Source organism: Sphingomonas sinipercae (genome assembly GCF_011302055.1).
In the GTDB taxonomy this organism is placed as follows: Bacteria; Pseudomonadota; Alphaproteobacteria; order Sphingomonadales; family Sphingomonadaceae; genus Sphingomicrobium; species Sphingomicrobium sinipercae.
Map to the genome: position 1 here is coordinate 1480290 of NZ_CP049871.1, position 223614 is coordinate 1703903.

General features: G+C 65.4%; 235 protein-coding genes, 2 tRNA genes, 1 other RNA gene and 2 riboswitches (2 of these 240 running past the window's edge). Of the genes, 119 read left to right on the plus strand and 119 right to left on the minus strand.

All coding sequences use genetic code 11. The features are described from left to right. The 4 genes in view from G7078_RS07710 to G7078_RS07725 are tightly spaced (each overlapping or abutting the next) and all read left to right on the plus strand, a layout consistent with a single transcriptional unit that may run on beyond the window. Positions 1 to 686 carry the 3' portion of an ELM1/GtrOC1 family putative glycosyltransferase gene (locus tag G7078_RS07710; RefSeq protein WP_166094678.1) on the plus strand. The gene continues 247 nt to the left of window position 1, outside the view, so the window shows 686 of its 933 coding nt (coding positions 248–933); its start codon lies beyond the left edge, outside the window; its stop codon occupies positions 684 to 686. Then, complete coding sequence (locus tag G7078_RS07715) at positions 683 to 1984, plus strand: lipopolysaccharide biosynthesis protein (protein ID WP_166094681.1); 1302 nt, start codon at positions 683 to 685, stop codon at positions 1982 to 1984. The genes G7078_RS07710 and G7078_RS07715 overlap by 4 nt, the downstream gene beginning before the upstream one ends. Then, positions 1981 to 2877, plus strand: coding sequence for a hypothetical protein (locus G7078_RS07720; RefSeq protein ID WP_166094683.1), 897 nt, complete (start codon positions 1981 to 1983; stop codon positions 2875 to 2877). Before G7078_RS07715 ends, G7078_RS07720 begins: the two co-directional genes overlap by 4 nt. Further along, complete coding sequence (locus tag G7078_RS07725; protein WP_166094685.1) at positions 2864 to 3862, plus strand: ELM1/GtrOC1 family putative glycosyltransferase; 999 nt, start codon at positions 2864 to 2866, stop codon at positions 3860 to 3862. The genes G7078_RS07720 and G7078_RS07725 overlap by 14 nt, the downstream gene beginning before the upstream one ends. Here the strand turns inward: G7078_RS07725 and G7078_RS07730 are convergent. The 3 genes from G7078_RS07730 to G7078_RS07740 are packed head-to-tail and all read right to left on the minus strand — an operon-like array spanning position 3859 to position 6424. Next, a complete protein-coding gene (locus G7078_RS07730; protein ID WP_166094688.1) occupies positions 3859 to 4662 on the minus strand; it encodes a TIGR01459 family HAD-type hydrolase in 804 nt (267 codons plus the stop codon). The two genes, G7078_RS07725 and G7078_RS07730, sit on opposite strands and share 4 nt — an antisense overlap. Next, a complete protein-coding gene (locus G7078_RS07735) occupies positions 4659 to 5456 on the minus strand; it encodes a 3-deoxy-manno-octulosonate cytidylyltransferase (RefSeq protein ID WP_166094691.1) in 798 nt (265 codons plus the stop codon). Before G7078_RS07735 ends, G7078_RS07730 begins: the two co-directional genes overlap by 4 nt. Beyond that, complete coding sequence (locus G7078_RS07740; protein WP_166094693.1) at positions 5453 to 6424, minus strand: KpsF/GutQ family sugar-phosphate isomerase; 972 nt, start codon at positions 6422 to 6424, stop codon at positions 5453 to 5455. The genes G7078_RS07735 and G7078_RS07740 overlap by 4 nt, the downstream gene beginning before the upstream one ends. A gap of 89 nt (positions 6425 to 6513) precedes the next feature. On the opposite strand from G7078_RS07740, the gene G7078_RS07745 reads away from it, so the two are divergent. Beyond that, a complete protein-coding gene (locus tag G7078_RS07745; protein WP_166094695.1) occupies positions 6514 to 7830 on the plus strand; it encodes a dicarboxylate/amino acid:cation symporter in 1317 nt (438 codons plus the stop codon). 2 nt (positions 7831 to 7832) lie between these two features. Here the strand turns inward: G7078_RS07745 and G7078_RS07750 are convergent, their stop codons facing one another. Then, the gene (locus G7078_RS07750; RefSeq protein ID WP_166094697.1) at positions 7833 to 8669 is read right to left on the minus strand and encodes a class I SAM-dependent methyltransferase; all 837 of its coding nucleotides are present in this window, start codon (positions 8667 to 8669) and stop codon (positions 7833 to 7835) included. A 49-nt stretch (positions 8670 to 8718) separates the two neighbouring features. Here G7078_RS07750 and G7078_RS07755 point away from each other — a divergent pair, with 49 nt between their 5' ends. Then, positions 8719 to 9987: a multidrug effflux MFS transporter gene (locus G7078_RS07755; protein ID WP_166094700.1), complete on the plus strand. Its 1269-nt coding sequence runs from the start codon at positions 8719 to 8721 to the stop codon at positions 9985 to 9987. Between the two features lie 22 nt (positions 9988 to 10009). On the opposite strand, the gene recA is transcribed toward G7078_RS07755, so the two are convergent. After that, positions 10010 to 11089 carry a recombinase RecA gene (gene recA / locus G7078_RS07760; RefSeq protein WP_166094702.1) on the minus strand — a complete coding sequence of 360 codons (1080 nt, stop codon included), beginning with the start codon at positions 11087 to 11089 and terminating at the stop codon, positions 10010 to 10012. Positions 11090 to 11268: 179 nt separating this feature from the next. Here recA and G7078_RS07765 point away from each other — a divergent pair, with 179 nt between their 5' ends. From G7078_RS07765 to G7078_RS07795, 7 genes are all read left to right on the plus strand, one after another. Then, positions 11269 to 11874 (plus strand): methyltransferase family protein, encoded by a 606-nt coding sequence (locus tag G7078_RS07765; RefSeq protein WP_166094705.1) that lies wholly within the window; start codon positions 11269 to 11271, stop codon positions 11872 to 11874. Positions 11875 to 11876: 2 nt separating this feature from the next. Then, the gene (locus G7078_RS07770) at positions 11877 to 13091 is read left to right on the plus strand and encodes a glycosyltransferase family 87 protein (RefSeq protein WP_246166542.1); all 1215 of its coding nucleotides are present in this window, start codon (positions 11877 to 11879) and stop codon (positions 13089 to 13091) included. 162 nt (positions 13092 to 13253) lie between these two features. Beyond that, on the plus strand, positions 13254 to 15119 hold the full coding sequence (gene dnaG / locus G7078_RS07775; RefSeq protein WP_166094709.1) for a DNA primase: 1866 nt from the start codon (positions 13254 to 13256) through the stop codon (positions 15117 to 15119). Between the two features lie 14 nt (positions 15120 to 15133). Further along, positions 15134 to 17164 carry an RNA polymerase sigma factor RpoD gene (gene rpoD, locus G7078_RS07780; RefSeq protein WP_166094711.1) on the plus strand — a complete coding sequence of 677 codons (2031 nt, stop codon included), beginning with the start codon at positions 15134 to 15136 and terminating at the stop codon, positions 17162 to 17164. A 28-nt stretch (positions 17165 to 17192) separates the two neighbouring features. Further along, the gene (locus G7078_RS07785) at positions 17193 to 18095 is read left to right on the plus strand and encodes a DUF2971 domain-containing protein (protein WP_166094714.1); all 903 of its coding nucleotides are present in this window, start codon (positions 17193 to 17195) and stop codon (positions 18093 to 18095) included. Positions 18096 to 18150: 55 nt separating this feature from the next. Then, positions 18151 to 19251 carry an MBL fold metallo-hydrolase gene (locus tag G7078_RS07790; RefSeq protein WP_166094716.1) on the plus strand — a complete coding sequence of 367 codons (1101 nt, stop codon included), beginning with the start codon at positions 18151 to 18153 and terminating at the stop codon, positions 19249 to 19251. Positions 19252 to 19294: 43 nt separating this feature from the next. Beyond that, on the plus strand, positions 19295 to 19801 hold the full coding sequence (locus G7078_RS07795) for a phosphohistidine phosphatase (RefSeq protein WP_166094718.1): 507 nt from the start codon (positions 19295 to 19297) through the stop codon (positions 19799 to 19801). Positions 19802 to 19922: 121 nt separating this feature from the next. Here G7078_RS07795 and G7078_RS07800 read toward each other — a convergent pair whose 3' ends face one another. Together G7078_RS07800 and G7078_RS07805 are read right to left on the minus strand one after the other, a co-directional pair. Next, positions 19923 to 20318, minus strand: coding sequence for a hypothetical protein (locus G7078_RS07800; RefSeq protein ID WP_166094720.1), 396 nt, complete (start codon positions 20316 to 20318; stop codon positions 19923 to 19925). Next, the gene (locus G7078_RS07805; RefSeq protein WP_166094723.1) at positions 20315 to 20722 is read right to left on the minus strand and encodes a hypothetical protein; all 408 of its coding nucleotides are present in this window, start codon (positions 20720 to 20722) and stop codon (positions 20315 to 20317) included. Before G7078_RS07805 ends, G7078_RS07800 begins: the two co-directional genes overlap by 4 nt. Before the next feature lie 192 nt (positions 20723 to 20914). Here G7078_RS07805 and G7078_RS07810 point away from each other — a divergent pair, with 192 nt between their 5' ends. Beyond that, positions 20915 to 21634, plus strand: coding sequence for a hypothetical protein (locus G7078_RS07810; protein ID WP_166094725.1), 720 nt, complete (start codon positions 20915 to 20917; stop codon positions 21632 to 21634). 287 nt (positions 21635 to 21921) lie between these two features. On the opposite strand, the gene G7078_RS07815 is transcribed toward G7078_RS07810, so the two are convergent. After that, on the minus strand, positions 21922 to 22179 hold the full coding sequence (locus G7078_RS07815; RefSeq protein ID WP_166094727.1) for a hypothetical protein: 258 nt from the start codon (positions 22177 to 22179) through the stop codon (positions 21922 to 21924). Next, positions 22176 to 22382: a hypothetical protein gene (locus tag G7078_RS07820; protein WP_166091715.1), complete on the minus strand. Its 207-nt coding sequence runs from the start codon at positions 22380 to 22382 to the stop codon at positions 22176 to 22178. The genes G7078_RS07815 and G7078_RS07820 overlap by 4 nt, the downstream gene beginning before the upstream one ends. A 483-nt stretch (positions 22383 to 22865) precedes the next feature. Here G7078_RS07820 and G7078_RS07825 point away from each other — a divergent pair, with 483 nt between their 5' ends. The 3 genes from G7078_RS07825 to G7078_RS07835 are packed head-to-tail and all read left to right on the plus strand — an operon-like array spanning position 22866 to position 24836. Next, complete coding sequence (locus G7078_RS07825) at positions 22866 to 23453, plus strand: hypothetical protein (protein ID WP_166094729.1); 588 nt, start codon at positions 22866 to 22868, stop codon at positions 23451 to 23453. Positions 23454 to 23497: 44 nt separating this feature from the next. Next, the gene (locus G7078_RS07830) at positions 23498 to 24220 is read left to right on the plus strand and encodes a CPBP family intramembrane glutamic endopeptidase, BDIM_20840 family (protein WP_166094731.1); all 723 of its coding nucleotides are present in this window, start codon (positions 23498 to 23500) and stop codon (positions 24218 to 24220) included. A gap of 10 nt (positions 24221 to 24230) precedes the next feature. Then, entirely contained in the window at positions 24231 to 24836 is a 606-nt protein-coding gene (locus G7078_RS07835; RefSeq protein ID WP_166094733.1) for an SOS response-associated peptidase, read from the plus strand. Here G7078_RS07835 and panD read toward each other — a convergent pair. After that, a complete protein-coding gene (gene panD, locus G7078_RS07840; RefSeq protein ID WP_246166544.1) occupies positions 24833 to 25243 on the minus strand; it encodes an aspartate 1-decarboxylase in 411 nt (136 codons plus the stop codon). The two genes, G7078_RS07835 and panD, sit on opposite strands and share 4 nt — an antisense overlap. Positions 25244 to 25352: 109 nt before the next feature. Here panD and G7078_RS07845 point away from each other — a divergent pair, with 109 nt between their 5' ends. From G7078_RS07845 to G7078_RS07860, 4 genes are all read left to right on the plus strand, one after another. After that, positions 25353 to 26927 carry a helicase HerA-like domain-containing protein gene (locus G7078_RS07845; RefSeq protein ID WP_166094737.1) on the plus strand — a complete coding sequence of 525 codons (1575 nt, stop codon included), beginning with the start codon at positions 25353 to 25355 and terminating at the stop codon, positions 26925 to 26927. 177 nt (positions 26928 to 27104) lie between these two features. Beyond that, the gene (locus tag G7078_RS07850; protein ID WP_166094739.1) at positions 27105 to 27428 is read left to right on the plus strand and encodes a PspC domain-containing protein; all 324 of its coding nucleotides are present in this window, start codon (positions 27105 to 27107) and stop codon (positions 27426 to 27428) included. 119 nt (positions 27429 to 27547) lie between these two features. Continuing rightward, positions 27548 to 28219, plus strand: coding sequence for a DUF6975 family protein (locus tag G7078_RS07855; RefSeq protein WP_246166311.1), 672 nt, complete (start codon positions 27548 to 27550; stop codon positions 28217 to 28219). A 73-nt stretch (positions 28220 to 28292) separates the two neighbouring features. After that, positions 28293 to 29003, plus strand: coding sequence for a class I SAM-dependent methyltransferase (locus G7078_RS07860; protein ID WP_166094741.1), 711 nt, complete (start codon positions 28293 to 28295; stop codon positions 29001 to 29003). An 11-nt stretch (positions 29004 to 29014) separates the two neighbouring features. On the opposite strand, the gene G7078_RS07865 is transcribed toward G7078_RS07860, so the two are convergent. The 3 genes from G7078_RS07865 to G7078_RS07875 all read right to left on the minus strand — a co-directional run bounded on the left by G7078_RS07865 (position 29015) and on the right by G7078_RS07875 (position 32260). After that, entirely contained in the window at positions 29015 to 30415 is a 1401-nt protein-coding gene (locus G7078_RS07865) for a methyl-accepting chemotaxis protein (protein WP_166094743.1), read from the minus strand. A 75-nt stretch (positions 30416 to 30490) separates the two neighbouring features. Next, entirely contained in the window at positions 30491 to 31690 is a 1200-nt protein-coding gene (locus tag G7078_RS07870; RefSeq protein ID WP_166094746.1) for an exo-beta-N-acetylmuramidase NamZ family protein, read from the minus strand. 9 nt (positions 31691 to 31699) lie between these two features. Further along, positions 31700 to 32260: a DOMON-like domain-containing protein gene (locus tag G7078_RS07875; protein WP_166094748.1), complete on the minus strand. Its 561-nt coding sequence runs from the start codon at positions 32258 to 32260 to the stop codon at positions 31700 to 31702. A 27-nt stretch (positions 32261 to 32287) separates the two neighbouring features. Between G7078_RS07875 and tyrS the strand changes: the two genes are divergently transcribed. Beyond that, entirely contained in the window at positions 32288 to 33496 is a 1209-nt protein-coding gene (gene tyrS / locus G7078_RS07880; RefSeq protein WP_166094750.1) for a tyrosine--tRNA ligase, read from the plus strand. Here tyrS and G7078_RS07885 read toward each other — a convergent pair. Then, entirely contained in the window at positions 33493 to 33936 is a 444-nt protein-coding gene (locus G7078_RS07885) for a DMT family transporter (protein ID WP_166094752.1), read from the minus strand. The genes tyrS and G7078_RS07885 overlap by 4 nt on opposite strands. A 10-nt stretch (positions 33937 to 33946) precedes the next feature. Next, complete coding sequence (gene recG, locus G7078_RS07890; RefSeq protein WP_166094755.1) at positions 33947 to 36010, minus strand: ATP-dependent DNA helicase RecG; 2064 nt, start codon at positions 36008 to 36010, stop codon at positions 33947 to 33949. A gap of 63 nt (positions 36011 to 36073) precedes the next feature. On the opposite strand from recG, the gene G7078_RS07895 reads away from it, so the two are divergent. The 3 genes from G7078_RS07895 to G7078_RS07905 all read left to right on the plus strand — a co-directional run bounded on the left by G7078_RS07895 (position 36074) and on the right by G7078_RS07905 (position 40717). Next, a complete protein-coding gene (locus G7078_RS07895) occupies positions 36074 to 36340 on the plus strand; it encodes an FAD assembly factor SdhE (RefSeq protein ID WP_166096278.1) in 267 nt (88 codons plus the stop codon). Continuing rightward, positions 36337 to 39828, plus strand: coding sequence for a transcription-repair coupling factor (gene mfd / locus G7078_RS07900; RefSeq protein WP_166094758.1), 3492 nt, complete (start codon positions 36337 to 36339; stop codon positions 39826 to 39828). The genes G7078_RS07895 and mfd overlap by 4 nt, the downstream gene beginning before the upstream one ends. An 88-nt stretch (positions 39829 to 39916) precedes the next feature. Continuing rightward, positions 39917 to 40717, plus strand: a complete 801-nt coding sequence (locus tag G7078_RS07905) for an NAD kinase (protein WP_425505268.1) — start codon at positions 39917 to 39919, stop codon at positions 40715 to 40717. 6 nt (positions 40718 to 40723) lie between these two features. On the opposite strand, the gene G7078_RS07910 is transcribed toward G7078_RS07905, so the two are convergent. From G7078_RS07910 to G7078_RS07920, 3 genes are all read right to left on the minus strand, one after another. Beyond that, the gene (locus tag G7078_RS07910; protein ID WP_166094760.1) at positions 40724 to 41071 is read right to left on the minus strand and encodes a PilZ domain-containing protein; all 348 of its coding nucleotides are present in this window, start codon (positions 41069 to 41071) and stop codon (positions 40724 to 40726) included. A gap of 147 nt (positions 41072 to 41218) precedes the next feature. Beyond that, positions 41219 to 41292: transfer RNA gene (locus tag G7078_RS07915), tRNA-Gly, on the minus strand. A gap of 35 nt (positions 41293 to 41327) precedes the next feature. Continuing rightward, on the minus strand, positions 41328 to 42089 hold the full coding sequence (locus G7078_RS07920; protein WP_166094762.1) for a competence/damage-inducible protein A: 762 nt from the start codon (positions 42087 to 42089) through the stop codon (positions 41328 to 41330). A 44-nt stretch (positions 42090 to 42133) separates the two neighbouring features. Here G7078_RS07920 and map point away from each other — a divergent pair, with 44 nt between their 5' ends. Together map and G7078_RS07930 are read left to right on the plus strand one after the other, a co-directional pair. After that, on the plus strand, positions 42134 to 42961 hold the full coding sequence (map, locus tag G7078_RS07925) for a type I methionyl aminopeptidase (protein ID WP_166094764.1): 828 nt from the start codon (positions 42134 to 42136) through the stop codon (positions 42959 to 42961). Between the two features lie 78 nt (positions 42962 to 43039). Further along, positions 43040 to 43429, plus strand: a complete 390-nt coding sequence (locus G7078_RS07930) for an acyl-CoA thioesterase (RefSeq protein WP_166094766.1) — start codon at positions 43040 to 43042, stop codon at positions 43427 to 43429. On the opposite strand, the gene G7078_RS07935 is transcribed toward G7078_RS07930, so the two are convergent. Then, the gene (locus tag G7078_RS07935; RefSeq protein WP_166094768.1) at positions 43426 to 44157 is read right to left on the minus strand and encodes a phosphocholine cytidylyltransferase family protein; all 732 of its coding nucleotides are present in this window, start codon (positions 44155 to 44157) and stop codon (positions 43426 to 43428) included. The genes G7078_RS07930 and G7078_RS07935 overlap by 4 nt on opposite strands. Before the next feature lie 79 nt (positions 44158 to 44236). Here G7078_RS07935 and G7078_RS07940 point away from each other — a divergent pair, with 79 nt between their 5' ends. Together G7078_RS07940 and G7078_RS07945 are read left to right on the plus strand one after the other, a co-directional pair. Continuing rightward, the gene (locus tag G7078_RS07940; protein ID WP_166094770.1) at positions 44237 to 44575 is read left to right on the plus strand and encodes a P-II family nitrogen regulator; all 339 of its coding nucleotides are present in this window, start codon (positions 44237 to 44239) and stop codon (positions 44573 to 44575) included. 5 nt (positions 44576 to 44580) lie between these two features. Then, entirely contained in the window at positions 44581 to 44790 is a 210-nt protein-coding gene (locus G7078_RS07945) for a helix-turn-helix domain-containing protein (RefSeq protein WP_166094773.1), read from the plus strand. 3 nt (positions 44791 to 44793) lie between these two features. Here G7078_RS07945 and G7078_RS07950 read toward each other — a convergent pair whose 3' ends face one another. Next, entirely contained in the window at positions 44794 to 45060 is a 267-nt protein-coding gene (locus G7078_RS07950) for a hypothetical protein (protein WP_166094775.1), read from the minus strand. Between the two features lie 197 nt (positions 45061 to 45257). Here G7078_RS07950 and glnA point away from each other — a divergent pair, with 197 nt between their 5' ends. Next, a complete protein-coding gene (glnA, locus tag G7078_RS07955; protein WP_166094777.1) occupies positions 45258 to 46679 on the plus strand; it encodes a type I glutamate--ammonia ligase in 1422 nt (473 codons plus the stop codon). Between the two features lie 35 nt (positions 46680 to 46714). On the opposite strand, the gene G7078_RS07960 is transcribed toward glnA, so the two are convergent. From G7078_RS07960 to G7078_RS07975, 4 genes are read right to left on the minus strand one after another with little or no spacing between them, the layout of a single operon-like run. Further along, a complete protein-coding gene (locus G7078_RS07960) occupies positions 46715 to 48037 on the minus strand; it encodes an MFS transporter (protein WP_166094818.1) in 1323 nt (440 codons plus the stop codon). Between the two features lie 45 nt (positions 48038 to 48082). Further along, on the minus strand, positions 48083 to 52255 hold the full coding sequence (locus G7078_RS07965) for a translocation/assembly module TamB domain-containing protein (protein WP_166094821.1): 4173 nt from the start codon (positions 52253 to 52255) through the stop codon (positions 48083 to 48085). Further along, entirely contained in the window at positions 52255 to 54282 is a 2028-nt protein-coding gene (locus tag G7078_RS07970) for an autotransporter assembly complex protein TamA (protein WP_166094823.1), read from the minus strand. Before G7078_RS07970 ends, G7078_RS07965 begins: the two co-directional genes overlap by 1 nt. 50 nt (positions 54283 to 54332) lie before the next feature. Next, positions 54333 to 54542 (minus strand): hypothetical protein, encoded by a 210-nt coding sequence (locus G7078_RS07975; RefSeq protein WP_166094825.1) that lies wholly within the window; start codon positions 54540 to 54542, stop codon positions 54333 to 54335. An 89-nt stretch (positions 54543 to 54631) separates the two neighbouring features. Between G7078_RS07975 and G7078_RS07980 the strand changes: the two genes are divergently transcribed. Beyond that, positions 54632 to 54820 carry a hypothetical protein gene (locus tag G7078_RS07980; protein ID WP_166094827.1) on the plus strand — a complete coding sequence of 63 codons (189 nt, stop codon included), beginning with the start codon at positions 54632 to 54634 and terminating at the stop codon, positions 54818 to 54820. A gap of 3 nt (positions 54821 to 54823) precedes the next feature. Here the strand turns inward: G7078_RS07980 and G7078_RS07985 are convergent, their stop codons facing one another. Continuing rightward, positions 54824 to 55471 carry a S24 family peptidase gene (locus G7078_RS07985; protein ID WP_166094829.1) on the minus strand — a complete coding sequence of 216 codons (648 nt, stop codon included), beginning with the start codon at positions 55469 to 55471 and terminating at the stop codon, positions 54824 to 54826. Between the two features lie 268 nt (positions 55472 to 55739). Here G7078_RS07985 and G7078_RS07990 point away from each other — a divergent pair, with 268 nt between their 5' ends. Continuing rightward, a complete protein-coding gene (locus tag G7078_RS07990) occupies positions 55740 to 56075 on the plus strand; it encodes a hypothetical protein (protein ID WP_166094831.1) in 336 nt (111 codons plus the stop codon). On the opposite strand, the gene G7078_RS07995 is transcribed toward G7078_RS07990, so the two are convergent. Then, a complete protein-coding gene (locus tag G7078_RS07995) occupies positions 56072 to 56491 on the minus strand; it encodes a hypothetical protein (protein WP_166094834.1) in 420 nt (139 codons plus the stop codon). The two genes, G7078_RS07990 and G7078_RS07995, sit on opposite strands and share 4 nt — an antisense overlap. 127 nt (positions 56492 to 56618) lie before the next feature. On the opposite strand from G7078_RS07995, the gene G7078_RS08000 reads away from it, so the two are divergent. Genes G7078_RS08000 through G7078_RS08015 form a run of 4 tightly spaced genes read left to right on the plus strand, consistent with a single transcriptional unit; the run spans position 56619 to position 60432 of the window. Beyond that, positions 56619 to 57647, plus strand: coding sequence for a DNA topoisomerase IB (locus G7078_RS08000; protein ID WP_166094836.1), 1029 nt, complete (start codon positions 56619 to 56621; stop codon positions 57645 to 57647). A 34-nt stretch (positions 57648 to 57681) separates the two neighbouring features. Next, positions 57682 to 58785: a mechanosensitive ion channel family protein gene (locus tag G7078_RS08005; RefSeq protein WP_166094838.1), complete on the plus strand. Its 1104-nt coding sequence runs from the start codon at positions 57682 to 57684 to the stop codon at positions 58783 to 58785. Beyond that, entirely contained in the window at positions 58785 to 59240 is a 456-nt protein-coding gene (locus G7078_RS08010) for a MaoC family dehydratase (RefSeq protein WP_166094840.1), read from the plus strand. Before G7078_RS08005 ends, G7078_RS08010 begins: the two co-directional genes overlap by 1 nt. A gap of 10 nt (positions 59241 to 59250) precedes the next feature. After that, positions 59251 to 60432, plus strand: coding sequence for an acetyl-CoA C-acyltransferase (locus tag G7078_RS08015; protein ID WP_166094842.1), 1182 nt, complete (start codon positions 59251 to 59253; stop codon positions 60430 to 60432). A 4-nt stretch (positions 60433 to 60436) separates the two neighbouring features. On the opposite strand, the gene G7078_RS08020 is transcribed toward G7078_RS08015, so the two are convergent. Then, on the minus strand, positions 60437 to 61150 hold the full coding sequence (locus G7078_RS08020; protein ID WP_166094844.1) for a head GIN domain-containing protein: 714 nt from the start codon (positions 61148 to 61150) through the stop codon (positions 60437 to 60439). Positions 61151 to 61246: 96 nt separating this feature from the next. On the opposite strand from G7078_RS08020, the gene G7078_RS08025 reads away from it, so the two are divergent. Both G7078_RS08025 and G7078_RS08030 read left to right on the plus strand, forming a co-directional pair. After that, on the plus strand, positions 61247 to 61849 hold the full coding sequence (locus G7078_RS08025; RefSeq protein ID WP_166094847.1) for a DUF4126 domain-containing protein: 603 nt from the start codon (positions 61247 to 61249) through the stop codon (positions 61847 to 61849). 48 nt (positions 61850 to 61897) lie between these two features. Further along, positions 61898 to 62146, plus strand: a complete 249-nt coding sequence (locus G7078_RS08030) for a hypothetical protein (RefSeq protein ID WP_166094849.1) — start codon at positions 61898 to 61900, stop codon at positions 62144 to 62146. Between the two features lie 227 nt (positions 62147 to 62373). Here the strand turns inward: G7078_RS08030 and G7078_RS08035 are convergent, their stop codons facing one another. After that, complete coding sequence (locus G7078_RS08035) at positions 62374 to 63603, minus strand: polyhydroxyalkanoate depolymerase (protein ID WP_166096280.1); 1230 nt, start codon at positions 63601 to 63603, stop codon at positions 62374 to 62376. Between the two features lie 128 nt (positions 63604 to 63731). Between G7078_RS08035 and G7078_RS08040 the strand changes: the two genes are divergently transcribed. Further along, entirely contained in the window at positions 63732 to 65513 is a 1782-nt protein-coding gene (locus tag G7078_RS08040) for an ABC transporter transmembrane domain-containing protein (protein WP_166094851.1), read from the plus strand. 61 nt (positions 65514 to 65574) lie between these two features. Further along, entirely contained in the window at positions 65575 to 66174 is a 600-nt protein-coding gene (locus G7078_RS08045; RefSeq protein ID WP_166094853.1) for a hypothetical protein, read from the plus strand. A 332-nt stretch (positions 66175 to 66506) separates the two neighbouring features. On the opposite strand, the gene G7078_RS08050 is transcribed toward G7078_RS08045, so the two are convergent. Together G7078_RS08050 and phaR are read right to left on the minus strand one after the other, a co-directional pair. Next, positions 66507 to 66995: an OmpH/Skp family outer membrane protein gene (locus G7078_RS08050; RefSeq protein WP_166094856.1), complete on the minus strand. Its 489-nt coding sequence runs from the start codon at positions 66993 to 66995 to the stop codon at positions 66507 to 66509. Next, positions 66992 to 67495 (minus strand): polyhydroxyalkanoate synthesis repressor PhaR, encoded by a 504-nt coding sequence (gene phaR / locus G7078_RS08055; protein WP_166094858.1) that lies wholly within the window; start codon positions 67493 to 67495, stop codon positions 66992 to 66994. Before phaR ends, G7078_RS08050 begins: the two co-directional genes overlap by 4 nt. Before the next feature lie 110 nt (positions 67496 to 67605). Between phaR and G7078_RS08060 the strand changes: the two genes are divergently transcribed. The 3 genes from G7078_RS08060 (at position 67606) to G7078_RS08070 (ending at position 70469) form a co-directional block, all read left to right on the plus strand. Further along, positions 67606 to 68586 carry an alpha/beta hydrolase gene (locus G7078_RS08060; RefSeq protein WP_246166313.1) on the plus strand — a complete coding sequence of 327 codons (981 nt, stop codon included), beginning with the start codon at positions 67606 to 67608 and terminating at the stop codon, positions 68584 to 68586. A 12-nt stretch (positions 68587 to 68598) separates the two neighbouring features. After that, a tRNA-Arg gene (locus G7078_RS08065) sits at positions 68599 to 68675 on the plus strand. A 63-nt stretch (positions 68676 to 68738) separates the two neighbouring features. Beyond that, complete coding sequence (locus G7078_RS08070; RefSeq protein WP_166094863.1) at positions 68739 to 70469, plus strand: cytochrome c biogenesis protein DipZ; 1731 nt, start codon at positions 68739 to 68741, stop codon at positions 70467 to 70469. 16 nt (positions 70470 to 70485) lie between these two features. Here G7078_RS08070 and G7078_RS08075 read toward each other — a convergent pair whose 3' ends face one another. The 8 genes from G7078_RS08075 to paaA form a co-directional block, all read right to left on the minus strand. Next, complete coding sequence (locus G7078_RS08075) at positions 70486 to 71535, minus strand: AI-2E family transporter (RefSeq protein WP_166094864.1); 1050 nt, start codon at positions 71533 to 71535, stop codon at positions 70486 to 70488. Between the two features lie 66 nt (positions 71536 to 71601). Next, complete coding sequence (locus G7078_RS08080) at positions 71602 to 72789, minus strand: dihydrolipoamide acetyltransferase family protein (protein ID WP_246166546.1); 1188 nt, start codon at positions 72787 to 72789, stop codon at positions 71602 to 71604. A gap of 11 nt (positions 72790 to 72800) precedes the next feature. Further along, positions 72801 to 74846 carry an alpha-ketoacid dehydrogenase subunit alpha/beta gene (locus G7078_RS08085; protein WP_166094866.1) on the minus strand — a complete coding sequence of 682 codons (2046 nt, stop codon included), beginning with the start codon at positions 74844 to 74846 and terminating at the stop codon, positions 72801 to 72803. Continuing rightward, positions 74839 to 76038, minus strand: coding sequence for an amino acid aminotransferase (locus G7078_RS08090; protein ID WP_166094868.1), 1200 nt, complete (start codon positions 76036 to 76038; stop codon positions 74839 to 74841). The genes G7078_RS08085 and G7078_RS08090 overlap by 8 nt, the downstream gene beginning before the upstream one ends. A 38-nt stretch (positions 76039 to 76076) precedes the next feature. Continuing rightward, entirely contained in the window at positions 76077 to 77150 is a 1074-nt protein-coding gene (locus G7078_RS08095) for a 2Fe-2S iron-sulfur cluster-binding protein (RefSeq protein ID WP_166094870.1), read from the minus strand. A gap of 2 nt (positions 77151 to 77152) precedes the next feature. Beyond that, a complete protein-coding gene (gene paaC, locus G7078_RS08100; RefSeq protein WP_166094872.1) occupies positions 77153 to 77998 on the minus strand; it encodes a 1,2-phenylacetyl-CoA epoxidase subunit PaaC in 846 nt (281 codons plus the stop codon). Then, entirely contained in the window at positions 77998 to 78282 is a 285-nt protein-coding gene (gene paaB / locus G7078_RS08105) for a 1,2-phenylacetyl-CoA epoxidase subunit PaaB (protein ID WP_166094874.1), read from the minus strand. The genes paaC and paaB overlap by 1 nt, the downstream gene beginning before the upstream one ends. Beyond that, the gene (gene paaA, locus G7078_RS08110) at positions 78279 to 79259 is read right to left on the minus strand and encodes a 1,2-phenylacetyl-CoA epoxidase subunit PaaA (RefSeq protein ID WP_166094877.1); all 981 of its coding nucleotides are present in this window, start codon (positions 79257 to 79259) and stop codon (positions 78279 to 78281) included. Before paaA ends, paaB begins: the two co-directional genes overlap by 4 nt. A gap of 142 nt (positions 79260 to 79401) precedes the next feature. On the opposite strand from paaA, the gene G7078_RS08115 reads away from it, so the two are divergent. The 6 genes from G7078_RS08115 (at position 79402) to G7078_RS08140 (ending at position 87169) form a co-directional block, all read left to right on the plus strand. Further along, positions 79402 to 80487, plus strand: coding sequence for a histidine kinase dimerization/phosphoacceptor domain -containing protein (locus tag G7078_RS08115; RefSeq protein ID WP_166094879.1), 1086 nt, complete (start codon positions 79402 to 79404; stop codon positions 80485 to 80487). 2 nt (positions 80488 to 80489) lie between these two features. Beyond that, positions 80490 to 81275, plus strand: a complete 786-nt coding sequence (paaG, locus tag G7078_RS08120) for a 2-(1,2-epoxy-1,2-dihydrophenyl)acetyl-CoA isomerase PaaG (protein WP_166094881.1) — start codon at positions 80490 to 80492, stop codon at positions 81273 to 81275. Between the two features lie 115 nt (positions 81276 to 81390). Next, entirely contained in the window at positions 81391 to 82887 is a 1497-nt protein-coding gene (locus tag G7078_RS08125; protein ID WP_206367440.1) for an ATPase domain-containing protein, read from the plus strand. Next, positions 82884 to 84581, plus strand: coding sequence for an ATP-binding protein (locus G7078_RS08130; protein WP_246166315.1), 1698 nt, complete (start codon positions 82884 to 82886; stop codon positions 84579 to 84581). Before G7078_RS08125 ends, G7078_RS08130 begins: the two co-directional genes overlap by 4 nt. Positions 84582 to 84652: 71 nt before the next feature. Further along, positions 84653 to 86674, plus strand: coding sequence for a phenylacetic acid degradation bifunctional protein PaaZ (paaZ, locus tag G7078_RS08135; RefSeq protein ID WP_166094883.1), 2022 nt, complete (start codon positions 84653 to 84655; stop codon positions 86672 to 86674). Positions 86675 to 86737: 63 nt separating this feature from the next. Beyond that, on the plus strand, positions 86738 to 87169 hold the full coding sequence (locus tag G7078_RS08140; RefSeq protein ID WP_166094886.1) for a CBS domain-containing protein: 432 nt from the start codon (positions 86738 to 86740) through the stop codon (positions 87167 to 87169). A gap of 4 nt (positions 87170 to 87173) precedes the next feature. On the opposite strand, the gene G7078_RS08145 is transcribed toward G7078_RS08140, so the two are convergent. The 8 genes from G7078_RS08145 to G7078_RS08180 all read right to left on the minus strand — a co-directional run bounded on the left by G7078_RS08145 (position 87174) and on the right by G7078_RS08180 (position 93604). Further along, positions 87174 to 87728 carry a F0F1 ATP synthase subunit B family protein gene (locus G7078_RS08145; protein ID WP_246166318.1) on the minus strand — a complete coding sequence of 185 codons (555 nt, stop codon included), beginning with the start codon at positions 87726 to 87728 and terminating at the stop codon, positions 87174 to 87176. Further along, positions 87721 to 88215 (minus strand): F0F1 ATP synthase subunit B family protein, encoded by a 495-nt coding sequence (locus G7078_RS08150; RefSeq protein ID WP_166094888.1) that lies wholly within the window; start codon positions 88213 to 88215, stop codon positions 87721 to 87723. Before G7078_RS08150 ends, G7078_RS08145 begins: the two co-directional genes overlap by 8 nt. Before the next feature lie 29 nt (positions 88216 to 88244). Further along, entirely contained in the window at positions 88245 to 88472 is a 228-nt protein-coding gene (locus G7078_RS08155) for a F0F1 ATP synthase subunit C (RefSeq protein WP_166094890.1), read from the minus strand. 27 nt (positions 88473 to 88499) lie between these two features. Further along, positions 88500 to 89291: a F0F1 ATP synthase subunit A gene (locus tag G7078_RS08160; protein WP_166094892.1), complete on the minus strand. Its 792-nt coding sequence runs from the start codon at positions 89289 to 89291 to the stop codon at positions 88500 to 88502. Between the two features lie 10 nt (positions 89292 to 89301). Then, a complete protein-coding gene (locus G7078_RS08165) occupies positions 89302 to 89616 on the minus strand; it encodes an AtpZ/AtpI family protein (protein WP_166094895.1) in 315 nt (104 codons plus the stop codon). Between the two features lie 147 nt (positions 89617 to 89763). Further along, positions 89764 to 90144: a YdbL family probable chaperone protein gene (locus G7078_RS08170; protein WP_166094897.1), complete on the minus strand. Its 381-nt coding sequence runs from the start codon at positions 90142 to 90144 to the stop codon at positions 89764 to 89766. Beyond that, on the minus strand, positions 90141 to 90347 hold the full coding sequence (locus G7078_RS08175) for a YnbE family lipoprotein (protein WP_246166320.1): 207 nt from the start codon (positions 90345 to 90347) through the stop codon (positions 90141 to 90143). Before G7078_RS08175 ends, G7078_RS08170 begins: the two co-directional genes overlap by 4 nt. Before the next feature lie 5 nt (positions 90348 to 90352). Beyond that, entirely contained in the window at positions 90353 to 93604 is a 3252-nt protein-coding gene (locus tag G7078_RS08180; RefSeq protein ID WP_166094901.1) for an intermembrane phospholipid transport protein YdbH family protein, read from the minus strand. Positions 93605 to 93702: 98 nt separating this feature from the next. On the opposite strand from G7078_RS08180, the gene radC reads away from it, so the two are divergent. The 4 genes from radC (at position 93703) to G7078_RS08200 (ending at position 96990) form a co-directional block, all read left to right on the plus strand. Then, positions 93703 to 94398, plus strand: a complete 696-nt coding sequence (gene radC, locus G7078_RS08185; RefSeq protein ID WP_166094903.1) for a RadC family protein — start codon at positions 93703 to 93705, stop codon at positions 94396 to 94398. 85 nt (positions 94399 to 94483) lie between these two features. After that, positions 94484 to 94894 carry a hypothetical protein gene (locus G7078_RS08190; protein ID WP_166094905.1) on the plus strand — a complete coding sequence of 137 codons (411 nt, stop codon included), beginning with the start codon at positions 94484 to 94486 and terminating at the stop codon, positions 94892 to 94894. Positions 94895 to 94969: 75 nt separating this feature from the next. After that, positions 94970 to 96286 (plus strand): adenylosuccinate lyase, encoded by a 1317-nt coding sequence (gene purB, locus G7078_RS08195; RefSeq protein ID WP_166094907.1) that lies wholly within the window; start codon positions 94970 to 94972, stop codon positions 96284 to 96286. Then, on the plus strand, positions 96283 to 96990 hold the full coding sequence (locus tag G7078_RS08200; RefSeq protein ID WP_166094909.1) for an SDR family NAD(P)-dependent oxidoreductase: 708 nt from the start codon (positions 96283 to 96285) through the stop codon (positions 96988 to 96990). The genes purB and G7078_RS08200 overlap by 4 nt, the downstream gene beginning before the upstream one ends. Here G7078_RS08200 and G7078_RS08205 read toward each other — a convergent pair. The 4 genes from G7078_RS08205 to G7078_RS08220 form a co-directional block, all read right to left on the minus strand. Further along, positions 96974 to 98293, minus strand: a complete 1320-nt coding sequence (locus G7078_RS08205; protein ID WP_166094912.1) for a cryptochrome/photolyase family protein — start codon at positions 98291 to 98293, stop codon at positions 96974 to 96976. The two genes, G7078_RS08200 and G7078_RS08205, sit on opposite strands and share 17 nt — an antisense overlap. A 52-nt stretch (positions 98294 to 98345) precedes the next feature. After that, positions 98346 to 99284, minus strand: coding sequence for a metal-dependent hydrolase (locus tag G7078_RS08210; RefSeq protein ID WP_166094915.1), 939 nt, complete (start codon positions 99282 to 99284; stop codon positions 98346 to 98348). A 14-nt stretch (positions 99285 to 99298) separates the two neighbouring features. After that, positions 99299 to 100318: a 2-oxoacid:ferredoxin oxidoreductase subunit beta gene (locus G7078_RS08215; protein ID WP_166094917.1), complete on the minus strand. Its 1020-nt coding sequence runs from the start codon at positions 100316 to 100318 to the stop codon at positions 99299 to 99301. A 251-nt stretch (positions 100319 to 100569) separates the two neighbouring features. Beyond that, positions 100570 to 102480, minus strand: coding sequence for a 2-oxoacid:acceptor oxidoreductase subunit alpha (locus G7078_RS08220; RefSeq protein ID WP_166094920.1), 1911 nt, complete (start codon positions 102478 to 102480; stop codon positions 100570 to 100572). Positions 102481 to 102595: 115 nt separating this feature from the next. Here G7078_RS08220 and G7078_RS08225 point away from each other — a divergent pair, with 115 nt between their 5' ends. Beyond that, on the plus strand, positions 102596 to 103348 hold the full coding sequence (locus G7078_RS08225; RefSeq protein WP_166094923.1) for a nuclear transport factor 2 family protein: 753 nt from the start codon (positions 102596 to 102598) through the stop codon (positions 103346 to 103348). Between the two features lie 4 nt (positions 103349 to 103352). Here the strand turns inward: G7078_RS08225 and G7078_RS08230 are convergent, their stop codons facing one another. Further along, complete coding sequence (locus tag G7078_RS08230; protein ID WP_166094925.1) at positions 103353 to 104312, minus strand: HWE histidine kinase domain-containing protein; 960 nt, start codon at positions 104310 to 104312, stop codon at positions 103353 to 103355. A 134-nt stretch (positions 104313 to 104446) separates the two neighbouring features. Next, the gene (locus G7078_RS08235) at positions 104447 to 105400 is read right to left on the minus strand and encodes an FG-GAP repeat domain-containing protein (protein WP_166094927.1); all 954 of its coding nucleotides are present in this window, start codon (positions 105398 to 105400) and stop codon (positions 104447 to 104449) included. A gap of 118 nt (positions 105401 to 105518) precedes the next feature. On the opposite strand from G7078_RS08235, the gene G7078_RS08240 reads away from it, so the two are divergent. Beyond that, complete coding sequence (locus G7078_RS08240) at positions 105519 to 105989, plus strand: RNA pyrophosphohydrolase (RefSeq protein WP_166094930.1); 471 nt, start codon at positions 105519 to 105521, stop codon at positions 105987 to 105989. Here the strand turns inward: G7078_RS08240 and G7078_RS08245 are convergent. Continuing rightward, positions 105986 to 106396 (minus strand): BLUF domain-containing protein, encoded by a 411-nt coding sequence (locus tag G7078_RS08245; RefSeq protein WP_166094932.1) that lies wholly within the window; start codon positions 106394 to 106396, stop codon positions 105986 to 105988. The genes G7078_RS08240 and G7078_RS08245 overlap by 4 nt on opposite strands. A gap of 97 nt (positions 106397 to 106493) precedes the next feature. Between G7078_RS08245 and G7078_RS08250 the strand changes: the two genes are divergently transcribed. From G7078_RS08250 to G7078_RS08260, 3 genes are read left to right on the plus strand one after another with little or no spacing between them, the layout of a single operon-like run. After that, a complete protein-coding gene (locus G7078_RS08250) occupies positions 106494 to 107696 on the plus strand; it encodes a hydrolase (RefSeq protein WP_166094934.1) in 1203 nt (400 codons plus the stop codon). After that, positions 107693 to 108706 carry an arginine N-succinyltransferase gene (locus G7078_RS08255; RefSeq protein WP_166094936.1) on the plus strand — a complete coding sequence of 338 codons (1014 nt, stop codon included), beginning with the start codon at positions 107693 to 107695 and terminating at the stop codon, positions 108704 to 108706. The genes G7078_RS08250 and G7078_RS08255 overlap by 4 nt, the downstream gene beginning before the upstream one ends. Further along, complete coding sequence (locus tag G7078_RS08260) at positions 108706 to 109956, plus strand: N-succinylarginine dihydrolase (protein WP_166094938.1); 1251 nt, start codon at positions 108706 to 108708, stop codon at positions 109954 to 109956. The genes G7078_RS08255 and G7078_RS08260 overlap by 1 nt, the downstream gene beginning before the upstream one ends. A 52-nt stretch (positions 109957 to 110008) precedes the next feature. Here the strand turns inward: G7078_RS08260 and G7078_RS11020 are convergent, their stop codons facing one another. The 3 genes from G7078_RS11020 to G7078_RS08275 are packed head-to-tail and all read right to left on the minus strand — an operon-like array spanning position 110009 to position 110977. Then, the gene (locus tag G7078_RS11020) at positions 110009 to 110359 is read right to left on the minus strand and encodes a hypothetical protein (protein WP_166094940.1); all 351 of its coding nucleotides are present in this window, start codon (positions 110357 to 110359) and stop codon (positions 110009 to 110011) included. Beyond that, complete coding sequence (locus G7078_RS08270; RefSeq protein ID WP_166094942.1) at positions 110325 to 110666, minus strand: hypothetical protein; 342 nt, start codon at positions 110664 to 110666, stop codon at positions 110325 to 110327. Before G7078_RS08270 ends, G7078_RS11020 begins: the two co-directional genes overlap by 35 nt. Positions 110667 to 110725: 59 nt before the next feature. Continuing rightward, entirely contained in the window at positions 110726 to 110977 is a 252-nt protein-coding gene (locus G7078_RS08275) for a hypothetical protein (RefSeq protein WP_166091717.1), read from the minus strand. A 174-nt stretch (positions 110978 to 111151) separates the two neighbouring features. Here G7078_RS08275 and G7078_RS08280 point away from each other — a divergent pair, with 174 nt between their 5' ends. Further along, a complete protein-coding gene (locus G7078_RS08280) occupies positions 111152 to 111343 on the plus strand; it encodes a hypothetical protein (RefSeq protein ID WP_166094944.1) in 192 nt (63 codons plus the stop codon). A gap of 30 nt (positions 111344 to 111373) precedes the next feature. On the opposite strand, the gene G7078_RS08285 is transcribed toward G7078_RS08280, so the two are convergent. The 7 genes from G7078_RS08285 to G7078_RS08315 all read right to left on the minus strand — a co-directional run bounded on the left by G7078_RS08285 (position 111374) and on the right by G7078_RS08315 (position 118271). Next, positions 111374 to 112027 (minus strand): DUF938 domain-containing protein, encoded by a 654-nt coding sequence (locus G7078_RS08285; RefSeq protein ID WP_166096286.1) that lies wholly within the window; start codon positions 112025 to 112027, stop codon positions 111374 to 111376. Continuing rightward, the gene (gene gcvPB / locus G7078_RS08290) at positions 112024 to 113619 is read right to left on the minus strand and encodes an aminomethyl-transferring glycine dehydrogenase subunit GcvPB (protein WP_166094946.1); all 1596 of its coding nucleotides are present in this window, start codon (positions 113617 to 113619) and stop codon (positions 112024 to 112026) included. The genes G7078_RS08285 and gcvPB overlap by 4 nt, the downstream gene beginning before the upstream one ends. Next, positions 113616 to 114974 carry an aminomethyl-transferring glycine dehydrogenase subunit GcvPA gene (gene gcvPA / locus G7078_RS08295; protein WP_166094949.1) on the minus strand — a complete coding sequence of 453 codons (1359 nt, stop codon included), beginning with the start codon at positions 114972 to 114974 and terminating at the stop codon, positions 113616 to 113618. The genes gcvPB and gcvPA overlap by 4 nt, the downstream gene beginning before the upstream one ends. Then, positions 114975 to 115724, minus strand: coding sequence for a class I SAM-dependent methyltransferase (locus G7078_RS08300; RefSeq protein WP_246166322.1), 750 nt, complete (start codon positions 115722 to 115724; stop codon positions 114975 to 114977). Between the two features lie 14 nt (positions 115725 to 115738). Continuing rightward, positions 115739 to 116110 (minus strand): glycine cleavage system protein GcvH, encoded by a 372-nt coding sequence (gcvH, locus tag G7078_RS08305; protein ID WP_166094953.1) that lies wholly within the window; start codon positions 116108 to 116110, stop codon positions 115739 to 115741. A gap of 3 nt (positions 116111 to 116113) precedes the next feature. Next, complete coding sequence (gcvT, locus tag G7078_RS08310) at positions 116114 to 117220, minus strand: glycine cleavage system aminomethyltransferase GcvT (protein ID WP_246166549.1); 1107 nt, start codon at positions 117218 to 117220, stop codon at positions 116114 to 116116. A 163-nt stretch (positions 117221 to 117383) separates the two neighbouring features. Then, positions 117384 to 117458, minus strand: a riboswitch (glycine riboswitch). Position 117459: 1 nt separating this feature from the next. Next, a riboswitch (glycine riboswitch) is annotated at positions 117460 to 117563 on the minus strand. Between the two features lie 75 nt (positions 117564 to 117638). Continuing rightward, positions 117639 to 118271 (minus strand): hypothetical protein, encoded by a 633-nt coding sequence (locus G7078_RS08315; protein ID WP_246166324.1) that lies wholly within the window; start codon positions 118269 to 118271, stop codon positions 117639 to 117641. An 85-nt stretch (positions 118272 to 118356) separates the two neighbouring features. Between G7078_RS08315 and ispH the strand changes: the two genes are divergently transcribed. The 3 genes from ispH (at position 118357) to G7078_RS08330 (ending at position 120603) form a co-directional block, all read left to right on the plus strand. Beyond that, positions 118357 to 119316, plus strand: a complete 960-nt coding sequence (ispH, locus tag G7078_RS08320) for a 4-hydroxy-3-methylbut-2-enyl diphosphate reductase (RefSeq protein WP_166094955.1) — start codon at positions 118357 to 118359, stop codon at positions 119314 to 119316. A 5-nt stretch (positions 119317 to 119321) separates the two neighbouring features. Next, complete coding sequence (gene rnhA, locus G7078_RS08325) at positions 119322 to 119780, plus strand: ribonuclease HI (protein ID WP_166094958.1); 459 nt, start codon at positions 119322 to 119324, stop codon at positions 119778 to 119780. 94 nt (positions 119781 to 119874) lie between these two features. After that, positions 119875 to 120603, plus strand: a complete 729-nt coding sequence (locus G7078_RS08330) for a hypothetical protein (RefSeq protein ID WP_166094960.1) — start codon at positions 119875 to 119877, stop codon at positions 120601 to 120603. Here G7078_RS08330 and G7078_RS08335 read toward each other — a convergent pair. Continuing rightward, positions 120593 to 121657 (minus strand): NAD(P)/FAD-dependent oxidoreductase, encoded by a 1065-nt coding sequence (locus tag G7078_RS08335; RefSeq protein WP_166094963.1) that lies wholly within the window; start codon positions 121655 to 121657, stop codon positions 120593 to 120595. The two genes, G7078_RS08330 and G7078_RS08335, sit on opposite strands and share 11 nt — an antisense overlap. Positions 121658 to 121707: 50 nt before the next feature. Here G7078_RS08335 and G7078_RS08340 point away from each other — a divergent pair, with 50 nt between their 5' ends. The 8 genes from G7078_RS08340 (at position 121708) to G7078_RS08375 (ending at position 129068) form a co-directional block, all read left to right on the plus strand. Then, positions 121708 to 122181: an A24 family peptidase gene (locus G7078_RS08340; protein ID WP_166094965.1), complete on the plus strand. Its 474-nt coding sequence runs from the start codon at positions 121708 to 121710 to the stop codon at positions 122179 to 122181. 46 nt (positions 122182 to 122227) lie between these two features. Then, entirely contained in the window at positions 122228 to 123283 is a 1056-nt protein-coding gene (gene cpaB / locus G7078_RS08345) for a Flp pilus assembly protein CpaB (RefSeq protein ID WP_166094967.1), read from the plus strand. A 1-nt stretch (position 123284) separates the two neighbouring features. Continuing rightward, entirely contained in the window at positions 123285 to 124715 is a 1431-nt protein-coding gene (locus G7078_RS08350; RefSeq protein WP_166094969.1) for a type II and III secretion system protein family protein, read from the plus strand. Between the two features lie 26 nt (positions 124716 to 124741). Beyond that, positions 124742 to 125374, plus strand: a complete 633-nt coding sequence (locus G7078_RS08355) for a CpaD family pilus assembly protein (protein ID WP_166094971.1) — start codon at positions 124742 to 124744, stop codon at positions 125372 to 125374. Between the two features lie 2 nt (positions 125375 to 125376). After that, positions 125377 to 126645 (plus strand): pilus assembly protein CpaE, encoded by a 1269-nt coding sequence (locus G7078_RS08360; protein ID WP_166094973.1) that lies wholly within the window; start codon positions 125377 to 125379, stop codon positions 126643 to 126645. A gap of 51 nt (positions 126646 to 126696) precedes the next feature. Further along, a complete protein-coding gene (locus G7078_RS08365; RefSeq protein WP_166094975.1) occupies positions 126697 to 127665 on the plus strand; it encodes a type II secretion system F family protein in 969 nt (322 codons plus the stop codon). Between the two features lie 16 nt (positions 127666 to 127681). Further along, on the plus strand, positions 127682 to 128671 hold the full coding sequence (locus G7078_RS08370; protein WP_166094978.1) for a type II secretion system F family protein: 990 nt from the start codon (positions 127682 to 127684) through the stop codon (positions 128669 to 128671). A 73-nt stretch (positions 128672 to 128744) separates the two neighbouring features. Beyond that, complete coding sequence (locus tag G7078_RS08375; RefSeq protein ID WP_166094980.1) at positions 128745 to 129068, plus strand: hypothetical protein; 324 nt, start codon at positions 128745 to 128747, stop codon at positions 129066 to 129068. Here the strand turns inward: G7078_RS08375 and glyS are convergent. Next, positions 129065 to 131128, minus strand: a complete 2064-nt coding sequence (glyS, locus tag G7078_RS08380; protein ID WP_425505240.1) for a glycine--tRNA ligase subunit beta — start codon at positions 131126 to 131128, stop codon at positions 129065 to 129067. The two genes, G7078_RS08375 and glyS, sit on opposite strands and share 4 nt — an antisense overlap. After that, on the minus strand, positions 131125 to 131982 hold the full coding sequence (locus tag G7078_RS08385; protein ID WP_206367441.1) for a glycine--tRNA ligase subunit alpha: 858 nt from the start codon (positions 131980 to 131982) through the stop codon (positions 131125 to 131127). Before G7078_RS08385 ends, glyS begins: the two co-directional genes overlap by 4 nt. Positions 131983 to 132102: 120 nt before the next feature. On the opposite strand from G7078_RS08385, the gene G7078_RS08390 reads away from it, so the two are divergent. The 4 genes from G7078_RS08390 (at position 132103) to G7078_RS08405 (ending at position 135071) form a co-directional block, all read left to right on the plus strand. After that, positions 132103 to 133008 (plus strand): TraB/GumN family protein, encoded by a 906-nt coding sequence (locus tag G7078_RS08390; RefSeq protein ID WP_166094985.1) that lies wholly within the window; start codon positions 132103 to 132105, stop codon positions 133006 to 133008. Positions 133009 to 133318: 310 nt separating this feature from the next. After that, positions 133319 to 133525 carry a helix-turn-helix transcriptional regulator gene (locus tag G7078_RS08395; protein WP_166094987.1) on the plus strand — a complete coding sequence of 69 codons (207 nt, stop codon included), beginning with the start codon at positions 133319 to 133321 and terminating at the stop codon, positions 133523 to 133525. After that, positions 133500 to 133943 (plus strand): hypothetical protein, encoded by a 444-nt coding sequence (locus G7078_RS08400; RefSeq protein ID WP_166094989.1) that lies wholly within the window; start codon positions 133500 to 133502, stop codon positions 133941 to 133943. The genes G7078_RS08395 and G7078_RS08400 overlap by 26 nt, the downstream gene beginning before the upstream one ends. A 315-nt stretch (positions 133944 to 134258) precedes the next feature. Continuing rightward, positions 134259 to 135071, plus strand: a complete 813-nt coding sequence (locus G7078_RS08405) for a TraB/GumN family protein (protein ID WP_166094991.1) — start codon at positions 134259 to 134261, stop codon at positions 135069 to 135071. Between the two features lie 17 nt (positions 135072 to 135088). Here the strand turns inward: G7078_RS08405 and G7078_RS08410 are convergent, their stop codons facing one another. Next, entirely contained in the window at positions 135089 to 135931 is an 843-nt protein-coding gene (locus tag G7078_RS08410; RefSeq protein ID WP_166094993.1) for a hypothetical protein, read from the minus strand. Between the two features lie 226 nt (positions 135932 to 136157). On the opposite strand from G7078_RS08410, the gene G7078_RS08415 reads away from it, so the two are divergent. The 4 genes from G7078_RS08415 to ychF all read left to right on the plus strand — a co-directional run bounded on the left by G7078_RS08415 (position 136158) and on the right by ychF (position 139263). Continuing rightward, complete coding sequence (locus G7078_RS08415; protein ID WP_166094995.1) at positions 136158 to 136829, plus strand: 50S ribosomal protein L25/general stress protein Ctc; 672 nt, start codon at positions 136158 to 136160, stop codon at positions 136827 to 136829. Positions 136830 to 136920: 91 nt separating this feature from the next. After that, positions 136921 to 137499 carry an aminoacyl-tRNA hydrolase gene (gene pth, locus G7078_RS08420; RefSeq protein ID WP_166094998.1) on the plus strand — a complete coding sequence of 193 codons (579 nt, stop codon included), beginning with the start codon at positions 136921 to 136923 and terminating at the stop codon, positions 137497 to 137499. Beyond that, positions 137496 to 138062: a TIGR02466 family protein gene (locus tag G7078_RS08425; protein ID WP_166095000.1), complete on the plus strand. Its 567-nt coding sequence runs from the start codon at positions 137496 to 137498 to the stop codon at positions 138060 to 138062. The genes pth and G7078_RS08425 overlap by 4 nt, the downstream gene beginning before the upstream one ends. 100 nt (positions 138063 to 138162) lie before the next feature. Next, positions 138163 to 139263 (plus strand): redox-regulated ATPase YchF, encoded by a 1101-nt coding sequence (ychF, locus tag G7078_RS08430; RefSeq protein ID WP_166095002.1) that lies wholly within the window; start codon positions 138163 to 138165, stop codon positions 139261 to 139263. Here ychF and G7078_RS08435 read toward each other — a convergent pair. After that, positions 139253 to 139888, minus strand: a complete 636-nt coding sequence (locus tag G7078_RS08435) for a phosphatase PAP2 family protein (protein ID WP_166095005.1) — start codon at positions 139886 to 139888, stop codon at positions 139253 to 139255. The genes ychF and G7078_RS08435 overlap by 11 nt on opposite strands. 95 nt (positions 139889 to 139983) lie before the next feature. Between G7078_RS08435 and G7078_RS08440 the strand changes: the two genes are divergently transcribed. Then, positions 139984 to 140430, plus strand: a complete 447-nt coding sequence (locus G7078_RS08440; RefSeq protein WP_166095007.1) for a MaoC family dehydratase — start codon at positions 139984 to 139986, stop codon at positions 140428 to 140430. A gap of 3 nt (positions 140431 to 140433) precedes the next feature. On the opposite strand, the gene G7078_RS08445 is transcribed toward G7078_RS08440, so the two are convergent. The 5 genes from G7078_RS08445 to petA all read right to left on the minus strand — a co-directional run bounded on the left by G7078_RS08445 (position 140434) and on the right by petA (position 145789). Then, the gene (locus G7078_RS08445) at positions 140434 to 142035 is read right to left on the minus strand and encodes a M20/M25/M40 family metallo-hydrolase (protein ID WP_166095009.1); all 1602 of its coding nucleotides are present in this window, start codon (positions 142033 to 142035) and stop codon (positions 140434 to 140436) included. 164 nt (positions 142036 to 142199) lie between these two features. Then, entirely contained in the window at positions 142200 to 142841 is a 642-nt protein-coding gene (locus G7078_RS10815) for a hypothetical protein (RefSeq protein ID WP_206367442.1), read from the minus strand. A 109-nt stretch (positions 142842 to 142950) separates the two neighbouring features. Beyond that, positions 142951 to 143874, minus strand: coding sequence for a cytochrome c1 (locus G7078_RS08455; RefSeq protein WP_166095011.1), 924 nt, complete (start codon positions 143872 to 143874; stop codon positions 142951 to 142953). A gap of 15 nt (positions 143875 to 143889) precedes the next feature. Then, positions 143890 to 145194, minus strand: a complete 1305-nt coding sequence (locus G7078_RS08460; RefSeq protein ID WP_166095013.1) for a cytochrome b — start codon at positions 145192 to 145194, stop codon at positions 143890 to 143892. 19 nt (positions 145195 to 145213) lie between these two features. Next, on the minus strand, positions 145214 to 145789 hold the full coding sequence (gene petA / locus G7078_RS08465; RefSeq protein WP_166095015.1) for a ubiquinol-cytochrome c reductase iron-sulfur subunit: 576 nt from the start codon (positions 145787 to 145789) through the stop codon (positions 145214 to 145216). Positions 145790 to 145975: 186 nt separating this feature from the next. Between petA and G7078_RS08470 the strand changes: the two genes are divergently transcribed. Both G7078_RS08470 and hemF read left to right on the plus strand, forming a co-directional pair. Next, the gene (locus G7078_RS08470; RefSeq protein WP_166095018.1) at positions 145976 to 146707 is read left to right on the plus strand and encodes a hypothetical protein; all 732 of its coding nucleotides are present in this window, start codon (positions 145976 to 145978) and stop codon (positions 146705 to 146707) included. A gap of 8 nt (positions 146708 to 146715) precedes the next feature. Further along, positions 146716 to 147579, plus strand: a complete 864-nt coding sequence (hemF, locus tag G7078_RS08475) for an oxygen-dependent coproporphyrinogen oxidase (protein ID WP_166095020.1) — start codon at positions 146716 to 146718, stop codon at positions 147577 to 147579. Here the strand turns inward: hemF and G7078_RS08480 are convergent. Next, positions 147576 to 148412 (minus strand): glycerophosphoryl diester phosphodiesterase membrane domain-containing protein, encoded by an 837-nt coding sequence (locus G7078_RS08480; RefSeq protein ID WP_166095022.1) that lies wholly within the window; start codon positions 148410 to 148412, stop codon positions 147576 to 147578. The genes hemF and G7078_RS08480 overlap by 4 nt on opposite strands. Positions 148413 to 148482: 70 nt before the next feature. On the opposite strand from G7078_RS08480, the gene lipB reads away from it, so the two are divergent. The 3 genes from lipB (at position 148483) to G7078_RS08495 (ending at position 149984) form a co-directional block, all read left to right on the plus strand. After that, on the plus strand, positions 148483 to 149181 hold the full coding sequence (gene lipB / locus G7078_RS08485; protein WP_246166326.1) for a lipoyl(octanoyl) transferase LipB: 699 nt from the start codon (positions 148483 to 148485) through the stop codon (positions 149179 to 149181). A gap of 84 nt (positions 149182 to 149265) precedes the next feature. Further along, positions 149266 to 149517 carry a hypothetical protein gene (locus G7078_RS08490; RefSeq protein WP_166095027.1) on the plus strand — a complete coding sequence of 84 codons (252 nt, stop codon included), beginning with the start codon at positions 149266 to 149268 and terminating at the stop codon, positions 149515 to 149517. A gap of 113 nt (positions 149518 to 149630) precedes the next feature. Further along, on the plus strand, positions 149631 to 149984 hold the full coding sequence (locus tag G7078_RS08495) for a hypothetical protein (protein ID WP_166095029.1): 354 nt from the start codon (positions 149631 to 149633) through the stop codon (positions 149982 to 149984). Here G7078_RS08495 and queC read toward each other — a convergent pair. From queC to G7078_RS08530, 7 genes are all read right to left on the minus strand, one after another. Continuing rightward, positions 149981 to 150670: a 7-cyano-7-deazaguanine synthase QueC gene (gene queC / locus G7078_RS08500; protein WP_166095031.1), complete on the minus strand. Its 690-nt coding sequence runs from the start codon at positions 150668 to 150670 to the stop codon at positions 149981 to 149983. The genes G7078_RS08495 and queC overlap by 4 nt on opposite strands. Positions 150671 to 150818: 148 nt before the next feature. Continuing rightward, positions 150819 to 151199 (minus strand): DUF3617 domain-containing protein, encoded by a 381-nt coding sequence (locus tag G7078_RS08505; RefSeq protein WP_166095033.1) that lies wholly within the window; start codon positions 151197 to 151199, stop codon positions 150819 to 150821. Positions 151200 to 151237: 38 nt separating this feature from the next. Beyond that, positions 151238 to 152140, minus strand: a complete 903-nt coding sequence (hslO, locus tag G7078_RS08510) for an Hsp33 family molecular chaperone HslO (RefSeq protein WP_166095034.1) — start codon at positions 152138 to 152140, stop codon at positions 151238 to 151240. Between the two features lie 104 nt (positions 152141 to 152244). Continuing rightward, the gene (locus G7078_RS08515; protein WP_166095036.1) at positions 152245 to 152592 is read right to left on the minus strand and encodes a hypothetical protein; all 348 of its coding nucleotides are present in this window, start codon (positions 152590 to 152592) and stop codon (positions 152245 to 152247) included. 86 nt (positions 152593 to 152678) lie between these two features. Beyond that, a complete protein-coding gene (locus G7078_RS08520; RefSeq protein WP_166095038.1) occupies positions 152679 to 153866 on the minus strand; it encodes an aspartate aminotransferase family protein in 1188 nt (395 codons plus the stop codon). A gap of 137 nt (positions 153867 to 154003) precedes the next feature. After that, positions 154004 to 154384 carry a hypothetical protein gene (locus tag G7078_RS08525; protein WP_166095041.1) on the minus strand — a complete coding sequence of 127 codons (381 nt, stop codon included), beginning with the start codon at positions 154382 to 154384 and terminating at the stop codon, positions 154004 to 154006. Positions 154385 to 154537: 153 nt separating this feature from the next. Then, the gene (locus tag G7078_RS08530) at positions 154538 to 155071 is read right to left on the minus strand and encodes a hypothetical protein (RefSeq protein WP_166095043.1); all 534 of its coding nucleotides are present in this window, start codon (positions 155069 to 155071) and stop codon (positions 154538 to 154540) included. Between the two features lie 172 nt (positions 155072 to 155243). Between G7078_RS08530 and G7078_RS08535 the strand changes: the two genes are divergently transcribed. After that, positions 155244 to 156011 carry a D-Ala-D-Ala carboxypeptidase family metallohydrolase gene (locus tag G7078_RS08535; protein ID WP_166095045.1) on the plus strand — a complete coding sequence of 256 codons (768 nt, stop codon included), beginning with the start codon at positions 155244 to 155246 and terminating at the stop codon, positions 156009 to 156011. Positions 156012 to 156056: 45 nt separating this feature from the next. On the opposite strand, the gene G7078_RS08540 is transcribed toward G7078_RS08535, so the two are convergent. Next, positions 156057 to 156899 carry an ABC transporter permease gene (locus G7078_RS08540; RefSeq protein WP_246166328.1) on the minus strand — a complete coding sequence of 281 codons (843 nt, stop codon included), beginning with the start codon at positions 156897 to 156899 and terminating at the stop codon, positions 156057 to 156059. 67 nt (positions 156900 to 156966) lie between these two features. On the opposite strand from G7078_RS08540, the gene G7078_RS08545 reads away from it, so the two are divergent. From G7078_RS08545 to G7078_RS08555, 3 genes are all read left to right on the plus strand, one after another. Next, positions 156967 to 157620 (plus strand): GcrA family cell cycle regulator, encoded by a 654-nt coding sequence (locus G7078_RS08545; RefSeq protein WP_166095051.1) that lies wholly within the window; start codon positions 156967 to 156969, stop codon positions 157618 to 157620. Positions 157621 to 157631: 11 nt separating this feature from the next. After that, positions 157632 to 158669, plus strand: a complete 1038-nt coding sequence (locus G7078_RS08550; protein ID WP_246166329.1) for a phytanoyl-CoA dioxygenase family protein — start codon at positions 157632 to 157634, stop codon at positions 158667 to 158669. 114 nt (positions 158670 to 158783) lie between these two features. Beyond that, complete coding sequence (locus tag G7078_RS08555; RefSeq protein ID WP_166095053.1) at positions 158784 to 159602, plus strand: class I SAM-dependent methyltransferase; 819 nt, start codon at positions 158784 to 158786, stop codon at positions 159600 to 159602. Positions 159603 to 159676: 74 nt separating this feature from the next. Here the strand turns inward: G7078_RS08555 and G7078_RS08560 are convergent, their stop codons facing one another. Continuing rightward, the gene (locus tag G7078_RS08560) at positions 159677 to 160156 is read right to left on the minus strand and encodes an Hsp20 family protein (RefSeq protein WP_166095055.1); all 480 of its coding nucleotides are present in this window, start codon (positions 160154 to 160156) and stop codon (positions 159677 to 159679) included. A gap of 204 nt (positions 160157 to 160360) precedes the next feature. On the opposite strand from G7078_RS08560, the gene G7078_RS08565 reads away from it, so the two are divergent. Together G7078_RS08565 and parE are read left to right on the plus strand one after the other, a co-directional pair. Continuing rightward, positions 160361 to 160801: a DoxX family protein gene (locus G7078_RS08565; protein ID WP_166095057.1), complete on the plus strand. Its 441-nt coding sequence runs from the start codon at positions 160361 to 160363 to the stop codon at positions 160799 to 160801. A 40-nt stretch (positions 160802 to 160841) separates the two neighbouring features. Beyond that, entirely contained in the window at positions 160842 to 162863 is a 2022-nt protein-coding gene (gene parE / locus G7078_RS08570) for a DNA topoisomerase IV subunit B (protein ID WP_425505242.1), read from the plus strand. A gap of 13 nt (positions 162864 to 162876) precedes the next feature. Here the strand turns inward: parE and G7078_RS08575 are convergent, their stop codons facing one another. Beyond that, positions 162877 to 163455, minus strand: a complete 579-nt coding sequence (locus G7078_RS08575) for a hypothetical protein (RefSeq protein WP_166095060.1) — start codon at positions 163453 to 163455, stop codon at positions 162877 to 162879. 245 nt (positions 163456 to 163700) lie between these two features. Here G7078_RS08575 and G7078_RS08580 point away from each other — a divergent pair, with 245 nt between their 5' ends. Next, positions 163701 to 163994: a hypothetical protein gene (locus G7078_RS08580; protein WP_166095062.1), complete on the plus strand. Its 294-nt coding sequence runs from the start codon at positions 163701 to 163703 to the stop codon at positions 163992 to 163994. Positions 163995 to 164001: 7 nt separating this feature from the next. On the opposite strand, the gene G7078_RS08585 is transcribed toward G7078_RS08580, so the two are convergent. The 3 genes from G7078_RS08585 to G7078_RS08595 are packed head-to-tail and all read right to left on the minus strand — an operon-like array spanning position 164002 to position 165847. Further along, a complete protein-coding gene (locus G7078_RS08585) occupies positions 164002 to 164829 on the minus strand; it encodes a carbon-nitrogen hydrolase family protein (protein ID WP_246166330.1) in 828 nt (275 codons plus the stop codon). A gap of 4 nt (positions 164830 to 164833) precedes the next feature. Continuing rightward, complete coding sequence (grxC, locus tag G7078_RS08590; protein ID WP_166095064.1) at positions 164834 to 165091, minus strand: glutaredoxin 3; 258 nt, start codon at positions 165089 to 165091, stop codon at positions 164834 to 164836. A 15-nt stretch (positions 165092 to 165106) separates the two neighbouring features. Next, positions 165107 to 165847 carry a ComF family protein gene (locus G7078_RS08595; protein WP_166095067.1) on the minus strand — a complete coding sequence of 247 codons (741 nt, stop codon included), beginning with the start codon at positions 165845 to 165847 and terminating at the stop codon, positions 165107 to 165109. Between the two features lie 43 nt (positions 165848 to 165890). On the opposite strand from G7078_RS08595, the gene G7078_RS08600 reads away from it, so the two are divergent. Both G7078_RS08600 and G7078_RS08605 read left to right on the plus strand, forming a co-directional pair. After that, positions 165891 to 166670 carry a class I SAM-dependent methyltransferase gene (locus G7078_RS08600; RefSeq protein WP_166095069.1) on the plus strand — a complete coding sequence of 260 codons (780 nt, stop codon included), beginning with the start codon at positions 165891 to 165893 and terminating at the stop codon, positions 166668 to 166670. An 86-nt stretch (positions 166671 to 166756) separates the two neighbouring features. After that, complete coding sequence (locus G7078_RS08605; protein ID WP_166095071.1) at positions 166757 to 166945, plus strand: Flp family type IVb pilin; 189 nt, start codon at positions 166757 to 166759, stop codon at positions 166943 to 166945. A 10-nt stretch (positions 166946 to 166955) separates the two neighbouring features. Here G7078_RS08605 and G7078_RS08610 read toward each other — a convergent pair whose 3' ends face one another. The 5 genes from G7078_RS08610 to G7078_RS08630 form a co-directional block, all read right to left on the minus strand. Further along, entirely contained in the window at positions 166956 to 167405 is a 450-nt protein-coding gene (locus tag G7078_RS08610) for a LysM peptidoglycan-binding domain-containing protein (RefSeq protein WP_166095074.1), read from the minus strand. Further along, complete coding sequence (locus tag G7078_RS08615) at positions 167402 to 168421, minus strand: M48 family metalloprotease (RefSeq protein WP_166095076.1); 1020 nt, start codon at positions 168419 to 168421, stop codon at positions 167402 to 167404. The genes G7078_RS08610 and G7078_RS08615 overlap by 4 nt, the downstream gene beginning before the upstream one ends. Positions 168422 to 168510: 89 nt before the next feature. Continuing rightward, a complete protein-coding gene (locus G7078_RS08620; RefSeq protein ID WP_166095079.1) occupies positions 168511 to 169452 on the minus strand; it encodes an acetyl-CoA carboxylase carboxyltransferase subunit alpha in 942 nt (313 codons plus the stop codon). A gap of 34 nt (positions 169453 to 169486) precedes the next feature. Further along, positions 169487 to 170374, minus strand: coding sequence for a tyrosine recombinase (locus tag G7078_RS08625; protein ID WP_166095082.1), 888 nt, complete (start codon positions 170372 to 170374; stop codon positions 169487 to 169489). Continuing rightward, positions 170371 to 172158, minus strand: coding sequence for a hypothetical protein (locus G7078_RS08630; protein ID WP_166095084.1), 1788 nt, complete (start codon positions 172156 to 172158; stop codon positions 170371 to 170373). Before G7078_RS08630 ends, G7078_RS08625 begins: the two co-directional genes overlap by 4 nt. Positions 172159 to 172351: 193 nt before the next feature. Here G7078_RS08630 and G7078_RS08635 point away from each other — a divergent pair, with 193 nt between their 5' ends. After that, a complete protein-coding gene (locus G7078_RS08635; RefSeq protein WP_166095086.1) occupies positions 172352 to 172900 on the plus strand; it encodes a shikimate kinase in 549 nt (182 codons plus the stop codon). On the opposite strand, the gene G7078_RS08640 is transcribed toward G7078_RS08635, so the two are convergent. From G7078_RS08640 to G7078_RS08655, 4 genes are all read right to left on the minus strand, one after another. Next, positions 172860 to 174626: a cation:proton antiporter domain-containing protein gene (locus G7078_RS08640; protein WP_166096297.1), complete on the minus strand. Its 1767-nt coding sequence runs from the start codon at positions 174624 to 174626 to the stop codon at positions 172860 to 172862. The two genes, G7078_RS08635 and G7078_RS08640, sit on opposite strands and share 41 nt — an antisense overlap. 89 nt (positions 174627 to 174715) lie before the next feature. After that, on the minus strand, positions 174716 to 175135 hold the full coding sequence (locus G7078_RS08645; RefSeq protein ID WP_166095089.1) for an iron-sulfur cluster assembly scaffold protein: 420 nt from the start codon (positions 175133 to 175135) through the stop codon (positions 174716 to 174718). Continuing rightward, complete coding sequence (gene cysS, locus G7078_RS08650; RefSeq protein WP_166095091.1) at positions 175132 to 176442, minus strand: cysteine--tRNA ligase; 1311 nt, start codon at positions 176440 to 176442, stop codon at positions 175132 to 175134. The genes G7078_RS08645 and cysS overlap by 4 nt, the downstream gene beginning before the upstream one ends. After that, on the minus strand, positions 176439 to 176948 hold the full coding sequence (locus tag G7078_RS08655) for a CvpA family protein (protein ID WP_166095093.1): 510 nt from the start codon (positions 176946 to 176948) through the stop codon (positions 176439 to 176441). Before G7078_RS08655 ends, cysS begins: the two co-directional genes overlap by 4 nt. Positions 176949 to 177027: 79 nt before the next feature. Between G7078_RS08655 and G7078_RS08660 the strand changes: the two genes are divergently transcribed. Next, a complete protein-coding gene (locus G7078_RS08660) occupies positions 177028 to 177459 on the plus strand; it encodes a hotdog fold thioesterase (RefSeq protein WP_246166332.1) in 432 nt (143 codons plus the stop codon). On the opposite strand, the gene radA is transcribed toward G7078_RS08660, so the two are convergent. Beyond that, positions 177456 to 178820: a DNA repair protein RadA gene (gene radA / locus G7078_RS08665; protein WP_166095096.1), complete on the minus strand. Its 1365-nt coding sequence runs from the start codon at positions 178818 to 178820 to the stop codon at positions 177456 to 177458. The genes G7078_RS08660 and radA overlap by 4 nt on opposite strands. A 91-nt stretch (positions 178821 to 178911) precedes the next feature. Between radA and G7078_RS08670 the strand changes: the two genes are divergently transcribed. Further along, positions 178912 to 179781, plus strand: coding sequence for an alpha/beta fold hydrolase (locus G7078_RS08670; protein WP_166095097.1), 870 nt, complete (start codon positions 178912 to 178914; stop codon positions 179779 to 179781). Here G7078_RS08670 and G7078_RS08675 read toward each other — a convergent pair. Then, the gene (locus G7078_RS08675; protein WP_166095099.1) at positions 179778 to 181520 is read right to left on the minus strand and encodes a DUF885 domain-containing protein; all 1743 of its coding nucleotides are present in this window, start codon (positions 181518 to 181520) and stop codon (positions 179778 to 179780) included. The genes G7078_RS08670 and G7078_RS08675 overlap by 4 nt on opposite strands. 68 nt (positions 181521 to 181588) lie before the next feature. Between G7078_RS08675 and G7078_RS08680 the strand changes: the two genes are divergently transcribed. The 3 genes from G7078_RS08680 (at position 181589) to G7078_RS08690 (ending at position 186660) form a co-directional block, all read left to right on the plus strand. Beyond that, positions 181589 to 182866, plus strand: a complete 1278-nt coding sequence (locus tag G7078_RS08680; protein WP_166095102.1) for an MFS transporter — start codon at positions 181589 to 181591, stop codon at positions 182864 to 182866. A gap of 69 nt (positions 182867 to 182935) precedes the next feature. Then, positions 182936 to 183856, plus strand: a complete 921-nt coding sequence (gene cysK / locus G7078_RS08685; RefSeq protein ID WP_166095104.1) for a cysteine synthase A — start codon at positions 182936 to 182938, stop codon at positions 183854 to 183856. Positions 183857 to 184005: 149 nt separating this feature from the next. Next, positions 184006 to 186660 (plus strand): putative bifunctional diguanylate cyclase/phosphodiesterase, encoded by a 2655-nt coding sequence (locus G7078_RS08690; protein ID WP_166095106.1) that lies wholly within the window; start codon positions 184006 to 184008, stop codon positions 186658 to 186660. A gap of 66 nt (positions 186661 to 186726) precedes the next feature. On the opposite strand, the gene G7078_RS08695 is transcribed toward G7078_RS08690, so the two are convergent. Then, positions 186727 to 186996 carry a hypothetical protein gene (locus G7078_RS08695; RefSeq protein ID WP_166095109.1) on the minus strand — a complete coding sequence of 90 codons (270 nt, stop codon included), beginning with the start codon at positions 186994 to 186996 and terminating at the stop codon, positions 186727 to 186729. Positions 186997 to 187165: 169 nt separating this feature from the next. Between G7078_RS08695 and G7078_RS08700 the strand changes: the two genes are divergently transcribed. Then, positions 187166 to 187549: a hypothetical protein gene (locus tag G7078_RS08700; RefSeq protein ID WP_166095111.1), complete on the plus strand. Its 384-nt coding sequence runs from the start codon at positions 187166 to 187168 to the stop codon at positions 187547 to 187549. Between the two features lie 4 nt (positions 187550 to 187553). Here the strand turns inward: G7078_RS08700 and G7078_RS08705 are convergent, their stop codons facing one another. Beyond that, entirely contained in the window at positions 187554 to 189350 is a 1797-nt protein-coding gene (locus tag G7078_RS08705) for an acyl-CoA dehydrogenase C-terminal domain-containing protein (protein WP_166095113.1), read from the minus strand. Positions 189351 to 189483: 133 nt separating this feature from the next. Between G7078_RS08705 and purF the strand changes: the two genes are divergently transcribed. After that, positions 189484 to 190932 (plus strand): amidophosphoribosyltransferase, encoded by a 1449-nt coding sequence (gene purF / locus G7078_RS08710; protein ID WP_166095115.1) that lies wholly within the window; start codon positions 189484 to 189486, stop codon positions 190930 to 190932. Between the two features lie 8 nt (positions 190933 to 190940). Here purF and dnaJ read toward each other — a convergent pair whose 3' ends face one another. Together dnaJ and dnaK are read right to left on the minus strand one after the other, a co-directional pair. Further along, positions 190941 to 192071: a molecular chaperone DnaJ gene (gene dnaJ / locus G7078_RS08715; protein WP_166095117.1), complete on the minus strand. Its 1131-nt coding sequence runs from the start codon at positions 192069 to 192071 to the stop codon at positions 190941 to 190943. A 54-nt stretch (positions 192072 to 192125) separates the two neighbouring features. Further along, a complete protein-coding gene (gene dnaK, locus G7078_RS08720) occupies positions 192126 to 194060 on the minus strand; it encodes a molecular chaperone DnaK (RefSeq protein WP_166095119.1) in 1935 nt (644 codons plus the stop codon). 155 nt (positions 194061 to 194215) lie between these two features. Between dnaK and G7078_RS08725 the strand changes: the two genes are divergently transcribed. Beyond that, entirely contained in the window at positions 194216 to 195427 is a 1212-nt protein-coding gene (locus G7078_RS08725; protein WP_166095122.1) for a glycosyltransferase family 87 protein, read from the plus strand. On the opposite strand, the gene fabG is transcribed toward G7078_RS08725, so the two are convergent. Further along, positions 195381 to 196121, minus strand: a complete 741-nt coding sequence (gene fabG / locus G7078_RS08730; protein WP_166095124.1) for a 3-oxoacyl-[acyl-carrier-protein] reductase — start codon at positions 196119 to 196121, stop codon at positions 195381 to 195383. The two genes, G7078_RS08725 and fabG, sit on opposite strands and share 47 nt — an antisense overlap. A 98-nt stretch (positions 196122 to 196219) precedes the next feature. Next, positions 196220 to 197158, minus strand: a complete 939-nt coding sequence (fabD, locus tag G7078_RS08735) for an ACP S-malonyltransferase (protein WP_166095126.1) — start codon at positions 197156 to 197158, stop codon at positions 196220 to 196222. Between the two features lie 16 nt (positions 197159 to 197174). Here fabD and G7078_RS08740 point away from each other — a divergent pair, with 16 nt between their 5' ends. Continuing rightward, complete coding sequence (locus G7078_RS08740) at positions 197175 to 198587, plus strand: APC family permease (RefSeq protein WP_166095130.1); 1413 nt, start codon at positions 197175 to 197177, stop codon at positions 198585 to 198587. Here G7078_RS08740 and G7078_RS08745 read toward each other — a convergent pair. After that, a complete protein-coding gene (locus G7078_RS08745) occupies positions 198517 to 199689 on the minus strand; it encodes an aromatic ring-hydroxylating oxygenase subunit alpha (protein ID WP_166095132.1) in 1173 nt (390 codons plus the stop codon). The two genes, G7078_RS08740 and G7078_RS08745, sit on opposite strands and share 71 nt — an antisense overlap. Before the next feature lie 89 nt (positions 199690 to 199778). On the opposite strand from G7078_RS08745, the gene G7078_RS08750 reads away from it, so the two are divergent. From G7078_RS08750 to G7078_RS08760, 3 genes are all read left to right on the plus strand, one after another. Further along, positions 199779 to 201014, plus strand: a complete 1236-nt coding sequence (locus G7078_RS08750; protein WP_166095134.1) for a chymotrypsin family serine protease — start codon at positions 199779 to 199781, stop codon at positions 201012 to 201014. A 121-nt stretch (positions 201015 to 201135) separates the two neighbouring features. Beyond that, positions 201136 to 201342 carry a cold-shock protein gene (locus tag G7078_RS08755; RefSeq protein ID WP_166095136.1) on the plus strand — a complete coding sequence of 69 codons (207 nt, stop codon included), beginning with the start codon at positions 201136 to 201138 and terminating at the stop codon, positions 201340 to 201342. Between the two features lie 64 nt (positions 201343 to 201406). Beyond that, positions 201407 to 201607, plus strand: a complete 201-nt coding sequence (locus G7078_RS08760; protein ID WP_246166333.1) for a hypothetical protein — start codon at positions 201407 to 201409, stop codon at positions 201605 to 201607. Positions 201608 to 201625: 18 nt separating this feature from the next. Here the strand turns inward: G7078_RS08760 and G7078_RS08765 are convergent, their stop codons facing one another. The 6 genes from G7078_RS08765 to G7078_RS08790 form a co-directional block, all read right to left on the minus strand. Further along, entirely contained in the window at positions 201626 to 201823 is a 198-nt protein-coding gene (locus G7078_RS08765) for a hypothetical protein (protein ID WP_166095139.1), read from the minus strand. A gap of 92 nt (positions 201824 to 201915) precedes the next feature. Next, on the minus strand, positions 201916 to 203280 hold the full coding sequence (locus tag G7078_RS08770; RefSeq protein ID WP_166095141.1) for a right-handed parallel beta-helix repeat-containing protein: 1365 nt from the start codon (positions 203278 to 203280) through the stop codon (positions 201916 to 201918). Positions 203281 to 203363: 83 nt separating this feature from the next. Then, positions 203364 to 203879, minus strand: coding sequence for an NUDIX hydrolase (locus G7078_RS08775; RefSeq protein WP_166095143.1), 516 nt, complete (start codon positions 203877 to 203879; stop codon positions 203364 to 203366). After that, positions 203876 to 204550 carry a TPM domain-containing protein gene (locus G7078_RS08780; protein WP_166095146.1) on the minus strand — a complete coding sequence of 225 codons (675 nt, stop codon included), beginning with the start codon at positions 204548 to 204550 and terminating at the stop codon, positions 203876 to 203878. The genes G7078_RS08775 and G7078_RS08780 overlap by 4 nt, the downstream gene beginning before the upstream one ends. Further along, complete coding sequence (locus tag G7078_RS08785) at positions 204550 to 205377, minus strand: TPM domain-containing protein (RefSeq protein ID WP_246166335.1); 828 nt, start codon at positions 205375 to 205377, stop codon at positions 204550 to 204552. The genes G7078_RS08780 and G7078_RS08785 overlap by 1 nt, the downstream gene beginning before the upstream one ends. Before the next feature lie 73 nt (positions 205378 to 205450). Beyond that, on the minus strand, positions 205451 to 206053 hold the full coding sequence (locus G7078_RS08790; RefSeq protein WP_166095151.1) for a LemA family protein: 603 nt from the start codon (positions 206051 to 206053) through the stop codon (positions 205451 to 205453). Between the two features lie 107 nt (positions 206054 to 206160). Between G7078_RS08790 and mscL the strand changes: the two genes are divergently transcribed. After that, entirely contained in the window at positions 206161 to 206586 is a 426-nt protein-coding gene (gene mscL / locus G7078_RS08795; RefSeq protein ID WP_166095154.1) for a large conductance mechanosensitive channel protein MscL, read from the plus strand. A gap of 43 nt (positions 206587 to 206629) precedes the next feature. Here the strand turns inward: mscL and ssrA are convergent. Continuing rightward, positions 206630 to 206973: a transfer-messenger RNA gene (gene ssrA / locus G7078_RS08800) on the minus strand. 81 nt (positions 206974 to 207054) lie between these two features. Here ssrA and G7078_RS08805 point away from each other — a divergent pair. Continuing rightward, positions 207055 to 207333 (plus strand): hypothetical protein, encoded by a 279-nt coding sequence (locus G7078_RS08805; protein ID WP_166095156.1) that lies wholly within the window; start codon positions 207055 to 207057, stop codon positions 207331 to 207333. Positions 207334 to 207416: 83 nt separating this feature from the next. Continuing rightward, entirely contained in the window at positions 207417 to 208166 is a 750-nt protein-coding gene (locus G7078_RS08810) for an NUDIX hydrolase (protein WP_166095159.1), read from the plus strand. Between the two features lie 92 nt (positions 208167 to 208258). Here the strand turns inward: G7078_RS08810 and G7078_RS08815 are convergent, their stop codons facing one another. Next, positions 208259 to 208537: an SWIB/MDM2 domain-containing protein gene (locus G7078_RS08815; protein WP_166095161.1), complete on the minus strand. Its 279-nt coding sequence runs from the start codon at positions 208535 to 208537 to the stop codon at positions 208259 to 208261. A 73-nt stretch (positions 208538 to 208610) separates the two neighbouring features. Beyond that, positions 208611 to 209423 (minus strand): LD-carboxypeptidase, encoded by an 813-nt coding sequence (locus G7078_RS08820; RefSeq protein WP_166095163.1) that lies wholly within the window; start codon positions 209421 to 209423, stop codon positions 208611 to 208613. A 47-nt stretch (positions 209424 to 209470) separates the two neighbouring features. Here G7078_RS08820 and G7078_RS08825 point away from each other — a divergent pair, with 47 nt between their 5' ends. Genes G7078_RS08825 through G7078_RS08835 form a run of 3 tightly spaced genes read left to right on the plus strand, consistent with a single transcriptional unit; the run spans position 209471 to position 211768 of the window. Further along, positions 209471 to 210868 carry a Mur ligase family protein gene (locus tag G7078_RS08825; RefSeq protein ID WP_166095165.1) on the plus strand — a complete coding sequence of 466 codons (1398 nt, stop codon included), beginning with the start codon at positions 209471 to 209473 and terminating at the stop codon, positions 210866 to 210868. A 25-nt stretch (positions 210869 to 210893) separates the two neighbouring features. Further along, positions 210894 to 211271, plus strand: a complete 378-nt coding sequence (locus tag G7078_RS08830) for a hypothetical protein (RefSeq protein WP_166095167.1) — start codon at positions 210894 to 210896, stop codon at positions 211269 to 211271. Next, positions 211271 to 211768 (plus strand): 5' nucleotidase, NT5C type, encoded by a 498-nt coding sequence (locus G7078_RS08835; RefSeq protein WP_166095169.1) that lies wholly within the window; start codon positions 211271 to 211273, stop codon positions 211766 to 211768. Before G7078_RS08830 ends, G7078_RS08835 begins: the two co-directional genes overlap by 1 nt. Here the strand turns inward: G7078_RS08835 and G7078_RS08840 are convergent. Continuing rightward, positions 211765 to 212316 (minus strand): hypothetical protein, encoded by a 552-nt coding sequence (locus G7078_RS08840; RefSeq protein ID WP_425505243.1) that lies wholly within the window; start codon positions 212314 to 212316, stop codon positions 211765 to 211767. The two genes, G7078_RS08835 and G7078_RS08840, sit on opposite strands and share 4 nt — an antisense overlap. A 174-nt stretch (positions 212317 to 212490) precedes the next feature. Beyond that, complete coding sequence (locus tag G7078_RS08845; RefSeq protein WP_166095171.1) at positions 212491 to 212712, minus strand: hypothetical protein; 222 nt, start codon at positions 212710 to 212712, stop codon at positions 212491 to 212493. A gap of 142 nt (positions 212713 to 212854) precedes the next feature. Here G7078_RS08845 and G7078_RS08850 point away from each other — a divergent pair, with 142 nt between their 5' ends. Beyond that, positions 212855 to 214066: a sensor histidine kinase gene (locus G7078_RS08850; protein ID WP_166095174.1), complete on the plus strand. Its 1212-nt coding sequence runs from the start codon at positions 212855 to 212857 to the stop codon at positions 214064 to 214066. Further along, positions 214059 to 214811: a LytR/AlgR family response regulator transcription factor gene (locus tag G7078_RS08855; protein WP_166095176.1), complete on the plus strand. Its 753-nt coding sequence runs from the start codon at positions 214059 to 214061 to the stop codon at positions 214809 to 214811. The genes G7078_RS08850 and G7078_RS08855 overlap by 8 nt, the downstream gene beginning before the upstream one ends. Here the strand turns inward: G7078_RS08855 and G7078_RS08860 are convergent. Together G7078_RS08860 and G7078_RS08865 are read right to left on the minus strand one after the other, a co-directional pair. Then, positions 214779 to 216095 carry a dicarboxylate/amino acid:cation symporter gene (locus G7078_RS08860; RefSeq protein ID WP_166095178.1) on the minus strand — a complete coding sequence of 439 codons (1317 nt, stop codon included), beginning with the start codon at positions 216093 to 216095 and terminating at the stop codon, positions 214779 to 214781. The genes G7078_RS08855 and G7078_RS08860 overlap by 33 nt on opposite strands. A gap of 18 nt (positions 216096 to 216113) precedes the next feature. Continuing rightward, on the minus strand, positions 216114 to 216932 hold the full coding sequence (locus tag G7078_RS08865; RefSeq protein ID WP_166095180.1) for an energy transducer TonB: 819 nt from the start codon (positions 216930 to 216932) through the stop codon (positions 216114 to 216116). A 202-nt stretch (positions 216933 to 217134) separates the two neighbouring features. Between G7078_RS08865 and G7078_RS08870 the strand changes: the two genes are divergently transcribed. Next, positions 217135 to 217590: a ferritin-like domain-containing protein gene (locus tag G7078_RS08870; protein ID WP_166095183.1), complete on the plus strand. Its 456-nt coding sequence runs from the start codon at positions 217135 to 217137 to the stop codon at positions 217588 to 217590. 74 nt (positions 217591 to 217664) lie between these two features. Here G7078_RS08870 and G7078_RS08875 read toward each other — a convergent pair whose 3' ends face one another. Continuing rightward, positions 217665 to 218597 carry a LysR substrate-binding domain-containing protein gene (locus G7078_RS08875; RefSeq protein WP_166095185.1) on the minus strand — a complete coding sequence of 311 codons (933 nt, stop codon included), beginning with the start codon at positions 218595 to 218597 and terminating at the stop codon, positions 217665 to 217667. 351 nt (positions 218598 to 218948) lie between these two features. On the opposite strand from G7078_RS08875, the gene G7078_RS08880 reads away from it, so the two are divergent. The 4 genes from G7078_RS08880 to G7078_RS08895 form a co-directional block, all read left to right on the plus strand. Next, positions 218949 to 219122, plus strand: coding sequence for a hypothetical protein (locus tag G7078_RS08880; protein WP_166095187.1), 174 nt, complete (start codon positions 218949 to 218951; stop codon positions 219120 to 219122). 133 nt (positions 219123 to 219255) lie between these two features. Continuing rightward, positions 219256 to 222129: a M16 family metallopeptidase gene (locus G7078_RS08885; protein WP_166095190.1), complete on the plus strand. Its 2874-nt coding sequence runs from the start codon at positions 219256 to 219258 to the stop codon at positions 222127 to 222129. A 67-nt stretch (positions 222130 to 222196) separates the two neighbouring features. Then, complete coding sequence (gene purC, locus G7078_RS08890) at positions 222197 to 222979, plus strand: phosphoribosylaminoimidazolesuccinocarboxamide synthase (RefSeq protein WP_166095192.1); 783 nt, start codon at positions 222197 to 222199, stop codon at positions 222977 to 222979. A gap of 125 nt (positions 222980 to 223104) precedes the next feature. Next, positions 223105 to 223614: the 5' end (the start) of a primosomal protein N' gene (locus G7078_RS08895; RefSeq protein ID WP_166095195.1), read on the plus strand. It continues 1659 nt past the right edge of the window; 510 of the gene's 2169 nt are visible here — the first part of the coding sequence; its start codon is at positions 223105 to 223107; the stop codon falls past the right edge of the window.

Below are 223614 nucleotides of genomic sequence, written 5' to 3' on the forward strand. Positions count from 1 at the left end.
TGCGCGCTTTGCAAGACAGGTCCGGGGGCCGCCTCCAGTCCGTCCATATCGGCAACCCGCGCGTCTCGCCTCGCCACTTCGGCCTGGTCGTCACGACGCCGCAATATCCCGTTCCCGACGGCCCCAATGTCCTGCGGCTACCGATCAGCCTCTCGCCGCCGGCCAAGCTGGCGAAGGCGCGGGGCAAGCGGCCGACGCGCCTTCTCGCGCTTGGCGGCCCGACCGCCTTCTGGCGGCTGGACGAAGAGGCTTTGGCACAGGCCGTTCGCACGCTGTCTGCTGCAGCCACAAAGGACGGCGGCCGACTAGTGATATCGGCAAGTCCACGCACGCCGCCGGCACTGTCAAAGCAGTTGCAAGCCACAACGACGCCCTTCGCGGACCTGCTTGCCGAAGCCGACGAAGTCTTCGTCACCGCCGACAGCGTCGCTATGATTTCCGAAGCCATCGCCACCGGCAAACCGGTCGGCATCATCCCCGTCCGGCCGACCGCCGCCGGCCGGATCGCCTTGGCCGTGGCGGATGCGCTCGGGCGGCCCGCCTTTCCGCGCGACCTGCGTCGTTTCTGGGCCGGGATCGATCGCCTTGGGCTTGCCGGTACCGTCGAAGCTCCGCGTCGCGGCGATGTCCCTGACGTTCTTGCCCAGGCGGTTGCCCGCGTGAAATCGCTGGCGTTACCGCAATGAGGCGCTGGCTGCAGGACGAGCACTTCCGGTCGCTGCTGAAGAACAGCGGCTATCTCGCCGCGTCCAAAGCCGTCGCCGGAGTCACCGGCTTCATTACCCTGGCGCTGGCTGGCCGAAGCCTCGGCGTCGCCACCTTCGGGATGCTGATCCTGGTCGCCAGCTACGCCCAGGCGGTCGGGGGAATCGCCAAGTTCAACAGCTGGCAGGTCGTCGTCCTCTACGGCTCGCCAGCCATCGAGCGGGGCGACCTCCACACCTTTCGCCGGGCCACCGATTTCGCCGTCGGCCTCGACCTCGTCAGCGGCCTTGTCGCCCTCGCCGGCTCGCTCCTCATCCTGCCGTTCGTCAGCCAAACCTTCGGCATCCCGCCGCAATATGTCGCCTACGCGCTGATCTACTGCTTGCTCGTGCCGACCATGGGCTCCGCCTTCACCGGCGTCTTGCGCGCCTTCGACCGCTTCGACCTGCTCAGCTGGCAAGGCACCATCCAGCCGAACCTGCGCGCGGTGCTGGCCGCGATCGGCTGGTGGCAGGGCTACGGCTTCGATTACTTCTTCGCCATCTGGTTCGTCACCGACGTCATCGCCGCGCTTGCCACCTTCCTGTTCGCCCGGCGCGAGCTCAAGCGCCATTCGGTCGGCCGTATCCGCCCGTCGCTCAGCGCCCGCGACCTGCCCAACGGCTGGCGCTATGCGATCAACGTCAACGTTAACTCGACGGTCAGCACCAGCTGGGGCCCGGTCGGTCGCTTGCTCATCGGCGGCCTGCTCGATGCGGCGTCGGCGGGCCTCTACCGCGTCGCCTCCTCGGTCGCCGACGCGGTGCAGAAGCCGACGATCCTGCTGACCAAGGCGCTGTATCCGCAATTGCTCCGCCTCGACCCCAGGACCAAGGCGCCCTGGCGGCTGCTATTCCGGGTGATCGTCTCCTCGGGCCTGCTCAGCCTGCTGCTGATCCTGGTCGCCGCTTTGTTCGGCGAATGGGTGCTGGCCGCCGCCTTCGGTGCGGAGTTCATCGGCGCTTACAAGGTGCTGCTGATCCTGCTCGGCGCGTCGCTGTTCAGCCTGGTCAGCTTCCCGATGCCGCCGATGCTGGAATCGCTTGGGCGGATCGGCATCCCGACCGCCGCGAACATCGCCGGGGCGATCGCCTATCTCGCCGCTTTCTACCCGCTCACCACCAGCTTCGGCCTGGTCGGCGCCGGCCTTGCCTTCCTCATCGGCAAGCTGGTCGTCACCATTTACATGACGGCGGTGCTGGCATCGGAACGCGAACGCCTTCATCGGGACAACCCGTGAAGAAGTGGCTCAAGGAAACGTGGCCGGGGCGGGTTTACCGGCACTGGCACGACAATGCCGTCTTCGGGTGGCAGCACCGGCGCGTCCGCCACGCCGTTGCGAGAGCGTTCGCCGCGACCGAGCCCCTGGCGCTTCATCGCGCTATTGCGGTGGGCGGCAGCTGGCCGGACGCGCAGGATGAGCGCCCTCTTCTATTCGCCGCGTGCGACGCCGCATATTTTCGCCGCTTCGCCCGCTATCTCGCGATTTCCAGCATCGTTCGAAGCCCCGGCACCCGCGTCCACCTGCACGTCTACGAGCCGGCCGACGATGCCATCGCGGAGATAGAAGCACTCAACGTCCGCTGGCCCGGGCGGCTGACCGTCAGCCACGAACCGGCCGCTCGCAACCCCTACGCCGGCCCCAGCAAATTCTATTTCGCCGCCGCGCGCTTCGCGATTTCCGCGCGCCTGCGCGAGACGACTGCAGCGCCGATCATGATGATCGATGCCGACGGGCTGGTGGTGCGCGACCTGCTCCCCGGCTTTGCCGCTTTTGCCGACGCGGAAGCCGGGTTCATCCACCAAAGCGGCAGCGTCGCGCCGTACCGCCAGATCCTCGCCTCAGCCATTTACCTCGGCCGCGACGGCGCCGACTTTTTCACGCGGTTGGCGGACGCCATCGGCCTCGCGCTGCGGGATCGCGGCCGATACCATGTCGACCAGATCGCCATTCATTACGCGCTCGAATATTGCGCCGCCCACGGCCGCCGGATCCACGAGCAGGACGTCGATATGCGCTGGAGCGACAGCGACTTCGCGCCCGACGCGCTGATCTGGTCGACGCGCGGTCCGCGCAAGGTCCGGTTCGAGGAGCTTCTGGCGACGTTCAAGGACCTCGATGTCGCCGGCTGACCGCCGCCTGCCGCGCATCTGGGGCTTCCTCGGCCACCGAGTCGGTGACAACAACCAGTTGCTCGCGCTGTGCGAAGCGCTCGCGCTCCCGTTCGAGACTCGGACGTTGAGCTACAATGCCATGCGCCGCCTCGAAGGCTTTCACCCGCGCAGCTTCGCCAGTCTCGAACGCAGCGCTCGGCGCACGCTCCAGCCTCCCTGGCCGGACCTGCTGATCACCGTCGGTCGCCGTTCGGTCCCGGTCGCGCGCAACGTGAAAAGGCTGAGCGGCGGGCGCACCCGGCTGGTGCTGATCGGCCACCCGCGCGTCGATCCGGGCGACTTCGACCTGGTCATCACCACGCTGCAATATCCCCGGCCCGACCATCCGAACGTGCTGGTCCAGCCGCTGGCGATGAGCCGGATTGGCAAGCCGCCCAAACCCACCGACGCGGAACGCGCCTGGCTGGACCGCGCTGCCGCCCCGCGCCTGCTGATGGTGGTCGGTGGATCGACCAAATATCATGACCTCGACCCCCACCGCATGGCCGAGGCGGCGGTGCGGCTCGCGCGCCGTGCCCAGGCGCGCGGCGGGACCCTGATCGTGACCGGCTCGCCCCGGACCGACCCAGCGGTGCTCGCGGCAATCGAAGCGGCGGTCGCGCCAATGGAACAGGTCGTCGTCCGCGACCGCCATCCCCGCTTCCCGGTGCTGGTGAATGACGCCGCGGAAAACTTCGTCACCGCGGACAGCTTCGCGATGATCTCCGAAGCGGTCCTGACCGGCAAACCGGTCGGCCTGATCCCGGCTTCGCTCAACGCCACGGGACGCCGTTGGCTTGGCGACGAAGGGAAAGTCGGCGGCAAGCGGCGGGACATGCGCCGGGTTTGGGACGATCTGGCCCAACGCGGCTGGATCGGGACGATGGATGAACCGCGCGCTGCCAAGGCGGACAATCCGACCGACGCCGCCGCTGCTCGCGTGCTCAGCTTATTGAACGGCTAGGCCATCCCCTCGACGACCAGGACGGGCTTCCAGTCGCCTAGGCCGTTCGTCTCTGCAAAGTCCTCCGGGAACGGCTCTCCCGCATGGATGCCCCCAGTGACGAAGACCGTGTCGAGGCCCATGCGCGCTGCGCCAAGGATATCGGTCTGAAGTCCGTCGCCGACCGCCAGCACTTGTGCCTTCGGCGGATCGCCGGCCAGCTTCAGCGCATGGGCGTAGATCGCCCGGTGCGGCTTGCCGTACCAGGTCGCCGCTCCGCCTAGCGCCTCGTAAACATCGGCCAGCGCTCCCGCGCACGGTTCGGTCACGCCGCCGCGCACGACGACCCGGTCGGGGTTAAGGCAATGGAAACGCACGCCCCGCGCCGCCAGGTCGGCCAGCTGCTGGCGATAATCCTCGACCCGCGGCCGATCCTCGCTGAGGCCGGTACAGGCAAGGTCGGCAAAGGTGTCGTCCGGCGAAAAGCGGACCCCCGCCCCTTCCAGGATCGATCGATCTGCGGCGGTGCCAAGGAATCCGACCGGCTCCGCCAACGCCTTGAGGCCGGCGATCCCCGCCTCTCCGCTGGTCGCGATCGCGTCCCAATGGTCCCTGGTCAGGCCGATGCGCTGCAGTTGCCGCTCGACGGCATCGGCGGTGCGCGGTGCGTTGGTCAGAAGGATGACGAAGCGCCCCTGCTCCCGCCACTCGCGGAGCCGGTCGGCGGCGCCGGGGTAGAGCGTCACGCCATTGTGAATGACGCCCCAGACGTCGCACAGGATGACTCGATAGTTGGGATCAAGCGACTGGAGCGGATTCACTCGAGCCCCGCGTCCGCTAATGCCTGCTCGATCGGGTCGACATCTTCGGGGTTGTTGAGTTCGCGCAAGGCGAATGACGGAGTCGCGACTTCGACAACGGCCACCGGCACGCCGGCAACTAGGAAACGGAGCTGCTCCAGCCCCTCCAACGTTTCCAATTCGCTGACCGGGGTCGCGACATAGCGCTCCAGCGCTTCGGGGCGGTAGGCATAGACCCCGACGTGCAGCCGAATCGGCGACACGTCCGCATTCAGCGCGCCTGCCGGCAGGTGCGGGATCAGGCGCTTCGAGAAATATAGCGCCTGCCCGCGAGCGTCCGTGACCACCGATGTGCCGCCGACCCTGCCGGCGGCCTCCTCCGCCTGCAGCGCCTGCACTTCGCTGCGGCGAAGGCGCAGCGCCGGCGTTGCCACGAGCGCGTCAGAATTATCGGCCATGCGCGCCGCCAGCGCCTCGACGAAGCCGGGCGGCGTGAGCAGCGCATCGCCCTGCAAATTGACAACGAGATCGACGTCGCCAAGCTGGCCAAGCGCTTCGGCGCAGCGCTCGGTCCCGTTGCGGCATTCGGGCGACGTCATGATGACGCTCGCGCCGAATTCGCGCGAAGCCTTCGCAATCCGCTTGTCATCCGTGATCACGTGGACGGAATCGACGCCCGAAACCCGCTGCGCCGCCTCATAGCTGCGCTGGATCAGCGGCTTGGGCGCACCGCCGGCGCCACGCAGCGGCACCAGCGGTTTTCCGGGGTAGCGCGAGGATTGGTAACGCGCCGGGATCAGGATTGCGGTCTTCACCGGAGCGCCGGGCAATCGTGGATGTGAAGCACGCCGACCGGCTTCTTGCCGCTCTCGTCTTCCTCGACGACGAACAGCACCGTGATCTTGTGCTCGTCGAACAGCAGCAAGGCATCGTCGACCAGCGCATCGGGGGCGACGGTCACCGGGTCCTTCGTCATGAAATCGCTCGCCGGATGATCGAGGCCTCGCTCGACATTGCGGCGCAAGTCGCCATCCGTAATCACGCCGATCAGGCAGCCCTGCGCATTTGTCACGCCGATCGCGCCGAGGCGCTTGGCCGTCATCTCGACGACCGTCTCGTGCATCGAACTGTCGCCGGAAATCAGCGGTAGGTCGCGGCCGCCGTGCATCAGCTTGCGGATCGGCTTCAGGCGCGCGCCGAGCGATCCGCCGGGGTGCAGCCGCCCGAAGTCCGTCCGCGTAAAGCCGCGCTGCCGCATCACCGTCATCGCCAGGGCGTCGCCAAGCGCCAGCGTCATCGTCGTCGACGTCGTTGGCGCCACCGCTTCCGGCCCCGCTTCCGCCCAGTGCGGCAACACCAAGGGAGCGGCGGCGGCCTCGGCGAGCATCGAGGCCGGGTTGCCGGTGATCCCGATGACCGGGATCGCCACGCGCTCGAAATGATCGATGACGGGCTCGAGCTCGGCCGTTTCGCCGCTTTGCGAGATGAGGATCGCGACGTCGCCCTGCGCGGCCATGCCAAGGTCGCCGTGGATCGCTTCGGCGAGGTGGAGGAAGATCGACGTCGTGCCGGTGGACGCAAAGGTCGCGGCGATCTTGCGCCCGATGTGGCCGGACTTGCCGAGCCCGCACACGATCAGCTTGCCCTTGCACGTGAAGATCAGCTCGACCGCGCGCTCGAATTCCGCGCCCAGCCCGTCGGCCAGCGCCTCCAACGCGCGCGCTTCGTCGCGCAGAATGTCGCGCCCCCACTCGACCGTGTCGGATGTCGCTTCGTCTGCCATATGCGCGCCCTAGCCGAAGCTGCTCGCGGCTGTGAAGCTTGACGCGAGCGGGCGCGGCGTCTTGTGTCGCTCCACAACAGGGGAATTGCATGGCGACGAAGCTTACCAGGTTCATCCTTATCGGCCTGGTCCTTGGGATCATCGCGGGTTGGGCGATCAACGTATCGGTCGCCGACGGCACGCCCGCCGGCGATGCGCAGCTCAAGACGATTGCCGGCTATTTCTCCATCCTGACGACGGTGTTCCTGCACCTGATCAAGATGATCATTGCGCCGCTGGTGCTTTCGACCATGGTCGTGGGAATCGCCCACATGGGCGACACGACCGCGCTGGGCCGGGTCGGCATCAAGGCGTTCGGCTGGTTCGTTTGCGCCAGCCTGATTTCGCTCAGCCTCGGCCTCGTCCTGGTCAATGCGCTGCAGCCGGGCGTCGGCCTGGCGCTGACCATCCCGCCGGCCGACGCGGCCAGCGGTGTCGACCGTTCCGCCTTCGACCTCGCCAAGTTCATCGCGCACATCTTCCCGACCTCGATGGTCGACGCGATGGCGCAGAACGACATCCTCCAGATCGTCGTCTTCTCGCTCTTCCTAGGCGTCGCGATCACCGCTGTCGGGGAACCGGCGCGGCCCCTGGTCCGGGCGCTCGAAGCCCTGGTCAAGGTGATGCTTCAGGTCACCGATTACGTGATGCGCTTCGCCCCGGTCGCGGTGTTCGCGGCCGTGACCGCCAGCATCGCCGAGCGCGGCATCTCGATCCTCGCCACCTACGGCTATTTCATGGGCAGCTTCTACATCGGTCTGGCGATCCTCTGGATCCTGCTGATCGGGGTCTGCTTCCTCATCGTCGGCGGGCGCACGCGCCACCTCGTGCGTTACATCCGCGACCCGATCGTGCTCGCCTTCTCCACCGCATCGTCGGAAGCGGCCTTCCCGCGCACGCTGGAGGCGCTCGACCGCTTCGGCGTTCCGCCGCGGATCGCCAGCTTCGTGCTGCCGCTCGGCTATTCGTTCAACCTCGACGGGTCGATGATGTACATGACGTTCGCGTCGATCTTCATCGCCCAGGCCTATGGCATCGACCTGACGATCACGCAGGAAATCCTGATGCTCCTGACGCTGATGATCACGTCGAAGGGGGTCGCCGGGGTCCCACGCGCCAGCCTGGTGGTGATCACCGCAACGCTTGCCCAGTTCAACATCCCCGAGGCCGGGATCCTGATGATCCTTGCCGTCGATCACTTCCTCGACATGGGGCGGTCGGCGACCAACGTCGTCGGCAACGCTGTCGCCAGCACCGTGGTGGCCAAGTGGGAAGGCGAGCTCGACCCGCCCGAACCGGTCGATATCGAGCCGCCCCACGCGCCGTCGCATCGGCCCCCTCCGCCCCCAGGGGACGAGCCCTTCTGAAATTATTGTGGCAGCGCGGCGGCGCTCCAGATCCAGGCGGAGGCGGGAAAGCGCACTTCCCCGTCCTTTGCGTAGCGCTCGATGACTGGCTTCATTCGGGCGACTGCCGCCGGACGCTTCGCTTCGTCCATCTGGCGAAGCACCGCCGACGCCGGCCCGATCGTACAAAGGTAATCCAGCGCTTCCGCCACCGCCTCGCGGCCCGCGCCGGCGACGTAGGTAAAATCCACGGCCTCGGCGGCGATTGCGGTCCACCCCGCGCCGGAAAGCAACTGCCGCACGTAATCGGGGTCGGCAAAGGCGAATCCGCCAGCCTCTCGGCCGGGGGATGGAAGCGGCTGGTCGGCAGCCGCCGAGCCCAGTTCCGATGCCCAGGCATTCGCCTGCCAGTCGCGAAAGCAGGAAAAAACCAGCTTCGCGCCCGGCGTCGCCGCATTGGCCAGCGTGCGGAAGGCGCGCTGCGGATCGTCGAAGAACATGACGCCATGCCGCGAGTAGATAAGATCGAACGGACCATTGTCGGCCGCGATATGCTCGGCATCGCCGACCGCAAAGGTGACGGAAGATTCACGCGCAAGCCGCTGCCGTGCCACCTCAAGCAAGTCGGCCGAGACATCGGCGGCAACGATCGTCGCGTTCGGCAGTGCTGCGGCGACGTCCGCCGTGGTCGCGCCCGCGCCACAACCGATTTCGAAAGCGCGAAACCTTCGGTCGGGGGCAGCAGCCCTTATGCGTTCGACCAATGGGGCTTCGATCCCGGCCAGCCCGCGGTCGGTTTGCCGCCACCGCGCCGCCCAAACCACACCACCGGCGCTCGCCCAATCGCTTGCCGCGCTCATTTTCCGCCCCTTGCATGTTCGTTACCGCTGCGCCAGCAGCAGCGCCCTCATGTCATTCCAGATCGAACAGACCGCGGGCAAGCCGCGCCCGCCCGGCACGCGCGAGATGACGGCGCTGCTCGCCGGCCTAATGGCGCTCAACGCCTTCGCCATCGACGCGATGATCCCTGCCCTGCCCGACATCGGCCGGGCATTGAACGTCGCCCATGAAAACGATCGGCAGCTGGTCGTCGTCGCCTACATGCTCGGCTTTGGCGCGACGCAGCTGATCTGGGGCCCGCTTGCCGACCGCTTCGGGCGCAAGCCGATCCTTGCCGCCGGGGTCACGCTTTATGCCATCTTCGCGCTGACCTGCGCCTTTGCCGGCACTTTCGCGCTGCTGATCGCCGGCCGGGCCGCGATGGGCGCGTCGGCCGCGGTGACCCGGGTGCTCGTCGTGGCCATGGTCCGCGACCTGTTCGAAGCCGAAGCCATGGCCCGGGTGATGAGCCTGGTGTTCATGGTCTTCATGCTGGTCCCCGTCCTTGCCCCCAACATCGGCCAGGCGATCCTGCTATTCGCGCCGTGGCGCGCGATCTTCGTGGTGCTCGCGGTTTATGCGGTGATCATGTTCACCTGGTCGTGGATCCGCCTGCCGGAAACCTTGCACCCGGAATTCCGGCGCTCGCTCAACTGGCGGGAAATCGGCGACGCTGCCTGGGAAACGCTTCGAGAGCCGCAATCGCGCGGCTACACGATCGCCCTGACCGTCACCTTTTCGGCGCTGGTCGCCTACATTTCCTCGGTCCAGCAGATCGTCTTCGACGTGTTCGACAAGCCGCAGCTGATCGGCCTGGTGTTCGCGGCGGTGGCCGCGCCGATGGGCGTCGCGTCCTGGGCCAATTCAAAGGTGGTCGGCCGTTTCGGCCTGCGCCGGGTCGGCCATTCCGCAGCGGTCGGCTTCGCGCTGGTGACCGCCCTCCATGCCGCGATTGCGCTCGCCGGCCACGAAACGCTTGCCACCTTCATCATCCTGCAAGGGCTGACGATGGCCTGCTTCGCCTTCACCTCCTCCAACCTGGGGACGCTGGCGATGGAGCATATGGCGCCGATCGCCGGCACTGCGTCCTCCGTCCAGGGCGTGATCGGCACGGTCGGGGCCGCTATCGCCGGCTTCTTCATCGGCCGCGCGTTCGACGGGACGGCGACGCCCTTCCTGGTCGGGACGGCTGCCTGCGCCAGCGCGGCCCTGCTGGTAATTGTCCTAACCGAACCCAAGCGCCTGTTCGCGCCGATCCGGGTCGACACCGGCGAACCGACGGAGCGGGCGGAAGCCTGAGCCGCCGCCCGCCCTCGCGGCCTTATTCGGCGCCTTCGTCCTCGCCCGTAGGCCCGACCATCAGCGCTTCGCCGACTTCCTCGGTCTTGCCCCGGATCGCCCTTTCGATCCGGTTGGCGATCTCGGGATTTTCCGTGAGATACTGCTTGGAGTTCTCGCGCCCCTGGCCGATGCGGATCGAGTCATAGCTGAACCACGCGCCCGACTTCTCGACCAGGCCGGCCTTGACGCCGAGGTCGAGGATCTCGCCGACCTTCGACACGCCCTGGCCGTACATGATGTCGAATTCGACCTGCTTGAACGGCGGCGCGACCTTGTTCTTGACCACCTTCACCCGGGTGGTGTTGCCGACGATATCGTCGCGGTCCTTGATCTGGCCCGTGCGGCGAATGTCGAGGCGGACCGAGGCGTAGAACTTCAGCGCATTGCCGCCCGTCGTCGTCTCCGGGTTGCCGTACATGACGCCGATCTTCATCCGTACCTGGTTGATGAAGATGACGGTGCAGCGCGAACGGCTGATCGATCCGGTCAGCTTGCGCAGCGCCTGGCTCATCAGGCGGGCCTGCAGGCCGACGTGGCTGTCGCCCATCTCGCCCTCGATTTCCGCCCGCGGCACCAGCGCAGCGACCGAATCGACCACCAGCACGTCGACGGCATTCGACCGCACCAGCGTGTCGACGATTTCCAGCGCCTGCTCGCCCGTATCCGGCTGCGATACGATCAGCTCGTCGATGTCGACGCCAAGCTTCTTCGCATACACCGGGTCGAGCGCATGTTCCGCGTCGACGAAGGCGGCGGTCCCACCAACCTTCTGCGCTTCGGCAATCGCGTGCAGCGCAAGCGTCGTCTTGCCAGAGCTTTCCGGCCCGTAAATCTCGATCACCCGGCCGCGCGGCAAGCCGCCCACGCCAAGGGCGATGTCGAGACCGAGCGAGCCGGTCGAGACCACTTCGATTTCCATTTTCTCGCGGCTGCCCAGCTTCATTGCCGAGCCCTTGCCGAATGCGCGGTCGATTTGCGCAAGCGCCGCCTCGAGCGCCTTTTGCCGATCCATGCTTGCTGATTCCAATCCGCTGCCGATGACCTTGAGCTGCGCTGCCATGACCCCTGTCTCCCGTCAACGAGCGGCCGAGCTCCGCTCCAATAAACAGCCACGTACTATGTTTGTTCTTCCGGAACAAGTAGGGAACGAAAGCCGCGAAAAAGTCCGCTGCGCCGCCGCCGGCATTAACCATTTTTTGTCAGGCGTCCGTCTATCCGCCCTCCGACAGGGAGGACAGCATGCACACGAACAGGATTCTTGATTGGGGCGAGCGGCTTTTCCTCGTCGCCTTGGCGGCAACCTTCCTGCAGGCGATCCTGCCGCGGGTGTTCGAGCATCCCTACGTCATTCTCCTGGCGATTTCGGAGTGCCTTCCCGTCGTCCTGATCCTGATCCGCAAGCCGGGCACGATGACCCGCGACCCGCTCGCCTGGCTCTTCGCCTTCCTCGGCACCGCCGCGCCCTTGCTGGTGCGTCCGGCCCCGGGCGGCTTCGCGATGATTCCCGAGCCGGTGGTCGCGGCGATGATGATGAGCGGCGTTGCCGTGAACATCCTGGCCAAGGTCGCTTTGTGGCGCAGCTTCGGCCTGGCGCCGGCGAACCGCGGGGTCCGCAGCGGCGGCCTGTACCGCCTCGTCCGGCACCCGATGTACCTCGGCTATTTCATCAGCCAGCTTGCCTTCCTGTTGGCCAATTTCACCGTCGGTAACATCGTCAAATATGCGCTGACCTGGTCGATGCAGCTGCTGCGCATCCGTGAAGAGGAAAAATTCCTTTCGGCCGACCCTGCCTATCGCGAGCTTCAGGGCCGCGTTCGCTATCGGGTGCTTCCGGGCCTGTATTGATCGTGCAGCCGGCGGCACACGCAGGAAAGGCCGGCCTCCGCCGCCGGTGGCTCGATCACGCGCTCGCCCTTGGCGAGGCTGACCCGGGCCCCTGCTTCGCCTGGCATAGTCGGGTGGCGTTCGTGCTCACCCTGCTGTCGTTCCTGACGCTGCTTGGCGGGGCCTATGTCTACAGCAAGGCCGCGCCGGGCGTGGACTTCACGAGCTTCTGGTCGGCCGGGCACCTGGCCGTCACCGGGCACCCGGCCCTGGCTTACGACCAGGCCGTCCATCGCGCGGTGCAGATGACGGTCGCGCACATGGGCGGCGCAATGCCCTTTCCCTACCCGCCGCCGTTCCTGCTGGTGGTGATGCCGATCGGCTTCCATCCTTTCTGGCTGGCCTATCTGGTCTGGGTCGCGGTCGGTGCGACGCTCTTCCTGCTGGCGACCCGGCGCTTGATGCCGGCAACCTACGCCTTGTCGCACCCGGCCGCCTTCATGAACGTCGTTGGCGGGCAGAACGGATTCCTGACCTGCTCGGTGTTCATTGCCGCCTTTGCCGCGCTCGAACGCCGCCCGTTGCTTGCCGGCGCGCTGTTCGGCCTGTTCGTCTGCAAGCCGCAGCTCGCCTGCCTGGTGCCGATTGCCTTTATCGCCGGCGGTCACTGGCGCGCCTTCTTCGCCGCGGCCGCCTCGGGGCTCCTGGTCCTGCTGCTCGGGCTCGCGCTGTTCGGCGTCGAATCCTACCGCGGCTTCTTCGCCATGAGCGCACATTTCGCCGGCCTGATCGAAAACAGCGCCTGGCGCTGGAACCAGCTCGCCAGCGTCTTCGCCTTCGCCCGCTTCTTCGGCATCGCTCAGGGACCGGCGTTCGTGGCGCAAGCGTTGGCGGCCATCGCCGCCATCGTGCTGACCTGGCGCGCATGGGCTTTGAAGCACGACCAGCGGGTCCCGATCCTTGCCGCATCGACCATGCTGATTTCGCCCTATTTGTTCACCTACGACACGCTGCTCCTGATCATCCCGCTGGCCGCCTTCCTGCAGCAGCGCCAGGCCGGGCGCTTTGTCGCTGTGTGGATGGGGTCGTTCCTGACGGTGCTGTGCTTCACCGGCGCCTTTGCGATGCCGATCCCGAACCTCACGCCCATCGCCGCGATTGCGAGCCTGTTTTGGCTTCACAATTGCGACCTTCGCTTGCTGCTCCCAAATAGGTCCAGGGTTTCGGCCGCCGCCTGATTATCGGCTCGGCACAGCCGCGATCCCGAACGTTGAGGGGTATCGCGTGATACGCTTCTGGAACAATGATGCGCGGGAGCGAATCGGAGGAAGGGTTGCGGTGATCGAGGAGGCGTTGAACGATGGGCGCTTCCTCACGCCCGCCGCCGACGGGGGGCGCCGGTGACCCTCTCCCCCGCCTGGCTGGACGAGCTTCGCGCCCGCACCGTGCTGTCCGCCATCATCCAGCCGTCGGTGAAGCTCACTCGCGCCGGGCGCGAGTGGAAGGCGTGCTGCCCGTTCCACAATGAAAAGACGCCCAGCTTCACGATCAACGACGAAAAGGGCTTCTACCATTGCTTCGGCTGCGGCGCGCACGGCGATGCGATCCGCTTCCTGACCGAAGCGCGGGGCCTTCCGTTCATGGACGCGGTCAAGGAACTTGCCGGCAAGGCGGGCATGGACGTCCCCGCCCCCGACCCGCGCGCCGCCGCCCAGGCCGAACGGACGTCATCGCTGACCGATGTCATGGCGGCCGTGCAGCGCTGGTTTGCCGAACAGCTCGGCGGAATCGACGGCGCCTCGGCGCGCGAATATCTCAAGGGGCGCGGCATCGACGCGGCGACCGTGGCCCGCTTCGGCATCGGCCTGGCGCCGGATAACCGAACCGCGCTCAAGCGCGCGCTGGCCGAGCTTGGCGAGGACCGGCTGGTCGAAACCGGGATGCTGGTCAAGCCCGACGAAGGCAAGGACACGTACGACCGCTTCCGCGGGCGGCTGATGATCCCGATCCGCGACCAGCGCGGGCGAGTCATCGCCTTCGGCGGGCGGATCCTGGGCGACGGCGAGCCCAAATATCTCAACTCCCCCGACACGCCGCTCTTCGACAAGGGCCGCACCCTCTACAATATCGACCGTGCCGGCCCGGCCAGCCGGCAAGCCAAGAGGCTGATCGTCGTCGAAGGCTATATGGACGTCATTGCCCTCGACCGCGCCGGCATCAGCGAAGTCGTCGCGCCCAACGGCACCGCGGTGACCGAAGCGCAGCTGGAGCGGATGTGGCGGCTCGATCCGGCGCCGATCCTCTGCTTCGATGGCGATGCGGCGGGCCGCAAGGCCGCGATCCGCGCCGCCGCCCGCGCCTTGCCCCACATCGGGCCCGACCGGACTTTGCGCTTCGTCGAGCTTCCCGCCGGGCAGGACCCGGACGACATCGTCCGCGCTGGCGGGCCGGAAGCGATGAATGCGCTCCTTGCCGAGCCCGAAGCGCTCGACCGCCGCTTGTTCCGGCACGAACGCGATGCCGCCGCGCTGACCACGCCCGAGGCCCGCGCCGGCCTTCGCCAGCGGCTGATCGAACATTCGCAATCCATCCAGCATCCCGACCTTCGCCGCCTCTACCGCGACCAGTGGATGGACGCTTTCCAGGCGGAGATGGACCAGGCCCGCCCGCCCCGCCGCCAGTGGCAGCCCGGGAGCGGCGGTGGGCCGCAGCGTCCGCGCGGAAGCTTCAAGAACGGGCGCTTCACTCCGCCTCCTTCCCCGCCCAGCGACACCGCGCGGCGCATCGCCAGCGGCGGAATCGACGCCTCGACCGCGCGCGCCTTGATCCTCGGCTTCATCAATTTTCCCGCCGCTTTGCCCGAACATTGCCAGCAGCTCGCCCACCTCGGCATCCGCGACCGCACCCTCTCCGCCCTTCGCGAACGGCTGGTCGAAGCGGCACTCTCCCGGCAAACGCTTGATCGGGAAGAGCTTGTCACCATATTGCAACACGCCGGACCGGCTTCGGGCCTTGCGCCCGCGGCCAATTCCGGCGGAATCGGCTTTTCCTTCACCCGTAGCGACGCCGAGCCCGAGCGGGCCGTGCGTGACCTGGGCGTCGCCATCGACGCCCTTGCCGCGGAGGAGGAGATCGGCGCCGCGCTTCTCGAAGCGACCGAGCGCCTGAAAGCCGGGGACGAAGATGCGTTCGACGAGCAGCGCCGGCTGCACGTCGCGCGTGAAGAAATCATGCAACGGCTGGCGTCTCTCGCCGGCACTGAGTAAGCGGCACCGCAACCATGGCCAAGAACGAAACACCCGAGACCGAGAGCGAAGACGGCGATGCGCCGCTGATCGACCTCAACGATGCGTCCATCAAGAAGGTGATGGCCCGCGCCGAAAAGCGCGGCACCATCACGATCGACGAGATCAACGCCGCCATCCCCGCCGACCAGAACGAGCTGATTGAGGACATCATGTCGCGCTTGTCCGAGCGCGGCGTCACCGTCGTCGAGAATGCCGAGGAATCGGACGACGAGGAGGACAGCAAGGAAGCGGAGCCCGAGGACGAGGTCGATCCGCTCGACGACGGCGGCCCCCGCCCGGCCGCTGCGACCAAGAAGGAAGCGGTCGACCGCACCGACGACCCGGTGCGCATGTACCTGCGCGAAATGGGCGCGGTCGAACTGCTCTCCCGCGAAGGCGAAATCGCCATCGCCAAGCGCATCGAGGCCGGCCGCGACACGATGATCTGGGGCCTTTGCGAAAGCCCGATGACCTTCAACGCGATCATCCACTGGTCGAACCTGCTCGACGAAGGGCAGATGCAGCTGCGCGAAATCCTCGACCTTGAGGCGATGCTGTCGAAGGGCCCGACGCCCGAGCAGATCAACGCCGACGAGGAAGGCGAAGGCGCCGATGGCGAAATCAGCGAGAAGAACGCCGGCCCGACCATCAAGGAAGACGAGGAGCCCGAGGAGGCCCCCGCCGAAGCCGATGACGAGGACGAGCTCAACGAGCGCCGCGCCAAGCCCGAATCCACCGACGACGACGATGACGAGAACGCCCTCTCGCTCGCCCAGATGGAAGAGCAGCTCAAGCCCCAGGCGCTCGAGAAGTTCGCCACCATCGCCGGCCTGTTCAAGAAGTTCGGCAAGCTCCAGTCGGCCCGCCTCGACGCGCTCGCCGCCGGCACCGAATTCCCGGCCTCGGACGAGAAGAAGTATCAGAAGCTTCGCGAGCAGCTCACCGCCGAGGTCGAAAGCGTGCAGTTTCACGCCGCCAAGATCGAATATCTCGTCGACCAGCTGTATGCCTACAACCGCCGCCTGACCGCGCTTGGCGGGCAGATGCTGCGCCTGGCAGAGCGCCACCGCGTGCCGCGCAAGGCGTTCCTCGAAAGCTACATGGGCTCCGAGCTCGACGATGGCTGGATGGATCGCGCCGCCAAGATCGACAAGAAGTTCGCCGCCTTCGCCGCCGCGGAAGGCGACACGGTCGAGCGAATCCGCGTCGAAATGGGCGAGATCGCGCAGGCCGTCGGCACTTCGCTCCCCGAATACCGCCGCATCGTCAACCAGGTGCAAAAGGCGGAGCGCGAGGCGCGAATCGCGAAAAAGGAAATGGTCGAGGCCAACCTTCGCCTCGTCATCTCCATCGCCAAGAAATACACCAACCGCGGGCTGCAATTCCTGGACCTCATCCAGGAAGGCAACATCGGGCTGATGAAGGCGGTCGACAAGTTCGAATACCGCCGCGGTTACAAGTTCAGCACTTACGCCACCTGGTGGATCCGCCAGGCGATCACCCGCTCGATCGCCGACCAGGCGCGGACCATCCGCATCCCCGTCCACATGATCGAAACGATCAACAAGCTGGTCCGCACCGGGCGGCAGTTCCTGCACGAAACCGGCCGCGAAGCGACGCCCGAGGAGCTTGCCGAGCGCCTCAGCATGCCGCTCGAGAAGGTCCGCAAGGTGATGAAGATCGCCAAGGAACCGATCAGCCTCGAAACTCCGATCGGCGACGAGGAAGACAGCCACCTCGGCGACTTCATCGAGGACAAGAACGCCGTCATCCCCGTCGATGCCGCGATCCAGGCCAACCTCAAGGAAACCGTCACCCGAGTGCTGGCGTCCCTGACCCCGCGCGAGGAACGCGTGCTGCGCATGCGGTTCGGCATCGGCATGAATACCGATCACACGCTTGAGGAAGTCGGGCAGCAGTTCTCCGTGACGCGCGAGCGCATCCGGCAGATCGAGGCGAAGGCGCTTAGGAAGCTGAAGCATCCGAGCCGGTCACGGAAGATGCGCAGCTTCCTCGACCAGTGAGGCAGCCCTAGTGTCACTTGGCGCTGACTTGGCAGAAATTGAACGGCGACGACCTTCGCCACCTGCCGAGTTATTCAAGTACGTCGTCAGCGACAGGATCGATGTTTTAGAAAACGCGCTCATACGTTTTTCGCCTCCGCTGAATACCAATGACATCTTTGAAGTACGACAGACTTTCGATCTTATTATGGGACCGAAGATGCAGCTGCTTTTTGAAGAAGCGGCTGCAGAAGCGGACGTTGACGGGGGCATCAGTGACGCGCTTCGTGAATCCCCATTATCCGCGCTGAATGTCGATCAGGCCAAGCAAATGATGTCGGCAGTTACAGGCGCCAACGTTGAGCACCTGATGCGACGTCTTTTAGGCGATTTCATCGCTCAAATGCCTGCTCAGATGAACGCGCCTGAGAATATAGACCGACTTATTGATCGAGTGGCGGGGAAACAACTTCTACTGTCGTTGAGCGAAAAATCAGACAGCTCCCCAATGTGGGCGCATTACGCTGGAAACTCGTCAGGGTTCGTCATTGCGTTTGACACCAGCTCGGATTTTTTTCGGCGGGGAGAAAATTACGAACTGCAGGGTCTTCATAAGGTCGCGTACTTCGACGGAAGAGTGCCTGAAATTATGGATAATCCGTATGGAGCTTTAATCTCCAAACAGGCCGATTGGAGCTATGAAAGGGAATGGCGGCTATACGCTAAGGTTGAAGATGCGTCAGTGATCACCAAAGTACAGCACGAGCAAATTCACCTAGTCCCATTTCCCCACGCTGCCGTGAGGCGAGTGATACTTGGTAGTCGCGCATCCGACGAGTTAAAGTGCAGTATTAAGTCGCTGATCGAAAGAGGCTATCCAGGAGTTCATCTGACACGAGCGACGCCCGACCGACGCTCTGCAACTCTCATCGAACTGCCTGTCGAAGATTAGCACTCAAATTCAGCGGCGCTTGTTCACGGGCTGTTCCAGTCCTATAAGGCTCCTGATGAAATGCGAGATCGAGTTCCTTGCAGTTGGCGACGCTAGCTGCGCTGGTGATGCAATTATCGTCCGGTACGGGGACGAGCGACTGTGGGAGCTCATGCTAGTGGATGGCGGCCATGCCGCTACCGGCGAGAAGATTGTCGGTCACCTCAAGACATACTTCGGTGCCGATGTGACGCTCGAACACGTAGTACTGACGCATTCAGACGGAGATCATGCATCAGGCTTACGGAAGGTGCTGGAGGAAGTGCACGTTAGAAACGTGTGGCTGCACATTCCGTGGTTTTCAGCAGATCCGACCCTTTTCGACTCGGCTTGGTCAGCAGAAGGCCTCCAAAAAGCCATTCAGAGAGAATATGACATTATATCGGAGATCGTTGACCTCGCACATTCGCAGGGTTCAGTTCTGCACTACCCATTCACCGGCGCGTTGATTGGACCATTCTTCGTCTGTTCACCAACCCTGTACGCTTACCAGAACCTGCTTCCGCAGTTCGACAAAACGCCTGACCCGAATGAAGCTGTGATCCGGGCGAGAAACATGTGGCTTGGGAAAGAGTCTCTCGCCCAACGGATATTTGGCGCAGCGCGCACATCGGTAGCAGGCTGGACCGCAGAAGACTGGCTCGATGAGCGCCTTCAAGACGGAGGGTTAACCAGCGCGAGCAATGAAAGCAGCGTCGTGCTCTACGGCCGGTTCGATCAAGGCAACGTCTTGTTGACTGGTGACGCCGGCATCAACGCGCTTACTTGGTCTGCCAACTACCTTGAATCTCAGCAATTACCTTTACGACAATTCAGCTTTGTTCAGGTTCCTCACCACGGGAGTCGTCGCAACGTTGGGCCGACGATCCTCAATCGAGTTTTGGGGCCGATAGCAGAACCTGGCAGCGTACCTCACTTTTCTGCATTCGTGTCCGCTCCAGCTGACGACGCTAAGCACCCGCGTCGAATAGTAACGAATGCCTTCCGACGTCGGGGCGCGAGAGTTATAGCCACCCAAGGGCAGGATAAAATACACTACGGCGGCTTCGGTAAGCGGGCCGGTTATGTCGATGTGACACCTCTGCCATTTTTCGACATCGTTGAGGAGTACGACTAGTCACACGGTTAGCTATCAGTAGGGCGGTCGATGGGAGGCACGCGTGGACAAGCTGATCGACAAGATCGATTCATATAACATTTTCAATTACTTCGTTCCAGGAGCGGTAGTTTTCGAGTTCGTAAGGGCGTTCCTTGGCAGTGCGGAGTCGACGGACATCCTATCTCGTTTGCTGCTTTACTACCTCACGGGCCTAACAGTTAGCCGACTAGGTTCGCTAGTTCTGGAGCCGCTTTTCAAGATGCTTAAGCTTGTGACGCATTCGGACTACACTTCCTACGTTCTGGCCTGCGAACGCGACAAGAAAATTGAGCTATTTGTTGAGATCGCCAACATGTACCGAACAATCTATGTCGGGGCTTTAGTGTGTTTGGTGATAACGTTCGTTCTGAGTCCTCCTCCGTATTTTGTGGAGAACTTAATCAGCATCAGGATTGCTCTTGGGCTGCTAGCGATATTGTTCTTTTTATCGTATCGAAAACAGTCTGGGTACGTGAACAAAAGAGTTATAGTTTGCTCAAGGCCTGAAACGACGGTTTCAAGTGCTTGAACTCGCCATGTCGTCACGGGAGTAAATCCCGTGACGTCGAAGCTGTCACCCTACGGGCGCAGCCCGGCCGGCACCCGATGGCTCTTCGCCAGGGCACAGCTCTCTTCGTCGGTGCGCTCCCCTACCCCCGCGCCTTCCGCGTCACCGTGACGTTGAGCACGCAAATGTCGACAAAGGTGAAGTCGAGCGCGCCGAGGTCGGGCGGGGTTTTGTACCAGGCCCACAGGTTCGACCCGGTTACCAGTTGGCACAGTGCGGTGAGCTTGATTTCCGGATTGTCCTTGCCCGGCTCGTCGGGGATGCCGACGCTAACGCCGCGCCACGGTCCGAAGCCCGTTCCCGCTTCGTAGCAGATCCGCAGGGTATAGATCGCCGACAATCCGGGGGCGACGTTTGCCGTCAGTTCCGTCGGCGCCGTGCGGATCACCTCGCGATAACAGTGCGGGTCGAGGTTCTGCAGCGTTACTTCCGGCGCCGGCTGGAGAAGCAGGCCGGCCAGCAGGATCGCCGTCTTCACCGCCCGGCTCCCTCGATCGCCGCGGTCGGTGCGTCGCCGATCACCGCCATGCCGAGCACGCAGATGTTCATCGACGGGGTCGTGTAGGTTGCCGGCGGCGCTGGCGGAGTCAGCCACATCAACATCTTCGTGCCGCTGACCAGCTTGCAATCGGCGGCGATCAAAGTGTCCGGGTTGTCCTTGCCCGGCTCGTCGGGAATGCCGACGCGCACCGCCCGCAGCGGTTTATAATCGGCATAGCAGATGCGCAGGGTATAGATCGTCGTCGGGTCGGCCGGCATCTGGCCGGTCAGCTGCACCGGCGTCGGATGGGCGATCGTTCGATAGCAATTGGGCTTGAGCGTCGTCGGCAATTCCATCGTCACCGGCTGGGCCGCCAGAGCCATCAGCAACACTGCCTTCATTGATCGCTCCCCCTGCCCCGAGCAATCGCAAGCTAGCGCAGCCGTCATGGGAGTAAATCCCGTGACGTCGAAGCTGTCGGTCGCTTCGCGCCCGCAGCCCGGCCGGCATGCAGCGTCTCTCAGCTAAGCTGGCGCTTAGCTTCGGCGCTTTATGCTGTCCTACACCCCCCCTTTTATGGCTTATCCTGTTGGATGCAGACCAAAGACAAGCCAGCCGCCGCCCGCGCGGAGCAGGGCCCGCCCGAGCCGCCGTTCGATTTCTTCAACCCCCACTACAATCCTGAAAAGGCCGCCGCCGGCGACCCCTTCCCGTTCGACACCGCGCAGTACGGGCTGGTCGATCCGGATCCCGATCGCGTCGTCGATTTCACGCCCGTCCCGCGCCTGCGCAAGCGCAGGAACGGCTGGGACGAGCAGACGCAGCGCCTGTTCATCCTTGCCCTCTCCGAATGCGGTTGCGTGTCCCATGCGGCGCGGGTGGTTGGGCGCACGCCCAGCACCGCTTACCGGCTGCTGGAGGCGGACGGGGCGGAGAGCTTCGCCAAGGCGTGGGACAATGCCATCGCGCTCGGCATCGACCGGCTGCGTGCCGACGCGATGGATCGCGCGATTCGCGGCGCCTGGGTGCCGGTGGTCCGCCGCGGGCGGCTGGTGCGGTTCGAACATCGCCGCAACGACCGGCTCGCCATCGGGCTGCTGTCCGGCCGCGACCACTCGATCGCGGAGCGGCGCGAGCAGGCCGCCACGCGCCGCCTCTACCGGATCAAGCTCAAGGAACGCGCCCGCTACGAAGCCAAGCTGAAGGCGCATCGGGAGGCGATCTGGGCCCAGCACCAGGCGATCCTCGACCGGATCGAGCATGAAAAAGCCAACCCGCCCCCGCGCCCAATGCCCCGCATCCGGCGGCTCTAAAGTCACGAAAATGCAGCACAACCGCGTGACTTTAGTGACCTTAAGCGACCGCGCAGAAGCGCAGCTTCTGTCGAAGAGATCGCGCAAGCCGGCCGACGACCGGCAAAGCCGCGTCGATCGACGTCACGGGCCGCCCCGTGACGGCCAAGCCACCGACCACAAGCGAACGCTTCGAAGAAGCGAAGCTTGTGCGAAGAGTTGGCGAGTATCGGCCGGCCTGCGCGAAGCGACAGGACCGACGTCACGGAATTCACTTCCGTGACGGCCCCTCAACCCCGCTCGAACCCTCAGCCCGGCGGGTCGCCCATCGCGGCGCGCACCGCCTTGGTGGCGATGCCCTTCTCGACCCGCTCGAGCACGCTTGCTCGCGCCGACCAGCTCGCCGCGCTGGTTTCCAACCGGGTGCGCTGGTTGGCGTTGATCATCGCCGCCGATGCCAGCAGGTCGGCTTCCGCCCGCGCCCGGCACGCCAGGGCGGTGTCGCGCTTGACGCCGATGTTCCGCGCCGACGCGGCGGGCAGGTTGATGTCGAAAGCCCCGTTCACGCGACGATCTCCACGGTGCGGATCGCCACGACCAGGCCGGGGTCGGGCCGGTCGGCCGCGGGCGCCGGGTTCCTGGCCGCGCGGATCTGTGCGGCATAGCCTTCCGCCAGCGCCAGATGCGCCGCCCGGCCCGGCTCGCTCCCGGCCTTTCCAGCCATGTGGAGCGCGATCTGGTGACGGTGATACAGGTGATTGAGGTCCATGGGTGCGCTCCGTCGGCTGCAAGCGGGAGCACAAGTCGGGTCTCTCTGTCGCGCCTTGGCTCGTGGCAGTCGGCGCGATGGGCTTGGCTTAGCACGCCGGGGCGCGGGCGCCTAACCATTCCCGTCTCACGCAATACCGTTGCGCAGCCGAAACGCTTGGCACCAGGTCGCTTGCCCGGCGTTGGGAAAGCCAAAGTAGTTGAAAGAGTTATATACGATGGACCAGTCGCTCTTGGTGTCCATCGGCTTGCTTGACCGGAATGACGCGCGGCTGTTGAACCCGTCATTCGAACAAATCTGGCCTCTCGAAGAGACGCCATGTTTTGACGGCTTACTCCGGAAGATCGACCAGGCCGATCGGCAGTCGAAAGAACAACCCCGCGCCCTTCATTAGGGCGTTGGGGATTAAGGCGGGCGCAGACGACCCACCTTGACGGGCGCTACAATTGTAGTACGAATCGTGCCCAGCCAAGGAGGATTGTCATGCGCTGGATCGTCCCACTGCTCATCGTCGCAACGCCCGCCGCCGCCCTTTATGCCGCGTCCAACGATGGCATGAGTTATGTCCTCCTGACCGGCAAGAACGGCACCAGCAGCGTCCAGCTGAACGGCTCGTGGAACGATGCCGAGCGGGCCAAGGCCTTCCGCTCCGGCGACGGGCCTTTGCTCTACGTGCGCGACGGCGGGAAGGCCTATGTCATTCGCGACGCCGACATCCTTCGCCGCGTCGAAGCGATCATGCAGCCGCAGCAGGCGCTCGGTGCTCGCCAGGGCGCGCTTGGCGCGCAGCAGGGTGCGCTCGGCGGCCGCCAGGGCGCGCTGGGTGCGGAGCAAGGGCGCATCGGCGCAATGATGGCCGGCGCGGACGCTTCGCGCGCGAACCTGCTCGGCAAGCAGATGGCGGCGCTCGGCCAGAAGCAGGCTGCGCTCGGGCAGCAGCAGGCGGCGCTTGGGCGCCAGCAGGCCGAGCTCGGCCGTGAGCAGGCGCGCCTCGCCGATCAGGTCAAGCCGCAGGTGCGCGCCCTGGTGACCGAGGCGATCCGCCGCGGCGTCGCCAAGCGGGTCGACTAGACCGCAGGCACTCAAAGGCAGGGCAGGGTTGGGGGACTCGGGGGATGCTCGACGAACTGCTTGGTAGCGTCGCCATCGCCGCCATCCTCATCGGTGCGGGGCTGGTCGCCGGGGTCGCCGACCGCCGCAACTTCGACTTCAAGTGGCTGCTGGTCGCGGCCGCCTTGTTCCTGGTCAACGATGTCGCGCTGACGCGCGGACTATGGCTGATCCCGGCCGTCCCCGGCCTCGACGAGACATGGAATTGGTCGGGCAAGTTCCTTGCGCTTGCGGTGACGCTGGCGATCGCTGCCTTGCCAATCTTCGGGTGGCGACGGATCGGCCTGACCTGGAAGCAGGAGCAGCTGCGCGGGGCCCTCCTCGTCTTTGCAGCGCTGGTCGCCGTCTATTCGACCATGGCCTGGTTCATGGGTGAAGGCGGCGGCAATCGCGAAGCCATCCTCTACCAGCTGACCATGCCAGGGCTGGAGGAAGAGATTTTCTTCCGCGGCCTGTTCCTTGTCGCCTTGAACCGCGCCTTCGCCGGCCATGTCCGGATCGGCGGCGCGGCGATCGGCTGGGCGCTGCCGCTCAATGCGCTGGTCTTCGGGCTGGTCCACGGGCTCGGCGTCCAGCAGGGCGTCTGGAGCTTCGACGCGATGAGCTTTGCCTTGCCCTTCCTGGGCGCCATTCCCGCCGTCTGGCTGCGCGAAAAAACCGGCAGCCTGGTCCTGCCGATCATCCTGCACAATTTCGTCAACACTGCGTTCGTGCTGCTCCCGCTATAGGCTGAGCCGCATGTGCAATCTCTACACCCAGGCCAAGTCGGTCGACGAAGTGGCCAAAATCTTTCGCGACCTGCAGGTGCCGATCGCCTTCCCCGAAGGCGCCCCGAACCTTGCGCCGCGCGATATCGCAATCACCGACCCCGCCCCGATCGTCCGTTCGGCGGCGGGCGTGCAGGAGATGGTCGTTCGCCGATGGAGCTGGCCGGGGCCAGGCGGCAGGCCGGTCTACAACTTTCGATCCGACGGCCGCCAGTTTCCGTCCGGGCGCTGCCTGATCGTCGCCGACGGATTCTACGAATTCACCGCGCCGGCCGACCCCAGGCAAAAGCGCAAGGACCGCTGGCTGTTCACTGCCGCCGCAGACGGCGTCCTGGGCGGGACCACGGGGTTGCTGGGCATCGCCGGGCTGGTCCGCACCCAGCCGGACGTGGAGGAAGCGTTCACGATGTTGACCGCAGAGCCGGGTCCCGACGTCGCGCCTTACCATGCGCGGCAAGTCTGCGTCTTACCGCCGGATTGCTGGCAGCGCTGGCTCGACCCGCAAGTCCCGGCGAGCGAGCTGCTGACGCCCCTCCCCGCCGGCAGCCTGTTGGTCAGGCCGGCGGTTCGAAGCTAAGCGGCCAGGTCGCCGCGCTTCTGGTCCGATCCCGGAACCGGTTCGGCCGGATCGTTGCCCAGCTTCACCACGCGGTTGCCTTCATCGACGTGAACGACGACCGGCTGGTAAGATCGGGCTTCCTCTTCCTCCATCATCGCGTAGCTCATGATGATGACCATATCGCCGGCGTGAATCAGGTGCGCGGCAGCGCCGTTGATTCCGATGAGGCGGCTGCCCCGTTCGGCCGGGATGCAATAGGTTTCGATCCGGGCGCCGTTCGTGATGTCCACGATCGCGACCTGCTCGCCTTCAATCAGGTTGGCGGCGTCGAGGAGGTCGGCGTCGATCGTGACCGACCCGACATAATGCAGGTCGGCCTGCGTCACCGTCGCGCGGTGGATCTTCGACTTCATCATGATCCGCATCACGGCAGAAACGTCCTTCTAGAAGCGCCCCAGGGCGGCGCGCCCTCTAGCATATGTGTGGGGCAAGGCCAGCCGCGACAAGGTTCGCAGGCTTTGCTAGCAAAGGCGAATGACTGACACGATCTTCATCGGCGCCGAGAGCGGCGGAGCGAACCGGCAGGACCTGCAATTGTCGAGAGCGAACCGCCACGGGCTGGTCGCCGGCGCAACCGGAACCGGGAAGACGGTGACTTTGCAGGGGCTAGTCGAAGGGTTCGCCGACGCCGGCGTCCCGACCTTCGTTGCCGACGTGAAAGGCGACCTCGCCGGGTTGGCGATGCCCGCCTCCGCGGATGCCAGGACCGACGCGCCGTTCCGCCAGCGGAGCACGGACATCGGTTACCGCGAATGGCAGTATCGTGGCTATCCGGTGCAATTCTGGGACCTGTTCGGCCAGCAAGGCCACCCGGTCCGCACCACCGTCAGCGAGATGGGGCCACTGCTCTTGTCCAGGCTGATGAGCCTGAACGAGGTCCAGGAAGGCGTCCTGACCATCGTCTTCCAGGTCGCCGACAAGGACGGGCTGCTCCTCCTCGACCTCGACGACCTGCAATCGATGCTGGTCGAGGTCGGCCAGCGCGCCGACGAACTGACGCTGCAATATGGCAATGTGTCGAAGCAGTCGGTCGGCGCCATCCAGCGGTCGTTGCTGCAGCTGCGCGCCCAGGGCGCGGAGCATTTCTTCGGCGAGCCGGCGCTCGACCTGACCGACCTGTTGAGCCTCGACGACCAGGGCCACGGGACGGTCAACGTGCTCGCCGCCGACCGGCTGATGCAAAGCCCGCGCCTCTATTCGACCTTCCTGCTCTGGCTGCTGTCGGAGCTGTTCGAGACGCTCCCCGAGGTCGGCGACTTGCCGAAGCCGAAGCTCGTCTTCTTCTTCGACGAGGCGCATTTGCTGTTCGAGGACGCGCCGCCGGCGCTGCAGGACAAGATCGAGCAGGTCGTCCGGCTGATCCGGTCGAAGGGGGTCGGCGTCTATTTCATCACCCAGAACCCGATCGACATTCCGGACAAGGTCGCGGGGCAGCTGGGCAACCGCGTTCAGCACAAGCTCAACGCCTTTACGCCCCGCGACCAGAAAGCGGTGCAGGCCGCGGCCGAGACGTTCCGGCCCAATCCCGGCATCGACGTCGCTTCGGCAATCACCGAGTTGAAGATCGGCGAAGCGCTGGTTTCGCTGCTCCAACCCGACGGATCGCCCTCCCCGGTCCAGCGCGTGCTGATCAAGCCGCCGGCATCCCGGGTCGGGCCCTTGTCGGCCCAGGAACGCGCGATCCTGGTCGGAAGCGATGCCATCGGCACCAAATACGACCAGGTCAGCGACCGGGAATCGGCTGAAGAGCTGCTCGCGGCGCGGGCCAGCGAAGCGGCGCAGGCCGCCGCGGCCGCCAAGCAGGAGGCGGACGCTCAAAAAGCCGCCGCGGCCCAAGCCAAGATGGACGCGGCCCAGGCCAAGGCCGACGCCGCTGCACGCCGCGAAGCGGAGCGCGTCGAGGCGCGCGCTGCCCGCGAGGCGGCCAAGCCGACGATGGCGGACAAGATGATGCAGTCAGCCGGACGGGCAGTGGCCAGCTCGGTCGGCCGCCAGATCGCCAACCAGTTGTTGCGCGGGCTCCTGGGTGGACTGCGCCGCGGGCGGTAACCCTTGAAACACTTGGCGCGGATTCCCAATATTTGCGTAGCAAACGCGAACTAATCGCTGCTGCGAGCGGGTCGGTTCGCGCTAACCCACTGAAAAACAGAGATACCAAGGTTCTGGCACGGCGCTTGCTTATTGTTTGACGATAGGCAGCCACCGGCCCCGCCAGAGGAGTTTGACATGCAAGACGCCAGCGAGATCCAGCCCGAGCAACCTGCGGTTGACGAGCGCAACGTGGCGCTGCCGATGCGCAACGACACGATGCTTGGCATCTGCCAGGGCCTGGGCGAAGATTTGGGCATCCACCCGAACCTGTTGCGGGTGATGTTCGGCGCGATCGTCTTTTTCGACGTCAAGCTGGCGGTGATCGCTTACCTGACGGTCGGCGTTTTCGTCGCTGCCTCGCGCTATTTCTTTCCGAAGCCGAAAACGACGGCGATCGAAGACCATGCCGCGCTCGCCGATGCGGCCAACAGCGAGGTCGAATATCAAGTCGCGGCCTAAGCCGGTTACCGAACAGCCTCACCAAAAACCTAAGCCGGCATAAACCTCGTCTTTACGCCCTGCGCCTACAAACCCTGCATTAGGCCGACCCGTTCTGGGGCCTGGCAGGGGAGTTTCGAATGGCGATCAATCGGTTCGTCGACCGTCAAGCGGTTAGCGCTGCCGAGGCTCACCTTGCGCGCGTTGCCGGCGAAGGCAGCGCGAAGCATCGCTACGTCCACTCCCTCGTCGAAGCGTCCGGCCCGAGCGCCGCACGGGACATTGCCGATTGCGTCCACCTGCTGTGCAAGATTCACGGCAGCCATCCGGGCCTCGTCGAGCTCGCCTTGTCGCTGGCCTCGTCCGGCGCGTCACAGCGGTGGCTCGAGCGGGCCTCCGACGCGTTCGAGCGCGAACGCCTGTACTTGGTCCGCCTAACGTCGGCCGTCGGCCCGATCCCGAGCACTCCCGGTGCGGCGGAGACGGAATCGACGCTGGTGGCGCAACGCCACGCCCTGGAAATCCTTGCCCGGTCCGAACGCCGCGGTTGCGCGCTTGGCGCCGCGACCGCGCTGGTCAGCGACTGGTGGCCCATTCGCCGCCTGCTCGACCGCGCCGCCGCGCGCATCGGCATCGAATGCCCAGCGCCATCGCTGCCGGACGAAGCTTCGGTGCTGGAAGTGATCGACAGCGCCTGCGACGATCCATCGAGCGAGCGCGCCCTGGCCTTCGGCGGCGAGCAATTGCTGCTGCAGCACCGCGGGCTCTTCGACCTATTGGAAGCAAGGGCGTCCGCGCGCGACCGCTGGTAATTGCGCGCGGCCCACGGCCGACTTTCGAATCGATAGCTAGTGCCCCAAGATCGCCAGCGCTAAGGGTGCGGCGGTGGCGACTTCGTACGAACAGCGGCAAGCGCAAATGGAAAGCTGGTACGACCAGCTGCTGAACCGCGACGACCGCGAGGCGGTCTTACTGGAAGATTACGCGCCATATGCCACCGAGCTTCGCGAGCTGAACGGGCACATCGTCGACATCGGCGGCGGCGCCGGCGTTTCCGCCCGCTTCCTCGACCCGGCAGTTGACCTCGTCGTCGTCGAGCCGGCTGCATCCTGGCAGACCCCGGAATGGATGGCATTTGGCGAGAAATTTCGACGGTCCGGGCCAGTCCCCCAATTCGTCCATGCGCCGGGCGAGGCCCTGCCGTTTGCCGATGGCGAGTTCGACGCGGCCCTGTCCTTCTGGACGCTCAACCATGTGGCCGACATCGGCCGCTGCGTCGACGAGATGGCGCGCGTGCTTCGCCCCGGCGGCGTTGCGTTCCTGGTGATCGACGACATTGAGCCGAGCTGGCTCGACCTCGCCCGGGAAGCTTTTCCGCGGGTCGTCGCCCGCTTGCGCAACGGCACTTACGAGGCGCGGATCCTGAAACCATTGCGCGGCGCGCTGCGCGAAAAGTGGCGCGGCGACTGGCGCATCCAGCCCGACCATCTGCGCATCGAAGAAAGTCGCCTGCTCGACATGCTGGCGAAGCAGTTCAGGCTTGAACGGCGGCAGTGGGTCGCCGGGTCGCTCAAGTACCGACTGACCCGGACCTAGGCGACGCCCTTTTATTCGTCGCGGTAGGCGAGCTCGAAATTGCCCCAGCGCCGCCCCTTGAAGTGAAGCGGCACGAACACGTTCTTCACCGGAATGAAGCGGTCGCCAAGCTCCATGCGGTACGTCGCAAGCGTTGCCGGGCTTTCGCTGGCGAGCGCGTTGCGCGTGGTGTCGTCGATGAGGATCCGGCGGTTGCGGCAGTTCGCGTCGTTCCAGACCGGGTCACCGGCGCGCTGCGGCAGGCTGCGTTCCGACAGGTGCGTCGGCAGATAGCCGTTCATGTCGCCGATGGCCGAGCCGATGATCCGGTTGTCCTGGCCCTTGGTGCGGTCGAGGATCGGGCGGACGTACTGGTCGGCGGCATCGTTGAAGCCGGCCGAATATTGCACCGGGTTGCTTCCTTCGATCAACTTGTAGTCGCGGTCGAACACCTGATCGACGGTGACTTCGCCATCATCGATCGCGCGCTCGATGGCGATCATGATTTGCCGGGCGGCGTCCTGCGCCTTGAGGATGAACGGCGTGTCGTCGATCTCGGCGCCGGAATTGGCCAGCGTGTCGAGCATCGTGTTCGACAGCAGCTCGAGATGGCCCAACCGCTTCTCCGCGTTCAGCAGCTGCTGCCCGTTCTCGCGCGCATCGGCGGAAAATTCGGTCAGGCCAGCCTTCACGCGGTCGACGCTGGTCTGGATCATGCTGGTCGAATGCGCGATGCCCTCGGTCTGCCGGTCGACCATGCCGACGATCTCGGAGACTTCGCGCACCGTGTCGCTGATCTGGCCGAAGCCGGACTGGGCGGCGCGGCTGCGCTCGACGCCGGTCTTGATCTCGGTAGTAACGGCGCCGGCTTCGCGGGTGAGTTCGCCGATGGTCGATGCGATCTGGCTGGTGGCGGCGCGGGTGTCGTGAGCGAGCTTTTTCACTTCGGCGGCAACGACCGCGAAGCTTCGGCCGGCGTCACCGGCGCGGGCGGCCTCGATGGTCGCATTGAGCGCCAGCATGTTGGTCTTGCGGGCGATCACTTCGATGGTCGAGGAGACCATCTGCACCTGGTTCATCGCCGAGGCGAAGCCGGCCATGCGCTCACCGAGCTGGACGACCAGTTCGGTCAGGCCCTTGAACCCGTCGATCGTACCCTCGATGGCCTCGCGGCCGGCGTCGAGCTTCGCCTTCGCCTGTTCCGACAGCAAGCGCGCCTCGTCGGTGGAATCGGACACGCGTGCCTGGTCGGCGGTGAGGCGGTTGGTCACTTCCTCAAGCTGGTCGAGCATCTTCAAATGCTCGCTGATGCGGTCGGAGACGTCCTTTACGTAACCGGCAACGTCGCTGCATTCCATCGACAGCGAACCGCAGTCGCGGGCAACGGCCCGGATTGCGTCTTCGGTGACTTGTTCGATCCCCTGAGTGGCCATGAAAGCCCCGCTCCCCGCTAAACTGTTGGGAGGGTGATTAGGGGCAAGTCCCTACGGCTTGGTTAACCAATCCCGTCAGTAGAGCAGGAAAGGACGGCGCGCGTCTTCCCACGCCTGCTCGTCCGCGCTTGCGGCCGCACCGAGGTCGCCGGGCTCAGCGGTGTCGATATCGACCCATTCGCGCAGCAAGGGCGAGCCGTTGATGACGTCGATTGGAAGCTTCCCGAAGGCATATTCGTAAGGGAAGTCGCGCCACAATTCATAGTCTGGGTAGAGCCGGCGAATGGCCTTGAAGACGAGCGCCTGCAGCCGCCAGGGCCGAAAGCGCTGATGGTCGTAGAAAGCGCCTTCGGCATGGATGTGGACGCCGTGGCAAAGCTGGCCGACATGCTTGTGGAAGGTCGGCTCGAAACTGGTTTCGCGAAGGACGCAGCCGTCGAGCCAGTGCGGGGCCATGATCCGCATTTCCTCGATCAACCGCCGCGGTTCGATATCGGGAGCGCCGAACAGCTCGAGCGGCCGGGTGGTCCCCCTGCCCTCGCTCAGCGTCGCGCCTTCAAGCATCACCGTCCCGGCGTAGCAGCGCGCCATGTTGAGGTTGGCGGCGTTGGGGCTTGGATTGATCCAGATGCGGTCTTCCGGCCAGCCGAAGCCCGGCTCGGAATCGGGCGACCATCCTTCCATTTCGATCACGCGATAATCGACGTCGAGCTTGAACTGGTCGATGAACCAGTGGCCAAGCTCGCCGAGGGTGAGGCCGTGCCGCATCGGCATCGGGCCGGCGCCGACGAAGCTTTCCCATCCTTCGCGCAGGGTCAGGCCCTCGACCGGGCGGCCTGCGGGATTGGGCCGGTCCAGCACCCACACCGATTTCCCATGCTGGGCGGCAGCTTCGAGGATGTAGAGCAAGGTCGTGATGAAGGTGTAGATCCGGCAGCCGAGGTCCTGCAGGTCAATGAGGATGACGTCGAACGTCTGCATCGACGGACCGGTCGGCCGGCGCACCTCGCCATAGAGGCTGAACACCGGGATGCGATGGACCGGATCGGTGAAGTCCTCTGACTCGACCATATTGTCCTGCTTGTCGCCGCGCAGTCCGTGTTGCGGGCCGAACGCGGCGGTCAGGTTCACGCCCGCGGCGGCAAGCGCGTCGAGGCTGTGCATGAGGTCGCGGGTGACGGAGGCGGGATGCGCGAGCAAGGCCACGCGCTTGCCCTCCAGCGGGCGGCGCAATTCCGGGTCGGCAAGCAGCCGGTCGATTCCGAACAAGGTCATGGCCGCTGTCTAGGCGAGCTTTGCCGTGAAGCAATCGGGATGGTGGAAATCGGGCTTCTCCTTGGGTTGAGCGAGCGCCCAATAGGACTTCGTGCCATCCTTTTCCTCAAGCACCGCCGACAGGCCGAGTTGCCATTGCGCACCGGCATCCGTCGCGATGGTTGCGCCGAGGGCGAACCAGGTGAAATTATCTTCGAGCCGGATGTACGGCGCGGCGCCGATGTCCGCTTCCGACATGCCCTCGCGGTAGCCGGTGAAATCGTAAGCGGCCCAATCGCCCGACGGAGCGAAATTCCATTCGCGATAGGCGTCCGATCCGGGCTGCTGGAGAAAGGCCTCGAAACAGGTGGTTTGCCACAGCCCGTCCCGCCGCGACGGTTCCGCCGAATGCGGGAGAAGAAAGCGCTCGGCCGGTGCGCCGATGCCGAACCAGATGTTGGTTGTCGCCATCGCACCGAACGCTGCGGCATGATCGACCGTCGCCCACAGCTTGATCGGACTCGACGGCGGCGTTGCCGGATGGTGGGACAGTTCCAGGTGCACGCCGGCAAAGGTATCGCGCTTTCGCACCTGTGACGAGTTGGGTAAGCGCTGGACATGACCGAATACCGTTCAGACCTCCTGAAGCTGCTCGACGAGCGCGGCTACATTCACCAGCTGACCGATGCGGCCGGGCTCGATGCCTTGGCACAGAAGGAGATCGTCACCGGCTACATCGGCTTCGATGCGACCGCGCCGAGCCTGCACGTTGGCAGCCTGGTGCAGATCATGCTTTTGCGCCGGCTCCAGCAGGCCGGACACAAGCCAATCGTGCTTATGGGCGGCGGGACAACGAAGGTCGGGGACCCGACCGGCAAGGACGAAGCACGCAAGCTTCTGTCCGACGAAGACATCGCCGCCAACATCGCCGGCATCCGCAAGGTGTTCGAGCGCTTCCTGACCTTTGGCGACGGGCCGACCGACGCCATCGTCGTCAACAACGACGATTGGCTGAGCAAGCTGGAATACATTCCGTTCCTGCGCGACGTCGGGCGGCACTTCACCATCAACCGGATGCTGACCTTCGATAGCGTGCAGCTGCGGCTGGAGCGGGAGCAGCCGCTGACCTTCCTCGAGTTCAACTACATGATCCTCCAGGCGTACGACTTCCTGGAATTATCGCGGCGGGCGGGATGCCGGCTGCAGATGGGCGGGTCGGACCAGTGGGGGAACATCGTCAACGGCATCGAACTGTCCCGCCGCGTCGACGGCACCGAAGTGTTCGGCGTCACCACGCCCCTGATCACCAACCCCGACGGGTCGAAGATGGGCAAGACGGCGCGCGGCGCGGTGTGGCTGAATGCCGACCTCCTGAGCCCGTACGATTACTGGCAGTTCTGGCGGAACACGGACGATTCCAACGTGGGCGTCTTCCTGCGCCGGTTTACGGAGTTGTCGATGGACGAAGTTCGCCGGCTCGAAAGCCTGCAAGGCGCCGAGATCAACCAGGCGAAGATCGCGCTGGCCAATGCAGCGACGACGATGCTGCATGGCGAAGAGGCTGCGCGGGCGGCGGAGGCCACCGCCGCCGCGACGTTTGCCGGCGGAACCGGCGAAGACCTGCCAACGCTGTCGGTCGGCGACGGCGTGACGATTGCCCATGCCCTCACCGCCCTTGGCTTCACCGCATCGAATGGCGAAGCCAAGCGCAAGGTCGCGGAGGGCGCCGTTCGACTGAACGACCGGCCGGTCACCGATCCGGCAATGGCGGCGACGGAGGGAAAGCTCAGCCTTGGCAAGAAGAAGCACGCGCTGCTGGTGCGCTAGCTCCGCCGGACCAGGATCACGCCGGCGACGACAAGGAGCGCTCCGGCGATCCGCCCGAGATTGATCGGCTCGCGGGCCAGGCCCAGCGCGCCGAAGTGGTCGAGCAGCAAGGCCATTGCGATCTGACCGGCAATGCCGATCGTGATCAGGGACGCGACGCCGATCTTCGGCACCGCGAACGCTGCAACGGCAACGAAGATCGCGCCGTAAAGGCCACCGATCCATGCGTACCATGGCAATCCCACGAAAGCGCCGCCGCCGGGTCGATTGCCGCTCGCAAGCCAGGCGATCAGCAGCGCCAGCGTCCCCACCGCGAAGGAAATCAACGCGGCAAGCACCGGCGATCCGCCCGCGCGCGCCAGGATGGCATTTGTCGGCGCCTGGGCGGACACGAAGCCGCCGGCGATGAACACGAGCAGGATCGGGATGAGTAGCTGCACGGTGGTTCCTTTAGCCTGAGCGGATCAGCGCAACCGCCTGGTCGCGTTCGAAGAGATAGAGGCAATTGCGGGCCGCCTGACCGCGGGGGCCGGCGAGGCCGCCGTCGCGATCGAGCAGCAACTGCGCGTCGCTTTGCGCAAGCGGTGCCAGCTCCGCGACATCCTCCGCCGATGCGACCCGAAAACCCTCCTCGCCCGACTGCCGCGTGCCAAGGATTTCGCCCGGCCCGCGGAGCCGCAAATCCTCTTCGGCAAGCCGGAAGCCATCGTTGCTTTCCCGCATCAGGGCGAGGCGCGCGCGACCGGTTTCCGTGAGGTTCGGCCCGCGGATCAGCAGGCAAATACTCTTGCCGCTACCGCGCCCGACCCTGCCGCGAAGCTGGTGGAGCTGAGCCAACCCGAACCGCTCGGCCCCTTCGACAATCATCAGCGTCGCATTGGGCACGTCAACGCCGACTTCGATCACCGTGGTGGCGACCAGCACCGCCAGTTGGTTGCCGGCAAAGCGCGCCATCACCGCATCCTTGTCCGGGCCCTTCATTCGGCCGTGGACGAGCCCGACCTTGTCGTCCCCAAAGCGAGTCCGGAGAATTCGCGCGCGTTCCTCCGCGGCGGCGGCGTCGTTGCTCTCGCTCTCCTCGACCAGCGGACACACCCAATAAGCTTGCCCGCCCGCGGCGATGTGGCGGCCGAGCGCATCGACGATCTCCGGCAGCTTCTCGTCACTGATGACTCGAGTTTCGATCGGAGTCCGGCCCGGCGGCATCTCGTCGATCCGGCTGACGTCCATTTCGCCATATTGCGTGAGGGTGAGCGTGCGCGGGATCGGGGTCGCGGTCATCACCAGAAGGTGCGGCGGCCGCTCCGCCTTTTGGGACAGCAGCAGCCGCTGCGACACGCCGAAGCGATGTTGCTCGTCAATCACGGCCAGGCCAAGGGTCTTGTAGGCGACCTTTTCCTGGAAGATCGCGTGGGTGCCGACCAATATGTCGATGGCGCCGGTGGCAAGGCCCATCAGGACGCTCTCGCGCGCCTTGCCCTTCTCCCGCCCGGTGAGGATGGCGACATGCACGCCAAGGCTCAAAAGCTGGCGCGACAGAGTCTCGAAATGCTGGCGGGCAAGGATTTCGGTCGGTGCGAGCAAGGCCGCCTGCGCACCGGATTCGACCGCGACCAGCATGGCGTTAAGCGCGACGAGGGTCTTGCCCGACCCGACATCGCCCTGGAGCAGCCTGAGCATCGGCACGCTTTGCTCCATGTCCCCGCGGATTTCCTCGATCACCCGTCGTTGAGCCCCCGTCGGTTCATACGGCAGCTTCAGTGCGCCGGTCAGTCGGCCATCGCCGCGCAGGGGAACGCCGCGCTTCCGGCGCGACGACTGGCGGATCAGCAGCAGCACGAGCTGGTTGGCGAAGACCTCGTCGTACGCGAGGCGCCGCCGGGCCTCGCTCGTGCCCGGTTCATTGTGCGCCTCGACCAAGGCCGAGCGCCACGGCCGCCATCCCTCGCGCGCCGCGAGGCTGGGCTCGATCCATTCGGTGAGTTCTGGGAGCCGTTCCAGCGCCGCCGACGCCAGTTCGCGCATGCGCTTGTTCGCAATCCCCTCGGTCAGGGGGTAGACCGGCTCGCGGATCGCGACGGTCGAATCCGCGCCAGGCTCGATCACGTCGGGATGAATGATCTGCCATTCGTCGCCATAGGCTTCGAGCTTGCCGACGACGGTGCGCTTCTCGCCCATCGGCAGGCTTTTCTTCGCCCAGCCGGGGTTGTTGAAATAGATCAGCGCGATGGTGTTGCCGTCGCCGTCGGAGGCGAAAACCCGCGTTGGCCCCCTGCCGCCAGGCCGCGGCCCACGCGTATCGAAGGGGGTAAGGTCGACGATGACGGTTCGCCCGAGGACCGCAGCCGACGCGGCCTGGACTCGGATCCGCTCGATCACGCCGGTCGGCAGGTGGTAGGCGAGATCGACAAGGCGGGTGATGTCCAGCCGCTTCAGCGATTTGGCGACCTGCGGCCCGATTCCCGGAAGAGTCTCGACCTCGGCGAACAGCGGGTTGAGGACGTCCGGGCGCATGGCGGGTTTGTAGCGGCTATTGCCCGCATTGCGAGTGGCAAGGCGGCCCCTTAAGTGGCGGCAATGCAGCAAGACGCAGAGCTGAAACGCCTTCATTGGCGCGCCCACCATCGCGGCACGAAGGAAGCCGATATCCTGGTCGGTGGCTTCTTCGACGCGCACGGCGAATCGTGGAGTCCGGCGGACCGCGCTCTGTTTGCAACCATGCTCGACGAACAGGATGTGGACATCATGGCCTGGGCCATCGGAACCGCGGCCGCGCCCGAGCGCTACCATGGGCCAATGCTCGAAGCGCTGCAGAGGCTGGATTACATCAAGGTCGCACGATGAGCGAACCGCTGCAGCGCATCCTTGGCGCGCGTGAACCGCTGACTCTGGCCGGCGTGCCGACGGGCTTCCTGCCTTCGCTCGCGTCGGACCTCGCGCGGGCCGCACACGGGCGAAGCAAGCCCGGACGCGCGGTCATCATCGCGGCAGACGAAGCGGCTATGCGGGCGATTGCCGACACCGTCCCGCTTTTTGCCGCGGAAGTGCAGGTGCTTGCCCTGCCCGCCTGGGACTGCCTGCCGTACGATCGCGCGTCGCCGGCACTGCGGGTGATGGCGGAGCGCCTCTCGACCCTCAACGCCCTGCAACAACCGCTGAAAAAGCCGCAACTGCTCGTCGCGACTGCCAATGGCGCGACTCAGCGCGTGCTGACCCCGTTCCGCGTTCGCCAGCTGACCCGGCGGATCGCAGAAGGCGAACGGATCGACCGCGAAGCGCTGATCCGGCAGCTAAGCGCGCTTGGCTACCAGCGGGCGGAATCGGTTGCCGAACATGGTGAGTTCGCGGTCCGTGGGTCGATCGTCGATCTCTACCCTTCGGGCGAGCGGCTGGCGCTTCGCCTCGATTTCTTCGGTGACGAGATCGAAAGCCTGCGCCGCTTCGACCCCGCCGACCAGCGGACCACAGGGGCTGCTGAAGGCTTCACGCTGATCCCGGCATCGGAAGCCTTGCTCGACGAAGATAATGTTAAGCGATTCCGCGCGCGCTATCGCGAGGCCTTCGGCGCGACCGCCACCGGTGATCCGCTTTACCAGGCGGTTTCGGAAGGCCGGCGGCTGGGCGGCATGGAACATTGGCTGCCGCTGTTCGAAGAAAAACTGGCAAGCCCGTTCGATTATCTTGGCGACGAGGACATCGTCGTGCGTGATCCGGGCGCGGACGGCGCGATCGATGCCCGCCTGGAAAGCGTCCGGGATTATTTCGACAACCGCACCCGCGCCATGCAGTCGGAAGCCGGAAGCTACCGCCCGCTGGAGCCGGCAGCCCTCTATCTCGGCCGCGAGGAGTGGGAGCAGGCGGTTAAGGCCCGGCCGATTCACCGCACGTCGGGCTTTCGGGAGCCCGAGAGCCAGCGGATCATCGACTTCGCCGTCGATCCGGCCCGCGATTTCGCGCCGGAGCGGGCGCGCAACGACAATGTCTATGAGGCCGTTGCCAAGCACCTCGCCAAGCTGCGCAAGGACGGTCGCAAGGTCGTCCTCGCCAGCTACTCGAAGGGCGCGCGCGAGCGGCTGGGCGGCCTCCTCCACGACCACGGCGTCAAGGCTCAGAAGAACGTCGATAACTGGCAGGAAGCGTTGGGAAGCAAGACCCAGCCGGCGCTGATGGTGCTGCCGCTGGAGCATGGCTTCACGAGCGAGGACGTCGCCGTCATCACCGAGCAGGACATGCTTGGCGACCGGCTGGTCCGCCGCCGCAAGCGCCGCAAGAGCGCCGACGCCTTCTTGTCCGAGCTGGCGGCGCTGTCGCCGGGCGACCTGATCGTCCACGCCGATCACGGCATCGGCAAATATGCCGGGCTGACGCAAATCCCGGTCAGCAAGACGCCCCACGATTGCGTCGCCATCGAATATGCCGGCGGCGACAAGCTCTACGTCCCGGTCGAGAACATCGAATTGCTGTCCCGCTACGGTAGCGAAAGCGAGAGTGCGACGCTCGACCGGCTGGGCGGCGAGGCCTGGCAGCGCCGCAAATCGCGGATGAAGGAGCGGATTCGCGAGATTGCCGGGGAGCTGATCAACCTCGCGGCGATGCGCGCGACCCGGGAAGCGCCGACGGTGCAGGCCGACAGCGCATTCCCGCAGTTCGTCGACCGCTTCCCCTACGAGGAGACCGACGACCAGGACAGCGCGATCCGCGACGTGCTCGACGATCTGGAGGCGGGCAAGCCGATGGACCGGCTGGTTTGCGGCGACGTCGGCTTCGGCAAGACGGAGGTCGCGCTTCGGGCCGCGTTCGTGACCGCAATGGCGGGCATGCAGGTCGCCCTAATTTGCCCGACGACCCTTCTCGCCCGCCAGCATTATTCCAACTTCAAGGACCGGCTGCACGGCTTCCCGATCGAGCTTGGGCGCTTGTCGCGGCTGGTCACCGCAACGGAAGCGAAGAAGACCAAGGAAGGGCTCGAAAAGGGCACGGTCGACATCGTCATCGGCACGCACGCGCTGTTGGCGAAAGGCCTGAAATTCAAGAAGCTGGGCCTCGTCATTGTCGATGAGGAGCAGCATTTCGGGGTCGCGCACAAGGAACGGCTGAAGTCGCTCAAAGCCAATGTCCATGTGCTGACGCTGACGGCGACTCCGATCCCCCGCACCCTACAGATGGCGATGACCGGATTGCGCGACCTGTCGGTGATCCAGACCCCACCAGTCGACCGGCTCGCGGTGCGCACCTACGTCACGCCCTGGGATCCGGTGGTGGTGCGCGAGGCCCTGCTGCGCGAACATTATCGCGGCGGACAAAGCTTCTTCGTCGTCCCACGGATCGCCGACCTTGCAGACATCGAGGAATGGATCCGCGACGAGGTGCCGGAAGCGAAGTTCATCACCGCGCACGGCCAGATGAGCCCGACCGAAGTCGAAGAGCGGATGAGCGCCTTCTACGACCGCAAATATGACGTGCTGGTATCGACCACGATTGTCGAAAGCGGACTCGACATCCCGTCCGCCAACACGTTGATCGTGCACCGCGCAGACCGTTTTGGCCTGGCGCAGCTTTACCAGCTCCGCGGGCGCGTCGGTCGGTCGAAGACGCGCGCCTACGCCTATCTGACCACGCCGGCCGATACGCAGGTGACGGAGGCCGCACAGAAGCGGCTTCAGGTCTTGGCCAATCTCGACAGTCTTGGCGCCGGCTTCCAGCTTGCCAGTCACGACCTCGACATTCGCGGCGCCGGCAATTTGCTCGGCGACGAGCAATCCGGCCACATCAAGGAGGTCGGCTTCGAACTCTACCAATCGATGCTGGAGGACGCGATCGTCGAGCAGAAGGCCGGTGGCCATGCCCGCACCGACGATTTCTCGCCGCAAATCAGCGTCGATGCGCCGATCCTGCTCCCGGAGCCTTACGTGCCAGATCTCGACCTTCGGATGGGGCTGTATCGCCGGCTCGGCGACCTCGAGGACAAGCGCGCGATCGACGAATTCGCAGCCGAGATGATCGACCGCTTCGGGCCGCTTCCGGTCGAAACATCGAACCTGCTGAAGATCGTCGAGACCAAGCTCAATTGTAAGAAGGCGATGGTGGCCAAGCTCGATATCGGGGCCAGGGGCGCGGTGGCGACGTTCGCCGATGGCGGCTTCCCCGACCTGCAGGGGCTGCTCGGCTATATCGAGCGGCTCAAGGGCTCGGCCAAGCTTCGTCCGGACAGCAAGCTGGCGGTCTCGCGCAACTGGGCGACTCCGGAAGAGCGGCTGACAGGGGCGCTGCAGCTTTCGCTCGGGCTGGCCCGGGTCGCCGCTGCTTCCGAACGGGCGCTGGAGCCGGCGTGAACCGCGGCGGTTCGGCAAACGGGTCGGTCCCTGCTATGCTGGCCGGCCACTTGCCCGAGGACACCGCTTGAGCCCGAACGACGGATCGATCCCGACCCGCATTGCGAAGGACGACCTTGTCGCCGCCGGGCTGGGGCTGGTGTCGTCCCACACCGACGTGGCGAAGGCGGCGGAAGCGATGCTTCGGGAACGGCACGGCTGGTGCGGCGCCGACCAGGCGCAAACCTTGGTCGCGCTCGGCGGCGACGGCTTCATGCTCCAGACCCTTCACCAGATGCTAGAAAGCGGCCATTCGCGCCCGGTCTTCGGGATGAACCGCGGGACCGTCGGTTTCCTGATGAACGACTGGCGGATCGACCAGCTCGCCGAGCGGATCGCGGCGGCCAAGGCGATCCGGGTCGCGCCGCTGGAAATGACGGCCATGACGGTGTCGGGGCAAGTCGCCACGCACGCCGCGATCAACGAAGTGTCCCTGCTTCGCGAAACGCGCCAGACCGCGAAGATCGAAGTGTCGGTCAACGGCCGCGTCGTCATTCCCGAACTGGTCTGTGACGGCGTGCTGGTCGCAACGCCCGCCGGTTCGACGGCGTACAACCTGTCCGCCCACGGACCGATCCTGCCGCTCGCCGCCAAGCTGCTCGCTTTGACTCCGATCAGCCCCTTCCGTCCCCGGCGCTGGTCCGGCGCGATCCTTCCGGACGACACCTGCATCCGCTTTCGTGTGCTGGAGCCGGAGAATCGCCCGGTCAGCGCCGTCGCCGATCAGTTTGAAGTCCGCGACGTGGTGCAGGTCGACGTCAAGCTCGACCGGGAGCGCTCTTTAACCTTGCTGTTCGATCCCGAGCATGCGCTCGACGAGCGAATTGCGATGGAGCAGTTCGCGACCTGACCGCGGTCAGCCGTTCACCCGTTTCACCAGGAAATCGAAGACGGCCGGGTAGATGGGATTGACGAACTCTACACCTACCGACTTGTCGTCGACCCAGCAGACGCTGGCTTCGAGACTTTCGAGCGCGTCGAACTTGATCCACACCCGCTCGTCCAGTTCCGGTCGCTCAAGAAACTTGAGGCTGCAGCCTTCGCGCGAAAGGTCGTGAATCGTCACCGAATGCGTGAACCGCCCTGTGCGGCGCATATTGACCTCGGCGGCTAAGGGAACGCGCGCGCTTTTGCGCTTCGTCTGGGTCAAAGCACGCATGAAACCACTGTCGAGCTGCCGAGCCACGCCGATGAACTCCGTCACTTACGGCTTGAAGCGCGTTACCGTCCCACGCCTTCTCGCCATTGAGAAACCGACTGCTTCCTAAAGGCGCAGGCGTTAACATCGCGTTTACTCGCAACGGGCTGTTGTCGGCGGGACATGGTGTCGGACGAAGGGAATGGAAAAGGCTGGAGCGGGTAGCGGGAATCGAACCCGCGCGTTCAGCTTGGGAAGCTGACAGGCTACCATTACATCATACCCGCCTGCGTCGCCGACCTAGGTGCTCGCGACCAGACCGTCAACGCGGCGGAGCGGGTTCGATCCCGTGGGCGAGCAATCGTTCCCGAAGGGCGGCTGCACAGCGTTCCACCAGCGCCTCATCTTCCGATCGAATGACGAACTCCGCCCCGCCGCGCCCGTCCATGAAGAACGGGTAACTGCCGATGCTGACCCCGGCGTGGTCGTCCTGCACCTGCCGCAGCAATTCTGCCACTTCGCTTTCGGCGGCATGGGCGGTGACCGTTGCCGAAACCACCGGCCGGCCGCCCTCCAGCGCTCCGTCCAGGGCCTCCAGCATCCGGGCGGCAATGCTGGGCACGCCGGCGAGGATGAAGATGTTCGCCAGCCGTACCCCCGGGGCGCCGGACGCGGCGTTGGGAATGAGCTCAGCGCCTTCGGGGACGCGGGCCATGCGCAAGCGGGCTTCGTTCACACCGCCGCGTGCGGCGTAATAACCCTCCAAAATCTGCCGCGCCTGGGGATGGACGACGACGGGGACGCCCATCGCCGCGGCGATGGCGTCGATGGTGATGTCGTCATGCGTCGGCCCGATTCCCCCGGTCGTGAACAGATAGTCGACCTGCCCCCGAAGCGCGGTGACGGCATCCACGATCCGCTGCTCGACGTCAGGGACGACGCGGACTTCGGCCAGCCGAATGCCTTGCCCGTTCAACCACTGCGCCACCTGCGCGATATTCTTGTCCTGGGTCCGGCCCGACAGGATTTCGTCGCCGATGACGATCAGGGCAGCAGTCCAGATGCGCGAATCCTGCACGTCCATTGGTCTCCGGTGACTTCGAGGGGCGAAATGCCTATTTAGGCGCCATGACTCAATACATCACCGTGGCCGACGACGACCGCGTCGAAGCGAAAAATGGCGTAATCAAGCTGCATGGGCCGGACGGTTTCGCCGGGATGCGGGCGGCCGGACGCCTCGCCGCCGAAATCCTCGACGCCCTGGTGCCGCATGTCGTGCCGGGCGCCACCACGGCGGAACTGGACAGCTTCGTCAACCGGATGATGGCCGACGCCGGGGCGGTTCCCGCAACGCTCGGCTACCGCGGCTACACCAAGAGCTGCTGCACCTCGATTAATCACGTGGTCTGCCACGGCATCCCCGGCGACAAGACGCTCAAGGACGGCGACATCGTCAACGTCGACGTGACGCCCATCCTCGACGGTTGGCACGGCGACACCAGCCGGATGTACCTGGTCGGCGACGTGCCGATCAAGGCGCGACGGCTGGTCGACGTCACCTACGAATGCCTGATGCTCGGGCTTGAACAGGCCCGGCCCGGCAACCGGCTCGGCGACATCTCGCACGCCATCCAGTCGCATGCCGAGCGGCAGCGCTATTCCGTCGTCCGCGATTTCTGCGGTCACGGGCTTGGCCGGCTGTTCCACGATTCACCGGAGGTCGTCCACGTCGGACGGCCCGGCACCGGGCCCGAGCTTCGTCCCGGCATGTTCTTCACGGTCGAGCCGATGATCAATATCGGCCGCGCCGACGTGAAGATGCTCGACGATGGCTGGACCGCCGTCACTCGCGACCGATCGCTGTCGGCCCAGTTCGAACATTCGATCGGAATTACCGAGACCGGCTGCGAAATTTTCACCAAGAGCCCGAAAGGCTTCGACAAACCTCCATATTGATGGAGCCAAGTGCTGTTGACAGCGTTGTCAGTGAGTGAGAGGCTTCAGCCGTCTCGCGAGCGAAGGCGCCAAATTCCAATGTTTCGACACCAGGTTGCGATCACTGCCGACGACATCGACCACATGGGTCATGTCAACAACAGCGTCTATCTACGCTGGGTGCAGGACGCCGTGGTCGATTATTGGCAGAGCGTCGCACCGCCGGAAGCCGTCGCCCGCCATTTGTGGGTCGCGCTCAAGCACGACATCACCTTTCGCAAGCCGACCTTCATGCAGGACATCGTCGTTGCCGAAGTTATTGCCGAGAAGGTGGAGGGAGCCCGCGCCTTCTTCACTACCATCGTCAAGCGCGGCGAAGACGTGCTTAGCGAAGTGAAGAGCTGCTGGTGCTGCCTGGACGCTTCGTCGATGCGGCCGGCCCGCTTGGCGCGCGACGTGATTTCGCGCTTCGTACCGCAGGTCGACTAGGCGCCGGCATCCCACCGCGCGGTCAGTGCGCGCGCGCCTTCGACGTCGGGCGGAAAGTCCACCTCGCCCCATTCCTCGCCGCTGATATCGAGAATCCGCACTTCGCTGCTCTGCGCGAGGTGGTGGATGACGCGCAGGTACCAGATGGTCGTGCCTTCAGGCGTGCGCAGCGCTCGCTCGATGGCCTCGCGGAAGCGGTCGGACCCATCGCCGCGGAAGGCCAGCAGTCCGATCGATTCGGCGTTGACGCCCTTGTCCAGCCGCTTGCCGATGGCGCGCAGCCGGCCGCCATCCTCTTCCACCTTCATGTCGTCTTCGTCGTAGGAGGGCTTGCGGTCGATGGTGACGCAGATGCCCGCCTGCCGATTGGCGACGACCCGCTCCATCAGCCGATCCGACACCAGCGTGTCGCCATTCCAGACAAGGCAGTCGCCCCGCAGGTGCTCGCGCGCCATGAACAGCGAACCGGTATTGTCGGCGACCTTGAAGAAGGGATTGAACACCGTGGTCACCCGGGGCCCGCCGGTACGTCCCGCGATTTCCCGCTCCACAAGCTCGTCGTGGAAGCCGGTGACGACGACTGCCTCCTCGATGCCGTTGGCGGCAAGCGTATCGAGTTGGCGGCCAAGCAAGGTCCGGCCGTTGAAGTCGATTAGGCACTTGGGCCGATCATGGGTCAAATGGCCCAGCCGCGAGCCCTGCCCCGCCGAAAGAATGATTGCCTTCATCGGCCAGCGCCACTGCCTTCCAAATGCGGCGCCGATTGGGCATTAGCCCGAACGTTAAGGCAACCGCCGGGAGCAGCGGGTGAAGAAGATCGAAGCCATCATCAAGCCTTTCAAGCTCGATGACGTGAAGGACGCGCTCCACGAAGTCGGGGTGAGCGGCATTACCGTCAGCGAAGTAAAGGGGTTCGGCCGGCAGAAAGGGCATACCGAACTTTATCGCGGCGCCGAATATGTGATCGACTTCCTGCCGAAGGTGAAGATCGAGGTGGTGGTTGAGGAAACGCTGGCCGACAATGTCGTGGAAGCAATCGAGAAAGCAGCGCGCACCGGCCGGATCGGCGACGGCAAGATTTTCGTGATTGAAGTCGAACAGGCCATCCGAATTCGCACCGGCGACCGCGGCAGCGACGCGATTTAGCAGGCATGACGGACCCGCGGCTCGCCTCCATGTCCCCGGACGAGCTTCGTTCCGCAATGCGCACGTTGGGTTACCGAACGCAGAACGACCTTGCCCAGGCGATCGGTGTCAGCCGCTCGACCGTCAGCCTGTGGCTGGAAGGGAAAGTCGGGGTCCCGCGACCGGTGGCCATGCTCTTGCGGATGCTGATCTCCGCCCAGCGTCGGGCCTATTGACGGTCAGTCCTGGCCGCCCGCGACCAGATCCTCTGTAAACTGCGAGCCGAAGTCGCCGCTGAGCGCCAGCACGCCCTCCGACACTCCGACAACGCTCGCCGTCGCCGCGAGCACGAGGATGAAGATGCGTAAGCCAGACGACTTGCCACGCTGGCGCGCCATGTCTTCTTTGATCGCAAGTCGTTGGTCGCGGGCAAGAGGCTCACCCGCTCCGATTTTTTCACCGAGCATGCGGGCTGAACCGCCCGTTCCGGTGGCTGTTCCGGCCATTTCGGATACGCAACAGCCGCTTCGCGGCGGTCTCCGCCCGCCAGCGTGAAAAGTTCACTGGCGGGTAGATTAAGCAGGCGGCCCTCGCGACAATCCAAGCAACCTTCGGATTCGGCGGATTGCCCGCGGCACGACCGTACCGCGGCCAATGACGCTTTCGTCCGAAGCACCGGCAACAATGGCATCGGGAATTCGACATGGCGGACAAAGCGGCAAGCGCGAGCGACATCCTCAAGCGTATCGAGGATGAGGAAATCGAGTGGGTCGATCTTCGTTTCACCGACCCGAAGGGGAAATGGCAGCACCTGACCATGACCTCGGGCCTGATCGACGAAGACCAGCTGACCGACGGCTTCATGTTCGACGGCAGCTCGATCGCTGGCTGGAAGGCGATCAACGAAAGCGACATGATCCTGAAGCCGGACCTGGACGCCGCTTATATCGACCCGTTCAGCGCGACGCCGATGCTGGTCCTGTTCTGCAACGTCGTCGAACCTTCGACCGGCGAACTCTACAGCCGCGACCCGCGCTCGACCGCAACCCGCGCCGAAGCTTACCTGCAGCAGACCGGTATCGGCGACACCGTCTTCGTCGGGCCGGAAGCGGAATTCTTCATGTTCGATGACGTGCGCTTCGAGGACGGGTACAATACCAGTTCCTTCCGCATCGACGATATCGAACTGCCGACCAACACCGGCCGCGATTATGAAGGCGGCAATCTTGCCCACCGACCCCGGGCCAAGGGCGGCTACTTCCCGGTCGCGCCGGTCGACAGCGCCATGGACATTCGCGGCGAAATGGTCGCGACGATGATCGAAATGGGCTTGCCGATGGACAAGCACCACCACGAGGTCGCGGCGTCGCAGCACGAGCTTGGCATGACCTATGGCAAGCTGGTCGAGACCGCCGACCGGATGCAGATCTACAAATATGTCGTGCACATGGTGGCTCATGCGTACGGCAAGACGGCGACGTTCATGCCCAAGCCGATCGCCCAGGATAACGGCAGCGGGATGCACACCCACATTTCGATCTGGAAGGGCGGCAAGCCGCTGTTCGCGGGCAATGGCTATGCCGGCCTGAGCGAAACCGCGCTCTACTTCATCGGCGGCGTCATCAAGCACGCCCGCGCGCTGAACGCCTTCACCAACCCGACCACCAACAGCTACAAGCGCCTGGTGCCCGGTTTCGAAGCGCCGGTGCTGCTCGCTTATTCAAGCCGCAACCGGTCGGCTTCCTGCCGGATTCCGTATGGCGCGGGCGAAAAGGCCAAGCGCGTCGAGTTCCGCTTCCCGGATGCGTTGGCCAACCCCTACCTCGCCTATGCGGCGATCATGATGGCTGGCCTCGATGGGATCCAGAACCGCATCCACCCCGGCGACCCGATGGACAAGAACCTTTACGACCTGCCGCCGCAGGAGCTGGTAAACGTCCCGACGGTCTGCGGCAGCCTTCGCGAGGCGCTGGTCAACCTGCAGGACGACCGCGCCTTCCTGACCAAGGGCGACGTGTTCAGCGACGACCAGATCGACGCCTATATCGAGCTGAAGTGGGAAGAGGTCATGCGCTGGGAAACGACGCCAAGCCCGGTCGAGTTCGACATGTATTATTCGGGCTAAGCGCCCTTCCGACTGCCCCCGGCAGTCCGCCCTGCTTAGTCTTCGAGTATCTGACTGGTCGCCTTGGTCTCTCGCATGAGGACGTAGGCGACCAGCGACATCGCCGCGAGCGCGGAAATGTAGATGTAGAACCAGCGTTCGTGCCCGGCGCCCTTGAGCGCGAGCGCCACATACTCCGCGGTGCCGCCGAATATGGTGTTGGCCAGCGCGAACGGCAGCGCCACGCCAAGGGCGCGGATGTGGGCCGGGAACAGCTCCGCCTTCACCACGGCGTTGATCGAGGTGTAGCCGGTGACGATCACCAGGCTGGCCATCACCAGCGCGAAGGCCACGGGGACGGAGCGCACCGTCTCCAAAGCGGTGAAGAGCGGATAGGTGAACAACGTCGCGCTGGCGCCGAAGAAGATCATCAGCGGCTTGCGGCCGATGCGGTCCGACAAGGCGCCGGCGAAGGGCTGCAGCAGCATCATGCAGGCCAGGCCCGCGGTCATGATCCGCGACGCCGTGACTCGGTCGAAGCCGCTCGTGTTCACCAGGAATTTCTGCAGGTAGATGGTGTAGGCATAAAAAGCCGCCGTGCCGCCCGCGGTAAGTGCCATCACCAACAACGCCTCACGCGGGTGATCGCGGAACAGGTTGCGCGTCGTCGATTTTGGCCGGTCCGGCTGCGCCGCGGCATTCTCATAGCTGAGAGTTTCGTCGAGGCGGCGGCGGATGAAGAAGACGACAATCGCAAGGATTCCGCCCGCCGCAAAGGCCACGCGCCATCCCCACTGTTCCAGTTCGGCCGGGGAAAGGAACGCCTGCAGAATCACCAGGAATGCAAGCGCGGTAAGCTGCCCGCCGATGATCGTCACATATTGGAAGCTGGACCAGAAGCCGCGCCGCTGGCGGCCCGCCGTTTCCGACAGATAGGTGGCGCTCGACCCATATTCGCCGCCGAGGCTGAACCCCTGGATCAGCCGAGCGACCAGCAGCGTCAGCGGCGCGATCACGCCGGCTTGCTGATAGGTCGGCGCAACCGCGATGATCAGCGATCCGGCGCACATCAGGCTGACCGAAAGCGACAGGCCCGCCTTGCGGCCGCGATGGTCGGCGTAGATGCCCATCAGCCAGGCGCCGATTGGCCGCATCGCGAATCCGACCGCGAAGACGGCCGCGCTTTGCAGCAGTTCGGCCGTCGGATCGCTCGACGGAAAGAAGCTTTTCGCGAAGTAGATCGCAAAGGCGGCGTAGACGTACCAGTCGAACCATTCGACGAGATTGCCGGCGGAACCGCCGACGATGTTCTTCAGCCGAGATGGACTGGAATCGCGCACCGGCACTGGCGCCGCACCATCCGCATATGCTGTCGTCATCTGGCCGCCCCCTTGCAACCAAGCTCGCAACCGCTGCGCGCCGCGTCAATAATCCTTGGACACGCGCAAGTTGGCGCTGGTTCGCCCGATGGTGGAAATGGACGACAGCAGCGATAGCCATCGCGTGACCTGATATTCGATCCGAGTTGCCGAATATTCGCGCCCGTCCGTGATCACTTCGACGTACAGCTTGCGCCCGATATATTTGCCGGCCGCAATCGATGTGCGCTGACCCGTCGCGATGTCGGCCGGGAGGATGCGCAGGCGGTCGAGCCCGACGGCACGGCGGATCGCGTTGATCGGGTCAAGGTTGCCCGAATCCGAATTCAGCGCTGCCACGGCAGAGGCCAGCTGCAGGGCCTCCGGCGCCGACAGGTTGGTAATCGACGTCCCGAACAGCAGCCGCGAGAGCAGCTCGTCCTGCGGAAGTGCCGGGACGCTCGCGAACTGGATATCGGGGCGTAGCCCCGTGCCTTGCACGGTGACACTGGCATTGAGGCCCTGCACATCGGCCTGGGCGCGAATATCGAGGAGCGGATCCGGCGGAGATTCGCCGCGGAAGCGGATGATGCCCCGTTCGAGCCGGAAGGTCCGGCCAGCGAACTCATAGTTGCCGCGGACAAGGTCTGCGCGGCCTTCGAAACGCGGTTCGTCGGCATAGCCACGCACGTCGAGATTGGTTCGCCAGCTGCTGTTGATGCCAAGGCCACGCACCTGCAGGTTCCCGCCGGCAAGCGTCAGGTCCAGCCGCCAGGGATGCAGCCTGGCGGCTTCGATCACGTCGCCCTCGTCGAGGCCGCGATGCTGGATCGCAAGGCGAGGCACGCGCGCGGCGTTGCTTGCGCGCCCAAGCGTGAAGCGGCCCTCGTTGAGCCGGAGGTTGCCCGAAATCGTTCCGCCCTGCCCGCCCGACTTGATCTTGATCGGCCCGGTCACCCGGCCGGCGACGTCGTCGCGGTTGAGCAGGAGCGCGTTGGCGGCATTGAACGACAGGTCGAGCGCGGTCGTGCCGCCGGCAAAGCTGACGCTCCCGGCGCCGACGATCGTGCCGCCACCTGGAGTCCGCCCTGAAATGCGGTCGAGGATGAGCGCCGAGCCCTGGAACCGCCCCTGCGTCGCAAGCTGTTCGATGACGGTGCCGGTGACTGGGCTTTCGAGCCGCGCATTGCTGGTCCGGACCGAACCGCGGATGACAGGGTTGACCAGCGTGCCGCCGATGTCGGCGCCGATCGCTGCGGGCCCGGTCAGGTCGAAGACTTCGACACCCGACAATCGCCACAAGGTGTCGGCCGCCCCCTGATAGCGAACCTGCGCGAACAGCGGAGCGTTCATCAGCGCGCCCATCACGGAACCGCCGCCGAGCGGAGCGAACCGTGCCTGTGCCCGGCCGATGACCTTGCCGCCGGCCGCGGCGACGGCGCGCAACCCGGCCCGGTTGCCCGAAAGCACCGCCGCGATGCCGACATCGATCGGCTCCGACGCAAGCACTAGCCCCGGTCGGCTGAGGCCGCGCACCGTCAGGTCCAGGCGGCCGGACCGCGACCCCTTCCAGGCGTAATCAAGCCGGCCGTTGGCGCGGCCGCTCAGGTCAAGGTTGGGCGAAACGATGTTCAGCACTTCCAGCGGCATCGACTGGAGCTGGGCATGCACGCTTGGCCTGGAGCCGCTGTTGCCGGACACCGTCGCCCGCCCGCCGGCAAACGACAGCCGGGTCGGCGCCAGCGCCCAGCCGTCGCCGGCGCGGGTCAGCACCGCCGCTTGGTCGAGCACCAGCGGACGCCGGTCGATGCTGCCGCGCCCCGTCAGGCGAATCTGGTCGGGGGATACGTCGGCCAAGGTGCTGAATTCGAAGGCCGCGCCCCGGCGGCCGGCAAAGGCGGCGCGGACCTGGCCACGCCCATTGACGAGGTTGGCGTTGGCGGTCAGCCGGGCCAGGGTCAGGCCGCTGAGTTCGACCCCCCGCGCATTGACCACGCCGTTGAGGCTGGTCCGGCCTTCCGCGAGCAGGATGGTGCCGTCGAGCCGGCCGCTGCGCGCGGCAAACGTGCCGGGCAGGCGAAGGCCGGCGGCGGTCAAATGGGCCTCGATCTTCTGCGCGCCGCGTTCGGGTGAAAAGGCAAGCGTTCCGTCGAGCCCGCCGCCGGCAATATTGAGCAATCCATTGAAGCCGCCCGGATCAGACCGGAGGGTCCCGCGCGCGGTGGTGCCGCCTACGTTCAATGCCGCGATGGCGATGCTTGTCCGGCCCCCGCGCGGCAGCAGGATCTGCCCGTTGCTGGTGAACGGGCCAAGCCGCGACCCGCCGGCGGCGGTGTAGGCGAAGCCCGGCCCGGTCGGCTCAAGCACCAGCCGCACCGCCCGCAGCCCAAGGCTTTCGTTGGGCCGATCGAGCAGCAATTCGACCCTCGGCCGGGCGATATTCCCGTCCAGCTGCAGGCGCAGCGGCCCGTACTTGGACTGCTGCCCCCGGCCCGTGATGTGGAAAGTCCCGTCCCGGTCCCGCCGACCCTCGCCGGACAGGCCCAAGCGCGGGGAAAACAGCTGCAGGTTGGACAGCCGCAAGACGCCGTCTGGAGTGCGGGTAAGCTGGGTTTCAATGCGCGGCAGGCCGCCAGTCAGGTCCGCGAAAAAGCCATTGTCGAGGCGCCGTACCCACGCCTTGCCGGTGCCGGTGACCAGCGAGCCGCGGCCGCCCGGACCTGGGACGACGCGCAATTCGGTCAACACGTCGACCAGGCCAAGGCCCTCGATGAAGTAACGCTTGAGCCCGCCCGAAAGCAGGACTTCGAAGCGGCCCGTTGCAAGGTCGAGCAAAAGCCCGACCTTCGCGGTAAGCTTATCGCTCCGCAGCTGCAGATTTTCGCCGCGCACGAACTTCGGCGTGACGGTCAGCAGGCCATCGAGGCTGGCGTTGCGAAGGATCGCGCCGGCCTGATCGCCGAGCCCGGTGATTGCCCGCGCCTTTAGGTGCAGCGGGACCCGCATCGGCCACTTCGATAAGCGCGCTTTCCCTTCCGCCTGCACGCCGACAAAGCCGGTGTTGTCGAAGGCAAGGTTCGGCGAAGTCAGCCGATACGCATAATTGGCGGTTGCAAAGGGGCCGTCGAGGGTGACCAGCAACCGCACATTGCGGCCGCGCATGTTGGCGAACAGGGCGGGCGGTTGGAGCAGGTCGAAGCCTACCCTGACTCCCCGGAAACGATTGTTGCCAAGGTCGAGTGCGCCGCGCGCCGCCGCGGTCATCGCCCGCGAACCGAGCACCAATTGCCCGTCAAGGATGCGATCGCTGAGCGTTGCGGAACCCCGCACCCGCACGCTCGGCGACGTCAATCGCATGAGCCGCCCTTTGAGGAACTGGCTTGGGGAAAGAACGCCGGCCAGGCCGAAACGGCCGTTATCGGCATTGAGCGAAAGGCGCGCGGCCGGCCGGCCCGACAGGTTCATGGCCGCGGAGCCCCGCCACTTCGACCAGTCGCCGTCGCCGGTTACCACCAAATCGATCGGCAGCTTCCAGCCTACCATCTTCGCCAGCACGCCGTCGGCGCGCGAACGGACCCGGGCCTCCAGGTCGAAGCGGTTCCTATCCGGCTCGGAATCGAGCTTTACCGCGAGCTGGTCGGTCCCTTCGACCGCCGCATTCAGGCGGATCGAGGCAAAGCCCGAACGAATGTCGGCCTGTCCGCTAAGGCTGCCGACGCGCGGCGTTCCAGTCACCCCTCGCTGCAATTCCAGGCGGTCGACCGTCAGCTGCCCGATGCGGATGTCGAACGAAGGCAGGATCGGCCCGGAGCGCCCGCTCGGCCGCAGTTTGGGAAGCCGGATCAGGGTCGCCTTGGGCGCGCGAACGCTTTCAATGTCGAGGCTGTTGTACAGCCAGGCCCCCGGCGACCAGTCCAACGCGATTTCCGGAGCGGTGAAGAACACGCCGCGCGAATCGAGAATGGTGACGTTCTTGAGGCGCGACTTGCCGAAGATCGACCCTTCGATCCGGCCGATCCTGAATTTCAGCCCCGAAGCGGTTTCAACCCGCGCAAGCCGATCGACGACGAAACGGTGACCCGGCGCCGTGTCGAGCAGCACGAGGGCAATCGCCAGCAGCATCGCCAGCCCCAGCAACAGGGCCGCCATTTCCTGCGCCAGCCGCCGTCCCCAGCTCCGCTTCAACCGATAAGGCGCGCGCGGCGGCACGCCGTCCGCCTCGGCCACCGCCTCAGCCATCAGAAAGCTTGGCCGAGCGAGACGGTCACCGCGATCCGGCTATCGCCTTCCCGGCGGTTGAGCGGCGTTCCGACATCGACCCGGATCGGGCCGAACGAGGAATAATAACGCAGGCCCAGACCCGCGCCGAGCTGCCAGCCCCTGACGTTCGGCAGGATGTCGCTCGTCAGCGTGCCGCCGTCGAGGAACGGCACGAACCCGAAATTGCCGCGCCGAACGCGCGCTTCGAGCGAAAACTCCGCAAGGCCGCGACCGCCGACCGGGTCGCCGGCCAAGTCGCGCGGGCCGAGCCGCTGATATCCATAACCGCGCACCGATCCGCCGCCGCCCGAATAAAGCCGGCGCGACGGTGCGAGTTCGGCGGCATCCGCACCGACGATCGTGCCGAGCCGGATTCGCCCGGCGAGCACCGTATCGGCGCGAACGCGGCGGTAGGCGCTGCCGTCCAATTGCGCCCTGCCGTAGGTGAACGAGCCTTCGCGGGCCGACAATTCCGGGCTCACCCGAGCGCCCAGGCGGAACCCGCTGGTCGGATCGAGAAGGTCGTCGCTCCCATCGTACCGCAGCTCGGCTGGAAGGGCCGCGATCAGGAACGTTCGGGTCTGCTTCGTATCGGGATCGGTAAAGACGCCGCGTTCGTCGGTGGCGAGCAACTCGGCCCCCACGCTCCACGTCCATTTCTTGCGCCAGATGATGTTGCTCTGCCGCTCGATGTTGGCGGCGAGCAGGACGGTGCGCGCGCGGTAAGCATCGAATTTCGTGTTACTCGCGGCAAGCTGCAGGTTGAGCGCGCGGTCGCGCCGGTGGAAATTGCTGCGCCGAAACTGGACGCCCAACAATTGTTCGCGGGTCCCGGCAATTCCGCGGACGGTGATCGCCCCTTCCGGCCTGATGAAGTTGCGGTGCTGCCAACTCGCTTCGGCACGAAGCCCCTCGCCGGTGCCGTAGCCAAGTTCCCCCGCCACGGTGCGCGGCGGCGCCGGCTGCATCGTCACCAACAGGTCGACGCGGTTGGCGGCTGCGGGAACGACCTTGATATCGGCGGTGGAGACCAGGCCGGTGGCGACCAGCGCGCGCCGCAGGTCGTCGACGCGGTCGCGTTCGAAGCGGTCGCCGCTGCTAAAGCGGGCGATCTCGGCGACGTGATGCGCACTGAATGGCGGATCCCCGGCAACCCGGATTTCACCGAATTGCGACACCGGTCCCGGCGTCACAGGGATGGTCAGCGTCGCCAGCTTCGTTTCATGGTCGATGACAATTTCGCGTTCGCCCACCTGGGCAAGCGCATAGCCCCGCTCGCCAAGCGCAACCTGAAGGTCGACGCCGGCGGCGATGACGTCGGCGGCGACGACGGGGTCGCCTGCTCGAACCCCGTAGGTTGAACGCAGCGCATCCGCTTCGGCGCCCGCGCTCGCGATGCCTGGCAACGCGACCGACTGGAACCGGTATCGCTCGCCCGGTTCGGCGGCCAGCGTGACGGCAATCGCGGCACCGCGCGGTTCGATCCTCGTAGTGACTTCGGCGTCGTAAAAGCCCTGCGAGTGAAGCAGTTCGGTCAGCAGTTCGGCGTCTGCCTCGGACCGGCGCTGAAGCTGGGCCGCGTTCGCTTCGTCCTTGCGCGAGGCGAAAAGCACCGATTGCTCTTCGAAGCTGTTGACCAGGTCATCGGGATTGCTGAGGCGATCGAGCCCCTCGATCCCGATCGAATATTGCCGCCGCGCATTAGGATCGAGAATCGTCGCCGCTTGCCTGCCCGGCTCGTCCACGACCGGTGCATCGAGCCTGGGCTGTTCCGCCGGCAGGTTCGTGAGGTCCGGCCAGTCGACGCCGATATCGGTCATTGGGTCCAACGGAGCGTTCGGGTCCAGGGGCGCTTCCTGGGGATCGGCCTGGGCCTGCTGCGCGCTGAGCGGCGAGAGCGGCACGCAAAGCCATGCCGCCGCGCCCAGCAGCCGCATCGTCGTCGATGGACAGGTTCGGGCGAGGCGCAGGCCGGCAGCCTGCCCGTTCACCCCGCTCGCTTTCATTCGGCCAGACTAGTGGCGCGACCTGAACCGCGCCAGACCAATGAGGACTTTTAGTGAATGGTCCCGACCACTTCGTCGCACGCGAGGCTGACAATCACCCGCTCGATCTGCCGCCAGTGGCAAAAGCCAATCAGATTGTCGTTGTCGCGGCTGCGTTCCGCCCGGGCCGCGGCCTCGAGCGCTGCGTCGTCGCCAAATGCCCGAATGAGCTCGGCAGCGTCGTTGAGCGCGGGGCGCCCGGAGATAAAGGCGACAAGCATGGTGCGTGCTTAACCGCGGCCCGGTTTCGCTTCTGCACACAAGCATCGTCAACGCACCGTTGACCATCCGCTTTCGCTTGAGTCGAGCGATGGCTTCGGACACAGCCGCCGTCATGCAACGCACTCCAATCGCCGGCGGCTGCCTTTTGATGGTCGCGATCCTGTTGGGTTTCCTGGCGGGGCTGGCGACCGGCGATGCGATTCGCGGGGTCATCCTTGGCACTGGCGCCGGAATCGTCATCGCCGTCATCGTCTGGCTGGTCGACCGCCGGCGCTAAGCCTCAGCCAAGCTTGCGGCCCACCCAGATGACGCGACCGATGCAGTGGATGTCGTCCAGCGCGCAATCCGGCCAATCGGGATAAGCGGGGTTGTCAGACTGAACCGTCACGCGGCGGCCGGCCGGATGAATCGCAAGCCGCTTGACCACCAGCACGTCGTCGGCACGAAGGACGTAGATTCCGTCCCGCAGCCGCTCCGCGCAATCGCCCGCATCGACGAGGATGTCGTCGCCGGCATTGAGCGTCGGCGCCATCGAATCGCCCTCGACTCGAATGATCGACAACTGGCCGGTGTTGGACGCGCTCAACGCGCGCAGCCACCTTTCGTCGAACGCGAAGTACGGGCGCGAAGTCTCACTGGCCGGGATCGCGCCTGGTCCTGCCGATGCCTGCACAAGCGTCCGGCGGACAGCAACCAGGCCGGAAGCCACTTCGTCCGGCAGGTCGGGACCGCCGAGCATCGACTCGGGAATGGAGAAGTAGCGCGCGAGCTTGCGCCGCTCCGCCTCCTTTAGCTTCTTCGGCACGCCGCGCCGGACAAACTGCTGAATATAAGCGGGATTTCGCCCCAACATCCGCGAGAGACCGGCAAAATCCTCGCCGCGTTCGAGGCAGAGGCGTTCAAGCACTGCGCGTGCGTCACTGTTCATGGTTCTCTCATGTTTAATTATAGGAAACCGCCTAGACAAGTAGGAAATGCGTTGGGAATGGATGGGCAGCCGAGTCGATTTGAGCTGGGGAATGAAGAGTGTTTTTGCTTAGGGAAGTCGAGAAGTTTCTTCGCGCGACGGAGATCGCGCCTACACGATTCGGTCGCGAAGTCGTTGGTGATCCGCGCTTTGTTTTTGATCTCCGTAATGGACGGGAGCCGCGCCCGCAGACCATCGCACGCGTGCGCCGCTACCTGGAGATGGGCCGATGATGCGGCTCGCTCTTTCGCCGGCGGCCGCAGGGTTGCTCCGTGCCTTACTCGCCCGCGCCAACGTGAATCGCGATAGGGTTTTGCTTACCGAATTCCGCTCGACGGACTGGCAATCGCTCACCTTCGTCGGCGAACGTCATTCGTTCGCGCTTCGCATCAGCGGGCCCGATGCCGGCGCGGTTGAAGCGGACCTCACCCGCGAGTTGAGCGAGGCCGAGTTTCACATCCCAGGGCATCTCGTGGCCGACATCGCCGTGCGCGACGAACCTCGCCGCGACGCCGACGGGTCCATCTGGCTTGAAATTGAAGCGTTGACGGTGGCGACGGACTAACGGATCGCGCGCCGCAGCTGGGCAATGGCATCGCTGAGCTTTTCAGCGTCATCGGCCTTGGGCCGCGCCGCCTGCAGGTGCCGCTCGATCGTCTCGTGAAGTTCACCGGGGCTCGGGATCGCATGCAGCAGGCGCACCACGCGGGAGCCCGGCTGGATTTCAATCGGCCTGTCGAGGAGCAGCGCTTCCTCCTCCTGCGCGAATTCGAGCGGCGCCAGCGCAAAGGGCGTCATCTTGCGTACGTCGCGCGGGAGCCGCAGCAGCCCGGCGGCGATTCGAATGGCGACGGCGGCGCCGCCAGCGATGGCGTACATCGGCGACAGGTGAACGACGCTCGAAAGCGCGTACCACACGGCCGCTCCAAGCGAGCCTGCGGCGACCAGATCGAAGAGGAGGTGGAACAGCTTCCGGATCATGGAGCCATCGCTAGGCCGCAAACCTTGCCAGACCGTTAGCCAAAACTCGACATTGGGTCAGTGCGCCGCAGGAACCGGCGTCCCCGCCGCTCGCTTAGCCTGCCATGACACAAGGATCGGGGGCGTAATGCTCCGGCATAGCAGCGACACGGAGCCAGGCATCACGCGCAAGCGGATGGGCCGGTACTGGGCCTATTTCGACGCGGACGGGAAGCGGATCACCGATCGCGAAGAGATCGATCGGTTAAACGCGATCGCCCTTCCCCCCGCTTACGAACAGGCATGGTTCTGCGCCAAACCCAACGGCCATCTGCAGGCCACCGGCGTCGACGCGCGCGGACGCAAGCAATATCGATACCACCCGCTCTTTCGCGAAAAGCGCGAGCAAGCGAAATATGATGGGTTGCTGGATTTCGGGAAGAAGCTTCCGCGCCTTCGCCGCCGTGTCGAACAGGATTTGAAGCGGCGCAAGCTCGACCGCGATACGGTGCTGGCCGCTGTGGTCAGGCTCCTCGATACCGAGCACATCCGGATCGGCAACGAACAATATGCCCGGACCAACAAGAGCTTCGGGGCGACGACGCTTCGCAACCGCCACCTTCGCCGCAAAGGCAGCGCGCTGATGATGCGCTTCACCGGCAAGCACGGGATCGCCCACGAAGTGCGGATCACAGACAGCCGGCTCAAGCGGATCTGCAAGCATTGCCAGGACCTGCCCGGCCAAATGCTATTCCAATATCTCGACGACGACGGCGAGCCGCGGCCGATCGCGTCGGGCGACGTCAACGATTACATCAAGCGCGCCACTGGCGGCGATTTCACCGCCAAGCACTTCCGCACCTGGGGCGCGAGCGTCATCGCCTTCGAACAGATGCTGGAGAAGGTCGAGAACGCCCGGATCAGCCTGAAGACCGTGATCGAGCCGGTGGCCGAGGCGCTTGGCAACACGGCAGCGATCAGCCGCAAGAGCTACGTCCATCCGCAGTTGCTCGAGGCATTGAAGGACGATCCACGCGACCCGCTTAACGGCCAGGGTGCGCCGGCCGCGCGCAAGCGGCTATCGAGTGCTGAAGTTGGCCTGCTCGACTTTCTCGCGCGCAGCGGGAAGCGCCGGAAGCGGAAGGTCACAAGACAATCCCAACCGGCGGCTGCTTGATTTCCATTCGCTCCTGCGGTCATGACCCGATGCCATGAATGAGCGCATCACCTGGCCGGGCAGGACCGCGGCCTGGCTGTCGCAGAACAGCACGGAATTGTTGATCGGGCTGGCGGTCGCACTGGCCCTTGTCGCGCTGATGCTGATGCTGCGAAGTGTCGGGCATCGGATCATCGCCAACGACCCGCATTGCCGCACCTGGCGATCGGTGATCGGCCGAGTCCTGGCCAAGACCAGCCTGTTGTTCATGGTCGTGACCGCGCTCGACATCGTGGCCAGCTACACCGCACCTCCTTCCCGCGTCGGGCGACTGGTCGATATCGCCTTCATCATCGTCGCCGCGCTGCAGACGGCCGCCTGGGTCCGTGAATTGATCATGGGGATCATCGGGCGGCAGATTGGCGACGATCCGGGCGAAAGCACGCTCGGCAATGCCCGGACGGTCGTTCGCGTGCTGGTCAGCGTCGCGCTGTTCGCAGTGGCCGGGATTGTCATCCTCGACAATCTGGGCGTCAACGTCACCGCGCTGGTTGCAGGCCTCGGGATCGGCGGCATCGCCATCGGCCTGGCGGCACAGGGCATCTTCGCCGACCTGTTCGCCGCTCTGGCAATCCTGTTCGACCGGCCATTCCGCCGCGGTGACACGATCAGTTACGGTGGCAGCACCGGGACAGTCGAAAGGATCGGGCTGAAGACCACCCGGATGCGCGCGCTTTCGGGCGAGCAATTGGTGATGTCGAACACCAAGCTGCTGGATCAGGAGATCCGCAACCTGGCGGAGGGTCTTTCCCGCCGCAATACGCTCAACTTCGGGGTCGTTTATCAAACCGGCGCCGACCAGTTGCGGCGCCTGCGCGAGATTGCCGAAAGCTGCGTCGCCGCCGAGCCCGGGTGCACCTTCGTGCGTTGCGTAATGACCGGCTTCGGTCCGTCGAGCCTCGACCATGAACTAGTCTACGATGTCGCCAGCCTCGACCCCAACATTATCGGCGCGCACCGGACCGCGATCATGATGGCGATCATCGAAGCCTTCGCGGGCGATCGGATCGAATTCGCTTACCCGACGCAGACGACGTTCACCGCGGCGCCGGACGGCACGCTGGTGATGCCCTACGCAACCCCGCCGGCCCAGTCCTGATGCCGATTGCGCCGGCCGAGGACATCCGGGCGATGATCGGCCGCGAGGTCGGCGTCTCCGGCTGGATCGTTGTCGACCAGCAGCGCATCGACGCCTTCGCCGACGCGACCGAAGACCGGCAGTTCATCCACGTCGATCCAGCGACCGCTGCGCAGACACCGTTCGGCGGCACCATCGCTCATGGCTTCCTGTCCTTGTCGCTGCTGTCCCGGATGGCGGCGGACGTGATGCTGGTGCCTGATACGTTGAAGATGGCGGTCAATTACGGGCTCGAGCGAGTCCGTTTCCTCGGCCCGGTCCACGCCGGCAAACGCGTGCGCGGCCGCTTCACGCTGGAAAATATCGCGGAGCGCGCGCCCGGCCAAATACTTTTGCGACATGCCGTCACTGTCGAGATAGAAGGCGAAGACAAACCCGCTCTGTCGGCTATCTGGCTGACCCTGCTGGCCACCTGAGGAGACCAAAATGCCCCGCGACGCCGTAATCGTCTCGACCGCCCGAACGCCGATCGGCCGTGCCTACAAGGGCGCCTTCAACGCGACTCCGGGACCGACGCTCGGCAGCTTCTCGCTGAAGCCGGCAATTGAACGCGCGGGGATCGACGCGGGCGAAATCGACGACGTCGTGTGGGGCGCGGTGCTCACGCAAGGCACGCAGTTCGGCAATATCGGCCGCATGGTCGCGCTTCGTGCCGGTTGCCCGGTGGGCGTGTCGGGAATGACGATCGACCGCCAGTGTTCGTCCGGCCTGATGGCGATCGCCACCGCCGCCAAGCAGATCATCACCGACCGGATGCAGGTTGTCGCCGCTGGTGGCCAGGACAGCATTTCGATGGTGCAGACCCCCGAAATGCGGATCGCGCCCGACCCCTCGCTCGTCGCGATGCACAAGCATGTCTACATGCCGATGCTTCAGACCGCGGAGACCGTCGCCCAGCGTTACGGGATCGCGCGCGAACGCCAGGACGAATATGCGCTCAAGAGCCAGCAGCGCACCGCCGTGGCGCAGGCCGAGGGCCGCTTCGACGACGAGATCGTGCCGGTCACGACGACGATGATGGTCAAGGACAAGGTGACGGGCGCCGTCTCCCAGAAGGAAATCACCCTGTCCAAGGACGAGGGCAATCGCGCCGATACGACGATCGAAGGCCTGAAAGCGCTCAACCCCGTGCTTGGCCCCGACACGTCGATCACCGCCGGCAATGCCAGCCAACTGTCCGACGGAAGCTCTGCGTGCATCCTGATGGAAGCAGGCGAAGCCCAGCGCCGCGGGATCGCGCCAATGGGCCGCTACGTCGGGATGGCGGTCGCCGGGACCGAGCCCGACGAGATGGGGATCGGCCCGATCGATGCGGTGCGCAAGTTGCTCGACCGCTTCGACCTGAAGGTCGACGACATTGGCCTGTGGGAACTCAACGAGGCGTTCGCGGTGCAGGTGCTCTACAGCGCCGACCAGCTCGGCATTCCCGAGGACCGGCTCAACGTCGACGGCGGCTCAATCTCGATCGGCCACCCCTATGGAATGAGCGGTGCGCGGATGACCGGGCACGCGCTCATCGAGGGCAAGCGGCGCGGCGTGAAGCATATCGTCGTCACGATGTGCGTCGGCGGCGGCATGGGTGCCGCCGGCCTGTTCGAGGTCCTATAGCTCCCTAGCCGCGGTTGGCGGGGATGATGCGCCCGCTTCCAAACCGCTGCTGCCGAAGGTTCGACGGACGGCCGACATAACGGATGGTGCCGGAGCCGAAGACCTGCGCGTCGAGGGTTCCGGGAGTGCGGACCGTGGCGTCGCCGCTGCCGTAAAGTCCGACCTTCGCGTTCTGCGCGACCAGGCCGGCGAGCGCGGCCCTGCCCGATCCGTGAATGTCCAGCGACAGGTTGCCCGTGCGGCCGGTGGCCTGGACACCGCCCGACCCATTGAAGGTCAGCGCCAGCCGCCGATTGTTGACGCCGTTGATCGTCACCTGTCCGCTGCCCGACGATTCGAATGAATCGAGGCTGGGCGTCGTAATCCAAACGCGGATCGGCCCACGCATCCGGAAGGAACCGCGGTTGCCCAGGTGCAGGGTGCCGTTGCGCACCTGAGTCGTCAGCAATGGCAGGATGTTGTCGTCAGCCGCGATCATCAGCGATGGCCGCGGGCCGAACCGAATTTGAACATCGGCAGAGCCTGCTGTCTCAACCCGCTGGTACGCGGAAACCGGCCGCACCTGCTGGACCACACGGCCGCTGCCGGTCACGATCGGGTACCGGTCATTGGTGACTGTGGTCCAGTTCTGCGCGAGCAGTCCGGACGTCGGCAGCAGCAATGCCGCGGAGGTGAGCCCGGCGGCGGCGAAGAAAATCAGCGTGTGGCGATGAGTCATAACGACCTCCTGTTCGATTCGCTACATTTGTAGCTTATGCGCGCAAATAGGCGAATGGTTTTTCGACGAACGGCGGATCGTGGTAAGCGAACGGGCATGAGCGCTGTCGAACTTGTCGCCCTCGCCTCCTCCGTCAGCCTGCTTGCCGGCTGGCGGCTTTATCTGGTCACTTTCGCCACCGGCCTGGCGATGCAGTTCGGCTGGATCGGCTCGCCGGAGCAGCTCGACGCCTTGGACGTCCTCGCCAGCAATTGGGTGATCGGGATCGCCGGTGCCGGTGCGATTGCGGAATTCTTTGCCGACAAGATCGCCTGGGTCGATAGCGCCTGGGATGGGATTCACAGCCTGGTGCGCCCGCTTGGCGGCGCCTTGCTCGCGCTCGCGATCGTCGACGCGGGCAACCCGGCCTGGCAGGTCGCGAGCTTCCTCCTCGGCGGAGGCGGCGCCTTGATCGCCCATGTCGGCAAGGCCGGGGCGAGGACGGTCGTCAATGCCAGTCCCGAGCCGGTATCCAACGTAGTGGTTTCAACCGCCGAAGACGTTGCGACCGGGGGGTTGTTCGCGCTGGCGGTCAGCTACCCGATCGCGGCAGCGGCGATCGCGGCGATACTGGTGATCCTTTCGCTTTGGCTTGCGCTTGCCGCCAGGCGACTGCTCAAGCGGCTCCTGCCCGCACCGGCACCCCGCGCGCCGCGTTGAACCGCATCGCTCGACGCGTGTTGTCATGGCATAGAGGAGAGCGGAACAATGCCGACATCAGAAAAGCCATTGGTTGAACGGATTGCACGCGTGCTCGCCGCCGAGGCGCACAGCAGCAATGCGCAAGGCAGCGACCCGTCCGCCGCGGAGAAGATCGACAAGGTCTGGCCGGAGCATGTCAATCAGGCCATCGCCGTGCTCCACACGATGCGCGAACCCGACCAGCAGATGGCCGGCGTCGGCGACGTGGAGACCTGGGCGCGAATGGTCGAGGAAGCGATCGCCAACGCGGATTGAACATCCCGCGAGGCGCTGCCGCAAAAAAAAGGCCGCCCGGTCGCCCGGACGGCCTTTCCATTGCCTAGCCAGGGTGGTCTGGCGTTAAGCAGAAACCTCCGCGGAGGCTGCGCTCACCTGGGCCACGTTCGGCATTGGACAATGAGACATCAGACCACCTCCTTTCGCTTGTTTACAACCAGCAGAAATGTGGTGACCGGGCTGCTTATTTCAAGCCGATCAAGACGTTAGCGGTGGCTTGCGATCCAGTCGTCGACCACCGGGGCGATCTTGTCGCGCCAGCGGCGGCCATTGAAGATGCCGTAATGGCCGACCTTCTCCGCCATATAATATTGCTTGTCCGCGGCGGGCAGTTTCGTCGCCAGCCCAAGCGCCGCCTTGGTTTGCCCAAGCCCAGAGATGTCGTCGCGCTCGCCTTCGATTGCCAGCAGCGCGGTATCGCGAATGGCCGTCGGATCGACCTTGCGGCCGCGATGGGTCAACTTGCCGCGCGGAAGCAGGTGCCGCTTGAACACGACGTCGACCGTCTGCAGGTAGAATTCCGCCGTCATGTCGGCGACCGATCGATATTCGTCGTAAAATGCCTTGGTCGCGTCGGCGCTTTCCTCGTCGCCGGCCACGAGGTGCTTGAACATTTCCCAGTGGCTGACGAGGTGCCCGCCAAGGTTCATGGTCATGAACCCGGCCAGCTGCAGGAAGCCAGGGTAAACCTTGCGGCCCCCGCCCGGGTAATAAAGCGGCACCGATGCGACGACGTTGTTTTCGAACCAGCCCAGCGGCCGTTCGGTCGCCAGCGTGTTGACCGCCGTCGGCGCTTCCCGCGTATCGATCGGCCCGCCCATCATCGTCAGCGTCCGGGGCCGCCACTTGTTCTTGTCAGCCGCCATCAGCGCGGTCGCGGCGAAAGCCGGGACGGAAGGCTGGCAAACCGCGATCATGTGCGGCCGTTGCCCGGTCCGTTCCCCGATCAGCTCCAGGAACTCGATCAAATAATCGACATAGTCGTCGAGATCGAACGATCCTTCGTCCTGCGGCACCAGCTTCGCGTCGCGCCAATCGGTGATGTAAACGTCGTGCCGCGGCAGCATGCGCTCGACAGTGCCCCGAAGCAGGGTCGCGAAGTGGCCGGACATAGGCGCGACGATCAGCAGCGGCGGCCCGTCTTCGACGCCCTCGCGGGCGAAATGCTTGAGCTGGCCGAATGCCTTGCGCAGGACAATCTCCTCATGCACCGCGACCTTGCGGCCCGCGACCTTGGTCGAGGCCAGGCCGAATTCGGGCTTGCCGCGCGTTGCTGCTGCATGTGCGAAAACATCCAGGCTCGCGGCGATCAGCGGGCTGGTCGAAGCATAAGAGAGCGGGTTTGACGGATTGTTGAGCCAGCCGGCGCTCATCCCCGCCCACTTGCTTGCTCCGGCAAGCAGCGAGCGCTGCATTTCATAAGCGTCGTAAAGCATTCGGCTGTGTGTCCTCTCGCCCATCAACAGATGTGACCGCCATTTTGTGCCAGCGCAAGCGTCATGCTGCACTGCAACAGCGGCTTGCCTGAATTGAGCCTGGGCAGCGGCACTGCTAGGGCGCGGCCATGGCCCAAGCGAAGGACGAGAAGCCGCGAGGCAATATCGGTAATCTGATGCTCGTTTGGCGTGCTGCCGGCCGGTACCCGCAGCGCATCGCCGCCGCATTATTCTTCCTGTGCCTGTCATCGGCCGCGACGCTGGCGATCCCTTATGGGTTCAAGCGAGTCATCGATCGCGGCTTCGGCAGCGCCGGCGCCAATTCCGCGAGCGTCGGCGAGGCCTTCCATTACCTGCTGATGATCGTGATCGTGCTGGCCATCGCGACCGCCATGCGCTTTTATTTCGTGTCCTGGATCGGCGAGCGCACGGTCGCCGACCTGCGCATCAAGGTGCAGCGCAACCTGCTCACGCTGCCGCCCCGCTTCTTCGAAGAGAACCGCCCTTCGGAGATCGCCTCGCGCCTGACCGCCGATACCACCCTGCTCGAGCAGGTCGTCGGATCCAGCGTCTCCTTTGCGCTGCGCAATATCGCGACCGGCGTGGGCGGGATCATCTACCTCTTCGCGCTGTCGCCCAAGCTTGCCGGCATGCTGCTGGTTGGGATTCCGCTGATCTTCGGGCCGGTCGTCCTGTTCGGCCGGCGAATTCGTGCGCTCAGCCGCTCATCGCAGGATCGCATCGCCGATGTCGGGTCGACGGTTTCGGAGACGCTCGGCGCGATGAAGGTCGTCCAGGCCTTCAGGCAGGAAGAGCGCGAGCTTCACCGCTTCAGCGATACCGTGGAGCTCGCCTTCGGAATTGCGCGCCGGCGCTTCCTGCTGCGTGCGGTCATGACGTTCACGGTCATCGCGCTCGTCTTCAGCGCCATCGTTCTGATCCTTTGGGAAGGCGCGACCGACGTCGCCGCGGGTCGAATGACCGGGGGCGCGATCGCTGCCTTCGTCTTCACCGGGGTGCTGGTCGGCGGCGCCTTCGGGGCGCTGACCGAAGTCTATGGCGACCTGTTGCGCGGCTCCGGTGCGGCCGGGCGTATCCAGGAACTGATCGAGGCCCGGCCGGAGATTCGCGCACCGGAAACGCCGCGGCCCCTGCCGATCCCGGGGCGCGGCGCGCTTGCCTTCGACGACGTCACCTTCCGCTATCCGACGCGCCCCGAAGACAAGGCTTTGCACAACCTCACCCTGTCGATCCGGCCGGGCGAGACGGTTGCGGTCGTCGGCCCGTCCGGTGCGGGAAAGTCGACGTTGTTCCAGCTGGCGCTACGCTTCTACGATCCGCAGGAAGGGCAGGTCACCCTTGATGGCGTCGACCTTCGCGACGCGAGCCCGACGGAATTGCGCAGCCGAATTGCGCTGGTTCCGCAAGAAACGATCATCTTCGCCGCCTCGGCCCGCGACAACATCCGCTACGGCCGTTGGGACGCCACGGATGCCGAGATCATCGAAGCGGCTAAGTCGGCCAACGCGCACGAATTCCTCGACCAACTGTCCGACGGCTACGACACCTTCCTCGGCGAAGGCGGCGCGCGACTGTCCGGCGGGCAGCGGCAGCGCATCGTCATCGCCCGCGCCTTGCTCCTCGATGCGCCCCTGCTCCTGCTCGACGAGGCGACTTCGGCGCTCGACGCTCACAGCGAGCAATTGGTTCAGGAAGCGCTTGAGCGGCTGATGAAGACACGGACGACCGTGGTGATCGCGCACCGGCTGGCAACGACGCGCGCGGCGGATCGGATCATCGTCATGGACGGCGGCCGGATCGTCGAGGAAGGCACGCATGCCTCGCTCAACGCGCAGGGCGGCCTGTACGCGAGCTTGGCGCGGCTGCAGTTCGCCGGCCAAGCTGCTTAATCGACCCTAGCTGGCGCTTCCGCCGGACCCTTTGGGGCCGCTCGGCTTGCGCGCAGAACCGGTGCTTCGACGGGCCCGCGTAGTCGTGCTTTTCGCGCGCGTCCCGGAACTCCGCGACGGGCTTGCCGCGCTTTTGGAGGCCTTCGCGCCGGCACTCGACGCGCGAGCGGCCGTGCCCGGCTTCTTGGCCGTGCCCGCACTCTTGCGCGCGCTGCTCGTGGACCGCGACGCGGTTCCGCTCGAGCGCGACGTGCCGCCGCCCGACGAGTCGTCGCCGCTGGCCCATTTTCCGCTCATCATCCGCTGCGCCGCATCGGCGACCGCTTCGGCAATCAGCGAGCCCAAGCGGGTCGCGCTGGACATGACGGAGCTTGCTGCCGACGAAGCGCTGTCCGCCGCGTCGAGGCCGGCGTCGCGAATTTTCTTGCGGGCGCTCGGGCTGGCGCTGATTGCCGCTGCTGCTGCGGCGAGGCCGGCAGCGAGCATTTCCTTGCTCATCGCCGCCTTGGCTAGCTTGTCGACGGTGGATTCGCTGGAGCTGCTGGAGCGCGAGGAGCCGCTCGACTTCGCGGCCGAGCCGCCTGACTTCCGTTTCGTCGACGATGACTTCCGGCTGGTTGATTTTGCCACGCAAACCTCCCTGTTTGGATCATATCGTTAGACACATGAAACTAATGAGAGTTCCGTTGGGCCAGCGAAAACCATGGCCTTTGGCATGTAGGGGACAAGTTTAAGGGGACCGCCGTTGCCGACGATCCCCTCGAACATGGTCAGCGGCCGAAGGTGCGGCCGTCTGCCAGCCGATTACGGCTTACAGACACCCCTTTCCGACGACCTCTCTGCTGAACCATGAGACATCGGATCACCTCCTTTCGCTGCGTTGAAGCTGCGGTGAGATTGAATCGCCGACGCCATAAGAACAAGTCTTGTAATGCAAATGCGTTTGGACGATCTTCTTCGACTTCGCGCTGCCGCCGACTGGCCGGTGCGAGCCTAAGTTCGGCATTCCTCAATCACGCGCGACGGTTCCGGCCAGGCTGGAAAGACGATTAGCGGCGCGCCCGTCGCCGAAGTAGCAAACCGACCGCGGGTGAACGCAATCGCGTCGAGCAACGGATCTCTCGCGGCGACATCGGCGCTCAACGTCCTCGACGGAAGGTCAAAACGCGCCGCCACCGGCCGCGCCGCGGAACTGGTCGACACGAACATGAAGGGCGCGGCGGCGGGAACGCCAGTTCTGACCAAGGTCACGACCCGGGTCGGCCGGTTGCAGCGAATCAGGAACGGCTGCGCGCCGGAAGCGTCGCGGAAAGCCGCTTCGCTGCCGCCGGGAAAGTTGCGGAACGTCCAGGTCCCGCCAATCGGCGACAGGCTGTCGACGTTGACGACGCCGGCGGGCGCGCTGGCCGGCGCGACCTGGGCCACGGCGGCGGTGGAAGGAAGCAGCATCGCGGCCGCAAGGATCACTAGGGCACGCTTCATTTGGACAGTCGATCGACCTTCTGCTGCAGCGCGGCCAGTTCCGCGCGCAATTCTTCAAGTTCCTTATCCGATGCCCCGCCGCCAGCGCTCATCCCGCCAAGGCCGCCGAACATTTCGGCGTTGCGCTTGGCAAGGTCGGCGAACGCATTGCCGGCAAAGGCGTCGGTAATCGCCTTCTGGTTCCGCTTGAACGCGTCCATCGCCGATTCGAGATATTGCGGAACGACGCCCTGCATCGAATTGCCGTACAGGCCGATCAACTGCTTCAGGAAATTGACCGGCAACATGGTCGACCCGCGCGCTTCCTCGTCGACGATGATTTGGGTCAGCACTTGCCGGGTGATGTCTTCGCCGGTCTTGGCATCGACGACTTCGAACTCGCGGCCCTCACGAACGAGTTCGGCCAGCCGGTCGAGCGTGATGTAAGCGGAGCTTTCGGTGTCATAAAGCCGCCGGTTCGCGTACTTCTTGATCGTCACTTTGACGCTAGGCTTGGCCATGAACTGCTCCGGACAACCGAAGGAAGAGCCTACCACTCGTGGATAGTGCGGTGCAACAAAGCCCTTCCCGGCCGCGCGCGCCGCGCCCCCTCCCGCTATTCCTTGAACTCGTGCGGCTGGTGTCGCGCGACCGGCCGGAGCTCGCCGCCGAGGCGCTCAAAGGGCTGCATCGGTACGAGCAGGCCGACCGAGCCAGCCAGCCGAGACAGCGGCCGATCATCGCCCAGGCCGGTCCCGCCAGCCTTCGGGATTGCGGCGGCAGCGGGCGGCCGGTGGTGCTCGTCCCCTCGCTGATCAACCCGCCCGAAATCCTCGACCTCGACCGCGAAGTTTCCCTCGCCGATGCGCTCGTCGGCGACGGCCGGGCCGTGCTGCTGTTCGACTGGGGACCGGCAGCCGAGCGGCGCGACCTCAATGTCGCCGACCACGTCGAGCAATTGCTCGTCCCGTTGCTCGCCGACCTGGCGGGGAAAGCATCGGTCGTCGGCTATTGCCTTGGCGGGACGATGGCGATCGCCGCTGCGCAATTGGTCCCGGTTAGCAGCGTCGCAACGGTGGCGGCCCCGTGGTACTTTTCCGCCTATCCCGAGAGCGCGCGCAAGCAGCTTGCGAGCCTCTGGAGCAGCGCCGAAGCGACCGCAGCGCAGTTGGGCGCCCTGCCGATGGAAGTCCTGCAAGGGGCTTTCTGGTCGCTCGACCCCGAACGTACCGTAGCCAAGTTTGCGCGGCTGGCCGCCCTCGAACCGGGCAGCGACGAGGAGCGTCGGTTCCTCACCCTCGAGGATTGGGCCAACCAGGGTGAGCCGCTGCCGGCGTCCGCCGCACAGGAATTGATCCAGGGCTTTTTCGCAGCCGACCTTCCCGGGTCCGGCCTTTGGCAAGTGGCGGGCAAGGCGATGACCGACCGCCTGCCGTGCCCGGCGCTTCACGTCAGCGCCGGCCGGGACCTCATCGTGCCGGCGGGATCCGCCCCCGCCGGCCAACGGCGAGAGCTTGCCGCAGGCCATGTCGGAATGGTGGTGGGGTCGGCGCGAGGCCAGCTCCACGCGCTACTCAACGACTTCCTTGCCGCCTGCGGCGAGCATCGCTAAGTCGGCGCCCAAGCACCCATAGCTCAGCTGGATAGAGCGCTGCCCTCCGAAGGCAGAGGCCAGAGGTTCGAATCCTCTTGGGTGCGCCACCGCGTCAGCCGGCGTTCATTGCGGGGGTGGGACCAGATCGCTCCCGTCAAAGGCTTCTGTCCATGCTGATTGCGCTGCTCGCCTATCTTGGCGGGGTCCTGACCATTCTCAGCCCGTGCATCCTGCCGGTGCTTCCCTTCGTGTTCGCGCGCAGCGACCAGCCCTTCATTCGCAGCGGTCTGCCCCTGCTCGCCGGCATGGCGCTGACCTTCGCCTTGGTGGCGACGCTCGCGGCGGTCGGCGGCGGCTGGGCCGTTCGAGCCAATGAAATCGGGCGCTGGCTGGCGCTCGCCCTGCTTGCGCTGTTCGGAATCGCACTAATCTTCCCGTCCCTGTCCGACCGCATGACCCGGCCGCTGGTCGCCTGGGGGTCGCGGCTGACCGAGCGCAGCGGCAACCATGGCAGCATCAGCTCCTCATTGTTGCTCGGCGTCGCCACCGGCCTGCTCTGGGCTCCGTGCGCCGGCCCGATCCTTGGCATCATCTTCACGACCGCGGCGCTTCAGGGCGCCGGCGCGAATACCACTTTGCTGCTTCTTGCCTACGCGCTGGGCGCAGCAACCTCGCTCGCGCTCGCGCTGCTCGCAGGCGGCAAGATCTTCGCCCGGATGAAGCGTTCGATCGGCACCGGCGAAATCGTCAAGAAAGTGCTTGGCGTCCTCGTGCTTATCGGCGTCGCGGCGATTGCGCTCGGCCTCGACACGCGCGTCCTCGCAAGTCTGTCGAGCGGGCAGACTTCCAGCCTTGAGACCGGTCTGGCGAAGCGCCTGGGCATCGAGAGCATGGATCAGACCACCGCTACCCAGTCGAGCGGCGGGAAGCTCGTTCTCCCGGTCGAAGGCCAGTTGCCGTCGCTCGACGGCATCGGCCCGTGGATCAATTCTCCGCCGCTCACGCGCGAACAGCTCAAGGGCAAGGTCGTGGTGATCGACTTTTGGACGTACAGCTGCATCAACTGCATCCGCTCCATCCCCTACGTTCGCGCCTGGCACCAACGCTACAAAGACGATGGGCTGGTGGTCATCGGCGTGCACGCACCGGAATTCGCCTTCGAGCGGCAGCTTGCCAACGTGAAGAAGGCCGTCGCCGACTTCGGGATTACTTACCCGGTCGCCCTCGATAATGAGTTCAAGCTCTGGCGCGCGTTCAACAACCGCTACTGGCCAGCGCATTACTTCGTCGATGCCCAGGGCCGGGTTCGCTACCATCACTTCGGCGAAGGCAATTACGAGCAGTCGGAACGGGTCATCCGCCAGTTGCTCGCCGAAGCCGGGCGCGCGCCCACTGGCGGCATGGCGGACGTCAACGGGGACGGCGCGGAAGCCGCGGCAGCCTACGAGGCGCTCAAGTCGCGGGAGACCTATGTCGGTTACGGGCGGGCGGCGAATTTCGTCTCGGCCGGCGGAATGCTCAAGGACAAGCCCAAGGCCTACGTGCTGCCGCAACGGCTGGCGCTTAACCAGTGGGGACTGGCCGGCCGGTGGCTAGTGTCGCCGCAATCCGCGCGTCTTGAACAGCCGGGCGGCAATATCAGCTTCCGCTTCCACGCACGCGACCTGCACCTGGTGCTCGGGCCGGGGCCCGGCGGCAAGCCGGTCCGCTTCCGTGTCCTGCTCGATGGGCAGGCGCCCGGCAGCGATGCCGGCAGCGATGTCGCAGGCGACGGTACCGGGGTTGTCCGCGAGGAACGGCTGTATCAGCTGGTTCGACAGGACGGCGACGTGCGGGAGCGAACCTTCACCATCGAATTCCTCGATCCAGGGGTTAGCGCATTCGCCTTCACCTTCGGCTGACCGAAACCCGGGCCGATCAGGTCTGCTTTTCGCCCGGGATTGGCGTCGGCGTGTCCAGGGTCTGGATCACGTACAGGCGCTTGACCATCACATAAGTGACAACGGCGAGCGGCGCGGCCAGCACGATCCCGATCGTGCCGAAAAGCACCCCGAAGGCGAGCAGCGAGAACAGCAGCAGCACCGCCGGCAGCTCGACGGCATACTGCTGGATTAGCGGCTGGATCAGGTACGCTTCCGACTGCTGGACGAAGATGTAAACGCCGATCGCCCACAGCGCGAGATCGGTGCTTTGGGTCAGCGCGATCAGGATGCCCGGGACCGCGGCGATGATCGGCCCGGCGAACGGCACGAACTCCAGGAGTCCCGCGAAAATGCCAAGGACGAGCGGCGACGGGACGCCGATCAGCCACAGGCCGACCCCGGTCATCAGGCCGATGACCAGCATCGCGATCAATTGCCCTTTGAGCCAAAGGCGAAGCGCTCGCTCCGACTCCAGAAGCGCTTCGGAAATCATCGCGCGCTTGCCTTGGGGAACCAGCTTGACCAGCCCGGTGCGATAGAATTTCGGCTCGGCGGCGATGTAGATCCCGCCGAAGATGACGATCAGCAGGTTGGCGCCGGCATTGGCGAGCGAACTGACGAAGGTGCTCGCGGTCGACATGATCCCGTCGCCGCTGCTCAATGCGGTTTGCCAATTGCTCAATTGGGCACCCAGCCCAAGGTCCTCGATCCACGCCTTCAACGTGCCGAGCGATTGCGGCAACCGTTCGGTCAAAACATTCCACTGGGCGGTGATTTCCGATCCCATCAGCCAGAACGAACCGCCGGCCACGCCGAAGATGAAGAGTGCGGACAAGGCCACCGCAATCCCGTTGGGAATGCGCGCGAAGCGGTTGAGCGGGTCGGCAAGGGCGCGGACGATCGCTGCCACCACGACCGCGCCGAACAGCATCAGCAGAACCGCACGCAGCTTCCACAGCACGAACGTCAGCGCCCCGAGGGCAATGACGATCAGCGCGCGACGGACGAAACGTCGCTCATCGGTCGCAGGGGTTGTTCCGCTCACGCCCGGTGAAGCGCGCAACGCTTGTAACGGTTCCGTAGCGACGCCGCGCTCGGCCAGCGGGAATGCTTATGCCTGCGGCCAGTTTTCGAGGGTTTCGACGAAGCGCGATAACCAGGCGTTGGTCTGGTGCCCATCGACGACGCGATGGTCGATGGTCAGCGTCACATAGGCCATCGGCCGCACCTGGATCGCATCCTGGCCGCCGACTTCGCGCACGACCACGCGCTTTTGCAGCTTGCCGATGCCAAGGATGGCCGCCTGCCCCTGATGAAGGATGATCGGCGCGGCCAGCAGCGATCCGGACACGCCGTGATTGGAAATGGTGAAGCTGCCGCCCGACACGTCGGCGCGATCCAGCCGCCCTTCCCGCGCCCGCCGGGTCAGATCGTCGAGCTTCGCGCCGATTTGCTCGAGCGACAGTGCGCCGGCGTCCTTGACCACCGGGACGACCAGCCCTTTTTCGCCAAGCGCGGTGCCGACCCCGACGTCGATGGTCGGCGAAATTGCGATCCGATCCTCTTCCCAACGGCCATTGATCGCCGGAGCGACCGCCATCGCTTCGGCCGCGGCCTTGACGATGTAGGCGGTGTAACTGAGCTTCGTGCCGCGCGCGGCAAGCGCGGCCTTGTGTGCGGCGATCGCGCTGAAATCGGCTTCGAAGACGGCGGTGACATGCGGCTGGTCCGCAACCGCCCGCGCCATGTTGTCGGCGATCGTCCGCCGCATCCGGTCGTGGGGGATGTCCGTGCCCGCGAAATGGCGCGGCTGCGCGGTCGAAGGCGCGCCGACACTGACGACAGTCGCCGACGCGATCGCCTTGTCGACATCTTCGCGCGTGACACGGCCGTTGCGGCCGGTGCCCGGGATGCGGCTAGCGTCGATCCCGTGCTGCAGGCAGGCGCGCCGGACTGAGGGAGAGAGGCGTGCTTCCGCGTTCCCCGGCGCAGCCCGGGGCCCAGGAGCGGCGTCAGCCGCTTTCTCGGAATTTGCAGACGAAGGCTTCGCCTCTTCAGCCCCGGCCTGCGCCGGGGAAGCGTCCGTGATTCGTCCCAACAGCGCCCCCGGCACCGCCTCGGCATCGGTATCGAGCAGGATTTCGCTCAGCACCCCCGCTGCCGGAGCCGGCACTTCCTGGGTGACCTTGTCGGTTTCCAGCTCGACCAGCGGGTCGTTCTTCGCGACCGTCTCGCCGACCTTTTTCAGCCAGGCACGGACGACTGCCTTGGTGCCCTCCTGCTCATCGGGAACGCGCACTTCGATCAACGTCAGAACCCCACCAGCCGGTCGATCTCGGCGCGGATGCGCTCGACCGACGGCACTGCCCATTCCAGCAATTTCGGATGATGCGGGCTTGGAATGTCCGGCATCGTCACCCGCGCGACCGGCGCGTCCAGGTCGAGGAACGCCTCGTCCGCGACAACGGCGGCGATCTCCGCGCCGAAGCCGCCGGTGCGCAGGTCTTCGTGGACGATCAGGCAGCGGCGGGTGCGGCGGACACTTTCAAGGACCATCTCGCGATCCCACGGCATCAGCGTCCGCAAGTCGATGACGTCGGCTTCGATCCCCTCCGCCGCGGCCTCGCAGCGCGGCACCATCGCACCCCAGGTGACGATGGTGATCCTGCCGCCCTCGCGTGTCTTCTTCGCACGGCCGAATTCCAGGACGTACTCGTCGCCCGGCCATGGCCGCCGGGCCCAGCTGTCGTCCAGCATCGCCCGATGTTCGAAGAAAATCACCGGATCGTTGCCGCGCAGGCTGCTGCGCAGCAGGCCGACCGCATCCTCCGCGTTGGACGGCACTGCAACCTTCCAGCCCGGGTTGTGGACGAATTCGACCTCGTTGGTCATGCTGTGCCACGGGTCGCCGCACTTGAAGAAACCGCCCGGCACCCGCAACACCATCGGGGCCGCGAAGCGGTTGTTGGTGCGCCAGCGCATCGTCCCGCAATCGTGGATCTGCTCGGTCGCCGGCTCCGCATATTTGCGGAACTGGATTTCCGGTACCGGCATCAGCCCGGCCAGCGCCATCCCGACCGCACGGCCGACAATGCCCTCCTCGTTCAACGAGGTGTCGAACACCCGCTCCAGGCCGAATTTCGCCTGAAGGCCAAGCGTCACCGCGTGGACGCCGCCCTTGGGCCCGACGTCCTCCCCGAACACCAGGACCTTGGGGTTGGCTTCAATCTCCTGCTCCAAAGTCTTGCGGATGGCCGTGACCATGTTGATCCGCTGGCCTTCGGGGCGAGGCTCGCTGCTGCTGTTGTCGACGGCGAGGCCGGCGCCGCCACCGACCGCCTGCATCTGCCCGTCGAAAAAGACATGGTCGGTGACATCGGCCGGATTTGAAACGCCCCTAACCTGCGCTTCGGCGACGGCAGCCGCGACTTCGGCCGCGACCTCGCGCTCGATCTCGCTCCAGTCGCGGTCCGACAGGCCCGAATGCGCCTTCAGCTTCGGCAAGGGATCGCGCGACCATTCCGACGCAATCTCTTCCTCGCTCTTGTAGGTTTGGGTGTCCTGCGCGCTATGCCCCTCCAGCCGCGGCACGGTCAGCCGGAGCAGCGCCGGCGCCCGTTGCTCGCGAACGAAGCGGACCGCGTCCTCGATCAACTGTCCCGCCTGGTCTGGCTCGGTACCGTCACCGTTGAAGATGGTCAGGCCGCGGAAGCTGGCCAGGTTGGCGGCGATGTCCTTGCCCGGAGTTTGATATTCCGAAGGCACGGAGATGCCGTAGCCATTGTCCTCGATATAGATGAGCAGCGGCAGTTGCTGGGTCGTTGCAATCGTCAGCGCCGACCAGAAGCCGCCGGTGGCGCAGCTTGCGTCGCCCCCAAGCACCAGTGCGATCGCATCGTCCGGGCCTTCACCCAGGACCTTGTTCTTGTAAGCGATGGCCTGCGCCCAGCCGGCCGCCGGCGTATATTGCGCGCCGACGCCGCCGCACATGGGTAAGGCGTGCGCGCCGCCTGGGTTTGGATAGTTGAACACGACGCCGATATCGCGGCCGTTCGAATAGCCGCCGGCCAGCCCCATGCCCGACCCGAGCGCCTCGACCAGCTGCACGCCCAGGGCCAGCAGCAGCGGCCGCGAACGGTAATAGCCGCAGGCCGCGTCGCCATCCTTCAGGTGCAGGCCCAGCATGACCTGGGCCATGTCGTGGCCGCGCGCCGAGAATTGATACAGGACCTTCTTTTCCGGAACGAGCTCCTGCTCCTCGATCCGGTCCATTTCGCGGCTGGTCAGGACAAGCCGCACGATGCGCCGCCAATCGACCGCCGTTCCGGTCAGTCGGGCGGCGTCGGCCTCAGCCATTCATCGCCTCCACGACGGCGGCAATAAAAGTGTCGACCTGATCGTCGGACATGCCGACGACATTGAAGCGTCCGCTGTCTGCCATGTAGATCGCTTTGTCCTCGCGCAGCTTGAGCACCTGCCCGGTCGACAGCGGCAGCATCGAGAACATGCCGAATTGCCGGCCGATAAAGGCCAGCCGGGGATCGGCCGCGGCAATCTTCGTCCGCACCGAATTGATCCGGTCGCGCATCGCCGCAAGCTCGACCAGCCAGCGCTCGCGCAAGCCTGAGTCGTCGAGGATGATCCGTACCGCCGCGGCACCGTGATCGGGCGGCATCGACCACATTTCACGGGCAAGCTGGAAAACATGTCCCATGGCGGTTGCCGTCGTATCCGCGCTTGCCGTCTTCACCCACAGCGAACCGACACGATCGCGATACACGCTGAAGTTCTTGTCGCAGCTTTGCGCAACGATGACTTCGTCGCAGGTCGACAACATCAGCCGCACGCCGAACGCGTCTTCGTCGAGCCCGCGGCCGAAGCCCTGGTACGCAATGTCGATCAGCGGGATCAGGCCGCGCTCGGCGACGATTGCGACCACCCGCCGCCACTGGTCTTCATCCAGATCGGCGCCGGTCGGGTTGTGACAGCAGCCGTGAAGCAGGGCGACATCGCCGGGCTCGGCCCGCGAGAGCGCGTCCGCCATCGCGTCGAACCGGATCGAGCCCTGGCCCCGCTCGTAATAAGGATATTCGACGATCTCGAGATCAACGCCGCGAATGATCGGCGGATGGTTGGGCCAGGTCGGGGTGCCGACCAGCACGCGCGCCTTCGGATTGGCGTTTGCAATCAGTTCGAAGCCCAGCCGAAGCGCGCCGCAGCCGCCGGGCGTCTGCACCCCCGCGATCCGGTCGTCGTCGGCATGTTCGCCAAGCAGGACGGGGCGCAGAAGCTCGGCGAACCTCTTGTCGCCGGCGCTGCCGAGATACGCCTTGGTCTCCTGTGTTTCGAGGAGCCTGCGCTCGGCTTCCTTCATCACCTTCAGGATGGGCGTATTGCCTTGCCCGTCGCGGAACACGCCGACGCCGACGTCGATCTTCTCCGGCCGCGGATCGGCATTGCACAGCGCGATCAGTTGCAGCAGCGAATCGCTGGCGACAGGCTGGAGATCGGCGAGGCTTCTCGCCATTTCATCGGTGCGGGTCAGCATTCGGGCGGCTTAGCGCAAAGCTCTAGCGGCGCAAAATGCTAGGCGTCGTAATCGATCGAGACGCCCTCGCCCGCCGGCACCGACTGGCAGGTCAGGACGTAGCCGGCGGCCACTTCCTCGTCGGTGAGCCCGTAGCGTGCGGCCATCTCGACCTTGCCGCCGGTAACCTTCGCTCGGCAGGTCGCGCAGACGCCCGCCTTGCAGGCGAACGGCGCGGGCAGGCCGGAGGCTCGGGCGCTGTCGAGGATGTTGGCTTGCGAAAACTGTACGCGCCGGGTGCGGCCGTCCAGCGTGACCGACATTTCGATCCCCGCCGCCTTGCTTTGCAGCTCGGCCATTTCCCGGGCCAGCGATTCCGGCGGGCGGTCTGCCGTGAAGCGCTCGATGTGGATTCGCTCGCGGGCGATTCCGCGGTCGACCAAGGCGCTTTCCGCCGAATCCATCATCGGCCCGGGGCCGCAGATGAACCAGCCGTCGACGCTGGCCGGGTCGCCGATCAGCAGTTCGATCGCTTCATCGCAACGGGCGCGGTCGAGCATGCCGTTGAACAAGTCGAAATCCCCTTCTTCCTCCGCCAGGAAGTGAAAGATTTCGAGCCGTCCAAGATAGCGATCCTTGAGGTCGGCAAGCGCGTCGAGAAAGATGATCGAAGCGCTGTCGCGATTTCCGTACAACAGGGTGAACCGGCTGTCGGGCTCCTCGGCCAGGGTCGTGCGCAACAGCGACATGACGGGCGTGATCCCGGAACCCCCGGCAATACCGACCAGATGGCGCTTCCGACCCGCATCGAAATCGGTCGTGAAGCTGCCGTGCGGAGTCATGACGTCCAGCGTGTCGCCCGCGCGCAAATTGTCGCCGATCCAGTTCGAAAATAGGCCGCCGGCGATCCGCTTGACCGTAACTTTCCAGTCCTGCTCGTGCGGCGCGGTGCAAAGGGAGTAGTTCCGGCGAACGTCCTCGCCGCCGATGTCGGCCCGCAACGTCAGATGCTGGCCGGCCGAGAAGGCGAAAGCACCGCGAAGTTCGGGCGGGATTTCGAAGCGGATGGAATTGGCTTCCGCGGTCTCCGCAATCACTTCCGCGACACGAAGCGAATGAAACTGGTTGCTCATGCTTACCAGGTCGCGTCGGGGTAGGTGCGCTGAAGAAACTGCATCGGCGCAAGCAAGTGCCCGAGATGCTCGCTGTGGTGGCCGCGCCGGCCGCCGAGGATCGGGCGCTGGTCGGCTGGAACTTCAAGCCGGGCATCGGCAAGCACCTTGCCGATCGCTTCGCGATAGGCGCCTTCGAACGCTTTGGGGTCGACCGCGACGCCGCGTTCGATCAGTCGGCTGAGCGTGTCGTCGACCTCGAACAGTTCGGGGACGAAGCGCCAGCACCAGTCGAGCCCGGCTGCCATTCGTCGCGCGCTCTCCTCGGTCCCGTCGCCAAGCCGAACCGCCCATTCCGACGCGAGTTCGCGGTGGTAAGCGACTTCCTTGACCGACTTGGCCGCGAACTCGCTAACGAACCGGTCCGACGAACCGCACAGCCCTTGCAGCAGCATATGCTGCCAGGTCGAATAGAGAAGTTGCCGGGCGATGGTCTGCGCGAAGTCGCCGTTCGGCTGCTCGACGAGCAGGCAATTCTTGAAATCGAGCACGTCACGATGAAACGCCAGGGCATCGCCGTCGCGCCCCTTGCCTTCGCACGTTCCGGCTTCGTTGAGCGCCAGCGTCGCCTGCCCGACCAGGTCGAGCGCGAGGTTGGCGAGGCTGAGGTCGACTTCGAGCGCGGGCGCGTGGCCGCACCATTCGCTCAGCCGCTGGCCGAGGATCAGCGCATCGTCGCCCAGCCGCAGGAGATAGTCGAAGCGCGCGGACTGGTGCTGGTCGAGGTCGGGCTGGTCGAACGCGCCGTGCGGGCGCGCGCGCTCCGCCACAGCCTCGTCCTCGGGCCGGATCGGCGGCAGTGACGGCATCAGATGTGCTTAACCTCGTCCGGGATCTCGTAAAAGGTCGGGTGGCGGTAGATCTTGTCGGCGGCGGGTTCGAACAATTCGCCGGCCTCGTCAGGGTCGGATGCGACGATCTCGGCCGACGGCACGATCCACAGGCTCACCCCTTCCATGCGCCGCGTGTAGGTGTCGCGCGCGTGCCGGAGCGCGAGCTGCGCGTCAGGAGCATGAACGCTGCCAACGTGACGATGCGAAAGGCCACCCTTGCTGCGGACGAAGACCTCCCAGAGCGGCCAGTCGCCACTCACGCAGCCTTCCTTTCGCGGCGCTTGGCTTCATGGGCATCGGCCGCTTCGCGGACCCAGGAGCCCTCCTCCCAGGCATCACGGCGCGCCTTCATCCGCTCCTTGGCGACCGGGCCTTCGCCCTTCACCACCGCGTAAAACTCGTCCCAGTCGATTTCGCCATAGTCGTAGGCCTGCTTGCCCTCGTTCCACTTCAGGTCGGGATCGGGGATCGTCAGGTTTAGGAACTCCGCCTGGGGCACAGTGATGTCGACGAACTTCTGGCGAAGCTCGTCATTGGTTTCGCGCTTGATCCGCCAACGCATCGACTGCTCGGTGTTGGGGCTGTTCTCGTCCGGCGGACCGAACATCATCAGCGACGGCCACCACCAGCGGTTGAGCGCATCCTGCGCCATGCGCTTCTGCTCGGCCGTGCCGTTGGCGAGCGCGATCATGATCTCGTAGCCCTGGCGCTGGTGGAAGCTTTCTTCCTTGCACACGCGAACCATCGCGCGGGCGTACGGACCGTAACTGGTCCGCTGCAGCGGCACCTGGTTCATGATCGCGGCGCCGTCGACCAGCCAGCCGATCGCGCCGATGTCGGCCCAGGTCAGCGTCGGATAGTTGAAGATCGTGCTGTACTTGGCCTTGCCGTCAAGCAGCGCCTCGGTCAGCGCGTCGCGGCTGACACCCAGCGTTTCCGCCGCGCAGTAAAGGTAAAGCCCGTGACCGGCTTCGTCCTGAACCTTGGCCAGCAGGATCGCCTTGCGGCGCAACGTCGGCGCCCGGCCGATCCAATTGCCTTCCGGCAGCATGCCGACGATTTCGCTATGCGCATGCTGCGAAATCTGCCGCGTCAGCGTTCGCCGATAGGCCTCCGGCATCCAGTCCTTCGGCTCGATGAACTCATCGGCCGCAACCCGCGCCTCGAAGGCCGCGACCAGCTTGGGATCCTCGAGCGACTGGATAGTAGTGCTCTTCTGCAATTCGGTTGTGTACATAACCCTGATGTAGTCCCTGCGGTCGCGCCAGACAATTCAAGCGGTGCTGGGCGATAAACGCTTGAAACTGCTGGCAGGTTCGCGGTCGTTTCGGCGACAGGTATCTGCTTGTGCAACGCGACTTCGCTGCTACGAGCGGTCGATGCTCGCTCATCCGCACCCCCGCCAGGACGACCGCCTCGAATCGCTCCGGGCGTACGGGATCCTCGATACCCCGCAGGAAAAGGAGTTCGACGACATCGTCGCGCTGGTCGCGGCGATTTGCGAAGTGCCGGTGGCGGTGATCAATTTTATCGACCGCGACCGGCAGTGGTTCAAGGCCGAGGTCGGGTTGGGCGTGCGTTCGACCCCGCTCGAAACCAGCCTGTGCAGCCACGTCATCCTCGAACATGATTTCGTGGAAATCCCGGATACGCTCGCCGACCCCCGGATGTGCGACAATCCACTTTGCACGGCCGACCAGGGTTTCCGCTTCTACGCCGGCGCGTTGCTGGTCGGCCGCGAGGGGCTGCCGCTGGGCACGCTGTGCGTTCTCGACACGCGTCCGCGCATTCTGACCGATGTGCAGCGCGAAACGCTCCGGGTCGTTGCAGCCCGGGTGATGAGCGAGCTCGACCTTCGGCTTGCCCTGCGCGAGCAGGATGTCCTGCGCCGCGAAATCGACCACCGGGTGAAAAACTCCTTGGCTTCGGTCGCGGCGATCGTTGAGCTGCAGAAAATGCGTTCGCCTTCGACCGAAGTGCAGTCGGCGCTCAACCAAGTGCTTGCCCGGCTTGGAGCGCTCGAAGCGCTTCATGAGGAATTGCACCAGGAAGGGACGGACCGCCTCGTCTCGCTGCAACGGCTGGTCGATCGTGCAGTCGCCAAGCTTTCGCCGCTGCTGCGCGACAACATCGCGTTCGACGTAACCATCGATCCGGTCGAGATCGCATCCGATGAAGCCAACGCGGTTGCGCTGGTGATCAACGAATTCGCCACCAATTCCGCCAAGCATGCTTTTGGTAGCGACGAAGGCGGCACTATCACCATCATAGGCGGCCCAAGCGGGCGCTCGTTCAAGCTCATGTGCAGCGACGACGGCTCGGGCGATGACGCGGCGGTCGGCAGGATTGGCGCCAGCCGCGGACTCGGCGCACGGGTGATCGAAACCCTCGCCCGGTCGATCGGCGCGCAAGCCCGCTGGTCGTCCAACGGCAACGGCATCCGCCTGGAGATCGACAAGGGGTAATCATGGACGAACCCGCCATCCTTATCGACAACGCGGACGGAATTGCGCGGATCACGCTCAACCGCCCGGCCAGCCTCAACAGCTTCACCGCGGCCATGCATCGGGAACTGCGCGAAGCCCTGGACAACATTGCGGACGACTGCCGGGTCATCATCCTCACCGGCGCCGGGCGCGCTTTCTGTGCCGGGCAGGATTTGGGCGAACGATCGGTCGCCGCGGGATCGTCCCCGGTCGACCTTGGCGAGACCGTCGACGCGTGCTGGAATCCGCTCATCCGGCGGTTGGCGGCGATGAAGCAGCCGGTGATCGCGCGCGTCAACGGCGTCGCCGCCGGCGCCGGGGTCAGCATCGCCCTCGCTTGCGATATCGTCGTGGCTGCGAAGGCGGCGAAGTTTGTGCAGAGCTTTTCCGCCATCGGGCTGGTCCCGGACAGCGGCGGCAGCTGGATCCTCCCGCGGCTCGTGGGACAGGCACGCGCGCTTGGCCTCGCTTTGACCGGCGAACCGCTTCCCGCTCAGCAGGCGGCGGATTGGGGGCTGATCTGGAAATGCGTCGATGACGAGCAACTGGATGTGGAGGTCAATGCCCTTGCCACTCGGCTCGCGGCGCTACCGCCGCTTGGACTGTCCGCGACGAAAGCGCTGATCCGGTCCACGTGGGGCCGCACTCTCGATCAGGAATTGGACGTTGAGCGGGATGAAATGCGCCGGCTCGGTTTCACCGACGATTATCGCGAAGGCGTCGCCGCGTTCATCGAGAAACGCAAGCCTCGCTTCACGGGCAGCTAGGTCGGCAAGATATCTTTGGCCGCTTGCAACCGTCACCAAAGGTCGGCGTTGCGTCACCAATAATTTTGCAATTAACACGAACGGATGGCCGCTGCGCGGCTACAGAGACGAGACGATGACGGAAATAAATCTTCGTGACCGGGCGATGACCGGTGTGGTCGGCCTGGACGATATTCTTGCGGGTGGCCTTCAGCGCGGCCGGGTCTATTTGATCGAAGGTAGTCCCGGCACCGGCAAAACGACCATCGCCACCCAGTTCCTTATCACTGGAGCAGCACAGGGCGAGCGCGGCCTCTACATTACCTTGTCGGAGACCGAGGAGGAGCTGCGCGAGAGCGCGGCGTCCCACGGATGGAAGTTCGACGAGCCGAACTTCGTCTACGAACTCGTGCCGCCGGAAAGCCTGCTTGACGACGACCAGCAGCAGAGCTTGCTTTATTCGTCGGATCTGGAGCTTGGCGAGACGACCAAGCGCATCTTCGAAGCGATCGAACGGGTAAAACCCGACCGCATCGTCGTCGACAGCCTGTCGGAAATCCGGCTGCTTGCGCAAAGCTCCCTTCGCTACCGGCGGCAAGTGCTGGCGCTGAAACATTATTTCGCCCGCAACGGCGGCACGGTCATCATGCTCGATGACCTCACCACCGAAACGCACGACAAGACAGTCCACAGCGTCGCACACGGCGTCGTCAGGTTGGAAGAACTGGCGCCGGATTACGGCGCGGAGCGGCGCCGGATGCGCGTCATCAAATACCGCGGCCAGCGTTTCCGTGGCGGCTACCACGACATGGTGATCAAGACTGGCGGCGTCCATGTCTTCCCCCGGCTTGTCTCGGCCGAGCACAAGACCAGTTTCACGCGGGAGACCCTCCCCACCGAATCGGCCGAGCTCAACACCCTGCTTGGCGGGGGTGTCGAGCGTGGGTCGAGCACGCTCATCCTTGGTCCCGCGGGGACCGGAAAATCACTCCTCACCCTGACCTTCGCGGTCGAGGCGATCAATCGTGGAGAGAAGGCCGCCGTCTTCATTTTCGACGAGGAAATCGGCCTGCTGTTCGAACGGGCCCGCGGCCTGGGCATGGACCTGGAGGCCCTGCAGAAACGCGGCGACCTGATCCTTGAACAGATTGACGCGGCGGAGCTTGCGCCGGGTGAATTCGCGCAGCGCGTCCGGGCCTGCGTCGAGGAACATCACGCGCGTACCGTCGTCATCGACAGCCTCAATGGCTACCAGGCCGCGATGCCGGAAGAAAAGCAGCTCATCCTGCACATGCATGAGCTTCTGCAATTCCTGAATCGGCAGGGCGCGACCACTTTCCTGACCGTCGCCCAGCACGGCCTGGTGGGCGACATGCGCGCGCCGGTCGACGTGACCTACCTTGCCGATACGGTAATCCTGCTGCGCTACTTCGAAGCGACCGGGCGGGTTCGCCGCGCCATTTCCGTGATCAAGAAACGGACCAGCGCGCATGAGGATACGATCCGCGAATATCGCATCGGCGATTTCGGCATCGCTCTTGGCGAACCGCTAACCAATTTCCAGGGCGTTCTTCGCGGCGTTCCGGAAATGGTCGGCGTTGAGCAGTCGCTGATGGAGGCGCATGCCAGGTGAATTCGGATCGCTCTGAAACCGCGCTGATCCTGGCGCCGGTCGGACGCGATTCGGCAATCGCCTCCGGGATGCTCCGCGAATCGAACATTCCGGCGCTCATCTGTTCCGATATCGATTGCCTGGTCCGCGAGCTTCGCGACGACATCGGCTTTGTCCTGGTCACGGAAGAGGCGCTGCTCGGGCGCGACCTTCGTCCCGTCGCCAACTGGATCGACAAGCAGCCGGAATGGTCGGACCTCCCCTTCGTGCTGCTGACCCACAAGGGCGGTGGCCTGGAGCGCAATCCGGAGGCCGGCCGCTTCCTCGACATGCTTGGCAACGTGACCTTTCTCGAACGTCCGTTCCACCCGACCACGCTCATCAGCCTCGCGCGCGCTGCCTTGCGGGCGCGTAGCCGCCAGTATGAGGCGCGCGCGCGCCTGGTCGCGCTTCAGGAAAGCCAGGAAAGCCTCAAGACCGCGAACGAAACGCTCGAAGCGCGGGTTGCCGAACGGACGCGGGAACACGAGCAGGCACTCGCCCGCCTGCACGAAGCGCAGAAGCTTGAAACGCTGGGCCAGCTGACCGGCGGCGTCGCTCACGATTTCAACAATCTGCTGACCCCCGTTATCGGCAATCTCGACCTTCTCCGCCGCCGGCTTGAGCCGGGCGACAGGTCGCACCGCCTGATTGACGCAAGCCTGCAGGCGGCCAGCCGCGCCTCGACCCTGGTGCAGCGCCTCCTTGCCTTCGCCCGCCGCCAGGACCTGCGCCCACGGTCGATCGACATTGCGTCGTTGCTGGACGGGATGACCGATCTCATCCGGCGCTCGCTCGATCCGGCAATCGAAGTCGAAATCAGCCACGCCGACGAGCTGCCTCCGGCACGCGTCGATCCCAACCAGCTCGAACTGGCCGTCCTCAACCTTGCCATCAACGCGCGCGACGCAATGCCGCGCGGCGGCAAGCTGGAGATCATCGCCGCTGCCGAGACCGTGAAAACCGCGGGCCGGCTTCAGCCCGGCGACTATGTCCGAATCTCCGTGCGCGACGAAGGGTCGGGAATGGACGCGGACACGCTGAGCCGCGCGGTCGAACCGTTCTTTTCGACCAAAGGCGTGGGCAAGGGCACCGGCCTTGGCCTGTCGATGGTCCACGGGCTCGCCGCGCAGCTTGGCGGCATGTTGAGCCTGAAGAGCGAAAAGGGCGTCGGAACGCAGGCGGACATCTGGCTGCCCGTCGCCAGCGAAGCGCCCGTCGCGACCGATGTCGACGTCCGCTCCGTCATTCCGGCGTCGCGCCGGGCCACCATCCTGCTGGTCGACGATGAGGAACTGGTCCGAACCGGTACGGCGGACATGCTTTCCGACCTCGGTTACGACGTCGTCGACGCCAACTCGGGGGCCGAAGCGCTGAAAATGCTTCGCGATGGGGTCGAGCCGGACCTGCTTATCTCCGACTATTTGATGCCCGGGATGAACGGCGTCGAGCTGATCACGCAGGCGCGGACCTTGGCCCCCGCCATGCAGGCGATGCTGATCACGGGCTATTCGACCATTGCCGAAGGACCCGGCGCCTCCCTTCCGCGGCTTGCCAAGCCCTTTCGCCATGCCGAGCTCGCGGAATTCGTGGCCGAGCTCCTGGCCGAGAACGAGGGCGGAACCGTGCTTCCGTTCCGGTCCGACCGATCGGCAAGCGGGCCGCGCGACAACTGACGACCTGGACCTTGGGTGTTTGACCGCTTCATCGTAAGCGGCTGCATCCAACCTCGCGCACGGACATTCTCATGAAAACGGCACAGTTGCTCAATTACGCCTTCGATCGCTGGATTCCGGGCGACAGCGGCCTGTCCGAACTCGTCAGCGCGATCGATGGCAGCCCGGTGGCAGTGACCGGCTCGGGCGGAATCGATTTCGCCAGGATGCTCAGCCATGCGCGCGATGTCGGCGGCCCGGCGCTGCGCCGGATGACCTTTCATGAGCGGGCGCGGATGCTCAAGGCGATCGGCCTTGCCATCATGGCCCGCAAGGAAGAGCTGTACGCGCTCAACTATCAGACCGGCGCGACCCGCAAGGACGGCTGGATCGACATCGAAGGCGGCGCCGGCACCCTCTTCTCCTTTTCGTCCAAGGGACGCCGCGAGCTGCCCGACGCGCACGTGCTGCTGGATGCTGCGCTCGAGCCGCTATCGAAAACCGGCAGCTTCGTCGGCCAGCACATCTACACGCCGCTGCAGGGGGCGGCGGTGCAGATCAACGCCTTCAACTTCCCCGTCTGGGGGATGCTTGAGAAGCTTGCGCCCGCCTTGCTCGCCGGCATGCCCGCAATCGTCAAACCGGCATCGGCAACGGCCTACCTCGCCGAAGCGGCGTTCCGCGTGATGATCGAATCCGGCGTGCTGCCGGAAGGCGCCGTGCAGCTGATCGTCGGCGGCGTCGGCGATCTCTTCGACCATCTCAACGGCCAGGACGTCGTCAGCTTCACCGGTTCGGCGCACACCGCGCTGAAGCTTCGCTCCCATCCGGTCGTCGCTCGGGAAAGCGTCAAGTTCGTTGCCGAACAGGACAGCCTCAACGCCTGCGTCCTCGGCCCGGACGCAGCACCGGGCACTCCCGAGTTCGACCTGTTCATCCGCGAAATCGTCATCGAAATGACGGTGAAGGCCGGCCAGAAGTGCACCGCCATCCGCCGTGGCCTTGTCCCCGCCGCCTATCTCGACGCCGTCGAGGCCGCGCTCGGCGAGAAGCTCGGTGCGCTAAAGGTCGGCGACCCCCGCGATTCCGCGACGCGGATGGGCGCGCTGGTCAGCGAGGCGCAGCGCAAGGACGTTCGCGAAAAAATCGCGGAGCTGGAAGCGGGCGGCGCGCGGATCGTTGCCGGGGACCCCAACGCGGAATCGCCGATCGCGGGCGGCGCCTTCCTTCAACCCGTGTTGCTGCGCAGCGACGATCCGTGGCGCACGCAGGCGGTGCACGACGTCGAGGCGTTCGGACCGGTATCGACCATCATGCCCTATCGAGACCTGGACGACGCGATCGCCCTCGCCAACCGCGGCAAGGGCAGCCTAGCGCTGTCGATGTTCAGCCATTCGCCGGACGCCGCCCGCGACTTCGTTCGCGGCGCCGCCTCGTTCCACGGTCGGATGCTCGTCATCGACCGCGACAACCACAAGGAATCGACCGGCCACGGTTCGCCCCTCCCGGTCCTCGTCCACGGCGGTCCCGGCCGGGCCGGAGGAAGCGAGGAGATGGGCGGCGTGCGCGGGGTGAAGCATTACATGCAGCGCACCGCCATCCAGTCTTCACCGGGGATGATCGCGGCCATCACCGGCCAGTACATCCCGGGCGGGCCGAAGCATGTGATCGACGTCCACCCGTTCCGCCGCAAGATGAGCGAGCTGGCCATCGGCGACACGCTCAAGACCAGGAGCCGGACCGTCACGCTGGAAGACATCGAGCATTTCGCCCACTTTACCGGCGACACCTTCTACGCCCACATGGACGAGGAAGCGGCCAAGGCCTCGCCGATCTTCGAAGGCCGGGTCGCCCACGGCTACCTGATCCTCAGCTTCGCCGCCGGCCTGTTCGTCGATCCCGATCCCGGCCCCGTGCTGGCCAATACGGGACTCGAGAACCTGCGCTTCCTGACCCCGCTGTATCCGGGCGATTCGATGCGGGTGGAGCTGACGGTGCGGTCCAAGTCCCTGAAGAACGAGGATACCGGCGTGGTCCGCTGGGCGGTCGAAATCTTCAACCAGAAGGACGAGCTCGTCGCGACCTACGACCTGCTGACGGACAACGTGCCCTGACCCACGCAACGTCGTCGTCGCTGCTTCGTTCGTTCGTCATATCCACCCCACAGGAGAGATACGATGAAGGTCAGTGATGTGATGACGCGCGACGTCCGGACGGTTAGTCCCGATCAGACCGCGCAGGAAGCCGCCGCTTTCATGCTCAGCGAAGATGCAGGATCGATGCCGGTCAGCGAGAACGACCGCCTGATCGGGATGATCACCGACCGCGACATCGCCGTGCGCGGAGTCGCCAAGGGTTGCGGTCCCGATACGGCGATCCGCGACCTGATGAGCAACGACGTGGTCTGCGCCAAGATCGACGACGACGTTGCCGACGTCGCTTCACGCATGAGCGAAGCGCAGGTGCGCCGCCTGCCGGTGGTGGACGAGAATGAGAAGCTATGCGGGATCGTCAGCCTCGGCGACCTTAGCCGCGAGACCAGCGGCGAAAGTGCCCAACAGGCACTCGAAGGCGTGACCGCACCCGGAGGCGAGCACAGCCAAAGCTAAGCTGTTAGCGCTTGCCGAGCTCGTCGATCGAAGCATCGACGAGCGCGGCATCCGCCTTCGCGTCGAGCTGTTCGGAAATGAGCCGCGCCGCCGCCTTGGAAGCGGCGTCCGCGGCCGCCGTGCGCAGCTGCTGGATCGCGGTACGCTCTTCGGCGGCAATCTTTTCTTCCGCCATGCGCGTGCGGCGAACGACCAGGGCTTCCGCGTCGGTCTGCGCCTTGGCGACAATCCCCGCCGCCTCGCTGTGGGCGCGCTCGATCATCGCCGCAGCTTCGCCCTCGGCCGCCTGGGCACGAGCCTCATATTCCGCTTTCAGCGCTTCGGCTTCCTTGCGCAGCGCTTGCGCCTCGGCAAGCTGGCTGCGGATGCCCTCAATCTTGGAATCGAGCGACCGGCCAATGGCGGCGGGCACCTTCTTCCAGACCATCAGCGCAATCACGACGACCATCGCAAGGGCAACCAGCATGGTCGCATCGAAGCCGAGCGCCTTCGGATCGACATGATGCTCCGCGCCTGCATCCACTTCGGTATGCGTGGTCTGGGTGACGGGATCAGCCACGGGCGAGTTCCTGCTGGACCGCCGCACGGGCAGCGGCCGGATCGACGTTGAGGTTGACCACGCGGGCGATCATCGCCTGCGCGGCCTCGGCGGCAACGGTTTCGATCTCGCTCAGCGCAGAGGTCCGCGCCTCGGCGATGCGCGCCTGGGCCACCTCGATCTGGCCGGCCAGCGCCTGGTCGGCTTCTCCAACCCGGGCCTCGGTGGCACGGGCTGCGGAAGCCTTGGCTTCGGCAGCAAGCTTGGCTGCTTCGGCACGGCTCTTGTCCATCCGCTCGCGATAGCCTTCCTCAAGCCGGTCGGCAGTCTCGCGGGCCGTTTCCGCTTGCTTGAGGTCGGCCGCGATCCGCGCGTCGCGAGCATCCACCGTCGACTGGATTTTCGGCAGCATGCCGAGCCCCACGACGATGAAGATCGCGCCGAAGAACACCACCAGCCAGAACAGCTGGGATGCGTAGATTTCCCCGATTTGGGCAATCTGCGGCATGACCGACCCCTAGGTAAGCAGCGTGTGAGTTAGGCGACGAACAGCAGGATCATCGCCACGACGAACGCCAGCAGGCCGAGAAGTTCGGCGGCGGCGAAGCCGATGAACAGGCGGCCCTGCTGGCTGTCGGCGGCTGCCGGGTTGCGCAGCGCGCTGCCCAGGAACGAACCGAACACGTTACCAACGCCAAGCGCGGCCATGCCAACGCCGATGGCGGCCAGACCTGCACCGAGCAGCTTTGCGGCTTCTGCGTCCATTTCAAAAACTCCCTATGTAAACCGTTGTTAGTGAAGGTTGATCGCGTCGTTGAGGTACAGCGACGTGAGCAGTGCGAAAACGTAGGCCTGGATGGCCGCGACCAGCAGCTCGAGCGCGCTGATGCCGATCATCAGGATGAAGCTGGGAAGGCTGACCACCGGCGCGACCCAGGCCGCGTCGGCATTCATGCCGTTGATGACGAAGCCGGCGAGAACCTTGAGCAGGATGTGGCCCGCGGTCATCGCGACGAACAATCGAAGTGCGAGACTGAACGGACGCACCATGAACGACACGAATTCGACCGGGATCAGGATCGGCATCATCCACCACGGCGCGCCGTGCGGGACGAACAGGGAGAAGAAGTGGAAGCCGTGCTTGGCAAAGCCGACGGCGAGCACGATTGCGAAGGACACGATCGCCAGCACCGCGGTGACGGTCAAATGACTCGTGACGGTGAATGGGTGAACGCCCGGGACCAGTCCGAACGGCAACATCCCGAGCATGTTCGCAAACAGGATGAAGACGAACAGCGTGAAGACGTAGGGGACGAACTTGCGACCTTGCGGCCCGACATTGGTATCCATCATGCTGGTCACGAAATTGGTCACGCCTTCGACGGCGACCTGCCAGCGGCCGGGAACCAGCTCGCGGCGCATCCCGCCCAACATGAAGAGCCAGACGGCGACCAGCGTCAGCGCCATCCACAACGCACTGTTGGTGAAGGCGATGTTGTAGCCCGCGATCTCCCAGCTCTTGCCGAACATTGGTTCGACCAGAAACTGGTGCATCGGATCGATTTTGCCCGATTCAGCGGCCACGTCAGTCCTCTTACTTCTTCTTCATCGAAAGCTTGATGATGCTCCAAAACCCGCCGGCGGTCCCCAGGACCATCAGCGTGATGAAGAGCATCGGCCACGTCCCCAGCAGGCGGTCGAGCACCCAGCCGATCAACGTGCCGCCCAACAGGCCGCCGATCAGGTAGGAAAGCACGCGCTGGCCGAGTTGCTCATTGGCATCGGCCGACGGCGCCTTCCCGGTCCTGACTGCTTCTTCGCGCTGCGCCCGCTCGAGCCGCTGGTCCAGCGCATCAAGCCGTGCATCGGGTGGAAGCTTCGGGTCCTGCCCGGGTTCTTCTTCCGCCATGACCCGTCTCCCTCATGTGCGTCGCGACGCTTCGAAAAAGCGCAACGCGAAAAGGCTAGGAACATGGCGGCGAAAAGAGCCCGCCAAGGCGCCGCTCCTTTATGAAGCAGCCTCCCGATAGTCAACCGCGCGGCGTCGGCCGACGCGTCAGTTTCCGCAGTAGCTTGGCAACGGCACGGTCTGGCCGGGTGCGCGGCGGCGCCAGGCGCCGTGGGCAAGCATGTAGAACTCGCCGACCTGCACGCGGGTCAGCAGTTCGCAGCCGGTGGCAATGCCGGCAACCTGGGCGGCGACGCCGCGGCGGGTGCCGAGCCCGATGTAGATGTTGCGCCGCTTGATGTTGATCGCACCGACCTGCCGGCGCACTGAATCCGGCACCGGGCTGACGATCCCCATATAGCCGTCATAGCGCTCGCCAACCTGGCCGGCCTGCCGCGCGGCGTTTAGCACGCTCATGTTTTGGGCGCCGGCAGGCAGCGGGGCGGCGACCGCAATCGCCAGCAGCAGTGCGGACAGCGGGCGCATCATGGCCGCGTCGGGGGCGCCGGGAAGGCGTCCGGGTTCTGGTTGATGATCCGCTGCACGTCCTGCTGCAGCCGGACCAGCACTTCCTGGCGAATCGCCACGTTGAGATTGATCTCGATCGGCTTTTCGGGCGCCTTGACCGTGATGCAGCTGGCCAGCGGCAACGCGAACAGCGCCACCGTCGCATTCCTGCAGAGGGTTTTCATTGTCCTCATTTCGTCTCGCCTTCGGCTGGGGGGTTGGGGGTTCGTTCGATCACGTTGGTCTGAGTCTGGGGCGTTTGCTCCTCGTCCTTCTGGTTGCGCAGGACAACGACATCGAGCGACGGGGAATCGACCGGGAACGGGAGCACCGGGGCAATCACCTGAGTCGGGTCCTTCATGCCCTTGGCCATCTGGATCAGTGCGCGGAACGGCCCCTGGACGTTCAAATTCACCTTCAGCGGCACCTTGCGGAAAGCGCCGCGGACCAGGCCGGCCAGGAAGCCGCCGCGATTGGCGAGCGTGATCTGGTCGATGCTCATCCGGGTCGCGAATTCGCCCGCAAGGTCACCGTCGAGGCGGATGATCATCGAGCGGTAGCGGATGTCGCTGAGCAGGTCGAAGGCAAGGCCCGCGACCAGCCCGGCCTTGGGCTTGGTCCCGGTATAGCGGAACTGGCCGCCAGGCGGTCGCGCGTCCAGCCGGCCGCCGACGATGCGCCCGCCCTCTTCATCAAAGATCATCGGCAGCACGCCGTCGAAGATGCCGGTGATCTCCAGCCCTTCGAAGCCGAGCGTGTCGATGAAGGTCTTGGCGTTCAGCCCTTCGACCTGAAACGTCAGGCGCTTCGCCGTCGGCGCGCCGAAGTTGAGAATGGTTTCCTGAAGGATCAGCCGTCCGCCCATGAACGGCCATTCGCCGCGTTCGACCTTGACCAGCTGGTCCGGCAGCAGCTGATAGCGGATGGTCCCGTTGGTAACCTCGATGCCAGGGTTGATCGACGCGACCGTCGCCACCTGGCCCGGCGCCGTCTCCAGCCCAAGCAAATCGGTAAAGCGGATGTTGGTCGACAGCCCGGTGACCGGGCCGAACGGCGCCGCAAGGTCCATCCCGCGGGTCCAGAACTCGGCGGTCGAAGTGACCGCGCCGCTGCCGCTCCAGTTGATGTCGCCGCGCCCGCTGAGGGTGCCATTGACCAGGGCCACCACGCCCTCGGTGAGGCGGGTCAGGTCGTTGGGCTGGAGCCCGTTCGGGTTGAAGCTAATCCCGGGCACGTTCAGTCCGGCGCCGCCTGCCCCGGTTTCCAGGTTGTGGCGGATGTCGACGTTGGTGACGAGCGCGCCGCTGGCGGGATGGCGCAGCGAACCGGTCGTGGTGATCCGGTTATCCGCAAGCACGAAATGCACGTCGTTGCTGCGCAGCGGATAGAAGCGCGGCGGATCGGCCCGGTCGCTGACCAGGGTGGACCCGTCGATGACCAGCCGGCCGTTCGCGAAATGCCAGCGGCCGTCCATGTCGGTCAGCTTCAGCGGCACTTCGCCGATGACGGCGTCCGCGCCGCCAATCGTCCCGCGCGCGCCGCCGGACGTGAAGTTGCCGCGCAAGGTCGCCGCATCGATCATCACCGGCGCCCTGGTCTTGCCGAGCCGCAAGGCGACGTTGCTGCCGTTGAAGCCCTGCTGGGTCATCAGGATGCTGGAGGCATTGAGGCGCATCGGCGAAGAGCCGATCCGCCCGGTGATCGCCGGGTTGGCGATCCGGCCAGACACGCGCAATTGCCCGCCCGGCGGCTGGTAGATGATGGCCGGTCCGGTCGGGCATACCGGCAGCCGCGTCCGGTCCAGGGTCAGCGCCTGCATCCGCAAGGCATCGAAGCTGATGACGGTGCACTGCTTGCCGACCTGGATCCCGCCGGCGCTGCCCATGCTTCCGGCGATGGGCAGGCTAAGCCCGCGCACGACCCCGCCCGGGAAGCGCCCATCGAGCGTGGCCACGGTGCTGAAGGTTGTCGCGCCATTGCCCTGGGCGGAGAAGCGGACGGTCGACAGCGCCAGCCGCGACCCGTCGCTGATATAGGGGCGGAAGTTGCCGACGCCGTCCATGCCGCCGTCCTTGCGCTGGCGCAGCACCATCGTGCCTTCGGGCAAGCCGCCGCCGCGCATGTCGATCCGTCCGTCGACCCGGATCGCGCCCGACGGCCAATAATAAGTCAGGCCCTTGCCGCCCGAAATCCGCGCCCTCGCGCCGGTCGCGGTGCGGACGTTGGCATCGACGATTCGCGCGCCCCCGCCACCGGGGAAGTTGACCAGCGCCAGCCCGCCAGAGGCGTCGAAGGATCGCGCGCTCTTGCTGATCGCGTCCGACATTTTGCCGGCGATGGCGCCGATCGGGGTACCGCGAGTCGCGCTCAGCGCGTTGGTGAAGCTGGCGATCATCGACGGCGCCATGGTCGCGCCGGTGGCGGTGTAATGGCCCGCCATCACCAGCGTGCCGGTGTCCACGCCCAGCCGGTATTTACCGGTGACTCGCGTCCGATCCGCCCCAATCGTGCCGAGCCGTGATTTCTGCGCGGAAATGTCGATCCGCCCTGACGCCTTGTCCGGCGCGCCGTTGAGCGTGATCATCCCGTTCAGCGCCGCCAGGCCGTTGTCGCCGGCCGTGATCATCTGCGAGAGGATCCGGGCGCGGGCGTCGTAGCGGTTGAACGACTCGCTGAACCGGCTGTCGATCTCCAGCCGCGGCTTGACCACCGAGAACCGGCTTGCCGGGCAAGTGAAGAAGTCCGCGCTCAGCGGACCGTCGACATGCGGGCGGCGCGCGGTGACCTCGACCGAGCCGAAGCTGCGCACGTTCTGCGCCGTGCAGCGGCCGGTGACCAGTTTGGGAACCGAAGCGACATATTTGCCTTCGAACCCGCCAGTGAGGTTGCCCGACCCGGCCAGCGCGAAGCCGAGCGGGCCCCACGGCGTGCGCAAGGAAATGCTGGTATCGGCGATATCGACAGCGACGTCGGGAAGCGCGAACGGCTTCTTTTCCTTGCTCGGTGCGGGCAGCAGCTTGTCGAGCTCGCCCCAGCTCACCTGACCGTTCTTGCCCACCGTGCCGCGCAGCCGGACCCCGCGGGCGACGATCCGATAGACGTCGATCCCGCCGTTCCACTTGATCCGCATCTGCACCAGCACGCGCTTGGCCACGACGTCGGGGCTCTTGGGGTCGCCAAGCACCAGATTGCTGATCTGCTGGGTGCGAAGGCCGACCCGGTCGAGCGTGTAGCTGCCGCGCACCCCGCGCTTCTCCAGCTCATTGTCGATGACGTTGCCGGCGATGGTCCGCCGCTCGACCCAGACGAAGACCAGCGCGACGAGGAGAAGCGCCAAGAGGCCGAGCGCGACCCACGTGAGGAGGCGGCGCAAGCGATGACGCCGTACGATGACGACGTCAGCCTCGCCCGGTTCCCCGCTCTCGCCCCGGAATTCATCCATCGGAAACTACAAACCCCTCCATAGCTAGGCCGTTCCGTCTGCGGCACGACTAGGCTAGGGAAGGGTTGCTCGGCTATCGCATTTTTCAGGAGTGCGGCTTGCACGGGCGCGCCACCACTTTAGCGGACACCAGCGGCTCCGGCCATCGCGCGCGGCTTCGACAGCGGCTGTTCGACGGCGGCGGCAAGGCCCTGCTTGATCATGAGCTGGTCGAATACCTCCTCGCCCTCGCCATCCCCCGCCGCGACACCAAGGCCCAGGCCAAGGAACTGATCGCCAAATTCGGCGGCATCGGCCCGCTGCTCGGCGCCAGCGCGGACACGCTACGCCGAGAGGGGCTGAGCGACGGCGTCATCGGCGCGCTCAAAATCGCGGAGGCGACCGCACTCCGCCTGCTGGAGACGAAGACGGAAGGCGCGCCGATCCTGTCGAGCTGGGACGCGCTCGGCGATTATCTCCACGCGGCAATGGCCCATTCGCGGACCGAGCAAGTGCGGGTGCTGTTCCTCAACGCCAAGAACATGCTGATCGCCAACGAGGCGATGTGGAACGGCTCGGTCGACGAAGCCTCGGTCCACGTCCGCGAAGTCATCAGCCGCGCCATCGCGCTCGGCGCCACCGCGATCATCATCGTCCACAACCACCCCAGCGGCGATCCCAGCCCAAGCAGCCAGGACATCAGGCTGACCAAGGAGTTGGTCGAGGCCGGGCGGGTGATGAAGGTGACGGTGCACGATCATGTGATCGTTGGGGCAAGCGGGCGGACGAGCTTGCGGGCGATGGGGTTGATCTAATGCCCGCTTTCGACCCATTGCGGACATTACTGCCGCGCCGCATGGTACCCTCGTGAGACCACGTCGCCTTCCCGTCTTCACTTTTTTGCTGCTGCTAGGCGGCTGCGATTCCGGAGTCCGGCTTGGCTGGCAGAAGGACTTTGCAAATATCGTCGATGATCAGTGTGTTGAGCGGGCCCTGAGAAGCGTCTCGGCCGATGTGAAACGAAGTACTTACACGGTCGAAGGCGGTGGTCGCCGCTTTCCGCGCGGTGCTCAGGTGACGCAATTCTACTACGACAACGCTGTTACCCCCCACGGTTCATACACTCTTGATCTTGGGCTCCTCCCCAATGGGAAAACTCGCCTCGTTCACGATTGGGCGAAACTCGGCAAAGAGATACCCGCTGACGAGCGGGCACAGGTCATGCCGCTGCTGCACCGTGCTAACAACGCCCTCGCCCGCCTGTGCAACCTGTCGTTCGCTGGTTCTCAGCTGGAGGTCGGACCGGGCTAAATTCCGCTTTCACCCAAAGAAGACAGTCAACAGCCTATTTGAAGCACCGCACCCGCTCTGCTAGCGGGCGCGGCCATGGTTCCCCGCTATTCCCGCCCCGAAATGACGGCCATCTGGTCGCCCGAAAACCGCTATCGCATCTGGTGGCAGATCGAGGTCTTCGCGGCCGAAGCGATGGGCAGGATCGGCATGATCCCCGCCGACGACGCGGCGACGATCCGCAAGGCCTATGACGATGACGCGCTCGGTGAGATCGACGTGCCGGCGATCGACGCGATCGAGGCAGTGACCAAGCATGACGTCATCGCCTTCCTCACCTGGGCGGGGGAGAAGTTGGGGCCGGAGAAGCGCTGGCTGCACCAGGGCATGACCAGCTCCGACGTGCTCGACACCGCGCTTGCCGCTCAGCTCAAACAGGCGGCCGACATCCTGCTCGCCGACATCGACAAATTGCTCGAGGTGCTCAAGCGCCGCGCCATCGAGCACAAGATGACGCCGACCATCGGCCGAAGCCACGGCATCCATGCCGAGCCGGTCACCTTCGGGCTAAAGCTCGCCCAGGCTTATGCCGAGTTCAGCCGCAACCGCGACCGCCTCGCCGCCGCGCGCGAGGACATCGCCACCTGTGCAATCTCCGGCGCGGTCGGCACCTTCGCCAACGTGCCGCCGGAGGTGGAGGAGCATGTCGCCGCCGAGCTCGGGTTGAAGCCGGAGCCGGTTTCGACGCAGGTCATCCCGCGCGACCGCCACGCGATGTTCTTCGCGACGCTGGGCGTGATCGCTTCTTCCATCGAGCGGCTCGCGGTCGAGATCCGCCACCTCCAGCGGACCGAGGTGCTGGAAGCGGAGGAATATTTCTCGCCCGGGCAGAAGGGCAGCTCGGCGATGCCGCACAAGCGCAATCCCGTGCTGACCGAGAACCTCACCGGCCTCGCCCGCATGGTCCGCATCGCTGCCCTCCCAGCGATGGAGAATGTGGCACTGTGGCACGAGCGGGACATTTCCCACTCTTCGGTCGAGCGCTTCATCGGCCCGGACGCGACGATCACGCTCGACTTCGCGCTGGCCCGCCTGACGCAGGTGGTCGATAAGCTACTCGTCTACCCGGAGCGGATGCAGAAGAACCTCGACCGCATGGGCGGGCTGATCCACTCGCAGCGGGTGCTTCTGGCGCTGACCCAGGCGGGTCTCAGCCGCGAGGATAGCTACGCGCTGGTGCAGCGCAACGCGATGAAGGTTTGGGAAAGCGACGGGCAGCTGTCGCTGCTGCAATTGCTGAAGGACGACAGCCAAGTGACCGAGAAGTTGTCCAATGCGCAGCTCGAGGAGCTGTTCGACCTCGGCTATCACCTGCGCCGCGTCGACGACATCTTCGCCCGCGTGTTCGGATGAGCGACCTTCAGGGCAAGCTCGCGCTGGTCACCGGCGCCAGCCGCGGCATCGGTGCCGCGACGGCGGAAGCGCTCGCCAGGGCAGGCGCGCACGTCATCCTGGTCGCCCGCACCGCCAAGGCGCTGGAAGAGGTCGAGGAGCGGATCCACGCCGCCGGCGGCTCCGCGACCATCGCGCCGCTCGACCTGTCCAAGGGCGAAGAGATCGGCAAGCTGGCGGCTGCGGTTGGCGAGCGCTGGCAGGCGCTCGATGTGCTGGTGCTCAACGCCGCGATGCTGGGTTCGCTCAGCCCGGTCGAACATATCGACCCTAAGGAATACGCCCGCATCCTGACGCTGAACGTCGCCGCCAACCAGGCGCTGATCGCCGCTTTCGACCAGATGCTCCGCCGCAGCGAGCGGGCCGACGTGATCGCGGTCACCTCGTCCGTCGGCGGTGAGCCGCGCGCCTTCTGGGGCGCCTATGGTTCGTCCAAGGCGGCGCTGGAAAACCTCGTCCTCTCCTACGGCGACGAGACGGGATATTCGGGTAAGGTCCGCGTGCACATTCTCGATCCCGGCGCGACCCGCACCCGAATGCGCCAGCTCGCTTTCCCGGGCGAGGAGCCGGAAAGCCTGAAGCCGCCCGAAGCCGTCGCCGACTTTATCGTGGACCGGCTGCAGTCGGACGCTCCGACCGGCGAGCGCGTCAGGGTCGACGGCTAGCGCCAAGCGCCCGCTCGCGCGCTTCGCGGTGGCCGATCCGCGGCTCGGGATAGTCGCCGCGGTCGCTTGGGTCGTGGATTTCATCGTCCGATAGATGCGCGAGCTCCGGCACCCAGCGGCGGATGTATTCGGCGGCGCCGAACTTGGCCGATTGGCTTAGCGGCGCCATGACCCGTGCCCAGGGCTGGCTGTCGATGCCGGTGCCGGCGATCCACTGCCAGTTGAGGCTGTTGTTGCCGTAGTCGGCATCGACGAGCGTGTCCCAGAACCAGCGCGCCCCGCGCCGCCAGTCGATTAGCAGATGCTTCACCAGGAAGCTCGCGGCGATCATCCGCACCCGGTTGTGCATCCAGCCGGTCGCCCACAGCTGGCGCATCCCGGCATCGACGATCGGGTAGCCGGTGAGTCCCTTGGCCCACGCCTCGAAATCCGCCTGGGAGTTGCGCGGCCGGACCCTAGGCGGTCGCTGGCTGCGGTCGCCGATGTGGGGATCGGCGAGGATCGCGCTGCGCGAGAAATCGCGCCACGCCATCTCCTTGCGGAACTTGGCCGCTTCGTCCCCATCCAGCCGGTGCCACACCTGCCGCGGGCTGATCTCCCCGAAATGCAGGTGGGCTGAGAGGTTCGACGTGCCCACCTCCGAAGGCAGGTCGCGCCGCTCCGCGTAGGACGCCGCCTCGTCAGCGAAGCGCTCGAGATGTTCCTCCGCGCCAGCTTCGCCCGGCTGCCAGACCGAAAAGCCTTCCGCCCAATTGGGCCTTGTCGGGAGGAGGTCCCAATCCTCAAGCTTGTCGCTCCTTGGCAATTTGGCCGGTTGTTCGAACCGGTCCGGCGCCGGCTGCGGCTTCGCCACCTCGAACGCGCAAAATGCCCGAAAGAACGGGCCGTAGATTCGATATGGCTTGCCGGCCCCGGTCTTCACCCGCTCCGGCGGGACGAGGGTATCTCCGGGGTGCAGCGTCAATCGCGTCCCCAGCTCTTGTTCCGCCGACTGCCACCACGGTTCATAGTGGGCGGTGGCGTGGACCGCCTGGGCACCGAGCGCGTCAGCAACCTGCCGCACCGCCTCGACCGAGCGGCCGCGGCGCAGGATCAGCGCCCCGCCTCGCCGCTCAATCTCCGCCTTCAGCGCTGCCAGGCTGTGGTGGAGCCACCAGCGCTGGGCGCCGCCGATCCGCCATTCGCCCGGCGTTTCGTCGTCGAGCACGTAGAGGGCGGCAAAGGGACCCTGCCCTGCAGCCGCGGCGATGGCCGGCTGGTCGGTAAGGCGCAGGTCCTGGCGAAGCCAAACGAGGGAAGTCATGGCCCATCAACGCCCCTCCACCGCCAAAGGACATTAGGGCTTTCGGCCATGCTCAGCAGATTTTGACCATCACCTCGCGCGAAAGGCGGGAGCTTCGCCGCTGGCCATAGCGGGCGTCGCCGATGCTCACGTTGGCCGTGCATCCGGAGCGCTCGATGTCCGCTTGCGGCAAGATCGACCAGCGCAGAAACTTCTGGAGCGCTGGCGTGCGCTTCAAGGCGTGCCGGACCAGCGGATCTTCCATGTTGGTCGGCTCGCAAGCGCTGGGGCCGGCGAAACCCTTGAAGGGATCGTACCCGCCCCGGCGGTAGCAATTGGCCCCCTCACGCCAGACGAGGTCGCGGCGCCAGAACAGGGCCGGCGGCGGCGAAGCGAAGATCGCATCCGCCTGCGGGCTGGCGGCCTTCACGGCGGCGTTGGCGCGCTGTGTGATCAGCAGGTTGCCGGCGATGTAGGCCAGCACGACGCCGATCGCGATCTGCATCGGCCGTCGCCACTCCCTGCCTCGCTTCTCCCGCTTCTTCGACCACCACAGGCTGCCGCCCACCAGCACCCACAGGAACAGGTCGATGATGAACAGGCCGTCGGCGTGGTACCAGCTCATCGAGACCGGCGAGAGCAGTTGCACCGAATACGTGGTGAGCAGGTCGAGCAGCGGGTGAGTCAGCGCGCCGAGGTAGCAGAGCGCAACCAGCCAGCCGGCCCGCATCGGCAGCCCGCTCTTGAATTGACCGCCCCGGCCCACTTGCCAGCGGTCGAGCAGCAATAGCAGCCCCGCCAGGATCGGCGGCATCACCAGCACCCCGCCGACCAGCCCGTGGGTAAAGCCGCGGTGGATCGCCAGCGGGGTCCACGGCACCCAGCCGAGGAAGACGTCGATGTCGGGCATGTTGGCGGCGAGGATCAGCGCCGCGAGACCCTTGCGCGTCTGCGTCTTGAGCCCGGCCTGGCCTAAAGCCCAGCCAGCCATCGAGTGGGTGATGTTGTCCAACTAGGAAGCGCGCATCAAAGGCTGTGCGGTTCCTTTTCGACCTGCCAGGTCTGACCCTTGGCGACGAGCGCCTGGAGGTCGGGGGACTTGCCCTTGGCCGCGGCGGCATTCTGTTCGACGACGGCGCTTTCGAACGTCGGCGCCGGATCCTCGTAAAGGACGCCAAGCGCGACCGGGAACCCGTCCTGCGGCATTTCGACGAGCATGTGCGCGATCGACCGGTTGGTGGCGTCGTGGACCAGCACTTCGGGATTATCGGCGTCGACGACCTTGAGCGCGAGCCGGTCGCGATCCAGCGCCAGCCCCTTGGTCCCGCCGGCGAACAGCATCTTCTCGCCCGGTTTCAGCCAAAGCTGCTTTTCCGCGGCGGACTCGCGGGCAGTGAAGGGCGCGAAGACGTCGTCATTGTAGACGACGCAATTCTGGAAGATTTCGACGAAGCTGGCGCCGCGATGCGCGTGCGCGGCCTTGAGCACCTCGGGCAAATTCTTGTGCACGTCGATGGCCCGGGCGACGAAGCGCGCGCCTGACCCCAGGGCAAAGGCGCTGGGCGTCATCGGCCGGTCGACCGAGCCGAACGGGGTCGATGGCGATCGGGTACCGATGCGGCTGGTCGGCGAATATTGCCCCTTGGTCAGGCCGTAGATTTCATTGTTGAACAGCAGGATCTGGCAATCGAGGTTGCGGCGCAGGACGTGCATCGTGTGGTTGCCGCCGATGCTCAAGGCGTCGCCGTCGCCAGTGATGATCCACACGTCGAGCTCCGGATTGGCGAGCTTGATGCCGGTGGCAAACGCCGGCGCCCGGCCGTGGATGGTGTGGAAGCCGTAGCTGGCCATGTAATAAGGGAAGCGGCTGGAGCAGCCGATGCCGCTGACGAACACCGTCTTTTCCCGCGCCACGCCAAGGTCGGGCATGGTGCGCTGCACCGCCTTCAACACCGCATAGTCGCCGCAACCGGGGCACCAGCGGACCTCCTGGTCGCTGGCCCAGTCTTTCGCGGTCGTCGCCGGGATCGGGGTCAGGTCGTTCATCGCCTCAGCTCAGCCAGACGATAATTGCGATGACGATGACCAGCATCGCGATCATCGGGATGGGGTTGATCTGCTTCATGCCGAAACGTCCTTACGGTCACTAAAGTCACGCGGTTGTGCAGCATTTTCGTGACCTTTAGCGAGCTCTGCACCTGGCGCCGCGCCGTCACGGAGTAAATCCGTGACGTCGATCGGGCCCTGCTTCGCCGACCCGTCGGCCGACCGCTGCCTCAGCTCTTCGCGCTGCTCGATCATTGCTGCGCAATCCTCTCGCTGCGCTCGGCGAGTTGGGTGTCGATCGCTTGTTCAATCTCGGCGATGCGGAAAGGGTGGCCGCTGACCTTGTTCAGCGGCTGCGCGTCGACGAGATACTGATCGCGGAGCAAGGTCTTCAATTGGCCCATGTTCATCTCGGGCACGAGGATGCGCCCGAAGCCCTTCAATAGGACAGACATATTTTTGGGCATCGGCCAGATGTGGCGGATGTGGACGTGGGCGACGTCCTGTCCCTTGTCGAGCGCCCGGCGCACCGCCTGGTGGATCGGGCCAAAGGTCGAGCCCCACCCGACGACCGCAAGCGCCGCCCCTTCGCGGCCGAGGCAGACGTCCTGGTCGGGAATGCCCTGCGCGACGTTGAGCACCTTCGCGGCGCGCGTGTCGGTCATCTCCTGGTGCGACTTGGGCGAGTAATCGATGTTGCCGCTGCCCGGCGCTTTCTCAATGCCGCCGATGCGGTGTTCCAGCCCGGGCGTGCCCGGCTTGATCCACGGGCGGACGAAGTTGCAGTCGCGGGCATAAGGCATCACGCCCTCGCCCTCCGCCGGCGCGGTTTCGAGGAACTTGACCGGGAACGGCGTGTAGGTCCCCATGTCGGGCACCTTCCACGGCTCGGCCGCATTGGCGATGTAGCCGTCGGTCAGGAGCATCACCGGCGTCATGTGATGAGTGGCGATGCGCACCGCCTCGATCGCGCAATCAAACGCATCGGCCGACGAGCGGGCGGCGATGACCGGCACCGGCGCGTCGCCGTTGCGGCCATAAACGGCCTGGTAAAGGTCCGACTGCTCGGTCTTGGTCGGAAGGCCCGTCGACGGGCCGCCGCGCTGCGAATTGACGACCACCAGCGGCAGCTCGGTCATGATCGCGAGGCCAAGGGCTTCCATCTTCAGGGCGATGCCCGGCCCGGATGATGATGTGATGCCCAGGTGCCCGGCGTAGGACGCGCCGATGGCGGCGCAGATTGCCGCAATCTCGTCCTCCGCCTGGAAGGTGGTGATCCCGAATTCCTTGAGCCGCGACAGATGGTGGAGCAGCGGGCTGGCCGGGGTGATCGGGTAGGAACCGAAGAACATCTTGAGGCCGGCGAGCTGCGCCCCGGCAACCAGGCCGAGGGCAAGCGCCTCGGCGCCGGTGACGGTGCGGTAAAGCCCCGGTTCGGCCGGTGCGGCCGCAATCCGGTGCTGTCGCATCCCCGGCGCGCCGATTTCCACCGTCTCGCCATAGGCATGGCCGGCGTTGAGCGCGGCGATATTGGCCTCCGCAAGCTCCGGCATCTTGGCGAACTTGGTCTTCAGCCACTCGACGATCGGCGCGCGGTCGCGGTCGAACATCCACAGCGCCAGGCCGAGCGTCCACATGTTCTTGCAGCGCAGCGCTTCCTTGTTGCCAAGGCCGAACGGCTTCACCGCATCGAGCGTCAATTGCGAGATGTTGAACTTGATCAGCTGCCATTTGCCGAGCGAGCCGTCTTCGAGCGGGTTGGCATCGTAGCCGGCCTTGGCGAGGTTGCGGGCGCCGAATTCGCCTTCGTCGGCGATAATCAGCCCGCCTTCGCGCAAATGTTCGACATTCACCTTCAGCGCGGCCGGGTTCATCGCCACCAGCACGTCGGGCTGGTCGCCGGCGGTCTCGATCGCCGTCGAGCCAAAATTGATCTGGAAGGCGGAAACCCCGAACGTCGTCCCCTGCGGGGCGCGGATTTCGGCCGGGAAGTCCGGGAAGGTGGCAAGGTCGTTGCCGGCGAGCGCGGTCGAGAGCGTGAACTGCCCGCCGGTGAGCTGCATCCCGTCGCCGCTATCGCCTGCAAAGCGGACGACGACAGCTTCGAGATGCGGATGGGCGGAAGCTTCCGCTTCAGTGACGGTGTGGGTGGCAGTGGCCATGGCGCTTTCTAAGCCGGTGCATCTGCTTTCGCCACTGGGTTCATGAGGGACTTTTCCAGATTTGCAGGCCGCGAAAGGCAGCGCTAGCCTGCCGCTCTGCAACAAGGGGTGGCAAATGTCGCAAGATCGCCGGGTTCCTGGATGGCGAAGCGCCGCCTCCATCGCTGTCGCCCTCCTGCTTTGCGCAAGCATCGAATCGGCGGCGGCCGCCGCTGCGCCAGTGGTTGCCGGGCAATCGGTGCTTGCGGCGCAGTCGGCCTGGCACCGGGCCTATGCAGCGAACGACACGCGCCAGCTGGACGCACTTCTGGCCGAGGACGCGACGATCGTCGAAAGCGGTGGCGTCCTGGTCGACAAGGCTGCGTTGCTCGCTCGCGGCAAGCTTCCGCCGATCGCTTTGACCCTGTCCGCGAGCGACCAGCGCGTCCGGCGCAGCGGTAACTTCGCCCTGGTCACCAGCACCGTGCTTGAGAAGCGAGGCCCGGCCCGCCTCGAATTCCGGGTGACCGACGTCTTTGAAATGAAGAATGGCGGCTGGAAGCTGGCATCGTCGCACTGGACCCGGACGGCCGGCGACCTGACCCCGGTGACGCTGCCGCGGCCGGCGGTGGATCGCCTGGCCGGCACCTACCGGACCCCGCGCGGCGCGACCTTGGTCGTCGCCCGCGATGGCGACCAGCTGCGCGTGACCGAGCCGGGCGGCACGTCGACGCCGCTGGTGGCGATTTCCCCAACTACGTTCATGGGGCCGGCCGGGCGGGTGCGATGGATGTTCATCGCCGAACCGTCAGGGGCGATCGGCCATGCCGTCATCGCCAATTTGAATGCGCTGACCCTGCTGTCCCGGGTAAACGCCGACCCGCGTTGAGGGATCAGGAATCGCGGACGTCGGCCAGCGGGGCGCGGAAGCGGGCCTGGACGCCGGCAGGGTCGAAAGCGATCGAGACGTCGCGAGAATTGCAAATACCAAGGCCGATGAGCCGGGAGCCGAAGCCGGTCGTTTCCGGCGCCTCGACCGCCGGGCCGTCCGTTTCCTTCCAGTGCAGCACGAAGTGGCTGCCTTCGACCTGCCATTCGACCCTGACCTTGCCCGCGGGGGTCGACAATGCGCCATATTTCACTGCGTTGGTCGCCATTTCGTGAAGCAACAGCGACATTGAAAGCGCGGCATCGGGCGCAACCGAGATGTCAGGGCCACTGAGGTCGAACTGGTCGGGCTCCGCTTCGACCCGGAGCACTCGTTCGACCAGCCCGCGCATCGGGGTCGCGCTCCAGCTCGACTGGAGCAGCAGATTGTTGGCGCTGCCCAGCGCGGCGAGGCGCGCGTGGAAGGTACGTAGCGAATCGCCCGCGGCCGATTGAAAGGTCTGCTCGGCGATCGCCTGCACCATGGAGAAGCTGTTCTTCATCCGGTGCGACAGTTCCTGCATCAGCAAGGTCTTCTGCTGCTCGCGCGCTTGGCGGTCGGTGATGTCCCGGGAGATCACGCAATAATGGCCCGACGGCGCCGGGATCGAGGCGACCGTCACCTCCCACGTCTTGTCCGTGCCCTTGGCCGTCGGACAGTCGGCGACCAAGGTCACGACGCCGTTGGAACGGGCGCCGTCCAGCGCCGATTCCAAAAGCTCGCGGCTCTCCTCGGGCCACAACTCGGGCCAGTAGCGGCCGTGCACCATCGCGAGATCGTCAATCTCCATGATGGCCAGGCCCTCTTCGTTGAAGAACTGGATGGTGCCGGAGCCGTCGAGGATCTTCACGCAATCCTGCGACGCCAGGCAGGCGGCATGCCGGTCGACGACGCGCTCCTTGATTGCGGAATCGGAAGTGTTCACGAATGCCCCCCAAGTGCTGGATGGTCGGTCCAAGGCACGGGCGGCCGACGCCCTTCATATCGCCGACGTCACGGAAATTTCAATGCCTCGCAAGGGTTTGCTTGCGACGAAGCAGCCGAAGTATTGCGTGCCGATCAATAATCCCAGAGGCCGAGGCCGGGTGAATAGAGCGGGATCTGCCACGCCAGCGGCATCTCGAGGTAGAAGCCGACCGGATTGTCGCCGAACCCGCCATTGTCCTGCCCTATCCAGTCGGTGATCACGTTGTGATCGCTGCGCCACAAGACGTCGCTGCGCCCATCACCGTTGAAATCACCGGTGCCGACAATGTGCCAATCGAGCGGAATGACCTGACCCGTGTTGGCGTGGTTGTTAATGAAGCCGCCATTGTCCTGGCCGAGCCAGTTCGTCACCGTGCCGGCATCGCTGCGCCACAGGATGTCTGAATTGCCGTCGCCATTGAAATCGCCGGTGCCGACGATGTGCCAGTCGAGCGGGATCACTTCGCCCGTGTTAATGTGGTTGTTGATGAAGCTGCCGTCGGCCCGGCCAAGCCAGTTGGTGACGGTGCCATTGTCGCTTCGCCACAAGATATCGTCGCGGCCATCGCCGTTGAAATCGCCGGTGCCGACGATTTTCCAGTCGTTGGGAATCAGCAGGTTCCCGCCGGGACCGTCGCCCTGGAATTGGTCCTTGCCAAGCCAGGTGATCACGCTTCCATCGGCTGCGCGCCACACGATGTCGTCGATCGAATCCCCGTCGAAGTCGCCGGTGCCGGCGACTTGCCAACCAGCCGGAACCTTCGTGACCTGCGACAAGGTCCACGCCAGATAAAAGGCGCCGTCTTCGACCGTGTAAGAGACGGAAACGTTACCGTCGGCCGTCATCCACAAGGTGTCGCTTCGGCCGTCCCCGTCGAAATCGCCAATCGCGACGAGGTCGCCGACGGCATAAGTGTCCATCCCAGCAGCTTCGTTATAGGTAAACTCTGCATGGAGCCCGCCTCGCCAATTCGACACCGCACCGGTTTCAGTGTTGCGGAAGATGATGTCGTCGCGGCCGTCGCCATCGAAATCGATTCTGGGCATGGCAAATCCCCCAATGGTCCGGCCTGTTTTAGCAGAATTGTTACCTAAAAACGATTCAGCTCACCTGCTCGGCTCCGCGACGGATTGCCGTGCCGGACCAAGCGATTAGAGGTGCGGCATGGACGATTCATCCTACCGCCGCGGGGTCGGCGTGATGCTGATCAACGCCGACCGCAAGGTCTGGGTCGGGGCCCGAGTCGATAATCCGGAGGACGCCTGGCAAATGCCGCAGGGCGGGATCGACGATGGCGAGGAGCCGTGGGCGACGGCGCTGCGCGAGCTTGAGGAGGAAACCGGGATCGCGCCCGCGCTGGTCGAGCGCATCGCCGAATGCCCGGAGCGGCTACGCTACGACCTGCCCGAAGACTGGCGGCCCAAGCTGTGGGGCGGGCAATGGCACGGGCAGGAGCAGGACTGGTTCCTGGCACGCTTCCACGGCTGCGACGACGACGTGAATATCGCCACCGAGCATGCAGAATTCCGCGCCTGGAAATGGGTCGAGCCGGCTGATCTTCCCGAGCTGATCGTGCCGTTCAAGAAGGAGCTTTACCGGCAGCTCCTCGACCGCTTCGCCCAGTGGCTGGACTAGACCCGCACCACCCCGGAAATCGATTCCGTCATGCGATGGACGCAATCGCGGATCTGCGGATCGACATCCGCCGGGATGCGCTCGTCGATCGCCGAGCGTGCGTCGAGGTAGGTGCCTTCGACCTGCACCAGCTCCATCGACCAGTCGGGAAAGCTGCGTTCCTGAATGGTGCGCTCGTCGCGGATTTCGACGCCGCTGTGGCGCGTGTCCCGGCGCAGGCGGGCGACGAGGTCGTTGACCGCGGTCTCCGACCCTTCGATGACCTGGAGGAAGCGCGTGCCGTTGAACACCAGCAGCCCGGTGATGCCGTCAATCGCGTTGAGATCGCGCGCGGTGCGATGGATTTCTTCGAGCTGTTCGGCCGTCAGGTCGAGCGCCGCATGACTGATATAGGTTAGCGATTTCAATTCCATAGCGCCATCGTAACGATATTCGCGAGCGGCACAAGCCGGGCACGACGGGCGGTGTGGCGTTGACGGCGAGGCCCCGCTAGGGATGGCCGCCATGGGGGCACTGACGACCACCGAAGCGAGCGCAGTCGAACGCGCGGCCGCCGAGCCGATGCTCGAGCAGGTGCTGGCGTGGAGTGCGATAAACAGCGGCTCGCGCAACCTCGACGGGCTTGCCCGGGTTGCCGGCCAACTGGCGGACGCTTTCGCCGGCCTGGGCGGCGACGTCGCGCTGGTCGATGCCGACCGGGTCGAGGCCATCGACAGTGCCGGCAAGCCATTCGAAATCGCGCATGGGCAGCACTTGCGGGTCCGGGTGCGGCCGGAGGCGCGGCTGCAACTGCTGTTCACCGGCCACATGGACACGGTCTTCCCCGCCGACCATCCCTTTCAGGAGACGCGCTGGCTTGACGATGGCGTGCTTGGCGGCCCGGGCGTCGCCGACATGAAGGGCGGGATCGCGGTGATGCTTGCGGCGCTGAAAGCAGTCGAGGCAGCCGGCGCCGATGTCGGCTACGAAGTGCTGATCAACAGCGACGAGGAGGTCGGCTCGCTCGCGTCCGCGGCGCTGATCGCCGAGGCGGCGCGGGGCAAGCGTGCGGCGCTGACCTACGAGCCGGCGGCGCTGCCCGACGGGACGCTTGCGGGGGCGCGGCCGGGCAGCGGCAATTTTGCCTACACCGTCCGTGGCCGATCGGCGCACGCCGGGCGCAATCCCGAAGACGGGCGCAACGCGCTGCTCGCCGCCGCCGACCTGGCGCTTCGCCTGGAAACGATGCGGCGGCCCGGACTGTCGGTGAACCCGGCGCGGATCGAGGGCGGATCGCCGACCAACGTCGTCCCCGACTTGGCCGTCCTGCGCGTCAACCTGCGCCCCGCAACGCCGGAAATCGAGGCCGACGCGAAAGCGGAGCTGGCGCGGCTGACGGCGCTGGTCGCGCAGGAGCGCGACGTCGCGATCCACGCCCACGGCGGATTTGCCCGGCCGCCCAAGCCGATGACCGCGCCGATGGAGCAATTGTTCGGGTTGGTGCGGACCGCGGGCGCGGACCTTGGCCAGGCCATCGGCTGGAAGCCCACCGGCGGCGTGTGCGACGGCAACAACATCGCCGCCTGCGGGGTGCCGGTGGTCGACACGATGGGGGTGCGCGGGGGCAAGATCCACAGTGACGAGGAATATCTGATCGTCGAATCCTTGGCCGAGCGCGCCGCGCTGTCGGCGCTGACCGTGCTTCGGCTTGCAGGAGAAGCGGCGTGAGCTGCAGGATCAGGGCTGCGCGCGAAAGCGATGTTGGGGCGCTGTACAAGCTGGCGAAGCTGACCGGCGGCGGCTTCACCAACCTGCCCGCCGAGCGCAAGACGCTGGCCGAAAAACTAGAGCGGAGTGCGCAGGGTTTCGCGCGAGAAAGCGAGAGTCCCGGCGACGACCTGTACGTCTTCATGCTCGAGGATTTCGAGACCAAGGCGATTCGCGGCACCTGCCAGGTGTTCGGCGCGGTCGGGACCGATCGGCCATTCTACAGCTATTTGATTTCGACCCGGACCCAGAAGAGCGCCGAGCTCAACCGGGTCTTCCACAACCAGACGCTGACGCTGACCACCGACCTCGAAGGCTCAAGCGAGGTCGGCGGGCTGTTCCTCCACCCGCAGGAGCGCGCTGGCGGGCTGGGCGTGCTCCTGGCCCGATCGCGCTACCTATTCATCAAGGCGCACCGCGAGCGCTTCGCCGACACCGTGCTGGCCGAGCTTCGCGGCGTGATGGACGAGCGCGGCAATGCGCCTTTCTGGGATGCGCTTGGCGGCCGATTCTTCGGCATGAGCTTCCCTGAAGCGGACGACTTCAACGCGATCCACGGCACGCAATTCATCGCCGACCTGTTCCCGACGACACCAATCTACGTTTCGATGCTGCCCGAAAGCGCGCGCGAGGTGATCGGCCAGCCGCACCCGACCGGGCGCGCGGCGCTGCGGATGCTGGAGAACGAAGGGTTCGAGTGGGACAGCTACGTCGATATATTCGACGGCGGGCCGACGGTGACCGCATCGACCGACAAGATCCGCGCCATCCGTGAAAGCACGACGATCACCGTCGCCGAGGGCATTCGGGAGGACGGCGAGACGATGCTCCTGGCATCGGGCCGGCTCGCCGACTTCAAGGCCTGTTACGGGCAGGTGGTCCGCGACGGCGACAGCGCGCTGGTCGACCCGAAGGCGCTGGCGATGCTCGAAGCCGGGCCGGGCGACAGGCTGCTCGCGGTCAAGCGCTGATGCCGCTGTCCGAAATCAACTTCGACGGGATTGTCGGGCCAAGCCACAATTATGCCGGGCTGAGCCTTGGCAACCTTGCCTCCACGCGCAACGCCCGGCGGCCGTCGCACCCCCGGGCGGCGGCGCTGGAAGGCATCGTCAAGATGCGGGCCAATCTGGCGCTCGGCCTGACCCAGGGCATCCTCCTTCCCCACCCGCGCCCCAACCGGCGCTGGCTGGGGCAGCTCGCAACGTCGATCGAGCAGGCCGAGCCGGCCCTGGCCATCAATGCGATGTCGGCATCGGCGATGTGGGCGGCCAATGCGGCGACGGTTTCCCCCGCCCCCGATACCGCCGACGGCCGCTGCCACCTGACCGTCGCCAACCTCAAGACGATGGTCCATCGCAGCCACGAATGGCCGGCGACTCTGGAGCAGTTGCAGGTGGCATTCGGGTCGGACGCGTTCGTCGTCCACCCGCCGGTCCCGCCGGTCTTTGGCGACGAAGGCGCGGCGAACCACATGCGGCTGTCGCCCGCTTACGGCGAACCGGGGGTCGAGCTGTTCGTCTATGGCCAGAGCGGCGGCCAGTTCCCTGCGCGCCAGCATTTGGAAGCGTGCAAGGCCATCGCCCGGCTCCACCAGCTCGATCCGATGCGCACCCTGTTCATCGAGCAGTCGGAGGAAGCCATCGCGGCCGGCGCGTTCCACAACGACGTGGTGGCGGTCGCCAACGGCCTGGTGCTGTTCGCCCATGAAAAGGCATTCGCCGATCGCGGGGCCGTCCTCGACCGCTGCGCCAGCCTGCTGCCCGGCTTCGAATATGTCGAAGTGCCGGAGTCCGAAGTACCGCTGGCCGACGCCATTTCGTCATACCTTTTCAACGCTCAGCTGGTCAGCCCGCCAAGCGGCGAAATGACCTTGGTCGTCCCGACCGAAGCGCGCGAGACGCAGAGCGTCTGGGGATGGATAGAGCGCCACCTTGCCGGCAACGGCCCGATCCGCCGGGTCGAGGTGGTGGACGTTCGCGAATCGATGGCCAACGGCGGCGGCCCCGCCTGCCTGCGGCTTAGAGTCGTTGCCGATCCCGAGACGATCGACCCGCGCTTCCTGGTCGACCAGCAAAAGCTGGACCGGGTCGCGGCGGTGGTCGAGGAATGCTGGCCAGTCGCAATCTACAGCGACAACCTGCAATCGCCGGAGCTTGTCGCCACCGTCGAGCAAGCGCGCAAGGCGCTGCTCGAGACGCTGGAACTGACGGAACTTATCTGAGCCTGTGCCGCAACGGGACAGTCACGACTTAACGCGCCTTTAACCCTATCCATTAGGAGGTTTTCGGCTCAAATCCGCCGTCGAAGCGTTCAGGCGTTAAGATATGGCGATGTTCAAGAAAATCGGTCGACTGTTCACGATCAAGACGCGCACCGAAGCGTGGATGGTGATCTATGCCATCGCGGTCGGCGCGGTGGAGCGCGGGCATCATTACCTGCAAACCTATCCGGGATTTGGCGGCTGGCTGCTGGCGGTTGCCTGCACGGGCGTCGTCTTCGTCGCCGGCGGCAAGCTCCTGGATTCCGTCCGCCCCCGCAACGCAGCCGCGGCCGGGCCATTCGCCGCGGTTCAGCTGCGCCGGGCGCCGGTCATTCGTAGTCGACCCAAAGCACGCCGCGTGCATTCTGGTGGAGCGTCACGACCTTGGCCTGGCACAGGTTCACCCCAGGCCAGATCACCATCCGCCCGTCCGGAAGCGTAGCGCGCAGGTCGAACGCGCAATCTTCATTCTTGAACTGGGCGGAGCCGCGGCCACCCTTGACCACCGGGACCGGCGCCACCGTCAACGGCTGCCATACGGCGGTGCCGAACCGGCGCACCGCAAGGCCCGTCATCTCGACGTTCGTCGCATTGACCAGCGTGAAGTTCGCGGCCTGCGCGAACGCAGGAACTGGCGACAATGCGATGATTGCCGCCAGCCCCAATGTCATCGTTCGTTTCATGGGCGCAATATAAACGCCCGCCCGCCGCTAGAAAAGCGGCGCCGCGCTCAGGCCGCGTCGAGCTGCGGGTAGACCGGCCAGCGGCGCTGGACGACCGTTGCGCTTTGCCCGTGGCGATGGCTTTCGGCCAGCGGCAGCGCCGTGGCGCAGAAGGCGCATTCCGCGAGCATCCGGCCGATGTGCCAGTGGGTGCGGCCGCATCCCGGACAGTGGTTGACCTGACCTTCGCGGTAGGTGGCGTGATAGCCGCGGACTTGCGGGTTGAACGGGTCGCGGTTGCTGTGAAGTGCGTTGAACACGACAGTATCCTTTAGAAGCATTTACCGTCCAACGAGCGACGAATCGTTAGGTTTCAGCGGTCGTTCGTTATCGTCCCAAATTGATTATGCTCCCCTTGGCGGCGCGCATAGCGGCAAGGGAGCGAACGTCCCGGGCCGGGACGGCTGTGGATATTAACTATCCTTTAGTTTTTGATGCGCATCGTGCCCATGACCAGGGGGACTTACGTCATGGAGTCTAACGAGCGTTATTATCGTCGCCGGGCGTTCGAAGAGCGGCTTGCCGCGCAACGGGCGATGACCGAGCAAGCGCGGGCATGGCACGCAAAACTGGCGGAAGATTTCGCCATGCGTGCGCAGGGGCAGCTAACCGCCCTCACCGCCTAGGCCGGCGTTCTTCCAGCTTCCGCCTGCGCCTCAAAGCGGCGCTGCGTCCGCTCCGCCTTTGCGCAGGAGCAGCATCAGATTATTGGCGGGCATCGCCCGCGTTTCGGCCAGCGCCAGGCCACGTTCGCCGGCAGCCGCCGCAAAAGCTTCCACTTCCCGCAAACCCCAGTTCGGATCGCGCGCCTTCAGGTCGGCATCGAAAGCCAGGTTGCTTGGCGCGGTCGCCACGCCGGCGCGGAGCCATGGCCCGTAGAGGATGAGCGGCGAACCGGCGCCAAGCAGGCGCGCCGCACCGTCAAGCAGCCCAAGCGCCGCGGCCCACGGGCTGATGTGCACCATGTTGATGCTGACGATCGCCTCCGCCGAATCGACCGGCCAGTCGGGCGCTGCGGCGTCGATCTGGACGGGCTCCAGCAGGTTCGACAGCCCAGCCTCCTCCCGCCAGGCGGCGATCGAGGCCAGCGCTTCCGGGTGAACGTCGCTCGGCTGCCAGGTCAGGCCGCCGAAGCGATCAGCGAACCAGGCCGCATGTTCGCCGGTGCCGCTGGCGATTTCGAGCACCAGCCCGCGTTCCGGCAACCAATCGCGCAAGACTTCGGCGATCGGCTCGCGGTTGCGCAGCGCAGCCGGGGCGGAGCGGCGGCTGCCGTTGGCGGGCGCCTCGTAAAAGCGCCGCTGGCTCAGCGGCCGCCCTGCTCGCTTGGCGTTGGCGCTTCACCGGCCGACGGCACCGCTTCCTTGTAGGCCAGGACGGGCTTCCTTGCCGCGAGCGTCTCGTCGAGCCGGCGGCGCGGGGCGAAGACCGGCGCGGCCTTCAGGCTTTGATCGCCGGCCTTCGCCCGTTCCGCAATGCTGCGCATCGCCGCGATGAACTGGTCGAGCGCGGCGCGCGATTCGGTCTCGGTCGGCTCGACCAGCATCGCGCCGTGGACAACCAGCGGGAAATACATGGTCATCGGGTGGAAGCCTTCGTCGATCAGCGCCTTGGCCAGGTCGATGGTGCTCAGGCCGCCGCCGAAGCCGCGGTCGGAGAAGATCGCCTCGTGCATGCACGGCCCGCTCTTCGCGAAGGGCGCATCGAGCACGTCTTCCAGGCTGCGCAGGATGTAGTTGGCGTTGAGCACGGCGTCCTCCGCGACCTGGCGAAGGCCGTCGGCGCCGTGGCTGAGGATGTAGGACAGGGCGCGCGTGAACATGCCCATCTGGCCGTGGAAGGCGACCATTCGGCCGAACGCCTGCGGATGCTCGTCGCCGGCGCTTTCTTCCTCGACCAGCCGGTAGCCGTCCGAATCGCGGGTGACGAACGGGAGCGGCGCGAATGGCCCCAGCGCCTTTGACAGCACCACCGGCCCGGCGCCCGGCCCGCCGCCGCCATGCGGGGTCGAGAAGGTCTTGTGCAGGTTGATGTGCATCGCATCGATGCCGAGGTCGCCGGGGCGGACCTTGCCGACGATGGCGTTGAAGTTGGCGCCATCGCAATAGACCAGCCCGCCGGCCGCGTGGACCGCTTCGGAAATCGCGATCATGTCCGGTTCGAACAGGCCGCAGGTGTTGGGGTTGGTGATCATCACCGCCGCGACGTCGGGCCCGAGCCGGGCTTTCAGTGCATCGAGGTCGACTCGGCCGGCGGCATTGGCCGGGATGTTCTCGACCCGGTAGCCGGCGAAGGCGGCGGTCGCGGGGTTGGTGCCATGGGCGCTTTCGGGAACCAGCACGACTTCACGCGCATCGCCGCGCGCTTCGAGCGCCGCACGAATGCACAGCAGACCGCACAGTTCGCCATGCGCGCCGGCCTTGGGGCTCATCGCCACCGACTGCATGCCGGTCAGCGTCAGCAGCCAGCCGGCCAGGCTCTCGATCAACTCCAGCGCGCCCTGCACCGTTTCCTGCGGCTGCAACGGGTGGATGTCGGCGAAGCCGGGCATCCGCGCGACTTTCTCGTTGAGGCGCGGATTGTGCTTCATCGTGCACGAACCGAGCGGGAACAGCCCCAGGTCGATGGCGTAATTCTGCCGCGAAAGGCGGGTGTAGTGGCGCACCGCCTCGGGCTCGCTGAGGCCGGGAAGGCCGATGTCGCGGCCGCGCGCGAGGCCGCCGAGGCGCGCTTCGTCGAGCGCGACGGCTTCGATGTCGACGCCTGTCTGGTCGTAGCTGCCGCGTTCGAACAGCAGCGGCTCTTCAAGCTGCAGCGCGCGGTTGCCGGTGACGGTCGGCTGGTCGCCGGGCGCGTCGTTGGTCGGCGTCGACGGGCGCCATCCGGAAGGGTTGAGGGTCACGCGCAAACCTCCTTCAGGCCAGCTTCCAGGGCATCGATATCCGCATCGGTCACGGTCTCGGTCACGGCGATGACGAGGCCGTTGGCGAGCGCCTGGGCGCCGGGATACAGCCGGCCGAGCGAGACGCCGCCAAGGATCCCGCGTTCGACCAGGGCGTGCACCGCCGGCCGCGCTTCGACCGGGAGCCGGACGGTGAATTCGTTGAAGAAGCTGTCGTTGACCAGATCGACTCCGGGAAGGCTCGAAAGCCGCCGCGCAACATTTGCCGCGCGCGAATGGTTAACCTCCGCCAACTGTCGCAGGCCGGCCTGCCCCAGCAGCGTTAGATGCACGGAGAAGGCAAGTGCACAGAGCCCCGAGTTTGTGCAGATGTTGGAGGTCGCTTTCTCCCGCCGGATATGCTGTTCGCGGGTCGACAGGGTCAGCACGAAGCCGCGCTTGCCCGTCGCATCGACCGTCTCCCCAGCCAGACGCCCGGGCATCTGGCGGACGTATTTTTCACGGGTAGCGAACAGGCCGACATAGGGCCCGCCGAACTGCAGGCCGACGCCGATGCTCTGCCCTTCGCCGACGACAATATCGGCGCCCATTTCGCCCGGCGACTTGATCAGCCCGAGCGCGACCGGCTCGGTGACCACGGCGATCAGCAGCGCGCCCTTGGCATGGGCAGCTTCCGCGATCGGGGCGAGGTCGGTGATGCGGCCGAGGATGTCGGGATATTGGACGACGACGGCGCTAGTCTGGTCGTCGATGGCGTCGATCAGGCGCTGCGCATCGGTTTCGGCGGTGAGGTCCGGGACGGCGGTTTCAAGGACATCGCCGGTGAACTTCGCCATCGTGTTGCAGACGCTGACGTAATGCGGGTGCAGCCCCGACGACAGGATCGCCTTGGTCCGACGCGTAATCCGGCGCGCCATCCCGATCGCTTCCCAGCAGGCGGTCGAGCCGTCGTACATGGATGCGTTGGCGACGTCGCAGCCGAGCAGCCGAGCGACCTGGGTCTGGAATTCGAACAGCACTTGCAGCGTGCCTTGCGCGATTTCCGGCTGGTAGGGCGTGTAAGCGGTCAGGAATTCGCCGCGCTGGATGATGTGGTCGACGCTGGCCGGGATGTGGTGCTTGTACGCGCCGCAGCCGAGGAAGAACGGCACTTCGCCGGCGACCATGTTCTTGCGCGCCATCGCCGCAAGTTGCCGCTCCACCGACAATTCGGAAGCGTGCATCGGAAGCTCGCGGATAACGCCGTCCAGGCGGGCGCCTTCGGGGATATCGACGAACAGGTCGTCGATCGCATCGGCGCCGACGGCGGCAAGCATTTGCGAACGATCGTCATCGCTCAGCGGCAAATAGCGCATTCAGGCAGGCTTTCTCATGATGAAGCGGAGGCGGACGTAATCGGCGATTGCGGAACCGGCGCGGTCGGCGACGGCGCGAGCGAGGTCTTCGCGCTCTTCGTCGGGGACTCCGGCGCGGTCGAGCCAGCCCCGACGGAAGGTGGTGACCCAGGCGGCGACGCCATGTTCAAGCTCGGTCGGCCGGTCGATCAGCCGAGCGTCAATCTGGGTGAAGCCTGCCGCTTCGTAGACGGCTGCGAAATCCTCGGCCGAGGCATACCAGTTGGAGGCTTCCAGCGGCGGCTGATAGCCGCGAATCACCAGCTCCGTATCCAGGGCTTCGCGCAGGTGCTCGAGATTTCCCTCGCCGCCCATTTCCCCGGCGAAACGCCCGCCGAGGCGAAGCGCTTCGAAGACGGCCGCCGCGACGCGTTCCTTTTCCAGCATCCAGTGCAGCGCGGCGTTCGAGAAAGCGGCATCGAACTGGCGGTCGAACTCCATGTCCGCCGCGTCCATCAGCTCGGCAAAGAGCCCGTTCGCCCTGGCCGCTTCGACCAGCTCGGGCGAATTATCGACGCCAACCACTTCGGCGCCGCGATCGATGATTTTGAGCGACAGGGCGCCGTCGCCGCAACCGACGTCGAGGATTCGCTCCCCCGACCGCGGGTCGAGCAAGTCGAGCGCCGCCTGGCCGAGCGCCGGCACGAACGCCCCGACGCGCGCATAGTCGGCGGCGACCCAGCTGCTGATCGAGGCGGGCGTGGCGTTCAAGGACCGAGCTGGGGTCAGAGGGTCTTCACCCATTCGCGGTAGGCGGCTTCGTCCATCAGGCCTTCGAGCTCGCCCTGGTCGGACAGGCGCAGCTTGAAGAACCAGCCCTCGCCTTCGGGATCGCTGTTCACCAGCGCGGGATCGTCGGCGACGGCCTGGTTGCCTTCGATCACTTCGCCGCTGACCGGCGCGTAGACGTCGGACGCGGCCTTGACCGATTCGACGACGGCAGCGTCGCCGCCCTTGGTCAGCTGCCGGCCGGCGTCCGGGACTTCGGCGAAAACGATATCGCCGAGCGCGTTCTGCGCATGGTCGGAAATGCCGACCGTGGCGGTGTCGCCGTCGACTTTGATCCATTCATGGTCGCGGGTGAAATAGAGGCTCATCAATCAGGCTCCCTTGCGATGATAGCGGTGGGGGACGAACGGCATCGCCGCGACCGTCGCTTCGAACAGCTTGCCGCGCTGCTCCAGCTTTAACTGCGTGCCGGGTTCGGCCAGGTGCGCGGCGACATAGCCCATCGCAATCGGCCGCTGCAGCGTCGGCGAAAAGCCCCCGCTGGTGATCCGGCCCACCTGGTTGCCTTCGCCGTCGAGCACCAGCCCGCCTTCGCGCACCGGCTGACGCCCAGCGACGTCGAAGCCGACGCGCTTATTGATCGGGCCGCTGTCGAATTCGGCCAGGATCCGCTCCGCGCCGGGGAACCCGCCTTCGGCGCGCCGCCGCTTCTGGATGGCGAACGTCAGGCCGGCAGCCACCGGCGTCGTGTCGGTATCGAGATCGTGTCCGTAGAGCGGCAGCCCGGCTTCCAGCCGCAACGAATCGCGCGCGCCAAGCCCGATCGGCTTGACCCGCTCATCGGCGAACAGGGTCTCGGCGAGCTTCTCGGCGTGGGTGGCGGGGACCGAAAGTTCGAACCCGTCTTCGCCGGTGTAACCGGACCGGCCGAAGCCGAGCGCCACGCCCTCCCATTCGCGCGACGTGCCCTGCATGAAGGTGAGCTCGTCGGCGACGCCAGGCCAGAACCGGTCAGCGACCTCGGCCGCCTTGGGACCCTGCAACGCCAACAAGGCGCGGTCTTCGAGATGATTGAGTGTGACTTCGTCGGGAAGCCGTTCGCGAAGGTAGGCGATGTCGTCCCACTTGGTGGCCCCGTTGACGACCACGTAATAGGCTTCCTCGTTCCCTTGCGCGACATTGGTGACCATCAGGTCGTCGACGATCCCGCCATTGTCGGCCATCAGCAGCGAATAGCGGATTCGGCCCGGCTTCAGCCCCTTGATATCGCCGGGCAATACGGTCTCGAGCGCGTCCGCGGCGCCTTCGCCGGTGACCATCAGCTGGCCCATGTGGCTGACATCGAACAGGCCCGCGTTTTCGCGGGTCCACAGATGCTCCGCCATGATGCCTTCATATTGGACGGGCATCATGTAGCCGGCGAATTCGACCATTCGCCCACCCTTGGCGCGGTGCCAGCTGTCGAGCGGCAAGGTCATGGGCTCGGCCGGTGCGCCCTCCCCGCCTTCGGAATCGCCGCGATACGGTTCGCCGCGCGCCATAGTGTGCTGGTCGGTGGGCCCGTTGTGGACTTCTCGGCTCATTGGATACGGCTCCGCGACATTGGCCGCACGGCGCCATTGCCGCCCAGCCTCATCGCCCCCGTCTGTCGCTGCGCCTGAGAGCTTTGCCCCTTCGGCGGTCCCGCGCCTGACGCTCGGGACACTTTCCAGACTGTCAGGCCCGCGCGGTCCTGTTGCCTGAGAGATTCCGGAGGCGGTTGCTCCTTCGGCGCCGGTCAAGCTGTTGAGAAGCTTGCCCGAACTCTCCCGCGCGGCCTTTCCGGCAATAACCCGCCGGAGACGCGCCGAGCCTTGGCTTCGCCTGCTTCGCGAGTCAACGCCGACTTAAGGGCGGCTAGCGGGTGGCGTTGTAGCGCAGCTGATCCTGCGACAGCTGGAAGCCGACCAGGTGCTGGAACGTGGCGCGAGCGACGGCATCGCGGATCGTCGGATCGGTCAACGGATCGATCGCGGCATTCGTGTCGCCAACCCGCCGCCGCGCCGTCAGCACCTTGCGAACGCTTTCCGGGAGGGTCGCGGCCGCACGCGAAATGCGGACGGTCCCCTGCCCCGCGGTGATGGCGCGATTGCTGCCGGCCGGAAAATTGATCGCAACCCCGGCAAGCTTCTTGGCGACCACCTGGTTGCCGGCCTGCATCGCGATATCGAAATACGGGAGGACCACCTGCCGCGCGGCTCCGGCGTCGCGGCGCGTCGCCACGACCTGGAACACGGCGGTGGAGATAAACTCGCCCGCCGTTTCCGTGCAGGTGGCGCGAACGTTGGTGATTGCGGCGGTGACGTCCACTGCCCCCGCCTCGCGGCTGTCGCCGGGGTTGAAGAGCGTGATGTCGCCGGTCCCGGCCGGGATCGCGACCTGCGGACAGCTGCTCCGGACCGTGTAAATGCCGCCGTCGTCAATCGTCCCGGCGGTCTTGCAGCCGGCGAGAGGAAGCATGAACAGAAGCGCGGAATAGCGAAGCTTCACTGATGGTGTTCCTTAGGACGAGGAGGTCGAGCGCCGTCATAGGAACCGCCTTCCAATGCTGCAAGCGAGGCCTTACATCGCGCCCATGCAACCGCAGCGGTCATCGGGGCGCCCGCCCCTGCACGTGCTTGTCGCCGCGCCGCGCGGATTCTGCGCCGGGGTCGACCGCGCCATCCGCATCGTTGAGCTCGCGCTCGAGAAATATGGCGCGCCGGTCTACGTGCGCCATGAAATCGTCCACAACCGCTTCGTCGTCGATGAGCTTCGCGACCGGGGCGCGATTTTCGTCAAGGAACTGGACGAGGTTCCGGACGACCGGCCAGTCGTCTTTTCCGCGCACGGCGTGCCCAAGACGGTGCCGGCCAAGGCCAGCCAGCGGGGCCTAAGCTTCCTCGACGCGACCTGCCCGCTGGTATCGAAGGTCCACCGGCAGGCCGAGCGGGTGGCCGCGGAAGGCCTGCACATCATCTTCGTCGGCCATGCCGGCCACCCCGAAGTGATCGGCACCTTCGGCCAGGTTCCGGAAGGTACCATGACACTGGTCGAAGACGTCGCCGACGTGAACCGCATCGCGGTCCCGGACGAAAGCCGGCTTGCGTTCCTGACACAGACGACTCTGTCGGTCGACGATACCGCCGACATCGTCACCGCGCTCAAGGCCCGCTTCCCGGCCATCCGGGCGCCGCGGACCGAAGACATTTGCTATGCGACGTCCAATCGCCAGGCCGCGGTCAAGGCGATCGCCGCGCGCTGCGAGAAGATGCTGGTGATCGGGTCACCGCAAAGTAGCAATTCCCTGCGCCTGGGCGAAGTGGCCGAGCGCCTGAACGTGCCCGCCCGGCTGATCGAGCGGGCGAGCGATATCGACTGGGCGTGGCTGGGCGAACCCAAAGTGCTTGGAGTGACCGCCGGGGCATCGGCGCCGGAACGGCTGGTGCGCGAAGTGATGGACGCGCTGGCCGAACGCTTCGAGGTGGTCGAAGAAGAAGCCGATCACAATCCCGAGCGGATGGTGTTCAAGCTTCCACGCGAGCTTGTCGACTGACCCACGTGGACGCGCTTTCCAAGGTCGACATTTTCACCGACGGCGCCTGCCGGGGCAATCCCGGCCCCGGCGGCTGGGCGGCATTGCTTCGGACCGGCGGGCGTGAGCGCGAGCTGACCGGCGGCGAGGCGCTGACCACCAACAACCGAATGGAGCTGGTCGCCGCTATCAGGGCGCTGCAGGCACTCAAGCGGCCGTGCAGCGTCGACCTGCACACCGACAGCGCCTACGTCCGCGACGGGATCACGAAATGGGTGCACGGCTGGCAGCGCAACGGCTGGCGCACGTCGGACAAGAAGCCGGTGAAGAATGAAGAGCTGTGGCGCGAGCTGCTGGAAGCAGTGGTTCCGCACCACATCCGCTGGCACTGGGTGAAAGGGCATAGCGGCCACCCGGAAAACGACCGCGTCGATGCGCTTGCCTGTGAGGAAGCGGACCGGCAGCGGCAGCATCACCAACTGTGAGAACAAGTTTTTCACCGATGTGTATTAGCGTATTGCATCAGTGTAACACGTTCGATAGTTTCCTCCACGGGGGGAGATTCACGTGGACCAGTCAATGGAGCCGAATGCCGCAGATACTCGGACGGAGTCGCGCCAAGTTAGGCTGCGCATCACGTGGAGGTATCTCGTTGCCTTCGCCGCTCTGACCATCCTGTGCGGCACCTCGCACGAATTCGTTCATCACTTTTCCGCCGCGGCCATCTGCGGCGGCTTCGGCGTAAAAACCTTCAACTCGTTCGATATCGCCCCTGGATGTGAGGCAAACCCGTGGCACTGGGCTGCTACACTCGCCGGGCCGGCCTTCACCTTCGGGCTGATGTGGTGGGGTGCGCTCTTGCTACGCCGACAATCAACATCTGATCGCCAGATCGGCTTTGCGTTGATCTTCGCGAACTTCCCGATCAACCGGCTATTTTTCGTGCTGATCTACGCCAACGACGAATATGACGCCGCCTTCCACTTGTTCGGCAGGTCAGAACTTGTGCACCTGCTGACGATCGCTGCGACTTGGCTGATCGCCTTACCGCCGGTGGTGATCGGGTATCGTGCCATCGCCAATCCGAAGCGCCCACTGTGGTTCGCCGCCTTTTTTATCCTGCCGTTTGTCTTCGTTCTGACCTTCGCCGCTGTCTTCCTCGAGAATTATCTCTTGCTCGAAAAGCACTTCCTTGCGTCACGCGTGCTCGGCGTCCCCTGGCTGATACTCGTCGTCGAGGGCCTCTCGCTGGCGATCTACTATGCTTTCCGGCGCGACCTTACAGGACGGCGGCGTCTCAGCGACTAAAGCGGCCCGGCGAAAATAATTCCGGATCGATGTGACCGACAATCTCGAGTAAAGCTTCGCCGAGCAGCAACGAGGCCGCCAGTTTCGCCGCTGCCGGCGCGGTCTGGATGCCGAAGCCGCCCTGCCCCGCGCACCAGAAAAACCCATCGGCAGAAGGATCGAAGCCGTAGACCGGCACCCGATCGCGCGAAAAGCTGCGCAGCCCGGCCCAACGCCGCTCGACCGCCTCGATCGGCCAGTCGACCGCTTGCTCGAACCGGTGAATGGCGACGGCGACGTCGATCTCTTCAGGGGCAGCGTCGCACGGGTCGCTGTCGATTTCGTCATGGGGGCTGAGCCAGACGATATTGTCGCCTTCGCCCTTGAAGTAGAAGCTTTCGGCCGCGTCGATCACGAGCGGCAAGTCCTTCAGGCCGGTCTGGCCGACCCTGAGCTGCACCATCGTCCGGCGCTTGGGCTGAATGCCAATCGCGCGAACGCCGCAGCCGATCGCGACCGCGTCGGCCCAGGCCCCGGCGGCGTTGACCACCACGCCGGCTTCGACTTCGCCGCCGTCCGAAAGCCGGATTTTCCAACCGTTGCCCTGGCGTTCGGCGGCGACCAGCGAAGCGTCGGTCCGCACCGTGCCGCCCCACTGGCGGAAGCGTGCGAGGCAGTCGGCATGAAGCGCGGCAACGTCGATGTCGGCGCAGCTTTCCTCAAACAGGGCGCAGGCCCAGTCCGGGCGGGTGCCCGGGACTCGGTCCTCGAGGGCCGAGCGCCCGAGGAGAATCCCGCCGTCCACCTCCGGCAGCCGGGACACATCACGGGCGATGTGCAGGGCCCCGCGCTGGCGCAGGAACGGTGCTAGGAACCGGCGGCTGGCAAGGGTCAGCGGCGCCACCGCCGGGCCGCCATAGCTACCGAGCCAGAACGCCGCCGAGCGCCCGGTCGCATGCATTCCGCAATGGCGTTCCGCTTCGACGATCAGCACGCGCCGGTGCGCGGCTAGCTCGGCGCCAAGGTTCGCCCCGGCGATTCCGCCGCCGACGATGATGATGTCGAAGCTATCCATCCAAGCGCCCGGTTACGAATTGGCAAGTGTCAGCGTCTAGTGCCGTCGTCATGACAAACGTCGCATTAACCCAGGCGCTGCTGGCGATACTTGCAATCCTGCTGGTCGTCGCCGCGACGATCGACGTCCGCACCTATACGATTTCCAACCGGCTCAACCTGGCGGTGGCGCTGCTTGCGCCACTGTACTGGTTGAGCGCCGGGCTGCCCTGGTGGCCCGATATCGCCGCGCAGGCCGGGACGGCTCTCGCCGTGTTCCTGCTGCTCTCCATCCTGTTTTACACCGGGATGATGGGCGGGGGCGACGTCAAGCTCGCCGGTGCCCTCGCGCTCTGGTTCACGCCGGCGGAGACGCTGCGTTCGCTCATCTACATGGCGCTTGCCGGCGGCGTGGTCACGGCCGTCGCGCTCATCGTCCATCGCGCCGCTCGCAAGGGCGGCCGGCCGAAGGTTCCGTACGGCGTTGCGATCGCCGTCGGCGGCCTCGCGATTCTCACCCAACGGTTTCTTAACCAATTTGCCTGATTTGTAAGGTTGTTCGCAGCGGGTCTGCAGGGGAGGCGTTCTCGCCATGGATTTTAAAAAAGTAATGCTTCTGGTCGGCGCTCTGGTGGTGGCAGCAGTCACCGCCTTCATGGCCAAGAACATGTTCACCGGCGCGGGCGCGCAGCAGGCCGAGGCCGCTGCTCCCGGCGTCCCGCTTGGACCCAAGGTGCTCGTCGCCCGCAAGGATCTGCCGGTCGGCACGATCATCGACCAGACGATGCTGGGTTTCCAGGATTGGCCGAAAGACGCGCTCGACGGCGCTTATTACGCGCAGGGCACCCCTGACGCCGACCCGTCGAAGCTGCTCGGCACTGTCGTTCGCTTCCCGGTCACCGCCGGCCAGCCGCTGACCCGCGGCTCCCTGGTCGGCCCGAAGGACCGCGGCTTCCTCGCCGCGGCGCTCGGCCCGGGCATGCGTGCCGTCACCGTCCCGGTCACCACGTCGAACGGCGTCGCCGGCTTCGTATTCCCGGGCGACCGCGTCGACATGGTGCTGAACCAGACCGTCGATAACAACGGTGGCGACGGTGCGCCGCTCAAGGTGTCCGAGACGATCGTTCGCAACGTTCGCGTGCTTGCCACCGACCAGCGCATCAGCAGCAAGGACGAAGACGGCAAGACCGAGGTGAAGACCTTCTCCAACGTCACGCTGGAAGTCACGCCGCGGATCGCCGAAAAGGTTTCGGTCGCGCAAAGCGTCGGGACTCTCTCGCTGTCGCTTCGCTCGCTTGCCGACAGCACGTCGGAGCTAGAACGAGCCGTCGCTTCGGGTGAGGTAAAGGTGCCAGCCGGCACCACGCCCGCCGACGAGCGCCGCCTGCTCAACGCTTACGCAAGCCGTCCAATGGATAACAACACGACGTTCACCACCGGTGGCGACGTTTCCCGCTTCCAGCGCCGCACGGTGCCGGCGAAGGTCAAGTCGCGCGACGAGCTCGCCGCCGAGGTCGCTCGCAATGCGATGGACAAATATATCGACCGCGTGGCGCCTGGCGCGGGTGGAGGCAGCGTTGCTTCCGGCCCCGTCGTTCGCGTGACCCGCGGCAGCAACGTGACAATCGTTCCGGTGGGGGGCCGCTAAGATGAACAGGTTCAACCTCAAGACGGGCGCGGCCGCAATCGCCCTGGCGATCGGCTTCGCCGGAGCCGCGGCTCCAGCCCCGGCCCTCGCCCAGTCAATGTCGGCCAAGCCGTCGGAAACGCTCAACCTGTCGCAGGGCACCGGCACTCTGGTGCGGCTGTCCTCGCCGATGACCGACGTCTTCGTCGCCAACGACAAGGTCGCCGACGTTCAGGTCCGTTCCTCGACCCAGCTGTATGTGTTCGGCAAGGGCAACGGTGAAACCACCGTCTACGCGACCGGCAAGGACGGGCGCGTGGTTTATGCCTCGACCGTTCGCGTCGGCAACAACATCAGCTCGGTGGACGAAATGCTCCGCCTGGCGATGCCCGAAGCCAACCTTCAGGCGACGCCGATGAACAACCTTGTGCTGCTGACCGGCACCGTCGCCTCCCCGACCGATGTCGAGGAAGCGCAGCGACTGGTCCAGGCCTATGTCGGCGAAGGCACGCAAGTGGTCAGCCGGCTGCGTTCCTCGACGCCGCTGCAGGTCAACCTGCGGGTGCGCATCGCGGAGGTGAACCGCAGCCTGCTGAAGCAGTTCGGTGTCAACCTTCTTGGCGTCGGCAACGGCTTTTCGGTCGCGCAGGGTGACGGCATCTACGTCCCGCCGGCGGGTGCTGGCGACGACACGGACGGCAGCGACACCGGCAAGATCATCCGCGGCACCATCGGCACGACCTTCGGGCTCGGCAAGCGGTTCCTCGGCCTCGACCTGATCGGCCGCCTCAACCTGGCGGAAACCGATGGCCTGGTCACCACGCTTGCGGAACCGAACCTGACGGCCTTGTCCGGCGAAACCGCCAGCTTCCTGGCCGGCGGCGAATTCCCGATCCCAGTGTCGCAGGGCAACCAGGGCATCACCATCGAGTACAAGCAATATGGCGTCGGCCTGGCCTTCACGCCGATCGTGCTCGGCGATGGCCGCATTTCGATGCGCGTTCGCCCGGAGGTCAGCGAACTTTCGAACGAAGGGTCGGTCAAGCTCAACGACTTCGTCGTCCCGGCGCTGACGACCCGCCGCGCTGAAACGACGGTGGAGCTCGGCTCCGGCCAGAGCTTCATGATCGCCGGCCTGCTGCGCAACGCGCTGACCAACGACATCGACAAGGCGCCGTTCCTGGGCGACCTCCCGATCCTTGGGGCGCTGTTCCGCTCGACCAGCTACAAACGGCAGGAGACCGAACTGGTCATCATCGTGACGCCGTACCTGGTCCGCCCGGTCAGCGGCCGCATGGCCCTGCCGACGGACGGGCTTCGCGCACCGACCGACGCCCAGCGCGTCGCCTTTGGCCAGACGGTCACCGGCGTCAGCGCCGCGCCCGCCGCCGCCCCGGTGGCAACAATCCAGGCAGTGCCGGGAAGCGCCGCCGCCCCCGGGTTCAAGCTGTGAACCGGCTGCACAGGAAGGACGTGAACATGCGTACCAAGCTTTGCCTCCTGCTGGTGGCGTCTAGCCTGAGCGCCTGCGCTCAGACCGGCGAGATCCCGGCAGCCCGTGGCGTCAGCGCCGTCAATGAGCCGGTGCTCAGCCGCGCCGCTTTCACTTATGACCTGTCGGCACCGGCCGGCGTTCTGCCCCCGCAGGAAGTCGCCCGGCTCGATAGCTGGTTCCGCACGCTGAACCTGGGTTACGGCGACTCCATCTACGTCGACGGGCCCTATGCGGACTCGGTTCGCGGCCAAGTCGCGCAGATCGCCGGCGCTTATGGGATGGCCGTATTGCCCTCCGCCCCGGTGTTGACCGGCGCGATCGGTGAGGGCGCAGTGCGCGTGATTGTCAGCCGCACCCGGGCCGAGGTGCCGGGGTGCCCGCTTTGGAATCCTGCACCCAGCTTCAACTACAGCAACACGAGCACGCCGAACTACGGCTGCGCGGTGAACTCCAACATGGCCGCGATGGTCGCCAACCCGGAAGACTTGTTCCACGGGCGCGATTCCGGCGGCCTTGGGGACACGCAGACTGCCAGCAAGGCCGTCGAATATTACCGCACCGCTCCGCCGACCGGCAAAAAGGGTCTGCAGGACGTCAATACCAAGGAAGGTAAGTAGGCATGAACGCCCCATTCCAGGCGCGCGCGGGACTCCGCGATCCGTTCACCGCCTTTGTCTGCGACGATGCCACGGCCGATATGCTGCGGCCGATCGCCGTGGAGCATGGCTGGAGCCCGGAGAAAGTGAACAAGGGCGGACTGCGCAACGCGGTGCAGTCGCTGTCGGTGTCGGCAAGCCCGAACATCCTGTTCGTCGACCTTTCGGAATCGGCCGATCCGCTGAACGACATCAACGCCCTTGCCGAGGTTTGCGAACCGGGCACGATCGTGATGGCCGCCGGGCAAGTGAACGACGTTCGCCTGTATCGCGACCTGCTTTCGAGCGGCATCCACGATTATCTGCTGAAGCCGTTCACGGTCGACCAGCTGCGCGACAGCTTCGCTCATGCCCAGTCGATCCTGTCCGGACCGCGCGGGGATTCGCAGGTTGAAAAGCCGCACGTGATGGCCGCGGTCATCGGCGTGCGCGGCGGGGTCGGCGCGTCCGGCCTGGCGACGTCGCTGGCCTGGCTGCTGGGTGAGCGCGCACAGCGTTCGACCGCACTGCTCGACCTCGACGTCCACTTCGGCACCGGCGCCCTGTCGCTCGACCTGGAACCGGGCCGCGGCCTGACCGACGCGATCGAGAATCCAAGCCGCATCGATGGACTGTTCATCGAGCGCGCAATGGTCCGGGCCAACGAGCGGTTGTCGGTGTTGTCGGCGGAAGCGCCGATCCACCAGCCGCTGCTGACCGACGGAAGCGCCTTCTTCCAGTTGCAGGAAGAAATGCGCAACGCCTTCGAGGCTACCGTCCTCGACCTGCCGCGCCACATGCTGATCGCACACCCGCATCTGGTCCATGACCCGCACGTTGCGGTCGTCGTCGCCGAACTGACTTTGGCCGCGACGCGCGATGCAATCCGCATCCTCGCCTGGCTGAAGTCGAATGCGCCGCAGACCAAGGTCATCGTGGTTGCCAACCGCGTCCCCAACGGCGGCGCGCTGGAAATCAGCCGCAAGGACTTCGAGCAGTCAATCGAGCGGCCGGTAGACATCGTCTTCCCGTTCGACAGTAAGCTGGCCGCGCAATCCGCCAAGCTTGGCAAGCCGGTCGCTGAGATCGCGACGGGCAAGCTGGCGGCGCCGTACAACCAGTTGCTGAAGATGGTCCTGAGCCACGCCAGCGATGAAGGCGTGCAGGCGGCCGAAAGCGGCGAGTCCGGCGGCAAGGGTTTGGTGACGAACCTGAAGCAGATGTTGAGCAAGCCGAAAGCCAAGGCGGCTTAAGCACGCCGTGCAGCGTCACTTGCACAGGTTCAGGGGAACGGGGCAGCACCAATGATGTTCATCGCGATCCTTGCGATCGGAGCCGTCGGCGCGCTGCTGCTGCTCTACAACGCCTTCAGCGGTCCGTCGGCCTCCAAGGCCATCAAGCGGCGCATGGAGCTGGTGAAGGAGCGGCACGCGGAAGGCGTCGCCGCTTCGGCGCAGGCGCAGATCCGCAAGCTGATGGCGGCCCGCGCCAGCCGCATCGACGGCTGGGCCAGCACGATCATCCCCAAGCCCGCCTTGCTCCGCAAGCGGCTGGAGATGACCGGCAAGAACATCTCGCTCGGTAAATATGCGATGATCGGCGGCGGCATCCTGCTGGTCGTCATGGTGGTGCTGATGCTGCGCGGCGCGCCGCTTCTGCTGTCCATCTTCGCCGGCCTGTTCTTCGGCATCGGCGGACCGCACTTCATCATCGGCAAGATGATCACCCGGCGGGTCAACAAGTTCAATTCCAACTTCCCCGACGCCATCGAACTGATGGTCCGTGGCCTTCGTTCGGGCCTTCCGATCAGCGAGACGATCGGCATCGTCGCGACCGAGGTCCAGGGCCCGGTCGGCGTCGAATTCCGGATGGTCGCCGACAAGATGAAGCTCGGCAAGACGATGGAAGCATCGCTCCAGGACACGGCGGACCGGCTTGGGACGCCCGAATTCCAGTTCTTCGTCATCACCCTGGCGATCCAGCGGGAAACCGGCGGCAACCTGGCGGAAACGCTGTCCAACCTGGCCGACGTGCTGCGCAAGCGCGGGCAGATGAAGCTCAAGATCCGCGCGATGAGCTCGGAATCGAAGGCCTCCGCCTACATCGTCGGTTCGCTGCCGTTCGTGGTCTTCACGCTCGTGACGATGATCAACCCCGAATATATGGGCGGCTTCTTCGTCGACGAACGGCTGATGGTCGCGGGCATGGGCGGCCTGGTGTGGATGGGCATTGGCGTGTTCATCATGGCCAAGATGGTCAACTTCGAGATCTAAGGGGCGAAAGACGGATATGCAGGCCTCCGGCCCCACTCTTCTCGGCTTCGACGTCATCCTGGTAGCGACGCTGCTGAGCGGCGTCGCGTGCCTCGCGGTGATGCTCGCAATCTATGCGGCGACGACGGTCAAGGACCCGATGGCGCGCCGCGTGAAGGCGCTGAACGACCGGCGCGAGCAGCTCAAGGCCGGCATCGTCGCGTCGACCAACAAGCGGAAGAAACTCAACCACCGCAACGAAGCGGCGGACCGGGTGCGCTCGATCCTGAGCAGTTTCAAGATGCTCCAGGACGACCAGATCCAGAAGACGCAGCAGCGGCTGATGCAGGCCGGTATCCGCACCAAGGACCTGGCGTTCTTCATCATCTTCGCCCGCTTCGTGCTGCCGGTCGTGCTCGGCCTGACCGCGGTGGTCCTGATCTACCTCGTCCAATATTGGCCGGAATGGGGCTGGTTCCGCAAATATGCGACCGTCGCCGCCGTCCTTGTCGGTTCGTACAAGGCGCCGGACGTGTGGCTGAAAAACAAGGTCACCAAGCGCAGCCATGCCGTTCGCAAGGGCCTTCCCGACGCGCTCGACCTGCTGGTCATCTGCGCCGAGGCGGGCCTGACCGTCGACGCCGCGTTCGGCCGCGTCTCGCGCGAGCTGGGCAAGGCCTATCCGGAGCTGGGCGACGAATTCGGGCTGACCGCGATCGAGCTGGGCTTCCTCAACGAGCGTCGCCAGGCGTTCGAGAACCTGGCCAACCGGGTTGACCTGGAAGCGGTTCGCGGTGTCGTCACGACCATGATCCAGACCGAGAAGTACGGCACCCCGCTCGCTTCCGCGCTGCGCGTTCTGTCGGCCGAATTCCGCAACGAGCGCATGATGCGCGCCGAGGAAAAGGCCGCGCGCCTGCCGGCGATCATGACAGTGCCGCTGATCCTGTTCATCCTGCCGACGCTGTTCGTCGTCATCCTCGGACCGGCGGCCTGCTCGATTAGCGACAACCTCATCAACAGGTAGGTTGCGCGCCCGGAACGGATTGGCCGCTGCTGCGCTTAAGTCCCCAAGCCTTCAACCAAGGGGAATAAGACAGATGGTTGCCTTCACATCCGACCAGTGGGTGATCCTGGCGCTCGTGTTCGTGCTCGGCCTTCTGGTCGGCGCCTTCCTGTTCGCCGGCGGCGGCCGCAAGTGGAAGACCCGCTATCGCGAAGAAACGCGGCGGCGCGAGGAGCTTGAAAAAGAACATCGCGACCGCGAGGCGCATTGGAGCGAGCGCGAAAAGGATTGGCGTGAGCGCGACACCCTGCGCGGCGCAGCCATCCGTGACCGCGACGTCACGACGTCGAGCGACATTGACGGCGACGGCGTGCGCGACAGCGTCGATCGGCGCCCGACTGACGACCGCCGGGCCTAGCCTTCGATCTTCGAGAAATCCGCGACGCGGTTCACTGCGTCGCGGAAGCGCATCAGCAGGTTGAGCCGACGCGCGCGCACGGCAGCATCGTCGGCATTCACCGTCACCTTGTCGAAGAAGGCGTCGATCGGCGCACGCAGGGATGAGAGCGCATCCATGGCGGCGGTGAAGTCTTCCGCGTCGATTGCGGTGATCGCGCGCAGCTCGGCGCCTTCAAGAGCGGCGGCGAGCGCACTTTCCTCCGCCGGCATTTCACCGTTGCCCCTGACTTGATCCGGGGTCCAGCTGCCCTCTTCCTTCTTCAGGATGTTCGCTGCGCGCTTGTAACCGGCGAGCAGGTTCGCGCCGTTCTCCGTCTCAACGAACGCCTGCAGCGCCTTCACCCGCGCCAGCAGCCGCACCAAGTCATCCTCGCCGCCAAGCGCAAACACCGCGTCGATCAGGTCGTGCCGAACCCCCGCCTCGCGCTGCTGCACCTTCAGCCGGTCGGCGAAGAAAGCCATGATCTCGTCGGCATTGCGGTCGAGACGGTGGATTGCTTCGTCGCCGCTGGCCGCCGCGCGATTTGCGAGAGTACCCCTGACGGCCTGCCGAAGGTTTAGCCGCAAGCCGGCGTCCACGATCATCTCGATCGAGCCGATCGCAGCCCGGCGAAGCGCGAACGGGTCTTTCGATCCAGTCGGCTTCAATTCGACGCTGAAAAACGCACAGATCGTGTCCAGCTTGTCGGCCAGGGCAAGCGCGGCGGACAGCGGGTCGCGCGGATTGCCATAGTGATCGCGCACCGCGTTCGCGACCGCATCCGCCTCGCCCTGCGCGCGCGCCAAATAGCCGCCGATCACGCCCTGCAATTCCGGAAACTCGCCGACCATGCCGGTAACGAGGTCCGCCTTCGCGAGCAGCGCGGCGCGTTCGACCTGGTCCGCGTCGGCGTCGATGACTCCGCTGTCGACCAGCCAGCGGGCCAGCTTCGCGACCCGCTCGACCTTGTCGGCGATGGTGCCGAGCTTTTCATGGAAAATGATTCCGGAAAGCTTCTTCGCTTGCTCCTCCAGCGGCACCTTCAGGTCCTGTTCCCAGAAGAACCGAGCGTCGGACAGGCGCGCGGCGAGGACGCGCTTGTTGCCTTCGACGATCGCGGCGCCGCCGTCGGTCGCGTCGATATTCGCGGTGCAGACGAACGCCGGGGCCAGTTCGCCGCCGGCGTCGGTGCAAGCGAAATACTTCTGGTTCGCGCGCATGGTCAGCACGATCACCTCGCGCGGCACGTCGAGATATTCGGGATCGAACCGGCCGAGCAAAGGCACCGGCCATTCGGTCAGGCCCGCGTTCTCGACGACCAGCCCCTCATCTTCGACGATGGCCAATCCCGCTTCGGAAGCGGCCCGCGCAGCCCCGTCGCGGACTATCCGTTCACGCTCCGCCTGGTCGACGATGACGTGGCAGGCGCGCAGCTTTTCAACGTAATCCCCTGCGCCGCCGATGGTGATCGGGCCGGGGCAGTGGAAGCGGTGGCCGAACGTCGTCGCGCCGCATTCGACGCCGTCGAGGGCGACCGGAACGATATCTTCGCCAAGGATGGCGACGACGCCGTGCAACGGCCGCACCCAGCGCAGCGAAGCCGTGCTGGCCGACGCTTCCCCCCAGCGCATCGACTTGGGCCAGGGGAAGTTGCCGACGATGCGCTCGATCATCCCGCCGAGCAGTTCCGCCGTGCCCTGCCCTGCCGTCTCGACCACCGCGAAATAGACGCCGTCGCGGTCCTCAAGTTGCTCGCGCGCCAGGCCAGTCTTGCGCAGGAACCCCTCGAGCGCCTGCGGCGGCGCCGAGGTGCGGGGACCCTTAAGCTCCTCGCGGCGGTCCTCCGTCTGCAACGGCAGGTCGCGCGCGATCAGCGCCAGCCGCCGCGGCGTCGAATAGGACTCGATGGCGCCGCTCTTCAGCCCAGCCTTGCCGAGTTCTTCGACGAACAGCCGCTCCAAGTCACGGCGCGCGCCCGCCTGCATCCGCGCCGGGATTTCCTCGCACCGAAGCTCCAGCAGGAAGTCAGCCGCGCTCAAGCTACCCACCCGTTCTTGTCCATCCACGCGGCGCAGGCGCCCTTGGCGAGGTCGCGGACCCGGCCAATGTAGGCCTGGCGCTCCGCGACCGAGATCACGCCGCGCGCCTGCAACGTATTGAAGATGTGGCTGGCCTTGATCGCCTGCTCATAGGCCGGGATCGGCAGCGCGTTGCCCAGGCACAGCTCGCATTCCGCGACGGCTTTCCTGAACCCTTCGAACAAAGTGTCGGTGTTGGCGACTTCGAAATTATATTTCGACGCTTCGCGTTCGTTTTCCTTGAACACGTCGCCGTAGGACGTGGTCTCGTTGAACTTCAGGTTGAAGACGTTGTCGACGCCCTGGATGTACATCGCCAAGCGCTCGAGCCCGTAGGTCAGCTCACCCGAGACGGGCTTGCAGTCGAAGCCGCCAACCTGCTGGAAATACGTGAACTGGGTCACTTCCATGCCGTCGCACCACACTTCCCAGCCGAGGCCCCAGGCGCCGAGCGTCGGGCTTTCCCAATCGTCCTCGACGAAGCGGATGTCGTGCTTGAGCGGGTCGATCCCGATCGCCGACAGGCTGCCCAAGTACAGTTCCTGCAGGTTCGGCGGGCTCGGCTTCAGAACCACCTGATACTGGTAATAATGGCCCAGGCGGTTCGGGTTCTCGCCATAGCGGCCGTCGGTCGGCCGCCGGCACGGCTGCACGAAAGCCGCGCGCCAATGGTCCGGGCCGAGCGCGCGCAGGACCGTCGCCGGGTGGAACGTCCCCGCCCCCATTTCCAGGTCGTAGGGCTGCAGGAGCACGCACCCCTGCTCGCTCCAATAGCGATGCAGCGTCAGAATCAGGTCCTGAAAGGTCAGTGACAAGAAGGCGCCCCGGTCTCGTGCTGAGTGAACGTCGTGGCTTTGGCGGATGCGAAAGCGGCGGGCAAGTGGACGTTCAGCGCGCAGCCCCTACATCAGCTCCAACTCCGCGAAAGGTCACCAATGTTCCTGAAGTATCTGCGCCGCGCCGCCGCCCTGCTTGCAGTCCCGGCCCTCGCCTTCGGGCCGGTTGCCGGAAAGGCCGAAGCAAAGACCGCCGAAGCGCGCCCGGCGCTGTGGCAAGTGTCCGATCCCGACACGAAGATTTACCTGTTCGGGACGATCCACCTGCTGCCCAAGGAGTTCCGCTGGGAAACGCCGCGCCTGCGCAAAGCGATCGCGGAATCGGATACGTTGGTGGTGGAGACTATCATAGATCCCAAAAACCCCGCCGAACTGGCGAGGGAGCTGGTGCGGCTGGGCTATGCCGACGGGCTACCGCCGCTGGCGAGCCGGATCGACCCGGCGAAACGGGCGATGCTGGAGGCGACGATCGTCAAGAGCGGGATTCCCCGCCCGGCGTTCGACCGGATGAAGACCTGGGCCGCCGCATTCTCGCTGCTCGGCACGCAATTCAAGGAGCTTGGCCTGCACGGAGATGCCGGAGTCGAACAGACGTTGCGCGACGCCTTCGCGGCAGCGGGCAAGCCGATCGGCCAGCTGGAGACGAACGGCGAGCAGCTCGGCTTCTTCAACGACCTGCCGGAGCCGGCGCAGCGCGCGCTGCTCGAAGGTGCGATCGATTCGCCCGAGCTTGCCGGCAAGCAGTTCGACATCATGCTTCGCGCCTGGGCCCGCGGCGACGTCGAAGCGGTCGGCAAGTCGTTCAATGCAGACCTTGGGTCGTCGCCCGGGCTGATCGAAGTGCTCGCCAAGCGCCGCAATGCGAACTGGAGCCGGTGGATCGAAAAGCGGCTTGCCGCGCCGGGGACGGTGCTCGTCGCAGTCGGCGCTGGCCATCTCGCCGGCCCGGATTCGGTGCAGACGATGCTCTCGCGGGGGGGCTATCGGATAAAGCGGGTCCAGTAAGCCGTCGGACTGCTCCCAAGGCCGGCTGAAAGTCAGCTCATGATGTCTTTTTGTCATGGCTGCATGATTTTTTGTCAGGCTCGCTTGACATGGTCATCCTTCGCTGACAAATAGTCATGGACACCTGACATCGAGTCGGGTGAAAGCCAAGGGTGGGATGACGAAATGTTACAGGAAATCAGGACTGCAAAGATGGTCGCGGCGCTGTTCGCGTCGCTGCTTGTGAGTTCGGCCGCAATCTCGGCCGCGGTGGGGCCGGCGTCCCCGCTGATCGGCGACGGCATCGGCGCTCCGGCCAAGGCTTGAGGGGGTGAACAACCGCCTCCGCGTGCTGCGCGCCGAGCGTGGGTGGAGCCAGGCCGAACTGGGCGGCAGGCTGGGCGTCTCCCGCCAGGCAGTGAACGCGATCGAGACTGGGAAGTACGATCCTTCGCTGCCGCTGGCCTTCAAGATCGCGCGCCTCTTTGAACTCAGTATCGAAACGATTTTCCATGACGAGGGTGAAGCCGATGGTTGAGGACAAGATGGGCGTCGGCGAGCGCCGCGAAGCCATGACCCGCCGCAAGCAGGTTGGAATCATCGCCGCGCTTGCGGTCCCGGGGTTTCTCGCTGGCGTGTTCATCGGCCGGGGCGAAGCCAAGGCGTTGCTGGACGGCGCCGACGTCTGGTCGCCCGAACTCGCGATCGCGACGACCATTGTTTACCTCGTCGCCATCATCGGCGCGAGTATATTGCTCCACAAGACGATGGATGAGGTGCAGACGCAGACCCAATATAAGGCCAGCGCCTTCGCGGGCACCGCGTTCATGGTGGTCTATCCAGTCTGGTTCCTGCTGTGGAAGGGCGGGTTTGTGATCGAGCCCATCCACTGGGTGATCTACATTCTCTTCGTCTTCACCTCGCTTGCCGCCAGCGCCTATTACCGGTTCCGCTGACAGTCGCGGCTAAATCCTGCTCGCGCGCAGGCCATCATCAGCGGGGGCGAAGCGCGCCGGAGACGGACTTCCCGGCGCGCTTTGTTATTGCGCCGCAACGAGAATTTTTCACTTTCGGCGAATAACGCTAGACATTTTTAAACCTGTCGGTGAGCATCCTCATCCACGGTATCGGGCGGGGGTCGCGAACCATCAGGTGATCGAGAAAGCGCGTTTCGCGCGACGGGTGAGCTTTGCCCGAAGCGCCCGTGGATGCTGGACGGATGCCGGATGCGCGCAGGTTTCCCGATGCATGGGGAACGCTTTGTAATGAGCATGATTCCGCTTTTGATCGCATCGGCGATGGTCAACCCGACGACGGCCGTACCGTCCCGCGACCCGGTGCAGCCGGCGCTGTGGAAAATCAGCGATCACGACACGACCATTTATCTATTCGGCACTTTCCACGCACTCGACGGCACGACCCATTGGTTCAAGGACCGGGTGCGCAGCGCGTTCGACGCCTCCGACCAGCTCGTGCTTGAAACCATCCTGCCCAAGCCGGGAAGACTGGGGAGCACGGCCCTGCCGACCGGCGCGCCGGCCCTTTCGGCCCCGGCCCGGCAGCTTGCCCGTTCCGGCTCCCTGCTCGCGTCGACCAGGCTGGTGATGAATGCCGGTCACGCGCGCGGCATGTCGAGCAACCTTGGTGCCGACGCCGAGCTTCGCAACGCGGCGGAATCTTCGGGCAAGGCGCTCGGTGGGCTGGAGCCGCTGGAATTCCAGCTGAACATGTTCAGCGCCCTTTCGGCCCAAGCCCCGCGGCCCCTCGCCGCGCAGCCTGCGCCGCCGACGGACGCGGCCACGATCAAGGCGGTGTCGAACGTGCTTGCGCAACTGCAGGATGCCTGGAACCGGGGCGACCTCAACACCTTCGCGCCGATGCTTGAGCAGATGCGAGTCCAGACCCCGCAAACTTACCGGACCATGTTCGCCGACCGCAATTCGCGCTGGGCCCAGTGGATCGCGGCACGACTGCAGCAGCCGGGGACAGTCTTCGTCGCCGTCGGTGCCGGGCACCTGGCCGGGCCGGACAGCGTCCAGATCAAGCTCGCCTCGCTCGGCGTCGGGACGATGCGGATCAACTGAAATCGGGCGACCGCCGGCTACCCTCGCGTGCTAGTGATCACCGTTATCATCAGCCCAGGAATGTAAGTCACAACGCCACGAACAGGTTTCCCCGCCGGATCACGAGCGGGCGTGCCGATCTTCCGGCCTTGCAGCTGCGCACAGAGCTCACGATCGAAGACAGGATTGCCGGGGCCAGAATGCCGGTTGCAGCTCACAACGCTGCCCTGCTCGTTAAGTAGCAACGCGTAAGACATCTTGCCGCGCTGCTGAGGGAAGCGCATCCGGCGAAGCACTTGCTGGGGGATGAGCAGGTCCCTGTCCATCACGTCCGGCCGCGCGCCGCCCGGTTGGAACTGGGACGCGTCCGCTCCCCATTCGATCAGCTGTTCCGCTTCGCAGAGCCGTAGCGCTGATATTGCTTCCGCCGCTTGTGGCAGGGGTACCGGCCCGACCCTCAGCTTCTTGCCTCTGATAGCCAAGTCGTGGCCAGCGGCGATCGCGTCGACGGCCTTCGCTGAGAGCGAGGCCATGTTTGCCGCGCGGTCGTACGGTGCGTTTGTCTCGAACACGCCCACGAAGTCGCGCCATTCGACGCGTCCATCGATCCGCAGGGCCACGTCGGATTCGAACCCATCGGAAGGCGCGTCGATGTTTTTCCTAGCAATCGACAGGGAATAGCGGTCGCTGCCAACGTCGGTTTCGATGCTTAGGCGCAGTGGCGGGTTGAGGGAGTAATGTCGTTTCAATTGGCATTCGCCAGGTGCAACATTCAGCGCCCAGGAGTCTTCAGCTGCGGGGGCCGCATCGGCCCGACCGCCCAGCAATGCGAGCAGTCCAAAAATCGGTGCAATTGTGCGCCCTTGAAGATAACTGCCCATTCCAACCTCACCCCCAATGCGAACGCTCAGCCCGAAGCTTAGAGACCCATGCAATTGTGTCACCAGTTGATTCACAGCTGCGTCATTGGGGAAAAAGCGGACCCGCCCAGCGCGATCGCCGGCGCCTTCCTTGCCAGACCGGCGCCCCTCCCTTATAGGCGCGCGCTCCCAAGCCATGGTCATCCCTGGAGGCGTGGCGGGAGTTAACGCAACTGGAGAATAGTCAATGAGCGAACAGCTGACGCTGCCCGCCGAGACGCGCGACCGGGCTGGCAAGGGAGCCTCCCGCGCACTGCGTCGTGAAGGTCGGGTCCCCGTCGTCGTATATGGCGACAAGCAAGAACCCCTGTCCCTTCATGTCGAGGAAAAGCTCCTCGCCAAGATGCTGTCGACGGGTCACTTCATGAATTCCGTCGTCATGGTCGACATCGCCGGAAAGGCGAACCGCACCCTTCCCAAGGACGTGCAGTTCCACCCGGTCACGAGCCGTCCGATCCATGTCGACTTCCTCCGCATCGGCGAGCACAGCCAGGTCAACGTCAACGTGCCGGTCCGCTTCGCCGACGAAGAAGAGTCGCCCGGCCTGAAGCGCGGCGGCGTGCTCAACGTTGTCCGTCACGAGCTTGAGTTGGTCTGCGACGCGTCGAAGATCCCGGACGAGATTTCGATCTCGCTCGCCGGGCTCGAAATCGGCGATTCGCTGCACATTTCGGCGATCACCCTGCCGGAAGGTTCGAAGTCGGCGATCGACGACCGCGATTTTACCATCGCCACTGTTGTCGCTCCGTCGGCGATGAAGTCGGAAGAATCGGAAGAAGAGGCTCCGGCCGCGACCGACGTTCCGGCCATCAACCAGGACGAAGGCGAAGCTGGCGAAGGCGAAGCGCAGGCCGAATAAGCCTACCCTTCGACCCGCATTTCAGGAGACCGCCTGCCGGGCGACCGGCGGGCGGTTTCTTTTTGTGCACCGCAAACGCTAGGAGGCGCCGATGCAAATCTGGGTCGGCCTTGGAAATCCCGGCGCGAAGTACGCCATGCACCGGCACAATGTCGGCTTCATGGCGGTCGACGCGATCGGTGAAGTGCACGGGTTCGGCCCGTGGTCGAAGAAATTCCGAAGCCTGATTTCCGAAGGCCGCGTGGGCAGGCATCGCGTGCTGCTGGTGCGGCCGCAGACCTTCATGAACGACAGCGGCGATGCGGTTCAGCAGGCGCTGAATTTCTACAAGCTCGACCTGGATGCGCTGACCGTCTTTCACGACGAGCTCGACCTCGGCGCGATGAAGGTCAAGGTGAAGCAGGGCGGCGGCACCGCGGGCCACAATGGCCTGCGGTCGATCGACAAGGCGCTCGGGCCGGATTTTCGCCGGGTGCGGATTGGCATCGGCCACCCCGGACCGGGCCTGAAGCACCTCGTCACGCCCCACGTGCTCGGCAATTATGCGAAGTCGGAGATCGAGCCGCTGTCCGACCTCCTCGCCGCCGTCGCCGACGAAGCGCAATGGCTGGCCGACGGCGACGACGTTCGCTTCATGAGCGAAGTCGCGCGCCGGATGCACGACGAATGAGCGTCCGGGACCTGTTCCCGACGCGGCTGTATGAAGCGCAGCTGGAAACCGACCTCGACGAGCTGGCGCATTCGATCCGCTCGCTCGCCCAGGACGACGGCGCGGGGCGGCAATGGAGCCGCGACCATCGCTACGCCGGCTACACCAGCTACGCCTCGCTGAACGATCTCCCGCGCCGCGACCCCGCCTTTGCCGACCTTGCAAAGGCGCTCACCCGTCACGCGCGAAGCTTCGCCATCGACCTGGGCTGGGAAGTCCGGCCAAGGCTCGACAGCCTGTGGGTCAATTTGTTGAAAAGCGGTGGGCAACATAGTGGACACATCCATCCGCAAAGCATCCTGTCCGGCACATTCTATGTCGAAGTGCCGCAAGGCTCCGGTGCGATCCGCTTCGAAGATCCGCGCCTGCCGCTGATGATGGCCGCGCCGCAGCGCCCCGACAGCTTCGTTTCCGTCGAACCGCACCCGGGCCTGCTGCTGCTTTGGGAAAGCTGGCTTCGCCACGAGGTGCGCCCGGGCCCGGGCAAAGGCGAGCGGTTGAGCATCAGCTTCAATTTCGCGTAAGGGGCGCCAATCCCGTCATCGCGAGGAGCGCAGCGACGTGGCGATCCAGTGTTGGATTGCTTCGCTTCGCTCGCAATGACGACCTGATCGAGGAACAAGCATGGGCTTCCGCTGCGGCATCGTCGGCCTGCCGAACGTCGGCAAATCCACCCTTTTCAACGCGCTGACCGAGACGGCTGCGGCACAGGCGGCCAACTATCCGTTCTGCACGATCGAACCAAACGTGGGCCGCGTCGCCGTGCCCGACCCCCGCCTCGACAAGATCCGCGAGATCGCCAAGTCGGCGCAGGAAATCGAAACGCAGATCGAGTTCGTCGACATTGCCGGCCTGGTCCGCGGCGCCAGCAAGGGCGAAGGCCTGGGCAACCAATTCCTTGCCAACATCCGCGAAGTCGACGCCATCGTCCACGTGCTGCGCTGCTTCGAAGGCGGCGACGTCACCCACGTCGAAGGCCGCGTCGATCCCATCGCCGACGCGGAGACGGTTGAGACCGAGCTGATGCTCGCCGACCTCGACAGCCTCGAGCGGCGCGTGCCGAATCTCGCCAAGAAGGCCCAGCAGGGCGACAAGGAAGCGAAGATCGAAGCGTCCGTGCTCGGCCAAGCGCTGGAGTTGCTGCGCGCTTCAAAGCCGGCGCGCCTGACCCAACCCAAGGACGCCGAAGAGGAAAAGGCGCTGAAGCGGGCGCAGCTGCTGACGGCCAAGCCGGTGCTTTACGTTTGCAATGTCGACGAAGGCGACGCGGCCGAAGGCAACGCCCTGTCCGCACGCGTGTTCGAAAAGGCGGCGGCCGAAAATGCGAAAGCCGTGGTGGTTTCGGCGGCAATCGAGGCCGAAATCGTCACCCTTCCAAGCGAAGAGCGTGAGGCCTTTCTTGCCGACCTCGGCCTTGAGGAAACCGGCCTTAGCCGAGTCATTCGCGCCGGCTACGAACTGCTTGGCCTGATCACTTTCTTCACCGCGGGGCCGAAGGAAGCGCGCGCCTGGACGGTGCGCCGCGGCGCCAAGGGGCCCGAAGCCGCCGGCGCGATCCACACCGATTTCGAGCGCGGCTTCATCCGCGCCGAAACCATCGCCTTCGACGACTTCGTCGCGTGCGGCGGGGAAGCCGGCGCGAAGGATGCGGGCAAGATGCGGGCCGAGGGCAAGGAATATGTCGTGCAGGATGGCGACATCCTGCTGTTCCGCTTCAACGTCTAGGCTGGCGCGCCGCGACGCGTTCCGCCAGCGGCAGCGCCAGCAGCACCCAGAGCAGGCCGAACGACCAACCGCCGACCACATCGCTTGGCCAGTGCACGCCGAGGATGACCCGGCTGAGTCCGATGCAGATAGCGAACACGAAAGCGACGGCGACGGCCGGCCTTAGCCAGCGCGTCCCGGCCGTCAGCACCACTGCGATGGTCAAATAAGCGATCATCGAATTGGCGGAGTGCGCGGACGGGAAAGACGGACTGTAAACCGGCACGAGGTGCGCTTCGATTTCCGGCCGCATCCGGACGATCGAATATTTCTGAGCCCACACCAACAGCCGGCCGAAAACGGTCACGCCGATTAGCGCCAGGCCGAGCCGGGGATGTTTGCGAACCAACAGGAATAGTGCGGCCGCGACGCTGAGCAGCACGACAACCACACCTTCGCCGAAAAACGTCAGGAAGCGCGCGACGGCAGCGATCGAAGGCCGGTCGCCGGCATACAGCGTTCGAAGGACGGCCTCATCGATAACCCCGGCCCCGAGCATCAGCATCGCCAGCCACAGAACGGCAAGGGCTGCGGCGGGGATCGCCACCCGGCGGGGACGCGATCGTTCGGGAAGATCAGGGTGCATCGTCCATCAACCCCTGAGACGTGAAATCGCACCACGCGCCTTGCCGACGCTGGCAATCCGCCGCCGTGCTGCTAGGCGCGGCCCAAGGAGCAGCCATGATCTATCTCGAAGATATCGAAGTCGGGACGGAGACCGATTTCGGTTCCTACGAAGTCACTCGCGAGGAAGTGATCGACTTCGCGCGCAAGTACGATCCGCAGCCGTTCCACCTTTCCGACGAGGAAGCCGCCAAGACCCACTTCGGCCGGCTTGCCGCAAGCGGCTGGCACACTTGCGCAATGACGATGGCGGTCATCGCCCGCCATGTGGTCGGCAACGACCAGGCGAGCCTCGGCTCCCCAGGAATCGACGAGCTGCGTTGGCTAAAGCCCGTTTACCCCGGCGACACGCTCCACGTCACCGGGACCATTACCGAGACCACGCCGTCGCGAAGCCGCCCCGACATGGGCTCCTTCAGGACGCGCACGACGGTCACCAACCAGGACGGTGTCCAGGTGATGACCTACACGTCGATCGTGCTGATGCGCCGCCGCCCTGCCTGAGCCTTATTCGTCCGGGTCGACGTAGGCGAACGGATCGGTCGGCAACGGCTGGGTCGGCAACGGCGGCCGCGGGATTTCCCGGTCGCTATTGGCCGCCGCGAGCAGCATGCCGGCCATTACCACCGCGGCCTGCCGCATGTCGTCGGCCCGCAAGTGATCGAGCGTGTCGATGCTCGAGTGGTGGACCCTGCTTTCGTAGTCGAGCGGATCCTGGATGAACTGATACCCCTGGAGCCCGACGGCCTGCATGAAGACGTGATCCGTTCCCCCAGTCTTGCCCGCAACCACCGCTTGCGCGCCGAGCGAGTTGAAGGGCGCCATCCATTCGCTCAACAGCGGCACTGCGGCGGCATTGCCTTCCGCATAGATGCCGCGGAACTTGCCCGAGCCATTGTCCATGTTGAAATAGGCCTTGAGCTGGTCGTAACCGGGCTTCTTCGACAGCGGGAAACGGTTGAGCCAGCTGAAGTAAGCTGTGATCCCGTCCATCCCGGGCGGGGTCGCGCGATTGACCAGATGTTGCTCGATGTAGGCGCGGCTCCCCAAAAGCCCCTGCTCTTCGCCTTCCCACAAGGCGAACCGGATGGTCCGCTTGGGCCGCACACCAAGGGTTCTTAAAATTCGCGCGGCTTCGATCACGACCGCGCTTCCGGCGCCGTTGTCCGCGGCACCGTCGCCGGCGATCCAGCTGTCGAAATGCGCGCCGGCCATTACATAGCCCGCGCGCGGATCGGTGCCCGGAATTTCGGCGATGATGTTGTTCGCCAGATGGTCGCTATCGTCGAACTGGGCGTCGCTCATCAGCTCGATGACGGGTGCCGGACCGGTCTTCGCCAGTCGCGCCAAGCGCCGATAATCCTCCGCAGCAAGCTCGAAGCCGGGCAAGGCGGGGGAATGGTTCGGGAGGTAGGAATAGCCTTCGCCGTGCAGCAGCTTGCCGTCGCGATAGCTTTTGCGGACCCAGGCGAGCGCGCCTTCGGCCTTCAGGAAAGCGTCCACCTGCTTGGCGAACTGGAACCGCTTGAGCCGCCGATCGAGCGTCTCTGGGTCGTAGGTTGGAAGATTATAGTTGTCTTCGTCCCCAATATCCTTGTCGCTGAGCCGCTTGAACGCGGCTTCCTTGGGCTCGTCGCTGACCCCCGGCATGGTGAGAAGGACGATCTTGCCCGACAGCTTGCCGCGCCACGCCGCCAGATGCTCGACCTTCGAAATCGGCGCGACGACGATCGGCGCGCGCAAGGTGCCGGCCGTTCCCGGGGTCCAGGCAACGGGGATCGCCGTCATCTCAATCACGCGCGGCTCGACCATCCGCGCCTTGCTGGATGTCATGTTCCACCCGCGGCCGAATTCGAACGGTTCGCGACGGACGTTCGCCAGGCCGTAGGAACGCAACTTCGCAAGCGCCCATTCCTCGGCGCGATCGAGATTGCGCGAATTGGTCAGGCGCGACCCGATCCCGTCCATCAGCTGCGATGCAGTGAGCATCACCTGGCTGCGGTTCATGCCTTCGTCGATGATCCTGGCGCTATCCGCCGATTGCGCGTGCGCGCCGGTTCCAAGCACCAGTGCGGCGCCGGACAGCAAAAACAAATGCGAGCGACGCATCGCCACCTCCCCCTGTTGATCGGTGTGCGAAGCTGCACGTAAATCGGGGCACGGCAAGTAAATTCGGTCGGCATGGAGCGCGACGCACGGGCCGGCGGCGCTGGGCAAGAAAAAGCCCGCGACAGCCGAAGCTGCCGCGGGCCCAGGATGCGTTCGAAGCGCGCCTACTCGGTCGGCGGCTGGCGCCGGTCTTCCAGCTTCCGCTGGACGCGTTGGCGAACTTCTTCGCGGCGCTGCGTGGCATCGGTGCGGCGATCGGAAACGCGCTCGCGGCGCTCTTCGATCTGGCGCCGAAGCTCTTCGCGGCGTTGCTGGACGACTTCCGTCCGGCGCTCCGGCGAAGCGCCTGGCGTCACCACGCGGCGGGTTGTCGTCCCACTGCGCGTCTGGGGACGGTCGAAACCGCTCCAATTTTCCTGCGCGGGCGCCACGACCGGCTGATTCGTCGATCCGTTGCGGTTGCGCGCAAGCCACTGACTAAGCCGCTGCCTCCAGAACTCGCGCTCGGCCGCGGTCATCTGGCGACGCTGGCGATACCGGTCGTAAACGTAATAGCCGGTGCCGGGGTAGTAATAGTTGCCGTACCAACCGTAGGGCGAATAGCCGTAGCGGTTGTAGCCATAGCCGCCGTAGCGGTACGGATCGTAGCCGTTTTCCCACGGCGAGCCGTAACCGCCGCCGTAGCCGTAATCGTCATAGCCGTAGCCGTTATAGCCGTAGCCGCTGCCGACCGACAGGCCGCCATAGGCGCAACCACCGAGCGAGAGGCTTGCGCCGACCGCCAAAATTGCAAGTTTAGTACGCATGGAGAGGCTCCTTCCCGCGAAGACACAGCCGGGGATGGAACCGCGTATAATCCCGGTTCAATGAACGAGAGACAACGACGCGGCGAGCGCGAACGCCCGCCGCTTGCTGTTAGCCGGCGATGCCCGCCTTGCGCTTCGAGGAGCGCGACTTGGCCTGGTTCTCCGGTTCGAGAGCACCGGTAACGCGGACCTTGCGCTTCGCTTCCGCCCAAATGTTGCGGTAGGCGAGATAGCCCAGGATCGTCCCGATCAGCAGGAACAGGACCACCGCGAGGCCAGCGGCATGGCGCCGCTCGAGGTTCGGTTCGGCTGCCCAGACCAGGAAGGCCGAAACGTCTGTCGCCATCTGGTCGACCGTCGACTTGGTGCCGTCCGCATAGACCACCTGCCCTTCGCTTGAGAGCGGCGGCGGCATCGCGAGGTTAAGGTTCGGGAAGTAGCGATTGTAGTGGAGGTTCGCCGGCGTCTTGGCGGCCGGGAACTTCTTCAGCAGCTCGGCCGGCTGATTCGAATAGCCGGTCAGGAGCGAATGAATGTAGGCGGCGCCGCCTTCACGCGACTTGGCGATCAGCGAAAGGTCCGGCGGCAAGGCGTTGTTGTTCGCTGCACGGGCCGCCAGCTCGTTCGGATAAGGCGACGGGAAGCGGTCGGAAGCGATCGCCTTGCGGGTCGCGGGTTCGCCCGTTTCCGGATTGAGGCTGGGTACTTCCGTCTGCCACTGGTTGGCGATCGCCTTCACCTCAGCCTCGGAATAGCCGAGCTTTTCGAGGTCGCGGAACGCCACCAGGCTCATGCCGTGACAGGCGGCGCAAACTTCCTTGTAGACCTGGAAGCCACGCTGCAGCTGCTGCTTGTCGAACTTCCCGAGTGGGCCATCGCTCGCTAGGTGAAGCGGGCGCGGATGCTCGTGAAACTCTTCCTCGGCCGTCGGCTCCGGAGGGCTGGCGAAATAGGTCGACGCCGTGTTGCCGAGCGAAATCAGCAATACGCCCGCGAACGCGAGGCCGACCAGAAAACCGAGAATTCGGACCATCTTGCTTCCCGCCCCTTAGCCGGCAGTCGTTGTCTTGCGCGGCTTGACGCCCGCGGGTGCGCTTTCCTGCGCCTCGCCGTGAAGCACCGACCCGCTGATGGAGTTGGGCAAGCGAAGCGGCCGTTCGATCTTGGAGATGAAGGGCAGGATGATCAGGAAGTGCGCGAAATAATAAGCTGCAGCGATCTGGCTGACCGCGATCTTGCCCGGGGTCGCCGCCGAACCGCCGGCCCAGCCGAGGAACAGGACGTCGACGATCAGGATCCCGAAGAAGATCTTGAACAGCGGGCGGTAATGACCGGACCGAACCGGCGACTTGTCCAGCCAGGGCAGGAAGAACAGCAGCAGGATCGACGCGAACATCGCGAGCACACCCCACAGCTTCGCCGGCAGGATGAAATCGACCGTGAAGGCGCGAAGGATCGCGTAGAACGGCCAGAAATACCATTCCGGTACGATGTGCGCGGGCGTCGCCAGCGGGTTAGCGGGAATGTAATTGTCCGGGTGCCCAAGCGCGTTCGGCATGAAGTAGACGAACAGGGCATAGACCAGCAGCACCGCGCCGGCGAACCAGCCGTCCTTGGCCGTGTAGAACGGGTGGAAGGGAAGGGTGTCCTTCTCATCCTTAACATCGACCCCGGTCGGGTTGCTCGATCCCGGGATGTGCAGCGCCCAGATGTGCAGCACCGTCACCGCGGCAATCACGAACGGCAGCAAATAGTGGAGTGAGAAGAAGCGGGTCAGCGACGCCTGGTCCGGCGCGTAGCCGCCAAGCAGGAACACGCGCAGCGGCTCGCCGATGATCGGGAATGCCGAGAAGAAGCCGGTGATGACCTGCGCGCCCCAGTAGCTCATCTGGCCCCACGGGAGCACGTAACCCATGAAGGCGGTCGCCATCATCAGCAGGTAAATGACCAGGCCGAGCATCCACACAAGCTCGCGCGGCGCCTTGTACGAACCGTAGAACAGTCCGCGGAAGATATGGATGTAGGTGACGATGAAGAAGAAGCTTGCGCCGTTGGAGTGCGCGTAGCGGATGAGCCAGCCCGCATTGACGTCGCGCATGATGTGCTCGACCGAATTGAACGCCCCGTCGGCGGACGCGAAATACCACATCGCAAGGACAATGCCGGTGACGATCTGGATCGTCAGGAACAGGCCGGCGAGGACGCCGAAGTTCCACATGTAATTGAGGTTGCGCGGCACCGGATAGCCGCCGCCGATCGCACCGTAGACGAGGCGGGGGAGCGGCAGGCGCTCATCCATCCACCGCATGAATGGGTGCTTAGGCTCGTATTGCTGTGCCCATTTGAAGGCCATCGTCGTCTTAGCTCCCCGCTTACCCGATCTGGACCACAGTTTCGGACGCGAACTTATATTCAGGCACCATCAGGTTCTTCGGCGCCGGCCCCGAACGGATTCGCGCCGCCGTATCGTAAGCCGACCCGTGGCACGGGCAGAAATAGCCGCCGAACGGCCCTTTGTTCTCACCCTCGCCCACGCCGAGCGGGACGCAGCCGAGGTGCGTGCAAACGCCCAGCGTGATCAGCCAGTTCTGCTTGCCCGGCTTGGTCCGCTGCGCCAGCGATTCCGGGTCGCGAAGCTCGCTGACCGGAACGGCGTTGGCGGCCGCGATCTCGGCCGGGGTCAGGTTGCGGATGAAGACCGGCTGCTTGCGCCACACCGTCTTGATCGCCTGGCCGGGCAGGATCTTCGAAATGTCGACTTCCGCCGTCGCCAGCGCCAGCACGTCGGCCGGCGGACCGAACTGAACCACCATCGGCGCGATTGCGGCGACTGCACCGACTCCGGCAAAGCTGACGGCAGCGACGTTCAGGAAGTCCCTGCGGCGAACGCCGTCGCCGGTTGCGACTGTGTTTTCGGAACCCTCAGCGGACTGTTCCAGCGTGGCCATGCTCACCCTTTTAACGCTTGTTGCTCAAGTGCCGAACGGCACGTGTGCGAAGCCGCCCCGGCGTGGGCCGGAAGCGATTGGCGGGCCTGATAGCGGCCCGACTTGGGAGCGACAAGCGCCAAACAGCCGCTTGCGCTCGCTCCCTTCGCAATGTTCACTGTCCAGGCACTGCGGGGGTATGTTCAGATGGTCAATTGGACAGCGGTTGGCGCGTTGACGGCGGTTGCGCTGGTCCATCCGAAACCGGCGATTGCGAAGGTCGTCGCGGTACAGCTGGACGAGCACAAGCCATGGTTGGATGGAAAAGTCGTGGGTCCGGCCGGTGCTTACGAGATCCTGCGCGGGACGGTGCGCTATGAACTCGACCCGAACTCCGCCGAAGCTGCGCAAGTTACGGACATCAGGCTCGCGCCGGTAAACGCACGCGGCAACGTCGAATATTCCGGACCCTTCCTGCTGCTCCGCCCGATCGACTCCGCGCGATCCAACGGCGCTACGCTGATTGAAATCCCGAACCGCGGCATGGACCAGACCAACGGCGCCTTGTTCGAATCCAAGGATTTCGAGCTGGTCACGCCCAATGCAAAGGATTTGGGCCGCGCCGGCATCTTCGAACGCGGCACCACTTTCGCCTGGGTCGGCTGGCAGGGCCGTCTGAAAGCGAACGAGTTCGGCCTGGCGGTTCCCATCGGCCGGGGCACTGGGATGGCTCGCGCGGACTATAATTGGTTCCGCAAGGCGATGCCCGCCGAGGGGGTCTCGCTTCGCGACGTCGGCTTTTACTGTGCCGCCGATACGCGCCAGACCGGTAGCCGCCTGGTGCGCAAGACGAGTTTCGACGATCCGGGAACGGCCCTTCCACCGGGTTTGACGAGAAAGCGGGCCGAAACTTGCCTGCCGGCGGCCCAGCGGCGATGAGCGCGGCCATGCAACCGCTCGATGACCAACAACAAGCCGCGCGCGACTGGTTCGAATCGCTTCGCGACCGGATTTGCGCCGAATTCGAAGCAATCGAACGCGAGGCGGGCAGCGACGCTGGGTTCGCTTACACGCCCTGGGACCGGACCGATCCGTCGGGCGAGCCCGGTGGCGGCGGCGTTCGTGGACAGATGAACGGCAAGGTGTTCGAAAAGGTCGGGGTCAACGTGTCGACCGTCGGCGGCGCCTTCTCGCCCGAGTTTGCCGCCAGCATCCATGGCGCCGGCGACGACCCGCGATTCTTCGCCACGGGAATCAGCCTAGTCGCGCACATGGCAAACCCGCACGCGCCGGCGGTGCACATGAACACCCGCTTCCTGTGCACGACCAAGCGCTGGTTCGGCGGCGGCGCCGACCTCAACCCGGCCATTCCTTATGGAGAGGACACCGAGGCGTTCCATGCCCGGCTTCGTGCCGCCTGCGCAGCGCACGACCCGACCTTCTACCCCAGGTTCTCGAAATGGGCGGAAGAGTATTTCTGGCTTCCCCATCGCGGCGTCGCCCGCGGCGTCGGCGGCATTTTCTACGACCATCTCGACTGCAACGCCCCCGGTGAAGGCGCGACGTTCGAGGCCAACCTGGCCTTCACCCGGGACGTCGGGGAAGCGTTCCTGGATATCTTCCCGAAGATCGTCCGCAAGCGGATGAACGCCGAATTTTCCGCTGCGGACATGCAGCGGCTGCTGGAATTCCGCGGCCGCTACGTCGAGTTCAACCTGCTTTACGACCGCGGGACATTGTTCGGGCTGAAGACCGGCGGCAACATCGACGCTATCCTGATGAGCCTGCCGCCGCTCGCCCGCTGGGCCTAGTCGCCGCTGCTGGGGACCGATACCTCGGCCTCGCCGCGCCCGGCGAGCTGCAGGTAGATCCGGGCAAGCATGACCGAAAGCACCGTGGTCACCAGCGCCGACAGAACGCCGGAGATCACTCCGACGAACAGCGCGCCGCCGCTGAACGGCTCGATCTCTCCGAAAAGACTGCGTGCGCCGAGGCCCGCGACGCCGCCCACAGCCAGCATCAATGCCACCATTGCGACGACGAAGAGCAGCAGAAACGCGAACAGCTTCCAGAACTTGCCCCGGGTGAGTTCCCAACTGCGCTTGAGGATGGCGACAGGTCCCGCCGTTTCCGCGCTTGCCACCGGCGACATCATCATCATCCGCACGCCGATCACGATGCCGACAAGGAAGATTACCAGCACAAAGACCGAGAACAGGGGCGAGGCGGCAAGCTGCGCCGGGTCGAGCGCGGCATCCCCAGCGCTCGCTCCTGCAATCGTGATGGAAAGCAGGATGATGATCGGAAGACTCACGATCAGGAGAATAAGGACGAGGAGAATGATCGCGCCGATGAAGGGCAAGGCGCGCCGCAAGGCGTGAAGGATCGCATCGCCGACGGAAAGCGACGGCCCGATTGCAAGCCGGATCAGGGCCAGCTGCCCAATCATGCCAATCAGCGACAAGAGGAACACCAGCAGGCTGATTCCCGAGCCGCGCGAGGTCGGGCTGCCAGGGTCGATCAGCGTCGAAACGATCGAGGGAAGCGCCACCATCGCCAGGGCCACAGGGATCAGCAACCGGCCATCGCGCGCCAACACCGCCTTGCTCTCGTCCCACGCAACCGAAATCGAAAGTGACCGCATCTTGCTCCCCTGACCCTGATTGATGCGACTTATGCGTGGCTTCGTGGGCCCGCGCAATCGGCGCCGGCGGTTGCAGCTTCGAACCGGCGAGGGCATCTCACGCCTCGTGAACGACCAGCCCGAAATCGAATGGCGAATCGCCCCGGGGCCGGTGCCTTATGAGGAAGCGCTGGCAACGATGGAGGCGCGCGTCGCGGCAATCCAGGCCGGAGCGGCAAGCGAGCTCGTCTGGCTGGTCGAGCACCCGCCCCTGTTCACCGCCGGCACCAGCGCCGACCCCGCCGAGCTGTTCAATCCCAGCGGCTTCCCGGTCTTCGATGCCGGGCGCGGGGGCCGCTACACGTATCACGGGCCCGGCCAGCGGGTGGTCTACCTGATGCTCGACCTCGACAAGCGCGGCCGCGACGTCCGCCGGCTGGTCGCGAGCATCGAAGACTGGATCATCGTTACGCTCGCCGAGCTTGGAGTGAGCGCGCACCGGGCGGCCGGCCGCATCGGCATCTGGGTCGGCGAAGGTCCGTCCGAAGCGAAAATCGCGGCGCTTGGCATCCGGGTGAAGCGCTGGGTCACGCTTCACGGCTTGTCGATCAACGTCGACCCCGACCTGTCCCATTTTGGCGGGATCGTCCCATGCGGGATCAGCGAATACGGCGTCACCAGCCTGGCCGCTTTAGGGAAAGATATGCCGATGTCGCGCGTTGATGCCGCGCTGAACAGCAGTTTTCCTCGGTTTCTCAACAGTTTGTCGAACCTCAATCAAGTCACTTGATGGGGGGATGCGGTTCAGATTATGCTTAGGGCGATTTGCGAGGCGGGTTCACCGCCCCAGATCGCATTATCAAGGGAGTTTTGAATGCGTGCTCTTATCCTGGTCGCCGGTGCGGCCCTGGCGGTTGCTGGTTGCAGCAGCAACAACACCGCCGACAACAACATGGCTGTCGACAACCTGACCGTCGACAACCTCGTCATCGACAACACGATGGCGGTCGACAACACGATGGACGCCAATGCCATGACGGCCGACAACACGATGTCGAACGACATGAACACGACGACCAACGCTGCGGACAACGCCGCCGCGAACACCACCAACAACGCGATGTAATCGCGCCCGGCCCCCCGCAACGGGGGCCGAGGGTGTTTCGAAGAGGCTGCCGGACTTGCTCTGGCAGCCTCTTTTTTTTGACATCGCGCTGCAATCCGTAGGAAGGCCCGCTCATGCGTGAACTCATCATCGCCGGCGCCGCCGCACTCCTCCTTACCGCCTGCAACAGGGGCGGAAACGCCGACCAGCAAGCGGCGATCGAGCAGAATGTCGAAACCCAGGTGGTCGCCACTAACGATGTGACCGCGATCGACGCCGCCACTGGGCAAGCGGCGAACATGGCGGCCGATGTGGCTTACATGCCGGAAGAAACCGAGGCTGCGAACGACGCCGCACCCGCCAAAACGGCATCGGGCGACAAGTCCGCGACTAAGCCGCAGCCCGAGCGCAGCGCGAAACGGCCCGCCCAGGCTGACAGCAACGAGCCGGCTCTCGCGGCCGAGCCAGCCCCGGCCAACGCCGTTTAGGCTGTCGGCCGCGACGCGTAGCGCGTCGGATCGTCCAACCCGGCCTCGGCAAACCCTTTCGACCGCAGCCGGCAGGCATCGCAGCGGCCGCAATGCATTCCATCGACCGGGTCGTAGCAACTCAGCGACATGGCCGGGTCCAGGCCAAGCCGAATCGCCTCGGCCGCAATCTGCGCCTTCGTCAGATGCTGAAGCGGCGCATGGACGGTGAAGCCCTCCCCCTCCACCCCGGCCTTGGTCGCCAGGTCGGCAAGGTTTTGAAAGGCCGCGACAAACTCCGGCCGGCAATCGGGGTAGCCTGAATAGTCGAGCGCGTTGACGCCGATGAACATGTCGCGGGCGCCCGCAGCCTCCGCCCAGCCGAGCGCAAGGCTGAGCATGATGGTGTTGCGGGCCGGGACGTAGGTCACTGGAATGCCCGGCGCGACGCCGGTCTTGGGCACCGGCGTGTCGCTGGTCAGGGCCGAGCCGCCGAAACGGGTCAGGTCGAGGTTGAGGACCACGTGGCGCTGGGCAAGCTTGGCAGCGATGGCGGCGGCGGCCTCCAACTCAAGGCGGTGGCGCTGGCCGTAATCGACGGTCAAGGCGAGGACTTCGAACCCCTGCTCCCTCGCCAAGCCGGCGCAGACCATCGAATCGAGCCCGCCGGAGAGCAGGACCACCGCTTGTCGCGAAACGCTGTTCATGGGCGGCGCTCTAAGGGCCTTGGCGCGATGAAAAAAGGGCCGCCCATCGGTCGAAGGGCGGCCCAGTTAATCGGGCCGGGCCCGATTTGGGAGGAAAGCGTGCCATCCGGCACCGCACCTCAATAAGCTCGATTGGTTAAACGTCCGCTTAATGAGCCGGGCACGGACCGATGCGGCGGGCCTGCACGACATAGGCAAAAGGCGCCTCGCCGGAGATGCCCTGCGTTTCGATCCGCATCGAGCGCGGCGTAAGCATCGTTATCTTGCTGTTGCCGAAGCCTGCCCCGGGGCAGGTGTAGTCCACGATTGCCGTAATGGAATCGTTGCGGACGATCGATTGGGTGCAGTTGCGGCGCTGGTGCTCGACCCGCGCAAGCACCTCCGGCTCGCGCAGGCAAACCCGGCGCACCGGCGCATTGCGAGGACCGCTGAACTCCCACAATCCAGGCGCGATTTGCGAAAGCAGCGTCGCCGGTGCGGCCGCCGTCAGCGCCACCCCCAGGAAGGCATATCGAACCCGCCCCGTCATCGAGTCGCCCATAGCATGTTCCGGCCCGGGGTGCAGCCTTAGCCGACGTCCTCAAGCGCGATCGGGAAGCTCGTCGAACAGAACGCGCAATCGACCCGGATCATCCCGTCGTCGCCAACCATGTCGGCGCGCTCCGCCGCCGGAAAGCGGGCAATCACCGACCGCACATAATCGGGGTCGCAACGGCAGCCCTTGGCGAGGTGCAGCGGCTCGAACGTGCGCACTTCCGCCTCCTCGTTGAACAGGCGCCAGGCGATCTCGTCCAGCGGCAGCGCTGGATCGGTCAGTTCCTCCGCCTTCACCGACCCGGCGAGGATGGCGACGTGCGGCCAGTCGGGGTGATCGAGCCGCGTGTGTAGCCGCTCGCGCCCTTCCTCCCCTTCCGGCAGGTGCTGGAAGAGCATCCCCCCGGCGCTCCACCCGCCCTCGCCCTTCTCGGCAGCGAGGCGCACGATGCTTGGGATCTGCTCCGATTGGGCGAAAAAGCTCTCCGCCGCTTTCGCCAGGCTGTCGCCTTCGAGCGGGACGATCCCCTGATAGCGCTCGTCCATCTCCGGATGGTCGAAGGTGATTGCCAGGTAACCCTTGCCGAACAGCGCCTCGAGCGAGGGCGCGGGGCCGAGATCGAGCAGCCGTTCGGGATCGTGGCGAACATAGCCGCGCAGGCTTCCGCCCAGGAAGTCGCACACCAACAGGTCGATGACCCCGCCCTGCGTCTGCGCCTGCAGCGTCACCTGGCCCTCGGCCTCCTTGAGCATCGAGCCGAGCAAGGCGGTCAGCACCAGCGCTTCGGCAAGCAGCCGCTCAAGCACCGGCGGATAGCCATGATTGGCAAGAATCTGGTCAAGCGTAGGGCCAAGGCGAGCGAAGCGCCCGCGAGCGTTACGCGATGGAATGGCAACGCCGAGAACAACGTCGGTGGTCAGCTGGCTGTCAGGCATTGCGGGAAGATAGGAAGGGGTTTGGCTGGCGACAACTTACTTCACTCCACGGCAACGATACCGCCGGCCACGAATGTCTTGCCCGACTCAGCTGACGATACTGATTACGAGGTGAAGCAACCTGGCGTTCCGACCGTCACCGTTCTTTTGCTTTGAACCAAGAAGACCTTACGCCCCGGTGTGCAATCATTCACATCGGCCCACGTCGCCAACACCTGACGGATCGAATCGTCTGGGAGGCGCACTGTAAGGATGGGCAAAGTGCCGCCAGCGCTGCCTGCCGCCGGCCGCGTTCCGACGCGCAGGACCTCTCCTGTCACATCACGACCGCTAACGGGGACTGCGCCAAATTGAAGATAGCCGATCGCGAAAATTAGCCCCACGAGGAGGGCCAGGGCGCCGGCTTTTTTGATGTACGTCCGAAGATCGTCAATTCGGAACGGATCGGCCAAGTTAAGCGCAGTCCGCTATCATTCGCGGGTCCCCGGCGAGGCCTGCGGTACCGACCATCGACATCGTCAACGCACAACCGAGAATGCTACGCCGCTTCGGGCAGGTCGTAGTCGGCGGCGGCTGCGGACAGGCCGTCGACGAATTCGCGGATGTGGCTTTCCTCGATGTTGAGCGGGGGCAGCACGCGCATAACGTTGTCGCCGGCGGCCACGGCCAGGATGCCGCGGGTGCGCAGGTAGGTGACGAAGGCGCGGCTGTCGGTCTTCATCTTGATGCCCAGCATCAGGCCCAGGCCGCGGACGCTTTCGAACAGGTGGTCGTGATTGGGGAGCATCTGTTCAAGCGCCGAGCGAAGCCGCTCGCCCGTCCGGCGGACATTGCCCAGGAATTCCTCGTTGGCCACGACGTCGAACACCGCCTGTCCCGCCGCCATTGCCAGCGGATTGCCGCCGTAGGTCGAGCCGTGGGTGCCGACGACCATGCCCGCCGCGGCCTTTTCGGTCGCCAGGCAGGCGCCGAGCGGGAAGCCGCCGCCGATGCCCTTGGCGCTGGCCATGATGTCGGGGGCAACGCCATATTGCTCATAGGCGTAAAGCGTGCCCGTCCGGGCGACGCCGCACTGAACCTCGTCGAACACCAGCATCAGGTCGTTCTCGTCGCAGGCCTTGCGCAGCCCCTCGATGAAGTGCTGGCTGGCCGGGCGGATTCCGCCCTCGCCCTGCACCGGTTCGAGCAGGAAGCCCGCCGTATGTTCGTCGACCGCGGCCAGCGCCGCGTCGAGGTCGTCGAATTCCACCACTTTGAAGCCGGGCAGCAGCGGCGCGAAGCCGTCGCGAAGCTTTTCCTGGTTGGTGGCGCTGATGGTCCCCATCGTCCGGCCGTGAAAGGCGTTCGAGAAGGTGATCAGGTCGTGCTTGTGCGGGTTGCCCTTGGCATGGTGGTAGCGGCGCGCCGTCTTGATTGCGCATTCCACCGCCTCGGCCCCGGAATTGGTGAAGAACACCGTGTCGGCGAAGGTAAGGTCGACCAGCCGCTGCGCGAACGCTTCCCCCTGCGGCGATCCGTACAGGTTCGACACGTGCATCAGCGTTGCCGCCTGGTCTTGGATCGCCTTGGTTACGTGCGGGTGGCCGTGGCCGAGCAGGTTGACCGCGATCCCGCTGGCGAAATCGAGATACTTCTCGCCATTCTCGCCGAACAGATAGGCCCCTTCGCCCCGGACCGGGCGGACCGGCGAACGCGGGTAAACGGGCATCAGCGGCGTAATGGCCATGAATTTCGATCCTCTAATCGCGAATGTCGGTCGCGGCGCCCGCCGCTGCCGGCCGGATATAACGGCAGCCAGGCCAAAGCAAAAGGCGCGCCGGTTGCCCGGCGCGCCTCCATTAGACCTTAAAGATCGGTCGCTCGTTACCAGGCGCGGCGCCAGTTACGGTCGCGGGCGTCGCGCTGGATGCGATATTCCAGGCGCTGGATGCGCTGGTTGATGTTGTACGCCTCGCGCTGGTCGAAGCGGCGGCCATCGCGCACATCCATGCGAAGCCGGCGTTCGATATCGCGAGCCTCCGCATTGAGGTTGCGATACTCGTTGCGCGTGATCATCCGGCGCTGAGCCAGCTGGCCGATGTCACGCTGCAAGCGATCGATCCGAACCTGCAAGGCACGGGCAACACCAAGGTTGTTGTAGCCATAGGCATAGCCCTGGGGCTGCGGATACCACTGGGCCGAAGCCGGCGCGGCGATTGCAACCGTCGAAGCGGCGGCTGCCAGGGTAATGAGGATCTTCTTCATGTTGGCTCTCCTTCTGAGCGATGCCCCGGTTATGCGCCCTGCGCACTGATGGATCACTGAACGCGTCCGTTAGGTTCGGTTAACCCGCCGAAACGAAAAGGCGCGCCACTGCGGACAGTGACGCGCCTTCCTGTCGACCGATCGGGGGAGCGATCAGTCGTCGTCGCGGTCGCCGTGACGGCCATCGCGGTGATCGCGGTCACCGTCGCGATCGCGGCGGTCGCGATGGTCGTCGTCACGGCGGCGCTCGCCATAATAGCCAAAGCCATTGTCGTTGCGGTTGTCGCCGTTCCAACCCCAGCGGCCGCCATCGCGGGCCTCGTAGCGGATGGCGGCGTTCAGCGCTTCGATCCGGCGTTCGAGGTCGTAACGCTCGCGCCGGTCCAGGCCGCGATAGGCCGCGCGCTGGATCCGCCGCTGCAGGTCGACGGCGTGCCGGTCGAGGCGGCGCGCCTCGCCATTCGACAGCCGGTTCTGGCGGTCGAGCCAGCGAATCCGCTCGCGCAGCTGCTGGACCCGGACCTCCAGGCGGCGCACCTGGCCGCGATTGTCATAGCCATAGGCATTGCCGAACGGCGCGCCGATGACGGCGCCGGGCGGCGGCGGCGGAGCCCACTGGGCCGAAGCGGGCGCAGCGGCGGCGAGAGCCGAAACGGCGATGGCGGAAAAGAAAGCAACCTTACGCATCATGGCTCTCCTGTTGAGCGGTTGATGAGCGCGGTTCTGCCTGCGGCTTGTTGCTGCAGGGCTGAACGGCGCCGTTATCGCCCGTTCAACTTCATTAACGTGCCGAAACGGCTTTCATGGATTGTCGTTTGTCAAGCGTTGAACTCACGCCTTTTCGCCATATCTTATTGATATGCTTAGATTATTCTCTGCCGCAGCACTTGCTGCCTCGCTCGCTTTCGCGCCTGCCACCAGCTCGGGCCTCGGCGTTCGCACGCCACTGGCGAGCGCGGCCGCGCAGCCTCTGGCGACCGTCGCCCAGCCGACGCGCCCCGCGCTCCAGGCGGCCGCGTTCGACGCCCAGCTTGGCCTCGACGCCCGTGCCGATGCGCGTATCTCCGGCCTGGCGGAGGGGCAAAGCCCCGCGGACTTTCGCCAGTGGCTCCGCGGCTCGGCGGAAGCGCGCACCGAGCTTGGCCGCTTCCATGACTATCTTGCCGCCCGGAACGTCAATTCGGTGGTGCCGCTGTGGCAGCTGGTCCGGACGTCGTCGTCATGGCGCGAATGCGGCGCGCAGCCGTTCGAAGCGCCGCCCGAGGACAAGTGGGACCATATCGTGCGCACGCTCGAGTTCGTCCGCGACGACATCGTCCCCGCCGTCGGCGAGGTCGAGGCGCTTTCGGCCTATCGCAACGAGGCGCTCAACCGTTGCTCGGATGGCGCCCCGGCGAGCGCGCACCGCCATTTCTTCGCGCTGGACCTGACGCCAGTGAACAAGGCGGTGGAGCGGACCGCAATGATCCGGTCGGTCTGCGCCGCCCACGCCCGCGACGGCGCCCGCTACGAAGCCGGGCTCGGCTTCTACACCGGCCGCCGCTTCCACGTGGACTCGTCCGGCTATCGCAAGTGGGGCCCGAACGGCAAAGGCGCGACAAGTCCGTGCGTCAGCGGCCAAGCCTGAGCACGAGGGTGCTCGGCAACCTTAAGAGGCACGCATTCCCGGCGCTTAGCTCTTGATCCGCCAGCCGCTCTTCAAAAGCGTGAAGCACGCCGCGCACAGCACCACATTGAGTGCGAGCAGCCCGATTGCACCGACCATGATCGGCGAATCTGCGCTGCCGAGGAAGCCGTAGCGGAAGCCGGAAATGACGTAGAAGAACGGGTTGGCGTGGCTGATCGCGCGGAACGCCGGCGCCAGCTGCTCGACCGAATAGAAGGTGCCGCTGAGCAGCGACAACGGGGTCACCACGAAGTTCGTGACCACCGCAGCATGGTCGAATTTTTCGGCCCACAGCGATGTCAGCAGGCCGAGGAAGGCGAGCAGGAGCGCGCCCATCAGCCCGAACCAGAAGACCGCCAGCGGGTGGGCCATCGCCACCGACACGCCCGGCCACAGCAGCATCGCGAGCCACACCGCGAAGCCGACGAAAAAGGCCCGGGTTACCGCTGCCCCGACCAGGCCCGCCATCAACTCGCCGGTCGACAGCGGCGGCATTAGATAATCGACGATGGTGCCCTGGATCTTGCCCACCAGCAGCGAGAAGCTGGCGTTGGCGAAAGCGTTCTGCAGCATCGCCATGACGATCAGGCCGGGGGCGATGAAATCGGCGAAGTGATAGCCCATCACCATCCGCCCGCTTCCGCCCAGCGCGACGGTGAAAACCGCAAGGTACAGGAGGGTGGTAATGGCCGGTGCCCACACCGTCTGCATCTGCACCTTGAAGAACCGGCGCACCTCCTTGATATAGAGGGTCTTAAGCCCTCCCCAATTGACGCCTTGCAGCACCGGCTCGCCCGGGGGCTGCTGGGTCCAGAGGTCATTCTGGGGCTTGAAGAGCTGGTCGTTCACTGTGCGCCCGCGTATCGGCTGCGGCATTGCACAGCAAGCGCCCGGCACATTCGGAGAAGAGATTTCAATGTCCTGGACTGAAGAGCGGATCGACCAGCTGAAGGCGATGTGGGCCAAGGGCGCCACCGCCAGCGAAATTGCGGAAAACCTTGGCGGGGTCAGCCGCAACGCCGTCATCGGCAAAGCCCACCGCCTCGGCCTCGAAGCGCGGCCCTCGCCGGTCAAGCCGGGCGAGGACAAGGAAGCCGCTCCGGCGGCAGCGCCCAAGGCCGCAAAACCGGCGGCAGCGCCGGTTGCGGCCGCTCCTGCCGCCCCCGCGGAGCCCGAGCCGGCGCCGACACCGCGGCCGCGTACCCCCCAGCGTCCTCAGCCGACCGGGGACAACATCCAATATCGCTCGGTCGGCCCGGGCGGCTTCATCCGCCAGGGCCCTGGCGATACGCAGGCGCCAATCCCCCCGGCCCCGCCGCGCCGCCTGGTCCCGGCAAAGCCGAGCGCTGAAGTGGCCAACAAGACCGGCCTGCTCGAGCTCAACGACCGCATTTGCAAGTGGCCGATGGGCCATCCGGGCGAGCCCGATTTCCATTTCTGCGGTGACCTGGCCAATCCGGGCTATCCCTATTGCGTCCAGCATTGCGGCGTTGCCTATCAGGCACAGCTTCCGCGCCGCGACCGCAGGCCGCCGCCGCCGCTTCCCTTCGGCGGTCCTCGCGTCCGCTAGCTGGCGCGGGGTTGCCTGGAGCCCGGCAGCTGCTTCGCTGGTGGCGCGCGCCATGGTGGGCGCTCGCAATCTTCACCGGCGCGAAGTGCTTCGCCGACAATCCGATCCTCGGCTCGCGCCGGCTTAACCGGGCCGGGCTTCACGCCTGGCGCCTGAAGGCGGCGCACCGCCTGGCCTGGTCACGCCGGCGGCGCCTGACCGCGGCGATCCCGGCCGGATGGCGTCAGGCGTTCGACCGCGACGGCTTCGTCGTTGTTCCCGACTTCCTGCCGACCGCGACCTTCGATCGCCTTCGCAATGCCTTGCTGGAAGGCCAGTTCGACGCCCGCGCCCAGCAGCAGGGCGACACGGTCACGCGCCGGGTGCCGATCGGGCCTGACCTTCTCGACGCGGTGCCTGAGCTCAGGCCCCTCCTCCGCGATCGGCGGTGGCGGGGCTTGCTGGCCTATGTCGCGAGCACGAAGAGCGAGCCGCTTTATTACATCCAGACCGTGGCCGGCGGCATCGCCGACGGGCCCCCGGACCCACAGCTGGAGCTGCATTCCGACACCTTCCACCCGTCGCTCAAGGCCTGGCTGTTCCTCACCGATGTCGGCCACGAAGATCGGCCGCTCACCTATGTTCCCGGCTCCCACCGGCTGACCGAAGAACGGCTGGAATGGGAAAGATCGAGGAGTGAGACCCTAGGCGCTACGGGCGACCGGCTGTCGCAACGCGGCTCGCTGCGTGTAGGCCTGGACGCGCTTGCCGGCCTGAGCCTCCCGCCGCCACATGCCTTCGCGGTACCCGCCAATACTCTGGTCGCTGTCGATACCTATGGCTTCCACGCCCGCGCAGCCTCGGATCATCGTACGATTCGCGTGGAAATCTGGGCCTTCGCGCGGCGGACGCCATTCCTGCTCTGGACGGGTTTCGACCTGCTGTCCCTGCCCCCGTTCGCAAAACGCCGAGCCCAGTGGCTGACGGCCGCCCTCGACCGTCTCGATCGGCTTGGCCTGGCGAAGCAGCACTGGCGCCCAGCCGGCCGTAAGCGCCCGATCGATTTTTAGGCATGCCAGGCGGCGTGACGTATGCGCCGCCGGGATGTAAAAGCGATGGGCTCGGTTTAAATTGTAAGTCTGCAGTTCGCGTACCCGGCGAGTACCACACGAGGGAGAGCGACTATGCAGCCAACCAACGCCAACAAGGCGCTGTGGGAAAAGGGTGACTTCACCCGAATCGCCGAAACCATGCGCATCAGCGGTGAAGAACTCGTGGCCACCCTGGGCATCACGCCGCGCATGAAGATCCTCGACCTCGGCTGCGGCGACGGCACGACCGCGGTCCCCGCAGCCCAGCTCGGCGCGCACGTGATCGGCGTCGACATCGCCGACAACCTGGTCGCGGCCGGCAATGCACGCGCCAAGGCGCTTAGGCTGGAAGACCTCACTTTCCAGCAAGGGGACGCCTCCAGTCTCGACGGCATTGCCGACGCCAGCTTCGACCTGGTCGTCAGCGTCTTTGGCGCCATGTTCGCGCCGCGCCCCGACGACGTCGCGCAAGAAATGGTCCGGGTGACAAAGCCCGGCGGCCGAATCATCATGGGCAACTGGATTCCCGGCGACTCGACGTTGGTCGCGCAAATCCTCAAGATCAGTGCCGCTTACACGCCCCCGCCGCCCGAAGGCTTCATCAGCCCGATGACCTGGGGCGACGAACCGACGGTGATCGCGCGATTTGGCAAAGCCGGCATCGCTGCCGACAAGATCGAATTCGATCGCGAAAGCTGGGTTTTCCGGACCAGGGGCCCCGCCTCGCGGCTGCTCGACATCTTCCGCAAATATTATGGGCCGACGATGAACGCTTATGCCGCGGCCAAGCAGGACGGACGCGAGGATTCGCTCCACCGCGACCTGACCGCCTTGTTTGAATCGCAGAACCGCGGCGGCTCCAACACGGTCATCGCCGCGACCTTCCTGAAAGTTACGGTCCACAAGAACTGAACGAAAGGCCCCGGAGCAGCGCTCCGGGGCCGTCCCTTCCTCCCAACGCTGCGCGCGGGAAGGGCAATATGCGCTTACGCCTTCTCGGTCTCGGCCTTGGCCTCGATCCGGTCGTGTTTCGGCGCGCTGCCGCCAATGTCGATCTTGCGCGGCATCATTGCTTCCGGGACCTCGCGGACCAACTCGATCGCCAGCAGTCCGTCGTGCAGGTCGGCGCCGGTGACCTTGATGTGGTCGGCAAGCGCGAAGCGGCGCTCGAACGAACGGTTGGCGATCCCGCGATAGATGTAATCGGCGGCGCCCGATTCCGACTGTTCGCTCTTTTTGCCGGTGACGATCAGCACGTTCTGGTGCGCGGTGATGTCGATTTCGTCCTGCTTGAAGCCGGCCACCGCAAGCTCGATGCGATATTCGTTCTCGCCGGAACGGATGAGGTCGAACGGCGGGTAATTCTCGCCCCCATTCGACGGACCGCTATTTTCGAGCATGTCGAACAACCGGTCGAACCCGACGCTGGAGCGGCGGAATGGTGCAAAGTCAAAAGCGTTACGCATGGTCAGTCTCCTATTGTCCTCACTTGAGCGACTAGGCGGAGCTGCCGGGGAGCCGGCCGCTCCGCACTGGACCCGCAAGGGCGTCCAGCAGCCGCGAATTGGGGAGTAATCTCCCGATTTCAAGACCTTCCCCGTTCGTCGAAAGATGCTGGAACGGCGCTAGAAACGGACCAGACTGTTCCGCCACTAGGGGGGAAGCGATCAATGACGAGCCTACGTCGGCTTCTGTTTCTTCCGGGCAATGCCCGCTTCGCCGACTTCGGGCTGCTCCTGCTGCGCCTCGCGACCGGCGTGTTCCTCATCTACCAGAGCCACGACAACGTGTTTTCCGCCGCGCGGATGGACGAGTTCGTCAAGTTCCTGACGCAGTTCCACTTCCCGCTGCCGGAATTGATGGCGCCGCTGTCGGTCTACTTCCAGTTCGTGGCCGGGATCGGTTTCATCCTTGGCCTGTTCACCCGCTGGCTGGGGTTGATCACCTGCTTCCAGTTCATCGTTGCCGTTTACATGGTCCACTCGCCCGACGCCTTTCCGACCTGGTGGCCGGCGCTGGTCCTGGTTTTCCTCGGCTTGTACTTCGGGCTTCGCGGCAGCGGCCGGTATGGCCTCGACCCGCTTTTTGAAGGGCGCTCCAGCCGCCGTTAGCTGTGGATAAGCCGCCGGCCCGCGCCTTGGCACCGGCCGGATGCGCGCCTTATACCCGCAATCGATGTCCGACCTCTTCGCTTCCCCCGGCGCGGCCGAGCCCGCCAACAGTTACGATGCTTCGTCGATCGAGGTGCTCGAGGGGCTTGAGCCCGTCCGCCGCCGCCCGGGCATGTATATCGGCGGCACCGACGAGCGCGCGCTCCACCACCTCGCCGCCGAGGTTATCGATAATGCGATGGACGAGGCCGTGGCCGGGCACGCCAACCGAATCGAAGTCACGCTTGAGCACGGCAACCGCCTGACCGTGACCGACAACGGGCGCGGAATCCCGGTCGACCCGCACCCCAAATATCCCGGCAAGTCAGCGCTCGAAGTCATCATGACCACGCTCCATTCGGGCGGGAAGTTCGAAGGTAAAGCGTACAGCACCTCGGGCGGCTTGCACGGCGTCGGGGTCAGCGTCGTCAACGCACTTTCGACCGAGACGATCATCGAAGTCGCCCGCGACAAGACGCTCTATCGCCAGCGGTTTGAGAAGGGGCATGCGGCCGGCCCGCTGGAAACGGTCGGGCCGACCCCCAACCGGCGCGGCACCACGGTCAGCTTCGTCCCCGATCTCACCATCTTCGGCGCCGACGCGAAGTTCGACCCCAAGCGCTTGCTCAACCTCGCGCGCTCCAAGGCCTATCTGTTTGCCGGGGTCGAAATCCGCTGGAAGTGCGACCCGTCGCTGGCGTCGGCCGACGTCCCGGAAAGCGCCGTCTTCCAATTCCCGGGCGGCCTTGCCGACCATCTCGCCGCGCAGCTTGGCGAGCGCAGCTGCGTCACTAACCAGCCGTTCACCGGACGGCAGGATTTCGCCGCCGACGCACAGGGCGCGCCGCAGGGCTCGGCCGAATGGGCGGTCGCCTGGCCGCTCTATTCCGACGGTTCCGAAAGCTATTATTGCAACACCATCCCGACGCCCGACGGCGGCACCCACGAAGCCGGCCTTCGCGCCGCGCTGACCAAGGGCATTCGCGCGTTCGGCGAGCTGGTCGGCAACAAGCGGGCCAAGGAAATCACCGCCGACGACGTGTTCAACGGCGTCGAGCTGATGCTCAGCGTCTTCATTCGCAACCCGCACTTCCAAAGCCAGACCAAGGATCGCCTCACCAGCCTCGAAGCCGCGCGCTTCGTCGAAGCCGCGGTGCGCGACCATTTCGACCATTTCCTCGCCGACAATATGGACCGCGGCCGCGCCCTATTGGGATCGATCATCGAGCGGGCCGAGGAGCGGCTGAAGCGCCGCGCCGAGCGTGAAGTGAAGCGCAAGACGGCCACGTCCGCCCGCAAGCTGCGCCTGCCCGGCAAATTGACCGACTGCGCCAACGACGACGCCGAAGGCACCGAGCTGTTCATCGTCGAAGGCGATAGCGCCGGCGGTTCGGCCAAGCAGGCGCGCAACCGCAAGACTCAGGCCATCCTGCCGATCCGGGGCAAGATCCTCAACGTCGCCAGCGCCACGCAGGACAAGATCCGCGCCAACACCGAAATCGCCGACCTGCAGCTGGCGCTCGGCTGCGGCATTCGCGACCGGTTCGACGAAGCGTCGCTGCGCTACGAAAAGATCATCATCATGACCGACGCCGACGTCGACGGCGCCCACATCGCGACCTTGCTGATGACCTTCTTCTTCCAGGAAATGCCGGAGCTGGTGCGCCGCGGCCACCTGTTCCTCGCCCAGCCGCCGCTTTATCGCCTAAGCGCAGGCGCCAAGACCCTTTACGCCCGCGACGACGCCCACCGCGCCGAGCTTGAGGCGACCGAGTTCAAGGGCAAGAAAGTCGACGTGTCGCGCTTCAAGGGCCTGGGCGAGATGAACCCCGGCCAGCTCAAGGAAACGACGATGGATCCGGGCTCGCGGAGCCTGCTCAAGGTCACCCTTCCGGACGGTTACGAGGACAGCCAGCCGGCCCGCGATATCGTCGAGCGGCTGATGGGCAAGGATCCGGCCAAGCGCTTCGAATTCATCCAGGAACGCGCCAGCGCGGTCGAGGACGACGCAATCGACGCCTAGTCACGGCAGCCGGCTAGTGCCGAGGGCTGATCGGTCCCCGCGCATTCATCCGCTTGACCGCGTTGAAGTCGGGGTCCGTATCCGATCGGGCGCACGGCGCCTTGCCGCTGGAATAGACGCCGTTCAGGCAGGCATAGACCATCCAGTTGACCGGCTGCACCGGCGACGCGGCGCGACCGACGAGGAATTCGTAGACCTCGTTCGTGTCCACCGCCGGCAGCTGATGCTCGCCGATCCGCACGTTCGGACCCTTATTGCAATAAGCATCCGACGGTTTGACCCAGCAGGTGCCATTGGCGGCCCTCGGTTCCTTGAGGCAATAGCCGTGCCAGACCTGCCGCGCGTTGGCACGGATGTCGCACTGGCTGTCCAGATGGCACGCCTTTGGAATCTGCGGGACGCGCGCGATCAGGCATGCCCCGCCAAACCCGGCCGAACTGATCGACGGCTCGCCGCGCCGGGCGAGCCGGATGGAGAACCCGCCGGTCAGGACCCGAGGGTCGCTCCGCACCCGTGGAGCAGTCCTGACCGCCCCCGCCTCGATCGTTAGCGGCAGCCCGGCGTCAGCGCCCGGCAGCGGCGGCGGCCGCACTCCAGGCACACTATCGCAACTTCCAATCGTAACTGCGGTGGCGAAAAGGAAAAGCGGACCGCGAAAACGCCGCGTGATTGGGTGAATGGTCATTCGCACCCCCTCTGCCGAGCAAGTTGAGCATATAGCAAAGCCCGGCCATTCGCCACTTCGCAGCTTGATGCGAGAATCCAGTTGTCGAAGGGAAATGTTGCGCGTCGATGCAACGGCGTTAAGGGTCGCGCATATGAAACAAAATCAGACGATTGGCCGCACGCCTGGAATGGACGCCGATGCCGCCGCGTAGGTGGAAGCACCTTGAAGGTGCGATTATCGGGTTCCTCGTCGGCCTGTTTTCCTATGTCGCCGTGGCGCTAAGCGATCCTGTGAATCACGAACCGCTGTCACGCCTCAAGTGGTTGGCGGCCTACTGCCTCGGTGGTGCGGTGGTCGGGTACATCGCGGTGCGGGTGCGCAACCGGCTGGTGTGGCGCAACTTCATGGGTGAAGAGCAGCGCCGCGGCATCATGCTCGACCAGAAGGGCCGCCCGCGCAAGTAACGGGCGGTCAGGCGGGCGAAACGTTGCCGATCGGCCGCCGGTGATGGAGCGCCGGCACTCGGGAGCGGACTTCGTCAACGCGGCCTAGGTCGATATCGGCGAAGCCGACGCCATTACCTTCGCCCATGTCGAGCAGCACCTCGCCCCATGGGTCGATTACCAGCGAATGGCCGAAGGTCGCGCGGCCATCCTCATGTTGCCCGGACTGGGCGGCAGCGATGACGAATACGCCCGCTTCGATCGCCCGCGCGCGCAGCAGCACGTGCCAATGCGCTTGCCCCGTCGGCACGGTAAACGCCGCAGGCACTGCGGCCGCCTGCGCCCCCGCCTCCGTCAGCGCCGCAAATAGAGCGGGGAAACGCAGGTCGTAACAGATGGTCAGGCCAAGGGTCCCGACCGGGGTGCCCGTGACCATGACCGCCTGGGTGCCGCCGTCGTAAACCGCCGATTCCCGCCAGCTCTCGCCGGTTGGCAGGTCGACGTCGAACAGGTGGATCTTGTCGTAACGGGCGCGCACCTGCCCTTCGGGATCGATGACGAACGCCCGGTTCGCAAGCTTGCCGCCGCTGCTGACCACGGCCAGCGAGCCAAGGTGGACCCAAATGCGGGTGCGCTTCGCCGCCGCCTGCACGGCCGCGAGCAATTCGTCCTGCCCTTCGCTGCGCAGCTTGCTTGCCGCCCGTTCCTTGTCGCGGTCGAGCAGGCCGGACATTTCGGGGGTGAACAGCATTTCCGCGCCGCCCGCCGCAGCCTCGTCAATGGCGTCGATCAGCGCTCCTGCATTCGCGGCGGGGTCGATGCCCGTGCACGACTGGAACAGGGCGATCCGAGTCAAGGCGTCAGGCCGCGAGCAACGCGTCGAGTTCGCCCGCCCGCTCCAGCGCATGAAGGTCGTCGCAGCCGCCGACATGGTGCCCGCCGATGAAGATTTGCGGGACGGTCGTCCGCCCCTTGGCGCGCTGGATCATTTCCTGCCGCTTGGCGGGGTCGGCATCGACCGGATATTCGACGAAGGAAACCCTTTTCTCCTCGAGCAAGCGCCGGGCCCGCACGCAGTAGGGACAGAAGGATTTCACATAGATTTCAACGTCAGTCACGGCCTGCCACTCTTTTCAAACATCCAGCTGCGACGGCCGGATCACCCGCGCCCAGCTGACCAGCTCCACGCGCCCAGCACCTGCCCGCTTCAGCGCCCGGGCACAAGCATCGGCGGTGCTTCCGGTGGTCAGCACGTCGTCGACCAGCACCACGGTGCGCCCTTGCAGGTCGGCCGTCGCCGCGACCTTGAACGCACCGGCCACCGTTCGGCGCCGCTGGCTAAGGCTTAGCCCCTTCAGCGGCGGGGTCGCCTTGACCCGGCGGAGCACGTCCGACCGCGCTTCCGCCCCGCACCGGCGCGACAATTCGCCGGCGACGATGGCCGCCTGGTTGAACCCCCGGCGCCATATTCGCGCCCGGTGAAGCGGGACCGGGACCAGCAAGCTGCCCGCCGGCAATTCGCCGAGCACCGGCGTCATGTATCGCGCCATCGTCCGCGCCAGCGCGACCTTGCGCCCATATTTCAGCTTGAGCGCAATCGAGCGGCTGATTTCGCCATAAGCGACGGCGGCGCGGGTGCGGTCGATGCGCGGCGGCCTGGCAAGGCACTTGCCGCAGGTCTGCGCGTCGGTCGCTTCCAGCGGCAGCCCGCACGTCGTGCAGCCGCCGTTGCCGAGGAATTCGATGCTGCCCCAGCAGGCGGGGCAAAAGCTGTCCACGTCGTCGACGATCGCGCCGCAGCCCGCGCAACGCGGCGGCAACGCAAAGTCGACCATGAAGCGGACAAGTCGTCCGGCAGCCTCGCGCAATGGCATCAATCCCTTGTCGCGCGGCTTTGGCCAACGCACAAGCATCGGCGTGCCCCAGTTGTTCGACGTCGATCTTCGCCGGCTGAGGCGCGACCGCGCGGCGCGCGTCGGCCCTGCCCTGTTCGCCCATCGGCGGGCGTTCGACGATATCCTGGAGCGGCTCGCGGACATTCGCCGGGATTTCGCCACTGCAGTGCTGCTCGGGACACCGGACCCCGGCTGGCCCGCCCGGCTGCAAAGCCTCGGCCTCGACGTCCGGGCCTTCGAACCGGGAGCGCTCTTCGCGGCTGCGGCCGGCGCCACCCATGTCGAGGAAATGCAGGCCCCGATCGCGGCGGGAAGCATCGACTTGTGCATCGCCGCGGGGACCCTCGACACCATCGATGAACTGCCGATCATGCTGGCATTGATCCGGGGTTGGCTGAAGCCCGACGGACTGCTGATCGGCGCAATGGCCGGCGGCGATACCTTGCCCCAGCTTCGCTCAGCAATGCGCGCCGCCGACGCGGTGGAGGGAAGCGCCACGCCGCATGTGCATCCGCGGATCGCCGCAGCGTCGCTGGCGGGGCTGCTTGCCGACGCCGGCTTCGCCATGCCGGTGGTGGATGTCGACCGGGTCAGGGTCAGTTATCGCACGCTCGGCGCCCTGGTCGCGGATTTGCGCGCAATGGCCGCGGGCAGCATCCTCGCCCAGCGCCCGCGCGCCGGCCTTTCCCGCGCCGCTTATGCCGCGGCCGAAGCCCAGTTCCAAAGCGCGGGCGCGGACGGAAAGACGGTCGAGACCTTCGAAATCCTCCACTTCGCCGGATGGGCGCCGCAACACGGATGACTGGCCGTTAACCGGACCCGAAACAGATATTGTTAACCCCCGCTGTGTATCGGTGCTGAAGTGGACGTGGACCAGAGGAGGGTGGCGTGAGCGCTGTCCGTCAAAAGTTGCGCGCGTTGCCGGCCGATGAATCGGGCGCGACCGCGATCGAATATGGGCTGATCGCAGCGTTGATCGTCATCGCCATGATCGGGGCGCTGTCGTCGCTCGGCGGCGGCACGACCGGCGGCTGGACCAAGCTCAGCCAGACGGTGACCAACGCCTCTTCCAGCTAAGGCGTCCGCGTCAGCCTCGGCGGGCGCCATGCACCACTAGCTTGACCTTCTGCCCCGGCACCAGCCGTGCATTGGGCGCGAGCCCGTTAAGCGCCAAAAAGCGATCGAGCCGGAAGTCGCGATAGGCCATCCGGTTGGCGAGCGACTGCACCGTGTCGCCCGCGCGAACCGTCGCAATGTCGATGACCCGAGGCCGGATTTGCGCGGCCTCGGCCGGCGTGATCCGCCGCAGCGAGGAAATCATCGACTGGAACGGGCCAAGCCCGGTACCGCCGCGCGATACCATGACGAAGTGATAGACCGTGTCCGGCGACCATTGATAGGCAACGACGCTGGCATCGACAAAGCCCGACGACGTCTGTGCCCGGATAGTCGTAAAGGCCGCCGGAATGCCGTTGATGACGGTACGCTGCACCGGCGGCGCGTATGCCTGCTGACGCTGGCCGCTAAGCTCGGTCAAGACGGCGCCGACGTAGGATTCAAGGGAGCCCGTGTAGCGCCCCCCGAAAACTGGGCCTGGCCGGCGGAGCCCTTGATCGACACTTCGCGGGTGCCGTTCTGCATCAGGTAGCCGACCGGGACCGCGAACTGGATGCGAAGGTCGGGATGGGTGAACGTCCGCCCGTCGATAATCCCCTGCTCGGGATCGTCGTCGACATAGACTCCGTCGATCTGGCTGAGGAATTGGTCGCGGTTGCGAAGCCCGGTGCCAAGCCGGCGCGTGCGCTGGGCTTCGGCGGTGGCCCGCTGCAGGCGATTCTGGGTCAGCGGGTGGGTGCTTGCCCATTCCGGCAGCTGTCGGCTGTCCTGCCCCTGGACCCTGGCTTCAAGCGCGGTGGCGCGGCCGATGGCCGCGAGGATCCCACCCGCACCGGCCGGGTCGTAGCCGGCCTGGGTCATGTAGCGGATGCCGAGCGTATCCGACTGATATTCCTGGTCGCGCGAGAAGCTCAGGGTTTGCAATTGCGCGGACAGTTGGCTGCGCTGGGCGACGTAATTGCCGAAGCTGCCGCCGACGACACTGCCGAGCAGGACGCCAAGGATGCTGCCGATGCTGTTGCGCCGGGATGCCGCCTCCCGCTGCTGGGCATGTTGAGCGGCGACGTGGCCGATTTCGTGCCCAAGAGCGAAAGCGAGCTGCGATTCGTCGTCCATCAGGCCCAGCAGCTGCCGGGTGATGTAGACGTAGCCGCCCGGCACGGTGAACGCGTTCTCCACCGCCGAATTGAGCACCGTGAATCGCAGCGATGGGTTGGGCACGCCCGAATAGGCGCCGACCTTGCGTCCGACCGAATCGACATAAGCAGCGCGCGCGCCGGTCTCGGCGCCGCCGAACTCGGCGACCAGCTTGGGGTGATCGCGCTGCGCCTCCGCGACGTAGCGCGGATCGAGCGGCCGCGACGCATATTGCGCGGTCACCGCCGTCGAGGTGAGCGCGACAACGGCCCCGGTCGCCAACAGGAAAGCTTTACGCATGATTCTCGTGCCTCGTTTGTCTGCCCGGCGGGAAATTAGTTTCGGCCGTTGAACGAGGAATGACTGAAGCGGGTTCCTGCCCCTGCGGTTCAGCCGATGGCGAGGAATTTGGCGCGGCGCTGCGCGATCAGCTCACGCGGGCCAAGTGAAGCGCAACCGCGCAATTCCTCGACGATCGCTTCCTTGAGCGATTGCATGGCAACGTCCGGATCGCGGTGCGCGCCGCCGATCGGTTCCGGGACGATTCGATCGACCACGCCCAGCGACTGCAAGTCCTGGGCGGTGATGCGCATTGCTTCGGCCGCGTCGGCGGCCTTGTCCGCGGTGCGCCACAGGATCGACGCGCAGCCTTCCGGCGAAATTACCGAATAGACCGCATGTTCGAACATCAGCACCCGGTTCGCCGCGGCCAGCGCAACCGCACCGCCGGAGCCGCCTTCGCCGACGATCACGGCGATCAGCGGCACGTTGAGTGCCAGGCATTCCTGGGTCGACCGGGCGATCGCTTCCGCCTGGCCACGTTCCTCCGCCTCCACTCCCGGGAAGGCGCCCGGCGTATCGACCAAGGTCACGACTGGAAGGCCGAAGCGGTTTGCAAGCTGCATCAGCCGGATGGCTTTGCGATAGCCCTCCGGCTTGGCCATGCCGAAATTGTGCCGCAGGCGCGAAGCGGTGTCCTCGCCCTTCTCGTGGCCGATCAGCACCACGCGCTGGCCTTCGATCCGCGCCAGCCCGCCCATGATCGCCGCATCGTCGGCAAATGCGCGATCGCCGGCGAGCGGGACAAAATCTTGGGCGATGGCGACGACGAAATCCTTGAAGTGCGGGCGCTCCGGGTGGCGGGCGACAAGCGCCTTCTGCCACGGGGTCAGCCGCCCATAAGTGTCGCTCAGCAGCTTGGCGGCCTTCGCCTCCAGCCGGTCGACATCGGCATGAATGTCGATGTCGCCACCATTGGCGGTTTCGCGAAGTTCGCGAACCCGAGCCTCCAGTTCGGCGATGGGCTTTTCGAATTCCAGGTACGTCGGCATTGGCAGCGGCGGGTAGGCGCGGCAGCGCTAAGCGTCAACGATTGGCGTCGGCCAGCGGGTGGCGCGAATTGACCAGCTCGATCAACCGCGACGAATCGACGTGGGTGTAGATTTGCGTCGTGCCGATGTCGGCATGGCCCAGCAGCGCCTGCAGGACACGCAAGTCGGCGCCGCCGGCCAGGAGATGCGTCGCAAAGGCATGGCGAAGCACGTGTGGGCTGATCCGTTCGGGCGCGATGCCGGCGTGGGCCGCCATTTCGCGCACCAGCTGGAACAGGCGCACGCGGCTGATGTGCGACTTATTGCCCGGGAACAGCCACAGGCCTGCCTTCGGCACGTGCTCCAGCCAGCGTTCGACCGCTTCCTCGGCACGGGTCGAAATCGGCACGAGCCGCTCCTTCTGGCCCTTGCCGAGCAGGATCAGGAACGCCTGCCCCTTGCGGAGTGCGCCGCGCGGCAGCGAAACCAGCTCGCTCGCGCGCAGGCCCGACCCGTAAAGCAGCTCGAGCAAGGCAAGATTGCGCAGCGCAAGCGGCTCCCCGCTCGCCGCGCGCTGCTCGGCATCTTCGAACAGCCGCTTCACGTCCTCGCTATCGAGCACGCGCGGCAGCGGGCGTTGCAGACGCGGCTTCGGCAGGGCATCGGACGGATCGTCCGCGCGAAGCTGGTCGTCGACGAGGAACCGGTAGAAGCGGCGAAGCGCGGCCGAGCGCCGGGCGACGGTGGCCGTGGACAGGTCCCGCCAGCATTCGCCCAGGCGCCCGACGGCCAGCTCGCTCGCCTCGCCGAGGGTTCCGCCAAGGTCCTCCGCCGCCTTTTCAAGATCGCTGCGATAAGCCGATAGCGTGTTGCGTGAGGCGCCTGCCTCCGCTGCCATCATGTCCAGGAAGCGATCGACCAGGGCTCGGTCGGCCCCGGTCACGCGCGTGACAGCGCCTCGGCGGCAATCATCCGCGCGGTAAAGTCCTGGCCCGTCCGCTTCAGCGCGGAGACGGAATGGAACAGGTGGCTCGAAGGGAGTTGGCCGAACCCGGACGCCTGGAAACCCGTGCCGGAAAGAACGAGCACGCTTCCCGATTGCCCACGCGCGGCAGCCGCATCGACCAGCGCGGTCCAGCGCGATGAACGGGCGATGCCAAGCCCGAACTTGCGATTGAGCCGGGCTGCAGTGGCAAGGTCGATCCGACCGAGCCCAGCCAGGCCCGCGACCAGCAGCGCGCTGCGCTTCTTCCCTTCACTTTCGTCGCGATCGATGAAGCTGGAAACGCGGCCGGCCATGACGCCGTCCGGGTTGGCGGTTCCAAGCGACAGCATCGCCCAGCACCGGTCGGCATATTTATTGTCCATCCCGCCGACCGCCGACGCCCATTCCGCCGCTTCCTTTTCAAGCCCGCCGGCGAGCATCGCTGCAATCAGCTCGGGCGCATCCTCCTGCAGGTCGGCGCTTGGAACGATCCGCGCGGCCGCCGCGGCCACCAGCGCCCGCGATGCCTCCCGCTGCAGCGGGTTGGCCTTGTTATCGAGCAGCTTGCGAATTGAATCGAGCCGAATGTCCTGGTCGCGTCCGGCGAAGGCTAGCCGAAGCTGCCAGGCATCGGTGCCGCTCAGGTCGTTGGGATCGGTCGCATCGTAGATCAGCGAGTAGATGTCGACGAGGGCCTGCGACGAAAACACGCCCAATCCAGTCGCCATCCGGGATGCATTCAGCCGCGCCTGAAGCGGGATCATCGGCGCCCGCGCATACCAGGCATGAAGCTGCGGCGTCGCGCTTGCGAGCAACCGGTCCGGCGGGCTCATCGCCGTCGCCGTCGACAGGCCGAAGCGCCACGCGTTCAGCGCATCCACCGGCTCCCATTCGATCGTCACGGCGCGGCCGGTGTCCGATGCGGCGCCAACCACCTTCTGGGCCAGCGACAGGTCGATTCCGCCGATCTTCCCGCGACGGCGCGCCGAATCGATCTGCGCCGCCGCGCTGGCCGGTTCGCCTTCGAGCGCCGAGCACATCGCCTGGGCCAGCGGCAGGATTTGCTGCTCCGTCTTGCCCATATGCTTCGTCAGCGGACAGATTCCGGCCGGGTCCGAGGTCGCCAGCGCGGACTGCAGCGCGACCTGGGTCATCTTGGGCGTGAAATAATTGGTGTCGACGCCGGTGACGAGCATCCGCGCGGCGTCCGCCTCGCCCATGCGCAGCAGCAGCCACGCGCGCTCGGCGGCCCAGTCGACGGGATTGACCCCGCGCGGCGCTTTCGCCTCCGCGATCAGGGCATTGCGCAAGGCGATGTGCAGCCAGCGGGAAGCCAGCGGCGTATCCATCCGACGCATCAGCGTTTCGAGGAATGGTCCGCTCGCTGCGCCCCACACCCGCTCGCCAAGGCCGATCTGGCGCGGATCGAGCGCGCCGACGAGCGTCGGGTCGCGGCGCGCGAAGCCGGGATATTCCACCGGCGGCGGCGGCGGCGGCATCTTCAACTCCAGCTCGACCGTCTCGCCCTCGCCGACTGTTTCTTCCGCCGTGCTTCGCGAAGGACTTGGTGACGCGGGCGAAGTGTTTGTGGCGGGCGTTGCGGCCCCGGTCGAAGGCGCGGGGCTTGGCGCCGGGGCGGGTGCCGGCGTGTTGGTCGTCGTCGTCTGGACTTGCGCCACTGCCGGAATGGCCAGCGCCGCAGCGGCGCCGGCGAGCAGCAGCGCCTTAGCGGCCGACTGCATTCGTGACGTCCACCTCCATTGGCCGCGGCTCGACTTCACGCGCGCGGCTGGACAAGAAGAACAAGGCTCCTATCGCAATGATCACGATCAGGACGAGGAGGATTATGGATCGCGGCATCGCGCCTTTCCGGTTGGATTGTGAAGCGATCGGGCTTTTGCCCGACCATGAGGGCCGCTGTATAGCCCCCGGTGCATGCAAAAAGTGAGGGACCGGCTCGACAGGCCGATCGTGCTCGTCGGGCTGATGGGCGCCGGAAAGTCAACCGTGGGGCGCCGCCTCGCCCGGCGGCTGCAGCTGCCTTTCATCGATAGCGACACCGAAATCGAAGATGCGGTCGGGCTTCCCGCCGGCGAAGTATTCGAACGTTACGGGGAGGAAGAATATCGCGAGGGCGAGCGGCGGCTCGTCGCCCGCCTGGTCGAGAGCCAGGAAGTGCGGGTCATTGCCACGGGCGGCGGCGTCTTCGTGGATCCCGTCACCCGAAAGCTATTGAAAGAGCGCGGGCTGACCATCTGGCTGGATGCGCCGGTCGACGTGCTGGTGCAGCGAACGTCGCGCCGCGACACCCGCCCGTTGCTGAAAACGCCCGACCCCAAGGCAACCATCGAACAGATCGCCGCCCTCGAGCGCGCCGCTTATGCGGAAGCCGACATCCACGTGCGGAGCGGCTCCGGCGGCCACGCCGACGTGGTCGATTCGATCATCGAGGCGATGGAGACGTTCCTGGATCGTCGGGCGTAGCCGCAGCCTGCTGCTCGTCCGGAAGCGGCCGGTCGACCGCGAACATGCGGCCGCGAGCGGCGCGCAGATCGCCGCTTTGGGCCTGCGCCTGCAGCCGCTCCTCGTCTCGGACCCGATATTCAACGATGACCCGGTCGGCCTCCCGCTCCGCGACGCCAAGCTTCATCAGCGCCTCGCGGGCCATTGAAATCGCGCTTTCGAAGACCTCCCGTTGCAGCAGCGCCACGTCGAGACCGGCGAAGTCCATCACCTGCCGCCGATCGAAGACGCGCACCATGACGATCGCCTGCGGGAACGCTTCCAGCACGGCTTCGAGCTTGTCGCGGGTCAGTGCATCGCCGTCCTGGCAGAAAAGGATCGCCTCGGCCCGTTCCGCCCCGGCCGTCCGAAGCAGGTCGATCCGGGTGCCGTCGCCGTAATAGACCTTCGTCCCGAACTCCTCGCTCACCTCAATCTGTTCGGCGTCTTGGTCGACGATGGTAACGGGAATGCGCTTTGCCATCAGCATCTGCGCCACCGTCTGCCCGAAGCGTCCGTAGCCGACGACGATCGCATTGGTCTCGGGCGAGGCCTCGGGACCGTCGAGCCCTTCGCCGCCCCGCTCTTCGATCCGTTCCAGCCAGTCGGTCAGTCGCATCAGGAAAGGCGTCGTCGCCATCGAGAAAGTGACGACCGCGGTAAACAGCGATGCCGCTTCGGTGGTGATGAGGCTTGCCGCCGTCGCCTGGGTAAACAGGACGAAGCCGAACTCGCCGGCCTGGCTGAGCAGCAATCCCAATCGCACGCTGCGCGGCCAGCTATTGCCGAACACGCGGGCAAGGCTGGCGATCACCGACGCCTTGGTCACGATCACCAGCGCGGCCACGCCAAGCACGAACCACGGGCGCTGCGCGACGAGCCCCAGGTCGAGCAACATGCCAACCGAGAGGAAGAAAAGGCCAAGCAGGATCGAGCGAAACGGCTCGACGTCGCTCTCCAGTTCGTGCCGGTAGGGCGATTCGGCGAGCATCACGCCCGCGACGAAGGCGCCGAGCGCGACCGACAGGTGCAGGGAGTGCATGACCGCCGACGCGCCGACGACGGTGAACAGCCCGGCGACGACGAAGAGCTCGCGCTCGCCGAAGCGGCCGATCAGCCGGAACATCGGGTTGAGCAGCAGGCGGCCGACGATGATCAGGCCGACGATGGCGCCGACTGTGTAGAGGGCCAGCGTCAGGCCCGCCGGGGCGTCGGGATCGGGCCGCACCGCGAGTGCCGCGATGATGGTGATCAGCGGGATGATCGACAGGTCCTGGAACAGCAGGATCGAGAAGGCGCGCTCGCCTTGCGGCGTGTGCAATTCCCCATCCGACCGAAGCAACGGCAACACCTGCGCCGTGGAGGACAGCGCCAGCGGCAAGCCGATGGCGACCGCGACCCGCATCGGCAGGTCGTTGATGAAGCCGACGAGGAGGCTGATCACCGCCCCGCACAGGACGACCTGGGCAAGGCCGAGCCCGAAAATATCCTTCCGCAAGCGCCACAACCGGCTCGGCTGCAGTTCGAGCCCGACGATGAACAGTAGCAGGGCGATGCCGATTTCGGTGATGCTGAGCAATTGCTGCGGATCGGGAATCAGGCGCAGCGCGTGCGGGCCGATCAGCGCACCGGCGACGATGTAGCCGAGGGTCGCGCCGAGCCGCAGGCGGCGGAACAGGATGACGAAGAACAAGGCGGCGGCGAGCATGATCGCGCCGCTCTCCAGGATTGCGCTGGTCGCCTCAGCGGTTTCCGCTGGCGTGGTGGTCGGCTGAACCGTGTTGGTCGCGGCGGCTGTCACCGCGCCGGCTCCAGCGCCGCCGCAAGCGTTCGGAAAGGCAGCAGAATGGCGCCATGCCGGCCCTTGCGCGACCGTGCCGGTGCAAGTGCTTCGAGTCCGGGCCAATCGCCCGGCGTGCCGGCGGTACCGTCAAGCCACGCGGCGAGCGCGTCCACCGCCGCGGCGACCTCGACCGGGCACTTGCCGATCGCGCCGGCGGCAAGCAGCGACGCCGATGCCTGCCCGAAGGCGCATGCCTGCACATGCTGGCTCAGCGCAGTCACCCGCCCCGAATCCACCTGCACCTCGGTCCGCACCACGCTTCCGCAGGTGGGCGAACGCAGTTCGGCCGACCCGTCCACGCGGTCCAGTGCGCGCGGCTCGGGCAGCGTCGCCGCCAGGCGCAGGATATCGACGGTGTAGAGCGGAGCGTTCATGCCCGACGCCAAGTGGTGCCTTGCGGCCCATCTTCCAACAGGATGCCGTCGGCTTTTAGCTCGTCGCGAATACGATCGGCGGTGGAAAAGTCGCGATTGGCCTTGGCTTCGGCGCGAGCGGCGATTTGCGCTTCAACGTCGGCATCGACCGATGGGCCTTGGAACCAGCGGTCGGCGCTTTCGCCGAGCAGCCCAAGCAGGCTCGCGCTCGCCTTGAGTGTCGCGGGATCCGAGAGCGCCTGCAAACGCGACAGCGCCAACGGCGTATTGAGATCGTCCATCAGCGCCTCGGCGACACCCGGATCGACCTCACCGGGCGAAGCATTGCCGGCCGCTCGATACAAGCGCTCGAGCGTCGACTTCGACTGGGCCATCAGGCCCTCCGTCCACGGCAGCGGGGACCGATAGTGCGCCGACAACAGCGCCAGGCGAAGCGTTTCGCCCTTGTGGCCCTGTTCGAGCAGTTCGTTCGGCGTGACCACGTTGCCGAGCGACTTGGACATCTTCTCCGCGCCCATGTCGACGAAGCCGTTGTGCACCCAATAGCGCGCAAGCGGCGCGCCACCGTGCGCGCAGCGGCTCTGGGCGATTTCATTCTCGTGGTGCGGGAAGATAAGGTCGAGGCCGCCGCCATGGATGTCGATCGTCTCGCCCAAATGCGCCCGGATCATCGCGGAGCATTCGATGTGCCACCCCGGGCGGCCCCGCCCCCACGGGCTTTCCCAGCCGATCACGCCCTCGCCGCTTGGCTTCCACAGCACGAAGTCGGCGGGATCGCGCTTGTAGGGGGCGACCTCGACTCGGGCGCCGGCAATCATTTGCTCCCGGTCGCGGCGGCTGAGGCTGCCGTAGTCGGGGTCGCTTGCGACCGCGAACAGCACGTGGCCTTCCGCCGCATACGCGTTCCTGGTTTCGATCAGCCGCTCGATCATCGCAATCATCGGCCCGATTTCCTGGGTCGCGTGCGGCGCGATCGTCGGAGGCTGAACGCCCAGCGCGCCCATGTCTTCAAGGTAGAAGCGCTCGAACCGGTTCGTGATTACCGATGGATCGACCCCTTCCGCTTCTGCGGCGGCGATGATCTTGTCGTCCACGTCGGTGACGTTGCGGGCGTAGACCAGGCTATCCTGGCCGAAGGTGTGGCGGATCAGCCGGGCGAGCGTGTCGAACACCACCGCGGGGCGCGCATTACCGATGTGGGCGCGGCCGTAGACTGTCGGGCCGCACACATACATGGTGATCCGCCCCGGGTCCGCCGGCACGAACTCGCGCTTTTCCCGCGCCATCGTGTCGTGCAGTCGGATCATTCGTCCGCTCCCGCCTTGCGCCGCGTCTCGACCCAGTCGACGATCCCGCGCCCGCTGGCGTTGAGCAACGGATAGGTGCGCGAGCTGGTCATCCACGCCGGCCGGTCCGCTTCGGGACCGTAGACCATATCGGTCGCAAGGTTGGCGAACAGGAAGAACAGGGTCGCCGCGAGCAGGCCCTTCACCAGGCCGAAACCACCGCCGAGCATCCGGTCGAACGGCCCCAGCAGCGATTTTCGGGTCTTCAGCCCAAGCTGGCGCGCAAGCAGTTTCACGATCACGAACGTGGGCACGAACAACAATGCGAAGGCAACCACGGCGCTGCCGGCGGCGCTGGTTCCAGTCGAGCCGATCCCCGCGCTCAATTGCGTGTGGAACAGCTTGATCATCGCGATCGCCGCCGCCCAGGCGAGGAGCGAGAGCAATTCGTAAACGAACCCGCGCACGAACCCGACGGCGGCGCCGCCGAGCAGCAGGATGACGACGAAGATGTCGAGCGCGCTCATCTTGGCAGTGCGGCTAGCGCCAGCAGACGCGCTTCGCCAGCCCCGCTATCAAACGGCGAACATCTGCGAGGAATCGAGCGTGACGATCTGGCACCAGGACAAGCCCAAGCTTAGCGACGTCGTCCCGTCCGACGGAACGATGATCCACCATGTGGGCATCGAAATCGTCGAGATCGGGGAAGATTTCCTGACCGCGCGAATGCCGGTCGATCATCGCACCGTGCAGCCGCAGGGGCGGCTTCACGGCGGCGCGTCCTGCGTGCTGGCCGAAACGGTCGGTTCCATCGCCGCAAACCTGGCGATCGATTCGACCGAATTCCTGGCCGTAGGGCTGGAAATCAATGCCAATCACATCCGCCCGGTGAAGAGCGGCTTCGTCTATGGCACGGCCAGGCCCGACGCGATCGGCCGGACGACTCAGGTGTGGACGATCCGGATCACCGACGATGAAGATCGTCTGGTCTGCGTATCGCGGCTGACGATGGCCGTCATCCCGCTGGCGCGCGGTTAACGGCCGAGGATCTGCTCGACGAGCTGCCGAAGGTTGGCGAAGTTGGTGACGGCGATCCCGTCGCTGGCCTTTACGGCCATGGGCACCCAGGCCCGCTCGAAGCCAAGCTTCGCCGCTTCCTTCAACCGCAACGGCGTATGGGCGACCGGCCGGATTTCCCCGGACAGCGCGATTTCGCCAAGGATGATGCAGTCGGCCGGTACCGGCCGTTCCGACATTGCGGAAACGAGCGCGGCCGCGACCGCAAGATCCGCGGCCGGGTCGCTGAGGCGATATCCGCCGGCGACGTTCAAATAGACCTCGGCGGTTGCGAAGCTAAGGCCGCAGCGCGCCTCCAGCACCGCCAGGATCATTGCCAGCCGGCCGCTGTCCCAGCCCACCGCGGCCCGCCGCGGCGTTGCGCCGCTGGCGAGCCGCACCGTCAACGCCTGAATTTCGACCAGCACCGGGCGGGTGCCCTCGATCGCCGGGAACACGCTCGTCCCGCTGACCGCTTCGCCCCGGGTGGTCAGGAACAAGGATGACGGGTTGCCGACCTCTGCCAGCCCGGCGCCCTCCATCGCGAAGACGCCAATTTCATCCGTGCCGCCGAAGCGGTTCTTGAGCGCCCGAAGGATCCGGTATTGATGACTGCGTTCGCCCTCGAAGCTCAACACTGTATCGACCATATGTTCGAGCACGCGCGGGCCGGCGATGGTGCCGTCCTTGGTGACGTGGCCGACCAGGACGGTGGCGCTGCCCCGTTCCTTGGCAAAGCGCACCAGTTCCTGGGCGGAAGCGCGCACCTGGCTGACCGTGCCCGGAGCGCCTTCGATCAGGTCGGAATGCATGGTCTGGATCGAATCGATAATCAGCAGGTCGGGCGTCTCGTCGCTGACCGTGGTCAGGATGTCGCGCACCGACGTCGCCGCAGCCAGTCGCACCGGCACCCCGCCAAGCCCAAGCCGAAGCGCGCGCAGCCGCACCTGCTCGGCGGATTCCTCGCCGGAAACGTAAACGACGCCGCGCCCCTGCCCCGCCAGCTTGGCCGCGATCTGCAACAGCAAGGTCGACTTGCCGATGCCCGGGTCACCGCCGACCAGCATTGCCGATCCCGGAACGATGCCGCCGCCGACCGCTCGGTCGAACTCGGCGACTCCGCTGACGATCCGCTCCGGCAGCTTCGACGGCGCGTCGAGCCCGACCAGCTCGATCGTGCGCCCGCCGCCCTGCAAATTGTGCTTCGCGGCGAAAATGCTCGTCACCGCGGCGGCTTCCTGGACCAGCGTGTTCCATTCGGAGCAGTCAGGGCATTGACCCTGCCAGCGACTGGTGACGGATCCGCACGATTGGCAGACGTATCGGGACTTCGCTTTCGCCATATGTGCGGGTCTAAAGCCTGTACGGACAAGCGCAACGGCAGCGGCCTCCCGCGCGTTGGGGCATCGTTCCAGCAAATCAGGAGAGCGACCAATGCCCCGCGCCGTCACCAGCGATAAGGTTTCCTTGTTCTACAAGGATTGGGGCCCCCGTGAGGGCAAGCCGATCGTCCTCCTCCACGGCTGGCCGCTGACCGCCGACACCTTCGACGACTTGGCTGTGGCGCTGGCCGAGGACGGTTACCGGAGCATCGTGCCCGACCGTCGCGGCTTCGGGCGATCCGACCAGCCTTGGGACGGCTACGACTATGACACGTTCGCATCCGACACCGATGCGGTGCTGCAGGACGCGGGCATCGGCGGCCCGTTCGCGGTCGCCGGCTTCTCGATGGGCGGCGGCGAAGTCGCAAGGCTAGTCGCCAGGCACAAGGAGCGCATCACCCAGGCGATACTGATCAGCTCGGTCGTGCCTTACATGCTGCAAACATCCGACAACCCGAACGGCGTTCCGCAATCGACGTTCGACGAGATGACCGCCGGGATGAAGAAGGACCGCGCCGACTTCTTCACCGCATTCGCGCGCGACTTCTTCGGCGTTGGAGCCATTTCCCATCCGGTCAGCGACGCCGTGCTCCACGACTTCTTCCGCCAGGCGATGATGGCCGGGCTGAAGCCGACGCTTGCCGCCGCCAAGGCGTTCGCAACCACCGACTTTCGCGGCGACCTTTCCAGCTTCACGATGCCGACATTGGTCATCCACGGCACGAAGGACGTGACGGTGCCGATCGACGTCACCGCGCGCGAAGTGAAGAAGGCGGTGCCGCACGCGCAGCTGATCGAATATGACGGCTCCGCCCACGGCCTGTTCGCCACCGACAAGCAGCGGTTGACGGACGATATCCGCGCCTTCCTGGGATCGGCCGCGGAAACCCGCAGCGCGATCCCGATGAACCAGTCGGCCTAGAAGGCCGCCTGCGCAGGCCCGCCGAGCATCTGCTGACGCACCAGCGGGATCGGCGGGCCGCCGAAGCTCAGGAACTTGTCGTGGAACGGCTTCCACGCGGCGCGGCCGCCGCGCGTTGCGATCCAGTCGTCGCGAAGCTTGCGGATCATCAGCTTGCCCAGCGTATAGTTGAGGTAGGCTGGGTCGTAGGTGCCGCGCGCCGCCTGCTGCCGAGCGGTGCCTTCGTCCTGGTAACATTGCTCACGAAACAGCTGGAAGCTCTGCTGCTGTGTCATCGTTCCCGAATGCATCCCGATCGCCGACAGGAAGCGGCAGTCGCGCAGGAGGGCGTTGGACAACTGCCCGACCATCATCTCGTCGGTGCCGCCGCCGACCCCGGCCTGGCGCATCATCTCCTCGCTGTAATGCGCCCAGCCTTCGGCAAACGCATAGCCGACGAACACCTTGCCAAAGGTGAATTTCGAACGGTTGGAGTGCAGGAAGTTGAGGAAGTGGCCCGGCCAGACTTCGTGGACGGACGTGAACAGCAGGTCCGCCTCGCCCGGAACGAAGGCATCGCGCGCCGCCTTCGACCACGACGGGTCCGGCGGGGCGATGTAATAGACCGACGGCAAGCCTTTCTCATACGGCCCCGGAATGTTGATGTAGGCGAAGTTCTGCCGGTTGTACGGCGGCGCTTCGTCGACCTTTGCTTCTTCCGTCCCGGGGATCGAAACCAGGTCCTTGTCGATGATGAATTGCTTGAGCCCGGCAAGCTGCGCCCGGGCGCCGGCGACCGCGCCGCCCTTGGGCTTGGTCGCGCTCATCTTGTCCATGCAATGCTGGATCGTCTGGCCCGGATCGTAGCGGCCGCAAGCTTCCTTCAGCAGCGCTTGGTTGGACGCCATGTCGCGGCGCCCGATCGCTTCGAGCTCCGTAAGCGGGGTGTCCACCATCTCGGTGTCGTAGAGCATCTGCTGAAATTTCTGCGCACCGAGCGCGAAGTTGGTTCCGGCACTTGGCCGCTGCGCCTCCACCCAATCCGTCAGCGCCTTCATCGCCGCCGAAGCCGCCTGCGAGGCGGCCTTGAGCTCCGCTTGCTCGGCCGCGCTGCCGATGCCGGCGAAGGCCTTCATGCCGTCGCCCAGATAATATTCCGCGTAACCGCCAAAGGCGCTCTTGCCGTAATCAACGAAGGAAATCGGCAAGGGTTGGCGCAGGTTGGCGCGAATCTGCGAAGCAGCGCGCGGCACCTGCGAAAGATAGCGGGTATAGGCGCGCATCCGCACCTCCGGCGCCGCATAGGGTACGACCACATAGGCAGACGGGTCGAGCGTCCCGGCATAATAAGCGGGGTTGGTATGCGGCTGGTCCGCGGTTGCGATCCAGAACAGCCAGTTGCGCGCCTGCGCCATCATGTAATCGCGCTCGAACCGCTCCGTCGGCGATAGTCGGGCAGGATCGAAAGCCTTGGCGGCGTCGATCGCGGCCTGCAGCCGCGCCTGCTCTGCGGCGAGTCCCTCGGCCGACCAGTCGGGAAGCTGTCCGTCATATTCGTGCCGTCCGGACACGACCGCAAAAGCCGGATTCGCGCGGAAGGTGGCCTCGATATAATCGTTCATGAAGGCCGGCCAGCTGACGGCTGCGACGGGCGGGGAAACGACGACTGGCGCCGGTTCGGCGATCAACGCGGGCGCGACCGCGCAGGCGTTCAACGACGCTGCAGCGCAGGCGGTGAAAAGAAGGTGGGCAGCACGCATTGAGTCGCTCCTTGCCAGTCTGGTGCGACGTTGTTGCCGCTCCGGCGAGCCGCGTCTAGGCGACAATCGTGACCTACGTTCCAGAGCCCCTGAAAATCCCCGCCTTCCGCGCTTATTGGGCGGCTCGGCTCACATCGACCATCGCGCAGATGGCAATGGTCATCGTCATTGGCTGGCAGGTGTACGACATCGCCCGCCGGACCATGAGCATCGGCGATGCCGCCTTCCAGCTCGGCATGATTGGCCTGGTCCAGTTCGTCCCGTTATTCGTCCTGACTCCGTTCAGCGGCTGGGCAGCCGACCGCTTCGACCGCCGCTATATCGCCCGGGCGGTCATTGCGCTGGAAATGCTGTGCGCGCTCGCCTTGTTCATGGCGACCTGGTCGGGCCACGTCTCGCTTCCAATCCTGTTCGTGGTCGCCGGCCTGCTTGGGGTCGCCCGAGCCTTCGCCGGTCCAGCGCTTGGCGCCCTCGCCCCAAACCTGGTGCCGCGCGACCTGCTTCCGCGCGCCATCGCGCTCAGCTCCACCGCCTGGCAGGCGGGCGCGATCATCGGCCCCGCGCTTGGCGGCATCCTTTACGATGTGACCCCGCACTTGTCTTACGGGGTCAGCACCGGCCTGTTCGCATTCTCGCTAGTCTGCATGTTCACCGTCGGACCTGTTCCCCGCCCGGAAATCGCGCCCGGCAAGCCGCTGCAGCGCATGGCCGAGGGGCTGCGCTACATCCGCCACAACCGGCTCGTCCTCGGCGCGATCACGCTCGATCTGTTCGCGGTACTGCTTGGCGGAGTGACGGCGATGCTTCCGATCTATGCCCGCGACATCCTTGAAGTCGGCGCGCAAGGGCTGGGGCCGCTGCGCGCGGCTCCGGCCGTAGGCGCAACCTTGACCGCAATCTTCTTCTCGTTCCGGCCGATCAGGACCAACGTCGGGGTGAAAATGCTCGCAGCGGTCGTCGTCTTTGGTGCCGCGACCGCCATCTTCGGGGTCTCCACCTCCTTTTATCTCTCGCTGGCGATGCTCGCGCTGCTGGGCGCCGCGGATATGTTCAGCGTTTATATCCGCCAATCCCTGATCCAGCTGCATACGCCCGACGCGATGCGCGGCCGGGTTGGAGCGGCCTCGACGCTCGCCATCTCCGCCTCCAACGAAATGGGCGAAGCGCGCGCGGGCTTCAGCGCCGCCCTGGTCGGCCCGGTCGTGGCGACCGTCGTCGGCGGCGTCGCCGCGATCGTCGTCACCCTTCTGTGGAGCCGGCTGTTCCCCGAACTTCGCAGAGCACGCTCCTTCGACCTGCCGGCGCCCGCACCGGAAAAGCCACCGGTCGTCGCTGGCGGCGCCTGACGCTGTTCAAGGCGCATCATCGTTCCCATATAGCGCCGTCACCAGGGCCCCATCAGGAGATCAGATGCCATGAAGGCCGCAAGCATCCTCGAGACCATCGGCAATACGCCGCACATTCGCATCAACCACTTGTTCGGCGAGGCGGAAGTATGGGTGAAGTCGGAACGCGCGAACCCGGGCGGATCAATCAAGGACCGGATTGCGCTGGCAATGATCGAGGACGCGGAGCGCAGCGGCAAGCTGAAGCCCGGCGGCACGATTATCGAGCCGACCTCCGGCAACACCGGCATCGGGCTGGCAATGGTCGCCGCGGTCAAGGGCTACAAGCTGATCCTGGTGATGCCCGAGAGCATGAGCATCGAGCGCCGCCGGCTGATGCTCGCTTACGGCGCACAGTTCGACCTGACTCCCAAGGAAAAGGGCATGAAGGGCGCCATTGCCCGCGCGCAGGAGCTGCTGGCGCAAACCGAAAACGGGTGGATCCCCCAGCAATTCGAAAATCCTGCGAATGTCGAGGTTCACGCACGCACGACCGCGCAGGAAATTCTGAAGGATTTCGACCAGCCGTTCGACGCTTTGATTACTGGCGTCGGGACCGGCGGTCACATCACCGCCTGCGCCCGAGTCCTCAAGGAAAAGTGGCCGAATCTAAAGGTTTTCGCGGTCGAGCCGACGCTTTCACCGGTGATTAGCGGCGGCGAGCCGGGCCCTCATCCGATCCAGGGCATCGGCGCCGGATTCATTCCCGCCAACCTCGATACCGATGTCCTCGACGGTACCATCCAGGTCGACCCGAACGATGCCAAGGAGATGGCGCGCCGGGCCGCCCGCGAAGAAGGGATCCTGGTTGGCATTTCGTCCGGGGCGTCCCTTGCCGCGGTAGCGCAGAAGCTCGGCGAATTGGGCTCGGGCGCCCGTGTCCTGACCTTCAACTACGACACCGGCGAACGGTACCTGTCCGTGCCCGATTTCCTCCCAAATGAAGCTTAACCTAACGCTGCGCTAACCAGTCCTGTTTGGCGCGGCGTTAACCGCTAGCGCTTAACTGCTGTGCGGTTGAGGGGCGGTTCGCGCCTACTCCCCAGGCAAGGATTCAGATGCCAAGAGCGCGGTTTGCGAAGGCGGTCGGCCAACATACGATGGAATCCGAGCGTGCTTCGGTGCGCGAAGCCCTGTGGTTCGACATAAAGGCGCCCGAGAACCGCGACGACCAGTCTCTGGCCGAATGGCGGCTCGGAAGCTTCGACTATGCGCCGCTCCTGCTTGGGGCGACCCACCTTCTCGTCGGTGTGACCTCGGTCATCCTTCAGCCGCACCTTTCGGGGGTGATGAGCCTTTCAAACCCGCTGATCCCGCTTGGCTTGGTGCTTATCCTGGGTGTGCTGGCGGCGATGGGGCTGCATTGGCGCGACCGCCTTGAATTGCAGCCACACACGGTCACTCGGGCGGTTTGCGTCTACCTGGGCGCCGCGGGACTTTTATGGACGATCTTCGGCTATACGCTGCTGATCAACTCCGGCGTCGGTCCATCGGGCCTGGCCGTCGCGCTGTGCGCCGGCATCACCATGGCGGCGATCGTCGCCATCACCTCGCCGCCGCTCTCGGTCGTCAACGCATTCGTCGCCACCGGCACGGCCGCATTGTTCGCGCCGTCGCCATTGGCGCCCGCCGGCGTCGCCGTGCTCAGCATGATGCTGGTTGCCTACAGCGTCGCCGGCGCCCGAACCGTGATCGCCGCCGGCCGCCGCCGACTCGACCTCGATGCCGAGGCCCGCAAGGCGCTGACCTTCGTCGACGAATTCGAAAATACAGGCCGCGGCTGGTTCTGGGAAACCAACAGCGAAGGGACGCTGTCCTATGTCTCCCAGCAGCTGGCAGACGATTTCAAATGCCAGCCGGCCGAACTGCTCGGTCGTCAGTTCACGGACCTGCTGTCGGTTGACACCGTCGGGCCCGGCAATTCGATCGAAGAGCGCAAGACTTTGGGCTTTCACCTGTCGGCGCGCTTCCCCTTTTCCGATGTCGTGGTTCGCGCCGCGAGCGACGAGGATGTGCACTGGTCGCTTTCGGGCAACCCGGTGTTCGACACGCGCGGCCGCTTTCTTGGCTTTCGCGGGATCGGCACCGACCTGACCGAGCAGCGCCGGTCAGAGCAGGAGATTACCCGGCTTGCGCGGTTCGACTCGCTGACCGGCCTGCCCAATCGGGCTATGATGCGCCAGACGCTGGAGGAAGGGCTGCGCAACGCTGCCCGCCGCCAGAAAGGCTGCAGCCTCTTCCTGATCGATCTCGACCGCTTCAAGAACGTCAACGACACGCTCGGCCACCCCGTCGGCGACGCCCTGCTGCGCCAAGTGGCGGAGCGGCTGAAATCGGTGATGGGTGAGCATGGCCAGGTCGGCCGGCTGGGCGGCGACGAGTTCAAGGCGGTCCTTCCCGGCACGGTCGACATCGGCCTTCTGGAATCGCTGGCCCGCACCCTGATCGAGCAAGTGTCGCGGCCGTACTCGATCGAAAACCACAAGGTGACCATCGGTGCATCGGTCGGCATCGCCATCGGCGATCCGGGGCGCGGTTGCGCCGACTCGCTCATCCGTGACGCGGACCTTGCGCTCTACGCCGCCAAGGGCGCCGGCCGCGGCCAGCATTGCTTCTACGAACCGTCGATGCACAGCGAGGCGGCCGACCGCCAGATCCTGGAAAACGACTTGCGGCAAGTCATCGACCGCGACGAGCTGGAGCTGGTCTTCCAGCCGATCGTCCGAGCGGCGACCGAGGAAATTTCCGGCTTCGAGGCGCTGGTGCGCTGGACCCACCCGACGCGCGGGGCGATTTCCCCAGACAAGTTCATCCCGCTTGCCGAAGAGTGCGGGATGATCGGAAAGATCGGCCAATGGGTCCTCGAAAACTCGTTCCGCGAGGCGGCTTATTGGCCTGACCATGTGCGCATCGCCGTCAACCTCTCGCCCATCCAGTTCAACGACCCGACCATCACGGAGACGATCTCCCGGCTGATGGACAAGGAAGGCGTCAAGCCCGCCCAGGTGGAGCTTGAGATTACCGAGGGCGTATTCCTGGCCGATGGCGACACCACGGACGACACCTTTGCCAAGCTCAAGAAACTTGGCGTGCGCCTGTCGCTCGACGACTTCGGCACCGGCTACAGCTCGCTGGGATATTTGAAGAAAGCGCCGTTCGACAAGATCAAGATCGACCAGAGCTTCGTTCGCGGCGCGGCGTCGCCGACCAGCCGCAACAGCGCCATCATCCGCGCCATCGTCAGCCTTGCCGAAAGCCTGGAGATGGAAACTTGCGCGGAAGGAGTCGAGACCCATGACGATCTGGCGCTCATCCGCGAGCTCGGCTGCAGCCACGTCCAGGGCTACATCTTCGGCCGACCTGCGCGCGCAGCCGAGGCGCGGGAGCTTGCCAACCGCGAACGGGTGGAGGCCGCCGGCTTCAAGTGCCTGCGTGAGCCGCGTCACCGTCTGATGCGCCGCGCAACGACGATGCTCAACGGGTTCCAGGAAGAGATTCGCCTGCGCAACATCTCCGTGACCGGCGCGCTCGTCGAAAGCCGGCGGCCAGTGACGCCCGGGATGGCGATGACGATCGAAATCCTTGGCGTCGGTCCGGTCGCGGGCAGCGTGAAGTGGGCCGGCCAAGGCCGGTTCGGCCTCCAGTTCGATCATGAGTTCGACTTGGCCCGGCTGGCGCCGAAGAAAGCCAAGCACAACGACGTCACGATGCTGACGCCGTGGTACGTCGACCGGCGAGTAAACGAACGGACGTAAAAAAAGCCCCCGCCGCGAGGGCGAGGGGCATGACCCGCCAGGCGTGCGCCGCCGGCGGCTAACCGATTACATCCCGTTGGCGAGATTCGTGTCGGGGTCGTTCGTGTTCATGTCCGTCTGCATGGCGTTCGCGGTGTTCGAATCGACGCCGTTGGCGGTCATGGCGTTGGCGTCCATGCCGTTCGCGCCGGTCATCGCGGTGCCATCATTCATGATGACGTTGCCGACTTCCATGTTGCTGACATCCATCGAGTTGTCCGCAGCGGCCTCGTCTTTATTACCGCCGCAAGCAGCCAGGGTCAGCGCCGCGCCAGCGACCAGGATCAAAGCACGCATCTTGTAAACTCCCATGTTGTGTTCGCGCCCTAACGGTGAGTGCCGGGCAATGTTCCTCAATCCGGCTTATCGAACGGCTTGAAGCAGCCGGTAAACCGCCGCCGACCGACATTCACCGTTTCTTATTTGACCGTCGTCTAAAGCCATCCTGCGCGACACGGAGGGAACGATGCGCGGAATTACCTCGATTGCGACGGCAATGGGGCTGATGGGCGTCGCCGTCTGGATCATGATGAGCGACGGTTCCACGCCCCAGGCGCTGGCGGCCGCTGCGATGTCGCTGTTCGTGATGTACCGCGGCTATCGCGGAATCGGGACAAACCCGGTGGAAGCCATCGTCACAACGAGGTCGCTGGCGGTGAACCCGGCGCGGACGATATTCGACACGGTCGTCGAGACACTCCCCGACTTCGTCCCCGAGAGGAAAGAGGACGATGACGTCGGTCCAAAGATGGACCATGACGCAATCATCGCCCGCTACCTCGAAAATCGGCCCGGCGGGCCACCGACGGTGACCGCGCCGCCGCCGGCCTTCGGCCGCAAAGGGCTGTAGCGCGCTAGAACGCCATTTCCGGCAACGCCATCACGCTTTCGGCCCCCGCCTCGATCTTGCGGCGAAGCGCGGAGGCCTCGACCAGCTCCCGGTCCGCATAGAATTTCGCGGTCGCGAGTTTCGATTCGTGGAATTGGCGATCGGTCGCGCCGTCGTTCAGCGCTTCGGCCGAAACCCTCGCCATCTTCATCCACATCCAGCCCAGGCTGACCAGGCCCATCAGGTTCATGTAGGAATAAGCGCCCGCCCCGGCATTGTCGGGGTCGGCCATGCCATTTTGCGCCAGCCACATCGTCGCCTCCTGAAGCTCCGCTACCGCAGGCTCCAGCGCGGCGGCGACCCCGGCCGGATCGCTGGCCTGCTTGGCTTCCGCGATTTCGCTGGCCAGCAAGGCGAAGAAGGCACGGACCGCGCGGCCGCCGTCCTTGGGCAGCTTGCGGCCGACCAGGTCCATCGCCTGGATGCCGTTGGTGCCCTCGTAGATCTGGGCAATGCGCGCGTCGCGAACGAACTGCTCCATGCCGTGCTCGCGGATATAGCCGTGGCCGCCGAACACCTGCTGCCCCAGGACCGCAGCCTCGAAGCCCTTGTCGGTGATGTAGCCCTTGATGACCGGCGTCAGCAGGCTGAGCAGGTCATCAGCCTGCTGCCGCTCTTCCTCGCTCTGGCCGCGGCGCAGCAGGTCTACCTGCAGCGATCCCCACAGCACCAGCGCGCGGCTGCCCTCGTTCCAGGCGCGCATCTGCATGAGCATCCGCCGGACGTCGGGGTGGACCATCAAGTTGTCGGCCCGGGCATTGGGATCGCGCGCGCTTTCCTTGAGCGCTCGGCCCTGGCGACGATCCTTCGCGTAGGCGACGGCGTTCTGATAGGCGACTTCGCCCTGCGCCAGACCCTGCAGGCCGACGCCGAGCCGCGCCGCGTTCATCATGATGAACATTGCGGCCAGGCCCTTTTCCTTTTCGCCGACCAGCCAGCCCTTGGCCCCGTCATAGTTCATGACGCAGGTGGCGTTGCCGTGGATGCCCATCTTCTTTTCGAGCGCGCCGCAGCTGACCTGGTTGCGCTCGCCGAGCGATCCGTCCGCGTTGACGAGGAACTTGGGCACCACGAACAGCGAGATGCCTTTCACGTTGTCGGGCGAATCCGGCATTTTCGCCAGGACCAGGTGGATAATGTTCTCCGACAGGTCGTGCTCGCCTGAGGAGATGAAAATCTTGGTCCCGGTCAGCGAGTAGCTGCCGTCGCCATTGGGCTCAGCCTTGGTCTTGAGCAGCCCCAGATCGGTGCCGCAGTGCGGCTCCGTCAGGTTCATCGTCCCGGTCCATTCGCCGGTGGTCATCTTCGGCAGGTAGGTCTGCTTCTGCTCGTCGCTGCCCTTGATGATGAGGGTCGCCATCGCGCCGCTGGTCAGCCCCTGGTACATCTCGAAGCTGTGGTTGGCCGACAGGATGTATTCGCCGATCGCAGTTCCGATCACCTGCGGCAGCCCCTGCCCGCCATATTCTTCCGGCGCAGTCAGCGTCGGCCAGCCGGCAGCGCAGAACTGCTGGTAAGCCTCCTTGAACCCCGGCGGGGCCGTGACGCTGCCGTCGTCCGCCCGCTTGCACCCGATCTCGTCGCCGACCTTGTTGAGCGGCTGCAGCACCTCGCTGGCGAACTTGCCGGCTTCCTCAAGGATCGCCTCGACCACGTCGGGAGTCGCGTTGGCGAACCCGGGAAGGTTCGAAAAGCGGCTGATCTGGAGCACGTCTTCAAGGATGTAGCGGGTGTCTTTGACGGGCGCGTTGTAGATGGGCATCGGCGGCTTGATCCTTTCGCTAACTTACCCTGAAGTAAGCAGCGGGCGGCTTCAAGTGGCATTAAGGTCAGGGGCGACAAAGGGGCGGCCAATCCCTATATCGCAACTCCTATCAGCCAAGCGGGGTGGGCACGTGCTGACGACGAATCCGTTCGACGACGACAAGCTTCGGGAAGAATGCGGCGTGTTCGGCATCTGGGGTGCCGACAATGCCGCAAGCTTCGTCGCGCTCGGCCTGCACGCGCTGCAGCATCGCGGGCAGGAAGCGGCCGGGATCACCAGCTTCGACGGCGCCCATTTTCACTCTCATCGCGCGATGGGCCATGTCGCTGGCAATTTCGACAGCGACGAAGTGATGCGCCGACTGCCGGGCCAGACCGGCATCGGCCACGTCCGCTATTCCACGACCGGCGAAACCGCGCTGCGCAACGTGCAGCCGCTGTTCGCCGAGCTGAATGACGGCGGCTTTGCGGTCGCCCACAACGGCAATTTGTCGAACGCGATGCGCCTGCGCCGGACGCTCAACCGCCGCGGCTCAATCTTCCAGTCGACCAGCGATACCGAAGTCATCATCCACCTCGTCGCCACGTCGAGCTACGCGGCCCCGCTCGATCGGTTGATTGACGCGCTCAAGCAAGTGGAAGGCGCCTACGCGCTGGTCGTCCTGACCGAAGAAGGCCTGATCGCCTGCCGCGATCCGCTGGGCATCCGCCCGCTGGTCATGGGCAAGCTTGGCGATGCGACCATTTTCGCCTCCGAAACCGTCGCCCTCGATGTCGTCGGCGCGACCTTCATCCGCGATGTCGAACCGGGCGAGCTGATCATCGTCAACGCTTCGGGCCTGCGCTCCTTCCGCCCGTTCCAGCCGGTGCAGCAGCGGCCCTGCATCTTCGAACATGTCTATTTCGCCCGGCCCGACTCGGTGGTCGACGGCACGTCGGTCTATGAAGCGCGCAAGGGCATCGGCGCGGAGCTGTCGCGCGAATCGCCGGTCGATGCCGATTACGTCGTTCCAGTCCCCGACAGCGGCGTGCCCGCGGCGCTCGGCTTCTCGCAGGCGTCCGGAATTCCGTTCGAGCTTGGCATCATCCGCTCGCACTACGTCGGACGAACCTTCATCCAGCCGAGCCAGGAAGTCCGCCATCTGGGCGTGAAGCTGAAGCACAACGCCAATTCGGCGCTGGTCGATGGCAAGCGAATCGTCCTGGTCGACGATTCGATCGTGCGTGGGACGACTTCGCTAAAGATCGTGCAGATGATGCGCGATGCGGGCGCGCGCGAAGTGCACATGCGGATCGCCTCGCCCCCGACCCGCCACAGCTGCTTTTACGGCGTCGACACGCCGGAGCGCGCGAAGCTGCTGGCGGCGCAGATGAATGTCGAGCAGATGCGCGATTACATCAACGCCGACAGCCTGGCCTTCATCTCCATTGAAGGACTGTATCGGGCGCTTGGCGACACGCGCGACGCGGCCCGCCCGCAGCGCTGCGACGCCTGTTTCACCGGCGACTATCCGACCGAACTGACCGATTGCGACGACAAGTCGTCGGTGGGTGGGTTGGCGCTGGTTGCGAGCGCCTAGGCAGCCGGCTAGCCGGCGAACATCTCCTTGACCCGGGCGAAGAAATTCTTCGCATTCGGGCATTCGTCGCCGGTTTCAGTGTCGCGAAATTCCTCGAGCAATTTCTTCTGCTTGGCGCTCATCCGCGTTGGCGTTTCGACCAGGATCCGCGCCACCAGGTCGCCGCGGCCGCGTCCGTTGAGCACGGCCATGCCGGCGCCGCGCTGCCGCAAATGTTCGCCCGACTGCACGCCCGGCGGGATTTTCAACTCGATCTTCTGACCGTCGAGCGACGGCAGGCTGATCGTGCCGCCCAGCGCAGCGGTGGTGAAGCTGACGGGGCATTCGGCGACCAGGGTCGTGCCTTCACGCGCATAGACCGAGTGCCGCTTCAAGTGGACGAAGATGTAGAGGTCGCCGGACGGCCCATTGCGGACGCCGGATTCCCCTTCGTTGGCCACCCGGATTCGCGTGCCTTCGTCGACGCCAGCCGGAATCTTCACGGTCAGCTTGCGCCGGTTCAGCGCGCGGCCCTCGCCCTGGCAGGCGCCGCAGGGGTCAGCGATCACCTCGCCGCTGCCACGGCACGTCGGGCAGCCGCGCTCGACGACGAAGAAGCCCTGCTGGGCCCGGACCTTGCCCATGCCGGAGCACGTGGTGCAGGTTCGCGCACAATTGTCGGCGGAGTTGCAGCCGCGTCCCTCGCAGGTCTCGCACTTGGCGAGCGTTTCGACCGTCAGCGTCGCTTCCTTGCCCGCGAACGCTTCCTCGAGTGTCAGTTCGAGGTCGTAGCGAAGGTCGGCGCCGCGCGCGGGATTCGCTCGCGCTCCGCCACCGCGCTGTTGGTCCATGAAATCGCCGAAGATCGACGAGAAAATGTCGGAGAAGCCCTCGAACCCGGCGCTTCCGAACGGATCCTGGCCACCGCCACCGTTCTGGAACGCGGCCTTGCCGAAGCGATCGTAAGCGGCACGCTTCTGCGGATCCCGGAGGCAGTCATAGGCCTCGGTGATCGCCTTGAACTGCGTTTCCTTTTCGGAACAACCGCCGTGGCGGTCCGGGTGGCATTCCATGGCGAGCTTGCGATACGCCGACTTGATCGTCGCTCCGTCGGCGCCGCGGGACACGCCCAGCAGCTCGTAATAGTCTTCACTGACCATGACGACCCTCACAGGCCGTCACCCCGGCTCGCGCCGGGATGACGTTCCTGATCATTAGCCCTTCTGATCCTCGTCGACTTCGGAGAACTCCGCGTCGACGACTTCCTCTTCGGCGGCGTCAGCCGTCTCGGAGGCTCCAGCGTCCGCTCCGGCCGTATCCTGCGCTTCCGCTTGCTGCGACTTGTACATCGCTTCGCCAAGCTTCATCGCGGCTTGCGCCAGCGCATTGGTCTTTTCGGTCATCTGCTCGGCATCGCCGCCCTCGACTGCGGTCTTGGCCTCGGCCAGCGCCGCTTCGATTTCCGACTTCACCGACGCATCGACCTTGTCGCCATGCTCGGCCAGCTGGCGCTCGGTCGAGTGGATCAGGCTCTCAGCGTTATTCTTCGCCTCGGCGACCGCCTTGCGCTGCTTGTCCTCCTCGGCGAACTGCTCCGCTTCCTTGACCATCTTTTCGATGTCGCTGTCGTTGAGGCCGCCCGACGCCTGGATCCGGATCTGCTGCTCCTTGCCGGTGCCCTTGTCCTTGGCGCTGACGTTGACGATGCCGTTGGCGTCGATGTCGAACGTGACTTCGATCTGCGGCACGCCGCGCGGCGCCGGCGGGATTCCGACCAGGTCGAACTGGCCGAGCACCTTGTTGTCGGCAGCCATTTCGCGTTCACCCTGGAAGACCCGGATCGTGACCGCATTCTGGTTGTCGTCGGCGGTCGAAAAGACCTGGCTGCGCTTGGTCGGGATGGTCGTGTTGCGATCGATCATGCGGGTGAACACGCCGCCCAGAGTCTCGATGCCCAGCGACAGCGGCGTAACGTCCAGAAGCAGCACGTCCTTGACGTCGCCCTGCAGGACACCGGCCTGGATCGCCGCGCCCATGGCGACGACTTCGTCCGGATTGACGCCGGTGTGCGGCTCCTTGCCGAAGAACTCCTTCACCACTTCACGGACGCGCGGCATGCGGGTCATGCCGCCGACCAGGACGACTTCATCGACGCCCTTGGCATCGATCCCGGCGTCCTTGAGCGCCTTGCGGCACGGCTCGAGCGTCCGGTCGATCAGGTCGCCAACCAGCTTTTCCAGGTCAGCACGGGTGATCGTCTCGACCAGGTGAAGCGGGGTCGTCGCGCCGCCTTCCATGCGGGCGGTGATGAACGGCTGGTTGATCTCGGTCGACGAAGCGCTCGAAAGCTCGATCTTCGCCTTTTCCGCAGCTTCCTTCAGACGCTGCAGGGCAAGACGGTCGGTGCGAAGGTCGATGCCTTCCTTCGCCTTGAACCGGTCGGCCAGATAATCCACGATCTTGGCGTCGAAATCCTCGCCGCCGAGGAAGGTGTCGCCGTTGGTCGACTTCACTTCGAAGACGCCGTCGCCGATCTCGAGGATCGAAACGTCGAAGGTGCCGCCGCCAAGATCGTAAACGGCGATCGTCTTGCCGTCGTTCTTCTCCAGCCCGTAGGCGAGCGCGGCAGCGGTCGGCTCATTGATGATGCGAAGCACTTCAAGCCCCGCGATCTGGCCGGCGTCCTTGGTCGCCTGGCGCTGCGCGTCGTTGAAGTAAGCGGGAACGGTGATCACCGCCTGGGTAACGGTCTCGCCGAGATAGGCTTCGGCGGTTTCCTTCATCTTCTGCAGGATGAAGGCCGAAACCTGCGACGGCGAATAATCCTTGCCGCCGGCCTTGACCCAGGCGTCGCCGTTCGAGCCCTTGACGATCTCGTACGGGACTAGCTCGGTGTCTTTCTTGGTAATCGGGTCGTCGAAACGGCGGCCGATGAGGCGCTTCACCGCGAAAATCGTATTATCGGGGTTGGTCACCGCCTGGCGCTTGGCCGGCTGGCCGATCAGGCGCTCCCCGTCCTTGGTGAACGCAACGACGGACGGCGTAGTCCGCGCGCCTTCGCTGTTCTCGATAACCTTCGGCTTGCCGCCTTCCATGACTGCGACGCAGCTGTTGGTAGTGCCAAGATCGATACCGATTACTTTCGCCATATCTTCCCTCTCATGCCCCTCGGCCATCCTCTCCCCAGAGGCGGCCACATTCGTGTTTCGCTGGCGATATAGGTGCGGCAAGCGCAGCGACAAGGTTCCGGCAAGCCTGCGCGGGCAACGGATTTGTTAACCATATCCGCGCCAAAGCTGCCCGGATGGAAGCGCTTGCAACCGGCTCCTGGCTGACCGCGGCAAGAGTGCGACGGGTCGCGCTCGTCGCAGGCATCGCCTCGATTGTCTCCTTGCTGTGGCTATTCGCCTTTGCGCACGGCACCCTCGATGCGATGGGCCGCCCGCTCGGCACGGACTTTTCGCAGGTCTGGACGGCGGGCACGATGGTGCTCGACGGCCGTGCCGCCGACGTCTGGTCTTGGCCCAAGCACTTTGCAGTGCAACAGCAGTTTCACCACAGCCGTGACGTGCCGCTCTACGGCTGGCATTACCCGCCGCCGTTCCTGCTGATCGCGGCCGCGCTGGCCAACCTGCCCTACATTCCGGCGCTGTTCGTGTGGCAGGCGGCAACGCTTGTCCCCCTGGCCTTGCTGCTCAAGCGGATGGTGCCGCGGCGGGAAACCCTGCTGCTCAGCCTCGCCGCGCCAGTCACCCTTATTTGCGTCACTCATGGCCACAACGGCTTTTTGACCGGCCTTCTGCTCGGCGGCGGCCTGCTATTGCTCGAACGCAAGCCGTTCGTGGCGGGCCTGCTGCTCGGTTGCCTGATCTACAAGCCGCAGCTTGCGCTCATCATCCCCCCGCTGCTCATCGTCACGCGCAACTGGCGCGCGACCGGGGGCGCGGTCACTTCCGCATCCCTGCTCGTCGTCCTGACGCTGGCACTTTGGGGCTGGCCGGTGTGGCAGGCATTCCTCGACAGCCTCCCGCTCACCCGCACGGTCGTCATCGAGCAGGGGAGCACGGGCTGGGAAAAGATCATGAGTCCGTTCGCCGCCATCAAGGCGTGGGGCGGGACCACCGCCGCTGCTTATGGCGTCCAGGCGATTCTCACCGCGGCAGCGCTGGCGGCCGTCGTCATCCTTGCCGTGCGCGACAACCGCGACCTTCGCAACGCCGCAGTCACTGCCGCGGCGCTGGTTGCCACGCCCTATGTCCTCGATTACGACTTCGTCGTGCTTGGGGTCGGGCTGGCTTTCCTTTGGCGCGACGGGGAGAAGCATGGCTTCCTCCGCTGGGACCGGACGTTGATGGCGCTGATCTGGATTGCGCCGCTCGCCGCCCGCGGCATCGCCGCAGCGACGACGGTCCCACTGGGCCTGATCACCGCCTTGTTGGTGCTTGGAATCTCGCTGCGACGATCACTCCTCAGAGCATCGCCATCCCGCCATTCACGTGCAGCGTTTGCCCAGTGACGTAACCAGCTTCGCGGCTGGCAAGGAAGACGCAAGCGGCGCCGATATCGTCGCCTGAACCCATCGCGCCGAGCGGGATCTTGGCCAGGATGGCCTCGCGCTGCTGGTCGTTCAGCGCATCGGTCATCGCCGACGTCATGAACCCGGGCGCGACACAGTTGGCGGTGATGCCCCGGCTCGCCAGCTCCTGCGCGACCGATTTGGTCAGGCCGATCAGCCCGGCTTTCGAGGCGACGTAATTGGCCTGGCCCGGATTACCGGTGACTCCTACCACAGAGGTAATCGAGACGATCCGGCCGAACCGCGCCTTCATCATCGGCTTTGCAGCAGCTCGAATCAGCCGGAACGCCGCTTCCAGGTTGATTCGGATGACGTCAGAAAATTCCTCATCCTTCATGCGCATCAAAAGATTGTCGCGGGTCACGCCGGCGTTGTTGATGAGGATGTCGATCTTGCCGCCAAGCGCCTCGACAGCCTGGGGGACGAGCTGATCGACCGCCGCGGCGTCCGACAGGTTGCACGGCAAGGCGACATGATCGCCGCCCAAGCCGGAGCGGAAGCTCTCAAGCTTCTCGACATTGCTGCCCGACACCGCGAGCCGCGCACCCTGCGCGCTCAGCGCCTTGGCGATCGACGAGCCGAGCCCGCCCGAAGCGCCAGTGACCAGCGCAGTCATTCCCGAAAGGTCGAACATTCCACACTCCCGTCATGCTGAACTTGTTTCAGCATCCACTTTCCTGCCTTCACCGCGTTTCAACGAAATGGACCCTGAAACGAGTTCAGGGTGACGGTTTAGGCAATTTCTTTCGCCAGCGCCTCGATATCGTCGATCGTCACCACGCTCGTCACCTTCGCGTCGGGCGCGATGCGCTTGACCATCGGGCCAAGCACCTTTCCGCCAAGCTCGATGAACTCTTCGACGCCGCTTTCCACCATGTTCGCGACGCTTTCGCGCCAGCGCACCATGCCGGTCACCTGTTCGACCAGCAGGTTGCGGATCGCGTCGGGATCGTCCTCGGCCGCTGCGGTCACGTTAGCGAACAGAAGCACCGACGGCGCTTCGAGCACTTCATAGCTCAGCGCGTCGCGCATCGCCTCGGCCGCGGGCTGCATCAGCGGGCAATGGAACGGCGCTGACACCGGCAGCGGCACGGCCCGCTTGGCGCCCATCTCCTTCGCCAGTCCGATGGCCCGGTCAATCGCGCCCTTGTGCCCGGACAGCACCACCTGGCTCGGGTCATTGTCGTTGGCGACTGCGCAGACTTCGCCCTGGGCAGCCGCATCGGCGATCGTCTTGGCCAGCGCCAGGTCGGCGCCGAGCAGAGCGCACATCGCGCCTAAACCGACCGGAACCGCTTGCTGCATCGCCTGCCCACGAAGCTTCAGCAGCTTTGCGGTCGTCGCCAGGCCGAACCCACCCGCCGCACACAAGGCGGAATATTCCCCGAGCGAATGGCCGGCGACGAAATTCGCGGCCTTGCGGAGATCGACCCCGCCCTCCTTCGTCAGCGCACTGAACACTGCGAGCGAGTGCGCCATGATCGCAGGTTGCGCATTCTCGGTCAGCTTGAGTTCGTCTTCCGGGCCGTCGCGCATCAGCCGCGACAGGCTTTGGCCGAGCGCCTCGTCAACCTCGCCGAACACATCGCGCGCCGCTCGGCTTGCCTCGGCAAGCGCGGCGCCCATCCCGACCGCTTGGCTGCCTTGCCCCGGAAAGATGAAAGCTCGCATGCTCGTCCCCTGATTGATGGCGCCGCGACTAGGATGGGCGCGCCCGATTGCCAACCCCGCCGGCGAGTGCGAAGTCCACCGGATGGAACCCGTCACGCAAGCGCTCGCCATCCCGCCTGAACCCCGTTCACGAATGCTCGGCAAATGGATGAGCGCGGCGATGGTCGTCGGCACGATGATCGGCTCCGGAATCTACCTGCTGCCGACCACGCTTGCGCCATACGGTCCCAACCTGGTCTGGGCGTTCGCACTTACTGGCGCGGGCACCATGTGCCTGGCTTTCGCCCTCGCCCGGTTGGCCGCGAAGATTCCCGGCGGCCCGTTCGCTTACGTCACCGAAGCGTTCGGGGAGACCACGGCGTTCGTCACCTTGTGGAGCTACGTCGTATCGCAATGGACCGGCGTCGCCGCCGTATCCGTCGCGGTCGCGGGCGCGCTCGGCCACGTCTTTCCGGGGGTGGCGTCCGGTCCCGGGCTGATCGCCACCGCGCTTGCAAGCATCGCCGTGCTGACGTTGGTGAACCTTGGCGGCGCGCGTTCTGCCGGCTGGCTGCAGGTCGTCGCGACCTTGATCAAGATCGTGCCACTAATCGCCGTCGTCGTGCTGGTGATCGCCCGCGTCGGCGGTGACGGCGCGGTCGAGCCCCTTGCTCCCGTTCCGATCAGCACCGCACTCGTCGCGGCCGCCGGAGCGCTGATGCTGTTCTCACTGACCGGCTTCGAAGCCGCCGCCGTGACCGCCACGGTGACGCGCGATTCGACGGAAACGGTGCCCGTCGCGACTATCGGCGGCACCGGCTTCACCGCCATCATCTATCTACTCGCCACCGTCTGCGCCCTGATGCTCCTGTCGAGCGCGGCGGCCGCCAACAGCAGCGCGCCGTTTGCCGACGCCATCGCTCCGATCCTTGGCGGCGGCGCCGGCGCGGTGGTTGCAATCATCGCGGCGATCAGCGCCTTCGGCACCTGCAACGCGCTGCTGCTATTCGCGGCGGAGGTCGGGCGGACGATTGCCCGGGCCAACGACCTGCCGCCGGTGTTCCGTCGCGCCAACCGGTTCGGTGCGCCGACGGGATCCTTGCTCGTGTCGGCCGGCATCGCAGCCATGCTCGTCCTTGCCAGCTCGTCGAAGAACTTCGTCACCGTTTACATCTTCATCACCTTGGTCTCGACGGTCGCCGCGCTGATCCTTTACGCGGTTTGCGCCGCCGCGGCGCTCAAGCTGCGAGTGACGGGACGCTGGGCGTTCATCGCCGTGATCGCGCTGGCCTACTCGGTCGCGATGTTCGTCGGCGCTGGCCTGGAAGCGACCCTCTGGGGCTTTGCGCTCGCCGCCGCCGGCCTGCCGGTGCGCTGGTTCAGCCGGCGGTTCTGGACCAGCCCGGCGGCGGCGGTTCCGCCAGCCGCGCCTGAGGCACCAGCCGCCTGAGCTTGCGGGCAAAGCTGCGCAGGCAAACCTCGCTCGTCCCCAGCGGCCCGGGAGAATAACTCGCCGACTGCATGCCCAACTGGACCCGGGCGATCAGCTCGGTATCCTCCGCGTTCACCCGCCGGTTGATCCGCCAGTTGAGGTAGCGCGCCGCTTTCATCTCGCGCCGCGCGTCGGGCAGCGCATAGCTGATTTCCCGGATCACCGTCTTGGTCGGGCTCACCGGCAGGAATTGCATGAAGTCGACCTGGTCCGGATAGATGTCGAAAGCGACGTTCGGGAACAGCTTGTAATATAACCATTTGCGCCGGTGCGATGCCGGCAGGTGCTCGGCCTCCGGGAGCAGCTGCTGATAGGATCGCTCCGACGGGTTGGCGGAGGGTTGATCGACTAGGTCGCCCTCCATGCGGTCGACATGGTCCTTGGCCCCGATCCGGTAATTGCGGCCGAACAGGCGCGTCAGGCCGGGGTGACCGACGGCGATGTGGAGATGATCCGAATAATTGTCGGCGATGGTTTTCCAGTTGAGCGGCCGCTCGCGCAGGGTCACTCGCCCAATCGCGCCCAATTCCTCGAAGCGGTAGGGCGCAACTTCCGCTTCATAGGGCGCCATCATCTCGGCAACGGACGGCGCGCCCGGTTCCAGGGTCACGAACAGGAAGCCGTGCCAACTCTCCAGCGCCAGCGGGATTAGCCCGAGCTCGCTGGTGACGAGCCCCGGATATTCGTTCCGGTGCGGCACTCCCACCAGCCGCCCGTCACGGGCGTAGCTCCACGCGTGATAGGGGCAGGTCAGCACTTTCGCGCAGCCGCCTTCACCGTCCACCAGGCGCGATCCGCGATGGCGGCAGACGTTGGCGAATGCCCGGACCGTTCCATCGTCGCCGCGGATGACGATCACGCTTTCGCCAAGATATTCCAGGCTGCGCCACTCGCCGTGCTGCGCGATTTCGTTGGCGTGGCAGACGACCTGGGGCGCGGCGCGCAGGAAGTTGCGCTGCTCCGCCTCAAAGAATTCCGGATCGAAATAAAGCCAGCCCGGCAAGCTGTGATCGTCGAGCGGGTCTGGCTTCGAATCGACGGATCGCAACATAGTGGCCATGACCGTCCATACTACGGCCTGGCGGTTCGCTGCCAGCCGCCCTGCACAATCGCACCCGCAGGGTCGCGTTCATCGGCAAAAGCGCACAAATGGCGACGATGTTCTGGCTTCTTGCAGCCCTGTCCCTGTCGGCCACCCAGCCTTCCGTCACGCCGCTTTCCCGGACCGAGGCCTTGCAGCAGGACGCCAATCAATATGCGCTCCAGCACCAGATCAACGCCGAAGAAGCGCTGCGCCGGCTCCGCGCCCAGCAACGGACCGTCCCGGCGACGGAAGCAATCGCCCGGGAATTCGCCGCGCGCCTCGCCGGCATCGCTATCGAGCATTCGCCGGAATACCAGATTGTCGTTCTGCTTACTGGCAGCGAGCGTGTCGCCGACCGTAGCGCGGAAGGCGTCCCGATTACGTTCCGCACTGGTGCCCGAGCGACTCGCGACCAGGCGCTGTGGGCGCTTCGCCGCCACCTGATCGACCTGCGCCGCGAGCTGCCGGGAGCGCGAGGTGCCGGCTACGACCAGCGCACGGGTGAAATTGTCCTGCTGATCCGCCGCGCCGATGCGCAGACGTTCGGCGTTGTCGCCATCCAGCATTACGCGCAGCAACTTGGCGGAGTGCCGGTACGGGTCGAGATCAACGATATCCCCGAAACCAATCTGCGCGCGGAAGGCGGCGGTAGGCTGGAAGGACCGCTTCCCAACGGCAAGCGCGGCCTTTGCACCGCCGGCTTTGCCGTGACCGACGGTCAGCGCGACGCGATTGCCACCGCCGCGCACTGCCCGGACGAGATGGCGTACCGCGACTCGGCGGGGGCGCTGCACCCGTTGCCGTTCCTAGGCCAATGGGGGCTTGGCTATCACGACGTGCAGATCAACCTTTCGCCCGAACCGCTCGCACCACGATTCTATTCCGACCGCCGCGCCGGTGCGCTTCGTCCGCTCGAAAGCTGGCGCAACCTTGCCGAAATCCGCGCCGGCGATTTCGTCTGCCATTGGGGCGAGACGTCGGGATACAGCTGCGGCGAGGTGCAATTGACCGATTATGCGCCCCCCGGCGCGCTGTGCGGCGGCCCATGCACGCCGATGTGGGTCACCGTCGCCGGCGGGGCGTGTCGGCCCGGCGACAGCGGCGGGCCCGTCTTCGTTGGAACCATCGCCGTCGGGATAATGAAGGGCGCCAATCGCCTGCCGGCGTCGAAGGACCAGCCCGAGGGGCGGTGTAACTTCTATTATTTCATGTCGACCGACTTGCTTCCGCCGCCGTGGCGTCTGCTCCATTCCGGCGGCTCAGTCGTGGGCTTACATTCGTCGCCAAAGTCCCCTATGTAAGCGCTGCTACTAGTCGCAACTGATGGTCTTCTGGCGCTTTGCGGCTCCGCATTCCTTCTGCTTCGCTACTCCTAGCGCAAGGCGGTCCACGCTGGACCGCGACACTGCAAAGGAATGAACTATGCCAATCGGCACCGTTAAGTTTTTCAACGAAACCAAGGGCTACGGCTTCATCGCTCCGGAAGACGGCGGCAACGACGCCTTCGTCCACATCTCGGCCGTGGAACGTGCCGGCCTGCGCACGCTGCAGCAGGATCAGCGCATCAGCTACGATCTTGAGGAAGACCGTCGCGGCAAGATGGCCGCCGTCAACATTCAGGCAGCCTAACAGCGACCCTGTTTTTCCGGCCGGGGGCGAAAGCTTCCGGCCGGACTCATTCAAGGAGAGTGCGTTGAACGATCTGCAAACCTACGAAAGCCGCGCTGCGCAGGCTCGAAGCGAAGCCGAAGAAGCGAAGCTGGATAACGTCCGCGACCGCTGTTTGCGCGCCGCCGATGCGTGGGAGCAGATGGCCGAGCGCGTTCGCCGTACCGATCAATTCCGCGCCACCCTCGCCGCCGACAAAGCACGCGCCGCCGGCCTGGCCGAATAGGTCTCACCGTTTCGCGCCCTAGTCCACTGCCGGCTCCTCTTTCGCCGGGCCTGCCCGCTTCTTGAACTTCGACTTCAGGTCGGCACGAAGCGACCCGCTGCCAAGATGCTCGTCGACCGACGAATGCCCTTCCCGGCGCAGCTTCGCACGAAGCTCCTCAAGGCTCTGGCACTCCGGCGCGAGTTCATAGGCGCGCTGGACGGTTCCGGGTTCCATGACTTCTCCTGATCGATGATCTTTGCTTGTGCCCATTATGTCAGGGCCGGGAAAGATTGCGAACGGATGTTTTGTTTCGGCCCGCAGTCGGGTTAGCCGGTCCGCCGCTGCACCTGCCCGTTGACGACCAGCTCGCCCAGAATGCGCGCGCTGTAGAGCCCCACATTCCCATCGATTACGTTTCGGCCGACGAACCGCCCCCGCGGGTAGCTTTGCTTGGGCGAGGTTTGTGACATCGTGCAATCGGCGAAGGTGACTACATTGGTGGTGTAGGGCAGCACTGCGCGGTCGGTCAGCTCGAACCGACAGCGATTGAACAATACATTGGGATTGCCCGGCAGGTCGGCGATCGTCGACGATCCACCCGGATTATAAACCACCCCGGTCGGACTGAGCGCCGGATCGTCGTGAAAGGTGCAGTCGTGGAACTGTGCTGCGCGCTGCGGGTCGGCGTCGCCCCATGCGTGCACGATCGAGCCGACGAAGGCGCAGTTGGAAAATCGAAAACTCGGCTTCCTCGGCCACACCGCATAGCTGGTGGTGCCGATGAAGCGGCAGCGCTCAAACACCGCGCCCTCGGACCGACCGCTGTCAGCCACCATGCCGACACCCTTGTTGTTGACGAATTCGCAGTCCGCGAAGCGCAGGTTGCGCACCGTCTTGCCGCCTTCAGCCTCGATATCGACCCCCGCGCCCGGCGCGCTCGCTATCCCAGCCTTACCGGTGTGATTGAACTTGCAGCGCACAAACACATAGCCGCGACCGCCAACGACGCTGCACCCTTGGCGCCCATTATATTCGCTGCGAACGTCCTCGATCAGGCCGCTCCCCAGTCGCGCCGGGTCACCGTCCAGCATGATGCCGTCGAGCGGGTGATGGTGCACGTAGACGCGGGCGATGCGCTCGGCTCCACGATTGTCGGATAGCTTGATCCCGCTCGCCGGGATCTGCCAGCCGGTATCACCATATTGCCCACCGACCTGGAGCGCCGCGAGATTGCCGTCGAGTTCGAGGTCGCTGATTTCGACGGGACCCGTGCAGCGTTCGACGAGGATCATCGCCTCGTAAGGGGAAGCGAGTTCCCCGCCTTTCAAATAGGGCATCGGGTGCCTGGTCGGTCGTCCGGCGGGGCTGAACGTGCCGAACCGCAACCCCGGGGCACAGCGAAGGCGCGCACCGTTCCCGCGGATTGTTAGCGGGCGACTGCAGCGGGCGAATTGCATCACCGCAGCGGGCGCGAAAGCGTAGCCTGCTCGGCCACCGGGGACGTGCCCGCCGACGAGATATGTCGTCTTGCGCAGCCGAACCTCGCCGCCGCCTTGGCGATTGACGAACGACGCCATCCGAGCGAACGCCGCGCTGTCGTTGGTTCGGCCGTCGCCGCGGGCGCCGAACTGCTCCGGTGTGACGACTATCCCTGCCGCAATGGCAGGCGCGGACGTCGCGACAATTGCCACCGCGCCGCCACCTACCAGCTCTCGTCTGCTCAATTTCATCGGCATTTCCTGTCGCAAACCGGATGAACCTGCGCTGGAGCCGCTCAGAAGTTGAGAAACAGCAGCAGCTTTACGTCGACGGCCACGCCGGCTGTCCGGCGTTTCCTGATGAAATCCCCAATGTCCTCGCGCGCGACGAGGTGCACCTCGATATCTTCATGCTCGTTGCCCCCGCCCTCGCCGCAGCGGGAAACGCCGTGCGCGCGCACCAGCGTGAAATGCTCGGCGACCATGCCCGGCGAACTTTGGAACTGGCCGAGCAACTCGATCCGCTCGGCGGTGAAGCCGGTTTCTTCTTCCAGCTCCTTGACCGCCGTGCTCTCGACCGTCGCGTCCGCCTCTTCATCGCCAACCAGCCCGGCGGGAAGCTCGAGGCAGCGCCGGCCGACCGGCACCCGGTATTGCTCGATCAAGATGACCTTGTCGTCATGCTCGGCGAGGACGACGACGGCATCGGTGCTGCCGGTGCGCGACACGAACTCCCAACGGCCGCGCCGTTGCACGCTGATATATTTTCCCGCCCATTCGGTCTCCAGCGGCGCGTCGACGTCGTGAGTCATAGTTCGATGAGCTTGTCGGGTATCTCGTTGGTGTCATCGGTGGATCGGGGGAAGTGCTGGGCAAGCACTGCACCGACTTCGCTGATCGCAGCAACAATGCCATCGCCGGGACGGCCCGCCTTTACCTGCTCGATCAACGCAGCCATTGCTTCACCCCACGTTTCCGGCGTCGTCACCTGAAGGATCGCTTCGTCGGCAACGATCTCGGCTCGGCGCTCGGCCATAGACAGGTAGATGAGGATACCGGTGCGGCCGACGGTGCGGCGCTCGGCGGCGGCTTTGAACACCGCAATGGCGCGGCGCCGGACCCGCCGCGATTTTGTCGCCCGCGGAGTCAGCACCAGCCTCAGCGGCAGATATTTCAAGACCACCAGCACCGCGGTGAACTTCAGCAGGGCGAGCACCAGCAGGATCGTCAGCAGCTCGCGAAGGCTTGGCTCTGGGCGCCACGAACCGAGCAGCAAGTCGCTCCACCAAACCAGCGAGGCGGGCCAAATCGCCGCCCAGGCAAGCACCGCGAAAAGCACCAGCGCCGCCCAGTGAAGCGCCACGTCGTGATAGGAATCGCTGATCGGCGTGGCGACGGCGACAATCTCGCCGTTGCTCTGCGCTTCGGCCTGCGCGATCGCGGCGCTGACCTTCGCGTGGTCGTCTGCGGTCAGTCCCTGCATCACCAACTTCCGCTCGCGCCGCCACCGCCCGACGAACCGCCGCCAAACCCGCCAAAGCCGCCCCCGCCGCCGAAACCACCACCGAAGCCGCCCCCGCCGAAGCCTCCGCCCCGGCCGCCGTGGCGACTGGATCCGCGGCTCAGCTCATTCAGACCCCAGAGCACCACCCAGGGACTGATACCACCGCGACGCGAGCGATACCGCTGCCCGCGCGCCCGCCGGCTCAGCGACCCGATGATCGAAAAGAAGATGAACATGATGATGAGGACGGGAATGAGCCCAGCACCGCCGACATCGGCCTGTTGAGCCTTCCGCTGCTCCTCAAGCTCCTGCTGCTGCGCTTGGGTAATAGTCTGCTGTGCCTTGGCTGGCGAAAGTGACATCTGGCGGATGACCTCGTCCGCGCCAGCAACGATGCCCCCGGCCATGTCATTCGCGCGGAACCGCGGCAGAATGGTGCCACGGATGATGCGCCCGTTGAGGATGTCCGGCAGGAAGCCTTCCGCGCCGTAGCCCGTCTCGATGCGCACCTTCCGCTCGTTCGGTGCCACAAGGAGGAGCACGCCGTCGTCCCGTTCCTTGTTTCCGATCCCCCATGCCCGGAAGAGCCGAGTGGCATAATCTTCGATCTCCAGCCCATCCAGGCTGCGCACGGTCACAATTACGACAGCGCGCTGACTCTGCGCGAGTAGCGCATTTGCCTTCGCGTTCAGCTCAGCCTCCTGCTGCGGCGAGAGCAGGTTGGCCTCGTCGAGCACCGCAGTCGTCGGTTTCGCCGGAAAATTTTGCGCCGCGGCCGGCGCGGCGAACAGCAGCGCCAGCGTCAATGCGAACGCGGCAAGGCCATCCCATACTGATCCTCGGATTGCCAAGCCGCTGCGCTCCTCGCGATGACGGATGTCAGCCGCCCGTGTTGAAATCGACCTTCGGCGCATCCTGCGCGCCGGCCTCGGCCTCGAACGGCACTTTCGGCTTGGCGCCGTAGAAGATTTTGGCGCCGATCGCGTCGGGGAAGGTGCGGATGCGCGTGTTATACTGGCGCACCGCTTCGTTGTAATCGCGGCGCTGGGTGCGGATTCGGTTCTCGGTCCCTTCCAGCGCGACCATCAGGTCGCCGAAGCGCTGCTGGCTCTGGAGCTGCGGATAGCGTTCCATGATGACGGTGCCTAGCAGGCTGCGCGCGCCCGAAAGGCTGGCCTGCGCATCGTTGAACCGCTTCACCGCCGCCGGATCGCTCAGCTGCGCCGGAGTCAGCGTCGCCGACGTCGCGCGGCTCCTTGCTTCGGTCACCTGAGTCAGGATCTTCTCTTCGCTGCCAGCTGCGCCCTTCACCGTTTCGACGAGGTTGCCGATGACGTCGTTGCGGCGCTGATATTCGGCCTGGAGGTTGGCGAATTCTGCGTTCACCTGCTCCTCGGCGGTCGGAATGCTGTTGATGCCGCAACCGGCGAGCGAGAATGCGGCAAGCGGTGCAAGCAGCCCAAAACGGCGCAATACGGTCATCGAAAGGTCCCCTCGTTGGTATCGCAAAGGTAATGATCGCGGTCGCGGCTTACAATTGGCTACCGCTGGGATAAGTTCCGGCCTGGAAGCGAGCGGGGGAGGCAGCGATGCTGAGGGGATTTCGGGACTTTATCGCACGGGGCAACGTCCTTGACCTTGCCGTTGCCGTGATCATCGGCGCCGCCTTCGCGACGATTGCCGGAAGCCTGACGGAAGACATCATCATGCCGATAATCGGCGCCCTGTTCGGCGGCCTCGATTTCTCCAGCCACTTCGTCATGCTCGGCCCGGTGCCGGACGGTTATGCCGGCAGCCTGACCGATTACGCGGCGCTCAAGAAAGCCGGCGCACCCGTGCTTGGATGGGGCCAGTTCCTGACCGTGGTCGTCAATTTCCTGATCCTGGCCTTCATCGTCTTCCTGATCGTGCGCTGGGCCGAGCGGTTGATGCGGCGCGAGCCGGCTGCCGCAGCCGGACCGACGGAGATTGAGCTGCTCGCGGAAATTCGCGACGAGCTTCGTCTGCGCAAATAGGAAAAGTGGAGGGGCTTCTGTTGCCCGGCGCCCTCCAAACCGCTGGATTCCCCTTCTGTTGCCCGGCGGGGTCCAACCGCGCTTTTGTCTTTGTAACTCAGTCCGTGAGGACGTTGTTACGCAGCAATAGCAAGAGCCTCGTTATCGTTGGCACTTGTGTGAATGAGCCTTTGCGGTGGACTCATACCGACCGGCAGCCAGACCTTTATTGCACTCGTCGATCCTATTTCGCCCCCATCAGCAGCGGCGCGAACCGCGGCTGGTGGTGGAGGCGCCGGGGTACTGCCCCCCGGGTCCGAAATGCCTATTCCACCTAACACTCTACCGGCGTAGTCGGGTTGCCCCGACGCCCTTGAAATAGGCGTTTCCGCGCAAAAATACAAGAAAATGCGGTGTTTCCGGCGCTGGAAATCAGGCTTCGACTGCTGCTAGGACAGCGGGACCAACTTTCGACACGCGGGGAGTGAAATGAAAAAGTTCAACCTGGCCATTGCCGGTGCCGCGATGATCGCGCTTGCCGGTTGCGATCGCGGCAATCAGGACCAATTGGGCGACAACGTGCAGACCGATGCGGTCCCGCCCAGCGAAGATTTGAACGCATTGTCCGACCAGGCTGCAAACATCGCAGCCGAGGCCCAGCAGCTGGAGAACCAGGCTGCGGAGCTCAACCAGGAAGCCGATGCCGCGATCAACGACAATGCGGTGGGGCCGGAAACCGAAGCGGATGAGAATATCCAGGGAATGTAATTCCCGGTCGATTGTCAACGGGCCGTCGCTTCACCGAAGCGGCGGCCTTTTTCTTTGCGGTTGGTTGGCATAGCGCCGCCATCATGGACGAGACGCCCGCAATTCCCGCCGCGACCCTGGTCGTCGTTCGCGACCGCCCGATAGGCCCGCCGGAGTTGCTGATGGTCGAACGCGCCCAAGGCATGGCCTTCGCGGCAGGGGCCTTGGTGTTTCCGGGCGGAAGAATCGATGCCGAAGATCGGCTGGTCGGCCAGTCGGCGGCTCAGTCGGACGGCGGCGCCCGCACCGCGGCGCTTCGCGAAACGCTGGAAGAAACCGCGATTCCGATCGGCTTGTCCCCGCTTCCAACCAAAGCCCAGGCGCTGCTGTTACAGCGGGAGCTGATCGCCGATCGGCCTTTTGCCGAGCTGCTGCAGGAACATGCGCTGCAGATCGACCCCGACCTTTTGGTGCCCTTTGCGCGCTGGGTGCCCAAATTCCACGCCACCCGTCGTTTCGACACGATGTTCTACGTCGCGCGTGCGCCGGACGGCGACTGGCCGCCGAATGTCGTGCCGGGCGAGTGCAGCGGCGCCTTTTGGCTCACCGCCCAGGAAGCGATCAAACGGGCGGATGCGGGTGAGTCGCAAATGATCTTCCCGACGCGACGAAACCTTGAGCGGCTGGCGCAACATTCCAGCTTCGATGACATCCAGCGGGACGCCGAGCGGCATCAGGTGACGCCAATTTCCCCATGGGTGGAAACGTCCGATGGCGAACGGTTCATCACCATTCCCGAAGGGATCGGTTACCCCGTGGTGCGCGAAAAAATGGACGGCCTTTGGCGGGGCTAGCTACCGCTGCCGCAGCCGAGTCGCGCCGCTGACAAGAAAAAGGGATCCGCGGTCGCCCGCGGATCCCTGCTTCGCTCCAGTGGGTCTAGAGCTTATTTCAGATGGTTCGAAAGATGCTTGTTCATCTCGAACATGCTGACCCGGTCCTTGCCGCCGAAGACCTTCTTCAGCTTGTCGTCAGCAACGATTTCTCGTTTGTTCTGCGGGTTTTGAAGGTTGTTCTTGCGGATGTGATCCCACATCTTGGAAACGACCTGGCTACGCGGAAGCGGGTCGTTACCAACGATCGCCGCGAGGTCCGCCGAAGGCTGTACCGGACGTGCGAGTCCGCCGCCTGCCTTCTTGCCAGTCCCGCCTTTACTGTCTGCCATAGAGCCCTCCTGTTGTGCTTAGAGAGATAGAGCGCAAAGCCCGGCCCTTTGCAATGCCGGAATATAACCTGAATCAGGTGTTCGGCGGGCCGAACGGAACGACCTTGTTTCCGGCATCGTGGCCGATGTCCGCCGGCACCCCCAATGGAATGCCCGCCCGGTCGCACCATTGCGCGACGATCGCCTGCTCGTCTTCGCCGAAATCCGTGTCGTTGGGGGGGATGTCGGAGGCGCGCCCCAAGCGGATCCGGGCGACCTTGCGCAGGTTAGCGCTGGACGTGACGTGGAACATCAGCCGGTCGATTTTATAGTGATGCTCGCTGACTTCCTCGATCAGCAATTCGACGCCCGCGAAATCCGGTTCGAGGACCGTGCCCAACAGCTTCGACAGGACGGTCAGGTTAAACGCCATCGCCGGCTGCTGAAGCGCCGGCTCCAGGCTTTCGGGGGAGCGATGCGTCAACCAGTCCAGCGCGCGCCCGATTGCCGCCTCGCCCCCGGCGCGCCGGATATCTTGCGGCATCGGCCCGTGCGCCGCCTCCAGGCCCGCCTTGTGCAAGGCAGCCAGCAGGAAGCCGGTGTCGCTATAGCCCATGAACGTCTTTTGGCGGGCGGCCTGCGGAAGGTCGCGCACCGCCGCCTCGGAAATCCGGTTGGATCCGTAACCGCCCCGGGCGAACCACACCGCGTCGACCGCAGGGTCGGCCATCACTTCACGCAAAGAGGCGAGGCGCTGCGCGTCGGTGCCGGCGAAATGGCCCGCCGACAGGAAGCACTGCGGATGGATGAACAGGTCGCAATCGCCGCGCGCGGCAGCGATCGCCTGAACCTGTTCCGCCGCCTCCTCGCTGAGACGGTTGCTCGGTGCGACCACCGCGATTTTCACGACATTGCCCTTTGTATTGGCACGCCCGTCGCAATAGGGCGGCGGCGATGAGCAAATCCAGCTACTTCTTCAGCGGCATCGGCGGCAGCGGCATGCTCCCCCTCGCCTGTATCCTGCGCGCGTCCGGCGCAGCCGTCTCGGGATCCGACCGTTCGCTCGACGCCGGGCGAACGCCCCAGAAGTTCGATCACCTTCGCGCGCTTGGCATTGCGCTGCACGCGCAGGATGGCTCCGGGCTTGCCGAAGGCTCGATCCTGGTCACGTCCGCCGCGGTCGAGGACACGGTTCCGGACGTGGTCAGGGCGCGTGAGTTGAAGCTGCAGCAACTGCGGCGACCGGAATTGCTGGCACAGCTGCTCAACCAGGCCGAGCACAGCATCGCCGTCGGCGGCACCAGCGGAAAATCGACCGTGACCGGCATGATCGGCTGGATCCTTCACGCCTGCGGCCGGCAGCCGACGGTAATGAACGGCGCGGTCATGAAGAACTTCGCGTCCCCTTCGGAGCCTTTCGCAAGCGCGGTGGTCGGCGATCCTGGACTGTTCGTCAGCGAAGTCGATGAAAGCGACGGTTCGATCGCGCTCTACCGGCCTGAAGTAGCGGTCCTGACCAACGTCACGCTCGATCACAAGGAAATTGATGAACTGCGCGGGCTGTTCGCCGGCTTCCTCGCCGCGTCGCGCAAATGCGTGCTCAACCTCGACGATCCCGAAACGCGAGCGCTGGCCGAAGCGCTGCCGGCCGAACGGCGAGTGACCTACGGCCTCGACGCGCCTGGCGCCGATCTCGCCGCGCGCCACATCGAGCTGCTTCCCGACGGCGCGACCTTCGCGCTCGACAGCGGAGGCGAAAGGCACGAGGTGCGGTTGGCGGTGCCCGGTCGCCACAACGTCTCGAACGCGCTCGCGGCCATTGCGGCGACCTCGGCGATTGGCGTCGAAGCGGCGGAGGCTGCGGCTGCCCTCGCGCGCTTTGCCGGCCTTCGGCGGCGCCTGGAGCTGGTCGGCGCGGCCGCCGGAGTCACGGTCATCGATGATTTCGCGCACAATCCCGACAAGATCGACGCCACCCTGGCGACGCTGCGCGCGCAGCCCGGCCGGCTGTTGCTGATGTTCCAGCCGCATGGTTTCGGGCCGATCGCCAAAATGGGCGACGAGCTGGCAGCGAGTTTCGCGCGCGGGATGGCCCCGGACGACCGGCTGTTCCTGCCCGACCCGGTCTATCAGGGCGGCACGGTCGAGAAGAGCCGAGGCTCGGACTGGCTTGCACGGCGCATTGGGGAGGAAGGCGGCAATGCCGAGCATCTGCCCGAGCGATCGGTCATCGGCGAGCGCCTCCTGGGCGAGGCGGCGGATGGCGACCGGATCGTCATCATGGGCGCGCGCGACGATTCGCTCAGCGAATTCGCGGCCGACCTCGTCCGGCGGCTTGGGCAGCGGAACTGAAATTGAAGTTCAGCGTCGGGCGGTGATGGCACAACCCGGGACCGTGATCGGTTGGCTGCTGGACGAAGATTGCCGCGAGCGGCTGCTCGACCGTTTTACGCCAGCCTATGAGAAAACCGTCGCACACCACGTGACTCTGAGCAGCGGCGCGACGGATCAAACGCCGCTCCCGCCCGAGGTCCGGGCAGAGGTCGTCGGGCTTGTCGACGATCAGAAGGGCGTCGAAGCGCTGGTGGTGACGATCAACGGCTCTACCGACCGGGTCGATGGGTCGACCTACCACGTCACCTGGTCGCTCGGCCCGACGCGCCGCGCGCGCGAAAGCAATGATGTGCTCCGGGATCTCGGCTGGGAGGCAATCGAGCAGCCCATCCTAATCTCGCTTCGGCCGGCCCGGTTCTGATGGGCACGAAGCAACCGCACCTGTTCCTCGACTGCGACGGGGTGCTCGCCGATTTCGATGCGGGGGCCAAGGCGCTGCTCGGGATGCTTCCCGCCGCCTTCCAGAAGCGGCATGGCAACGGCGAATTCTGGAAGCGCCTCGCGCGGCACGGCAATTTCTACGGCGACTTGCCCGAGATGCCCGATGCCCAGGAGCTGTTCGCGGCGGTCGAGCACCTCAAACCGACGATCCTGACGGGATTGCCGCTGGGCAAATGGGCGGCCCCGCAAAAGGAACGCTGGGCGGCCGAGCATTTCCCCGGCGTTCCGATCGTCACGACAATGGCGCGAAACAAGCACCTGCACATGGCGCCGGGAGACGTCCTCGTCGACGATCGGGAAAACCACCGGCAGCTATGGGAAGATGCGGGCGGCATCTTCGTCCATCACAAGAATGCGAAGGACTCGATCCGGCAGCTGGCCGAAACCTACCCTTCGCTCAAGCGCGTCGGCACCTAGGCTGCGGCGGGAAAGTCGACCTTTTCGACCCACTCCGGCCAGAACGCGGGCTCCCGGTTCGACCAGCCAGGCGCGGTCGCGGCGCTTTCGCTGATCGACTGCAGCAAGGTCCGGCGCCGGTCCGGGTGGAGGTGCGGAAGCGCGGCGGCGGCACAGAATGCAGCGGGCAGCCATGCGCGGGCAGCGGCACCGACCAGGCGCTCGTAAAGGAAACGGTAGGCCGGGAAATTCGGCAACCGGTCCTGGCCGAGGTCGAAGGCGGACAAGGTGATCAGCGTACCGAGAAAGGGCTCGATCATGTCCAGGCCGCTGTCGTCCGGAACCTGCATCCGCAGGTGATCGAGCTGCTTGTACAAGCGGGCCTGGGCACGGATGGACGCAGCTTCCGCTTCATCGCGGGCCCAGCATTCGATGGCATCGCGACGGCCGTAGGCAACGTCCAGCGAGCGGCGGATGTACCGCTGCGTCGCCTTCGAGAAACCACCGAACTCCTTCATCTCGGAGAGCAGCAACGCGCCGTTAGCCGGCTGGCTGGTCCTCGTGATCATGACCCCGACTCCTTTTGCCTAGCGGGATCATGCGGCTGTGTTGGTTGCATATAGCTTAACCACGCGTCCCACCCCCATTCACATTGAATCAGAGGGGGATGCGTGCGGCAAGGCCAGAAATTAACCTCTCGCCGCAAAACTGTGGATTGTGGATTTGAGGCAACGCCCGGACGGTTAGTCCTCGTGCGGGGCGCCGGAGGACGGGACCGGCTCGTTACGGCCCGGCTGAACGACTGAAGGCGGGTCGGACGCATCCATGGATTCGTCGCTGCCGACGTCGACCTTGGCGTCGCTGTCATGGGGATGCTTGCGGAGTTTCTCTTCGAGTTCCGGCTGCGGATCGCCGCTTCCGATCACGGGTGGCGGGCGATGCCGCTTTTCGTTGTCCTGCTCCACGTCACTCTCCAGCATAAGTTGATCGGTGAACGAGCGACCGCGCGTCGCCGTTCCGCATGGCTTTCGACAGGCGGACGGCGCGCTTCTGCGAACAAGCGCTCGACCGCTCGCACCGGCCACTGTCCTCCGCTAAAGTCAGGCCATGCGCCCCCTCAAGCATCCCTTGGCCGTCCGTCGCTTCGCGGACTGGCCGCTCGCCTGCAAATCGATCCTGGCGATGTGGGCTGCCTACAGCCTGACCGTCGTCGCGCGGGCAATGCTCGGCACCGATCCGGGCGCGGTGGTGCAGAACAAGCTGATCACGATTGTCGCCGGGGTTTGGCTCACGGGCCTCGTCTACCTTGCGGTCGCGCTGCTTGGCGCCGGGCGGGACATCAAGCGCCGCGCGCTCATTGCGGGCGTCGCGTCCGCCATTGCAGCCTGCGCCATGGCCGGAATCCTGATGGGTCTGGAGGATTTGCTGCGGCCGAGCCGGGAAGAATTCCGCTTTCCGGCCAAGGAAGGCATGGTCATCGTCGACGGCCGGTCGATGCGGATTGAACGGCAGGCAACCGAACCGCTGGTCCTTACCCTCCCGAAACTCGCGCAACTGGAGCCGATGGAGCGCCTTCGGTATGCGGCCGACGCGGCGGTCATCTGGTTCTTCTTCTTCGCCGCCTGGAGCGCCTTTTACATCGCGACCCTGGCCCAGCGGGAAGCCCACGAAGCGCTTAGCCGCGCCGTCGATGCAGAAGCGGCGGCCCAAGCGGCCCAGGTTCGAGCACTCCGCTACCAGGTGAACCCGCACTTCCTGTTCAATACGCTCAACTCCTTATCCTCGCTGGTGATGACCGGCCGCAGCGACCGCGCTGAGGCGATGCTCCTCGCCCTGTCGACTTTCTTCCGCCACAGCCTCTCGCTCGACCCCGCCGCGGACGTCACCCTAGCGCAGGAAATCGATCTTCAGCGCCTGTACCTAGATATCGAAACCACGCGCTTCCCCGATCGCCTGCAGGTCGAGATCGAGGTTCCGGAAGAACTCAGCACGGCGGCGCTGCCCGCGCTGATCCTGCAGCCGATTGTCGAGAATGCGATCAAATACGGGGTCGCCACGTCGCGCGATAAAGTGCTCATCCGAATTCACGCCGAACTGCTGGAAGATCGCCGGATACGCGTCAGCGTGACCAACCGGCTGCTCAAGCCGGGTCCCAAGCGGCTGGCGGCCGCAACACATGAAGGAACGGGGCTTGGCCTGGCCAATGTTTGCCAGCGCCTGCACGCGCGCTTTGGCTCGCGGGCCCAGTGCAACTTCGGCCCGACCAACGATGGCGGCTATCGCGTCGCTCTAACCCTGCCGGTGGACAACCGTGGTTGAGGCGCAGCCGCTACGCGTCCTGATCGCCGACGACGAGCCGCTGGCGGCCGAACGGCTGCAGCTGCTTCTCGCCCGCGCGAACGGCGCGCGCCTGGTCGGGACCGCCAGCGACGGGGAAGCGGCGCTGACGCTGTCCGAGGAATTGTCCCCTGACGTGTTGCTGCTCGACATTGCCATGCCCGGACTCGACGGCATCGCCGTAGCTCGCTCGCTCGCCGCGCAGCGGCCCGCCCCGGCGGTCGTCTTTGTGACCGCGTTCGATCAGTTCGCAGTCGCCGCCTTCGAAGTGGCGGCGGTCGATTATCTGATGAAGCCGGTCGACCCGGTTCGGCTGCAGCGCGCGATCGATCGCGCCCGCGAATATATCGACCAGCGGCGGGACACGCCGAACCAGGCAACGGACTCGAAATCGCGTTGGATCGACGAATTCTGGGCGTCCGACCTGACCGGCCTGGTGCGCATCGCGTCGCGCGATGTCGACCGGGTTTCCGCCGAGCGGGACTATATGCGCCTGCACGTGGGGCGGCGCAGCTGGCTGATCCACCATTCGATGACGGCTCTCGAGGATGGCCTCGATCCCGGCCTGTTCGTGCGGCTCCACCGGTCGGCCATCGTCCGGCGCGACTTCATTGCCGGGTTCAGCCGCAACGCCTCCGGGCGATGGACGGCAAAGCTTGGCGACGGGACGGAGCAATCGGTCGGCCGCCTGTATTCAGACCGGGTCAGGGAAATCGCCGGCCGCTGAACCTTGTCGGCTGCTCCGGTCGACCGCTGCGGTAACCGCGACGTCCATCGACACGTTGCCGAGCGTTCGGAAGATGTCGGGAATCATCTCCACCGCGATCAGCAGGCCGAGCGGCCCGACCGGCACGCCCAGCGCGATGGCGATCGGAGCAATCGAGCTGATGAAACTCACCTCGCCCGGCAGGCTGACCGCGGCATAGCTCATCACCGCGCCGACGGCGGTTGCCGCGACCATCTGTGCGACGCTTGGCTCAAAACCAACCCAGTGGGCGACGTAGAAGGCGACGGCGACGTTCATTGCCGGCCCGGTCGCGCGGAACAACGCAACCGCGATCGGCAAGGTGACGTCGGCAACTTCCTCCCGAACGCCCAGCGCGCGGGCGCTCGTCAGCATCGCCGGCAGGGAGGCCAACGATGAGCGGGTCGAAATCGCAACGCTCTGCGGCGGCAACATCGCCCGCGTGTATTCGGCAAGGCGCACCCCGCCGAACAGCGTCGCTAGTGGGTAAGAGAGTAAGGTGACCGTCGCTCCGACCGCGCAGAGCAAGATGACATAGTGCGCAAGGCCGGCGAACGCTGCTCCCCCAGCTTCTGCAGCAAGCGCGACTGCAAGCGCGAACACCCCCAGCGGCGCGGCCCACAAAACCCAACCTATGATCATCAGCAGCGCGTTGGCGGTCGCCTCGAAAAAGCCGACGAGGGATCGGCGCTGCTCGACGGCGATACGCGATACCGCCACGGCGAAGAACATCGCAAACACCACGAGCGGCAGCACATCGCCGTTGGACGCAGCAGCGAAGACGTTGGTCGGGATGATGGCGCGGATGACGTCCGCGGCGCCGGCGATCGGTGCGTCCTTCGCCGGCGTGGCGGCGATCGCGCCGCGAAGCGCCTCGGCAGCCGCCGAGGACAGCGGGAATGCATGCAGCAAAAGCTGGATGACGAGCGCCCCGATCACGGCCGATGCGGTACAGATGGCAACCACCCAGACCACGGTCCGCGCGGCAACCCGGCCCGCTTTCGCAGCCTCGGCGCTTCTCGCGACGCCGGTCACGAGCAGCGCGAAGACCAAAGGAATAACGGTCATCTTCAGCGCGTCGAGCCAAAGCTCGCCGATCAGGCCGGCGGACTGCACCAGAAACGATCGTGCACCATCGCTAGATCCGGTCGCAAGGAGTCCCAAGACGAGGCCAGCCAGCAAAGCGGCAAGCACAAGGAACGGGCGCGTGCGCTTAATCCCCGAGGCTTGCCTGTCGATTGATCCATTCAAAGCCTGGTCCTTCATCACGGCGCTGGCCGAGGTTTAACCTAACTTCCAGGTGATGCGCTGGATCACTGAAGTCTTGATCGGCTTACCGGTTGAATCCGTGATCGGAACAAATTTCGCGCGGATCTTCACAACCGCGCACGATTGCGAGTCGAGGATCGCGACCCCGCTTGTGGCGATCACCGAACAATCGGCGACCTTGCCTGTCTCGTCGATTAGTAACGCCATCGTGACGGTGCCGCTCTGTTCCGCCAGCACCGCATCGCGGGGATAGTCGTTCGGGCTGATCAGCTTGCCGAGGCCTTTTCCGCGAACACCTTGAAGCTGGCGATCGGCTTCAGACGAGTCGACTTTCCAGACCGTTCGCAAGTCGGCAGCGCATTGATTTAGGAGTTGTAGAACGCTCGGGAGAGCTTCGAGCTCAAACGTCGAATGAACGCCACTGCCGGAATCGAACGTCAATATTTTTGACCCTGCCGCTGCGGCGAAATGCTTCAGGGGCATGTTGACGAGACGGACACCTTTTACGCTGCCGTGCGGGCGATATGTCAGCACACTGGCCTTCACGATCCGCGTGTCGAATGCGATTGTTCCGCGGTATTGTTCCGGCTCCTTGGGCCCGCCATTCGACACCACGCCGACTTGCATCACCTCGCCAATCGGTGGCTGCTTCAACACCAGGGTCAGCGGCTTTCCAGAACTGCCGTACTCGCGCTCCGCGACACACTGAGCATCGTCGAAATTGATCACCCAGCTGCCGGTTGGCTTCAACGGCGCGGCGGCGGGAGCGCCGGAACGGGCCGACTGCGCGAACAGCAACGCGCTGGCCGTAGCGGCGAAAATGACGGGCTTCATCAATCGACTAAGGCAATCCGGTCAGCCTGAGTCAATTGGCGGGCTGCAGCGAAATCGGATCAGTTGGCCAGCTTGGGCCGTTAAAGTTCGCCAGGATGAGCAAATGCAGCGCTAGATCGTCAATAAGCGGCGATTAGCAGGCGTCCGCAAGCGCCGTTCGAGCGTTCAGCAGCCAACCCCCCACACCAAATGGAGAAATAGCATGGCAGACGACGTACAGATCGGAACGCTCAACACCCTGGCCACGACGCTGATCGACAGCGTCAACGGCTATGAAGACGCAGCCTCCAACAGCGAGAACCAGCGGTTCACCGAAATCTTCCGCGAGCGTGCGACCGAGCGCCGTCAGGTCGTCGAAGAGCTTCGTTCTGAGATCAGCCGTCTTGGCGGAACGCCGAGCGACGACGGCTCGCTGATGGGCAAGACTCACCAGCGCTGGCTGGACCTCAAGGCCGCGGTCACGGGGCGCGACGATGAAAGCATCGTCAACACGGTCGAGTCCGGCGAAGATTATCTGAAAGAGAAGTTCGAAACCGCGCTCAGCAGTGGCGAACTGACCGGCGACTGCCGCGCAGTCGTCGAGCGGGCCTATCAGTCGGTTCGCAAAGGCCACGACCAGATGAGCCAGCTGAAGCACGGCATGGAAATGGACGGCTAAACGCAGCACCAGGCCAAAGAAAAGAGGCGGCGGCACCCGGGTGTCGCCGCCTTTTTCTTAGCTTCCGAAGCGGTTCAGTTGCTTTCCGGAAGGCGTAGATCGGCCTCGGCAGCGGCCATTTCGGCCTGCAGCCATTCTCGAAAGCGCTTGACCTTCGGCACCATCCTGCGTTCCGGGGGAAACACCAGCCAATAGGACCAGTGGCGGGTCGACAGGCGATCGGGGAATGGGGCGGCCAGTCGGCCTGCGGCGACATCCCCGACCCACAGCAGCGGCGTCAAAAGCGCGAAGCCCTGCCCGGCCATCGCCGCGTGTCCCTCGTTGGCCTGATTGTCGAGCCGGACGCCCGGGCGGCGATGGACCTGCTCGTCGAAATCCACCTGATTGTCGGTGAACCACTGCCGCCACCACTCGTCGCCGCGATTGATCAGTTCCTGATCCGCCACGTCCGCCGGCTGGATCTTGCGGCCCAACTTCCGTTCGATCGACGCGATGCACTCCGGCGTCGCCATTGGGGTGAAGGTCGTCGGGAACAGCCGATGGCATTCGAGCCCTTCCCAGTTGCCGCTCCCGGCGCGGATCGCGACATCGGCATCGCCGCTGCGGATGTCGATCAGTTCGTCGCCAGTGCTCAGTCGCACAGCCAGATCGGGATGCTTCATCTGAAACCCGCCAAGCCGCCATGCCAGCCAGGTGTTCCCGAAGGTCGTCGTCGTCGTCACGGTCAGCAACGATTCGTCCTCGGCCTCGTAACTAACGAATGCCGCCTCGATCGCGTCGAACGCCTGGCTTAGCGTCGGCAGCAGACGGGCGCCGAGCGGCGTTAGGCGAGCTCGTCCCCGTTCCCGCAGGAACAGGGCGGTCCCAATGCGCTCTTCAAGTGCCTTCACCTGGTAGGAGACGGCAGCCTGGGTCATGCCAAGCTCGGCCGCAGCCGCGGTGAAATTCTCGTTCCGAGCAGCGGCCTCGAAGGCGCGAACGGCGGTCAGCGGGGGCAGTTTCCTCATCACGCCACGATAAGGCCCACTTATCGGCGCTGTCGAGCGTTTGATTGGCGGAACGATTATTGCCTGCCTAAGTGAAGTGTACCGCCGGCACCCGGGCTTCCCCTCTCCAGCTCGACCCTGCCGGCGGTAAACATCGGCTGGAGGAATGCGCCATGGATCACGGCTCGAAATCGCTCGTCCTCACTCCGCACAGCGATCGAGCCGACCAGCATCAGCGCTTGGACCGGGCGAGCTGGAAACGGGTGAGCCCGGACTGCCGCCTGCATCTCATTGAACAGGCTCTGGGAGCATCCCGACCGATGATCGGCGGCTTCCCAGTCGCACTTTGAAGGAACAGGTAAGGAGATGACGATGGTCGACGAGATTTATGACCGCCAGTATCAAGCGGGACGCCAGGATCTTCATGCCGGGATCGACCGCGCAGTCGCACGTTTCGGACGTGCGGTAGCGGCCGTGTTCAGGGTGCAGCAGAGAATTCACTTCGCAGCGCCGTGGGATGAGCGCCGCTTCCGTCGCATGAATTGACCCCTCGGACGGCGCCGGTGAGCACGCCCGGCGCCGCCCGAACTGAGTCCTTCGCGCTCGACCGTTTGTCGAAACCGCCTATGTAAATCTGCCGCCGATCGCTTAAATGCCCTCGCACCGGGAGGGTATCACATTGAAAATTCGTCGATCTTCGCTTCTGCGCACCGCTGTTTGCGGCCGTTCGTCATTCCTTGCCATCGCCCTGTCGCTCTCGACCCTGACCGCCGTCCCGGCGCAGGCGCAGGTGGCCTGGGGATTGAAGCCCACCGACGTCGTCCCCGACCCTTCGATCCGGTACGGGGTCCTGCCCAACGGCATGAAATATGCGATCCAGCGCAACGCGACGCCGAAGAATGGCGCGTCCGTACGGCTTCGCTTTGAATTCGGATCGATCGGGGAAGCCGAGCCCGAGCGCGGGCTTGCCCACTTCATCGAGCATATGGCGTTCAACGGTTCGACCAACGTTCCGGAAGGCGAAATGGTCAGGATCCTGGAGCGGCAGGGCCTGAAATTCGGTCCGGACACCAATGCCGTCACCGGTTTCGACTCGACGACCTACATGCTCGACCTGCCGGGTAAGGACGACAAGCGGATCGATACTGCCCTGATGCTCATGCGCGAAGTCGCGAGCGAGGTTAAGTTCGACCCAGCGGCGGTCGACCGGGAACGCGGCGTCATCCTCGGCGAGCGCCGGGTCCGCGACACCTTCCAGTTGCAGCAGGTCGTGGACGCCCTTGGCTTCCAATTGCCGGACACGCCGTATCCGAAGCGACTGCCGATCGGCACCGAGGAGGTGCTGCGCACAGCATCAGCCGCGACCATCAAGAACCTTTATCGGCGATATTACCGGCCGGAGAATGCGACTTTGGTGTTCGTCGGCGATGCCGACCCGGCGGTGATCGAACAGAAGCTCAAGGCAAAATTTAGCGATTGGAAGGGGACCGGCACCGCCGGCAAGCCGCTTCCGCGCGGGTCGGTCGACCTAAAGCGCGGCACGGCCTTCGACACCTTCGTCGATCCGGCGGTGGCAACGACGGTCACGTTGACCGCGTTCAGCCCGTGGGAAAATCCCACCGATACCCTTGCCGAGCGCAGGCGCGAAATGGTGCGCTACCTTGCGACTGCGATGTTCAATCGCCGCCTTCAACGCCTGGTCAACGCACCCGGGTCGGAAATCATTTATGGCGGCATGGGCCAGGACCAGAACAAAGATGCCGCGCTTTCGGCATCGGTGACGGTGGCCGCCAAGGACGGGGCGTGGAAAAGCGCGATCGCGACTGCGGAGCAGGAATTGCGCCGTGCGCTGAAATACGGGTTCACCGCGCAGGAGCTGAAGACGGAGGCCGCGGACTCGCTCGGCAAGCTGCAGACGGCAGCGGCACAGGCGGATGCGCGAACGCATTCTGCGCTCGCCAACCGGATTCTCCAGACGCTCGACGAACCGAATTTCGTCACGACGCCAGCATTCAGCGCGGAATATTTCGCGAAGGTCGTCCCGACGATCACGGTCGAGCAAGTTAATGCCGAACTGCGCCGGATGTGGTCCGGCAGCGCGCCTTTGGTGCATGTATCGACCAAGCAGCCGATCGAGGAACGCCAGCTCGCCCAGGCCTTTGCGGCAAGTTCGAAGCTGGCGGTCGCGGCGCCGAAAGACCAGGCCGCAGTCGCTTTCGGCTACGACAGCTTCGGCGCTCCGGGCAAAGTCGTGGCCGACAGCCGGATTGCCGACCTTGGAATCCGGACCGTTCGTTTTGCCAACAACGTCAGGCTGAACATCAAGCAGACGGACTTTGAAAAGGGAAAAGTCAGTTTCTCGATCCTGATGGCCGGCGGGTCATTGGCATTGCCGATGGACAAGCCGGGGCTGGGATCGATGATGTCGATCTTTTCAGCGCAGTCGGCGACCTCCAAAAACAGCCTGGAAGACCTGAAGATCATCACCGCGGGCCGCGATGTCGTGGCTGGTGTAGTCACCAGCGGGGATGCGTTCAGCGTTTCAGGCACCACCATCGCCAGCGATTTGTCGCTGCAGATGAAAGTCAGCGCCGCTTACCTCACCGACCCCGGCTATCGTCCGGAGGCGGACAGCCTGTGGGCCAACATCGTGCCGCTGCTGGACAAGCAGCTAACGGCCACCCCGGGCCAGGTGGCACAGACGAAGTTGCCGACATTGCTCGCCAATGGCGACAAGCGGTTCGGCGTCCCGCCGACTTCGGATTTACTCGCCCGCAACTTCAAGGAAGCACGCGCAGCTTATTCGCCGCTGGCCGGCTCCGCACCGATCGAAATCGGAATCGTCGGGGACATTGACGAAGCCGCAGCGATTAAGGCGGTCGCCGAAAGCTTTGGCGCATTGCCCAGCCGCAATGCTTCCGCGCCCGCTTATACAGCGGCGCGCAAGGCGTCCTTCAAGGCCGACCGCGCGCCAATCGTCCTGACCCATAGCGGCGGCGCTGACCAGGCGATGGTGGGAGCGGCGTGGCCGACCGACGATGACAGCGACTATCGCAGGCAACTCGGCCTGGCTTTGCTGGCGGAGGTCATGGACCTCGAGCTCACCGACGAAATCCGGGAAAAGCTTGGTGCCTCCTACGGCGTGGATGTCGGTTCGACGATGTCGGACGTCTATCCGCACTTCGGCTACCTGATGGTCGGATCGGTAATTGCGCCGGGCAAGGCGGATGAGGTCGACCAGGCCATCGCCGCAATTGCCGCCGCGTTGCGCGACAAGCCCATCGATGCCGACCTGTTGGACCGTGCCAGGCAGCCGATGCTCGAAGGCGTGACCAAGTCGCTTCGGCAGAACAGCTATTGGCTGGGTTACGTCGACGAGGCGCAGAGCGAGGCGAAGCGGCTGGATCGGGTCCGGCAGCGCGAATCGATCATCCGGTCGCTGACCGCCGCCGACGTGCAGGCACTGGCCAAGCAGTATCTAGTGCCCGCGCAGCTCCAGCGCTTCCGCATCCTTAGCGAGAAGGTCGCTGCGCCCGCTGTCGCCAAGCGCTAGTTGAATTGCTCAAGGGGGGCGGCTCGCCTATAGGCGCCGCTCCCCGAAGCTGGAGCTGCAGTAAGCGATGAGCCGACGCCGCCAAATCTACGAAGGCAAGGCCAAGATCCTTTACGAGGGTCCGGAGCCCGGCACGCTGATCCAATATTTCAAGGACGATGCGACCGCGTTCAACGCGCAGAAGCGCGGCACCATCAGTGGCAAGGGCGTGCTCAACAACCGGATTTCCGAGCATATCTTCACCGCGCTGGCGGCGATCGGGGTGCCGACGCACTTCATCCGCCGCGTCAACATGCGCGAACAGCTGATTCGCCAGGTCGAGATCATCCCGATCGAGGTCGTCATCCGCAACGTCGCCGCGGGCTCGCTGTCCAAGCGGCTGGGGATCGAAGAAGGCACGCAGCTGCCCCGAACGATCATCGAATATTATTACAAGGACGACGCGCTCGGCGACCCGCTGATCGCCGACGAGCATATCGCCTGCTTCGGCTGGGCGACGCAGGAGGAAATGAACGACATCGCCGACATGGCGATCCGCGTGAACGACTTCATGAGCGGGATGTTCGCGGCCATCGGCATCCGGCTGATCGACTTCAAGCTGGAGTTCGGGCGCGTCTGGGACGGCGATTTTTCGCGGGTCATCCTGGCCGACGAGATCAGCCCCGACGGCTGCCGCCTGTGGGACCTGAAGTCGAACGAGAAGCTGGACAAGGACCGCTTCCGCCTCGACCTGGGCAACGTCGCCGAAGCCTATCAGGAAATCGCGCGCCGCCTGGGCCTGATGCCCGAAGGGGACGAGGCCAGCGCCGTGCTCGATTTCGACAGCCACCGGAAGCGCCGGGGGAAGTAAGGCCGATCGGATCCTGACCTCAGCCGAAAACCTTTCCTACGTTGCGTTCTGAATCATTTGCCGCCCGGAAAGTACGCAAGTCCTTCGGATTGCGTCGCGGCGGAGCAGCATCCATGGGCTGAGCGATGCCTTTGCCGCGCGCCCGAATAGTCACGTTGAATGCCGCGCTCGGCCCCCTCGACTATCGGGTGCCGAACGGACTGCTGGCCGAACCGGGCGCTGTCGTGGTCGCGCCGTTGGGACCGCGCCAGCTAATCGGTGTCGCATGGGATGCCGAGCGGCTGAAAACCGAGGAAGTCGGCGATAACCGCCTGCGGCCGCTGGTTTCGGTGTTGGACGTGCCGCCGATCCCGCCTGCCCTGCGCCGGCTGTGCGAATGGACAGCGGATTATTACCTCGCACCGCTCGCTTCCGTGCTGCGGATGGTGCTCCCTTCCTCTGCGGCGCTCGATGGCCCGCGCCAGCTGGTCGAATATGCGCCCACCGGGCTGGTGCCGGAGCGGATGACGCCACAGCGCGGGAAAGCGCTTGCAGCGATCGAAGGTCGGCAAGGGACGGTGCGGGAGTTGGCGCAAGCCGCGGAGGTCAGCGACGCGGTGATTCGCGGCCTGGTCAACGCCGGCGCGCTCGAACGC

Coding starts and splice junctions, on each gene's coding strand:
- G7078_RS07715 (WP_166094681.1), top strand. CDS start 683: ATGAGGCGCTGGCTGCAGGACGAGCACTTCCGGTCGCTGCTGAAGAAC.
- G7078_RS07725 (WP_166094685.1), top strand. CDS start 2,864: ATGTCGCCGGCTGACCGCCGCCTGCCGCGCATCTGGGGCTTCCTCGGC.
- G7078_RS07740 (WP_166094693.1), bottom strand. CDS start 6,424: ATGGCAGACGAAGCGACATCCGACACGGTCGAGTGGGGGCGCGACATT.
- G7078_RS07745 (WP_166094695.1), top strand. CDS start 6,514: ATGGCGACGAAGCTTACCAGGTTCATCCTTATCGGCCTGGTCCTTGGG.
- G7078_RS07750 (WP_166094697.1), bottom strand. CDS start 8,669: ATGAGCGCGGCAAGCGATTGGGCGAGCGCCGGTGGTGTGGTTTGGGCG.
- G7078_RS07755 (WP_166094700.1), top strand. CDS start 8,719: ATGTCATTCCAGATCGAACAGACCGCGGGCAAGCCGCGCCCGCCCGGC.
- recA (WP_166094702.1), bottom strand. CDS start 11,089: ATGGCAGCGCAGCTCAAGGTCATCGGCAGCGGATTGGAATCAGCAAGC.
- G7078_RS07765 (WP_166094705.1), top strand. CDS start 11,269: ATGCACACGAACAGGATTCTTGATTGGGGCGAGCGGCTTTTCCTCGTC.
- rpoD (WP_166094711.1), top strand. CDS start 15,134: ATGGCCAAGAACGAAACACCCGAGACCGAGAGCGAAGACGGCGATGCG.
- G7078_RS07790 (WP_166094716.1), top strand. CDS start 18,151: ATGAAATGCGAGATCGAGTTCCTTGCAGTTGGCGACGCTAGCTGCGCT.
- G7078_RS07805 (WP_166094723.1), bottom strand. CDS start 20,722: ATGAAGGCAGTGTTGCTGATGGCTCTGGCGGCCCAGCCGGTGACGATG.
- G7078_RS07810 (WP_166094725.1), top strand. CDS start 20,915: ATGCAGACCAAAGACAAGCCAGCCGCCGCCCGCGCGGAGCAGGGCCCG.
- G7078_RS07820 (WP_166091715.1), bottom strand. CDS start 22,382: ATGGACCTCAATCACCTGTATCACCGTCACCAGATCGCGCTCCACATG.
- G7078_RS07825 (WP_166094729.1), top strand. CDS start 22,866: ATGCGCTGGATCGTCCCACTGCTCATCGTCGCAACGCCCGCCGCCGCC.
- G7078_RS07830 (WP_166094731.1), top strand. CDS start 23,498: ATGCTCGACGAACTGCTTGGTAGCGTCGCCATCGCCGCCATCCTCATC.
- G7078_RS07835 (WP_166094733.1), top strand. CDS start 24,231: ATGTGCAATCTCTACACCCAGGCCAAGTCGGTCGACGAAGTGGCCAAA.
- panD (WP_246166544.1), bottom strand. CDS start 25,243: ATGCGGATCATGATGAAGTCGAAGATCCACCGCGCGACGGTGACGCAG.
- G7078_RS07845 (WP_166094737.1), top strand. CDS start 25,353: ATGACTGACACGATCTTCATCGGCGCCGAGAGCGGCGGAGCGAACCGG.
- G7078_RS07850 (WP_166094739.1), top strand. CDS start 27,105: ATGCAAGACGCCAGCGAGATCCAGCCCGAGCAACCTGCGGTTGACGAG.
- G7078_RS07855 (WP_246166311.1), top strand. CDS start 27,548: ATGGCGATCAATCGGTTCGTCGACCGTCAAGCGGTTAGCGCTGCCGAG.
- G7078_RS07865 (WP_166094743.1), bottom strand. CDS start 30,415: ATGGCCACTCAGGGGATCGAACAAGTCACCGAAGACGCAATCCGGGCC.
- G7078_RS07870 (WP_166094746.1), bottom strand. CDS start 31,690: ATGACCTTGTTCGGAATCGACCGGCTGCTTGCCGACCCGGAATTGCGC.
- tyrS (WP_166094750.1), top strand. CDS start 32,288: ATGACCGAATACCGTTCAGACCTCCTGAAGCTGCTCGACGAGCGCGGC.
- recG (WP_166094755.1), bottom strand. CDS start 36,010: ATGCGCCCGGACGTCCTCAACCCGCTGTTCGCCGAGGTCGAGACTCTT.
- G7078_RS07895 (WP_166096278.1), top strand. CDS start 36,074: ATGCAGCAAGACGCAGAGCTGAAACGCCTTCATTGGCGCGCCCACCAT.
- mfd (WP_166094758.1), top strand. CDS start 36,337: ATGAGCGAACCGCTGCAGCGCATCCTTGGCGCGCGTGAACCGCTGACT.
- G7078_RS07920 (WP_166094762.1), bottom strand. CDS start 42,089: ATGGACGTGCAGGATTCGCGCATCTGGACTGCTGCCCTGATCGTCATC.
- map (WP_166094764.1), top strand. CDS start 42,134: ATGACTCAATACATCACCGTGGCCGACGACGACCGCGTCGAAGCGAAA.
- G7078_RS07930 (WP_166094766.1), top strand. CDS start 43,040: ATGTTTCGACACCAGGTTGCGATCACTGCCGACGACATCGACCACATG.
- G7078_RS07935 (WP_166094768.1), bottom strand. CDS start 44,157: ATGAAGGCAATCATTCTTTCGGCGGGGCAGGGCTCGCGGCTGGGCCAT.
- G7078_RS07945 (WP_166094773.1), top strand. CDS start 44,581: ATGACGGACCCGCGGCTCGCCTCCATGTCCCCGGACGAGCTTCGTTCC.
- G7078_RS07950 (WP_166094775.1), bottom strand. CDS start 45,060: ATGGCCGGAACAGCCACCGGAACGGGCGGTTCAGCCCGCATGCTCGGT.
- glnA (WP_166094777.1), top strand. CDS start 45,258: ATGGCGGACAAAGCGGCAAGCGCGAGCGACATCCTCAAGCGTATCGAG.
- G7078_RS07960 (WP_166094818.1), bottom strand. CDS start 48,037: ATGACGACAGCATATGCGGATGGTGCGGCGCCAGTGCCGGTGCGCGAT.
- G7078_RS07965 (WP_166094821.1), bottom strand. CDS start 52,255: ATGGCTGAGGCGGTGGCCGAGGCGGACGGCGTGCCGCCGCGCGCGCCT.
- G7078_RS07970 (WP_166094823.1), bottom strand. CDS start 54,282: ATGAAAGCGAGCGGGGTGAACGGGCAGGCTGCCGGCCTGCGCCTCGCC.
- G7078_RS07975 (WP_166094825.1), bottom strand. CDS start 54,542: ATGCTTGTCGCCTTTATCTCCGGGCGCCCCGCGCTCAACGACGCTGCC.
- G7078_RS07980 (WP_166094827.1), top strand. CDS start 54,632: ATGGCTTCGGACACAGCCGCCGTCATGCAACGCACTCCAATCGCCGGC.
- G7078_RS07985 (WP_166094829.1), bottom strand. CDS start 55,471: ATGAACAGTGACGCACGCGCAGTGCTTGAACGCCTCTGCCTCGAACGC.
- G7078_RS07990 (WP_166094831.1), top strand. CDS start 55,740: ATGATGCGGCTCGCTCTTTCGCCGGCGGCCGCAGGGTTGCTCCGTGCC.
- G7078_RS07995 (WP_166094834.1), bottom strand. CDS start 56,491: ATGATCCGGAAGCTGTTCCACCTCCTCTTCGATCTGGTCGCCGCAGGC.
- G7078_RS08000 (WP_166094836.1), top strand. CDS start 56,619: ATGCTCCGGCATAGCAGCGACACGGAGCCAGGCATCACGCGCAAGCGG.
- G7078_RS08005 (WP_166094838.1), top strand. CDS start 57,682: ATGAATGAGCGCATCACCTGGCCGGGCAGGACCGCGGCCTGGCTGTCG.
- G7078_RS08010 (WP_166094840.1), top strand. CDS start 58,785: ATGCCGATTGCGCCGGCCGAGGACATCCGGGCGATGATCGGCCGCGAG.
- G7078_RS08015 (WP_166094842.1), top strand. CDS start 59,251: ATGCCCCGCGACGCCGTAATCGTCTCGACCGCCCGAACGCCGATCGGC.
- G7078_RS08020 (WP_166094844.1), bottom strand. CDS start 61,150: ATGACTCATCGCCACACGCTGATTTTCTTCGCCGCCGCCGGGCTCACC.
- G7078_RS08025 (WP_166094847.1), top strand. CDS start 61,247: ATGAGCGCTGTCGAACTTGTCGCCCTCGCCTCCTCCGTCAGCCTGCTT.
- G7078_RS08030 (WP_166094849.1), top strand. CDS start 61,898: ATGCCGACATCAGAAAAGCCATTGGTTGAACGGATTGCACGCGTGCTC.
- G7078_RS08035 (WP_166096280.1), bottom strand. CDS start 63,603: ATGCTTTACGACGCTTATGAAATGCAGCGCTCGCTGCTTGCCGGAGCA.
- G7078_RS08040 (WP_166094851.1), top strand. CDS start 63,732: ATGGCCCAAGCGAAGGACGAGAAGCCGCGAGGCAATATCGGTAATCTG.
- G7078_RS08050 (WP_166094856.1), bottom strand. CDS start 66,995: ATGAAGCGTGCCCTAGTGATCCTTGCGGCCGCGATGCTGCTTCCTTCC.
- phaR (WP_166094858.1), bottom strand. CDS start 67,495: ATGGCCAAGCCTAGCGTCAAAGTGACGATCAAGAAGTACGCGAACCGG.
- G7078_RS08070 (WP_166094863.1), top strand. CDS start 68,739: ATGCTGATTGCGCTGCTCGCCTATCTTGGCGGGGTCCTGACCATTCTC.
- G7078_RS08085 (WP_166094866.1), bottom strand. CDS start 74,846: ATGGCTGAGGCCGACGCCGCCCGACTGACCGGAACGGCGGTCGATTGG.
- G7078_RS08090 (WP_166094868.1), bottom strand. CDS start 76,038: ATGCTGACCCGCACCGATGAAATGGCGAGAAGCCTCGCCGATCTCCAG.
- G7078_RS08095 (WP_166094870.1), bottom strand. CDS start 77,150: ATGAGCAACCAGTTTCATTCGCTTCGTGTCGCGGAAGTGATTGCGGAG.
- paaC (WP_166094872.1), bottom strand. CDS start 77,998: ATGCCGTCACTGCCGCCGATCCGGCCCGAGGACGAGGCTGTGGCGGAG.
- paaA (WP_166094877.1), bottom strand. CDS start 79,259: ATGTACACAACCGAATTGCAGAAGAGCACTACTATCCAGTCGCTCGAG.
- G7078_RS08115 (WP_166094879.1), top strand. CDS start 79,402: ATGCTCGCTCATCCGCACCCCCGCCAGGACGACCGCCTCGAATCGCTC.
- paaG (WP_166094881.1), top strand. CDS start 80,490: ATGGACGAACCCGCCATCCTTATCGACAACGCGGACGGAATTGCGCGG.
- G7078_RS08125 (WP_206367440.1), top strand. CDS start 81,391: ATGACGGAAATAAATCTTCGTGACCGGGCGATGACCGGTGTGGTCGGC.
- paaZ (WP_166094883.1), top strand. CDS start 84,653: ATGAAAACGGCACAGTTGCTCAATTACGCCTTCGATCGCTGGATTCCG.
- G7078_RS08140 (WP_166094886.1), top strand. CDS start 86,738: ATGAAGGTCAGTGATGTGATGACGCGCGACGTCCGGACGGTTAGTCCC.
- G7078_RS08150 (WP_166094888.1), bottom strand. CDS start 88,215: ATGCCGCAGATTGCCCAAATCGGGGAAATCTACGCATCCCAGCTGTTC.
- G7078_RS08155 (WP_166094890.1), bottom strand. CDS start 88,472: ATGGACGCAGAAGCCGCAAAGCTGCTCGGTGCAGGTCTGGCCGCCATC.
- G7078_RS08165 (WP_166094895.1), bottom strand. CDS start 89,616: ATGGCGGAAGAAGAACCCGGGCAGGACCCGAAGCTTCCACCCGATGCA.
- G7078_RS08170 (WP_166094897.1), bottom strand. CDS start 90,144: ATGATGCGCCCGCTGTCCGCACTGCTGCTGGCGATTGCGGTCGCCGCC.
- G7078_RS08175 (WP_246166320.1), bottom strand. CDS start 90,347: ATGAAAACCCTCTGCAGGAATGCGACGGTGGCGCTGTTCGCGTTGCCG.
- G7078_RS08180 (WP_166094901.1), bottom strand. CDS start 93,604: ATGGATGAATTCCGGGGCGAGAGCGGGGAACCGGGCGAGGCTGACGTC.
- purB (WP_166094907.1), top strand. CDS start 94,970: ATGGTTCCCCGCTATTCCCGCCCCGAAATGACGGCCATCTGGTCGCCC.
- G7078_RS08200 (WP_166094909.1), top strand. CDS start 96,283: ATGAGCGACCTTCAGGGCAAGCTCGCGCTGGTCACCGGCGCCAGCCGC.
- G7078_RS08205 (WP_166094912.1), bottom strand. CDS start 98,293: ATGACTTCCCTCGTTTGGCTTCGCCAGGACCTGCGCCTTACCGACCAG.
- G7078_RS08215 (WP_166094917.1), bottom strand. CDS start 100,318: ATGAACGACCTGACCCCGATCCCGGCGACGACCGCGAAAGACTGGGCC.
- G7078_RS08220 (WP_166094920.1), bottom strand. CDS start 102,480: ATGGCCACTGCCACCCACACCGTCACTGAAGCGGAAGCTTCCGCCCAT.
- G7078_RS08225 (WP_166094923.1), top strand. CDS start 102,596: ATGTCGCAAGATCGCCGGGTTCCTGGATGGCGAAGCGCCGCCTCCATC.
- G7078_RS08235 (WP_166094927.1), bottom strand. CDS start 105,400: ATGCCCAGAATCGATTTCGATGGCGACGGCCGCGACGACATCATCTTC.
- G7078_RS08240 (WP_166094930.1), top strand. CDS start 105,519: ATGGACGATTCATCCTACCGCCGCGGGGTCGGCGTGATGCTGATCAAC.
- G7078_RS08250 (WP_166094934.1), top strand. CDS start 106,494: ATGGGGGCACTGACGACCACCGAAGCGAGCGCAGTCGAACGCGCGGCC.
- G7078_RS08260 (WP_166094938.1), top strand. CDS start 108,706: ATGCCGCTGTCCGAAATCAACTTCGACGGGATTGTCGGGCCAAGCCAC.
- G7078_RS11020 (WP_166094940.1), bottom strand. CDS start 110,359: ATGCACGCGGCGTGCTTTGGGTCGACTACGAATGACCGGCGCCCGGCG.
- G7078_RS08270 (WP_166094942.1), bottom strand. CDS start 110,666: ATGACATTGGGGCTGGCGGCAATCATCGCATTGTCGCCAGTTCCTGCG.
- G7078_RS08280 (WP_166094944.1), top strand. CDS start 111,152: ATGCGCATCGTGCCCATGACCAGGGGGACTTACGTCATGGAGTCTAAC.
- gcvPA (WP_166094949.1), bottom strand. CDS start 114,974: ATGCGCTATTTGCCGCTGAGCGATGACGATCGTTCGCAAATGCTTGCC.
- gcvH (WP_166094953.1), bottom strand. CDS start 116,110: ATGAGCCTCTATTTCACCCGCGACCATGAATGGATCAAAGTCGACGGC.
- gcvT (WP_246166549.1), bottom strand. CDS start 117,220: ATGACCTTGCCGCTCGACAGCTGGCACCGCGCCAAGGGTGGGCGAATG.
- ispH (WP_166094955.1), top strand. CDS start 118,357: ATGCAACCGCAGCGGTCATCGGGGCGCCCGCCCCTGCACGTGCTTGTC.
- G7078_RS08330 (WP_166094960.1), top strand. CDS start 119,875: ATGGAGCCGAATGCCGCAGATACTCGGACGGAGTCGCGCCAAGTTAGG.
- G7078_RS08335 (WP_166094963.1), bottom strand. CDS start 121,657: ATGGATAGCTTCGACATCATCATCGTCGGCGGCGGAATCGCCGGGGCG.
- G7078_RS08340 (WP_166094965.1), top strand. CDS start 121,708: ATGACAAACGTCGCATTAACCCAGGCGCTGCTGGCGATACTTGCAATC.
- cpaB (WP_166094967.1), top strand. CDS start 122,228: ATGGATTTTAAAAAAGTAATGCTTCTGGTCGGCGCTCTGGTGGTGGCA.
- G7078_RS08350 (WP_166094969.1), top strand. CDS start 123,285: ATGAACAGGTTCAACCTCAAGACGGGCGCGGCCGCAATCGCCCTGGCG.
- G7078_RS08355 (WP_166094971.1), top strand. CDS start 124,742: ATGCGTACCAAGCTTTGCCTCCTGCTGGTGGCGTCTAGCCTGAGCGCC.
- G7078_RS08360 (WP_166094973.1), top strand. CDS start 125,377: ATGAACGCCCCATTCCAGGCGCGCGCGGGACTCCGCGATCCGTTCACC.
- G7078_RS08365 (WP_166094975.1), top strand. CDS start 126,697: ATGATGTTCATCGCGATCCTTGCGATCGGAGCCGTCGGCGCGCTGCTG.
- G7078_RS08370 (WP_166094978.1), top strand. CDS start 127,682: ATGCAGGCCTCCGGCCCCACTCTTCTCGGCTTCGACGTCATCCTGGTA.
- G7078_RS08375 (WP_166094980.1), top strand. CDS start 128,745: ATGGTTGCCTTCACATCCGACCAGTGGGTGATCCTGGCGCTCGTGTTC.
- G7078_RS08390 (WP_166094985.1), top strand. CDS start 132,103: ATGTTCCTGAAGTATCTGCGCCGCGCCGCCGCCCTGCTTGCAGTCCCG.
- G7078_RS08400 (WP_166094989.1), top strand. CDS start 133,500: ATGACGAGGGTGAAGCCGATGGTTGAGGACAAGATGGGCGTCGGCGAG.
- G7078_RS08405 (WP_166094991.1), top strand. CDS start 134,259: ATGATTCCGCTTTTGATCGCATCGGCGATGGTCAACCCGACGACGGCC.
- G7078_RS08410 (WP_166094993.1), bottom strand. CDS start 135,931: ATGGGCAGTTATCTTCAAGGGCGCACAATTGCACCGATTTTTGGACTG.
- G7078_RS08415 (WP_166094995.1), top strand. CDS start 136,158: ATGAGCGAACAGCTGACGCTGCCCGCCGAGACGCGCGACCGGGCTGGC.
- pth (WP_166094998.1), top strand. CDS start 136,921: ATGCAAATCTGGGTCGGCCTTGGAAATCCCGGCGCGAAGTACGCCATG.
- G7078_RS08425 (WP_166095000.1), top strand. CDS start 137,496: ATGAGCGTCCGGGACCTGTTCCCGACGCGGCTGTATGAAGCGCAGCTG.
- ychF (WP_166095002.1), top strand. CDS start 138,163: ATGGGCTTCCGCTGCGGCATCGTCGGCCTGCCGAACGTCGGCAAATCC.
- G7078_RS08435 (WP_166095005.1), bottom strand. CDS start 139,888: ATGCACCCTGATCTTCCCGAACGATCGCGTCCCCGCCGGGTGGCGATC.
- G7078_RS08440 (WP_166095007.1), top strand. CDS start 139,984: ATGATCTATCTCGAAGATATCGAAGTCGGGACGGAGACCGATTTCGGT.
- G7078_RS08445 (WP_166095009.1), bottom strand. CDS start 142,035: ATGCGTCGCTCGCATTTGTTTTTGCTGTCCGGCGCCGCACTGGTGCTT.
- G7078_RS10815 (WP_206367442.1), bottom strand. CDS start 142,841: ATGCGTACTAAACTTGCAATTTTGGCGGTCGGCGCAAGCCTCTCGCTC.
- G7078_RS08455 (WP_166095011.1), bottom strand. CDS start 143,874: ATGGTCCGAATTCTCGGTTTTCTGGTCGGCCTCGCGTTCGCGGGCGTA.
- G7078_RS08460 (WP_166095013.1), bottom strand. CDS start 145,194: ATGGCCTTCAAATGGGCACAGCAATACGAGCCTAAGCACCCATTCATG.
- petA (WP_166095015.1), bottom strand. CDS start 145,789: ATGGCCACGCTGGAACAGTCCGCTGAGGGTTCCGAAAACACAGTCGCA.
- G7078_RS08470 (WP_166095018.1), top strand. CDS start 145,976: ATGGTCAATTGGACAGCGGTTGGCGCGTTGACGGCGGTTGCGCTGGTC.
- hemF (WP_166095020.1), top strand. CDS start 146,716: ATGCAACCGCTCGATGACCAACAACAAGCCGCGCGCGACTGGTTCGAA.
- G7078_RS08480 (WP_166095022.1), bottom strand. CDS start 148,412: ATGCGGTCACTTTCGATTTCGGTTGCGTGGGACGAGAGCAAGGCGGTG.
- G7078_RS08490 (WP_166095027.1), top strand. CDS start 149,266: ATGCGTGCTCTTATCCTGGTCGCCGGTGCGGCCCTGGCGGTTGCTGGT.
- G7078_RS08495 (WP_166095029.1), top strand. CDS start 149,631: ATGCGTGAACTCATCATCGCCGGCGCCGCCGCACTCCTCCTTACCGCC.
- queC (WP_166095031.1), bottom strand. CDS start 150,670: ATGAACAGCGTTTCGCGACAAGCGGTGGTCCTGCTCTCCGGCGGGCTC.
- G7078_RS08505 (WP_166095033.1), bottom strand. CDS start 151,199: ATGACGGGGCGGGTTCGATATGCCTTCCTGGGGGTGGCGCTGACGGCG.
- hslO (WP_166095034.1), bottom strand. CDS start 152,140: ATGCCTGACAGCCAGCTGACCACCGACGTTGTTCTCGGCGTTGCCATT.
- G7078_RS08520 (WP_166095038.1), bottom strand. CDS start 153,866: ATGGCCATTACGCCGCTGATGCCCGTTTACCCGCGTTCGCCGGTCCGC.
- G7078_RS08525 (WP_166095041.1), bottom strand. CDS start 154,384: ATGAAGAAGATCCTCATTACCCTGGCAGCCGCCGCTTCGACGGTTGCA.
- G7078_RS08530 (WP_166095043.1), bottom strand. CDS start 155,071: ATGCGTAAGGTTGCTTTCTTTTCCGCCATCGCCGTTTCGGCTCTCGCC.
- G7078_RS08535 (WP_166095045.1), top strand. CDS start 155,244: ATGCTTAGATTATTCTCTGCCGCAGCACTTGCTGCCTCGCTCGCTTTC.
- G7078_RS08545 (WP_166095051.1), top strand. CDS start 156,967: ATGTCCTGGACTGAAGAGCGGATCGACCAGCTGAAGGCGATGTGGGCC.
- G7078_RS08555 (WP_166095053.1), top strand. CDS start 158,784: ATGCAGCCAACCAACGCCAACAAGGCGCTGTGGGAAAAGGGTGACTTC.
- G7078_RS08560 (WP_166095055.1), bottom strand. CDS start 160,156: ATGCGTAACGCTTTTGACTTTGCACCATTCCGCCGCTCCAGCGTCGGG.
- G7078_RS08565 (WP_166095057.1), top strand. CDS start 160,361: ATGACGAGCCTACGTCGGCTTCTGTTTCTTCCGGGCAATGCCCGCTTC.
- parE (WP_425505242.1), top strand. CDS start 160,842: ATGCGCGCCTTATACCCGCAATCGATGTCCGACCTCTTCGCTTCCCCC.
- G7078_RS08595 (WP_166095067.1), bottom strand. CDS start 165,847: ATGCCATTGCGCGAGGCTGCCGGACGACTTGTCCGCTTCATGGTCGAC.
- G7078_RS08615 (WP_166095076.1), bottom strand. CDS start 168,421: ATGCGTAAAGCTTTCCTGTTGGCGACCGGGGCCGTTGTCGCGCTCACC.
- G7078_RS08620 (WP_166095079.1), bottom strand. CDS start 169,452: ATGCCGACGTACCTGGAATTCGAAAAGCCCATCGCCGAACTGGAGGCT.
- G7078_RS08630 (WP_166095084.1), bottom strand. CDS start 172,158: ATGCAGTCGGCCGCTAAGGCGCTGCTGCTCGCCGGCGCCGCTGCGGCG.
- G7078_RS08635 (WP_166095086.1), top strand. CDS start 172,352: ATGCAAAAAGTGAGGGACCGGCTCGACAGGCCGATCGTGCTCGTCGGG.
- G7078_RS08640 (WP_166096297.1), bottom strand. CDS start 174,626: ATGCTCGCCGCCGCCTTGTTCTTCGTCATCCTGTTCCGCCGCCTGCGG.
- G7078_RS08645 (WP_166095089.1), bottom strand. CDS start 175,135: ATGAACGCTCCGCTCTACACCGTCGATATCCTGCGCCTGGCGGCGACG.
- cysS (WP_166095091.1), bottom strand. CDS start 176,442: ATGATCCGACTGCACGACACGATGGCGCGGGAAAAGCGCGAGTTCGTG.
- G7078_RS08655 (WP_166095093.1), bottom strand. CDS start 176,948: ATGAGCGCGCTCGACATCTTCGTCGTCATCCTGCTGCTCGGCGGCGCC.
- radA (WP_166095096.1), bottom strand. CDS start 178,820: ATGGCGAAAGCGAAGTCCCGATACGTCTGCCAATCGTGCGGATCCGTC.
- G7078_RS08670 (WP_166095097.1), top strand. CDS start 178,912: ATGCCCCGCGCCGTCACCAGCGATAAGGTTTCCTTGTTCTACAAGGAT.
- G7078_RS08675 (WP_166095099.1), bottom strand. CDS start 181,520: ATGCGTGCTGCCCACCTTCTTTTCACCGCCTGCGCTGCAGCGTCGTTG.
- cysK (WP_166095104.1), top strand. CDS start 182,936: ATGAAGGCCGCAAGCATCCTCGAGACCATCGGCAATACGCCGCACATT.
- G7078_RS08690 (WP_166095106.1), top strand. CDS start 184,006: ATGGAATCCGAGCGTGCTTCGGTGCGCGAAGCCCTGTGGTTCGACATA.
- G7078_RS08695 (WP_166095109.1), bottom strand. CDS start 186,996: ATGCGTGCTTTGATCCTGGTCGCTGGCGCGGCGCTGACCCTGGCTGCT.
- G7078_RS08700 (WP_166095111.1), top strand. CDS start 187,166: ATGCGCGGAATTACCTCGATTGCGACGGCAATGGGGCTGATGGGCGTC.
- G7078_RS08705 (WP_166095113.1), bottom strand. CDS start 189,350: ATGCCCATCTACAACGCGCCCGTCAAAGACACCCGCTACATCCTTGAA.
- dnaJ (WP_166095117.1), bottom strand. CDS start 192,071: ATGGTCAGTGAAGACTATTACGAGCTGCTGGGCGTGTCCCGCGGCGCC.
- dnaK (WP_166095119.1), bottom strand. CDS start 194,060: ATGGCGAAAGTAATCGGTATCGATCTTGGCACTACCAACAGCTGCGTC.
- G7078_RS08725 (WP_166095122.1), top strand. CDS start 194,216: ATGGAAGCGCTTGCAACCGGCTCCTGGCTGACCGCGGCAAGAGTGCGA.
- fabG (WP_166095124.1), bottom strand. CDS start 196,121: ATGTTCGACCTTTCGGGAATGACTGCGCTGGTCACTGGCGCTTCGGGC.
- fabD (WP_166095126.1), bottom strand. CDS start 197,158: ATGCGAGCTTTCATCTTTCCGGGGCAAGGCAGCCAAGCGGTCGGGATG.
- G7078_RS08740 (WP_166095130.1), top strand. CDS start 197,175: ATGGCGCCGCGACTAGGATGGGCGCGCCCGATTGCCAACCCCGCCGGC.
- G7078_RS08745 (WP_166095132.1), bottom strand. CDS start 199,689: ATGGCCACTATGTTGCGATCCGTCGATTCGAAGCCAGACCCGCTCGAC.
- G7078_RS08750 (WP_166095134.1), top strand. CDS start 199,779: ATGGCGACGATGTTCTGGCTTCTTGCAGCCCTGTCCCTGTCGGCCACC.
- G7078_RS08755 (WP_166095136.1), top strand. CDS start 201,136: ATGCCAATCGGCACCGTTAAGTTTTTCAACGAAACCAAGGGCTACGGC.
- G7078_RS08765 (WP_166095139.1), bottom strand. CDS start 201,823: ATGGAACCCGGAACCGTCCAGCGCGCCTATGAACTCGCGCCGGAGTGC.
- G7078_RS08775 (WP_166095143.1), bottom strand. CDS start 203,879: ATGACTCACGACGTCGACGCGCCGCTGGAGACCGAATGGGCGGGAAAA.
- G7078_RS08780 (WP_166095146.1), bottom strand. CDS start 204,550: ATGCAGGGACTGACCGCAGACGACCACGCGAAGGTCAGCGCCGCGATC.
- G7078_RS08790 (WP_166095151.1), bottom strand. CDS start 206,053: ATGACCGTATTGCGCCGTTTTGGGCTGCTTGCACCGCTTGCCGCATTC.
- mscL (WP_166095154.1), top strand. CDS start 206,161: ATGCTGAGGGGATTTCGGGACTTTATCGCACGGGGCAACGTCCTTGAC.
- G7078_RS08805 (WP_166095156.1), top strand. CDS start 207,055: ATGAAAAAGTTCAACCTGGCCATTGCCGGTGCCGCGATGATCGCGCTT.
- G7078_RS08810 (WP_166095159.1), top strand. CDS start 207,417: ATGGACGAGACGCCCGCAATTCCCGCCGCGACCCTGGTCGTCGTTCGC.
- G7078_RS08815 (WP_166095161.1), bottom strand. CDS start 208,537: ATGGCAGACAGTAAAGGCGGGACTGGCAAGAAGGCAGGCGGCGGACTC.
- G7078_RS08825 (WP_166095165.1), top strand. CDS start 209,471: ATGAGCAAATCCAGCTACTTCTTCAGCGGCATCGGCGGCAGCGGCATG.
- G7078_RS08830 (WP_166095167.1), top strand. CDS start 210,894: ATGGCACAACCCGGGACCGTGATCGGTTGGCTGCTGGACGAAGATTGC.
- G7078_RS08835 (WP_166095169.1), top strand. CDS start 211,271: ATGGGCACGAAGCAACCGCACCTGTTCCTCGACTGCGACGGGGTGCTC.
- G7078_RS08840 (WP_425505243.1), bottom strand. CDS start 212,316: ATGATCACGAGGACCAGCCAGCCGGCTAACGGCGCGTTGCTGCTCTCC.
- G7078_RS08850 (WP_166095174.1), top strand. CDS start 212,855: ATGCGCCCCCTCAAGCATCCCTTGGCCGTCCGTCGCTTCGCGGACTGG.
- G7078_RS08860 (WP_166095178.1), bottom strand. CDS start 216,095: ATGAAGGACCAGGCTTTGAATGGATCAATCGACAGGCAAGCCTCGGGG.
- G7078_RS08865 (WP_166095180.1), bottom strand. CDS start 216,932: ATGAAGCCCGTCATTTTCGCCGCTACGGCCAGCGCGTTGCTGTTCGCG.
- G7078_RS08870 (WP_166095183.1), top strand. CDS start 217,135: ATGGCAGACGACGTACAGATCGGAACGCTCAACACCCTGGCCACGACG.
- G7078_RS08875 (WP_166095185.1), bottom strand. CDS start 218,597: ATGAGGAAACTGCCCCCGCTGACCGCCGTTCGCGCCTTCGAGGCCGCT.
- G7078_RS08880 (WP_166095187.1), top strand. CDS start 218,949: ATGGTCGACGAGATTTATGACCGCCAGTATCAAGCGGGACGCCAGGAT.
- purC (WP_166095192.1), top strand. CDS start 222,197: ATGAGCCGACGCCGCCAAATCTACGAAGGCAAGGCCAAGATCCTTTAC.